The sequence below is a fragment of the Bacillus cereus group sp. MYBK227-1 genome (genome assembly GCF_051916325.1).
In the GTDB taxonomy this organism is placed as follows: Bacteria; Bacillota; Bacilli; order Bacillales; family Bacillaceae_G; genus Bacillus_A; species Bacillus_A cereus.
This window is the reverse complement of the sequence record NZ_JBQAGK010000010.1, coordinates 1-189988: the sequence shown is the minus strand read 5'-3', so window position 1 is coordinate 189988 and position 189988 is coordinate 1. Positions and strand designations below refer to the sequence as shown.

The window sequence follows — 189988 nt, the reverse complement described above, 5'->3', positions numbered from 1 at the left end:
GTTCATCCTGAGCCAGGATCAAACTCTCCAATAAAGTTAGTTTGTCTAGCATCTAAAATAAAAATTGACGTTTCACGTTGTTTGTTTCGTTCAGTTTTCAAAGAACTACTTGGTCGCTCATTTGCGACTTCCTTATGTTAACATCTTCGTTTTTAGATGTCAACTAAGTTTTTCAATTTCTTTTTTGTCGTTTTCTGCGTTTCCGCATCAGCGACGGTTATTAATATATCATGGTGAAAAATGAAATGCAACACCTTTTATAAACTTTTTTTAAAACTGCCCACATTTCTTTTTTTATATCATATACTTAAACGAAATATCTCTTTCATGTATGAGCAATTCCTACATATATTTTATATAAAGTTACTCTATCAAAAGACGTTTCTTTCTATAATAAGCGTTTTATTCATATAGCATATCATACAGGGAGGAATATATATGGACTATACCGATTTATTAATCAAACTAGGTCTCTCGGCTATTTTAGGATTTGCCATTGGTTTAGAACGTGAATTAAAACGGAAACCACTTGGTTTAAAAACGTGTTTAGTTATTTCTATTATTAGTTGCCTCCTAACGATTGTTTCTATTAAAGCAGCTTATAACTTACCACATACCGATCATATGAATATGGATCCACTTCGACTTGCCGCTCAAATTGTATCAGGAATTGGTTTTTTAGGTGCTGGCGTAATTTTAAGAAGAGGTAACGATAGCATTGCAGGGCTCACGACTGCCGCTATGATCTGGGGTGCTTCTGGTATTGGTATTGCTGTTGGGGCCGGATTCTATATTGAAGCGATATTCGGAATGTGTTTCCTTATGATTAGTGTCGAACTTATACCACTCGCGATGAAATATGTAGGCCCTAGATCATTTCGTCAACGTGATATCGCTGTGAAACTTGTTGTACGAAATATGGACAATATCCCAATCGTAATTGAAGAAATAAAAGAAATGGATATAAAAGTTAAGAATATGAAGCTTAAAACATTAGAAAACGGTTCTCACTATTTACATCTTAAACTATCCATTGATCAAAAAAGACATACTGCTGATGTTTACTATGCTCTCCAGCATCTTGAAAGTGTCCAACAAACTGAAGTGGAAAGTATGTAACGTAAAACAAACTCTCTTTAATTAGAGAGTTTTTCTTTTTTCTATAATGGCAACAATGAATGTAGTCCTACAAAGTAAGGAGGAATAGGCAATTGAAATCCCGTCCGAATTTAGTAGATACATTTCGTGATTCCATTATTTTTCGTTTAATTTGTTTTATTATTGTACTGACTGCTTTTTCCGGTTTTCTTATACATAGATTAGAACCTTTTCATTTCACTACATGGTTTGACGGAATTTGGTGGTCAATCGTTACCATTTTTACAGTTGGATATGGAGACTTTGCTCCCCATACGACGATAGGAAAACTAATAGGTATAAGTATTATTTTATTAGGAACTGGCTTTTGTTCTTATTATATGGTGCTGTTTGCTACTGAAATGATTAATAAACAATATATGAAAATTAAAGGTGAAGAAGCCGCTACTTCTAACGGTCATATGATTATCGTTGGCTGGAATGAGCGCGCAAAACATGTTGTAAAGCAAATGCACGTATTACAACCAAACCTTGATATCGTTTTAATTGATGAAACACTTTCTTTACTCCCAAAACCATTTCATCATTTAGAATTTATAAAAGGTTGTCCGCATCACGATCAAACTTTATTAAAAGCCAATATTGCAACGGCACACACCATATTAATAACAGCTGATAAAGAAAAAAACGAAAGCTTAGCGGATACACAGTCCATTTTAAATATTTTAACTGCAAAAGGGCTCAACCCAAACATTCACTGCATCGCTGAACTTCTTACTTCTGAACAAATACAAAATGCAACGAGAGCTGGCGTGTCAGAAATTATAGAAGGAAATAAATTAACGAGCTATGTATTTACCGCTTCTCTTTTATTCCCTTCCATTTCAGGTGTACTATTTTCACTTTACGACGAAATCTCTGATAATAAATTACAACTGATGGAGCTTCCATCGTCCTGCACCGGACAAACTTTTGCCAATTGTAGCTATACTCTTTTAAAGCAAAACATTCTCTTACTAGGTATAAAGCGCGACGAACAATATATGATTAATCCAGTTCATTCCTTTGTTCTCATTGAAAGCGACATACTCATTGTTATTCACCATTAGTAAAATGACGCTCTAATTCTTGCATGAGCACTTTCCCAATATTGATATATTTTCTTTTCACATCTCCATCTGGATCTTTCGGCTCAGCAAATTGATCCATTCCACTCGTTCCAGCTGTTAAAGTATTCACATTATCATCTAGTTCGTCTTGATATACGTGCGAAAGAATATACGGCGTTCCAAGACGAACTATTACGCCTGGTACATCTAGTTCTCCATCAATGGCTGTAAATGGAACTCGTAAAAATTGATACCCATCTTCTTCATCAATTTTGTAATCGAAGCATCCTTTATCATAATCCCAATTACCACCGATGCTATATCCAAGTGGTTTCATAATCTCTTCTAACTTATATAACGCATATGTACGTCCTTCTAAATTTGATTGAATCGGAATCAAGCCCATCCCTCCTAGACTTTTCCTTTAGCATACCCACTTTAGTTTGAATATACTGATGGACTTTTCGATAAAATAATAAAAAGCGACCGGAATCCGGTCGCTTTTTATTATTTTAAACGCTCTTCTAATTCTGCTTTTAATTCTTCAAATCCTGGTTTACCAAGTAAAGCAAACATGTTTTTCTTGTATGCTTCTACTCCAGGTTGGTCAAATGGATTCACGCCTAATAAGTAGCCGCTCATCGCACATGCTTTTTCGAAGAAGTATACAAGGTAACCGAATGTGTACTCATTTAATTCAGGAATATTTACGATTAAGTTTGGTACTCCCCCGTCGCTATGTGCAAGTAATGTACCTTCGTATGCTTTTGTGTTTACGAAGTCTACAGTTTCACCAGCAAGGTAGTTTAATCCGTCTAAATCGTTCTCTTCTGATTCGATTGTTAGTTCATGTGTAGATTTACCTACTTTAAGAACTGTTTCAAATAAGTCACGACGCCCTTCTTGAACGTATTGACCTAATGAGTGTAAATCAGTTGAGAAGTTTGCTGAAGATGGGAAAATACCTTTTTGATCTTTTCCTTCACTTTCACCAAATAACTGTTTCCACCACTCAGCGAAGTATTGAAGTGCTGGCTCATAGTTAACAAGCATTTCAATTGTTTTTCCTTTATTGTATAAAGCGTTACGAACTACTGCGTATTGGTAAGCTGGATTTTCTTCTAGTTCTGATGTTCCGAAGTCATCATGACCAGCAGCTGCACCTTTCATCATCTCTTCAATATTTAAGCCACTTACTGCGATTGGTAATAAACCAACTGGCGTTAATACAGAGAAACGACCTCCAACATCATCTGGAATAACAAATGTTTCGTAACCTTCGTTATCAGCTAATGTTTTTAATGCACCACGCGCTTTATCTGTAGTTGCATAAATACGTTTGCGAGCTTCTTCTTTTCCATACTTTTCTTCTAATAACTTACGGAAGATACGGAATGCTAGCGCTGGCTCTGTTGTTGTACCTGATTTGGAAATAACGTTAATAGAGAAGTCTTTACCTTCTAATACGTCCATTAAATCTTTCATATAAGTGGAGCTAATGTTTTGTCCAACAAATAGCACTTGTGGAGTTTTACGTTGTTCTTTAGAAAGCGTGTTGTAGAAAGAATGGTTTAACATTTCGATTGCTGCGCGTGCTCCTAGGTAAGAACCACCAATACCTACAACAAGTAAAATGTCAGAGTCATTTTTAATTTTTTCTGCGCATTTTTGAATGCGAGCGAATTCTTCTTTGTCATATTGAAGCGGAAGGTCTACCCACCCAAGGAAATCGTTCCCAGCTCCAGTTTTTTCGTGGATTGCGTGATGTGTTACTTTCACTGCATCACGTAAATAAGTGATTTCATGTTCACCGATGAAGGATAACGCTTTAGAATAGTCGAACGTTACATGTGTACTCATCTTTTTCCCTCCAATTATGGATATGTATTTCTGTATTCACTTTAGCGAAACTGAAGTTGTAAATCAAGCGATTAGGCAATTGTAAACGTAACCAATATATATTTTTTAGAAAAAGTTCATTTTTTGCATAAAAATTCGCATTTTTCGGTATAGATGTATATACATCCTTTTCTAAACATTTTTTATGTATAAAAACAACATAACTACCCCATTCTATAAAAGAGTTAATTAACTCATCGCTTGCTCATGCTTCACAATTAAGGGGGGCTTTTTCATGAGTACTTTGCAACGTATCGCATTAGTCTTTACTGTAATTGGCGCTGTGAACTGGGGACTAATCGGGTTTTTCCAGTTTGACTTAGTAGCAGCCATTTTCGGCGGACAAAATTCAGCTCTTGCACGTATTATTTACGGCATCGTTGGTATATCTGGGCTTATCAACCTTGGTTTACTGTTTAAACCATCTGAAAATCTTGGTACGCACCCAGAAACAAACGAAATTCGATAATCAGTATGTCCTTTCACCTCCGACATACGAATATGATTGCATGCAATCATATTTGCAAATATATATCATAAGATAAAGTAAAAGAGGAACGCTCATATGCGTTCCTCTTTTACTTTGTTAACTCGGACTCTTCAATCCATTCTGCCAACTTTTCTCGCAGCGTATTAAATCCGTTTTCAGATGGGTTCGGTATAAGAATCCTTCCTTGTTTTCTTTTCGCCGCTTTTAACGATAAACTCATTTTTCTGTGCTCTTCATCAATTGAAAGTACCTTTACTTCTACTGTATCGCCGACCTTTAAAAAGTCATGAATATCCTTTACATATCCATTTGTAATTTCAGATATATGCACAAGTCCTTGTGTTTCTGCATCTAACGCTACAAACGCACCGTAATCTTGAATTCCAGTCACTTTCCCTGTTACAACCACTCCTGTTGTATATTGTTCTGACATATGAAACACTCCCATACGTTTACCATTCTCTCTACAATTATAGAGAGCAAAGCAGATATATTTATTTTAAATATCCGATTGGTTAGTACGCATTCTAGATAACAATATCTAGAATGCGCATACCTTATATTAGTAAATTATACCACTATGACAGAACTCATTCAAAATTCATGAAAAATTCCCCTTAAAGAAGTATAATTCTCCAATATTGGGATAGACTACTAACACATGGCTTTCTAGTATTCCCCCCCTTTTATGGACAAAACGTATTACGTTTTGTCCTTTTTTTATTTTCAACAAACCGTTCCATTCTCTTCATTGCTTCCATAAGTTGTTCAAGCGACGTCGCATAAGAACAACGAATAAACCCTTCACCACTTTCGCCAAATACGCTACCAGGGACAACAGCTACTTTTTCTTCCAGCAATAACTGTTCTGCAAATTCCGCTGAAAATAATCCTGTTGAAGATATAGAAGGGAAAACATAAAATGCTCCGCCCGGCACATGACACGTTAAGCCCATTTCATTGAAAGATGTCGTCATAAAATTACGACGCTTCTTATAACTATCTCTCATCCGAATTACTTCATCATTCCCCGCACGTAACGCTTCAAGTGCTGCGAACTGAGACATCGTCGGTGCACACATCATGGAATATTGGTGGATTTTGAGCATCAATTCTGAAAACTGAACAGGAGCTGCAATCATACCGAGACGCCATCCTGTCATCGCAAATCCTTTTGAAAATCCTGAAATTAAAATCGTATGCTCGCGCATATTTTTAATACTCGCGAAACTTGTATATGCTTCGTCGTATACAAGCTCTGCATAAATTTCATCAGATAATACAATTAGATTGTACTTCTCAACAATCACTGCTATTTCTTCAAGCTCGAATTTATTTAGCATTGCACCTGTCGGGTTATTTGGTGAACAAAGTAAAATCGCCTTTGTTTTCGCTGTAATAGCTGCTTCAATTTGTTCTGGTTGTACTTTAAACTCGTTTTCTAGCTTAGTCTCCACAGGAACCGGAACTCCTCCAGCTAATGTCACAAGTGGTGCATAAGAAACGAAGCTTGGTTCAACAATGAGCACTTCATCATCAGGATTTATAATGGCACGCATCGCTACATCTAACGCCTGGCTCGCTCCAACTGTAACAATGATTTCATCACTTGGATCATAAGATACTGCAAATTGTTTTTTTAGATACTTTGCTATTTCTTGACGGAGCTCCAATAATCCTGCATTTGCTGTATATGACGTATACCCTTGTTCCAAAGAACGAATACATGCTTGCCTTACATTCCAAGGGGTAACAAAATCCGGCTCTCCTACCCCGAGGGAAATAACACCTTTCATATTTGCTGCTAAATCAAAAAATTTTCGAATACCAGATGGTTTTAAAGATTCTGCTGATCTAGATAGTTCAAATTGCTTCATGGTGTCACCACAATTCGCTTATCATCATCGTCTTTTTCATAAATAACGCCCTCATGTTTATACTTCTTCAAAATGAAATGAGTAGTTGTAGAAACGACAGATTCAATTGTTGCTAATTTCTCAGAAACAAACATCGCTACTTCCCCCATCGTTTTACCTTCTAATGTAATAGAAAGATCATATGTCCCTGACATTAAATAAACGGATTTCACTTCTGAATAACGATAAATTTGCTCAGCAACCGCATCAAACCCAACGCCGTGCTTTGGCGTAACTTTCACATCGATCATTGCCGTTAAACCTGTATGTTCTTTCACTTTCGTCCAATCGATATGTGTTACATAATCCACAATAATCTTTTCATTTTCTAATCTCGCAACCATCTTCTTTACTTCTTCTACTTCTATATTTAACAGCTTCGCTAATGTATCTACAGATAATCGACTACTCTTTTCAAGACAAGCTAATAATTCTAATTCTTTTTCTGTCACCATATAAATCATCCTTCCTTTTCGTTTGTGTCTAAATTATACAAATACCCTTTCCAGTTTGAAAAGAAGATTTTTCTATTGAATTATGTCAAAATAAAGTGAAACTTTAATCAGCGGAAAAATGCGTGATAAAGCGAAAGGGGATGGAACCGTGAAACCAAAAATTTATATTGCTGAACCAGTTCCGACATTTGTAGAAAACTATTTATCAGAACACTGTGATTATGAAAAATGGGATCAAAATGAGAAAGTACCTCGTGATGTTCTATTAGAGAAAATACAAGATAAAGATGGGTTATTAAATTTCGGATCTGCTATTAATGAAGAATTACTGACAGTGGCTCCTAACTTAAAAGTAGTGAGCAACATTTCTGTTGGTTACGATAATTTTGATTTACAAGCGATGAAAAATCGAAAGGTTATTGGAACGAATACACCATACGTATTAGATGATACAGTAGCTGATCTCGTTTTCGCCCTTATGCTATCAGCTGGGCGCCGCGTTTGCGAACTCGATTCTTACGTAAAAAATGGTGAATGGAACGCTGAAATCGGAAAAGAACACTTCGGACTAGATGTACACCATAGCACAATTGGTATTATCGGTATGGGCCGAATTGGAGAAGCCGTTGCAAAACGAGCAAAATTCGGATTTGATATGAATGTTCTTTACTATAACCGCCGTCGTAAAGAAGAAGCTGAACAAAAATTCGATGCTACATATTGTGATTTACAGACGCTACTGAAGCAGTCTGACTTTATTGTTCTTCTTACTCCATTAACAGATGAAACATATCACCTTATCGGAGAAAAGGAATTTTCATTAATGAAAGAAACAGCAATCTTCATTAATGCTTCTCGGGGGAAAACAGTAGATGAAGAAGCGTTAATCCATGCTTTAACAGAAAAGAAAATCTTTGCAGCAGGCATCGATACTTTTACACAAGAGCCAATTCAAAAAGATAATCCACTCTTATCATTACAAAATGTTGTGACTTTACCGCACATCGGATCTGCAACATTAAAAACTCGTCAGCAAATGGCCATGACCGCCGCTGAAAATTTAGTTGCAGGATTACAAGGAAAAACACCGCCTAATATTGTGCGCGGGTAATACTGAATAAACGAAAGGCAAGATGACATCGTCATCTTGCCTTTTTTTGTTAACATATTTTCTTCTTCCTTGGAGATGATATGAACAAAAATCAATGGAGTGACAAAAAATGAATCATAAATATACTTGTCCTTATTTCACTTTTTCCACTCGCGGCACTACTGTTCATTACGAATTGTATGAACATGATAATAAAACAGAACGCCCTACTTTCGTACTCGTTCACGGCTTTTTATCTTCCTCATTCAGTTACCGCCGTCTCATTCCTTTACTAGCGAAGGAAGGAACAGTCATTGCTCTTGATTTACCACCGTTCGGAAAAAGTGATAAGTCTCATCTGTTTAAGTATTCTTATCACAATTTAGCAACGATTATTATTGATTTAATTGAACATTTATCTCTCTCAAACATTGTATTAGTTGGGCATTCTATGGGTGGGCAAATTTCTCTCTATGTAAACCGTATACGTCCTGAACTCATTTCAAAGACGATTTTACTATGTAGCTCGAGCTATTTAGCGCGCGCAACCTTACCTTTACTATACTCTTCTTATTTACCGTTCTTTCATTTATACGTAAAGAACTGGATTATACGGCGCGGCATTGTTCATAACTTAATGAATGTCGTTCATGATCACTCATTAATTGACGATGAAATGAAAAAAGGTTACTCCGCTCCTTTTTATGACAACCGTATATTTCCCGCTTTAACTCGCATGATACGAGACCGTGAAGGTGACTTATCTTCAACTGAATTACAAAAAATCGAAACACCTATCCTACTCATTTGGGGTGAAAAAGACCGCGTCGTCCCTGTACATGTAGGTCATCGTCTACACAAAGATTTACCGAATTCAAAATTTATTTCTTATGAAAATACAGGACATTTACTACCTGAAGAAAAGCCTGAACATGTTTATGAAGAAATTATCGCTTTTTCCGCGCAATAAAATGAAACTTTAATCAGTCCCCACCTAACTTCTTTGCTTCCGCTGAATTTTGAGGTCGGGGTCTTACTGCCCGGAAAATAGCGGGATAATATAAAAAAGGCTGTCGGAAATTCCGACAGCCTATAATGAACAGCTTCCACCTTCTTTTATTACAAGTAATTCCATAGCTAATTTCTCACATTTTTCAAGCACAGGTACTTCCTCAAAAGACATAAAGTATATATGTTGAATCTTCTTTGCGATGTATTTTGGATCGTCAAACACACTTATGACGTTCACAACATCGCTCGCTTCTGTTTCATAAAACTCCGGTCCCATTTGAAACGGATCCCAATTCTTCACAACCTCTATCATCTTTTCATATGTACCCATTCGCTTCCCGCCTTTTCACTTTTTAATACTTTTCTTTATCCTATCACATCAGCTATTCTATAAGAAGAGAGAGAACTTTCATAACTTATTGGTTTTACAGAAGAAGGGAGCAAACTTATGCAACTATTTCATAAAGCAATCAATCGACGTGGAACGCATAGTATAAAATGGGATACATATAAAAACGAAGAACTTATCCATGCTTGGATTGCTGATATGGATTTTGAAGTACCAAAACCAATTCAAACTGCCTTAAAACAACGAATCGAACATCCGATTTTTGGCTATACACTTCCTCCCGAAAATATTGGGAATATTATTTGTAACTGGACAAAACAACAATACGACTGGGATATTCAAAAAGAATGGATTGTCTTTAGCGCCGGAATCGTTCCAGCTCTTAGTACGAGCATACAGGCTTTCACAAAAGAAAACGAATCCGTTCTCGTACAACCACCTATTTATCCTCCATTTTTCGAAATGGTCACAACAAACAACAGACAGTTATACGTGAGTCCATTACAGAAACAAAATGATACATATGTGATAGACTTCAAGCATTTAGAAAAGCAGTTTCAGCAAGGCATCAAACTCATGCTTCTTTGTAGCCCTCATAACCCAATCGGGCGCGTTTGGACGAAAGAGGAACTTTTGCAGCTCGGATCGTTATGTACTAAATATAACGTAATCGTTGTGGCGGATGAAATTCATTCCGATATTATTTACGCAGATCATAGACATACACCGTTCGCTTCTTTATCTGAAGAATTAGCAGCTCGCACGATTACTTGTATGGCTCCAAGTAAAACATTTAATATCGCTGGATTACAAGCATCGATTATTATCATTCCAAATGAAAAACTCCGTCAAGCCTTTACATCTATCCAATATAGACAAGGCTTCCACGGATTAAATATCTTCGCTTATACAGCGATGCAAAGTGCCTATACAGAATGTAATGATTGGCTAAACGAAATTCGATTATATATAGAAGATAATGCTCAATTTGCTTGTGAATATATTAAAACTCACATACCTGCTCTTTCCGTAACGAAGCCAGAAGGTAGCTTTTTATTATGGATTGATTGTTCTCATCTAAAGCTTTCTCAAAACGAGCGTACTGCATTACTTGAGGAAAAAGGAAAAATCATTGTTGAACCTGGTGAGAAATACGGGTTAGGTGGCGAAGAACATATTCGAATTAATATCGGCTGTCCACGATCTGTTTTAGAAGAAATTTTAAACAGACTGCGTCATACGTTTTCATAATAAGAAAGGAGTCTGTCCCCCTAATCATTCTTGGACAGACTCCTTTGTCATATTTTGTCGGTAAGTCGCTATATTTCAAGTTACGGTCGATATATTCTAATAATCGCCGATATAATTTGAGTTACAGTCGATATATTCCAATAATCGCTGATATATTTTTAATTACATTTCACAAAGAAAGCTACCATTCACGGTAGCTTTTACTTTTTCTTCATATCCGATGCTTTTTTTACAATTACGCCACAAGCAATTCGATCCCCTGATTTACCTGTCGGTTGAGTCATACCATCATCAGGGTTTTCTGTAATAATAATAGACGCTCCATCTTTTCTATGAATCGTCGTTTTTCCTTCTTCAAGTGTGATGTGAGGTGCATCGATTTCCGCTTTAATCTTTCCAGAACCATCTGCAACTACGTTCGGTAAATCACCGTTTTCTGCACCCTTCGGATTAAGAAGACCATGTTTTTTATCATCAGGATTAAAATGATTCCCGGATGATTCAAAACGAGGTGCCTTACACTCTCCGATTTCATGTACATGTAGTCCGTGTGGTCCTGGCGTGAAACCTTCTCCTTTAATCGTAATTTTCACGCCACTTGTTTGCTGCACTACTTTCGCAGTCCCTACTTCATCTCCTGAAGCATTATGTAATTTCACTTCAATTTCTTTCGGCTTTCCTTGGTCACAACCTGCCATCAGAAATAATAAACAACAACTGAAAAAAAGCCGTTTCTTCATTTTATTCCCTCCAAAATATATTCTGCCCTTAGATTGTCCGAGCATAGAGGGAAACATACAAAAATGCATTACTGTTTCTTTTCAGCTAATAGTTTTTCTTCAACTTTCTGCAATCGCTCTGCTTCTCTTTTTGATACACGAATAAACATGCGCCACGTGGCAATAGCACCGATAATAAATAGAACGCAAACAATCCCTGGAATAATATATTCTGTTTTATCTTCCGGAAAATATAAAGGCATCATATAGAACACTCCTTATTATAGGATTTATAAAACATCAGAATTTTCTGTTATATCATTTTAAATTATAGTGGAACCTATCCATATTCTCAAGGGGCGTTCTGAAAGCAAATGATTTCTTTGACTCCTTCTCCTACTTTCCTTACTATAAACTTGAGGTGAAAAATATGAGAGAAACATTTGAAATTGGCGAAATCGTTACTGGTATTTATAAAACAGGAAAATACATCGGCGAAGTTACAAATAGCCGCCCTGGCAGTTACGTCGTAAAAGTATTAGCTGTTTTAAAACATCCGGTGCAAGGTGACTTACATAACGTAAAACAAGCTGACGTACCATTTTTCCATGAAAGACGCGCTTTAGCTTTCCGTGAACAGACGAACATTCCAGAGCAAATGGTGAAAAAATATGAAGGAGAAATTCCGGATTATACCGAGTCACTAAAATTAGCATTAGAAACTCAAATGAATTCATTTTCTGAAGATGATTCACCTTTTGCAGAGCGTAGTCTAGAAACATTACAACAGTTAAAGAAAGACTACAAACTCTAAAAAACAAAACGACCAAATTACATAATGTGCAATTTGGTCGTTACTGTGTGCTCACTTTCTTTAACACTTTTGAAAAATCAACAAGTTCTCCTAATGTTGGAGGTGCTGGCTTTACTAAATACTCTTTATCTTTTTCTACTAGTTTAAAAATATTGTACGTCGTCATCGCATCATCAAGCGCACAATGATGCTTCCCTGTCCCTACTTTTCCATACGCCTCAATTGCTTTCCATAATCCTGTTTGATTTCTTTCTCCAAAAAACTTCTTATACTCAAGCGATAAATCACGACACTGTCCGAAGAATGGAAAAGCTATCCCTGCCATTTCACAATTATGTTTCAGCACTTTCATATCCATATTTCCCCACGTTACAATTGTCGGTTTACATTTCGTTTCGTATTCTGCAAGCTTCTTAACGAGTTCAGGAAATGAAATCCCTTTATCCACGACTTCTTGTTTTATTCCTAAAAACTTCTTACATCGATCCGTTAAAGAAGGAAATGTTTTCGGCCTGACATGTGATGAATACGTATCTTCTACCTTACAGCCAGCAACTGAAACGAGTCCTACCTCAATAATCTCTGGAAAAAATCCTTTCGGTTTCTTTCTATGCTGGGGCATCGTAAACTCAAAGTCTAAAAATAAAAATCGTTGTTCATCCATACGATCCCTTCCTTATCATTTTTGTCATTCCTTTCTATTTGACACTCCTACACGAACAAGCTCGAATGCTAATTCCATTTTAAATATTCAGATTGGATGTATCTTATATATATGTCAAATGCCCACAAATATTTTAAAAAATAAGAAAAAATGACCTATGCAGAAAATATGACAAAATCTCTCCTTTCATTTACATCCGCAGTTTTTCTACTTTATAATGACGTTATGTGTGTTTCATCTAGTTAATATTTGACACACTAAGAAAAATGAATGAAAGGAGATGAGATTTTTGCACGAAACAACGCAAGAACTCGCTAACTGGCAGTATTATTTTGCTATCGCAGTCTTTTTAATTACATATGCCATTATTATTTCTGAAAAAATTAATCGCGCTGTCATCGCACTTCTCGGTGCAGCATTCATGGTAATTGTGGGGGTCGTCGATTTACATAACGCCTTTACGAAACATATTGAATGGGGAACGATTACGCTACTCATCGGTATGATGATTTTGGTGAACATTACGAGTAAATCAGGTGTTTTCCAATACGTTGCCATTAAAGCAGCAAAAGGGGCACAAGGAAATCCAATTAAAATTTTAATTTCCCTTTCCCTACTTACCGCGCTTGGCTCCGCATTTTTAGATAACGTTACAACTGTACTTCTTGTTGTTCCAGTTACTTTATCTATTACGCGCATACTGCAAGTAAATCCTGTTCCTTATTTACTTTCTGAAATTATTTTTTCAAATATTGGAGGAACAGCAACATTAATTGGTGATCCACCTAACATTATGATTGGTTCTGCAAATAAGCATTTAGACTTCAATGCTTTCCTATTAAATCTAGCACCAATCGTAATTATTATTATTGCAGTTACAGCAACAATACTTTACTTCATGTACCGTAAACAATTAATTGCCGATCCTGTACAAGTTAAAAAATTAATGAGCTTAGATGAAAAACAATACATTAAAGATCCAGTATTAATGAAAAAATCTTTAACGGTACTTGGACTTACAATTGTAGGTTTCATGACTCATTCTATTTTCCATATTGATGCCGCTATTATCGCCTTAACTGGTGCTACTGTACTTATGTTAATTGGTGTGAAAGAACATGAAATTGAAGAGGTATTCGCAAGTGTAGAATGGGTAACAATCTTCTTCTTCGCAGGGCTATTCGTACTTGTTGGAGGACTTATCGATATCGGTCTTATCAAAATGTTAGCTCAAAAAGTAATTGGTATAACAGGCGGAGATATTTCTTACGCATCCATCCTTATTTTATGGGTATCTGGTATCGCCTCTGCAACAATTGATAACATCCCATTCGTTGCAACAATGATTCCACTTATTAACGATATGGCAGTTGGGCTAGGCTTATCACCATCTGACGCACAAATCGATGTATTATGGTGGGCATTAGCACTAGGTGCTTGTCTGGGCGGAAACGGAACATTAATCGGAGCTTCTGCTAACGTAATCGTTGCAGGTATCGCGAGCCGCGAAGGACATAAATTTAGTTACATGGACTTCCTAAAAGTCGGTTTCCCAATTATGATCGTTTCATTAATCATTTCTCACATTTATATTTATTTACGCTACCTTATGTAGTAAAAAAAGCGCTCTGATAATCAGGGCGCTTTTTTACTTATATCTAAAATATATCGACTTATCAACAAAAAAGAAAAATCTACTCTTTATATCTCACCGGTTCATTTCGAATGATAAATAAATGAATCGGTAAGAACACTGAAAATGTGATTACATGAATAATCGTAAATAATATAGAGTTCGTTCCGTATCTGTCTAAAATAGCGTAGATAAGATAAATGGACAATACAATCGATACAGCTGTTGCTAGTAAACTTATAATTGGTACGAAATTAAAAATAAAACATGCAACGTATATACCGAATACTTTCCACCCTGCTTCTTCTTTCAAAAAATCTGGTAATTTATCTTTCGCTAAGTCACCCCATGTCTTACTATTCAAAAACGGAATAAACGCAAGCACCCCGTCCGTTGCACCATCATTTTTCGCCATCGAATAAAGTGCAAAAGCCGTTAACAAATATGAAATAATTGCCCAAATCAATATAACAAGAATAAACGCAAAACTAAGAGCAAAGAAACCTGCTAATACGCCTTGATCCTCCATCTTATCCTCTCCTCTCTACTTTCAACATATTTCATTACATTGCAAGTTATGTTTTAAAATTTATCCAAACTCTTTGTATAATAAGAGAAGAAAGAGAATAAGAGAGGAGCAACACTTATGCATCCATTTGTAAAAGCATTACAAGAGCATTTCACAGCTCATCAAAATCCTGAAAAAGCAGAACCTATGGCTCGTTATATGAAAAATCACTTCCCATTTCTAGGTATTCAAACACCGGAAAGACGCCAATTATTAAAAGACATCATTCAAATACATACTCTCCCAGATCAAAAAGACTTCCAAATTATCATACGTGAGCTTTGGGACTTACCAGAACGTGAATTCCAAGCGGCCGCACTTGATATTATGCAAAAATATAAAAAGCATATAAACGAAACTCATATCCCCTTCTTAGAAGAACTGATTGTCACAAAATCTTGGTGGGACTCTGTCGATAGCATCGTCCCTACATTTTTAGGCGATATCTTTTTAAAACATCCAGAATTAATTTCTGCCTATATTCCAAAATGGATTGCATCAGATAACATATGGTTACAACGTGCCGCTATTTTATTCCAACTAAAATATAAACAAAAGATGGATGAAGAACTTCTTTTCTGGATTATTGGACAACTACATTCTTCAAAAGAATTTTTCATTCAAAAAGCGATTGGCTGGGTCCTTCGTGAATATGCAAAAACAAATCCGGATGTAGTTTGGGAATACGTTCAAAACAATGAGCTCGCTCCATTAAGTAAGCGTGAAGCAATTAAGCATATTAAGCAAAATTACGGAATAAATAATGAAAAAATAGGCGAGACTCTATCATAGATAGACGCGTTCCTCTATTGAGATTTAAAAAAGAACGTGTTAGAATATGTTCATTATTATTAATATAAGTAGCGATGACGGACTTATAAGTACTTGCATAAAAAGCGATTCAGGGATAGTGAAAGCCTGAAGCCGCAAGGAAACGGCAGTCCCGAGCAATACATGATAAAGTGGATGCACCTTTTGTGTATCAACTAGGGTGGAACCGCGGGCAAACGCTCGTCCCTAGGCAAATAAGCCTTGGGATGAGCGTTTTTTTATGTTCTTTTTAGCATATACTGCTCGTTTCCAAAGTATCAGAGTATGTCATCGCCAATACGTTAACTTTCAAAAGGAGGATTTTCTTATGTATTCAATGGAACAAGTTGTAAACTTAGCGAAACATCGCGGTTTTGTTTTCCCTGGTTCTGAAATTTACGGTGGTCTTGCAAACACTTGGGATTACGGTCCACTTGGAATCGAATTAAAAAATAACGTTAAAAAAGCTTGGTGGAAAAAATTCATTCAAGAATCTCCACACAACGTTGGTTTAGACGCAGCTATTTTAATGAACCCTAAAACTTGGATCGCTTCTGGTCACGTTGGTAACTTCAACGATCCAATGATTGACTGTAAAAAATGTAAAGCTCGTCACCGTGCTGACAAATTAATTGAGGATGCTTTAGATGCAAAAGGCATCGAAATGGTTGTTGACGGTCTTACTTTCGACCAAATGGCTGACTTAATGAAAGAACATGAAGTAAAATGTCCTGATTGCGGTAGTGAAGAATTCACTGAAATCCGTCAGTTCAACTTAATGTTCAAAACATTCCAAGGTGTTACAGAGTCTAGCACAAACGAAATCTTCCTTCGTCCTGAAACAGCACAAGGTATTTTCGTAAACTTCAAAAACGTTCAACGCTCTATGCGTAAAAAGCTTCCATTTGGTATCGGCCAAATCGGTAAGAGTTTCCGTAACGAAATCACGCCTGGTAACTTCACATTCCGTACACGTGAATTCGAACAAATGGAACTTGAATTCTTCTGTAAGCCTGGTGAAGATTTAGAGTGGTTTGCATTCTGGCGTGAAACTTGTAAAAACTGGTTACTTTCACTTGGTATGTCTGAAGAGAGCATGCGTCTTCGTGACCACGGTGAAGAAGAGTTATCTCACTACAGTAATGCAACAACTGACATTGAATTCAAATTCCCATTCGGTTGGGGCGAACTTTGGGGCGTTGCATCTCGTACAGACTTCGACTTAAAACGTCACATGGAACATTCAAACGAAGACTTTAACTATATTGATCCACAAACGAATGAGCGTTACGTGCCATACTGCATCGAGCCATCTTTAGGCGCAGACCGCGTAACATTAGCATTCTTATGTGATGCATATGAAGAAGAGCAATTAGAAAACGATTCTCGTACAGTTCTTCGTTTCCACCCTGCTTTAGCACCATACAAAGCAGCTATCTTACCATTATCTAAGAAGCTATCTGAAGGTGCTACTGAAGTATTCGCAGAATTAGCTAAAGACTTCATGGTAGACTTTGATGAAACTGGTTCTATCGGTAAACGTTACCGTCGTCAAGACGAAATCGGTACACCATTCTGTATCACATACGACTTCGACTCAGTTGAAGACAAAGCTGTTACAGTACGTGACCGTGACACAATGGAACAAGTTCGTATGCCAATTAGCGAACTAAAAGGTTTCTTAGAGAAGAAAATCCAGTTCTAATTATAAGAAAAAGAGGCTGCTCATAAGAGCGCCTCTTTTTTACTTTTCACGTTTTTCTTTAATTGCTACTGTACATCTTGATATACACAGTAAATCATCATTTTCATCAATAATACGAACATCCCAAACCATTGTCGATTGTCCTCTATGTATCGGTGTTCCGATCGCTGTTACAATTCCATCTTTCTTTGAGCGAATGTGGTTTGCATTAATTTCTAATCCGAAACAAATACATTTTTCTTGATCAATTAAATTATATGAACCAACACTTGCCACTGTTTCCGCTAATGCAACCGATGCACCTCCATGTAAAAATCCAAACGGTTGATGCGTACGCTCATCAACAGGCATCGTAGCAACTACCTTATCTTCTGTCATCTCTAACAACTCAATTCCAAGTGAATCCATTAAAGTTTTTGCCATATCGCTTCCCCCTTCTCTTACTTTAATTAAATGTATAATTTTACCTATTTATTTTCAAACTACTTATAACACTTATATAAGGAGGCTTCACCTAAATGAAACAGAAATTTTGTATATTACTGCTTATGTTCTCCTTGCTGACTATTGTACCAAATTGTGCAATAACAGCCAAAGCATCTAACCTGACAATCGATGTTAAGACTGTAACGCAAAAAGGTAAGAAACCTTATATAGAATATCAAATAAATAGGCCTTCTTTTCACAACTTTTCTGATTCTAAATTTCAAAATAAACTCAATTTATACTACAAAAAATCCACTGACAAATTTAAAAACAAATTAGAAAAAGAAGCAAAAAAATATTATAAAGAGACAGAAGGATCTAGTACACCCTTTCATCCGTACGTAGCAAATGTTGATTATAAAGTCTCTTTAAACAAACCACCTTTTCTTAGCCTATATGTGAATTACTATCAATATACTGGCGGAGCACACGGTCTTTATACGTGGAAGGCAAATACATTTGATTTAAACGAAAAAAAGGTGCTGCACTTAGACGATTTATTTCAACAAAAGGATAAATATAAAGATGTAATCCGTGCAGAGATTGTACGACAAATTAAACAAAATGAAAGCATTTATTTTCCTGATGCAACTGAAAAAGTAATGAGTATGAAAAAATTTCACTTCTTTTTAGAGCCAGACAATCTCGTCATTTATTTCCCTTTATATGAGATTGCTCCCTATTCAAGTGGAATTCCGCAATTTCGTATTCCATATACGTTGCTAAGAGACTATTTAAAGCCTTCTTATCAAAATATTTTGATTGACAACAAGTAAATATTTTCGCTACGATAATGTTAACCTAAAAACAACAGGAGGTTAACATTATGAGAAGATTACATGTTTTAGATTTAGCATTAGCTGCCATGTTCGTTGCTCTTATGGCCATCGGTGCAAATATTGTATCTTGGGCACCTTTCTTACAAGTAGCAGGCATCCCATTATCTATGCAACCATTTTTCGCAATTTTAGCAGGTCTTCTTCTTGGAAGTAGACTTGGTGCCTTATCCATGACTGTATATATGCTCGTTGGTTTAGCCGGCGCACCAATCTTCGCTAACTTCAAAGCTGGATTTGGAGCACTTTTAGATCCTACTGGTGGTTTTATTATCGCCTTTATTATCGTTGCTTACGTATCAGGAAAACTAGTAGAACAAAAAGAAAGACCCACTTTCATTACATTTGCAATTGCCTCTTTCACTGGAATTATTTTAACTTATATAATCGGTACTACTTACATGTACGGAGCAGTCAATCTCTTTATGGGCGGTAATATGAGCTATAAAGCTGCTTGGATGATTATGATGTGGTTTGCAGTAAAAGATATTGCATTTACAATTATCGGTGCTATTATCGCACCTCGCATATACTATGCTGTGCGTCGCTCTGCTTATCAGCATTCTCATTCGACGATTTCATAATAAAAAAGAGTTATTGCAGCTTGCTGCAATAACTCTTTTTTTATATTAAGACTCTTGATTCGCTTGTTCTTCTAAAATTTTCTTCATCATTGCAACCATGTCATCACGTAATTCTGGGTGTTGCAGGGCCATTTCAATTGTCGTTTGAACGAATCCTAGCTTTTCACCTACGTCGTAGCGCTTTCCTTCGAAATCGTAAGCAAATACACGTTGGATTTCATTTAAGCTTTGGATTGCATCTGTTAATTGAATTTCACCACCAGCACCGACATGTTGCTGTTCTAAGAACATAAAGATTTCAGGCGTTAAAATGTAACGGCCCATAATTGCTAAGTTTGAAGGAGCTGTACCTTGCGCTGGTTTCTCAACGAAATTGCGAACTTGGTAACGACGACCTTCTTGTTCTAATGGATCGATAATTCCATAGCGATGTGTTTCCGACTCTGGAACAGTTTGTACACCAATAACAGAAGAAAGTGTTTTTTCATACTCATCCATTAATTGACGTAAACACGGTTTCTCAGCTTGGACAATATCATCACCTAGTAACACTGCAAACGGCTCATCACCAATGAATTTACGCGCACACCAAACAGCATGTCCTAGTCCCTTCGGCTCTTTTTGACGGATATAATGAATATCTACCATTTTTGAAGAAGCTTGTACTTTTTCAAGCAACTCATATTTTTTCTTCTCTAATAAGTTTTGTTCTAGTTCAAATGCATTATCAAAATGATCTTCAATAGAACGCTTTGTTTTACCAGTAACGATAATAATATCTTCGATACCCGATTTCACTGCTTCTTCTACAATGTATTGGATCGTTGGTTTATCTACTATCGGTAACATTTCTTTCGGCATTGCTTTCGTTGCTGGTAAAAAACGTGTTCCTAATCCAGCTGCTGGGATTATCGCTTTTCTTACTTTTTTCATCACAAAATACCCTCTCTCCTGTCGGAATCAATAGCAATCATTTCCTACATAAAACAAAAGGGAGATTTCGCTCCCTTTTGTTCCTTACTACTTAAAATTACTTTGTATTATAAACGATTCATAATGTCTTCTTTAATAGTAAGTAACTTTTGTTCACTATTTTGTAAAGAACTATCTTTTACACCAAAGTAAAACTTAATCTTCGGCTCAGTTCCAGATGGACGTAGGCAGAACCATGAACCATCCTCTAATTGATATTTTAACACATTTGATTTCGGTAAGTGAATCTCTTCTTTATGTCCATCTTGTAAAGATGTAACGATGCTTGCTTTATAGTCTTCCACTGCTACGACTGTTAAGCCTGCTACTTCTTTCGGCGGATTCTCACGGAACGTTGCCATCATCTCTTGGATTTTTTCAGCTCCATCTTTTCCTTTTAACGTTAACGATACAAGGTCTTCACGGAAGAAACCGTACTTCTCAAATACTTCTAATAGACCGTCATATAACGTTTTTCCTTGTGATTTGTAGTATGCAGCTACTTCACATGCAAATAGGACAGATTGTACTGCATCTTTATCACGGCAGAATGGGCGGATTAAATAACCATAGCTTTCCTCATAACCGAACTGGAATTCATATTGTCCGCTTTCTTCATACTGCCTAATTTTTTCACCGATAAATTTAAATCCAGTTAACGTATCAACCGTATCTAAACCGTATGCTTTCGCAATTGTACGGCCAATCTCAGACGTTACGATTGTTTTTAATACGACACCGTTCTCCGGAAGCGTTCCGTTTTCTTTCTTTTGAGATAGTAAGTAATCAAGCATTAATGCACCTGTTTGGTTTCCTGTTAATACTTGGAACTCACCATTATGATTGCGCACCGCTACACCTAGACGATCTGCGTCAGGATCAGTTGCGATTAATACATCTGCGCCTACCTTTTCACCGTCACGAATGGCATACTCAAACGCTGCGTGCTCTTCTGGGTTCGGTGATTTTACTGTAGAGAAGTTTGGATCTGGTAACTCTTGCTCTTTTACAACTGTCACATCTGTAAATCCAACTTCTTTTAAACCACGGCGTACAGAAATATTTGATGTTCCGTGTAATGGTGTAAAGACGATTTTTAAGTCTTTGCCGACCTTTTGCACCATTTCTTTATTAATGATGACATTGTTCAATTCTGCAGCATATGCATCATCTACTTCTTGTCCAATAATATGTAATAAACCGTCAGCTTTTAATTGCTCTACATCAGCGACTTCAACTGTTAATTCATCTTCTACTGCATTTACGTAGCTAATTAACTCATCTGCTTCTTTTGGAGGTAACTGTCCACCATCTTCACCGTATACTTTGTATCCGTTATATTCAGGTGGATTATGGCTTGCCGTAAGAACGATTCCACTTACTGTATGTAAATGACGAACTGCGAAAGAAAGTACTGGCGTTGGACGTAAGCTTTCAAACACATATGTTGTGATACCGCGTGCCCCAAGTGTAGCAGCAACTTCCATTGCGAACTCAGGTGATTTATGACGAGAATCATAGGCTACAACAACACCACGTTTTTTCGCTTCCTCACCTAATTTTTCAATAAAGCTTGCTAATCCTTTTGTTGCTTTACGAACTGTATATACGTTTAAACGGTTCGTACCAGCACCAAGTTCACCACGCATACCACCTGTGCCAAACTCTAGATTTTTATAAAAGCTATCCTCGATTTTCTTCTCATCTTGCTTCATATTTTCTAGCTGTTCTTTTAATTCTGCATCTAATTGTGCGTAAGAAAGCCAGCGACTAAATTCTTGTTTCCAATTCATTCTTCTCTCTCCTCTCGCTCGTCATACCTTTATTATATGAAAAAAACATGCTGTATCTCAATATTTTATAAAATCTAGCAGGATTTTACTAGGAATATTTGTATACACTATTGTTAAATACTCCACTAAAGGGAATGAGGATTATGCACGAATGGGGCTTGTCAGAAGAGCTCAAAATACAAACAAAGCAAATGATTGAAATTGCTGAAAAAGAACTATCGATTATGAGGAACGCAATCGATAAAGAAGACGAATGTATTTTATGCAAAATGGAAGATATTCATCATATGTTAGCAAATGTACAAACATTGGCAGCTACATACTATATTCAGGCATATTTATCACCTTATACGGAAAGTTCATCTTTTATTACAACAGCTATCCAACATTTAAGCGCCAGAAAACATGGTGCTCTTATCGTTGTGGAAAGAAACGAGACGCTTGAAGCTCTCATTCAAACTGGAACGACATTAAACGCTCATTTAACTGCACCATTACTCGAATCAATATTTTATCCAGGTAACCCTCTTCATGACGGTGCCGTTCTCGTAAAAAATAATCATATTGTCTCAGCTGCTAATATTCTTCCTTTAACGAAAAGTACAGAAGTTGATCCTGAGCTAGGAACACGTCACAGAGCTGCAATTGGCTTATCAGAAAAGAGTGATGCACTTATATTAGTTGTCTCTGAAGAAACGGGCCGTACTTCTTTTGCTTTAAACGGGATTTTGTATACGATTTCTTTATAAAGTGAAACTTTAATCAGCCCTCACCAATCGGGCTTTTACGACAACCCCACCTAACTGCTTTGCTTTCGCTGAATTTTTGGGTGCGAGTCTTACTACCCGGCAAATAGCGGGGTAAACAAACCTATAAAAAGAAGACTGTTCCAAAATATTGGAACAGTCTTCACTTATACTCTTATTCTTCTCCAAAACGCTCCACAAGTGTTGCAAGTGTACGTACCATTGCACCAGTTGCTCCAGCTGGACCTAAGTCGTGCGCGCCTTTTGTTTCTGATGTTCCAGCGATATCTAAGTGTACCCACGGTGTATCTTCAGCGAATTCGCCTAAGAATGTACCTGCCATAACCGCATGTCCTTCACGGCCTGGTGAGTTATTTAAATCAGCAAACTTACTGTTTCGAACGCGTTCTTTATCACGATCAAAAATCGGTAGTTGCCAAATTGGCTCATCTGTTTCCATAGAAGCCTCTAGCACTTGCTCAAATAACTCTTCATTATTTGTCATTGCGCCTGTCGTATAGTTTCCAAGTGCAACAATTACACCGCCTGTTAATGTTGCAACATCAACAAGGTAGTTTGCACCAAGTTTTTTCGCATACGTAATACCGTCAGCTAAAGCTAGACGACCTTCTGCATCCGTATTTAATACTTCAATTGTTTTTCCGCTCATAGATGTGATTACATCGTCTGGCTTAAATGCCGTACCACTTACAACGTTATCAGTTGAAGGAATAACAGCGATCACATTTTGTTCTGGGCGAAGTTCACCGATAATTTCCATCGCACCTAATACAGCAGCTGCACCACCCATATCACCTTTCATACCGACCATGCCTTCACGTGGTTTTAAAGAATAACCACCTGTATCGTATGTAATACCTTTTCCAACGAATCCAATGACATCTGTCCACTCTTCTTTTCCTTTATAAATAAGAGCAATCATTTTTGGTGGCTCTACACTACCTTGGTTTACTGCAAGTAACGCACCCATACCAAGATCTTCCATCTCTTCTTTCTCAAGAACTTTATAGTCCATATCATACTTCTCCGCTAATTCAACAGCATACTCAGCAAGCTTTGTCGCTGTTAATACGTTTGGCGGCATATTTACAAGTGTACGAGCTGAATTTGTTGCACGTCCATGTACGTAGCCAACTGTTAATGCGGCTTCAATTTCTTGTGCATCTTCCGCTGTAATAGCCGTGAACTTCTCTAACTCTACATGATCCTTTTTATCTGATTTATACGTTTGTAATTCATATGTACCAAGGCCTTGTACCTCTGCTGCAATATGAGCGACATCAATCGCGTCTAATTTCTCTGTTACGAAAGAATCAAGTAAGATTGCTGCATCTTGTACTTTTGCTGCTTGCATTGTTTTAAATGCCTTACCAAGAGCCGCACGTAACGTTTCTGTCGTGTAAGACTCTTTCTTGCCTAAACCAACAAAGTAATAACGTTTCACATTTGTTTTTCCTAAGCTATGCACTTTCGAAATGGCCTTTTTCTTCGTAGATAATTCTTTCTCTTCTAGTAAAACTTGTAATTGTCCTTCAAACGCTTTGTCCAGTTCTTGTACAAAACTACTCATTTTCTCTTCTTCAAATAAAGCAACAATTACTGCTTCATGACCTGCTAATTCTTTTTGTACTTGAAACATGTTCAGACCCCCTAAATTTCTCTACCACCATTATAACTTTATTTTCGATAAAATGCGACAATTCTAACTACAGTTATATGACGTGTAAAATCCCCTCTATTATGAAATAAGCCAAGAAAAAAAGTCTAGCGTAATTACGACTAGACTATCTTTGTTTTAAATATTGACCACGAAACACCTGCATCGTTTCGTCTTGATTTAACATCGTTAATTCTTCTTCTGAAAACTTACCGTTTCCAACTTTCACTACATACACATTTACTTTTTTCTTACCCCATTGGCTATAAACATCTTTCACCGTATCATAGTACAAATCAAGACGGTTTCCTTTTATTGCACCGCCCTTATCTGCTACTACACCATACCCATAACCTGGTACGAATAAAATTGTTCCAATTGGGAATACGCGTAAGTCCGCAGCGATTGTGGAATATAAATCCCTTTTCGCCTTAACACCTGAATATGTAATACCATACTCCGGATGTCCCGGCCTCTTACCAGTTGACTCAATTCCCGACGTATAACCTGTTGCCGTCATTTCAATTGAACGATATTTAGACCAGTCGTTTGCCTGCTCTAAAGCATTTATCACTTCTTTACTCGGAGCAACATTTCTCTTAACTTCTGCTGCATGTACTTCTTTTGCACTCGTTCCCTCATACTTCTTTACAATCTCTAATAAAGAAACTCCTGTGAAAGCATTCCATGTTACGCATAATGCAATTGCAAGTAAACAAGTCATCATAATGCGAATACAATATCGTTTTAACATTTTTATATTCCACACTCCTTCATCGTTAATCATTCCCTATACCATGAAGGAATATGCAAAAAAATAATCTCCAACTTAATTGGAGATTAAAACATTTGATATCCGCTTTTCCGAAGTTTCTTGATTACGACTCCTGCTAAAGCAGCCCCTACTAATCCAGTAGATAGAATAAATACGTCTGCTTGTCCTAAGTGCGATACACTTGTCCCAAATGAAGAAAATGTTTCTTTCGGTTTTGAAAAATAATCCCACATACTCGCTTTATTAATAATAAGCATACAAACAATCGGATACACAATAACCATCACCCAAGTAGCTCGCAAAATCATGTTGAGTAAAAATCCAATTCCAAAGAACAAAATAAAAAATAACATCATTGAAATAAGTAGTACCGGTATACTCACTCTTTCTCCCTCTCCTTCGCATGCGCCGTAAATACGTGATAGGCTGTATAACCAAATTGCTCTCCTGGATTTAATGTTTTATCCATTTCAAGATGTAATTCTGATTTTCTTTCTAACAAATACTTAATAAGCACAGACGTATTTGGATCGTCCGCAATCGTATCTGGATGTAGAAACGCCACTTCAGACAATTCTTTCTCCTGTATAATAATATTTTCTCCTTCAGGCTCCAAAAGGAAAATAATCATATTATCACTAATCTCATTACGAATAACACCCGATCGAACACCAATGATCCCCTTCACATGAGCGACAATGCCTGTCTCTTCTAATACTTCGCGTTTCACAGCTTCATCAACCGTCTCACCTTCATTTACAAAACCAGCCGGTAAAGACCATTTCCCTTTTAATCCACTGTATTTTTTCTTAACGAATAGCCACCTGCCATCTTTTGTAGCTACTAGGCCACTAACAGCTAGCCATACCTTCCCTCGTTTCTCCATGATGTAATAACCTCCTCTTTCAGAACGGACAGAATATTCTTTCTTTTTATATTATACTATATTTTTAATATGAAAAAAGCAGAAACAGCTCTTAGCCGTTTCTGCTTTTTCTACTATATATTAAAAGAACTTTAATTTACCTTTTTTAAGAACTAATAAAGGTCCACCTAATAAGAATAGGTAACGGTTATCGATTACTTTCTTCATGAAGGAAGCTTTCCAACCTGTTAACTTTTTACCCATAACAACGCCCATTGCATCGTCATGACCTAAAGAACATACAGATCCTTTATTATCAAATGCGAATTTTTTCATTTCACCTTTACCACGAACTAATACAGTTAAGTTGTGTGCAATATTGTAACCTTGTTGAATTGCGATTTGTGCTGTTGGTGGGTATGGACGGTTAATTTCTTCATTAATGATTAACGCTGCGTCACCAACCATAAATACATCTTCGTATCCTGGAGCATGCATGTACTCATCAACTTTTACACGTCCGCGCATTGCTTCAAATCCAGACTCTTCCACAATACCGTTACCACGAACACCTGCAGCCCAAACTACTGTTTCAGACTTAATTAATTCAGTGTCATCGCCATTCGCAACGATAATACCTTCTTCAGTTGCTTCTTTAATTGCTGTACCGATGCGGAATTCTACACCTTTTTTCTCAAGTTGTTTTACAGCGTATTCTACTAACGCTGGATCGAAACCTGGAAGTGCTGTTGGAGCAGCTTCTACACAGATGATACGTGCTTTTTCACGTGGTACATTGTACTCTTTGCAAAGTTCAGGAACACGGTTTGCAAGCTCACCTACGTACTCGATACCAGTAAATCCAGCACCACCAACAACGATTGTTACTAACTCATCGCGTTGTTCAGTTGCATATTTAGAGAAACTAGCTTCCATATGCTCACGAATTTCACGAGTTGCATTAATGTTAGCGATTGAGAATGCATGCTCTTTTAATCCTGTAATTCCGAATGTTTCTGATTCGAAACCAAGACCAATTACTAAGTAGTCATACTCTAACTCGCCGTCTTTTAAGATAATGCGTTTTTCAGCAGCTTTAATTTCTACTACTGTGTCTTGTACAAAGTTCACTTTATTTGTATCAATAACGTCTTGAATATCTAGACAGATTTTTTCATCTTGTAATGTACCAGCTGCGCTCTCGTGTAACCAAGTCGCTTGGTAGTGATAGCTGTTGTTGTTTACTAGCGTAATTTCAGCTTCATTTACAGATAATGCTTTTTGCAGGCGAACAGTCGTAATCATCCCGCCATAACCTGCACCTAAAACTACGATTTTTGGAGTCTTCACCAAATCACAACCCTTTTCTTTATATAATAGTAATGAGAAATAATACCAAGTACTAAAAACTCTATTTGTCAAGAATGTGGAATTTATCACATTCTATATCATAACAAAACGCAGTCAAAAAATCGTACGAATTTTGTCATAGAAATTTAACATAATACTTCCCTATATTAGTCGGTTTTATTCCAGAATTCAAGCGTCTGGAGAATTATCAATATTTTAAAATAACATAGCGTTTTCAAGGGTTTTTTAGACTTTTTTTCATGTATTTTCCTTTCTGTATATTTTATACAATAAAAAAGAACCTATGCGAAAACTTACACACAATTCAGTCGTTTTCAGAAGTATTATGAACTCAAATATGCTATCATTTATTTGAAAGTGTCATCATTTGCAGGATTTTCGTGTACATATGAACAATATATGAAATCAATATCAAAATTCCATCTATAGGGGGAATGAAAGTGGCAGAAAATCAAAAAGTTTACGACATAACAATTATTGGTGGTGGTCCAACAGGGCTGTTCACAGCATTTTATGGCGGTATGAGACAAGCAAGTGTAAAAATCATTGAAAGCTTACCTCAACTTGGAGGACAATTATCCGCACTCTACCCTGAAAAATACATTTATGATGTAGCTGGATTCCCAAAAGTGCGCGCACAAGAATTAGTTGATAACTTAAAAGAGCAAATGAAGAAATTTGACCCAACCGTTTGTTTAGAAGAAGCTGTCGATACGCTTGAGAAACAAGCTGACGGTATATTTAAACTTGTTACGAATAAGCAAACTCACTATTCTAAATCAGTTATTATTACTGCTGGCAATGGTGCTTTCCAACCACGCCGCTTAGAATTAGAAGGTACAGCAAAGTATGAAAAGAAAAACTTACATTATTTCGTTGATGATATGAATAAATTTGCCGGTAAGCGCGTCGTAGTATTTGGCGGCGGCGATTCAGCTGTTGATTGGACAATGATGTTAGAACCGATCGCTGAAAAAGTTACAATCGTTCATCGCCGCGATAAATTCCGTGCGCATGAACATAGCGTCGAAAACTTAATGAATTCTCGTGCAGAAGTAAGTACACCGTATGTTCCAGTTGAACTCATTGGTGATGACAAAATTGAACAAGTCGTTCTTCAGCACGTAAAAACGGAAGAAAAAGTTATCATCGATGTTGATGACGTAATTATAAACTATGGCTTCGTTTCTTCTCTTGGCCCAATTAAAAACTGGGGCTTAGATATACAAAAAAACAGCATCCTTGTAAATTCAAAAATGGAAACAAATATTCCTGGTATTTACGCTGCTGGTGACATTTGTACATATGAAGGAAAAGTAAAACTCATTGCTTGCGGCTTCGGTGAAGCACCAACAGCAGTAAACAATGCAAAAGCTTACTTCGATCCAAATGCAAAACTTCAACCAATGCATAGCTCAAGCATGTTTTAATATGTAAAAATAAAAGCTCCTTCCATACGTGGAAGGAGCTTTTATTTTATATACCACGAAAGCACACTGAATTCGATAAACTATCGAACTCAGTGTGCTTTTCGTCTGAAAAAATTATTGTTTTCTTCTTCTACCTAATACGAATAATACTCCGCCAACTAAGAATGAAATTCCAGCACCAACTGACATCATCCATGGAGACGCTGCCCCTGTTTTCGGTAATTCTCTTTCTGTTTTTACTTGCGGCTCTTTAATTAATTTTTCCAATCTTACTTCCGGTTTCACTTCTGGCTCCTTCGGTTCTTTCGGTTCTTTCGGTTCTTTCGGTTCTTTCGGTTCTTTCGGATCTTCTGGTTTCACTTCTGGCTCCTTCGGTTCTTTCGGATCTTCTGGTTTCACTTCTGGCTCCTTCGGTTCTTTCGGATCTTCCGGTTTCACTTCTGGCTCCTTCGGTTCTTTCGGATCTTCCGGTTTCACTTCTGGCTCCTTCGGTTCTTTCGGATCTTCCGGTTTCACTTCTGGCTCCTTCGGTTCTTTCGGTTCTTCCGGTTTCACTTCTGGCTCCTTCGGCTCTTTCGGATCTTCTGGTTTCACTTCTGGCTCCTTCGGCTCTTTCGGATCTTCTGGTTTCACTTCTGGCTCCTTCGGCTCTTTCGGATCTTCCGGTTTCACTTCTGGCTCCTTCGGTTCTTTCGGATCTTCTGGTATCTTAAAATCTTCTTTTGTTTTCGGTAAAATTGTAACTGTAGGCTCAAGTGGCGGATTTATTTTATCGTCCACTACTGCTTTATTTGTTATCCCTTTACTCGGCGCTTCTTTTACCTTCGCTTTAAAAATAATACTACGTTCTTTCGTATCTGTAATTTCTAGATACTTGGCGATTACTTTTCCAAACTCCATTTTTAACTCTATTGGATTTGGCTCAGCCCCTTCAAATCTAATACTACCTTGCACGTATTCTAAACCGGCTGGAATTTCATCTTCTATTGTAACTACATCTAGTTTTCCGTTTTCCACCGTATTTTTGAAGCTAATTCGGTATTCTACTTCTTCTCCTAGCTTTGGCTCTTTATTACTTACTGTCTTCGCTGCTGTTAACTTACCATCTTTATATTCTGGCTTTATTTTCGCTGTCGGTTCTATAACTGGATGTTTCGGATCATCCACTTCAATAATCGCTTTATTTGTTATTTCTCCTCCAACTTTTGCTGTTTCTTTTACCTTTACTTTAAAGATGACACTTCTTTCTTTCGTATCCGTAATTTCTGGATACTTCACTGTTACTTTTCCATTCTCTACTTTAAGTTCTGTAGGCACAAGCTTATCACCTACGGCCTCCAGACTATCTTTCACATACTCTAAACCAGACGGAATTTCATCTTCAATCTTTACATCAACTAACTTCCCGCCATCTACTGTGCCGTTAAAAGTAATTCGATATTCAATTTCTTCCCCTAGCTTTGGTTCATGATTACTTACTTCTTTCCTTGCCTCTAGTTTCCCATCTTTATATTGCGGTGTGATTGGTATAAGTGACTCAACTGGCGGAGTCGTCGGATTATTATCATCAACAATCGCCTTGTTTACAATCTCTTTTCCTACTTGTACCGTCTCTTGTACTCTCACTTTAAAGATGATACTTCTTTTTTTCGTATCCGTAATTTCTGGATACTTTGCTGTTACCTTGCCGTTTTCAAATTTCAATTCTACCGGACTTGGTTTAGAACCTTCTGCTTGTAAACTGTTCTCCACGTACTCTAATCCAGCTGGAATTTCATCTTCTACTGTAACCTCTACTAGTTTTCCGTTTTCTACCGTGTTTTTAAAACTAATTCGGTATTCTACTTCTTCTCCTAATTTCGGTTTTTTATTGTTTACAAATTTCTCTGCTTTAAGCTTACCGTCTTTATATTCTGGCGTAATTGTTACTTCTGAAGTTGTTGGATCTTTTGTATCATCAACAACTACTTTATTGACAATGCCTTCACCAACCTTAAATTCTTCTTTTACTTTCGCTTTAAAGACGATACTTCTTTCTTCTGTATCCATAATTTCTGGATATTTTGCGATTACTTTTCCATCTTTCACTTTCAGTTCTACCGGATCTGGCTTAGAACCTTCTGCTCGTAAACTATCTTTCACATACTCTAATCCATTTGGTAAATCATCTTTTATTGTCACCTCTGCTAGCTTTCCGTTTTCTACCGTATTTTTAAAGCTAATTCGGTATTCCACTTCTTCTCCTAACTTCGGTGTTTCATTATTTACCGTTTTCTTCGCTTCCACTTTTCCGTCTTTATGCTGTGGAGTAATTTCTGCCGTCGGTGTTTCTGGCTCATTTTTCGTATCATCAATAATTGCTTTATTGACGATTTTTTTACCGACTTTCACTTCATCTTTTACTTTCACTTTAAAAGTGATACTTCTTTCTTCTGTATCCGTAATCTCTGGATACTTCGCCATTACCTTACCATTTTCAAATTTCAATTCTACTGGATCCGGCTTAGAACCTTCTGCTTTCACACTGTTTTCTACGTACTCTAAACCTTCGGGTAAAGTATCTTCTATTTTCACCTCTGCTAGTTTTCCGTCTTCTACCGTGTTTTTAAAACTAATTCGGTATTCTACTTCTTCTCCTAACTTCGGCGTTTCATTATTTACCGTCTTCTTCGCTTTCACTTTTCCGTCTTTATGTTGCGGAATAATTTCTGCTGTCGGTGTTTCTGGCGGATGTTTCGTATCGCTCACAATCGCTTCATTAACAATTGAATCGCTCACTTCACCTTTTACTTTCACTTTAAAGGTAATACTTCTCTCTTTTGTATCTGTAATCTCAGGATACTTTGCCATTACCTTACCGTTTTCAAATTTCAATTCCACTGGATCTGGCTTAGAACCTTCTACTTTTACACTATCTTTCACATACTCTAATCCATTTGGTAAATCATCTTCTATCTTTACCTCTGTTAGCTTTCCATGTTCTACCGTATTTTTAAAGCTGATTCGGTATTCCACTTCTTCTCCTAACTTCGGCGTTTCATTATTTACCATCTTTTTCGCTTCAAGTTTTCCATCTTTATACTGAGGAATAATTTCCGCAGTCGGATTAACTGGCTTATTTTGCGAATCATCAATAGTTGCTTTATTAATGATTTTTTTACGGACTGTTACTCCTTCTTTTACTTTCACTTTAAAAACGATACTTCTTTCTTCTGTATCCATAATTTCTGGATATTTTGCCATTACCTTACCGTTTTCAAATTTCAGCTCTACTGAATCTGTTCCGACACCTTCTGCTTTCAAACTATTTTCTACATACTCTAAACCTTCTGGTAAAGTATCCTCTATTATCACGTCTGTTAGCTTTCCGTACTTAACCGTGTTTTTCATACTAATTCGGTATTCTACTTCTTCTCCTAACTTCGGTGTTTCATTATTTACGCTTTTCTTTGCTTTAATTTTTCCATCTTTGTGTAATGGTGTGATTTTTGCTTCTGGTTCTTTCGGATGTTTCATATCATCCACAATTGCCTTATTGATGATTTCCTTACCTACTTCCGCTTCTTCCTTCACCTTTACCTTAAAGACAATACTTCTTTCTTTCATATCCGTAATATTTTCGTATTCAGCAATGACTTTTCCATCTTTCACACTTAACTTTAATGGAGCTGGTTTATCACCTTCAGCCTTTTCACTGCCTTTTACATACTCTAAACCGTTAGGAATTGTATCCTCTATTATTACCTTTTCTAGTTTTCCGTTTTCTACCGTGTTCTTAAAGCTAATTCGGTATTCTACTTCTTCTCCTAGTTTTGGTGATGGATTATCTACTGTCTTCTTCGAATCAATTATTCCATCCTTATGTTGCGGAGTAATTCTTTCCTCCGGCTCAATCGGTGGATTTTTCGTATCATCAACAATTGCTTTATTGACAATCTCTTTATCTACTTTTGCTTCTTCCTTCACCTTTACTTTAAAGACGATACTTCTTTCTTTCATATCCATAATATCGATATACTTAGCTTTGACTATCCCATTTTCAACAGCTAATTCTACTGGTCCAGGTGCTTCTCCTTCGGCCTTGATGCTATTTTCTACATATTCAAGACCTTTTGGAATTGTATCTTCCACTCGCACCTCTTCAAGTTTTCCGTTCTCAACCGTATTATGAAAACTAATGCGGTACTCGATTTCTTCGCCTAACTTTGGCTTCTTATTATTAACTACCTTTGTAGCAGCAATTTCACCTTTTTTACTTTGCGGTGTAATAACAACCTTTGATTCAACAGGCTCATTTTTCGGATCTTTTGCAATTGCTTTATTTACGATTGCCTCCCCTACTTTTGCCGAATCTTTTACTTTCACTTTAAAAACAATACTTCTTTTTTCTGTATCCGTAATTTCTGGATACTTTGCCATTACTTTGCCGTCTTCCACTTTTAGTTCTACTGGCTCTGGTTTTATACCTTCAGCTTTCAAACTATCTTTCACGTATTCAACACCTTTAGGTAGTGTATCTTCTACTAGCACCTTTTCTAGTTTTCCGTTTTCTACCGTATTATAAAATGTAATTCGGTATTCCACTTCTTCTCCTAGTTTTGGTGTTTGATTCGTTACGCTTTTTTCAACATCCACTTTACCGTATTTATAATCCGGCGTAATCTTTTCTTCTGGATGCTCAGTTTGTCCATTCGGCTCACTCACAACCGCTTTATTAACAATTGTTTCTCCGGCTTTTGCCTCTTCTTTTACTTTCACTTTAAAGGCAATGCTTCGCTCTTTTGTATCCGTAATCTCTGGATATTTTGCGATTACCTTACCATTTTCTACTTTTAACTCTACTGGATTTGGTTCAGCACCTTCAGCTCTCTCACTGCCTTGAACAAATTCTAAGTTAGCTGGAATTTCATCTTCTATTGTAACTGCATCTAGCTTTCCGTTTTCCACCGTATTTTGGAAGCTAATTTGATATTCAAATTCTTCTCCTAGCTTCGGCTTCTTATTTGTTGCTTTTTTCTTTGCAGCAATTTTACCGGCCTTATGCTGTGGTGTAATCTTCTCTTCTAGATTCTTTGGTGGATTTGTTTTATCACTAACGGTTGCTTTATTAACAATTTCTTCACCAATTTTTGCAGTTTCTTTTACTTTTGTTTTAAAAACGATACTTCTTTCTTCCATATCCATAATTTCTGGATACTTTGCAATTACTTTTCCATTTTCAAACTTCAGCTCTACTGGCTCTGGTTTTGCACCTTCTGCTTTCAAACTATCTTTCACGTATTCAAGATTGCTTGGTAATTCATCTTCAATCGTCAATACATCTAGACGTCCATCTTTTGTCTTATTTTTAAATGTAATACGATACTCTACCTCATCACCTAACTTCGGTGTTTTATTAGAAGCTATTTTTCTCGCCTCTATTTCCCCTGGAACTTCTTTTGGGGTAGTAACCGTAACATTTGCATCGTCCTCAGTTTCATACTTTATCTCGGCACTATCTTGTCCCTTTACAACAACGACATTTTTTACTGTTGTATCTGATTGTACAGAATCTTTCACTTTTACTTTGAATGTAATAACGGTACTTTCACCCGGCTTTAAAACACCGCCGTCTTTAGCATTAGCACCTTCACCAACACGGAAATCAATTTGATTATTTACAAACTCCGCTTCATCATCGCTTGCATTATCTGTTTTATTTCCTTTATTACTTCCAGAAATATATTGTATAGATTCCGGAACATACTCTAAACGATCATCTAATTTATCAAAACCTTTTACATTAGATACAGGTGCTTGGTTATTTTTCGTATCATTTTTCACTTCAATTTGATACGTAAACTCTTCACCAGCTTTAATGTCCTTAATTTCTTTTCCGGCACTATCTAACGCCTTTTTATCAACTTGTAAGTTTGGAGCATTATGTTCTGTAACAAATGTAGCGTTATTTAATACGTAAATATCACCATAGCCACTATTTGCTCTAAAACGCATTTTTGCTTCTTTTAAATCATTTTTTACTTGATTCGGTCCTTCAAGATGATACGTATGAATGTCAGTACTGAATGAATTCGTCCAATCCGGATTATATCCTGGATATTTTTTCGTAACAAACTCGTTAGTACCGTCTACTTGTACTTCTGTCATAGACGAATCATTCGCATCATTATCTTTACCGTTAATATTTTTTATCTTTATATATCCAGCACCAAAATCATATTCTCCATAATCATATGCATATCCATCTTTCTCAGCTGGATCACCTTGCGATGAAAAATAACTAAATTTCGCCTTAAAAGTACCTTCTTTGGGTGTATTTATTTTATTAACACTAATATCTGTCCAGGCTGTACTTTTTTGAGAGACTAGCCCTTCCCAAATCTTCATGTCTTTTACTGTTTCTTTATAGTTTTCATAAACTAATATAAGATTCCAGTTACCCCAGTAATAGCCGCCACCTGTTACATCTTTAATTTGTGGCACATTTGCAACTGTCAAAGTTTGAGAAATCCCTTGCTGCGCAATTACATTTGTTACATCCGCATATGCAACATAACCAGCACCAGCACCCGAGTAATTAGAAATAAAAGGTAAGCTATCCGCTTTTCGTATGCTATCAGCAGTTACATCTGCATATTCTTTATTTCCCATTTTCATTTTGACTGGTTGCCTTACTTGATCCTCGGTAACCTTTCTATCAGCAATATTTCCTGGTAACCCCATTGCTGCTGTCCAGAATAAGTAAGCCTTTTTCACTTTACTTCCGGCAGGAATATTAGGAAATGCACCTGTTGACGAATTAAAAGTACTATCATCGTTATCAACGTCCACAGTCATTTTATTCGTTTTATAACCCATACTTTGTCTGCCATAATGATCGGTCGTCAAACCAAGTGTTACATTACCAGTCTGTACTAAATTACCAGCAGTAATTGTAGAATACAGTGGATCTCCAAATCCTTGCTTATCCCCTGTTTGCATTTGAACCTTCGAAGCATTCTCTGATGCAGCTTGTACTTTTGCATCGCTCTGATTTTCCGCTTCTTTTTCTAGTTTCTCAGCTTCGGTTACTGGTTGTTTTGGTGGTTCTGTTTTTGATGTAGGGTTATTTTTATCTTCTACAGATACTTTTAGCTTTTCATCAACTTTTTTAATTGTATTATTAGCTGATGGGCCAACTTCTTTCTTACTACTGTCAGCCTCCTCATCGGCATTAGCTGCTACCTTTTCTTCAGAAGGGATTCCCTCAACATCTACAGACATGTTCCCTATTTGTAGTTGATCCTTTTGCACACTAATTTTTTGCTTATACTCATTATTAAAATGTTGTGCACGACGAGCTTTTATTAACACAGTCATTTTTTCATGTGATTTTAAATCTTTAATTTTAAGATTAGAAGAAAGAACCTTTCCTCCCTTATCTTTTTCCTCTACATAGAAATCCGCTACCTTATTTTCAGGTAACTTCTCTCCGTTTACTTTCACAGATTGCGAAGGGAACGTAATTTCATTTTCATTATTTTGTTTAAGCACCAATTCTTGAATTGGTGTAGCTCCCGTATTTTCAATCGTATATTGAAATACGTGCTCCCTCTCTGCTACTTCTCCCTTATATATTTCAGCATTTACTTGCTCTGCCTTAATTTTCACATCATTTCCTTGTAGCTCATCCCAGCTTTTTTTATTTATCTCTGTAGCAAAAGCACTGGGTGAAGGCAATATGATGGATAGGAGAAGTGTGATCATCGTTACGACATTAAAACACTTCAATACTTGCTTCATATTTTCTACCTTTCTCCTTTCTATATACTTGCTATCCGTCTACTTAATTTCGTAGCCGTATACATAGCAATATATATCCACTCGCAACAATCCGACCTACGAAAATGTATCGTTGAAATCCCAATGTCAACAATATAAATCTCATAGAATATTACTATTTTAATTTATCAAAAATAGCATATATATATCGGACACTTATACAAACCTTCACCATTTTTTAACATAGTAAAAAATGCCCTATTTTATAGGTTTATATAACAGTTTAAGGATACATAAAAAGCTTAACATATCTCTTAATCTATTCATACATACAATAGAAATTTTACCATTTTTAGTCATTTCAGTTTGTTATTTATGATTAAAATTTTCAAAAAACAATAACCGTTACATGTAAAAATATGTTATATTATCAAGGAACGTACGTTCTTATTTTAAAGGAGGAATTTGTAATGATAAACGAACCCATTATCGTAAAAAAAGAAGCTTTCCAAGCAATCGGCGTTTCGATTACGACGACTAACGAAATAGAGGCATCTACTGAAGGGAAAATTCCCGAGCTCTGGAACCGATACTTTCAAGAACAAATGATGCATCACATCCCAAATCAAAAAACGAAAGAAACATTCGCATTCTACTCCAACTATGAATCAGATGAAACTGGTACATATACATTTACAATCGGTACGACCGTTTCTTCATTAGAAGACGTTCCTGAAAATATGACAACTTTAACAATACCTGCTGCTACATATGCGGTATTTACAACGAGAAAGGGACCAGTTGCTGAAGTCGTTTGCGAAGCTTGGGAATATATTTGGCAATGGTCGAAAGAAAATAAACGTGCCTTCACAACAGACTTCGAGCTTTACGACGAAAGAGCATTAGACCCAAATCATGCACAATTGGATATTTATATTGCGTTAGCCTAAAAAAAGATGCCCATTCGGCATCTTTTTTTGTCGTTAAATAGCTACTGGGCAAATTCATTATTATTGTCTACAATGAGAAAGTGCAGTATAGAAATATTAGAAACTGTATAAAGTGAAACTATAATCAGTGGGGGCATCTCCCATTAAGTATTAGCCCTCACCAATCGGGCGTTTACTTGTTTTTTAGTTTAAATTTGTCACATAGAAAGGAAGCAATATGGAGGAACTACAACAAAATAAAACTGCTTTAGAAGGAAGCGGAAAACCGTTATTAAAAAATACGAATTTCCTTTTTCTTTGGGCAGCTACTCTTTTTTCAAGCTTTGCTTTAGCCTTTTTTACTTTTTCACAAACGTGGTACATAGCAAAAACATTAAACCTTGAAGCTTCACTCGGTGTTGTTTTCGTAGCCCTTAGTGTTCCAAGGCTTATTTTTATGATTGTCGGCGGCGCTGTAGCTGATAAATTCCCGAAAAAAAATATTATGTTTTACTCCAATATCATTCGAGCGATTCTTGTCGCAACCATTCTCACATGGTTTATCGTTGGTGATGTAACGCTATATACATTTGCTTTATTCGCTTTATTCTTTGGACTTGCTGATGCTTTCTTCTGGTCAGCAGATGGATCTATCTTACCGGAATTGGTAGAAAAAAGCCGGTTAACACAAGCGAATTCACTTACACAAATGACGAACCAAGCATCGGTCATCTTAGGCCCTGTACTTGGCGGAATTCTCATTAAATTTACGAACTATGAGACAATCTTTTCCATTACGATTTTATTACTGATTGTCGCGGCCATACTCGTTCAAAAAATACAATTTACGATGCCAGAACAAAAAGATACAGATAAAGGTATGTTCACTTCCATTAAAGAAGGAATCTTATATGTAAAGGAATCGCCATTCCTTTCAACTTTCCTTATTTGTAGCGCCTTTTTAAACTTATTTTTAATCGGCCCGATGCAAGTTGGTTTCCCGCTTTTTGTTAAAAACGTGCTGCATGGTGATTCGCTCCAGTTTAGTTACTTAGAAGCATCTGTAGGCGGCGGAATGGCAATCGGTGCTGTCATTGTAGGTTTAAAAAATATTAATCGTAGACGCGGTCTATTTTGTATTATCATGATGCTATTGTCTGGTATATTCTTCTTAGCCATCAACTTTAGTACCGTACTTTGGCAAGCACTATTAGCTGGCATGTTTTACGGTATTACAATCGCAATGGCGATTGTACCGCTTATGGCAATGATTCAATCGACAGTCAAAGAAGAAATGATGGGACGCGTAATGAGTTTACTTATGCTATCATCAATGGGCTTTATCCCGCTCTCTTATGCATTCACATCCATTGCACTTGCAATAGGAATTCCAATCGTAACCGTTATGAAAAGTGGTGCAATAGCTGTTATCGTCTTCGTACTATTTGTAGCGATTCGTGTTCCAGTTGTAAGAAAGTTCGACTAGCTACTTGGAGTCATGTATTATACGCATGGCTCTTTTTTAAATGGATCAAATAACGCTATCCCCTTACTTCTTCTCACAGCTGCTCCCCATTCTAATCCAATCTCTAAAAATAAATCTCGCACTGTACTATATAAAAGTGCCTTCACATTTTTACGGATTTCCCCGTATTTATACGCCCTCACAACACTTTTCACGCGCCAAATGAAATTCCCATACACTTCTTCATCAGCTAATATTTGCTCCAGTAAAACACCTTGCTCTAGTAATCCACTCTTTTTATATGCAAGTTCCACCTTACTCCAAAATATATTAATCTTCTTCGGATTACTCGTCATCGGCAGAAGTGCGTATATAAAAGGCTTCGGTATATCATGACGGCAATACGTCTCATCAAGCTCGTACGTTATTTTTCTTTTCTCTTTTATTTGTGGAATGTTTTTAGAAAGAATTGTTTCCCTTTCGCTTTTTTGCTCCTTTCCGCTACAGCCAGCTGTATAATCCTCACTTTCACATGCGGACATTTTCATACGGTCATCCATGCGGTCAATTGCAGATATAAGAAATACATATAAGTTCGCACTATATCCGCCGCGCCTATGTCTTTCTTTTGTCGCAACACGCTTTATAATTCCTAGTTCCTCTAACTTTGCAATAGAGCGGCGTACTGTACGAATACTCTTTCCAACATTTGTAGCAATCGTCTCCATTAATGGACAAGCAACCCCCACTGTTTTCTGTTTCTCATTCACTGCATACTTTCCTAAAAAATGAATAATGGTAGCATCCGTTTTATTTAATTGAAATCGATAATGTTTCAAAACTTGTTTTTGATATGTATTAAACTCTTCTTTACTTCGAAATTCACTGTATGGTTTCATTAAATTATATAAGCTTCCCATTTATATCACCTCATTTATAAGTAAGAGGCAGGAAGAGAATTTGGCGTGGAATTTAATATTTTTTTAATGGAGATGAAAATATGATCGTAATTAGCGCTTGTTTAGGTGGTATAGCTTGTCGATATGACGGAAATGACAATCTCGTTTCAAAAATAGAGGAGCTACTACAAAAAGAAGATACAGTCCTCATTTGTCCTGAAGTATTAGGAGGACTGCCAACACCTCGTCCTTCTGCTGAAATTATTGGCGGGAATGGCGACGACGTTTTGGACGGAAAAGCGAAAGTGATGACCAAAGATGGTGAAGATGTCACAGAAGCTTTCGTAAATGGTGCTTATAAAGCATTAGAACAAATTAAAAATTTACACCCAGAATATATTATTTTAAAGGAACGTAGTCCATCTTGTGGCAGTTCTACGATTTACACTGGTGAATTTAATGGCAATAAGCAAACTGGTTACGGGGTAACTACTGCTTTATTTAAAAGACACGGATTTAAAGTCATTTCAGAAGAAGAATTTGAAAACAAAAAAAGGAATTGACCCTGTTCGTCAATTCCTTTTCTATCTGTCTTATTTCACGCCTAATTTTTCTTTCACTTTCGCTGGAAGCTCGTCTTTCTTTACTTCTTCCCAAGCTGATACACCTTTTTTATCTGAGTGATATACGCGTAGGAATGCTTCTTTATGAAGATTTTTTTGAGCTGTAAATTCTAATTCTTTCTCTTTACCGTCTTTATCAAAGCCAGTTAGCTTATACTCATAATCTTTAAATTTTTGACCATTATCAGCTTTACTATGAACTTCTTTTCCATCTACTGTAATTTGAACGTAGTACTCATCTTTACCCATACGGTTTAAATCACAACCAACTAACAAGCTTGCGAATACAACTAAAATACTAAATAGTGCAATGTATCTTTTCATTTCCTTCACCTCATATGTTTTTTCTTATATTCTTATCTTAAAGCCCAGAGCTTAAAGAAGAAATTCAAAAACATGACATGAACATTACACTTTTGTAAGATAATAATTATTTCTTCACTTTAGAAATTGTCATTCCATCACCAATTGGAACGAGTACAGATTCTAAATGCGGGTCGATTTCTATCATTTCATTAAACTTCTGTATAACGTTTTTGTTTCGCACGCTTCTCAGCTACACTACCGCCAATAACGTCTTTCACGCCAATTTCGCCACTTATCACGTAATTTCCTTATACCGTTTATTACGCCTTCTATTATACCCTCAATTATAATCTCTATTACAAGGTATCTTATTAAACTAATAATAGGTTTAATTACGTATTTCCTTATGAATTCAAGAATATCCTCCATCATATTTCCCTCCTTTTTTTCAAAAGGAAGCTGCTACTCCTCCGCGTCCTTTTACGTCCAATTACAATTGCTGCCCTACTGCGGCATATATCAACAAAACTAATACGTCAACAACATCCACAATAACGCTATTGAATTTGGAAGAAACTTCGGTAAATACTAATACTATAACATGGCTAAAAGAATTATTTTTTCATCTATATTTGGGGATGCTCCCAAAAACTTTATAAAATCAAAGACAACTTTACTACAACTCTTCCCGTAACTAATTTATTATCGTGGTAAACCGTCTTCCACTACATCCGTAACAGTTCCATTCGGTTCAAAGATTACACGTAATGATCCTTCTCCACCATAACCAGTATAGTCATATACTGAATAAGATTTATATTTCTCAATCACATGTGGCTGTCCAATTGCAGCTTTTACCTGATTCGCGGGCATACCTTTTTTGATTTTCAAATAGTGATTGTAACTTACTGCTGCCGAATTGTTATTTACATCTTTATACCACGGTACACGATCGTTTTTTTCTTCATATTCCTTTACAGGCTCTTCAATACGTTTCATAGATACCTCATTCTCATTCTCTTTATCTGTACCCTTTATAGCAGTACGTTCAATATTCACAACGTAACCATATGTATTTAATTCAACCATAATTTCATATGTACCATCCGTATCTTTTTCAGTATAAAATACGCGTTTTTCATTATTATTATAATGTTTTATATTCTCACCACCGTAGTCAATCGTATTAAGAATATCCGTATACGTCATACCTTCCTCAATCTTTTGAGATTCGTCATGAGAAATATAACGCTTCTTTGATGATGGAGCATCCTCATTTTTAATACTTTCACGTTTACTCGTGGTCATAGGTGTTTTCTTCTGATCTTTTAATACTTCTTCACCTTCGGCCTTCGCTGGTTGCTTTGCTCCTACTTTTGTTAATACGTCTGTATCGCTAGAACAAGCCCCCAAAATCGATACTGTAGTCAACGCCACCCCTACTATAAGTACTTTCTTAAATAACTTCATTCTAATCCCCCCGGTGTTTTTTAATATCTAGTAATCAACGTATTTTAATGAATACGGAACTATTCAGTTCTATACAATTTGCTATAGCCTTCTCCCTCATACACCTTTTTTATATAAAGTGAAACTTTAATCAGCCCTCACCAATCGGGCTTTTATGGGATAAATCTACCTATTAGTAATAACCGGTGAAACTACAGCTAGTCCGAACACGATCGCCAATCATCTTCGTTACAAATATTAACATTAAATACAACTAATAAATAGTATATTTCTTCTATTTTTTTACATTTCCGTTACGAAATCTTATCTTAAAACGAGCAATATGAAACTGGAATTCACAATATAAATCACATATCCTATATATAATAACATTTAAATTAAATTCCAAAGTAACTTTACATGCATTTTCTGTTTTAATGCCAAAAGAAAAGACCTTTCTAACGATTTTATTCCATCGCTAAAAAGGCCTTTTCTATTTCGTCTAAAAACTTAGCACTCTTCTGGTTTACCAGCATTCGTCGCTGTACGGAAAGATGATCCACATCCGCATGATGCGATTGCGTTTGGATTGTCGATTGTGAATCCACCGCCAAGCATAGATTGTTTATAGTCAATTTTTACTCCTTTAACAATTGGAGCACTTTCTTTATCGATAACAAATTCAACACCGAAAAACTCAAGAACTGTGTCGTCTTCTTTTGGTTCTACTTCAAATCCTAAGCCGTAAGAAAGACCGCTACATCCGCCGCCGTGTACAGCAAGGCGCACATACTTCTCTCCATCTTCAGCATCTTTTAACATATCTTTAATTTGAAAAGCTGCTTGTTCTGTTACTTCAATCATGAAATACACCTTCCTTTCTGTTCTTAGTCCATTATACATCTTTACGCTTCTATCTTGTACTCATACACTCCGCGGCAAATTACTTCCGCAGGTCCTTTCATCAACACGTTTCCTTCTTCAGTCCACGCAATCATTAAATCGCCACCAGCTAAATGAACAGTAATTTCCTTACCGCGTTCCATCTTTCCATTTAAAATAGCAGCTACAACTGCAGCGCACGCTCCTGTTCCGCAAGCTTGCGTTACACCAGATCCACGTTCCCAAACGCGGAAGTTCATCTCGTCATCATTCAAAATTTCGATAAACTCAACATTTACTCGCTCTGGAAACATTTCATGTGTCTCGAGGACTGGTCCAAGTGTTGTAAGAGGTGCTTTTTCTACATCATCAACCAAAATAACCGCATGCGGATTTCCCATTGAAACAGCTGTAAATGCATAACGATGATTATTATATAAGAAGTTTTCACGAATAAATGGCGTTTCACCTTCACCAAGCATCGGTATTTCTGCACGTGTTAGACGCGGTGTCCCCATATCAATTTTCGCTAATGTCACGACACCATCTTCTACTGTTACTTCAGCCGTTACAATACCAGCTAACGTTTCAATTGTGAAAACTGTTTCTTCTACTAGTTTATGCTCATACGCATATTTCGCTACGCAGCGCAAACCATTACCACAGCTCTTTCCTTCAGAACCATCATTATTAAACATGCGCATTTTCACCGGAGCTACGTCTGAAGGGCAAATTAAAATCATCCCGTCTGCTCCAATACCAGTATTAATATTTGAAACTTTTTCGGCCACAAGGGCTAAATCTTCTTCAGGAATTTGCTCTTCAAACATATTTACATATATATAACTATTGCCAAGACCATGCATTTTTGTAAAAGAAAATTGGCTCATTTATATTCACTCCAAAAATAATTTGTTATGTTAAGTATAAAATGCATGCTTTTAGAACACAATATGAATGTCCCCCGTTTCTCATATTTGACAACGTTTGGCGATGAGCCACTCTTACACAATTTGTGTAAGAAAAAAGCCCTTCTAAAAAGGGCCTTTTTTTATTTACCCCACTATTTTCAATTGGGGAAGGCTAATAATCAGCATTAGCCTTCCCCACAAAATAAAGTTTTATCTAATGGAAAAGGTGCTGCTAATTCGCAACACCTTAAAACATTGGATTTTCATCCAAATACTCATATACATTATTAACAAGCTCTTCTACTGTTGCACCTTGTACAACTTCACCATTTACAAGTGCAAACGGTCCTTCAAAACAAATACCACAATACCCTAGACAACCGTACTCCATTACATCTAAATTCGGATCTTTTTCTAATTTTTCTAGAGCTGCTTGTGAACCACTTGCAAGGTTACCTACACAAAATTCAATTAATGGTTTAATCAAAATTCTCCCCCCTGTACTACAAAACAAATTACCTTTTCACTTTATCTATAAGAAGAAAACTAAGCTGTTTCTTGTTGTTTTCGTTACACAGTCTAAACTATTTAGTTACTTCATTACTTCACTTCAAAGTAGATGACTTCTTCTATATAACATGCTACTTCCAATGAAATAGTAACTACAAAGGAAAAACAGTTTATTTTACTTTTCTTCTTATTGTACAACAGAGTATTCATTCATGCATTGTTATTTGTTCACAAATTCGATATAATTTGATTGAGTAAAGTCAAAATATTTTATTAATATAAAATTTTATGATTAGGGGATATTTCAACAGAAAAGGGGTAATCCATCATGAAACACCTCGTAATACTAGGTGGCGGCTACGGTGGAATGAGAATTCTGCAAAGGCTACTTCCAAGCAACCAACTTCCAGATGATGTACAAGTGACATTAATCGACAAAGTACCATATCATTGCTTCAAAACTGAATATTATGCATTAGTTGCGGGTACTATTTCAGAAACGCATATTCGTATACCGTTTCCTGAACACCCACGCCTCAATATTCAATACGGCACAATAACAAATATTGACCTCAAAGAAAAAGCTGTTCATCTCGATGGCGGCGAAGCAATCCAATATGATGATTTAATTATCGGACTTGGCTGTGAAGATAAATATCATAACGTTCCTGGGGCTAGGGAATATACACATAGTCTACAATCAATTGAACAAACACGTAAAACATATGAACAATTAAATAGTTTAGAACCAAATGCAACAGTAGCTGTTGTTGGTGCTGGCTTAAGTGGCGTTGAAGTAGCAAGTGAACTTCGTGAAAGCCGTTCTGATTTAAAAATCTATTTATTTGATCGAAAAGATAGAATTTTATTCCCGTATCCAGAGAAATTAAGTAGATACGTAGAAGAATGGTTCGTAAAACATAAAGTTAATATTATAAGAAACTCTAACATTACAAAAGTGGAACCAAATATTGTGTATAATCACGATGAACCACTTGAATGTGATGCAATTGTCTGGACAGCTGGTATTCAAGCAAATGAAGTTGTTCGAAACCTTCCAGTTGAACAAGATGGTAGCGGACGGGTTGTCTTAACGAAATATCACAATATTCCAAACAACGAGCATGTTTACGTTGTAGGAGATTGCGCAGCACTTCCACATGCACCATCTGCCCAACTTGCTGAAGGTCAAGGAGAACAAATTGTCCAAATATTATTGAAACGTTGGAATAATGAACCACTCCCTGATGAACTACCTGTTATTAAATTAAAAGGTGTTCTAGGATCTCTTGGTAAAAAACACGGATTTGGTTTACTCGCAAACCAACCGTTAATGGGACGTGTACCGAGATTATTAAAATCTGGTCTTCTTTGGATGTACAAATATCATAAGGGTTAATACTTTACAGGCTGTCTACTATGTAGGCAGCCTCTTTGCATCAGTTTTTAAAAATTATCAGACACATCTTTCTCAATATTTATAATGATTTATTTTTCATTTTTATATTAAAAACTACGGATAAACAGTGTATGCTATTTGTAAGTTGTTTTATTATTTCCTTGAAGACCGAATTCATTCGGTCTTATTTTTTATGTGATAAATACTTTTGTAGGAGGCATTACATTCCACTTATGAACTTATCGAAACTAAACAATCGAATAGAAGCGAAAAAGAAAGAGTTAATCTATCTCGTTGAACGATACGGATTCACTCATGATAAAGTGATTTCTTTCAGCCAAGAATTAGATCGTTTACTTAACTTATTAATAAAACTCAAGACGCAGAAAAAACGTTGCTCTTTATAACCGTTATCTTCTCTTTTTTGATACGATATAACTAGAATCAGAAAGGAGCGATTTATGTTTATATTAAAAAACGTTATATATAAAGATATACTACACATTCCTTATTTACAGATTCAAAAAGAAAAGATTACTTGCATTATCGGTGAAAGCGGAAGCGGAAAAAGCACGTTGCTTCGCATGTTAAACGATTTACAATCTCCAACATCCGGCACAATTGAATATAACGGAAAATTAATTTCTGATTATCATCCTATTCAATTACGTCGTGACGTAGTTATGCTTGGACAAACTCCACCTATTTTTGATGAAACCGTTAAAGACAACTTATTAATGGGACTTCGTCTTTCTGAAAAACCATTTCCAAATGATGATGCCCTGCGGAGTGCATTACAAACCGTTAGCTTAGACAAGCAATTAGAAGATAGCGCCTCCTCACTATCTGGCGGTGAAAAACAAAGACTTGCCTTTGCACGTATCGTACTTATGGATCCGCCTGTCTATTTATTAGATGAACCTACTTCAGCATTAGACAGTGATACAGAACGCCGCGTTATGAAACAATTTACTGAACTAGCACGAAAAAAGAAAAAAACAATTATCTTCATCACACACTCACAACAACTTCCAGAAGAAATTGCAGACCACATTATTGAGATTAGTAAAGCAAACGGTGCAACTAGAAAGGAAGTGCTCTCTGTTGAAGGGCGTTATTGAACTCCAAATTTGGCAACTTGCAGCTGCCTATATTTTCATTCTTATTTTAATTGGACTTGTAAAATTAAAAGGAATACCTCGCGAAAAACAAATCGCGCTCGCAACATTCCGTATGACGATTCAGCTCGTACTTGTTGCATATGTCCTTACATACGTATTTGAAAACAGTAATCCATTTTATACAATTGCTCTCATTACTTCTATTACTACCTTTGCAATTTTTAATATTTATAAACGAGTTAACATCCCAATGTCTAAAGAATTAAAACGAGTAGCCGCCCTTTCCATGGTCGCCGGATCAATTGGGCCACTTCTACTATTTATCTTTGTTATTATCGGACATGATCCGTGGTATGCTCCGCAATATATCGTCCCTATTACAGGAATGTTAGTTGGGAATGCCATGACTGGTGTTTCTCTCGGCGCAAATACGTTCTTAAACAATATGAAATCGCAAAGAGGTCAAATTGAAGGTGCACTTATGCTCGGCGCAACACCGAAAGAAGCAGCTGCTCCGCTCATTCGAGACGCTTTTGACTCTGCTATTTTACCAACAATTAATTCTATGGTCGGAATGGGAATTATAAGCTTACCAGGCATGATGACTGGTCAAATATTATCCGGTGTATCACCATTCACAGCCATTCAATATCAAATCGCCATCATACTCGGTATTTCTGGAAGTACTGCCTTTGCTGTCATTATCTTTTTACAGCTTGGATATAAAACGTTCTTTAATAAGCGATGTCAATTGAAAGAAATTGACTATGGTGCACGGTGAATCGTGCGTAGTTCACGATGAATGAAATTATATTAACGATTTTTTCAATATATCTATCATAACTTGCAATATATCAACGATTTTTCAAATATATCTATCATAACTCAGAATATATCAACGATTTTGTACGAAATATCGATTTACCGACAAAAAGTGACATAATAAAAAGAGGAGGCTATTCGCCTCCCCTTCTATTTACTTACGCCTTCTTAACGAACTGTGATTTTAACTTCATAGCTCCGAAGCCGTCGATTTTGCAATCGATATCGTGATCGCCATCAACTAGACGGATACTCTTTACTTTCGTACCGATCTTCACAACTGAAGAAGTTCCTTTTACTTTTAAATCTTTAATAACAGTAACTGCATCGCCGTCTTGAAGAACGTTTCCGTTCGCATCTTTTACAACTTTCGCACCATCATTATTTTCAGCTTCTGCTTCTTGGCCCCACTCATGAGCACATTCTGGACATACGAAAAGAACGCCATCCTCATACGTATATTCTGAATTACATTTTGGACAATTTGGTAAAGTAGCCATAAATTCATTTCCTCCGTTCATTATTTATACGTAAAAATCAAAATTGATGTTTACATCTCGATAAATAAAATTTGTATAGCATTTCTTTATAGTGCCATAGTCTCACGTTATTGACAAGCCTACCTCAAATTCTCATTTTTTATTGTATTTTACAAAATTTCAATTTGTATGCCGTTTTTCTATTTGCTCTTCTACTAATTTTAAAAATCTTCGTTGTGCATTTTTATTTTTTACAAGCAATCGAACTCTTAGCTTACTTTGTAAATATGAGCGAACTTTGTAGTTCGTAATAAATAACTTTCGATACTTTTCGTCTTCATATATCATTCGAAACCATTCATACTGCTGCAAGTAACGTATGTTAGCATCAATCTTTTTCGTGTGTAAACCCGTACTTAAACTAATCGATCCTATTAGAGCTTCTATTAATACTGAAATCATTTCTCTCCCCCTAATAAACAAAAGAAGAACCTTCACAAGATTCTTCTTTTCAAAATGAACGAGTTCCCTCTAGAAACCCCAATTATTTTCTTCAATGTAAATTTGATATTCTTCTACTTCTTCTTCACTTAACTTCTTATTATTTTCATATACCTCTTGCCACTCGAAATAATCTTCATCGAAATAAACAGCAAATTTAATTTTCACGTTTTTCTTCTCTGTATAATCATAACCAGTAAACTCTACTACGTCATAATCTTTTTCTTTCTTCACAAACTTCCAAGTTGGATTATCAGTCATAATCTCTAAAGTAACCCCTTCACCAGTTGAACGAACAACGTTTTTAATATTCGGCTCAGTTGGTAAAAGAGAAAGTCCGAGCATAGCTCCGCCAAACACAATCCCGACTATAACTTGTAAACCAATCATACCAGCTACACTAGCGCCGCCCTTTGATTGTAAGAAATACGCCTTCTCATGATCAGACGCATCTTCTCCCTTACGAAAAACACGAACACCATGCTTATAATATAAACGGTTTCCTTGCCATCCAGTAAATATCATCATTCCTAATTGAAGAGCTAAACTAAATGTTACATAAATCCCCTCTGGAATATCTATAAAAGGGGGTATAACTATACTAGGTATAGCCAATAACGCAAATATAATAAATAACTTATACATTTTGCGATAAGCTAACCAAAAAGTTGGGAAGAAAAAGGCTACCCAATTCCATGTATTCCCTTGCGCTGGATTTTCTACTTTCCCCCACTTAAAGTCATAATAAGCTGTATTCTTTTGAACAACTTTATGTAATTCTTGTGGAGAAATCGTTTCTTGTAAAACCGTGTCCTTCACGTACATCATCCTTTTCTTATTTCTATATACATTTATTGTATATGGACAAAATGAAGGAATCTAACAAAAAGGACACATATTTCATAAAAATGAACGGAAATCGAATATATTCCGACAATTATTCGTTTCTTATTTCATTTTACTTTAAAATATATTAAAATAATCGTGTATCATATCTTTAATACACTAAGTTAATTATTTTATATATTCACTAAAAAGGATGCATCAAAATCATTTTTAGTGAATATATACTACTATTTTAAAACAAACATCTCGACTTAAGAGCGCTCACAAATTAGCCTTCTACTATTTCAAACATATTTCCACTTACACAACTAATGAATAGTCCATTATTACCTTCCTCAATTGATACAATAAAATCTATTACAACAACATTTTTAGGGAGTTTAATTATATCTTTTACTTCACCACATTCAGCATCAAGTATTATCAATTCTAAATTTGAAGTTGCAATGTAAATTTCTCCATCTTTATATAACAGAACCTCTGTAATATCATGTAGAGTAGTATTGTTCCAAAGCACTTTACCTGTTTGAATATTAATACCACAAATTCTGCCTTCTCCTAAGGACAATACCATCATCTCTCCGATAAGAAATGGAGGCAATTCAATTTCAAAAGACATATTTACTTCATATAACTTTTGACCGCTCTTATGAATATGACGAAGAATAAGCCTCGCTCTAAAAAGGAGCAAGATTTTATTACAAATTTACACGCCACTTTAAAACCACTCGGCTTTAAGAAAAAAAGACATACAAAAAAGCCAGTTTGGGATGATTTTTATATAAATATAGGAGTTCACCCTATCGGTCTTCCGCAGCTTATTACGAACCAATTACAAATAAAAGAAAACATTTCAATATTCTATTGCATTCTACAAACAAGAATAGAGCCTATACATATCAAACAGAACCAACTATTGCATAATGTTTCACATGAAACTATCAACATTCCGAGTTACCTTTCTACTGTTTTCGACTGGTTTCAAACGTGGGCATCTTATGAAAATTTAGTGGAAATAAATATACATTCTATTACTCCGGTACTAGCTGTCGTTCCAATATTAGAAGAAAAAGCGTTTCTACTTCTTACCTGTTTTTCTTTCTACAAATTAAAACAGTACGAACAAGCTAATCGCTATTTACAGCAATATTTGCATTGTACTGTGCATCTGAATACCAAGGAAAAAGAGCCCATATTCTTTCACGAAGTTGATATGTATATGAAAAAACTAGTAGAAAGCACAATGTAATTTCACATTGTGCTTTCTACTAGTGCTTTATATTCTTCTTGTAACTTTTTAAATCAGAAATATTTTATCCTCCCCTACAACTCCCAAGTAATATTCATTTCTTCAAATGAATCCTTACTAACTTCCAATCCTTCGCTATCTTCCGTTCCAATCATTGCTACTTCTTCTTTAGACAACTTAATTTCCTCATTTGGACTTTGGATTTTTTTCTTATACACGAGTTGTAAAAGCTCTATTTGTTCCTCTGTCAGTTCATACTCTTCTTCTAGTCTTTCTATTGCTGATTCTGTATCAAGTAATGGAATTTCTAATAAGAATCCGCCGTGCTCTTCCATCTCTTCAAATGAATCAATTGAATACGCACCGCTATCCTCAATCCAAAATGCAGTTGTAATAAAAGGAACTGTTTCACCTTCTACTTCTTCTAATACATATTGAAGTGCTTCTTCTTTCGCAATATCTATTACTTCCCAAGGTGCCCCTTCAAAATAATTTTTCGCATCAATCCACTCATCAATTCTCTCACTATTCACATCTTGAAGACATACAATCGTATAATTCGGATGAAACGTAATTGTCCCTTGTCCGCCTTGGCTATCTTGCATACTATAGTTAAATCCATCCCATGAACTTTCATGTGAGAAATCTGGACAATGCGCTACATTAATTGCATGGGCAATCGACTTTAAAACGCATCCTTTCCATAATTGTTCTCTATCTATATGTAATTTATATTTACTCATCATCTTCCCTCATGCGCATATTTTTTTCTATTATCTTTCCTCTACACAATACTTGTAAATACTTTTCTATCTACTACAAAATAAAAAAGACAATACACCCCACTGTATTGTCCATTTTCTTCCCTACCATTTCTCTCTACACGTCTCAATTAAATGCAGTAAATACCTCTGCTCTTCTCCACCTTGAGAGCATTCTCTTTTCTTTTGGATTGTGCTGTATTCTCGCTACTTCTTTTAATAAAAGCTCCCATTCTTCCGCTGAACGTTCTGACAAGTATTGCAATCCTCTATCTTTTGAAACGATTGTTTTATGATCTAGTGTATATAAAATACGTCCCATCGCAACGACAGCTGATTCTACCCACTCTTCTATAAAAAATAAATATGGCTTCTTCGCCTTTTCACTCCAGTACTGTTCTACGTTGTATTTCATCGTATTTACTACATCATTCCATTGTATTTGCAGCGGAAGATATTCGTAATGCCTTGATTTTTCAACGTCCACCATGTGACCGCATTAATGTCCCAATGACCAACATTGGCTTTACCATCTGCTCAATACACGTACTCGTTCATTTCATCATTGTATTTCCCTAAGTCAGCAAGCGGAATATACATACCGTCCATTCTTTTACCTAGCGTATTGTCACTAAGTTTCTTATGTAGTTCCACAAGCTGCTGTTTTTCAGCTTCATTCACGGAATCATTTATCACTGTAACAAAATCAACATCGCTCGTTTCCTTATGAAATGCACCTAGTGCGATGGATCCGTAAATATATACCCCGACTATTTTTTCATCCCAAAAAATTTCTTTTAATTCTATTGTGTACCGCTCCATTAACTGTTGTACTTCCGTTGGTAACGCATGCTTCACTCCATTTTTCATATCTATCCCTCCAATAAAAAAGCCTTTGCAAATTCGCAAAGACTTCTTGTTTTATAAATATTTCTCGATTTCTTCATAAACATCCTTCAAACGAGGATTTCCTTCTCCAACAATTTCTCCATTTACAAGAACGACCGGATAAAATAAATCTTCTTCCACTACGCGCTCAGCGAATGCTTTTTTATCCGCATCTTCTTGTTCTTCTTGGAAATCAATATACTCGAAATTAAATTTATTTTCTTGTCCTTCATATTTACGACCAATTGCCGCTTGTAACCATTCAAACGTTTCTGTTGAAGATGGCATTCCGACGCAGCTCGCACAAATTACTTTCGTCCCATACACTTGAACATTAACCATTTCTTCTCCCCCACTTCTTGTCCCAACAGTATATTCAGATGTCTTATTACATAAGCACATCATTTTACAATCTTATCCCATACCCCTATACTGAAAAAACACGATACAATATTTCGACAATAAAACAAGAAGAGAAAAAATAGATTTTCCCCTCTATCTTGATTATAATAAAACTGATGAAAGGAGTCGATAAAAATGGAAAACCCACATATGCAAGAACAAGTATTAGAAGTATTAGATAAATTACGTCCATTCTTACTTCGCGATGGCGGAGACGTTGAATTAGTAGACATTGAAGAAGGTATCGTAAAATTACGCCTTATGGGTGCATGCGGAAGCTGTCCAAGTTCTACAATCACACTAAAAGCTGGTATCGAGCGCGCGTTACTTGAAGAAGTACCAGGCGTTATCGAAGTAGAACAAGTATTTTAATCTAAAAGCGGAAGCGGCTCGTTCAGAATCGCCTTCTAAAAGGAGACCAAATTTGGTCTCCTTTTTTTATTCAAATCACATTTATCCGTTAACATCCTAAAACAAAATTGGAAATCCTTCTCAAAAAATGAGATAATTAATACTATATAGTGAATCGTTCACACATATACAGTAAAAAAACATAGGGGGACGACAGATGCCAAAAATGGGGAACACTTTTGTAACAATCCAAGAACTAGAAAAGAAAAAAGAGTATTTATTAGGCCTTTCATCCGTTATACCAACATGGAATACAAGCTATCAATTTTTATTTAAAGAAATCCAGCAAGAATTATTGGGTAAAGTAAATGAAAAGCTCGAAAGGCATCAATTCGTTTTAAATATATGTACAGATCAACAGGTAGGGGCATAATGTATTACATAAAATTGTGGTATATAAAAAAGAGACCTCACTCGGTCTCTTTTTTATATTTTTAAGATAACCAATCTAATTTTCTAATCCCGAGCTTATCTACTGGTAAACGAAGTGAGCCATAAAAGTGCTTCATAAATTGCTCTGAGCGGTTTACATCGTGTAAAATGGCTTCTAAGCGATCTCTATATATGCTTTTTTGTTCTTCGTTTCCAGTTTGATAATATCGTTCGACCGTTTCAAAATAGTGAAGCGGGAACAGGAGCCTTGCAAATAATAAACGCCAACCAAATGAGGACAGCGAGTAATTACGTTCATAATCTGTAACAAATTGAACGATTGTTTGATCCCAGTCTTTCTTTTTTTCAATCATCATATAGCGAATCCATTCTGCTATATCTCGAGTTGGGTGATCATACACCCAATCAAAAGGAAGTTTGAGACGCTTCGTTTGATGCCATAATAAAGGTGTGAATCGTTCTTGGCAAATTGTCGCTGCATCCGTTAGTTGCGGCGTATCATCCATTTCTGTATCAACAACATATTGAATTGCATTTTCTGCAACTCCTAAGTAATACGGGAAGGATTCAATAAACAATTGATCGAATACGTCTGTAGGGTGGTTCATCACTTGTGATTGCCAAAACTTTTCTAACTGATCGAGTCTCTTTTCCCATAACGCTTTCCATTCACCAATGCGGCTTAATTGCTCGATTTCTTCTGGAAAGAATGCACCTCTTTTATGGAATATAGAAAGTTCACTTCCTAATGACGTAGCATGTCGTTCTAACGCTCGCATACCTTTTAATAAGCAGTAATTTTGTTCTTCTATCTCACTTACATAGTAGCCGTGTATAGTTGGAACGAAAGTCGCTACAGTTATATCCCCTTGCTGGTTCATATAGTCACTGAGCTTTTTCATCTCTACAAGTACTTCTTCCTCCATTTCTCCAATTGGAACAAGTACATAAATTTTGTTGCGAATCCAAAAGCTTTTATAGGGGCCAAGGGGGATTAATTCTTTAACATGCATGTGATAATGCTCATAAATATGCTGAATCATCGCAGTCGCCACCTATGGTTTTTCTTTATATATATGAGCTTGTGCTCGCCTTTCATTCCTATGCACATGATAAAGCAACGAAACGTATACAAATACTAAAAAGAAAAAAAGGTGATAAACATGAAAGAATCAAATCAACTACAAGAAAGAGCATTACAACTATTACAAGAACGTGGTGTAACAATTGACGATATTGCTGAACTTGTTCATTTTCTTCAAAAAAAATATCATCCAAATTTAGAGATGTCAGAATGCCGTTACAATGTAGAACGTGTACTATCAAAACGTGAAGTACAAAACGCACTGATTACTGGTATCGAGCTTGATGTCCTTGCTGAAAAGGGAATGCTAAGTGAACCGTTACAAGATATTGTAAAACGTGATGAAGGCCTATACGGAATTGATGAAGTTATCGCACTTTCTATCGTAAACGTGTACGGCTCTATCGGTTTCACGAACTTTGGATATATTGATAAATTAAAACCTGGTATTTTAGAATACTTAAATGATAAATCAACTGGAAAAGTACACACATTCCTTGACGATATCGTTGGCGGAATTGCTGCCGCAGCTTCAAGCCGTTTAGCGCACCGAGCTGAGCACTCAGAATAATAATGTTTTCTAGGCCGTCAGTTTCATGCTGACGGCCTTTCGTATTCCATAAGCATAAATTCTCTTCCGCGACTCAAAAAAATAGTCCCTTGTTTAAATCCGATATTTTTATATAACGTAATCGCTCTTGTATTAAATGTTGCTACGCTTAATCGAAACATTTTTGCATTAAACTCTTTCGTGGCAAACGCTATTCCAGCTTGGAAGAATTCTTTCCCTATTCCCTTCCCAGTTAACGCCGGCTTCATGCCAAGTCCGATATCAATCACATCTTCTCCACCATATAAATTAGCATCTCTTCCACCTGGCACTTGTGCATTTGCTCCAAAACAAAAATAACCGATGAGGTCTCCTTGATCGTCACAACAGCCATAATACGTTCCATCTAATAGCTCTTCTATTACTTCTTTCTCGCCTGAAAAACTATATAAACTATAAGGTTCCTCGTACGTCCACGTATTTATCTTCTTTGCTTCTTCTATCGTTAACTTATGTATATCCACTTTCTCTTTCCCCCTATTATATTTCTATTAACAATATTCGATATTCATCTTATAATTCATCTTTATCAATATATTTTTTAAATTTATCGCTTCATTTTTATGGAATATTTTTCTTATTATGTTACGATTAAACAGAATCATTACAAATAAGGTGGTGACAATTTGAATTACTTTTCTTATCTCTCCTCGGAAGAACGGCAAAATTTTTTCTATAAAGAACCTCTTAGTTTTTCAAAAAATATAGGGAAAGAACAACTAGCTTACGCACTAGGCGCCACACTATATACTCCTGGCACGAAAGAAACGATTGCGGAAGATATAATTAGAAAGAAACATGTGGATGCTACCTCAATTATTCTTTGTCTAGAGGACGCTATCAGCGATGAGGAAGTAAAACTTGCAGAGCAAAACATCGTCGTTCAAATACAGCAAATCGCTAACTTAGCCAGTGCCAACATACTAAATCAAGCAGACATCCCGCTTCTTTTTATTAGAGTTCGACAGCCAAGTCAACTGAAGACAATTGTTACTGAATTAGGTAGTGCTGTTCATTGTTTATGTGGTTTTGTCTTTCCAAAATTCACACCGATTAACGGAAAGACTTATATCGATCAGCTTGCATATATAAACGAGTTATACTCATTATCGCTATATGGCATGCCGATTTTAGAATCCCCCGAAATTATGTATAAGGAAACACGGGCAGAATCATTATTACAAATAAAGGATTTACTAGATTCTTATCACGATTACATCTTAAATGTACGTATTGGTGCTACTGATTTTTCAAGTCTATTTAGTATTCGGCGCAATAAATACACACCTATCTATCATATTACCGTTGTCCGTGATTGTATTTCAGACATTATTAACGTTTTCTCAAGGGCAACAAATGAATATATTATTTCAGGATGTGTATGGGAATATTTTTCTAATGATCATGAAGAAGGGCTTATTCAAGAGGTATCACTTGACCATGCAAATGGCTTAATCGGAAAGACAGTTATTCACCCATCTCATATTAAAGTTGTACAGGCAATGCACATTGTCACAATGGAAGATTATTTAGATGCGAGATCAATTTTACAAAATGCAGATACGTATAATGGAGTGCTAAAAAGCAGTTTTTCTAACAAAATGAATGAAGTAAAACCTCATTATGGCTGGGCTCGCAAAACCATTTTAAAATCTAATATTTACGGGGTGCTACATGAAAACAAACAATTCACCGATCTCCTTATTACAAACGCAAAGCAACACGTATAACGTTTTAAATAATATACAAGTCCATGTAGAAGTACGTGATAATCCATATAATTTAGCGCTAGACAATCTTTTTCAAATGGCTGCGAGAATAAATAAGAAACGTAGTTTTTTATTTGTGAGTACAATCCTTGGAAAGCATCTTCCTATTAAACCTGCAGTCTCTCTATCAAGTGGAGTTGCTCTCGCTGCAAGATATTTGGAAATACTACATAATATTTCTCATCCATTTCAAAAAGAAATTTTAAATCTCATTTCATTAGAAATTGATGAAATCCCAGAGGAAGTATTTCGTTATCAATATCCTCTGCAAGAAGAAGTTGTGTTCATCGGATTCGCTGAAACAGCGACAGCACTTGGTCATTCTATGTTTCAATGCTTTCAAAATGCAAAGTATGTGCATACAACTAGGGAATCGATACCCCACCTAGAATCTGTCATTACATTTGAGGAAGAACATTCTCATGCAACATCGCACCGTTGTTATGTAGATGAAAGCTTTTTTCAAAACAACAACCCGATTGTTCTCGTAGATGATGAGATGACAACAGGAAAAACAGCATTAAATATTATTAGATCTATTCAAAATAAATTCCCACGAGAAGAATATATAATTGCTTCTTTATTAGACTGGCGTTCTCATACTAATAGAAAACAATTTAAACAATTAGAAGAAGAACTTCAAATTAAGATTCATGTTATTTCTTTATTAGAAGGCAGTATTCATAAAACTGGTCAACCATTAAATATTGCAAAAACAGATATTCAAATTAAAGAAACAAAACCTGATTTCAAAAAGCATACCCTTACCTGTCCAAAATCACCCTATACATCAAATTATATAAAATATACTGGGCGATTTGGCATTTCAGCATATGAACAAAAGCACATTCATTCTTTCGCTCAAGAAGCAGGAAAAACTTTAAAAAGAGAAAGAATGGGAAAACGAACACTCTGTCTCGGAACGGGTGAATTTATGTATATCCCAATGAAAATTGCTGCTGAAATGGGTGAAAATATTTTATATCAATCTACAACAAGAAGCCCTATCCATCCTGTTTCAAATGATGTAAACTACGCCATTCATAATCATTTCTCATATCCAAGTCCTGAAAATTCTACTATTACAAATTACTTTTATAATATTTCACCTCATGATTACGATGAAGTATTTGTTTTTATTGAGCGTGATTTAGGAGAAGAAGCCCTGTTTCCTCTTCTACAGCAGTTACAAACAGTTATTCCTTTTATTCATATCGTCTCATTTTCAAATAGCATAGAAAAGGAAGGTTGATAATTATGGTAAAAGTAAATTCTCATATTAGTAGTTACAATCCAAATGATGCTATTTTTCTATTAAAAGATATTAGTGATTTAATGAAAGAAAGTTCCACGGAAACTAGAGAACAAGCAATTCAAGCTGGCACACATTATTCCGAAATGTTACCAATGGAATATAAACCATCTAAAGCGTATATGGATTTATTCTTTTCTTCCCTGCAACAATATAAACACAAACTAGCCATCGCTGTTGGAGTTGTCGCCGAACAGATTATACAAACTAAAGGAACTAACCTTGTCCTCGTTTCATTAGCTCGTGCTGGTACACCTATTGGCATTCTTATCAAACGCTACATACGCTATCAATACAACCTTGATGTACCTCACTATTGTATTTCTATTGTTCGCGGACGCGGTATTGATGAAAATGCACTCCATTATATTTTGGAACATCACCCTAAAGAAACAATTCAATTCATTGATGGGTGGACTGGAAAAGGTGCAATAAAAAAAGAATTAGAATATGCAGTACACACATTTAACGAACGAAATAATACACACATTTCTCATTGTATGGCTGTGCTTGCTGATCCCGGTTACTGTACTTCAATTTACGGTACACGTGAAGATTTTCTTATTCCTAGCGCTTGCTTAAATGCAACAGTCTCTGGACTAATTAGTCGCACTGTACTAAATGACACCTATATCGGTCCAAATGATTTTCATGGTGTTAAATATTATAAAGAGCTAGAACAAGAAGACTTATCAAATTTCTTCGTTGATGAGGTAACAGAGTTATTCCCTTCTGTTCATTCTCATATAGATAATCAATTACGTTATATTACTTCAACTTACACTGATCCCTCTTGGCAAGGATTAAAAGATATACAGTCTATCCAAAATCACTTTGAAATTGACGATATTAACTTAATTAAACCAGGAGTCGGTGAAACAACTCGTGTATTACTCCGGAGAATACCGTGGAAAATTTTAATACGTAAGCAAAACAATCCCGATTTAAAGCATATTTCACTTCTCGCTAAAGAAAAGAATGTTCCAATTGAAATCTATGAGAATATGGCTTATTCATGTTGCGGGCTCATTAAGCCTCTTAGGAAGGAAACAAGATGATTTTCGCCAGTGATCTTGATCAGACGCTTATTTATTCCCGGAAATCGTTTCGTGCCCCTATAGAAGATGAATCAATTCAACTCATTGAAACTATAGATGGGAAAGAAATTTCTTTCATATCACATAAAACCATTTCACTACTAAAAAAATTACAACTGCACTCACATTTCATCCCAGTTACAACAAGAACTATTAAGCAGTTTCAGCGTATTGCTTTATTCCAAAACGAAATCATTCCCGAATACGCCATTACAAGTAACGGCGGCAATATCCTTCATAACGGGAAACAAGATGGTACTTGGAACAGGAAAGTAAAAGAAAGACTATCGGTTGAATGTATAGAGAGAAACGACATACTAAAGGAATTTGGACAAATAGCTCATAAGGATTGGGTTATATCGCAAAAAACAGCTGATGATCTATTCCATTATTGCATTATTAAACGGGAGAACATTCCTTATGATGAATTATCATCCTTCACTTCCTGGTTAGACAAACAAGGCTGGAATCATTCACTTCAAGGTAGAAAGCTATACTTTGTACCAAAACCAATTAATAAATGGGACGCCGTGCAATATATAAAAGAAATTTTGCAAATAGATACGATTATTACAGCTGGGGATTCTTTACTTGATTTATGCATGCTTGAAAAGGCGAACCATGCCTTCGCACCACTTCATGGTGAGTTAGGGGCAATGCATGATAACTTACAACCCCATATTTTAAAAACAGACGCAATCGGCATATATGCCGCAGAAGAAATCGTAAATAAATCACTTCAAATTATTCACAGTTCATTACCTACCTCATGATCATCATATGCACAATTGCATACGCACCGCGGTTAAACAGATGGTACAATTTATTTGAATCGCTGTTGCTACACTTCTTGATTAGAGAAAAGGCGTTAAAACGGAAATTAGCGTCTTATCAACCTCAAGCAATTGGCACATTTTGTCATCTTAAAAGACACTCGAACGAGTGTCTTTTTTTCTATATCCAACAAGGACTTACTCATTTCAAAGTATAAATACATAAAATAATGTAAATCATGACACGCATGAATCACTTTCTAAAAGTTATAAAGTAGATTCAAAATAAAAAAGCACTCTTAACTAGAGTGCTTTTTACTTTCAAACAAGGAGGCTACATATATGGATAGTACTCTCGTATTTAACTTTGGCATTGGTATTGTTATCATTTTATTCGTCTTCTTTGTACTTTGTATGAGCGGGGTATAAAAAGGCGATTTTCGAGCGTCTTTTTATACATACATATGTATTACTTGACTTCTATAAAAGTAGTAACCATAATAGTTACAGAAATACAAATAGCTATTCACATATCCACAAATAGGAGGAAGAAAAATGAAACATGTAATCGTTTATGCACACCCGAATACAGAAAGCTTCAACCATGCGATTTTAGAAACGGTAAAAAGTGAATTAGAAGGAAAAGGTCACGAAGTACGCGTTCGCGATCTATACGAATTAAACTTTAATCCAGTATTAGGCGCTTCCGATTTCATCTCATTTTCTCAAGGAAATACACCAGAAGATATTAAAGAAGAACAAGAGCATATCTCTTGGGCTGATAGCATTACATTCATTTATCCAGTGTGGTGGGCGGGACTTCCTGCTATTTTAAAAGGATACGTTGACCGTGTATTTAGCCACGGATTCGCTTATGCTTACGGTGAAAACGGTATTGAAAAGTTATTAAGCGGTAAAAAAGGATTGTTATTATCTACAATGGGAAATACGAAAGAAGCATACACAGCAGGTGGCATGTTTGATGCAATGAAGAAAACAGCGGATGTTGGTATTTTTGAATTTACAGGCATTGAAACAATTGAGCATACATTCTATACAAGTGTTCCTTCTGTGGATGACAGTGTGCGTAAGCAATATCTTGAAGAAGTGAAAGACGTTGTGAATCGTGCATTCTAACAAAATTATATCGGCGATTTTTCAAATATATCGACTTACCGATAAAAATCAACACTAGTCACAACTGAATGTTAGCCCACACCAATCGGGCTGCCAGCAAATATCAGAAAAAAAGCTGTTCCAAAGTTTGGAACAGCTTTCTTCATTACATCTTCTCAATCCACTCCGTCAAGTTATGCACAACTTGCGTCGGTTGTACTTCGTATTCTGTTAACTTCTCCACAGTTGTGACTCCAGTGTGGACAAGAAGCGTATGCATACCAGCATTTATTCCTGCTAAAATGTCTGTATCGTAGTTATCCCCAACCATTAATGCTTCATTCTTTTCTATGCCAAGCACTTTCAAAGCTTGTTCCATAATGATTGATTCTGGTTTTCCGATAAAGATTGGATCCACACCTGTTGATACTGCTACAACTGATGTTAATGAACCATTACCTGGTAATAATCCTCGCTCAGTTGGGATGGCAATATCCCCATTTGTAGAAATAAACGTCGCGCCATTACGCACAGCAAGACACGCTTTTGCTAATTTTTCATATGTGATGTCACGATCTAAACCCACAACAACGAAATCAGGATTTTCATCCACAAGTTCAAATCCTTTTTCCACAAGTGCATCGTGTAAGCCTTCTTCACCAATCATATATACAGTTGCGTCTTGTTTACGTTCATAAATGAAGTTCGCAGTCGCCATACTCGTTGTGAATACTTGCTCTGCTTTCGCTGGAATATCGAAACGAACAAGCTTTTCTGCTACCTGTTCCGGTTTGCGAGTTGAGTTATTCGTAACGAATAAATATGGAATGCCGCGCTCTCCTAATGCTTTTACGAAGTCGCTTGCTTCTTCAATTTGTTCTTCTCCGCGATACATCGTACCGTCTAAGTCAATTAAGTAACCTTTATACATCGATTATGTCTCTCCTTCTATGCTAACGTTCTCACCTTATCATACCACTCTTATATTACCCGCTTTTCCAAAAGAAAAAAACGCTTTACCTTAAAGCGCCCCATAACGTTCATTTTTTCTCTTTTATTTGGTAAGAACAACTACAATCGCCCTCGCACATATTTGCTAGCGTTTTCACTTCTGCGTTCGTAAATAAACGCTTATACATTTCTTTTTCATCTTCACACACTTGCGGGAATCTCTCGGCAATTTCCTTTAACGGACAGTTTTGTTTTTCAATTACGAAAGATTTCTCTCCATCTCTCTTTATTTGAACCATATAACCATTTTTCTCTTGCATAGCTGCTATCTCTTGCACTTTATATGCTAAATTCTTTTGATTACTCACTCTCTTTTGTAACTGTTCTTCCATTCGCTTCGTTCTCTCTTTTAAAACGTAACGAAGTATTTTTTCATCGCCCATTCGAGCTAAATCTTCTAGCATATCAATCGCAAATTGCTTATACTCTTTCGGGAATGTATCTTCTCCCTTTTCGCTTAATCCATACAAATAAGTTGGTCTTCCGACATGTTGCCTTACCATCTTAGAATAAATGAGTCCGTCTTTCTCAAGATTACTTAAATGTCTTCGAATCGCCATTTCTGTAATCTCTAAAACGTCAGCTAGTTCCGCTACCGTGTGCTCTCCCTTTACTTTCAACAATTGTACAATCTCGTCTTTCGTAGTACGTGCTTCCCCCATACTTCACCCTTCTCCCTTTTCTTTCTCACATACAATATAAGATCCCCAAAAGGCATTCTCTGGGGATCTTATAAGCATAATTATTCTGGTACAAATGCAGATACAGGTCCTAATTCCTTTTCTAAATAACTGCGAATATTTGCTGGGTATTTCTCTACCACTGCAATATGTTTTTGAATCGTCTTATATAATTCATCATGATTCATTTGAATATAATCTTGCGTAAGCATTTTTCGAAGAAGGATAATTTCTTTCATCCCTTGTCCATCTTCTTCACTTATCACTCGCTCGTCCATTAAAATATCAATAATATCTTCATAGCTTCCTGGATCACGCATAATAAATCCATCAATCATCGCATTTCCTACATCTAATACACAATCAATAATAAGATGGGCTATGCGCTCTAATGCGTAAAATTCAAACTCGGTTTCATATATCTTTTTCTCTTGAAATGTACTTGTTGCTCGTTCTAAACATACTAGCATTTGTTCTATTTTCTTTCTGTCTACAAAATACATGAATGTCACCTACCTGGAAATTAAAGCATTTACATTTTAATTGTAACGCTTTCTTCTGAAAAAATCGACAATTTTTCGAATTCACCTTTTCTCCGTTATTTGTTATAGTTATATTTGTATGATTTTTGAAATTGGAGGAATGGAATCTTGGAACGTGAACTCGCACTAGAAATTGTCCGTGTAACAGAAGCAGCTGCCTTAGCATCCGCACAGTGGATGGGCCGCGGAAAGAAAAATGAAGCAGATGATGCAGCAACTACAGCAATGCGTGATATGTTCGATTCAGTAAACATGGCAGGTACAGTTGTAATTGGTGAAGGAGAACTTGATGAAGCACCGATGTTGTATATTGGTGAAGAACTAGGAACAGGTAACGGTCCAGAAGTAGACATCGCCGTTGATCCATTAGAAGGTACAAACATCGTTGCAAAAGGTCTTGCAAATGCAATGGCAGTTATTGCAATCGCAGACAAAGGGAACCTTCTTCATGCTCCTGATATGTACATGGAAAAGATCGCGGTTGGTCCAAAAGCAGCTGGTAAAATTAGCTTAGATGATCCAATTGAAAAAACAATTGAAATTGTAGCAGAAGCTAACAATAAAAAGATTCGCGATCTAACAGTTATCGTTCAAGAACGTGAACGTCATCAAGATATTATTGACCGTGTTCGTGCAAAAGGTGCACGCGTAAAATTATTTGGTGACGGTGATGTTGGTGCGTCAATCGCAACAGCACTACCTGGAACGGGTATCGACTTATTCGTAGGTATTGGCGGAGCTCCAGAAGGTGTTATTTCTGCAGCAGCATTAAAGTGCCTTGAAGGTGAAATGCAAGCTCGCTTAGTTCCAATGAACGAAGAAGAAGAAGCTCGTTGTCGTGAAATGGGATTAGAAGATCCTCGTCAACTTCTTATGTTAGATGACTTAGTATCTGGGGATGATGCAATCTTCTCAGCAACTGGTGTATCTGCTGGTGAGTTATTAGACGGTGTTAAATTCCTTGGCGGAGATTTAGCTGAAACATACTCTATCGTAATGCGTTACAAAACAAGAACAGTACGATTCATTAAAACGCATCACCATTTAGATCATAAACCACACTTAAACTTAGATATTTAATAAAGGAGCCATGTGTATGGAAGAACGTTTCTTTCTGTACGACGATACTGTCGCTACAAAAACTCGTTTCGTTAGCTTTATGGGAGAAAATGAGCGTCACGATTTAGCGCTATTATACTCCGATCGTCATTACGGTAAAACAATTGTCCTTGATATGCAACGCAATAAATTTGCAATCATCGGTGCTGACGATTTAAACGAACCAGGCTACTTAGAGCATGCATTTTCTATGACTGAAGAAATTGCAGAAGAACTACGCTCATTTTTATTTGAACTTATATAATTTATCGTATGCACCAGCTATTTTAGCTGGTGTTTTTTCATCACGAGTATTTAGAATTTTCAATCTTTTGTGTTATAATTAAGAATAAATCTATTTGGATAGAAAGGACGTTATCTACGTATGCCAACAATTACTTTGTAATGGACCAGCAATTGGATAGCATTACTCTCAAAAAAGCACCGTGCTTTTTCAAGGGAGTAGTCTGCCCATTCCCATTACAAAGGAGCGTATTGCATCTGTAGTATGATGTTTACGGAGGTTCCTCTTTGGGGACCTCCTTTTATTCTTGTCTTTTTCTCATGCCTTCATACTACAAGACATCCAAATAGCTGTATTACGTTCCTTTACCACTACTATAAGAGGTGAAGGAAAATGCAGAAAGTACAACTTTCTTGGAGTTTATATGAAAACGAGCAAAACACAATCGAAAAATATTGTAAAAATTGCAGACGTACTACCCTATTTACCGACACAAATATTCGTAGGCATAACGCCAACGGAAAAAACATATACCGCTTTGCCATTTATAAATGTCCGAAAGACCATACGTGGAATCAAAAACTTCGTATTTATAAAGCATTTACTGATCACGTTGAAACAGTCGATATGACGCAGCAGGATCAGCCAGAAACAACTACTACCATTTCCATTACGCAACATCAAGAAAGCGGCATAACCGAAATCACGATCGTATTAGATATTGTTTTCGGTTCCCACCGCATCGATAAAGCCTTATCCACATATATTTCCGACTGGAGCCGTACACGCATTGTGGATAAAATTAAAAATGGGGATATTCAATTAAACGGACAACAAATGAAGCCAAATACAATACTTTCTGAAGGCGATCATATCTCGATTTGTTTGTAAGCAAAAATATGCAAAAAATCCTCTTACAATTGTAAGAGGATTTTTTTATTTCTTCACTTTTCGTAATACAAAATGTGCGCAACCGAAGTTACAGTACTCGTATAAATACTCCGTTAACGTACTAATTTTCGTATCATATGTCGCACGTTGGTTACTATCATCAAAGAATCCGCGCAATCTAAGTTGCTCATATCCCCAGTCCCCAACGATGTAATCATATTTATTTAAAATTTCTGCATAGCGCTCTTTAAATGCTTCTTCACTAAAACCGTCACGAAAGTTTTTAATTACTTCGTACTGAACATTATTAATGCTCACCGTAGCATGAATCTCTTGCTTTTGCTCCATCATTAACTTCCTCTCTAAGCATTCTTCTTTTTATCGTATCACAAAGCATAACAACCAACAATTTCAAATACAAAAAATTGCAAATTAGTACATGCTATGGAGAAGGAGGTGATACATCGTGAAAAAACAAATTTTACTTTCCCTTCTCACTCTTTCCTTATTTGCAGGCTGCCAATCAGCGAACAAAGCTGAAATGGAACGTGAAGAAGGAAGCCGTGTTCTTGTTTCCAATAAAAACGACATGTATCATACGGAAAATACAAATACAAGACTCACAAGAGTCGGTTATTCTTCTAAACAAAAGCATGAAGTATCTAACAAACAAGTAGGGGCCATTAATCGCGAGAAGGTCGCTGAAATGATTACAAGCATGACAGTCAAACTTCCTGACGTTACAAACGCTGCTACACTCGTTACTGATGATGAAGTGTTCGTTGTATACCGTGCAAACACAACGGATCCAAAACTCGTAGCGGATCAAGTATATAGAGCTGCTTTGTCCATCGTTCCTCGCTATTATAAAGCATATGTATCAACAGACCAAAAGTTGATTTCTCAAATTCAAGGGCTTCAATCTGGCGCATTAAATGATACAGAATATACACAAAGCCTCGATATGTTAAAACGAGAAATGAGTAAAAATCCTCATTTGAACAATACGGGAGATCAGACTTTGAATGATATGATTAAAAAGTAAAACAGGTGGAGAAAATCTCCACCTGTTTTACTTTTTATTTTTTATTACGATCCGCATAAACCTCCATCGCATCACACATAAACTGCGCTAATCCCTCACCAAACTTATCGATATTTTTCGTAAAGCGCTCATCAGCGACGTACATTTGACCGAGTCCTTTAAAAGCATCTAACGAATATTCACCGAAGTTTTGCAAATAATCGTACCATACTTTAATAGCTGCCTGCGCCTCTTTAGAATCTGGTGCATCGTGTCTAAGCGTTGCTAAATTTCTATAAATAGCATTAAACTCCTCTTGGTTCTCTTTTGACATACCTTTTGCATATTCGTTCGCTTTATCTACAGCTGCGTCTCCCCATTTTTCACGTGCTTCTTCTTCATATGGGTTATGGCTGAAATCGAATCCTTCAAATTTCTCTTTATTCGTCATTTCAATCTCTCCTTTTGTATGCTGAATTGTTTTATCAATCGTCGCAATCACCTTATCTAATCTGGCACGCTTTTCAAGAAGCATCTTCTTATGAAGCTGTAGTGCCTCTTCGCGATCAAATGATGGACTCATGATAATCTCTTTAATTTTCTTCAAAGGGAAGCCAAGCTCTTTAAAAAACAAAATTTGCTGCAATGTCTCTAAATTTTCATTGGAATACAGACGATATCCAGACTCTGTCGTCTCGTCTGGGGTTAACAACCCAATTTCATCGTAATGATGCAGTGTGCGCACACTAATTCCAACTAAATCAGCTACTTCTTTTACTCTCATTGTCATTTGTATCTCCCCCTTAGTACATACGATAAAGTATGACGCAACGTTAGAGTCAATAAGTAAATTCATTTTCTTTCTAAAAGTTTCATCTCTCCCCTATTTCATGCATAATAGATATGTACATATATTAGAAAGCGGTGAAAGTATGGTTTCAAATACTGTAATTGCCAGCATCATTTTTCAACTCATTGTCTCGATTCTGGTCCCAATTATCGTACTCGTTTATTTCCGTAAAAAATATAATATGAATTGGAAAGTGGTCGGCATTGGTGTTCTTATCTTTATCGGATTCACCCAAATTCTTGAAACACCATTCCACCTATTTATGCGCGGTAATCCAACAATCGCTCCATTTTTAGAAAATCCGTTTGTCTTCGCAATTTATGGCGGATTGACTGCTGGTATTTTTGAAGAATTAGGACGCTTCGTTGCCTTCTTCTTCTTACTAAAAAAATATCTAGAATATAAAGATGGCTTCGCTTATGGAATTGGTCACGGCGGAATTGAATCTATTTTAATTGGCGGTTTTTCTGCATTACAAGCATTAATCTTTGCTAATTCTATTAACGATGGTAGCTTCGCTCGACTGATTGAACAAAAACCCGAGCTTAGCATTTTACAGGACATGTTAATTCAGCAACCTGCCTACTTATACTTCCTTGGTAGCTTAGAAAGAATTATGGCACTCGTGCTTCAAATCGCCTTTACAATGCTTGTTTTATACGCAGTCAAACAGAAGAAATATATCTTCCTAGTATACGCTATACTATTCCACGCATTTGTAGACTTTTTCGCGGCACTTTACCAAACAAAAACAATCAACATCTTCGTTGCCGAAGGAATTACACTTCTGTGTACAATTGGCGCTGTCGTTCTTATTCGCAAAATGAAAGAGAAATTAATGAGTGTACCGGAGTAAAAAATAAACCACCAAAATTGGTGGTTTATTTTTTATATGGATGATAACTTTTGCCCTCTTGCAGCTCCCTCTTTGTTTCTGCATCTATAACGATATATTTATGAAACTCTCCTACTTCATTTTGAATAAAAGAAGCGAAAAAGTATACTTGGCGATCAGAGTGAACAAAAAAATCTTGAAGTACCACTCTACCTCGACAACCGACAGCTGTTTTTTGTAGGAAAGAAAATTCTTCATCAGGCACTTCTTTAAATAAGATTTTTTTCCGAACACTATATGCTGCATTTTTGTATTCTTTATAGATCTTCTTATCTAACTGTTTATAAAAAACATCCTCACTCACAAATGACTTATTTCGATTGCTTGGATAATTTAGTTTTTGATTCGACTCTGCATAAGTTGTGGACAAATGTATAAAAAAACAAAGACTAAATACAATACATATCATTTTATTCATGATTGCACCTCAAATGTTCATTATCCACATTACTTTTCCACATATTTAAATCAATATGCTGTTTCCAATAAAAAGGAATTATTTCTACATTTGTCGAAGTATATAGCGTCAACTTGAAAGATGGGGATGAATTATGAAGAAAATTATTGTAATACGACATTGTTCAGCAATTGGGCAAAAACGTGATGATGAATTAACGACCGATGGAAAAGACCAAGCAAACACCCTTGCTACATTCCTCTTAGAAAATCATCTACAAATCGATCATATTATTTCAAGCCCATTTGTCCGAGCTATCGATTCCATTCGGCCCTATGCGCTCCAAGCTAACTTATCTATCCAAGAAGATGAACGATTAACTGAACGCATATTGAGCAACATTCCAATGGATGATTGGATGCAAAAACTAGAATCTACTTTTACAAATATAGATATTGCCTTTTCAGGCGGAGAGTCAACAAAACAAGCAACAGACCGGGCCCTATCGCTTATTCAAGACGTTTTACAATTAAACCATACGACAACACTACTTGTTACACATGGCAATTTACTTACGCTCATTTTAAAGCATTTTGATCATACGATTGGCTTTAATGAATGGAGAACTCTAACGAATCCTGATATTTACGAAATTACAATCGACGAACAATGTATCATAAAACGCTTATGGGAAGCATCGTCCAAGTAATATCCCTTTCCAAAACATTCAGTTGACGCCACGAGAAGAGACTGTTCTAACAATAGAAAGGGGTATCATTTCATATGTACGAAGACGTACTTGCTTTACTACATAAAACAAATGTTTCTTATGAAAAATTCGAACACGAACCAGTACTCGATTATGAGACCGATCGGATCGTACGCGAGAGACTTGGCTTACAAGGCACTCCAAGTAAAAGCTTATTTTTAAAATCAAAGTCTGGAGATTATTACGTATTTTTTACGTTAGAGGGCACAAGGCTCAACCGGGGAGAGATGAAAGAACTATCAGGAGAACGCTTATCTCTCTGTTCTCCTGATGAACTGCGAGACAAAACTGGTTGTACGCCGGGATGTGTGGCTCCTTTCGGATATTCACACGATGTAACAATTATTGTGGATAACGCTATTTATACGTACGATAAAATTTTAATTACACCTGGTGTTCCTCAATTTACAATTGAATTATCCACAGAAGAATTAAAAAAGATTTTATTAACATGTCCAAATACCGTTTTAGAGTACAAACAAAAAGAGAGCTAATCATTAGCTCTCTTTTTTTCATTATTTAGCTTCTGCTGTTTTTTCTTTTGCAGAACGTACTTGCTCGTCCGCATGGTAAGAAGAACGCACAAGTGGGCCAGCTTCACAGTGGCTAAATCCTTTGCTAAGTGCAATTTCTTTAAGCTCTGCAAATTCTGCTGGTGGGTAATATTTAAGAACTGGTAAATGCTTCTTAGATGGTTGTAGGTATTGCCCAAGAGTTAAAATATCCACATTGTTTGCACGTAAGTCATCCATTGCTTCAATTAAATCTTCTCTCGTTTCACCTAAGCCCACCATAATGCTCGATTTAGTTGGAATATCAGGCTGCATTTCTTTCGCTCGACGTAAAAACTCTAATGAACGTTCATATTTTGCTCTAGCGCGAACTCGGTCAGATAATCGACGTACTGTTTCAATGTTATGGTTTAAAATATCTGGTTTTGCATCCATTAACATTTTTAAGTTTTCTTCTACTCCACCCATATCAGATGGTAATACTTCGATAGACGTGAATGGGTTTTTACGACGTACTGCGCGTACTGTTTCAGCAAAAACAGCTGCTCCCCCGTCCTTTAAATCATCACGTGCAACCGCTGTTATAACAACGTGCTTTAAGCCCATTTGTACTACTGAATCTGCTACGCGTTCTGGTTCTTGTAAATCAAGCTCAGTTGGTAAGCCTGTTTTAACCGCACAAAAACGACAAGCACGTGTACAAACCGCACCTAAAATCATAAATGTTGCTGTTTTTCTTACAGCCCAGCATTCATGAATATTCGGACATTTTGCCTCTTCACAAACGGTATGAAGATTCTTAGAACGCATCATTTTCTTTAAGCCTGTATAGTTTTCATTCGTGTTTAACTTAATTTTCAACCATTCGGGCTTGCGCTTATATTCTGTTTGTTTTGTCATGGTTATCAACTCCGCACAATATGAAATAGTTTACCGTGTTCGCTTCTTTCAATGTAACATATCTATTCTAACGTATGAAAGCGATTTGCTCAAATGAAGATTCTAAGATTTTTTCCAATCGTTCCCTATAATGAAATACTCCGTATATCCCACACTAAAAAGAGTGATGTTGTGAAAGGAGTCTATTTCATGCTTCGAAAAATTTCTCTTTTGCTTTCTATTTGTTTTCTTCTCCACCAAAACATCGCTTACGGTGAAGATAATCAGCAAAGCATATACGAAAAGCGCATGGCACTATATAAAGAAACCGAGCAGTCTTCAGGCATTCCATGGTATTACTTAGCTGCAATGGATCAATATGAAAGAAATATACGGAGCGTAAGAAAAGATATTCCGAAAAAACCAGATGCCATCATTTCCCTTTATTTCAAACCAGAAATATGGGCTGGACCTATTAATAGTAACGATACTCTCCCCCATACAATTTCTCTATTTGGCGGAATAGGTTTAGATGGTGACAAAGATGGATTTGCAAATGCAAATAGCGACCGTGATCTTCTGCATACCGCAGCGACTATTTTAAGGAAACAAGGAACGTCAGAAGACCGTATTAAAATTATGCTCTGGGAATATTATAGACGTGCAAAAACAGTTGATTTAATTAGCGAATATGCCCAAATTTATAAACATTATGGCCGTATTAATTTAGAGGGAAATGCTTTTCCTCTTCCGATCCGTAGTGACCATAGCTACCGTAGTACTTTCGGCGCTGGAAGAAGTTTTGGCGGCAGAAGGATTCATGAAGGAACAGATATTTTCGCCGGATATGGCGTGCCAGTAAGATCGACTTGCTATGGCATTATTGAAACGAAAGGTTGGAACCGCCTTGGTGGATGGCGCATTGGTATTCGCGACCTTCATAACAATTACCATTATTACGCTCATTTAGGCGGGTTCTCAAAAGAAATACAGCTTGGACAAATTGTTGAGCCAGGGAAAGTAATCGGATTTGTTGGTAGCACTGGTTATGGACCTCCTGGTACAGCCGGAAAATTTCCGCCCCACTTACATTTTGGCATATATAAAGACAATGGCTATACAGAATGGGCCTTCGATCCATACATGCATTTAAGCCTTTGGGAACGCAAAGAACGAGCAAATACAAAACGATAACCGTAGCTGCATTGCTACGGTTATTTTTTATCCATTAAAAGCCTGGCTGATCCGGGTTTCACTTTATTTACAACTAACTATCTGTTTTCTTTTTATCAGGTACAGCAACACTTCCACTTCCATAATACGTAGGCACTTCCCCTTGAACGATACGCGTCGCAATCGGAACATTTTGTTTCACCGTTATCTCTTTCGTATGAAATGGAATAATTACTTGCAATGTTACTTCCATTTCCATAACAATTTGAATCGCTGTAGTATTAATCCCATGCGGCTCAATTTTTTGTTTAATATCTGTATTCACATGCCCAATTGGCGTGAAATGAATCGGAATATCTGGTCCTATATTACCAAGAAGCGCATTATCAGTTACACGCCCAAAAGGAACTGCCATAGTCGCCCCGTTTTTTTCAGAAATACCTAGCTCCTTCAACTTCCCTTGTTCTACTTGCTGCAAATATTTTTCTATGTACGTGGTCGTTGACGTTACGATTTCATTTACTTGCTTTGTATTTAAATTAATTGTAGATACTTTTCCGTTTTTATCATTCTGTACTTTCATTAATGAATCTACATCGAATCCTTCATTAATTCGATCCTTTACTGCCTTCGTCATAATTGCCGTCGCCATTTTATGCGTCTCTACTTCCCCATATTTAATTAAGGTCGGCTGAATATTATTATTCACAATCCACAATCCTTGCGTAAGTAATATAACAAAAAGAATAAACGACATAAGCAGTATATACCGAAAGGCAATAGGTCCCCTTCGAAACCGCGAGTTTTTCGAGCGAAATATACTCATAAAAAAACCTCCTTCTTATATCATTTCTATGCAAGAAGGAGGGACGATATATGCTTATCTCATTTTTAATAATGCTTCTTTTCCAATCGTTCCTGCTGGAATGCCTAATGCTTCAGCTCCAGTCGTTACCGATTCTAGCGGCGCTTCAAGAAGTTGTTCAATCGTTCTTACACCAACCGCACGGCCAGCAATAATTCCTCGATCACCTAACTTCTCATTTAAAAGACCTACATCTAATGCACCACACATAATATATCCTTTATCGCTCATTACAGCTAGCAAATTTGTCTTTGGAAGTTTCACGCTAACCGCAATAAACGTATAATTATCAATTATAATTGGCTCCACATTAACCATAGTTCACACTCCTCTCTTTCTTATCTGTATGACAAGAGAAAAATGAGTGTTACAAGTTAACTAGCCTATAGTTTAACGGAAGAAGTATAAGTTATTAACATATCTGTTAACACATCTCTAAGTAGTTCTGGCATATAATATTGTTTGTCAGAAAGTGTGGATAGCTCTGGGTATAAGTAGCCAAATGTAAACATATCAATTGTTCCTACTGTATATATACGATCTAATTCCAGCGATTCCCCGTTAATTAATACATCTTCGAGTAAAATTTTATTTCCAGGAATCGTATCTGGAATTACTTCTACACCCGCGTAAATCATTTTCCCCATCACTTTCCCACGAAATCCGAATCCTTTCACCTCAAGATTCTCCATATTCGGCTTACGTGCTTTCAAAATAACTTCTCTTAATATCTTTCCTGGAACTTTCAAAGCACACGGATTAATTGGATGTGGACAAATTCTGTGAATATCTCCGCGCGTTACGACACCCTCTTCTAACCCTTCAAGAAGTACACCAGCATTCACCATGCCAATTTCTGCACCGCACCATGTTTTCAGCGCACTTGCTAACATATGAGAAAACGGCGTCTCATGAAACCAATCAACCTGTAATGACTCTTTTAAATGAACGACAGGCTCTGCCATTATATGCTTACTTTCTTCCTGCAGTATTTCAATTGTGGATAACGGCTCGCTATAAGCACCTAACCGTTCCGTCTTAATCGCTCTACCGTCCTTTTTCAACAGCTTCTTCGTCTCTTTATCCACAGTAAGCTGCACGTGCCCAACGTAACGTCCCCACTTTTCACAGCAACAAAGTAAAGTATTATTCATTAGAACACCACGCTCAAATAAATGATGCGTATGTGCCCCTAAAATAACATCTATATCATAATGCTCTGCCATATACTCATCCATACTTTTTCCAAGGTGAGAAAGGACAACTGTTATATGAGCCTCATCTCTCACTTCTTCTAAAATAGACTCTAAATGGATAAGCGGATCTTCAATATGCCAATCGAGCATTTGATAAAAATCTGGATACGCAACAGTCAACCCGATAAAAGCAATCGTAATCCCATCTGTCGTTGTATGTAATTTATAAGGCTTTGCCCATGATGGACGTACACCTTCTTTTTCAAATAAATTTGCGACAAGTACTTCAAATCCAGCATCATCATAGAGCCGATTTAAATGCTCTTTCGCTAACGTAATGCCTTCATTATTTCCGATCGTTATATAATCATATAACGCCTCATTTAAAAGCTTCGTATTCCCAATCCCATTTGTCGCTTCCGAAATACTATGAAAACGATCCACATGATCGCCGATATCAATCGTCAAAACCGTCTCTCCCGCTTCCTGTCTTCGCTTTTTCTCCCCTAGAACAAACCGAGAAATTTGCGGCCAATTTTCAAAATGACTATGTATATCGTTTGTATGATAAAGGTGGATGATTGTTTCTTTATTTGTATTCAGAGAAAAAACCTCCTCTCAGTTCCTTACTGCCATTTACGCTATGCGCACACAATAATCCTGTAAATACTTTTCGTCTTTTCTTGCTATTTTACATTGTACTCGCATTGTGAGAAAAAGCAAAAGATTGTCCTTTTTATATGAGAAACTTTTGCTAATGCAGGAAATAATTCCAGATAGTGGAGGGAGGGGTGGATTTGTCAAAAAGTTTAATAGAGAATTTAGTGGGTGGTTGTTCAAGTGGATTTGTCAGTATCTTTGTCTTAAACCTAGTCGTTCTCTGTTCTTATAAAATATTTGGGGTATGTGAGGATTTTCTTTTGTCTTATCTTGTCGACAAATCGATATTCCTTGTCGTAACGTTGATATATTGAAATAATCGTTGATATATTCCCGTTTATGATCGATATATTTGAAAAATCGTTGATATATTTAGCTGAACACCCACCCGGGTATCCTCTCCCAAGCCAAGTCAAATCCGCAAAACAAAAAAGCGCCCTGCACAGCAGGACGCTTTCTTCATACATATATTATCCAGTTCCAGCGGCTAGAATGTTCGGTGGCTTCACTTCTTCCTATGAGGCAAAAAGCGCCTCTACGTCAGAAGCTCCATCCCCCTCACATTCTGAACGAGCCGCTTCCACTTTAAATATGTCCAACTTCGCCTCCTAGACCCTCATGTCTAAGAACCTTCCGCACGAGAAGATAAAAAGCATCTTCTGTGCGAAAGAACCTTAGCCAACGGGTCTGAACAGTCGGCTCCGCATTTCTATTTAACCGATAGAACCTTCCATCTCAAACTTGATTAGGCGGTTCATTTCAACTGCATATTCCATTGGAAGTTCGCGAGTGAATGGCTCGATGAAGCCCATTACGATCATTTCTGTAGCTTCTTGCTCAGAAATACCGCGGCTCATTAGGTAGAATAATTGTTCTTCTGATACTTTCGATACTTTCGCTTCGTGCTCAAGTGAAACGTAATCGTTTTTGATTTCGTTGTAAGGAATTGTATCAGATGTAGATTGGTTATCCATGATTAACGTGTCACACTCGATGTTAGAGCGAGAGTTTTTCGCTTTTGGTCCGAAGTGTACGATACCACGGTAAGTTACTTTACCACCATGCTTCGCAATCGATTTAGAAACGATTGTTGAAGACGTGTTTGGTGCTAAGTGAATCATTTTCGCACCAGCATCTTGGTGTTGGCCTTTACCAGCAATCGCGATAGATAATGTTAAACCACGAGCGCCTTCGCCTTTTAAGATAACTGCTGGGTATTTCATCGTTAATTTAGATCCGATGTTACCGTCAATCCATTCCATCGTTGCGTTTTCTTCACAAACCGCACGTTTTGTAACTAGGTTGTATACGTTGTTCGCCCAGTTTTGGATTGTTGTATAACGGCAATATGCATCTTTCTTAATGATGATTTCTACTACCGCACTGTGAAGTGAGTTAGTCGTGTAAACAGGTGCTGTACAACCTTCTACGTAGTGTACGTGTGCGCCTTCGTCTACGATGATAAGCGTACGCTCGAATTGTCCCATATTTTCAGAGTTAATACGGAAATACGCTTGAAGTGGTGTATCAACTTTAACACCTTTTGGAACGTAGATGAATGATCCACCAGACCAAACTGCAGAGTTTAATGCAGAGAATTTGTTGTCTGTTGGTGGGATTACTTTTCCGAAATGCTCACGGAAAATATCTTCGTTCTCTTTTAATGCGCTATCTGTATCTTTGAAGACGATTCCTAGAGCTTCTAGGTCTTCTTTCATGTTGTGGTATACAACTTCAGATTCGTACTGTGCAGATACACCAGCTAAATATTTTTGCTCAGCTTCTGGAATACCTAATTTATCAAATGTTGCTTTAATTTCATCAGGTACTTCATCCCAAGACTTCTCAGATTTCTCAGATGGTTTTACGTAGTACGTAATTTCATCGAAATCTAAGTCGTTTAAGTCGCCGCCCCATTGTGGCATTGGCATTTCGTAGAACTTATCCAGTGATTTTAAACGGAAGTCTAACATCCACTGTGGTTCTTCTTTCATACGTGAAATTTCTTCAACGATCTCTTTTGTTAAACCGCGTCCAGCACGGAAAATCGAAACGTCTTTGTCTTTGAAACCATATTTATAATCGCCGATATCTGGCAGTTGCTTCGCCATGTTGGTGTGTCCCTCCTTAGATAACCTCGTTTTTAGGAACCTTTAACATTACTTATCTTCGTTTAAGCCCTTTTCTAACGCTTTCCACGCTAATGTTGCACATTTAATACGTGCAGGGAACTTGCATACGCCTTGTAATGCTTCAATATCTCCTAAATCGATGCTGTCATCGTACTCTTTTCCTAGCATCATGTCAGAGAAAATTTTCGAAAGCTGAAGTGCTTCTTCAATTTTCTTACCTTTTACTGCTTGTGTCATCATTGAAGCTGAAGACATTGAGATTGAACATCCTTCACCTTCAAACTTCGCCTCTTGCACAATACCTTCTTCTACTTTCATCGTAAGTTGAATACGATCGCCGCAAGTTGGATTGTTCAAGTTAACGGTAACACTATCTTCTAACACGCCATGGTTACGAGGATTTTTGTAATGATCCATAATAACTTGACGATATAACGTATCTAAATTATTAAATGACATTTGTGAAATACTCCTTTGTCTTGATTAGCGATTCAACAAATGTATCAATTTCTTCTTTTGTATTATATAAATAGAAGCTCGCACGTGCTGTTGAAGAAGCTTTTAGCCACTTCATAAGCGGTTGTGCACAGTGATGTCCTGCGCGAACTGCAATGCCTTCTACATCTAATACAGTCGCTACATCGTGAGGATGTACGTCTTCAATATTAAATGTAACAAGACCAGCGCGATGCTTTGGACCATAAATTGTAACGCCATCTACTTCTGATAGTCTTTCTAAAGCGTATTGCGCTAATTCATGCTCATGCTTTTCAATATTATCAAGACCGATTTCTTCTAGGAAATCAATTGCTGCACCAAGTCCGATTGCATTACCGATAATCGGTGTACCTGCTTCAAACTTCCACGGAAGCTCTTTCCACGTAGATTCTTGTAAATCTACGAAATCAATCATTTCACCGCCAAATTCAATTGGCTCCATATTGTTCAGCAATTCTTTTTTACCATATAATACGCCGATACCTGTAGGTCCGCACATCTTATGAGCAGATAATGCATAGAAATCGCAGTTTAAATCTTGTACATCCACTTTCATGTGAGGTGTACTTTGTGCACCATCAACGACCATAATTGCGCCATTTTCGTGTGCGATTGCTCCGATTTCTTTTACAGGGTTAATCGTTCCAAGTACGTTTGATACTTGCATAATAGAAACGATTTTTGTATTCGGTGTAACTGTTTGACGAACATCTTCTAAAGAAATTGTACCGTCTGGTTGAAGCGGAAGATATTTTAAAGTTGCACCAGTTTTCTTCGCAACTTGTTGCCACGGAATGATATTACTATGGTGCTCCATGTAAGAAATAACGATTTCATCGCCCTCTTTTACATTTTCAAGACCATAGCTAGCTGCTACTGTATTTAATGCAGTTGTCGTTCCGCGTGTGAAAATAATCTCTTCCATTGATTTCGCGTTAATAAACTTGCGAACTTTCTCACGTGCACCTTCATACGCGTCGGTAGCTTTCGTACCGAGCGTATGAACACCGCGATGCACGTTAGAATTATATTCTTTATAGTAACGTTCTAACGTTTCAATGACTTGAATTGGTTTTTGAGAAGTTGCTGCACTATCGAAATAAACAAGTTGTTTGCCGTTCACTTTTTGATCAAGAATTGGAAACTGTTTGCGTATTTCATGAATATTCATTAGCGAACTTTCCTTTCAATTACCTCAACAAGCTGTGCCTTTACTCCTTCAATTGGAAGCTCATTAACTACAGGTGCTAAGAATCCATGGATGACTAAACGTTCTGCTTCGCGTTTTGGAATACCACGGCTCATCAAGTAGTATAGTTGGACTGGATCTACGCGACCTACTGAAGCTGCGTGACCTGCCATTACATCATCTTCGTCGATTAAAAGAATTGGGTTTGCATCACCGCGAGCTTTTTCATCTAACATAAGAACGCGAGAAGATTGTTGTGCATTTGATTTAGATGCACCGTGTTCAATCTTACCAATTCCGTTAAAGATAGATGTTGCACTATCTTTTTGTACACCGTGTTTTAAAATCCAACCTTCAGAGTTTTTACCGAAGTGAACAACTTTAGTTGTAAAGTTTTGTGTTTGGTTACCACGGCCAATTGTTACTGTTTTCGTATCAGCATATGAACCGTCGCCCATTAAGTTCGTAACATTCTCTGAAATTGTGTTTCCGTCATTCATAAGGCCTAGAGCCCAATCAATACGGCCGTCGCGTCCTACAACGCCGCGGCGGTTAACGTAAGTTGTTACGTCTTTTGCTAATAGATCAACCGCACCGAATTTCACTTGTGCGCCTTGTTCCACGATTACTTCTGCTACGATATTTGCAATACCTTTAGCATTTTCATTTGCAACGTAGTTTTCTACATAAGTTGCAGTACTGTTCGCATCAGCTACGAATAGTACGTGATTATATACGTTAGCTTCTTCGCCATCTACTAAGAATACAGCTTGAAGTGGAGTTTCAAGAACAACGTTTTTCGGAACATATACGAATGCACCGCCGTTGATTAATGCAGCATGAAGTGCAGTTAGACGATGCTCGTCTACTTTCACGCCGTCTTTCATTAAGTACTTTTGTACTAGTTCAGCATGCTCAGTTGCTGCTGTTACGATGTCTGTAAAAATAACACCTTTTTCTTTTGCTTCGTCTGCTAAAGAAACGAATGCAGTTGTACCAGTACGTTGCACTAATACGCTGTTATTTTCATCGATTAAGTTTTTCACTGCCTCTGGAAGTTCAGTTAAAGAACTTACAGGCTCTTGCTTAGCAGCGTCGCCTTTTCCGATAAAGTCCCATTTGTCAATTTTCGTTTTATCAGGCGTTGGCATTGGAAGTTCAGTTGCTTGTGCAAGAGCTTGTAAGCGGAACTCAGTCAACCAAGCTGCTTCGTTTACTTCGCTTGCGCGTTGACGGATTGTTTCTTGATCGAAAGGTAATGTACCGATTGTCATGTTTATGCTCCTCTCTTACGCTTCTTGCTCTGTTGTTTCGTCTTCAATACCTAATTCTTTTTTAATCCAGTCGTAACCTTCAGCTTCTAGACGTTGTGCAAGCTCAGGGCCACCAGATTTAACGATACGACCGTTCATCATAACGTGAACGAAGTCTGGAGTGATGTAGTTTAATAAACGTTGGTAATGCGTAATCATTAGGCAACCGAACTCTTCGCCGCGCATTTCGTTAATACCTTTAGATACAACTTTTAATGCATCGATATCAAGACCTGAGTCAATTTCATCTAAGATTGCGATTTTTGGCTCAATCATCATTAATTGAAGAATTTCGTTACGTTTTTTCTCTCCACCAGAGAAACCTTCGTTTAAGTAACGTTGTGCCATTTCTGGATCCATTTCTAGGAATTCCATGTTTTTATCTAATGTACGGATAAATTTCATAAGAGAAATTTCATCGCCTTCTTCACGACGTGCATTAATTGCAGAACGTAAGAAGTCAGCGTTTGTTACTCCGCTAATTTCACTTGGATATTGCATTGCTAGGAATAGACCCGCTTGTGCGCGCTCGTCTACTTCCATTTCTAATACATCTTCACCGTCGATGATGATGCTACCTTCTGTTACTTCATACTTTGGGTGACCCATAATTGCAGAAGATAAAGTTGATTTACCTGTTCCGTTAGGTCCCATAATTGCGTGGATTTCTCCACCTTTTACTTCAAGGTTTACACCCTTTAAAATTTCTTTGCCATCAATTGATACGTGTAAGTCTTTAACCGTTAATGTAGAACCAGCCATCTCAATACCTCCATTAATCCTATATATACATTTTAAAAATTCCTAAAACGTTCATATTCTCATTTTATTCTCATTCTAATTTTATATCAAATAAAATGATATCGCAAACGCCGAAAAAAAGTAACCGTTTTTTCACAAATGTATATAAGTATTTCCTTCACATCTTTCTATGATACACCTTTCTTCTTATTTATATAAAGAAAAAAGGACTGGTAATTTTCCAGCCCTTTCCTTATATTTATTCACTTACCGGAAGTACAGCACCTTTATATTCTTTATTAATAAAATCTTGAATTTCTTTTGAATGTAGCACTTCTACTAGCTCTTTAATTTCTTTTTTCTTCTCATCACCTTTACGAACTGCAATGATGTTTGCATACGGAGAGTCTGATCCTTCAATCGCAATTGCATCCTTTGTTGGATTTAATTTTGCATCAATTGCATAGTTTGAATTAATAAATAAAGCATCTCCCTCATTATTTTCATACAATTTCGGTGAAAGTCCAGGTTCAACATCTGTTTTAAATTTTAAGTTTTTCGGGTTTTCTACAACATCTTTTACTGTTGCTTTAACAACATCTACTCCGTCTTTTAATTTAATAACGCCACCTTTTTGTAACAATGCTAACATACGGCCTCGCTCCGCTACGTTATTACTCATAATCACTGTTCCGCCATCTGGTAGGTCTTTTAAGCTTTTATATTTCTTAGAATAAATGCCCATAGGTTCTAAATGGATTTTTCCTGCGTTTACAATTTTATATCCCTTTTCTTGAATTTCTTTATCTAAGTAAGGAATGTGCTGGAAGTAGTTCGCATCAATTTCTTTATCCGCTAAAGCCTTATTCGGCAACACATAATCTTGGAATTTTTTAATTTCTAATTTAATACCCTTTTTCTCTAAAATCGGCTGTGCCTTTTCTAAAATAACAGCGTGTGGCACGTTAGAAGCTCCCACAACAAGCTTATTCTCCTCTTTTCCTCCGCAAGCAGCTAATGTAAATACAGACAACGCTGTAACAACTGACAGTAGAACCTTTTTCATATGATTTCCCCTTCTCCCCAATGGTTATGTAGTTATAAAAAGAGCCGGCATACACCAGCCCTTTTCAGCAATTATTCTTTTACAGGAACAACTGCCCCTTTATATTCTTTATTAATGAAGTCTTCAATTTCTTTAGAATGCAATACTTCTACAAGAGCTTTAATCTCTTTCTTATCTTTATCGCCTTTACGAACAGCTACTATGTTTGCGTATGGTGAATCATTTCCTTCAATTGCAATTGCATCTTTTTCCGGATTTAACTTTGCATCAATTGCATAGTTAGAGTTAATTAAAACAGCGTCGCCTTCTTTATTGTTATACACTTGTGGCAATAAACCAGGCTCGATATCCGTTTTGAATTTTAGATTTTTCGGATTATCTGCAATATCTTTTGGAGTTGCTTTAACTGGATCTATTCCGTCTTTAATTTTTAAAATACCTTCTTTTTGTAAAATTGCTAAACCACGTCCATGGTCAGCAACTGAATTACTCATAATAATTGTCGCTCCGTCCGGAAGCTCTTTTAAGCTCTTATACTTTTGAGAGTACACACCAATTGGTTCTAAATGAATTTTTCCTGCTACTTCAAAGTCATATTTTTTATCTTTAATTTCTTTTTCTAAATACGGAATGTGCTGGAAGTAGTTTGCATCTAAATCCTTATCCGCTAACGATTTATTTGGTAATACGTAGTCTTGGAATTTTTTAATTTCTAACTCAATTCCTTTTTTCTCAAGTAACGGTTTTGCCTTTTCTAAAATAACAGCGTGCGGTACGTTAGAAGCACCCACAACAAGTTTCTTTTCATCTTTATCTTTCCCGCCACAAGCAGCTAATCCAAAAATTGAAGTTGAAATAAGTGCCGTAAGTAACAATTTTTTCATTTGAAACATCCTCCCGTTTTTCATTATCGTTTATCTATTCGAGTCGTTAAACTATCACCAATCCACTGAATTAAAAATACAACTAGTAATACACAAATTGTCGCAACGATTGTTACATCGTTATTCCCTCTTTGGAATCCTTCTAAGTAAGCAAGTGTTCCAAGGCCACCAGCACCAACAACTCCTGCCATTGCTGTATAGCCTACTAAAGCAATTGTCGTAACCGTAATACCAGATACTAATGCTGGTAACGATTCTGGAATTAACACTTTCAAAATAATTGTGCTTGTTTTTGCTCCCATTGCTTTTGAAGCTTCAATTACACCTTTATCAATTTCGCGAAGTGCGATTTCAACCATTCTCGCGTAGAATGGTGCTGCTCCAATAATTAAAGCCGGCAAAGCTGCACTTGCTCCAAGAATTGTTCCAAGAAGAATCTTTGTGAATGGGATTAATAAAATAATTAAAATGATGAATGGTATAGAACGGAATATATTTACGAATGCTCCAATCACCGTATTAATTGATTTGTTTTCCCATAAATTATCTTTTGCTGTCATGAAGAGTAACAATCCTAAAATGAGTCCTAAAACAAATGTCGCAAGAGCTGCGATTGCCGTCATATATAACGTTTCACCAGTTGCTTCTAACATTTGATTCCAATCAACATTTGCAAGTAACTTATCCATGTGCAATCACCTCCAGCTCTACTTGATCTTGATGAATTCCTTCTATTGCTTGCTGGATCGCTGTTTCCTCACCATTTAAATGAACAACTAAACTACCGTAAGAACCGTTATTCGTTTGTGCGATATTTCCTTGCAAAATGCTAACTTCTATGTCACTGCGTTGCATCAATCGTTGAAGCACTGGTCTTTCTACAGCCTCACCGATAAACTGCAAACGAATTACTTTTCCATCTGGATATTTTTCAATTAAACTTTCAATCGTTTCATTTGTATCTTCAGAATCCGTTAACTGCTGTACAAATCGTTTCGTAATATCTTGCTTCGGATTACGGAATACATCAAGTACTGGACCTGTTTCTACAATCTTTCCTTTCTCCATTACCGCAACACGATTACAAATCTTTCGAATTACGTGCATCTCATGTGTAATGAGTACAATTGTTAAACCAAGGCGCTTATTAATGTCTAATAGTAAATCCAAAATTTGATCTGTCGTTTCCGGATCAAGAGCTGACGTTGCTTCGTCACATAAAAGCACTTGTGGATTATTAGCTAATGCTCTTGCAATCCCGACGCGTTGCTTTTGTCCCCCGCTCAGCTGAGATGGGTACGCGTCTCCTCTTCCTTCTAATCCAACAAGATGAATTAATTCATCAACACGTTTTCTTCTCTTCGCTTTATCAACACCTGCAATTTCAAGTGGAAACTCTATATTTTCACGTACTGTTCGTGACCAAAGTAAGTTGAAGTGCTGAAAAATCATTCCGATTTCTTGCCTTGCCTTACGAAGTTCGCTTCCTGTAATTGCTGAAATGACACGATTTGCAATTGTAATTTGGCCAGAAGTTGGTTTCTCCAACTGATTGAACAATCTAATTAAAGAACTTTTTCCAGCGCCACTATATCCGATAACACCAAATATTTCACCTTTATCTATTTTTAAATTGGCATTATCTACAGCAGTGACATCACCGCTTTTTGCTTTATATATTTTCTTTACATTCTCTAATAGAATCATGGTGTATCACCCCTTTTTTAAATAAAAAGCGCAAGCGGCTCGTTTAGAACAAGAGGGCGTTTGAATCCCTGACGTAGAGGCGCTTTTTGCCTCATAGGAAGGGATGAAACGACCGACTGTTCTAGCCGCTGGAGCTAGATTTCATAAAGATTTTAGGTCGACTCCGCAATTTTTTATTTTTAATGCGTGTAGTCCACTGTTATCATTACTTTTATTATTTGAATGTCCTCCACATTCAAACAATAAAAAAACCTTTCTGCTTTAGAGAAGCAGAAAGGTTTTTATGCGTATATAACAACATTATCCCTCTCTCTCATCTCTCAAAGCATTTGCTTTGCAGGAATTGGCACCATTTCAACATAAGTTGACGGTTGCCGGGCTTCACAGGGCACAGTCCCTCCACCTCTCTTGATAAGAGAAATCAGATTCAATTTTCGTCTGATTTGAAATTTATGAAATTGTCTATATTTTATGACTTGAATTGTATCAATATACACTCACCATGTCAACAGAAATTTTCGCAAAAAATGAAACTTCAGAATTTTAAGCACCTACTGACATCGGTTTACATATATGAAACATCGATTCCACTAATAACATCGTTCGGTACGTTCCCGAATATTTTACACGTCCATCATTCATTAGCATTTGCAATCGTACATTTCCATTCACCAATTGTTCTATATCCTTTTCATCTAAGCAAATGATTTGTTCCGTTCCTCTTTCCTCATGTACCAACTCTATATAATCTCTTGAAATTTGTAACGAACAACTTTCATCTCCAAAGCGAAAATTAACAGTTTTTTCTTCTTGTCTTAAAAGCGGTTCTAAATGATATTGACCATTAGCGTAATTTACAAATGATTGAAGCAAAGAATATAATCTCACCCTAAATCACATCCTTCATATCACTTTCTATTACATACCATTCCCTCTCACTAAAGAGCAATCCTGTTATTTTCGCTCGACAAATACTGTATCCATCCTGCATCTCGACATATTTCCCAAGAAATATGTCGAGGCGGCAAAATTTTTGCCGCCTACTTTAATTCCGTATATAAATATTCAACCGAATGAAATGCGTATATCTTCTTCATCAGTGTCCCATTTTCAAAAACAAGTAAACAAGGTACACTTTCAATCCCATACTCTTTTGCTAAATGCGGAGCATAATTTAAATCTAACATCCCAATTTTCAAATCTTCAATTGTCATCTCAACCACCGTTAACATCTTTTTTGCTAATTGGCATGTTCCACACATTGGAGTATATACATATAATACTGTTTTTTCTTCGTTCTCTATTAGGGCTGTAGCTTCGGCTCCTGTCCAATCAATCACTTCTATCATTCCTTACCGTAAATATTCTGTATAAACGTCAATGTCGGCTCCCCATAATACATTTGCTAAGTGTGTAGATGGCGCAGTTGCCACTTCTCGGTACGAGCGATCAATATAGATATGCTCGGCTTGCGGGAATTCTTTTCGAAATTGTTTTCTTAACTTTTCTCCAGCATCATCAGCATCCACTAGCACATACACTTCCTTATCAAAAAACTGATCAACGAGCTCATCCATTTTCGACAAACCAATTGTACCATTTGTACAAACAATTTCCACCGGTTCACGAATAATAGATTCAATCTTTCTTCTATCTGATGTACCTTCTACAATAATGACTTTTTCTACATAAATCATATGTCATCACCCGATCACCATATACTATATAACCTTGAACTTAGTATATAGTATATTCGTTATTTTCATGTTGTTTCCTGTTTATTTTTGCAAAAGAAAAGCGCAAGCGGCTCGTTTAGATTGTGAGGGGGGATGGAGCTTCTGACGTAAAGGCGCTTTTGGCCTTGCAGGAAGAAGCGAAGCCACCGAACAATCTAGCCGCTGGAGCTAGACAATGAAAAGCGCAAGCGGCTCGTTTAGATTGTGAAGACTTATGAAACCTTACCAAAAAACAGTTTTTCTCATAATAGCTTATTTATTTACATATAACTTGAATTTCATTATTTCACAAAAAATAAAAAAGGACAGCACAAAGGCTGTCCTTTAGTCGACTATAATTAGTCTTGGTTTGTCATTTCTGCATATTTTTCTGCAGTTAATAACTTCTCAACTTGGCTTGCATCAGAAAGTTCAACTTTAACCATCCATGCACCCTCGTATGGAGATTCGTTAACAAGTTCTGGTTGGTCACTTAATTCTTCGTTTACTGCTACAACTTTACCGCTTACAGGTGCGTATAACTCAGAAACTGTTTTAACAGATTCTACGCTTCCGAATGGCTCGTTAGCTTCGATTGTTGCACCTACTTCAGGAAGTTCAACGAATACGATATCGCCTAGCTCACCTTGTGCAAAGTGAGTGATACCGATAACAACTTCATTACCTTCAGTTTTTACCCATTCGTGTTCTTCAGAGTAACGTAAATTATTTGGAATGCTCATGACTGTACCTCCAGTGAATGTATTAATTATGTAAAAATACCTTATTGGTACTTTTTCCACACACTTTCAAACTGCTCTTCGTTAAAACCAAGTGTTACATTCGTTCCATCTGTTACAATTGGACGTTTAATCAACATGCCATCAGATGCTAAAAGCTCATACATTTCGTCTTCGCTTGCATCTTTCAACTTATCTTTTAGACCAAGTTCACGGTAACGCATTCCACTTGTATTAAAGAATTTTTTTAATGGTAATTCACTTTTTTCATGTAAATTACGTAAATCTTCTTTTGATGGTGGATTTTCAACAATATGAATCATCTCATATGCTACATCGTTTGCCTCAAACCATTTCTTTGCCTTTTGACATGTGCCACACTTTGGATATGAATAAAATGTTACTGTCATAAATTCACCTACTTTTTTACTAACCTTTACCTTTATCATATAGAAAACGTTTTATTATTTCAAACCATTATTCGCTAAACTTTTACTTATTTCGTGATAATTTTTAATAATCCTGCGAATTTTTCTTATTTTTCCGCCATTTGTTAAGAAAAAAATAAATATATAAATTTTTTAGATTCTGCACCAAACATATATCTTAAACAAGCGTTTGATTAATTCTCCATTTTCTTTCTTAACCTTTGAACTACAGGAGTTTCTTTCTACCGAACATACAGCTTAAACAAACGTTTGATTAATTCTCTATTTTTCTTTGTTAACCCTTGAGTTACATCGGTTTCTTCCTACCGAACATACAGCTTAAACAAACGTTTGATAAAAAAATAAGAAGCCTCTTTTGCAGGCTCCTTCATTATCTATTTAAATAATCTGCAATTGTTTGAAATACGACGATATACATATTATGAATACTTTCTTCTGTATTTCCACCATTCGATAAACCAACTGCCCATTGTTGTCCTTCACCACTTCCGATATTCGCAAACCCTTGCGTATACATAGCATTTACATCTTTTCGGGCACTGTTATACTCTATCCCTTTTGTAATAAAAATCGAATATGATTTATCTTGTAAACCGATAAAAAACACTGGTTTCTTTAGTGATGAAAATACATTTTTATATTGCTCTGTTGAGGCTTCTTGAAAGTGATCTTTCATTATTAGAAAACCATCTACTTCCTTAGATTTCTTTTCCAGTTCCTCTAACTTCATTTCCTCAAACTTTATATTCCTAAACGTATCTTTCGGTTTTTCTCCAACAACTCCAATTACGAGTGCTCTTCCGTTATATTCTAATTTCTCTCCTTCTTTATCCTTTGCACACCCAGCACCGACTAGGCATATCAATATAAAAAATAAGAAATACGATAAACGCTTCATTTAGCACCCTCCCCTTCTTTTTAGTCAAGTGACAAAAACGTAAGGTTAATTCAAGAAAATGTAAGTAAAATCGATAGCCCAATTCACGTTTCTATATTATAATCAATTGAATTTACTTACATTACTAAACATAGGAGATCAACATGAAGAAATTTAAACTTTCATCTTTTCTTCCGTTAAGTTATATACTTCTACTCGTGCTCGTAAGTCCCCTTTACGACGTATTAAATAAATCGACTGTTCACGCAGTAGACGTTACAACTGTAGTAGATGATTGGATTCCATTTGTAAAAGCATTTATTATTCCTTATTTACTTTGGTTTCCATACTTATACGGCGCACTTATTTATTACTGTTTTGCTGACCGAAAGCAATATTATGTTACTTTAAGTAGTGTTATTTTTGGAAAGCTTGCTTGTTTTTCTATTTATTATTTTTGGCAAACAACTGTACCACGTCCGACTGTCGTTGGAACAGATGTATTTTCTGAACTAGTTCGCTATATTTATAGTATCGACCAGCCAGTAAACTGTTTCCCTAGCATTCACGTTCTTACTACATTTGTAATTATGTTAGCTGCCTTTAAGCGTAGAGAACAGCATGTTTTTGAATATTACATCCTTACTTTCTTCGGTACACTTATTATTTTATCAACGCTATTTACGAAGCAGCATGCCTTTGTAGATGCCGTTTCTGGAATGACGCTTGCAAGCATACTTTACTTCGGCGTTCAGCTCTTATTGGCCAAAGAACCAATAAGAGTTCCAGTAAAACAAAATCATAGAATGTAGCATGACAAAAAAGCAGACTGTGGCTTCAGTCTGCTTTTATCTATTATTAAGGAGATTTTCAATTTAAGATTGCGGTACAGTCATATCACCAGAATGAATACGACCTGCTTTTTTAAGAGCAATGTAAAGTATATAAGAAACAGCTACTGGAATGACGATATAAGTAATTACCATCGCCGGGAGAACTTCCCATCCTTGGCTGGAAATTAAATTAATTGGTGCGATAAGAGAACTTAATCCAAGACCTGCAATTTCCTTTCCTGCTTCCAGTTGGAAAATTAATGCTGATACTGGACCGACTATAGCACTGGCGACGACAGTTGGGACGAGAATCATTGGATTTTTAGTGATATTTGGTAACTGTACTTTCGGAGTACAAAGTGCTTGAGCTAATATGCCACCTAAATTGTTTTCTTTTGCTGAGATGACAGAGAATCCGATAAACTGAGCAACGCATCCAGCAAGAGCAGCACCACCTGCAACACCGTCTAAGCTAAGTGCAATTGCTAACGCAGCTGATGAAGCTGGAGAGATAAGTAATAGTCCCCAAACTACTGCAATGACGATAGAAGCGATGAATGGGCTACCAGCTGAGCTATCTTTAATAAACGCTCCAACTGCATTTAAAACAGGAGTAATATTATGAGATAACCAAATGCCTACTAAACCAGAACCTAATATGGCCGCAAATGGAACGAGCATCATATCTAACGCAGTTTTTCCGCTTAAACGTTTACCAATATATACAGCTAAAGTTGCTGTTAATAATGCACCGATTGGCTCACCTGTTTTAATAATTAGACCAGCTTCAGTAATCGAAATGGATCCGGCACCAATCGCTCCGGCTACCATCGCCGAGAAGATTACAAGACCGTTTGCACCGAGCATAAAAGCAATTCCAGCACCAATTGCCGGTGCCATTAGTGATTTTGCAACAACTCCGATTGTAATAAGTAATGGTATATCAACAATTCTTCCTATATTTTCGATCAGTAAACCAATTCCGAGGGATACGAAAATACCTTGTGCGATTCCAGCAGATGCTTTAAATACACGAGACATTATATATTCCTTCATTTGTTTCACCTTCTCCTATAAGTTAGTAACCAATTGTTTTCATATAATCACGTAAAATATCGTTTGATTTTGCGAATCGAGATTCTTCATCCTCTGTTAAATTGAGTTCTACAACTTCTCTTATACCGTCTCTAGTAATAATAGCTGGTACCCCTGTACAAATATCATATTCACCGTACTCACCATCTAAAATGGCTGATACAGCAATGACACGGTGATCATCATTAAAGATTGAACTCGCAATATATGCTAGAGAATTTCCAATCCCGTAATAAGTAGTTCCTTTACGTTTATAAATTTCCCAGCCAGCTTTTGCAGTCTTCTCAACAATTTCATCTAAATCTATTTCACCAAATCGCTCTTTTTGTTCTTCTAAAATTTGCAGAATTGGCTTTCCACCAACAGTTACATGAGACCAAGCAACCATTTGAGAATCACCATGTTCTCCTAATGAATACCCATGAATACTACGAGGATCTACATGTAGCATTTCAGATAAAATTGTTCTTAAGCGAGAAGAATCTAGTGATGTACCAGTACCGATTACGCGATTTCTAGGTAATCCAGATAATTTCCACACTTCATATGTAATAATATCAACTGGGTTCGATGCAAGTAAGAAAATACCATCAAATCCACTTGCCATTACACCACCAACAACACTTTCCATAATCTTCGCACTCGCTCCTAAAGTATCTAAGCGACTTTGCCCTGGTTTTGGTGCTGGCCCTGCTGTAATAATGACAATGTCCATATCTTTGCAGTCTTCATAGCTTCCTGCATATACTTTTGTTCTTGTATTTGTAAAGTTAATGCAATGTGATAAATCCATTGCTTCCCCAACTGCACGTTCATGATTTATATCAATTAATAATAGCTCTTCGCAAATCCCTTGATTTACAATGGAATACGCACAACTTGATCCAACTAATCCAGTACCGATAATTGCAATTTTTCTTGTATGTCTTTTCATAGCAATCTCTCCTAATTGATCATATAATCTATTTCTTTTGTTCTTTACATTCTTAATTATAGAGGTTCCCACGATAGAAACCATGGATACTTTGTGAAATGTTGAACAAAGTTTTTGTCCTTTTTGTGAATTGTCATATTCCATTTTCGTCATATTTGTTACAACTGGAAAAATATTTATTATGTATTTATTGACATATACAAAAAGAAAACGAGCGAATAAATTCGCTCGTCTTCTTTTTCCTGTTATTCCGCACTTAATTGACTTTTTAATTGCTGTACAATCATTGGATTAGCAGGTGCTGCCGGTTTGTAATAACTCTTTTGCTTTGCATACTCATACATATTACGTTGGCGCGCCTCGTCTTGATTACGAATTTGAATTAACGTTTGATGTAACTGTTCATTATCAGACTGAGCAATATAATTTGCATAGCTTGTTAAACTTGCATTTAATCCTGCTAAATAATCATTTACCATATCTTTTTCATTCATTTTCCGCTTCCTCCTATCCTAGGAAAGTCATTAATTGCTGTTTCGTATTTCGTGCATCTTGCGCATCTTTTTGTAGCATTTGTTTCAGTTGTGGATCTGTACACGTCTGTGCATACTGCTCCAACTTGTTAATAATTGTTGCGTGTCCACCAATTAAATGACGTAAGTTTTCTACTTCAAGCTCTGTTAAGTTTTGCATATAACATACCCGCCTTTCTTTGTTCATTCATCATTAGTATTTGGTTCTTTTTGGATTGTATTCATCAACTTTTCCCACATATAAAAAAATAAAAGATGAATAGCTAAGCCATTCATCTTTTATACTGGTTATGTATTTATTTTTATAGAGATACAATCATACTCATACTCACAAGTAAGTTCCATATAATGTGTAAAATAATACTAGGTATAATAGATTGCGTCTTTTTGTATAACATAGCAAATACAATCCCCATAATCATTGCCGTAACCGGAAAACCACCATGAAGAATCCCAAAGATGAAGGAAGAAATAATGATACCAACTAGAAAACTATATTTCTTTTCAAAAAATCGATACAAAATACCTCTATATAAAATTTCTTCTTTAATTGGTGTAATTATAGCAACACTTAACACATATATAATACTTTGTAGACTATTTTGAAGTCCTAAGCTCCCTAATTGATCTCGCTGCTGCCCTGCACTTTCAAAGCTAAACAACTCTAACATTACATACTGAGTTAATGCAATGATGATAAAACCTATTAATAAATACAAGTAGGTTTTCCCATTTTTTAAAACAGATACATCCCATATGTTCTTAATAAAATGAAGCACTGGTTTATAAGCAAATAAAACAATAGTAACAACAGCTGTATCAAATAGAAGTAAATAATATCCCTCTAAATTAGCACGTAATACCTCTTCTTCAAAAATTCCAAGGGCTAAAGCAAGGAATAATCCCCCTAAGAGTGAGAACCCTAGAATGCTTGCAATCGTTACAACTAGATTTTTATATGTTATGTTATCTACTTCTCTTTCTGCATTATACGCGTCTAATACTGTTTTTCTCATACTATTCCTCCATTTGTTTTCATTACCTTAACAAAAATTATTTAATACAAATATATAGATAATATAACAATTTTTTTCAAAAAGAATAATATGCAATTTTACATATCATGAAAACTTTATATTTTATAGTTTTAGGAATAGGATTACTATGCAATAATTATTATATGAAATTTCAAAAATACTTCCTATCCACCATAATCCTCTCATCATATAAAACTTATTAGTTAAAGGAGCAATAAACATGAAAACACATGACTTCCTTACAGAAATCCAGAAGGGCTCTGAGCCTAATCCATATCAAGATCCTATTGCATTTATTTTCGTTTGCCTTTCCGTAGCCATATACACATTTTTCAAACCTGCTAAATAATATCCTGTAATGAGAAAAAGCCTACCGCTTTTTTCGAATCATATGCACTAAAAAACCTTAGAATCACTTCTAAGGTTTTTGTTTGCCTCGCTTCTTATTCACGTAACCCTTTAATAAACGTTTCCAACAATACATGTAAACTTATATCTAAATCTAACGGCAAACCAAATCCGCCTTGCTGTTCAATCGAAGCAAATCCATGACAAATACTTCTGAATCCGCGTGTCGCATGAAGTGCATTCTCTCCTTCTAAGCCATACTGTTGTAAAACCTGAAGACAAAGCTTTACAATTCCGTCACCTGCTTTTCTTACTTCTTCATCTCGTAAAAAAGTTGCTTCATATAGTCCAGGATGTTTTCGGACAAATGCTACATACGCTTCTCCTAAAGCATGAATTGCTTCATCCATCCGTTTATCCTCGGCAGCTTCTTCCAGTCTGTTATGCAGCTTTTTGATTCCGTAAATGCCAAGATTTTTCCGTACATCTTGTAACCCTTTTACATGATTATATAGTGAGGGCGAACGTACCCCTAACGTTTGCGCTAATGAAGCTAACGTTACTTCTTGTACTCCATTTGCATCTGCAATTTCTGCTGCTGTTTCTACAATTTTTTGTAATGTAAGTCCGATTCTCGGTGACATCAATTAACCCTCTTTTCTACTTTCTATATTCCGCTTCGCTTCTTTAATAGCAAGCTCTATGAAAGCCACTGGATCGTTTATCATTTTTCCATGTCCTGCCGCAAGCAAGGAAGGCTCATATTCTCTTAACTTCTCTGCACTTTGTAATGATATTTCTTTGCTCCACGTTGCCATCGCCGGAAACGGAAACCAAAATTTCATTTGTCCTGAAACAGCCATACCTCCTCTTGTTTGGAATGCATCTCCGACAATAAGAGCTTTATTTCTTACATCAAGAAACGACATGGAGCCTGGCGTATGTCCCGGTGTCATAATCGCAAGAAGCGATCCAACTCGGTCGCCATCTTCTAATAAAATATCAGGTACCGTTTTTAATTTTTCAGGTACACCGCCTTTTATCGGTATATTCGGTTCATCCTTTTGTAACGTCATATCTCCTTCTAACAGCTTTGCGTCCCGCTTAGAAATATAGACTGGAACATGAGGAAGTACTTCCTTTAATGCATCTAATGCACCGATGTGATCATCATGCGCATGTGTTAATACAATCTTAGTAATTGGTTTTCCTATTTTCTCAGCCACCTGTAAAATACCTTTTGCGCTATATGGCAAAGCCGCGTCAATTAAAGTTAAACCATCATCTTCCTCTACAAAGTAACAATTTACAGGAAACGCTCTTGGCAAAAATGACAATTGATATACCGTTTTTTCATGTATCATCCTCATAGTCCCATCTCCCTTTTCACGAAAGCTAATACCATTAGTTTTATTATACTAATGGTATTAGCTTTATTATACTAATGGTATTAGTTTTATGTCACTAAAAAAATTTTTTTTCAAAAAAAGAACAGTAGCCGTATAAACGACTACTGTTCTTTAAAGATATTAAACTGTGTAACGCTCATCTTCTAAAATTTTCGCAGCGATTTCACGTTTCTTCGGAATTACGTTAAGTGGTGTGTGGCGAGTTAATTTACGTAATGATGATAACATCATGCGCAGCATGTCGCCGTTTTCAACTGCGATAAGTGTTTCTTTCGCATCTGCTTCGATTTCGTTAAATGCTTCTTGGCAGAATACTTCAGTGTATAACACTTTTTGTTTATTCTTTTCAAGACCAGTTGTTTTGATCGCTTTTTCTGTACGAAGAACAGCTGATTCCATTGCGTATAGATTGCTTACGATGTCAGCGATATTCACAAGAATTTCTTGCTCTTTATCTAATGCTTTACCGTATTTTTGAGCCGCTAATCCAGCTACCATTAAGCCGATTTTCTTCGCATTAGTTACTAAATACTTTTGAAGTGCTAATGGCTCATCGCCTACTTCTTCTGGCATCATCATCATTAACTCTTCTTGTAATTTTTGTGCTTTTTGAAGAAGTGGTAATTCACCTTTCATCGCTTTACGTAAGAACGTACCTGGTACGATTAGGCGGTTAATTTCGTTCGTTCCTTCGAAAATACGGTTAATACGAGAATCACGGTACATTCTTTCAATCTCGTACTCTGCCATAAATCCGTAACCACCGTGAATTTGAACACCTTCATCTACTGTATAGTCTAATACTTCAGAACCGAATACTTTGTTTAAAGAGCACTCGATTGCATATTCAGCGATAGAAGCTGCTACTGCTTTACCGTCTTTTACTTCTTCTTCAGATAATGTGCTCATGCGGCTTTCGAATAAACCTACTGTACGATATACAGAGCTTTCAGCTGCATATGTTTTTGCTGCCATATTCGCAAGTTTCTCTTGAATTAATGGGAAGCGAGCGATTGGTTGTTTGAACTGTTGACGTTGGTTTGCATATTGTGCTGAAATTTCTACTGCACGTTTCGCAGATCCAACTGTACCAACACCTAATTTATAACGACCGATATTTAAAATGTTGAATGCGATAATATGACCTTTACCGATTTCACCAAGTAAGTTTTCTTTCGGTACTAACGCATCTTCTAAAATTAACGTACGAGTTGAAGAACATTTAATACCCATTTTCTTTTCTTCTGGGCTTGTAGATACGCCAGCGTAGTCTTTCTCTACGATAAATGCTGAGAAGTGCTCTCCATCGATTTTTGCATATACAACGAATACGTCAGCGAATGCAGAGTTTGTAATCCACTGTTTTTCACCATTTAATACGTAATGTGTACCTTCTGCATTTAAACGTGCAGTTGTTTTTGCACCTAATGCGTCAGATCCTGAACCTGGCTCTGTTAATGCGTATGCAGCTAATTTTTCACCAGTTGCAAGTAATGGTAAATACTTTTTCTTTTGCTCTTCGTTACCGAATAATACGATTGGTAAAGATCCGATACCTACGTGAGCACCGTGAGTAATTGCAAAGCCACCAGCGCGAGAGAATTTCTCTGCGATTAACGCTGAGCTTACTTTATCAAGACCAATTCCGCCGTACTCTTCTGGTACGTCAGCGCCTAATAAACCAAGTTCCCCAGCTTCTTTTAAAAGACGAACTGAACGATCAAATTCATGTTGCTCTAAATATTCAAGCTCTGGAAGAACTTCATTTACGATAAATTCCTCTGTCGTTTTTGCAATCATTTTATGCTCAGATGAAAAATCTTCTGGCGTAAACACTTGATCAATCGTAATCTCATCTACTAAAAAGCTACCGCCTTTAACCGCATTTCCTACTGTTTTTTCCATGAAAATTTCCTCCTTCATATTTTCATGAGCCGCTTCTCTCTTTTTGAAAGAAGCTGGCTCTCCCTTTTTTTATAAACCTTTGTTGCTTCCATTCTTTGCATTGGCAGCGTCTCGTTCTGAGCGAACCGCTTCCACTTTTTTTATAATCCAGTTCCAGTGGCTAAAACAGTCGGTCGTTTCCCCCCTTCCTTTGAGGCAAAAAGCGCCTCTTCGTCAGGGCTTCCAACGCCCTCCTGTTCTAAACGAGCCACCTGCACTTTTTTATAATCCAGTTCCAGCGGCTAGAATGTTCGGTGGCTTCGCTTCTTCCTGCGAGGCAGAGAACGCCTCTACGTCTGAAGCTCCATCCCCCTCACATTCTGAACGAGCCGCTTCCACTTTTTATAGTAATTCAAATACTCCCGCTGCTCCCATTCCGCCGCCGATACACATTGTTACGATACCGAATTGTTCGTTGCGGCGTTTCATTTCGTGAATAAGAGATAGTGTTAGTTTTGCCCCTGTACAGCCAAGTGGATGTCCAAGTGCGATTGCACCACCGTTTACGTTTACTTTTTCTTCATCTAAACCAAGTTCACGAATAACTTGAATTGATTGAGAAGCGAATGCTTCATTTAGTTCAAATAAGCCAATATCAGATAGCTCTAAGCCAGCTAGTTTTAGCGCTTTTGGAATTGCAGCGATTGGGCCGATTCCCATTACTTCTGGTGGTACGCCAGCTACTGCAAATGAACGGAATTTCGCAAGTGGCTTCATGCCATCGCTCACTGCTTTTTCGCGATCCATTAATAGTACAGATGCTGCACCGTCACTCATTTGTGAAGAGTTACCAGCTGTTACAGAACCGCGAACGTTAAATGCTGGACGTAATTTCCCTAAAATGTCTAGCGTCGTCTCTGCTCTTACACCTTCGTCTTGTGCGAAAGTGATTGTTTCTTCTTGCAGTTTATTGTTTGATCCAACCGAGCGTAACGTCACATCTACAGGTACTGTTTCATCAGCAAAGTTTCCTGCAGCTAATGCTTTTGCAGCACGTTGATGACTTCTTACTGCAAATGCATCTTGCTCTTCACGAGAAATTCCATATTTCACAGCAACTTGCTCTGCTGTATGTCCCATACCCATATAATATTCTGGAGCCGCTTCTACAAGGCGACTATTCGGACGAACAACGTGTCCCATCATTGGAACTAAACTCATTGATTCTGCTCCGCCTGATAATACAGCTTCAGAGTGACCAAGCATAATACGCTCTGCTCCGTAAGCGATACTTTGTAAACCTGAAGAACAGTAACGGTTAATCGTAATAGCTGGAACATCGTAAGAAAGTCCTGCTAATCCGCCGATATTACGAGCCATATTTAAACCTTGCTCTGCTTCTGGCATCGCACAACCGAAAATTAAATCATCGATTGGTCCTTCATAATTCGCACGCTTTAACGTTTCCTTTACTACTAACGCCCCTAGATCGTCAGGACGAACTGTTTTTAATGAACCCCTCTTTGCCTTTCCAATTGGTGTTCTTGCTCCCGCAACAATGACAGCTTCTCTCATGAACGATATCTCCCCTCGTTATTAGTTACGTAATGGCTTTCCTTTTACAAGCATGTGCTGCATTCTTGCTTGTGATTTCATCTCACTTACTAAGCTAATAAATGCTTCACGTTCTACATCTAATAAATATTGCTCATCAACTTCTGTTCCGTACGGTACTTTTCCGCCCGCAATGACATATGCAAGTTTCTTCGCAATGTGAAGGTCATACTCTGAAATGTAACCAGATAAATGCATTGCTTCTGCACCAAGTGCAAGAGTTGCATATCCTGTTTCCCCAACAACTGGTATCTTTTTGCGGATTGGCGCTTTGTAACCAGCTTCATATAAAGCAAGTGCTTTCTGTTTCGCATCGTATAGTAAGTGATCACCATTCACACTAATACCATCTTTATCACCTAAGAAGTTATGAGAAACTGCTTCTTGTCCTGAAGTTGAAACTTTCGCCATTGCGACTGTTTCGAACACTTTATTTGCAACTTTTTGCAGATCAAACTCTACACCGTTTGCCATTTTGTTTAAGTGTTTAATGTATAGCTCTTTATTACCGCCTCCGCCAGGGATTAAGCCAACACCAACTTCTACTAAGCCCATATACGTTTCACTAGAAGCTTGAATGCTCGCTGCTGGTAAGCAAACTTCTGTACCTCCGCCAAGCGTCATACCATATGGTGCTGCTACAACTGGCTTAGAAGAGTACTTAATTTTCGTCATTGCATCTTGGAAGTTTTTCACAACTAACTCAATTTCAAAGTAGTTGTCGTCTTGTGCTTCCATTAAGATCATTGCTAGGTTCGCACCAACGCAGAAGTTCTTCGATTGGTTACCGATAACAAGACCTTTATAATTCTTTTCTACTTCATCAACAGCGTAGTTAATCATTTGCGTAATATCCATACCGATTGCATTGCTCTTCGAATGGAACTCTAAGCAAAGGATGCCGTCGCCTAAATCAATTAAGCTCGCTCCGCTATTTTTCTTTAATACACCATTTTTCGCTTTTAATTGCTTAAGAGAAATTGCTTTTTTATTACGCTCGATTAGCTTATATTCGCCATTATCGTAATAGTAGCTATCGCCGTTATCATGTTTATAGAAAGTAGTGAAACCTTTCTCTAACATTTCTTTCACCCAAGTAGGAACAACTACGCCTTTTTCTTCCATCTTTTGAACAGATTTTTCAACGCCGATTGCATCCCACACTTCAAATGGCCCTTGCTCCCAGCCGAAGCCCCACTTCATCGCTTGATCAATTGCAACGATATCGTCAGCAATTTCTTTATGAAGTTTTGCAGAGTATAAAAGAGTTGGTGTAATGATGTTCCATAATAACTCTCCTGCACGGTCTTTTGCGTATACAAGCGCTTTCAATTTATTCGCTAATCCTTTTTCTTGTTTACTTAACTCTACGGATGCAGCTTTTAATTTTTTACGCGCTTCGTATTCCATCGTTTCAGGATTTAATTCTAAAATTTCTTTTCCTTGTTTTAAGAAGAAGCCTTGACCCGTTTTACTTCCAAGCCATTTTTTCTCAAGCATGTCATGCATGAAAGCTGGTACTTTAAATACATCACGCTCTTCTTCTTGCACATTTTCATATACGTTATTTGCAACGTGTACGAATGTATCTAAACCGACAACATCTAATGTGCGGAACGTTGCGCTCTTCGGACGACCAATAAGTGGGCCTGTTACAGAATCAACTTCCCCAATGCTATAGCCGCGTTTTACCATCTCTTGAAGAGTAACAAGTAAACCGTACGTACCGATGCGGTTTCCAATAAAGTTTGGTGTATCTTTTGCGATAACAACGCCTTTTCCAAGAACGTCTTCGCCAAATAGTTTCATGAAGCTTAATACTTGTGGATCTGTTTCTTTCGTCGGTATTACCTCTAGAAGTTTTAAATATCGTGGTGGGTTAAAAAAGTGTGTGCCTAAGAAGTGTTTCTGGAAGTCGTCTGAACGACCTTCTGCCATTTTTTCAACTGAAATACCTGACGTATTCGAGCTTACGATAGAACCCGGTTTACGAACCGCATCTACTTTTTCAAATAGTTTCTTTTTAATATCTAAGTTTTCAACTACTACTTCAATAATCCAATCTACATCAGCTAGACGCTCAAGGTCATCTTCTAAATTACCTGCTTCAATCAGTGCTAAATTTCCTTTCACTGTCAGAGGAGCTGGTTTTTGCTTTAATAGTTTTTGCACAGCCATATTACTAAAACGATTTCTCACACTTTTATGTTCTAATGTAAGTCCCTTCGCTTCTTCTTCTTTCGTAAGCGCAGGTGGTACAATATCAAGCAATAATGTCGGAATACCAATATTAGCTAAGTGTGCCGCAATTCCCGAACCCATTACGCCTGAACCTAGAACAGCAGCCTTTTTAATTTGGAACATCCAATTCTCCCCCTATTCTTGAATGAATGCTCATTCAATTTTTCGACATAAGTCGCAATCAATGAGTGAGCCTCTACTAATAAATATATGATACTGTTTAAATTTTCGCAATATATTTATTGATAAAATTTTCTGAAATAAATATTTTTCTTTTATTTGGCTATGCTATACATGTGTATTTTCTTTGTTTAAATGCACTTTTCCTTTTTATAATCTGACGAAACTGGAGGAATATATATGGCAAAACTTAAGAAGAACCCTTCAAAGGCTGGAATTAGTGCAGCTAGTGTAACTGGAAACGCAGGTCCGCATAACCACGGTGTTGAAAAAGGACGCCAAGGTAATAACCAACAATATAAAAAGCATAATATGGGCGAAAAATAACGCTATATTTTTGGGCAGAGAACGTGGCATAATGATTAATGGCTGCTTTTTCTGCCCAATTTATTTGTAACAAATGAGGGAATTATAATGAAACGAACAATAGTTATGATTGTAATGATTGCCACACTATTTACAGGGATGATTTTCTTCTCTTATGCACAAAGGCAACAAGCTGTAAGAGCTGATCAACCTAACATTACTGGGCAATATGGAGTTACAATCGATGCAGACACAGGTGAAGTTTTGTATGGAAAACGCGAAGACGAACGCTCTTATCCGGCTAGTATAGCCAAAATGATGACAACCCTTCTTTTACTAGAGAATGTAAAAGAAGATGAAGAAATTACAGTTACAGAAAACGCAATTAAAACAGAAAGTCAAAGTAAGAAAATTAAACTTCGTGCTGGGGAAAAGTTAAAACGTGATGAGGCATTAAAACTGATGCTTATCATTAGTGCAGATCCAATAGCTGAATCCATCGCAGAACATATTGCAGGATCAAAAAATGAATTTGTGAAAATGATGAATACTAGAGCGAAGGAACTCGGTACAAAGCATGCGACTTTCAAGAACGCAAGTGGTGCTGATGCACTTGGAAATAAAGTATCGCCATATGACATTGCTATTATTACGAAAGAAGCATTAAAGTATCCAGTTGTTTTAGAATATATGAATTCAACACGTACAACTCTACATACTTCAGAACGCTCTCCAAACATCGCAAACTACGGACGAGAAGAACTATATGACGATCCATATGCGATTGGAAGTAAAAGCGGTCTATCAGCACTCGGAAAATATACAGTCGTAACAGTGGATGAAAAAGACGGTAAACGCGTCATTAACGTCGTATTATCTTCTACTCGCGCGCAACTATATCCTGATACGAAGAAAATGGCACATTATGCATTTCAGCAATTAAAATAACCAAGGAGTATTTTCTCCTTGGTTATTTTTTAACCATACCTTTTAATACGAACGCAACGTTTGCTGGACGCTCTGCTAGACGGCGCATGAAATATCCATACCAATCGTTTCCATAAGGTACGTAAACACGCATTTTGTAACCTTCTTTTACTAGCTCAAGTTGACGCTCATTACGAATACCATATAACATTTGGAATTCAAATTGATCCCTTGGAATATTATGTTCTTCAGCAAGTTTTTTTGTATATTCAATAATTGCTTCGTCATGTGAAGCAATTGCAGTATAATTTCCATTTAATAAGTGCATTTTAATAATCTTTTTATAATTGTCATCTACATCTTTCTTGTCCGGGAACGCCACTTCTTCAGGTTCTTTATAAGCTCCTTTTACAAGACGTAAATTAGGTTTATAAGCATTTAAATCCTCAATATCTTTTTCTGTACGATATAGGTAAGCTTGAATAACAGTACCAATATTATCGTACTCAGATTTTAATTGTTTAAAGATATCAATTGTTTTACCGCAGCGTGTATAATCTTCCATATCAATTGTAACGAACACACCATTTTCTTTTGCAGCTTCTAAAATACGGCGCATATTGTTCATTACGATTTCATCAGAGATATCTAATCCCATAGAAGTCATCTTTAAAGAAAGCTGCGAATCAAGACCTTCTCTTCCAATTGCACGGATCGCTTCAATCGATTGGTTAGCCATTTCATTTGCTTCCGCTTCATTATCAACGAATTCACCTAAATAATCGATTGTTACACAAAGACCTTGCTTATTTAATTGTTGAATGGCAGCTGTCGCTAATTCAATCGTCTCCCCTGCGACGAAGCGACCTGCACCAAAGCGTAAACCGTACTTTTTAGCCAGTTTTGTTAGCGCTTTATTTTTAGATAAGAAAAGAAACGAATTTCGCATTAATTGTTCCATGTAATTCACCCCTATGACTGTAATTTATCTGTTTTTTACCCCTCTTCAAAATTATATCATTGTTTAAAATTATTGGATACAAATAATTATTTAGATAATTTATAAAATACTATAAAAACATTTAAAAACCTATATTTCTGCTTATAAATATACCTGAAATATTTTTCGACATTTAGAAAAATGGAGTTTAATAGGTATAAAATAGGCATGTCGAAAATATTCGACATGCCTATAAAATCCTTTATATTCCATGTAAATTATATAAGGATATTAATACAGAAAACTTGCGATTATATTTACCTCAAGTTTTTTTATTGCTCATTTCGCTTCTCTTCATTCAGCCTTTTAATATCTGTAATTAACTGTACCATCTCTTCTTTCGCATCTGGATAAGTTTCATTCCAATGCTTTACTAAAGCTGGCATCGTCTTAGCTATGTAAGAATACAGTGCCCACTTCTGTACCTGTTCTTTTCTCTCTTCATTGCTCTCTCCAAGTAACAGCTCAGTATATTTCTCCAGTAAACCATCAAACTGCTCGTTAAACTTTTCACTCATTTTATTTACCTCCTATATGAAAAAAGCAGCGAAGATCGCTGCTTTTTCTTATAATTTTGATCGAACAGAGTTTAATTTTTTCTCCATTGTGCTTACTTTATCACGACGATCATCAATACGAATAGTTGTTGCAACACGCTGTGCACCTTTCGTATATGGAACTTCATGCATTTGTTGTATTACTTCTAGAATGACAGGAAGATCTCCTTCAATAATTGTATTCATCGGTGTTAATTGATACTTCACGCGATCCGCATTTTTCTCTAGCACCTTTTGTACTTCTGCTACATATTCACTAACACTTGGATTACCTGTTCCTACTGGAATAATCGATACATCAACAATTGCCATAGTAGTCTTCCTCCTATAATCGTTTCTTATATATCCATTGTCTATTTTACCGAAATCCTCATCATTTTACTAATATGTTACTCTTCCACTTTAAACTGCTCGACTAATCTTTCTAAATCTCTCATATGTTCTGTCAAACTTTCCATCGTGTGAGCTACCTTTTCTAAATGATTCACCTGTGATTCCGTTGCAGCATGTACCTCTTCAGAAACAGCTGCACTTTCTTGACTCGTACCAGCAATTGTATGCATTACCGCTGTAATTTCCCCTTGCTCATAACCTATGTTATGTACCTCTTCTACAATTTTTTCAACTGAAGTACTAATCGTATTTACAACTGACATAATTGTACGGAACTCCATTTCCGCCTCTGACGTCACTTTATTTTGCACATCTGCAATGTCTTTCAATTTACTTACAACTTCTACAACCCTTTTTACTTCTAATTGTACATCACCAATCATCATTGTGATTTCTCCGGTTGCCTCTTTTGATTGTTCCGCTAATTTCCGAACCTCTTCAGCAACAACCGCAAATCCCTTACCTTGCTCACCTGCACGGGCAGCTTCAATCGATGCATTTAAAGCAAGTAAATTTGTTTGATCCGAAATGCCTTTTATAAGCTCAACAACATTTTGAATCGATCCAACTCTTTGTTCTAACTTATCCGATGCTTCTTCTGTATGAACAACAATCGAAGATGATTGTCCCCTCGTACGGATTAAATTCCTCATTGTATTTAATCCTTGCTTAGATGCCTCTTCCGCTTTGCCAGCCACTCCTTTTATTTCACCAACGGAGCTATTCATTTGTTCTACTGACTCCGCCATATTCTCGAGCTGAGCTGAAACTTCATCCACACTATTCGCAAGAGTAGAAGCTCCTCCGCTCACATCATCCATCGCTCCTGAAACTTCTCTACTAGCCGCTACCGTTTCATTCGTTAAATAATGTAAACTATTCGTTGATTGTTGCACCGTTGATACGCTGTTTTTAATTTTACTTACCATTTCATTCATTTGTTCAACCATATCATTAAAGTGCTTAGTCAACTCTCCAACTTCATCTTTACTTGTCACTTTCATTCGCAGCGTTAAATCGCCTTCTGCTACTTTTTGCACGTGATTCTTTAATAGTTGCAGTGGTCTTGCTAATCTTCTTGAGAACAAGTAGGAAGCTACGATTCCAACTAATAAACTAATACACGCCATTATAATAACTGTATTTCTCGTACTATTTAATAGCCCATCGATCGTTTCTTTCGGATAAAAGATTCCTATCGTCCATTTCATCGTATCAAATGATTGACTGTAAACAACTACATCTTCACCTTTTATTGTAGTGACCGCATATTTTGTTACCTCTTTATTTAAGCTCTTTATAAGTGGTTCTTTAGAAACATCTTTTCCTATCTTTTCTGGATAAACAAGAGCCATATTTTTATCATTTATAATAAACATTTCTCCGTCATTATTGTATTGAATATTGTGAAGCAACTTCTGAATCGTCCCAAGCGATACATCCATCGCAACAACGCCTAATACAGACCCATCTTGAGCTGTAATTGCTTTAGAAACACCTACACTTAACTTTCCTGTTGCAATTTCATAAGAAGGTTGTCCCCAATGGACCTTTTTTACATCAGCCTCTGAATCTTTATACCATGGTCTTGTCGTTGGATCATATCCTTCTGGCACTTGCCCACCTTCAGCAAGATTGGCACTTAATGTTTTTTTATCTTTCGTACCAATATATAAATCTAAAATACCAGGATGATTCTTTTTATACTCCGCAAACTCTTTCGTTAAAAACGCTTCCTCTTCTGGAGTAACCCCACTTTGAAGTATATTACGAATCATCTCACTGTTCGCGTAATACCCCATATCTTCATCCGTTCTTTGAACAAATGTCGTAAGTTGCTCTGTCACAAGATCCATCGCATTTTGAGAATACTCGTCTAAGGAACGCACTTCCTTTTCTTTCTGTAATTGATACACAGCTGTACCCAATATTACGAACATCATAGAAATAAGAACTGAAAACACTACCGCAATTTTTAAACGTAAACTTCTTAACATCTTCCCCCCAGCATCCCCTTTGCATTAAATTAAAAAACTTATTAATCATTATATTAAGTATAATAGATAAAATTAAAAAATTGAAATTAATTCTCACCTTAATACAATTAGAAAACGGACTACCACTTGTGCAAAAACAAATAGTTCATTATCCTTAAAATATAATCTCATTCGTTCGGAGGGAACTATGTTACAAAAATTCGGTTTCTCACAATATGAAAGCCAAGCTTATGAAGTTGTCGTATCAAGCAATGAACCATTAGATGCTACAACAATTGTGAAGCATTCAGGTGTTCCAAAAGCAAAAATATATGAAGTACTAGCACGCCTAATCGATAAAGGAATGGTAATGGATTCTGTTTCAGAAAAGAAAAAATTGTATACAGCATTACCACTAAAACTAGCAATTGAAAAATTAACGACAGAGTTCCAATCAAATATTAAAGAACTGGAAACAAATATATCAAAAAAATCATTTACAGATGACCGTGTGTGGAGCTTAAAAATGCAATCTTCTATTCGAGTTCAAAGTAAAGAACTCATTGAAAGTGCACAAGAATCAATCCGTATTTCAGCTTGGAATGATACTCTTTTAGAATATCTCCCTTTACTAGAACAAAAAGCAAAACAAGGTGTTCAAATTGAATCCCTTATTGTTGGAGAAGTAGAAACAGACTTAGAAAACATGCATTTTCTAATCCCAGCTGAAGAACCTAATGCATTAGAGCGCTACTTGCTACTTATCGTTGACGATCGTGAAATTTTATTTGCTGGCGTAGAACAAGAGTCATGGCAAGCGATGAAAACAATGTCACAACCTTTCGTAAAGTTCTTTACAGAATTTTTCTATCACGACGTTGCACTTGCAAAGATCACCCAGAAGCACCACGATCTCTTTATGGAAGATGATGAAATTAAGAGTTTGTTGATGAAGTTGAGATACTAATTAAATAATAAAAAGGAGTCTAATTTTTCACTTAGACTCCTTTTCGTTTTGTTCCTTTATCTCTATCAACAGCTCAATGATTTTTTCATTTTGCTCTACTTGCTTCTCTGAATTTTGATAGATGCAACGAATCCAGCCTAATACAAAAACAGCTACAACTATCGGTAATAGTGTAAGTATTATACCGAATATCGAGAAATTAAACACCATTTTCCCATCACCTCGCTATATACCAATTCTCCATATTCTTACTAAAACCTGCAATTTTTTACAAATAAAAAAAGAACCTATCAAACGATAGATTCTTCTTTTACGAACTGAGTAGAGCGTCCTCTCGTAATCGAGAAAATCGCGCAAAGCAGTGCTAATATAATAAAGCCACCGCCTACCCAAGCATTATACATAACAGATGATTTTTCAATAACAACTCCGCCTACTGTTGAACCGAGTGCAATTCCTAAATGAAGCGCAGAGTTATTTAAACCTTGCTGAATACCAGCTGATTCCGGTGCAATTTCAATTAAATAATTTTGCTGTGCTGGTGAAATCGCCCAGCTCAGCATACTCCAAAGTCCCATCATAATGATGAAGAGCGGGAATGAGAATGTCATTAATGGCAGTATGAAGATTGCACATGCAAATACGATAATAATCGAGATAATACTTTTCTTCGATCCCCATTTATCAGCAAGCCATCCACCGAACCCGCCGCCAATTACTGCTGCGATTCCGAAAATAAAGTAAAACACACTTATCCAGTTTGCTTCAACATGCATGACATCTTTTAAAAACGGTGTTAAATATGCATACAATGTTAAATGCCCCGTTAAAAACAAAAATGATGTTAACTGTGCACTTACAATTTTTTTATCTTTTAAAGTAGCAAGTTGTTCTTTTATTGATAATACCGATGTCGGTGGTACTTTCGTTAAGAACAATGAAATACAAGCTATTGCCATAACTGTTAATACAGAAATTAATACAAATGGTGCACGCCATCCGTATGCATTTCCGAGTACAAGACCAAGCGGTACTCCAAGTACAAGTGATCCACTAATTCCCATAAAAATGATTCCAATTGCACGCGCACGAAAATGCGGTTCTACTACACTAGAAGCAAGTGTTACCGATAGCGCAATAATTAATGAACCACTTGCCGCACAAATAACCCTTGAGAACATTAGCATTCCGTAATTTACACTAAATGCCGAAATAATATTTCCGATTAAGAAAATCGATAATGCTCCAACATACAATGTTTTTCTTTCAAACTTCCCTGTCACAGCTAATAAAACTGGACCTGACAAAGCAAATACTACCGAAAATATTGTTATAAGCTGACCAGCTGCGCTAATAGATACTCCTAAATCATTGGCAACTAAATCGAGCGTTCCTCCTATAATTAACTCAACCGTTCCGACTACGAAAGCCGCGATAGCTAAAATATAAACACGAAAATTCAAGTCTTTCCCCACGCTTTCTGTTTTGGTTACTACGATTATAGTAACCAAAATAGAAAATGGACGCAAGTATAATTTTTTTACAGTAAAAAAGGTAGGCGTATTATACGCCTACCCTTCCATCATTCTGTTTCTTTCTTCTTATTTAAATACCAATACACCGGAAGTCCCGTAAAGACAATTCCAATGGATAAGAAACAACTTACCGGATCATTGATAATTGCACTACCAATTACAAAGAGCGAACCTAAAATCGCTACGATTGGTACGATTGGGAATAACGGCACACTATATGCACGCTCTTTATTCTTATTACGTTTTCTTAAAATGAAGACACCAATAAACGTCATTACATAGAAAATATAAATAATGAATACGGAAATCTCAGATAGCTTATTCGGATCACTAATAATCATTAAAATAATTCCTAAAATGATTTCAACAGTAATCGCATTTGCTGGTGTTTTAAATCTCGGACTTTCCTTTGCAATAAACTTAGAAAATGGAAGTTGTCCACGCTCTGCCATAGACATTGGGATACGTGGGAACGTTAAAATCTTTCCATTTAAACAACCGAAAATAGAAACGATAATACCGATACTAATAATTTTCCCACCATATTCTCCAAGTAACATGCCTGCAGCTGTCGCTGTTGCATTTTCTCCAAGGTCTACAATTTTCGCTGCTGGTAATACATTTAATAACGCCAAGTTAATTAATACGTAAGCAGCCGTTACGATTAAAATCCCTACTGTCATTGCTTTCGGTAATAACTTTGTTGGATTCTTCATTTCTCCACCAATCGAAGCAAGTAAAATCCAGCCGTCATAAGCAAATAACGTTGCTAAAATTGCCATACCGATACTTTGATTTTCCGATATCGGCACAACTACGTTAAAGATATCGCTATTCCCTTTCCAGAAACCTAGCACAACAATTAACACAATCGGAATCATCTTCCCAATTGTCGTGATTGTTTGAACGATACCTCCGTATTTTGTTCCCATACTATTTACAACGCCAAGGAACACAACCGTTCCAATTGCGATTGGTAAATTCCACACTTTATCTAAATAGAAAAAATTTATCATTAAAGAACTAAAGTATAAACCTAATGTTCCGATAATAGCAGGTCCATAAACAATTGTTTGCATCCAACCTGATAAATATCCCCAAAAACTTCCGTAAATCTCCTCTAAATACGTATACAACCCACCATTTTTCGGGATTTGCGCTCCAATTTCAGCTACTGTTAAACCACTTGCTAGCGTCAACAGACCACCAATTACCCAAGCAAGAATGGCCATATTAGAACTCCCCGAGTAATCTAATACGCTCCCTGGTTTCATAAACACACCAGATCCAATAATCGTTCCTACTACGATAGAAAGTGCTACTGTTAAACCAATTTTGTTCTTCTCATCATGATGCATGCTGCGTATCCTCCTTCCAATCCTAGTGTGATGCAAAAATGAAATAAAAAAACACTCCTCCCTAAAAAAGGGACGAGTGTTGTATTCGTGGTTCCACCCTTGTTTCAATTCGTAAAGTAACACACTTCACCAATTTCTCAAGTCTAAATAACGGTTTTTGCCGGCAAGCAATTACTAGATGCTCGTTCACTGCTGCAGTTCAGAGGTGGTAATCCATTTTTCCGTATTAGGAAGCTCACAGCCAAAGGCTTCCCTCTCTGAAAATCGTAAAAAATTGATCGTGTCCTCATCATCACTTCTTGATGTCGAATTTTGTAGTTATTGTTCATTATATTGAATTGTTAGAAAAAATCAATATATTTTTTATATAACATAGGAAATATTTCTCTTCTTATATTATAACAGAAGATACAAAACTTCCCTATTTCCCTAAAAATGGTATAATCCGTTTAGGAGGTGCACCAATAATGATTGCTGTCTTTTGTATCATTGCTACGTTTCTCTCTATTCTATTCGCTATCATGCATCGGCACAAGTATCCTGGTTATAGCATTTTAGCGGTAGCTATTATACCAGCTGTTTCCTTCTACGTATTGGGTAAATATCAATATACGGAAGTGTTTATCGGTTTTGCAATCTTCTACTGCATCTTCGGATACATACTAACAATGAAAAGAATTTTATTGAATCATTAAAAGGGACCGATTTCTGCTGACAGAAATCGGTCCTCGCACGTACCTTCCGGTTGCCCACACGAAAGATACATAAATCAATTATTTATCTTCTTTTTTCATAAAAAACTTATGGTGCGGTAAATCAACATTCAATGCCTCTAATTGTTTCTTTTCGTTGTCTAAAATCGCTTTTGCTTTTGTTTTTGTTGCTTCATCTAATCCAGCAAAGATGTCTTCATGCTTCTCTTTCTCTGGAAGTTTCACACCTAATTTTGTTAATTCTTCTTTTGCTTGCTCATGCGTTAATTTTCCGGATTTCTTTTGCTCTAAAATTGACTTCGCTTTCTCTTTTGTCTGTTCATCTAAGTTAGCAAACATGTCTCCATGTTTACCTTTCTCCGGCATTTTCACGCCTAGCTTTGTTAATTCCTCTTTTGCTTGCTCATGCGTTAATTTTCCAGATTTCTCTTGCTCTAAAATGGACTTCGCTTTTTCTTTCGCCTGTTCATCTAATCCCGCAAACATTTCTTTGTGCTTACCCTTTTCCGGGAACTTCACGCCTAATTTTGTTAATTCTTCTTTTGCCTGTTCTCGTGTTAATTTACCAGACTTCTCTTGCTCTAAAATGGACTTCACTTTTTCTTTCGCCTGTTCATCTAATCCTGCAAACATGTCTTTACGCTTCTCTTTCTCTGGAAGCTTTACACCTAATTCCTCTAACTGTTTCTTTGTATCGTCCATAATTGTTTTTACTTTTTGTTTTGTAGCGTCATCCAAATCCTTTTTCGCCGTTTTTGCAGGCTGATCCACTGCTGGAGTATTCGTTGCCGCGAATGCCGGAATGCCGACTCCTCCAATGATTCCGAATGATAAAGCACCTGCAATCGCTAAATAACCAACTGTTTTCTTCTTCATAGGAAATTTCCTCCTTCATATTTCTAATGCATGTACACTTTCGTATACAATGCCTATAGTAATGTCGGTTTCTTAACATTTCCTTAACGATTTAACAAAAAAACACCGCTCGTAATGAGCGGTGTTTCTCTATGCTTTTTGTAATTGTAACTCTTCACGTTCCATTATTTTTCTTAATACAATTGTTTGTGTCATTGTAAATAAGTTACCTGTTATCCAGTACAACACAAGTCCTGATGGCGCCGCAAACCCCATAAATAGAATCATTGCCGGCATCATAATTTGCTGCATCTTTAGCATCTGTACTTGTTCTCCAGGTGTAATATTCGATTGGAAAACTTTCATCTGAATAAATGTCGTTAACGCTGCAATAATCGGTAATATATGATATGGATCTGCATGTCCTAGGTTCACCCATAAAAACGAAGATGTGCGAATCTCTTCAGTTCTGCTAATCGCATAATACAAAGCAGAGAAAATCGGCATTTGTATAAAAATTGGCCAGCAACCAGCAAGTGGATTCCAACCGCCTGATTTCATTAGTTCTGACATTTCTTTTTGATACTGCTTTTGTTTTTCAAGGTCTTTGCTTACATCACCGTACTTTTTCTTTAGCTTCTGCAATTCAGGTTGCATTTTCTTCATTTTCGCTTGGCTGCGATATTGCGAAACAGCTAATGGAATCATTGCTGAACGAATAACGAGCGTCATAATAATGATAGCAATCCCAAAGCTAGCTCCAGGTATATGATGAGCAACAAATTGAATCATAAACGAGATTGGATATACAAAATAATGATCCCAAATTCCCGTACTATGTGCATCAATTGGGGCTGCATTACTGCAACCAGATAAAACAAAAACAAATAATAATGATAAACTAACGAGCACAGCTCGGTATGATTTTAACATGTTCATTCCTCCAATGTTTCGTAATTATTTAGCGAAACATTGGCGTATACGGACCGACCTCGTCATTCTCTTCACTTGATTCTTGTCTGCGTACAGAACGAATCATTCCATATTTATAAAAAATAGAAAATAGCGGTACATTTCCCGCACTATCTTCACATGTATCAACTAACGCAAAAGCTCTTTGTCTACCGCTTGATGCTTGTTGACGCACAAAGCGAGAAACATTAGCAAGGAAGAAAACTTCTAATAAACAAAGTGCCGTCGTTACAAACGATATATATAGAATTGCATCCTGCAATAAAAATTCCATCGCTTCACATCCTTAATAAGGTCATTTTAGCACATCGGGCAAATATTCTCTATTTCCTTTTATTTTCAAAAAAAGTATTTTGCATATTTTCTCAAGAAAACAATAATTAAGAAACGTTGTATTCGCTTTCTTTAGCATATTCACACACATCAATGAATAGGCTTGATTTATTAGAAATTTATAAAATTTTTGCATTATAATAAAACTATTGCCAGTTTTTGAAAAAACCTTTATTCTCTTCTTGTAATCAAAAATGAATATGGAGATGAAACATACTATGGGTCAACTAGGAGACGCCGATTACGTTCCCGACACCGCCTTTTTATCCTTCCCAGCAGCTAAAACATTTCACTTAGAATTTATGATACAGTTGGTTGTTATTTTTATAGCTTCTATTTTGTATGCAATTTCTATGAATATGTTTTTTATCCCGCATAATATGATTAGCGGTGGATTCGCTGGTGTAGGGATGATTATCGGTTATTTAATGCACTACAATATCGGTGCACTTATCTTTTTACTAAACATTCCTCTTCTTATTTTAAGTCACTTTTACTTAGGCAAGAAGACAACCTTTTTAACAGCTTACTTTGTAGCTGTGTCATCGTTAGCGATGAACATTATCCCGGTACACCAAGTTTCAGACGATATTTTACTTTCTTCTGTATTCGGTGGTGTCATCTGCGGAGCAGCTTCAGGAATTATATTCCGATTTGCTTCTTCAACAGGTGGTTTTGATGTTGTTGGATTGATTGTAGCGAAATATCGAGATGTTTCAATTGGAGCAATCATATTTGTATTCAACTTAATCTTACTTGTAGCAGCAGGTTTTATTTTCGGATGGGATATTACACTTTATACGTTAATTAGTCGATTTGTAGTCAGCAAAGTTATCGATGCTGTGCATACGAAACATATTAAATTAACGATAATGACTATTACAGAAAAAGGCGAGGAAATAAAAAGCGCACTACTACATCACGGCATACGCGGGGTGACAATGGTAGACGCTGTCGGCGGCTATACAAACCATAAGAAAAAAATGATTTACACTGTCGTGACTCGCTATGAGTTAGGCGAAATGAAACGTATTATCCGTCAAGTGGATAACAAAGCATTTATGAACATTACTGAAACAGTTGAAATTGTCGGCCGTTTCAAACGCATATAAAAAGGTTAATAAATTAAAGGGCATAACATATTAGTCATATATAATATGTTATGCCCTTTGTTATTCAACTAACGTACCTTTTAGCAGAATAAAATCACTAAGTTTATTACTACAAATCGGAGGATAGCATTCCATATACAATACTATCTGTCCATTCATCTTTATTCCAAAAATCTTGTATGAAATGGGCTTCCTTTCTCATACCTATTCGTTCACACAATTTTTGTGAAGCCGTATTACGTGCATCAAGATTAGCCTGTATACGATGTACATTGAATTCATTAAATAATTTCAATACCAAACTACTTACTGCTTCTGTCGCCAAACCTCTCCCAGCTACTTCATTTGAAAAACTATAACCAATCTCAACAGTGTCTTTCATATTTGTGTACCATACGGATAAATCACCAACTACTTTAGTTTTGTATATAACTGCCAAACTTAATATTGTTTCTTTAGTCAGTACATGATTTGCTATCTTCTTATTAAATCTTTTCTGCATGTCTTCATGAGTCCACTTATTATGTAATAGGAACTTACATGTATCATCACTATTATAAATAGCAAATACATCCTGTAAATCAGTACTCTTAAAAGGTCTAATTATTAATCTTTCTGTTGTGAACTCCAAGTTAGCTCTCCTCCCTTACATTCATGCTATAAAACATTTTTTATAGTATTTAAGCCTCATTCTTAGATCTCACCTTGATTACATATTTCATCATAATAAATTAAAATCCTTCTTCCACTAAACTGCACCGTTAATGGTATTTCCTTGCGCTTTTTATTTTTTACACTTATTACAAAATCAGATAATTCTATTATTATGTCCCTAAATGTGTTATAATGAAAGCAGACTCACAAAAAAAGAGTATATAGACTTGGAAGTTTCTCTTATTTTACAAGCAAAAAGAAACGAGCAGTCGGGTATATTTCAGACACCATACACGTAACGGTTTAAACAACCGATCATCTTAGTTACTCTTCAATGATCTTTTTATAAAAAGATACGTACAATTAAAACTCACTTCAATATACTATACCTACCTTTTTGACTTCCAAATCATCTTATTACATAAGGAGATGAACATATGAATCAATATATACGATATACAATAGCTGTCCTGTTTGCTATTATCGGCGGAACAATCTGCTTCTGGACAAACACTCAGCTTGGAGAGAATATCATCTTTAATGGAATCGAAACACTTGTAAGCGCTTCAATTTTAGGCGGATACATTTACTTCCTCTTCAATCCAGAAGAAAACGCTCAAAAAACAATGTTATTAACAATGATCGGAATCGTTGGTGGATGTATTTCCTACTCAATGACAAACTATACATTACCACTTCAATTAAGCTCAGCTTTCTTCCACGGTCTATGGACTTGGTTCATTGCATTCTGCTTAGCAGACGTATTCAACCTATTACAAGACAATGAAGAAGATAGCGGTCGCCAAATTGAAAGTAACTCTTAAGCTGGAAGATACTCTTCCAGCTTTTTTATGTTGGTTTGCATACCCCGCATCACGATAAAAAGAAGTTGCCCTCACGGCAACTTCTTTTCCATATACCCCACTTCGTATTCACTAAAATATATCAACGATTTTTCAAATATATCGATCGTTTCTCCACTTATATCAACGATTTTTTCATTATATCGACGCTTCGACACAAGATATCGATTTACCGACAACCTTCGACACTCAAAACGCACAACATACCCTATCCACCAAGCAATTTACTGCCGAACTCTACGATTAAAAAGATAATTAATAAGATCGCGAGTATCTTTAATGCTACATATGCCACTTTAAAAACAGCATAAATGAGCAAGACGATTAAAATAATCGTTAAAATTTCCATCTAGAATTCCTCCAAGCTTTGCTCTTCTTATCTCATTTTACTCGTCCTAGGCTGTTTATGGAACGGCATAAGATGACATATAAAAAAGAGGATACCTCACCCATCGTAAGATACCCTCTCTTTCAGCTGCTCAAACCATTCTCTTTCTACTTGTAAATATCCCATCTCACTCTTCTCGGCGCTCTTTAATTCTTGATCGGCTTTCTTCATATAAGTACGGGACGCTTCCATATTACCTTCTACATATCTAATAATTCCTTGTGTACGGTAATATCCACTTAGGTCCATTTTTGTAATAGCCTTTGCATGTTCCTTTGCTTCTTGCAAAGAAAGACTATCCATCTGATAAAGGGCTTTATATAAAAGGTACCAACTATGAAAACTACTAACGAAAAACTTATTTTCTTTCGTTACAGGTAGTTGAACAATTCGTTCTATATACGGTATCGCTCTTTCCATTCCCTCTTGATCTGCACGAGCAAAAAAGACGAGCATAAGTCTACTCATTATCTCTCTTATCCCTTTATTCTCTTTTATTTTCTCCTCACTCAATTCTACTAACCTTTCATCCCAATCTTTCGGTCTTTTATAACTAAATAACTCACTCGATATTTGAATCTCATATAAGTGATTTCTAGCTCTTTCATCATCTTTAATTAAAATAAGAAATTGCATCGCATCACTCATAAGCATTCCTTTTATCGGCACAATTGTAACCGCAAAGATTGCAAAATGGAAAAAGGAAAAATATAAAAGATATTGATAATAACTCACCATATATATGTAACCGGAAGTAATACCAAATAGTAAACTCGTAATCGGTCCACCTAAAGTGAGCCACGCCCACTTTTTCGAAAGATTCGGTGTCTCTATAGAAGGTGGTACTAGTGTTGCAACGCCTCCAAAGTACGCCCACAATTTATTTTCTCGAATGCGTAATTTTCCCTTTTCTTTTTGAATAGTAATGGGTCCTACTGTCATAAATTTAAATGTCAAACCACCTATTACACCAAATACTACATGTCCTAGCTCATGAATGGCTAACACTAACAATGAAATTCCAACTATTGCCCATAGGTTCAAAATTACTTCTAATTTCCCAGTTCGGATTACTCCGTATAAAATGGACAGAATTAACGCCACTGTCATTGAGCCAGCTGGCCTTCTTAAAATATCCACCTTTTTCTCCCCTTAATAAATCATTTTCCTCTGCATTTCGTACATGAACTTCCCAAGATGCAATATCCAAATAAATGAGATTAAGCCAATTAATACAAAATCGATATTACTAGCAGCTGTATATATAACGGCAGCCCACCATACATATGCCAATATTGTATTCGTAAATTCATACGCTTTATATCCAGCCTCATGCACAATGTGCTTTAATCCTTCATCTGCGTTTTTCGTCCACATTTTCATAGATTCCATATACGTTACACCTTGTTCAGGATATAGCTTATTATAACGATTTTTTGTTATAAGTCCGATAATTACTACAATAGTTAAACAAACAATAGAAGCTACTAAATTCCACACCGCAAATGAAACATTTGTATCCTGCAACAGTGCACGTCTACATGTAATAACTGCATATACAAACCATGCCTGCGTAACTATATCGCCTACACGTAAATATATACTTATAATGCCTAATTTTCTGCCTTGTACGCTCTCTTCTTCATCGCGTGCCTCTGCTAACATACGTGTATTCTTCCAAGTATAGTACATCATTAAGATTCCAAAAATAGTACATATACCTATAAATGTATTGGATGATAATTTTCTCGGTTCATCCGAGAGTAAATTTAAAGCTATATAAGACGTTAAAAATCCTCCTATCATACTTAATGCTATTTTCCCCACAGAATCAAATTGTTTTTTTCGTTTACTCTTCATCGTCCTCTTCCCCCTCTACTAACGTAAATATTTCCTCCACCGGTACATTGAAAATTTGTGCGATTTTTAACGACAATACGATAGATGGTGCATAATCCCCGCGCTCAATTAAACTAATCGTTTGCCGTGATGATCCAATCGCTTTCCCTAAATCCCCTTGTGATAAACGATGCTTTGCTCGCAATTCCCTCACTCGATTTTGAAGCTTCATGTCTTCCCTCTTTTTCATTTATTTAATTAAAATTGTAAATAATATCCTTATCTTTGTCAATTATAATTGTCATTACGACTATAATAATTGACAAGATACTTATTTCTTATCCTGTATCAAATTCCTATAAAGAATGTAAAATGTGCATTAAACATAGTCTTAAAAATAAAAAAGTCAGTGCTTTTGCACTGACTTCCTAAATTCTGACATAGAATGGATTTCATATTAACTTGCGTTTTGTAGTAATACCCGTTTTAACTGCTTACGGAAACGAATACCTAACGTAATCGCTACAATCACAATAACTCCAAAAATGATTTTACCGATATGACCTTCTAGCACTCCAAAGATATCATGTAAGTTTCCACCTAACCAGTAACCACCGATTAAGAAGAATGATACCCAAAATAGAGCGCCTGAATAAATTGTAATGGCAAAACGACGGAATGGTAAATTAATAATTCCTGCAAAGTATCCTGTGAAATGACGTACACCAGGAATAAAGAAACCAATAAAAATCAGGAAGTACCCATACTTATCAAACCACATTCTCGTTAAGTCGATTTTTCTTTGCGTTAAAAATACGTATTTCCCATACTTTTGAATGAAAGGCATACCTAATTTATTTCCTAAAAAGTATTGAATCGTCATTCCTACACTTGTCCCAATAAAAGATAGAATAATTAAAATCGGTAAACTTAAATCACCCTTATGTGCTAAAAATCCCGCATATGCTAATGTTGGCTCTCCCGGAAACGGAAGTGCAATATATTCTAACAGCAAGCCGACAAGTACAACATAGTACCCGTATTGCTGAAATAATTCATGAATCCATTCCATGTCATCTCTCCTTTCAATCACGTACAACTTCTTACTATTATTGTATAAAAAAATTGTCGAAATAACTATCACAATAGCTTACATTTTTATTACATTTTTGTAAGGGTCACACTAATGATTTTCGTTCTTTATTAAATAGTAAAAATCATTTTTCAAGTCGAAATAGCGAAAAGGCGCATTAATAACATGCAAATTTTATCCATTTTTTAGCACTAAAAAACCTCTCTTATTTTGTTCTCAATAAAAAACCATCACAAACTCATGCTAACTTCATATTAGCTTCATATACGTATTGTAAGATTATATCGGAATTTGTTGAAAAATTTAACCAATATATGACTAAGCATTAATTTGAATAAATATAAGTCGTTTTTCGAAATTGAAAAAAGGGTGAATACGAAATGGAAGCATATAAAATGCACGATTTTATTAATACAAATGTTGAATCTCATCAAAATGAAACCGTTTTTAATTTACAAATATGTGAAACAAGTGAATTTGACGTAAGTTTAACAAAATCTACAACACTATCTTTTATCGTTTCAAAAAAGAATATTAAAATTGTCACGAAAAAATGGATTAATTCAAATCAAGAAAGCATGATTGGCAAAAGCTACATCATTCCAACAAAAGCTTTTCATTATTTCTTACCAATCATCTCTGAAAATGAAGATGAGCTAAATATTCAAGTTCAAAGTTTTGGACTACGTGGTGAGCTTTTATTAAATGAAAGATTACTTATTGATAACAACAACAAACACAACAGCAAAATCACTACATTCTTTGAAACATTAGATGAAAATGTAAATAAAGCATTACGAGGATTACAACTTCATTGTATGTAAGACTCTTACGATAGTAAAAGGAGAATAACAATGAAAAAATTATTATTAAGCGCACTATTATCATTAGGATTTTTAACTCTTCCATTCGCTAGCGCAGAGGCAGCTACAACGAAAGATCAATTAATCGTAGACACTCAGTTAAATAAAATGGATTATTATCAGGATGGAAAATTTATAAAAAGTTTTACTGTCGCTACTGGAAAAGCTGCAACACCTACACCTAAAGGCACTTTTCAAATCGTAAATAAAATTAAAAATCGCCCTTATTATACAGGCAAAATTAAAGGCGGCGATCCACGTAATCCACTTGGTGACCGTTGGCTCGGATTAAATATGGCAGGAACTTACGGAACAACTTATGCGATTCACGGAACTAACAATAATCAAGCAATCGGCAAATGGACAACACTTGGTTGTATTCGTATGTATAACAATGATATACACTGGTTATTTGAGCGCGTTCAGCAGCAAGCTACTGTCACTGTAAAATAGCCTAAAAACAAGATTTATGTGTAGCCAAGAATTTTATGTCTTGGCTTATTTTATTTATTCATTTACAGTAGCAAAACAACTGTATTTACATATATAATAGGAATAGATTTGATTAGCTAACATTTAAACATTGATAAACGTAGATATTAAAATTATACAGTTATAATGTTTTATAAATTTTATAATACATACTATAATAGAACTACTGTAATTCTGAACCATTCAGTAACACTAAACTATTCCCCTTGCTACCTTCATGATTATTTTATAGCGGGGGCTTATTATATGTATAAACAATCTGAGTCACTCGAAAAATGATGAATTCGAATATTGCAGTAAAAAGCGTTATTTAGGAGGTGTTACTATGACGCATATACTGGTGATTGAAGACAACCCAGATATACAAGAACTTATTCGTGAATTTCTAATGGCACAAAACTTTACAGTTGATGTAGTTGGTGCTGGAACAGAAGGTATTCTTCTTTTCCAAAAAAATTCATACGATCTTGTCCTCCTCGATGTAATGTTACCAGATATAGATGGCTATAGTATTTGTAAAATTATGCGAGGACAATCTGATGTACCAATCATTATGTTAACAGGCTTACATAATGAAGAAAGTGAAATTAAAGGATTTGAATTAGGTATTGATGACTATATTACGAAACCATTCCATTACACTGTATTTATTAAGCGTGTAGAGGCTGTATTAAGAAGGGCAGCAACGAAGGAAGCAGAAGCTGCAACTATACTACAATTCCATGAGTTGATGTTAAACTCTACAGCATATGCAGCTTATGTTCATGGTAATCAAATTGAATTGACAACAAAAGAATTTGAAATTATTTATACTTTACTGCAAAATCGAGGAAAAGTATTATCAAGAAGTGATTTGTTGAATAAGGTATGGGGCTATGAACATTATGGTGATGTAAGAGTTATAGATACACATATTAAAAACTTAAGAAAAAAATTAGGAATTCCTTATATTAAAACGGTGAAAGGCATTGGCTACAAAATCGAATCGTAGCAAAGACAACATCACCAAAAATATTTTCATCAAAACCTTATTATTTTGTATTCTTTTATCACTTTGCCTTTATCAAATTATTTACTTTCTAGCTTCAAACTACGATAAAGAACGTTTTGCGAAAGAAAATGGAACGCCGACTACAGAACAGGCCGATTCAGATAAGCAAAACGACGGAAGTAAAACGAAGCAAAATAAAGCTGTGTCAGAGGGGAGCATTTCTAATTTCCAATCTTCTATTATAGATTATAAATCTCTTTCTACAGCTATCAATCACCTTTTGCAGCCTAGCCAAACTGTAAAGGCAAAAGAACATACACAAAATCTTTCGGGGAAAAATAGCACTTCTAATCCGCCTACAGAAGCAGAAAAGAAAGCCGCTAATAATGATGCCTTACATACACAAAATGCAGCAAGTAAAACAAATGATACAAATGATAATCCAAAGTTAGCAGATGCGTTGCAGCAATTAGCTCCACATATTGGCGCGACAATGCTTGCATTATCACTACTCGGATCTTTAATTTATACAAAACTAATTGCCAAACCTTTTCAATATATGAGCGATGCTTTAAAAGATATTATGAATCTTGATTTCTCAGATAAAAAGCTACTTAACAAAAATAAAGATCAAACAGATTTTAATTTGCAAGTAGCTGCTTCACAAGTACCAAATATTGTGAAGAATTTACATGCAAGCAATCAAGATTTAAGAAATGAGCTCAAGAAGGAACAACAATTAGAACAATCTCGTAAAGAATTTATGTCTATGGTATCCCATGAATTAAAAACACCAATCGCAGCCGTTATGGGACAACTAGATGGCATGATTCACGGAATTGGAGCTTATAAAGATAGAGATAAGTATTTGAAACGTTCCTACGAGATGATGCAAGACATTAACATATTAACGGAAAAAATGTCGGAATTATCCAAAATACAAAACCCTCAATTTAAACCTAATTTAGAAGTCATTTCTTTATCTAATATTATTGAGGATGTTATGAAGAAAGTAGATTACTTTGTATCTGTAAAACAATTAAATGTACAATCTAATATTAAACACGACGTACAAATTTTAGCTGATCCTAAATTTATTCAAACTGCTATTTTTAACATTATTTCAAATGCAATTCATTATACAATTGACCATCAGCACGTATATATAAAGCTTTATGAAAAACCAAATGGTTACGCATTAGAAGTATTAAATACAGGTTCACAAATTGATGAAGATAAACTTGCTCATTTATTTGAGCCTTTCTATCGCGCAAACCCTGATAAACACGGTTTAGTACAAGGTAGTGGTCTTGGATTATATATCGTGAAACAAATATTAGATAAACATCAGTTTCCTTATGGGATACAAAACACGCCTCAAGGTGTAAAATGTTCTATTGTATTCCCAAAAGCAATGTAAAAACCTACTACAATTTCATACCCCAAATTCATACTTCGTATGAGTGGCGGAATTTTGTAGAGTATATGACTCTGTTTCGTTCGCCCGTTATCCTTATTTGGATAGCGGGCGTTTTTTATTACTTAAAAGGAGGATTTTTTATGGAAAAGTTTAAATATTCATTGCTCGTTTTATTCGGTGCTTGCAGCTATGGCATACTTTCAACTATTTTCAAACTCGGATTCATAAATGGATTTTCAGCACATCAACTATTAGGGGGACAATATGTCTTCGGATGGATTGGACTATTTCTACTCGTTCTTTTCTTTTCACGTCATAAAGTAACAAAAAAACAATTCTTTTCCTTACTAACCGTCGGAACAACAATGAGTATGACCGGGATTTTCTACGCTATTTCTGTAGAAGAACTACCCGCATCTATCGCTGTCGTCCTACTCTTTCAGTTCACTTGGATTGGTGTCATTATCGAAGCAATTGCAAATCGAACATTTCCAAGCCGCGATAAGATTATATCTATCCTTATTTTATTTGCTGGTACATTGTTTGCAGGTGGTGTATTTGAAGGCCTCGGACAAAGTTTTTCTACGAAAGGGATTATCTTTGGACTATTAGCTGCTGTCTCTTTTTCATTCTATGTTTTTGCAAGCGGGCGCGTCGCTACGGATGTTCCGCCTTATACGAAAAGCTTCCTTATGACAACAAGCGCTACTCTTATCGTATGCCTATTCTTTCCGCCAACCTTTTTAACAGACGGTGCTTTGCAAGCCGGTCTATGGAAATATGCTTTCTTCCTCGGATTATTCGGCGTTGTTGTACCTGTCATTTGTTTTTCAATCGGTGTACCAAAGGTTGGAACAGGGCTTGGTACAATATTAGGTGCAGCTGAATTACCAACTGCTATTATTGCTTCTATTACACTTGTACATGAAGTCGTAACGTTCATGCAGTGGATTGGAATTATTTTCATATTAGTTGGGATCTTCACTCCTCAGCTGCTTACGGCTAGGAAAGAAAGGAAACAAAATCGCGTGCATAGCGCTTGAAAAAATACAGAATTTATATAAAAGATATAACTGCAATTAAAATAAGTAAATTTATCTGGAGATATAAATGACTATTTTAAGCATCGTATTTTTTGCTATTATGTGTATCTTCTTCCTAATAAGATATATGAAAGAAAAGAAATTTTACGATTTACTTCTCATTCCCGTTTGTATATATGCAGGAGCAGTGAAAACTCCTTTCGTAGAGTACTTAAACTTTAATACTACATTTAAAATAACGTATGATATTGCAGCTATTATTCTTGTAATCCTTGCTGTACTTTTCTTTTTGAAAGATAAGAAAGAGAATCATACTGCATAACAAAAGACCTTTCATTTACTTGAAAGGTCTTTTTCTCTATCTCATTTTATCGCTCCATACAGCTTCTCTATCTCATGCTCAATTTGTTTTACATCGATTCGCTCAAATAATGGCTGTACGCTATCAATTCTACTTGGCAACGTATTTTGCGGTTCCCAATTTCGTTTCACAATCGACAATGTGTTTCGAACTCTTTCACTTGAAAATGGTAAAAACGGTTCAAGGAGATTTGCAAAATTAGCGATAAGATACACACAGTTATAAATCGTTTCTTCACATGAAACTGGATCATCTTCTCTCTGTTTCCAAGGCTGCTTTTCATCAAAGTATTTATTTGCAAAACGTACTGCATCAAATATTGTTTCTAGCGCCACCTTAAATTTAGTTTGCTCAATCGCCTCTCCTACACGCTTATATAATCCTTCTACTTTATCTTTCAGCTCTACCTCAATACTTCCCTTCGGCACGATACCACCATAATATTTTTCGATAAACTTTAATGTCCGGTTCACAAAGTTCCCGTATGCACCTAATAATTCACTATTATGACTGTAAATAAATTCCCGCCATGAAAAATCAGTATCGCGATTTTCTGGTGCGTTGACGGTTAAAAAGTAACGAATAGAATCTGGATCATAGCGTTCTAATATGTCAGGCACCCATACTGCCCAGTTTTTACTTGTAGATAATTTTCTTTTTTCAACTGTTAAATATTCATTCGAAACGATATGACGCGGGATTGCTTCCTCCCCTATTCCAAGTAATACCGCTGGCCAAATGACGGAATGAAACGGAATATTATCCTTTCCGTGCACATAATATGTTTTCGCTTCGCTATCCCAAAACTCTTGATCATCTTTCCCTGTTTCTTCAGCCCAATGTTTACTCGCTGAATAATAGCCTGTCACTGCTTCAATCCATACGTAAATTTTCTTATCTTCATACCCTTCTACTGGAATTGGTACCCCAATTGGTAAATCACGTGATACGGCCCTATCTAGTAATCCTTCCTTTACATATCTCTCTGTTAGTTGAATCGCATTGTCGCGCCATGTCCCTGTTTGCTTGGCAATTTCTACAGCCCTTTTAATTTGCTCCTGAAATGTATGCAATGCGAAATAGAAATGCTCTGTTTCCTGTACAGATGGTGTACTACCACATAACTTACATTTCTTTTCTAACAAATCAAGAGGATCTAAAATAGCAGAACACGCATCGCATTGATCACCTCTTGCTGCTTCATGGCAATGTGGACATATTCCTTCTACATAACGATCCGGTAAAAACTGCGTACACGTTTCACAATATGCTTGTTCCACTATTTTTTTATAAATATGTCCTTCTTCTAATAAACGTAAAAAAACATTTTGAACCGTTTCATGATGGTGCTCACTATCTGTACGTGTATAGCAATCATAAGTAAAACCAAGGCTACGAAAACATCGCTGGAACTCTTCATGATACTGATCAGCAATTTCCTTCGCTGTCACACCTTCTTGTTTTGCTCTAATTGCAATCGGTGTTCCATTACAATCACTTCCCGAAACATACAACACATTCTCACCTTTTGACCGGTAATAACGTGCTAAAATATCTCCAGGTAATAAACTCGCAATATGGCCAAGATGTAATGAACCATTCGCATATGGCCAAGCGCCCCCAATAAAAATACTCATCTTACATTCCTCCTTTAAAATATAAAAAGCCCCACCCCTATCTTAAAAAAGATAAGGGCGGGGCTGTATAAACAGTCGCGGTACCACCTTATTTCGCCAATTACTCACATAATTAGCCTTAACAAGTACGGAGCTCTATGCTCTTATACTGTGGTTTTGATAACGAGTACCAACTCTCGTCGCCGCCTACTATTATCATTTGATAAGTTCAGGACGAAGCTCAAAGGCCATTGTTCAAATGAATATTCTTGCTTCTTCTCAGCTACCGAAGCTCTCTGGAAAGAATGTGTTCATCCTACTTTTCCTTTTCAACGCTTTTACGTATAACAAGTATTGTACGACTTAATCACAGAAAAATCAAACTTTTATCCAGAACGAAAAGGAAATCCCATCCTCCCGCCGAATACCTATACGTTCACAAAAGGAGTGATAACATTGAACCAAAAACAACTAAGCACTATAAATGAAAAAAGCTGGAATACAGCTGCTTATGAAGCTTGGACGAATCGCCATGGGGCGCCAGAGGATTATGCAAAAAAAATTATGGAAGATCCCACACGCGAAGTAGCACATTATTTACCTTACATACAATCTCCAAAAGGAAAACGTATTATTAACTTACTCGGCTCAAAAGGAAATAAAGCTGTCGCACTTGCCCTTTTAGGCTCTGACGTAACAGTTGTTGATATTTCAGCAAGTAATGCAAAATATGCAAATGAACTTGCGGACGCAGCAGGTGTCTCTATCCAGTATGTCGTTTCTGATGTATTAAATGTGCAGCTCTCCGAATCATTTGATATCGTATTGCTGGAACTTGGTGTACTCCATTACTTTCTAGATTTAAAACCACTCTTTCAAAAAATTGCTACTTTACTTAAGCGAGATGGAATGCTTATACTTCGTGACTATCATCCTGTTTACACAAAATTATTAGGAGTCGACCACCCATCATTTAAGGCCAATGGAAATTATTTCGATGAAGAATTAATTGAAGATGATGTTGCTTATAGCATCCTTCTTACAGAAGCACAGAAAGAATCGCTACCTAAAACAACCATCCGTCGCTGGACGCTAGGAGAAATCATTACAACACTTGCGGAAGAACGTTTTAAAATCGAAAAACTAGTTGAAGAACATGGATCTCATCAAAGATGGGTCTTTCCTTCTACTGCACCAGAAGGAATCGAAGAACGTATCCCTGGTCTATATACAATAATTGCGACAGCATGCAAAAAAGGATCCCTTCACGGATAGGATCCTTTTTGCATGCTCACGCATATAAGTTGAGGTTGGAGATTACCATAATTCTGTAGAATAGGACACAAGATATTTCAACATTTCGTCTCTGACTTACGTCGTCAAAAAGGGGTATGACCAACATAACGAAGAGTAATGTTTTTAGTTGATACTGATAATCGTTATCAACTAATTAGAAGTATACATGATGTCATTTCAAATTTCAATAGCATTTCTAATATTTATTTATGAATTTTATGATATGCAAATGTATACATTTTAAGAACTTTTTCTAATACTAATCTGACTCCTTCCATTATCTGCTATAATTTTCATTGAACAGATTAATAACTTCATAATAATGTTTTTATTAATTTTGTTTTAAATATCTATAAATCATAATAAACAGTTTAAATAAGGGTAGGGGTAACGATGAAATATGTTAGTATTCGAAAAAAACTACTGTTCACACTCTTAAGCATTTCTTCTTTATTTAGTATTGCTCTTATTGTTATTCTTTCATTCGCCATGAATCAAGCAAGTGAAATCGAAACGTTAAAAAATGATGTATCAAAAAGAGCGACGATTTTAAAAGAACGTGGCGATTGGTTCCAAGCACAAGTTGCTGGTTTACAAGAATATTTGCTATCACATGATCAAAAAGGATTAGATAAGTTCAATCGAGAAGGGAAAAAATTAGCTGATACTAGAGAGAAAGTAACAAGTGACAAGAAGCTCCCAGAAGGAATGAAAGAAGCTATTTTAATGGGTGGAAAATGGCGTAGCGTCATAGATAATGAGGTACTACCTCTTGCGCGTGAAGGAAAATGGGACGAAGCATCTAAAATTGCTTTATCACAAACAGATTATGTAAATGATCTTTTAGGTCGTTTTAATAAATATACAAATGAAGAGAATGAGAAACGTGACGCATTAATTGCTGATGTCGAGTCTTCTTCATCACTTATTCAATATATTATTTTCTTCTCACTTATTACATGTACATTAACGTCTATCTTATTAGCATGGTGGTTCTCTGGTAAACTCGTTAAACCAATTCGACAAATTGATGAGAAGTTAAAAGAATTAGCTTCTCAAGACGGAGATTTAACGGCTAGATTACACGTAACAAGTAAAGATGAAATTGGTGACATTGCAAATTCCTTTAATCAAATGCTCACTAACTTACAGCATATAATAAAACAAGTTCAACAAACATCAACAAGTGTAAAAGAAGCTTCCGAAAATGTATTTATCGAAACAACCGCTTCTATGGAAAATACCGCAAGAACCCAAGAAACTATGAATGCTCTTGAACACAATATTCGTTCACAAGTTTCTAGCATTGAAGAAAGTTCAACCGCAATGGATGACATGGCAACGAGTGTTCAGCGTATCGCTGAGTCCGCCTCTTCTGTTACTAGTTTAGCTGTCACAACTTCAGAAAAAGCAGATGATGGGAATAAAGTCATTGAGAAATCTATTACACAAATGCATACAATTAACGAAGCTGTTAACGCTACATCACAAGTAGTTGAGCGACTCATTACACATACAAACCATATTGATACTGCACTTCAATCTATTTCAAATATCGCCGACCAAACAAATTTGCTCGCTTTAAATGCTTCTATTGAAGCAGCTCGTGCTGGTGAACACGGCAAAGGATTCGCTGTTGTTGCCGATGAAGTTCGAAAACTTGCTGAACAATCTCAACTAGCCGCAACTGACATTAACCATTTACTTCATCAAATTCAAGCTGATACAAAAATAGCAAATGATATGATGACACAAGGTCAAGCAGAAGCTTCTGAAGGAATTACGGTTATTCGTACCGCCGGATCTTCATTCTCAGAAATTGTTAACCACATTAACAAAGTCTCTACACAAATGCAAGAAATGTCTGCAACTGCTGAAGAGATGGCTGCAAGCTCTGAAGAAATGAACGCAGCTTTAAATAATATCGCTTCTATTTCAAACGAAGTTGCTGCAGAAACATCACAAACAGCGCATTCGGCTGGTGATCAAGTAAACAAAATGAGTATCGTGGCTAACAAATCATCTGAAATGAAAACAATCGTACAAGAACTTGAAGTTCTCGTCTCTCATTTCAAAACAAACGCTTAAAGTGAAAATGACACGAGCTCAAAGTTATAGGAATGAAAGTTTTACAGTCTCTCTTTTTTCACTTTAAAATATCTCTTTCTATCTCTCATTCCGTCTGCTATAATTCCTAAAGGAAATAAGAAAGCTTTATTCCAACTGGAGTAAAGCTTTCTTTCAATTTTTTACATTTATTAATTCTAATACTAAGATTTCACAAAGGAGGCTTTTAATTATATGAATTTTGTAAGTATCAGAAAAAAACTTATGTTCATGATGGGAACGATTTGCGCTTTATTTGGTGTCGCCTTAGCATTTATTTTATTTTTTGCTATCGACCAATCTCGTAAAGCTGAAACATTACAAAAAGAAATTTCTCCACTGGCAACAGAATTGAAAGAGCGTGGAGACGCTTATCAAGTACAGCTCTCTGCTTTAAGAGGTTATTTACTACAACATGATCAAGTCGAATTAGACAAGTTTAATGAGATGAGTAAACGTCTTGAGGATTCAAAAGATAAACTTCTTTCTAATCCAAATCTTTCTTCGTCCGTAAAAAGCACAATGGAATTAGGGTCTACTTGGAGAAAGTTCATTGAAGAAAAAGTATTCACTCTTGCAAAAGAACAAAAATGGGAAGAAGCTTTACAAGTAGCTTCTTCAGAAAACGGAACGGTCTATAAAGTAATTGGTGACTTCACAAATTACAGTAATGAACAAGCTAAATTACGTGAACAATCTATTGAAAAAATTGATCAATCTGCACTCTTAATCGAATATGTTATTTTCTTATCACTTGTTGTATGTATTATCGTTGCAATTATTCTTGCATGGTGGTTCTCTGGTAAACTGGTGAAACCAATTCAACAAATTGACACGAAACTAAAAGAATTGGCCTCTCAAGAAGGTGACTTAACGGCACGTCTACAAGTAAATAGCAACGATGAAATAGGTGCTATCGCAACATCATTTAATAAAATGTTAGAAAACCTACAACATATTATTAATCGTGTTCAAAAAACATCAGTGGAAGTACAAACCGCTTCTGAAAATATGCTAGAAAAAACGAATACATCACGTGAGGCGACATTAAGAGTCCAAAGCTCGATGTCCAACTTAAATGCAAGTATTCAATCACAAACTTCTAGTATGGAAGAAAGTTCAACTGCAATGGATGATATGGCAGTAAGTGTTCAGCGCATTGCTGAATCTGCTTCATCTGTAGCGGAACTTGCTGTTGCCACATCTGAACATGCTAGCGATGGCAGTACCGTTATCCAAAAATCTGTTTCACAAATGACAACAATACACGAAGCTGTAAATGCTACGTCAGAAGTGGTTGAACGTCTAATCACTCATACGAAATATATTGATACTGCTGTACAATCTATTTCTAATATTGCTGAGCAAACAAACTTACTTGCTTTAAATGCTTCTATTGAGGCAGCTCGTGCTGGTGAGCAAGGAAAAGGATTTGCTGTCGTAGCTGACGAAGTTCGAAAACTTGCTGAACAATCTAAAACAGCTGCAACAGACATTAATCAATTACTACATCAAATTCAAAATGATACAGAAACTGCTAGCTCTATGATGTCTCAAGGCCGTTCTGAAGCATTTGAAGGTATCAATGTTATTCGTGAAGCTGGTACTTCTTTCACAACAATTGTAGAACAAGTAAATAAAGTATCTACTCAAATGCAAGATATATCAGCAACTGCTGAAGAAATGGCTGCAAGTGCTGAAGAAATGAACGCTTCACTTAATAACATCGCTTCTATCTCTACTGAAGTATCGAGCGAAACTGCCGCAACGGCACAATCTGCTGAACAGAAAGTTATTGTTATGAATGAAATGGCAGTAACTGCTGGAAAAATGAAACAAATAGTTGAAGAGTTAGATCAACTCGTATCTCATTTTAAAACAGAATAGATGTTCAAAAAATATCCCTTCTTTGAAAGAGGGATATTTTTTTGAGCTCATTTCCTGCACATTATGCTCATTTCCGTTATAATGAGAATCGATATCATTAAAGTGTAGGAGGGGCTGCTTATGTCACAAGAAGCATTTGAAAATAAATTACTTGCCAATTTAGAGGCTGTTATTGACCCTGAACTAGGTGTTGATATCGTTAATCTTGGATTAGTTTATGATGTTACAGCAGATGAAAATAATAATGCTGTCATTACGATGACTATGACTTCTATCGGTTGTCCAATGGCTGGGCAAATCGTATCAGACGTTAAAAAAGTATTATCAACGAACGTACCTGAAGTTAATGAAATAGAAGTAAATGTCGTTTGGAATCCACCGTGGTCGAAAGAACGTATGTCACGTATGGCGAAAATCGCATTAGGCATTCGCGACTAAATAAAGTGGAAATTTCATCATTTGCGGATAGCGGGATAAAGAAAAGACCTGACTAGGATGTCAGGTCTTTTCTCTTATTATTTTACACCTACTGCATCATAAGCTTTCGTTACAGCTTGTACAGCTTTAGAGTTTTTACCATATAAATCTTCAGCTGACTGAAGAGCAGCTTGACGCATCATTTTGAAGTCAGAATTTGCAGTTAAATATTTCGTAAGAGCACGGTAGTAAATTTTTTCTGTCGCTTCACGGCCCACACCAGTTACTTTCACGCCGTAATGATCTCCGCCTTCAGATACTAAATATGCAGCTTTATTGTTAATACTGCTGTTAATATGAACACCGCCATTATCAGCTGTTCCAGTATAACGTTTACTATAGTGATCTGGGTAACCTTCACTTGGTTTTAATGGATTTGGAATAGACGCTGGGTCTTTAAGAGAGCGAAGTGCATCACCAGGTTTATCAGGTGTATAAATATCAGCACCTAAATCCCAGCTCTTCTTCTCAACCATAACACCCATAATATCAGATAACGATTCATTTAACGCCCCTGACTCATTTTTGTAAACAAGGTTTGCTGTATGTTCAGTTACAGCATGCGTTAATTCGTGACCGATAACATCAAGTCCAGCAGATAATGGAATGAACGTTTTTCCATCGCCATCACCGTACATCATTTGCACACCATTCCAAGCTGCGTTATTCCAGCTCTCCCCTACGTGAACAGTTGAAATAAGTTTCGCACCTTTATCATCGAAAGAGTTACGATTAAATGTCTTTTTGTAGTAATCATATACTTTTCCTGCATTTACATGCGCATCAACTGCAGCTTTATCTTCGAAGAACTTAGATTTACTTTCAACTTCTTCTCCTGTATATCCAAGCCATTGTGAGAATAAATTAAACCAGTTCTCGTCCATATTTTCTGCATCAAATGTATGAACACCTTGTCCTCGTTTACCATCAAACAAGTTGAATTGTCCTGTTTTCGTATCTTGAGCAATTTCAAATGATTGTCTAGCACCTAATACTCCGTAACCAAATCCAGTAATGTTATCTACAGCGTTATATTTCTCAATAACATTTCCATTCGTTGCATCAACAAAATAATGCCAATACCCTGGAGCTGGTTTTGAAATCGATGCCTTAACTAAGTATGCAAGGTAGTAATTACCGTCTTTTTCATATACAAATAAATCTTTTTTCACACCATCATAACTCTTTACTTTACCAATTTCTTTCTCAATATCTGCCTTTGCAATTGTTTCTGCTTGTTCCGCAGTAATGCTTGCAGCTGCAGGAATATTTTTATCATCTAAATTCGGAATAACTTGTCCGAAGAATGCTTTTACATTATTCTCTTTATCAAGTGTAACAGTTTGATCAGAACCGTACACAGGAATGTTATTATGTTTCTCAACTAGCTTCACGTGTGTCGTATCAGATTCAGCGTCTTTTTCTTCCCCAACGATATTAAAATGCTTTTCAATATTTCCTGCTAATTTAAACATATCTTTCTTACTCTCTAAGTATTGAAAGACTGTCTCTTTTTTATCTAGTCCTTCCGGTGCTTTCCATTCTTCACCTATGTATGCAGGTGTTTTAAATTCTTGATGATATTGAATTTTTTGTTCTTCCGCTTTCGTTGTCGTTGCCCCAAACGCTCCAAATCCCCCGGCGATAACAGTTAACGCTAATGCTGATGAAATGACTTGCTTTTTCACTATAACATTCCCCATTCCCATAAAGATTTTTGACACTTTTATACAATTCTTATTTTCCCAGCCGATACCTCTACCAAAAATTTGAGAAACATTTTTCAGACAATTCCAATCAAAAAAAGAGGACATCTATCGGATGTCCTCTTTTCTATAAACCTTTTATTGTTTTTTCAATTCAATTGCTAAATAGTGTGATTGCTCTTTCGCTTGAATGTGAATATCTTCTTCTACAGATTCTGCTGCATCCCGCATAACAAACGTTTCACCATTTATTACACTGCTTCCTTCAATTTGTACAAGGTACAATTGACGGCCTTCTTTCACTGGAAAATGAATTTCTTTTCCAGCCTCTAATGATAAAGAATATAAATTCGCATCTTGGTGAATTTGAATTGGTGCATTTCCTTCTACTGAAGATACCATATGGAACCATTCATCTTCACGCTTGCTCCAATCAAATTTAAACTCACCATAGTTTGGTTTATGATCTGCGCGGTCTGGTAAAATCCAAATTTGTAATAAACGCAGCGTTTCATCGCCTAAATTATGCTCGCTATGAAATACACCCGTGCCAGCACTCATATATTGAACATGTCCACGCTCAATTGTTCCGCGATTTCCCATGCTGTCTTCATGTGTTAAAGCACCATCTACAACGTAAGAAATAATCTCCATATCACGGTGCGGATGCATATCAAAACCAGTTTGCGCCGCTACTAGATCATCATTAATAACACGTAACGCTCCGAAGTTCATGTTATTTGGATTGTAGTAATTGGCAAAAGAAAAATGAAAATGTGTATTTAACCAACCATGATTTGCTCTGCCCATATTTTTATGATCAACTTTTCTAAACATATCCTTCACCTCATACTATCTCGAATTCGAGATTTATTTTAAAATTTTTTCTTACTGTAACTTTTTTAATAGTGTTAATAACTGCTTTTGTTCCTCTATATTTAAATTATGAAACTTCTCTGCTTGGAACGTTTCTTGAGGTGGGACGATTTCCTCATATAAAGCTCTTCCCTTTTCTGTTAAAGAAATATATTTCGTAGTACCCTCTTGTTCACGCAAAATCCACTCAAGCTGCTCCATTTTATTTAAAAGCTGCGTTACATTTCCTTTCGTAACAAATAGCTTATTTCCAAGTTCTTGCTGCGTTAAACGATTATGTCCTCCAACTTGAGCTAACACATCAAACTGGGCGGCAGATATATTCCATTTTTTCAAATGCTGATTCGTCTCACGAATACTCTTATTATAAAAGCGTGACAAACGAAACCATAATAGTAGCCCTAGTCTATCTTCTGTTTTCATTTCATCACCTCGCTCGTTTCATATCATTAGTTTAGAACTAAACTTATTAAAAGTCAAATACTTATTTTTTATAAGCACAAAAAGCACAGCGCTATTTCTCCACTATGCTTTACATTAACTTTCTACTCTTATATTCATCCAATTTCCTCTCCGCGAACTTCCTCGCATCTTTTTCAATCCACCGCTCTTCGTACCGTTCACTTCCCACATACAATATATCTCTCTTATGCTGCATCGCATGGCGGAATTCATGCAGTAGCGTTTTGAGAACTTGATCATACTCTTCCCACATACAAACGAAAATTAATTGCTTTTCTTTATGATAAAAACCACCTACTGGGAATAGGAACTCTTCTTCCTCTTCCCCTAATGATAGAAGCACATCATTTGCATCACACGTATCACAAAAAATAACGGGCGTTTTACATACTCCAATAAGAGAAAACAAATCCTCTCTCAACTTTTTGACATCCCAAGGAAGCTCCGAATCCAACACATACCAATTCTCTACCTGTTGATATACATTTTGAAACTGGAGTTCCATTTCTCTTTATTCCCCTTTCCAAGCACCCTTTTTCTATATGTATGCCACAATATGGTAAATATTAAACGTATTCTTTCATCCTTGAAAAAATGCCAATAAAAAAGGAATCTACGTCGACATAGATTCCTTTTCTGTAATCACTTTTTTTTCATCATTTTTTTTAATACAAAATAACCAATTGCACAAACAATAGCAGCAAGTGCAAAGTATTTCACATATGGCCCCGCAACTTTATTAATACTTTCCCACTCTGTTCCTAATTTAAAACCTAAATATACAAACACAATTGACCACGGAATAACAGCTAATGTAGTTAGCGTAATAAACTTAGCATGTGACATTTTCGCAATACCCGCTGGTATCGAAATAGCATGCCGCACAACCGGAATAAAACGTGCGGTAAAGATAACGCCAGTTCCATAACGATTAAACCAATCTTCAGCATAATCAATATGTTTCTTCTGAATTAAAATATATTTTCCATATCGCTCAAGAACAGGTCTTCCTCCATATCGACCAATCCAATAAATGAATAGTTGTGCAATTACACCACCAATTGTACCGAACGCGACAGCGCCCCAAAATGTAATGCTTCCTGTTGATACTAAATAACCTGCATAAGACAATACGATTTCACTTGGAATAACCTCTAGCATTAATCCAAGCATAATTCCCCAATAACCAAGTCCTTCTAAAAAAACTAAAACCGAATGGATCAACTCTCCTAACATCATGTACCTCTCTTTACTGTTTTCATTACAAAAATGAAAGTACAAGCAGAAAATATCTTGTACTTTTATTTTTTAAAATTTAGTTTAGTTAGTCTTCGTATCCCACTTAAAGATTTTATTTAAGAATTTATATACATTCTTCGACTCTTTTGTCAAAAGTGGGCCTAAAATGGATAGTATAAGCACGTATAGTGCTGAGAATGGTTTCAGTACTGACATTAAACCACCGGCGATACCGATATTAGCCATAATGATGGAGAACTCTCCTCTTGAAACGATTGTTAATCCGATATTTGTTGATGCTTTATGAGATAATCCAGCTTGTCTTCCTGCAATCATTCCTGCTACAAAGTTACCGATTATCGTAAGAAAGACAGCACCTAACGTTAACCATATCGCTCCGCCTAATGAGAACGGATCAATACTTAACCCGAAGCTGAAGAAGAAAATAGCTCCGAAAAAGTCTCTAAATGGAACAACAAGATGTTCAATTCGGTCACTATGCTCTGTCTCAGAGAAAACTAATCCTAGAAGAAGTGCTCCAATTGCTTCTGCAACGTGAATTGTTTCTGAAAAACCAGCAATGAAGAATAATGAAGCAAATACTACAATAATAAAGATTTCATCTGAGCTAATATTGAGCAATTTATTTAATAACGGCGTAGCCTTTCTAGCTACTATAAAGAATAGAAGCATATATCCTAAAGCAATTCCAATTGAAGTAAGGGCACCTAAGAAGGAAGCGTGATCCCCTAGTACTAAACCAGAAACAACTGATAGGTATACAGCAAGGAATATATCTTCAAACATAATAATTCCTAAAATTAATTCGGTTTCATTATTACCAGTTCTTCTTAAGTCCACTAACACTTTAGCAACGATAGCGCTAGAAGAAATCGTAATAATACCCGCAATAATTAAGATTTCTAGTAATGGGAATCCCATTATAAATCCGTATAACAAACCAAGTGAAAAGTTAATTAAAATATAAATCGTTCCGCCAATCGCAATAGAGCGTCCAGATTTAATTAGTTTTTTCATTGAAAATTCTAATCCTAGATAGAATAGAAGGAATAGAACCCCAATCCGTCCAAGGAAGGAAATTACACTTGCACTTTCAATAAATTTGAGATCGATAACACCTATTGTCGGTGCATGCGGTCCTACTAACATTCCAAGAACGATTAGAAAAGGAATTACTGAGAATTTAAATTTTCCAGCAATTACTGCTGCAATTGCCACTAAAACTAAAGCTGTACCAACTTCAAAAATTAACGTATCCATCTAATCAGTCCCCCCTATTTGAAAGTAATTCATTAATGATTTTTTTAATTTCTTCTCTCTCACCTGAAACTACAAGCATATCTCCTTCTTCAATTACTGTTTCTGGTCCTGGATTAAATAGCTTCTTCATGTTCTTCTTCATAACCGCGATTATTGTTACGCTATATGTTTTTCTTATTTCAAGATCGCCAATTGTTTTTCCGATTGCTGGAGCTGTATTCTCCACTTTGAACCACTCAATCGCTAAACCTTCAAAAACCATCTCAACATTTTCTAACGCCCTAGGCTTATATACCATTCCACCTAATATTGCAGCGATTTGTCTCGCCTCTGAGTCACGTAGTGAAATACTTGAGATGCTTTCTTCATGATCTGAATCAAAATGATACATTTCTCTACGACCATCATCATGAATGACAATTACCATCTTTTCGTTACCTTTCGTAACGATTTGAAACTTATAACCAATACCTGGAAGTTCACTTTCTCTAATATTCATTTTTAGCTCCTCCATAACTTGTTTATTTTAATTTTCTGTTTTTCTGTCTTTTATTCATCCAATCAACTTTAGAAATTCTAACCACTCAGGATATTTGTGATTTGGAAATCTTTTATTGTAATAATAAGTGGACCCTAAAAAGATACTTAAAGATGTAATGATAAAAAATATATTACTTCTCATTTTCAAACTCTCAAGACTTACTTTCCATAAAGAATCTTCTTTCAAATTATCCCCACCTTCTCGCTTTAAATTTAGTTTTTTAAAATGTAAATAATTCTAAAAATATTACGATGTAACATAATCATAACACAAAAATGATTTAAGTAACGTAATTTTTTAGAAAAATTGATTCTCGTATATTTTTTGCATATAATTTTCTTATTACGAAAAAAAGGAAGTGTATTATATGGTTGATATCTTTAGCAGATTCCTTGAGGTAACGAATAATATTTTATGGTCATATATTCTTATTGCAATGCTAATCGGCTTCGGTCTTTACTTCTCTTTTAAATTAAAATTTGTCCAAATTACTCATTTCAGTGAGATGGTCAGCTTAATTAGTAAAGGGTTTAATCGAAAAGAAAAAAAGAAAGATAGCATCTCACCATTCCAAGCATTTTGCTTAAGTGCAGCAGCACGTATCGGTATCGGAAACTTAGCTGGTGTAGCATTAGCAATTTCAATGGGTGGACCTGGCGCAATATTTTGGATGTGGTTTATCGCAATTATCGGAGCAGCTACTAGTTTTGTAGAATGTACACTTGCGCAAATTTATAAAGTAAAAGATGGAAGTAGGTTCCGTGGTGGACCAGCATATTACATGGAAAAAGGGTTAAACAAACGCTGGATGGGCGTCTGGTTTTCACTTCTTATTACAGTTGCGTACGGATTAATTTTCAATTCAGTGCAAGCAAATACAGTAACAATAGCGTTTGAAAATGCTTTTGGACTAGAGCGAACAATCGTAGGAGCTCTATTAGCCTTATTAGTTGCAGTTATTATTTTTGGTGGCATTAAGAGCATTTCACGTATTACAGAAATGATTGTTCCGCCAATGGCAATCGTTTATATCGGCGTGGCTATTTTTGTCGTTATTAACAACTTCAGTATGTTACCAAGCATTTTCATGGAAATCTTTAACGGTGCATTCGGTTTAGACCAAGCCATCGCTGGTGGTATTGGAGCAGCAATCAAGTTCGGAATTCAGCGCGGTTTATTCGCTACGGAAGCAGGAATGGGTAGCTCTCCTAATGCAGCCGCAACATCTGATGTATCTCACCCTGTAAAACAAGGGCTTGTTCAAGCATTAGGCGTTTTCGTAGATACATTCTTAGTATGTACATCAACAGCATTTATCGTATTATGTTCTGGACTTTACAAAGGATCAAATTTAGAAGGTATCGAATTAACACAAAACGCATTAAGTTCACAAATTGGACCGTGGGCAAGCACTTTCTTAGCGATTATTATTTTCCTATTCGCTTTCAGTTCACTTCTAGGAAACTACTATTATGGTGAAACAAATATCGCATTCATTAAAGAAAGTAAAACATGGTTAATGATTTATCGTGTTGCAGTTGTCGGAATGGTATTCTTCGGATCAATCGCTGCTCTTAAAACAGTTTGGAGTTTAGCTGATTTATTCATGGGACTAATGGTATTCACAAACTTAATTGCCATCTCATTCCTTAGCAAATTTGCTTACGCTGCATTAGTAGACTATTTGAAGCAAAAGAAACAAGGAAAAGATCCTGTCTTCGTTGCAAACTCTATCCCTGGCTTAAAAAATACAGAGTGCTGGGATGGGCAGGATGTAGAAGAAAAACAAAAGGCCGTTTAACAAATAAAAGCGGAAGTGGCTCGTTCAGAACAGGAGGGTGTTGGAACTCCTGATTACGAGGCGCTTTTTGCCTCGAATGAAGGAGTGAAACAACCGACTGTTCTAGCCGCTGGAGCTGGATATCATTTAAAGCGGAAGTGGCTCATTCAGAACCGCAGGACACTTCAAGCTCTCGACCTTGAAGCGCTTTTTGCTTCGAGCGAGAGAGCGAAATGACCGGAGATTCTAGCCGCTGGAGCTGGATATTAATTAAAAGCGGAGGTGACTTGCTCAGAACAGGAGGGCATTGGAGCTCCTGACGAAGAGGCGTTCTTTGCCTCACAGGAAGGCGCGAAATGACTGACTGGTCTAGTCACCGGAGCTGGATATCACTAAAAGCACAAGCGGCTCGTTTAGAACAAGAGCCATATCTCAAACAAAGGCCCTATTACTTCACCGTAATAGGGCCTTTTATTTACAACAGTTCATAATTTGTTCAAATTAATTCCAGCAAAAGGGTTGATTTATAGAGATTACTAGATTATAATGATTATAAATTAGTAATTGATATCACATAACAACTCAAAAGGAGATTGATCATAATGAACAAACAAGTAATCGAAGTATTAAACAAACAAGTAGCAGACTGGAGCGTTTTATTCACAAAACTTCACAACTTCCATTGGTACGTAAAAGGACCTCAATTCTTCACATTACACGAGAAATTCGAAGAACTTTACACAGAATCAGCTACTCACATCGATGAAATTGCAGAACGTATTTTAGCAATTGGCGGCAAACCAGTAGCAACAATGAAAGAATACTTAGAACTATCTTCTATTCAAGAAGCAGCATACGGAGAAACTGCAGAAGGGATGGTCGAAGCAATCATGAAAGACTACGAAATGATGCTAGTCGAACTGAAAAAAGGCATGGAAATCGCTCAAGACTCTGACGATGAAATGACATCTGACCTACTACTAGGCATCTACACAGAACTAGAAAAACACGCTTGGATGCTACGTGCGTTCTTGAATCAATAATAATTAAAAGCGGAAGCGGCTCGTTCAGAGTCGCTTTTTTATGTAATGGTCGCACTTAACGGTACACGAAATTATATCAACGATTTTTCAAATATATCGATCATAACTCGCAATATATCAACGATTTGACAAAGGATATCAATTTGCCGACAAATCACGACAATATCAGCGCCCCTCTCCCCTACTTTTATCAATATATTACAATCTCATCTATGTTAAAATATAGGAAACACCCTTTAGCTTTTCCAAATTCATCATTTACTACTTAAATGACGGGAGTGGTTCAGTTGAAAGACTACTTAATTAGAGCATTTTTTGCGTTAATAACAGTTGGGATTCTCTTACTTATAGCTAATATTTTCAATATACGTGTCGAGGTTAAGGACTATGCTTTCCTCGTTGTCGTAGCAATTGGTGGCGGCTGGGGTGGCTGGTACCTGTATAAAAAACAAAGCAATCAAAATGATAAAGGCATTCCAAAGTAATATGGAATGCCTCTTTTATTGCCTTCTGTAATAAATAATGAAATTCAGACCACTAATACAACCAATCGCAATAAACATACAAAACGATTGTGGATCTCCACCTAGATTATACTCATCAACGATAAATCCGGACATAAACAACGTTATCGCTGAAACACCGATACACAATACCGAGATAAACCAAAGCGAAAATTCATTAATCAACTCTTTCTTCTGTCTCAAAACAATTAGCATAACAAGAATAGACGCTGCTAAAATACTTTTAAAAACCGGACGTAAATATACGAACTCCTCCATCTATTTCTCCTTTCCCAAAACATTACATCTAAACATTAACATATTTAACTAAATTAAAAACACATGCCATCTTAAATTAAAACGACATGTGTTTCCGTGTTTCCGTATTTGCTATGATAGTTGCTTCCACTTCGTTCCCAAAACAGGACGCTCATAATTTTGGATTGCATGAATTAGTTTATCTGCTGTCTTAGCTGAAACGATCAATTCTTTATTTGATGAATTCATAAATCCTTCTTCTGCTGCACGTTCAACCATTTGCAAAATTGGTCCGTAAAAACCTTTTATGTTTAATAAACCAACCGGCTTATTATGTATACCAATTTGTGACCAACATACAACTTCAAATAGTTCTTCAAACGTTCCGTATCCGCCTGGAAGCGCGATAAAAGCATTCGCAAGCTCTGCCATTTTCGCTTTACGTTCATGCATCGTCTCTACTTCAATTAATTCTGTTAATCCTGTATGCACAATTTCTCCTCGAAATAGACCGCGCGGCATAACACCTGTTACACGTCCACCTAAACGAAGAACTTCGTTTGCTACTTCTCCCATTAATCCAACGCATGAACCACCGTATACAAGCTCATACTCGTTCTCAACAAACATTTTACCTAACTGAATTGCCTGCTCTTTGAATTCTGGTCTCTCCCCTAAATTAGAACCTGCAAACACACAAATCTTTCTCATTCCTACACCCCGAAACTATATATTGTTATGATACAATTGACATTGTACAACATATTGAGGAGATGAGGAAGAAATGGATATCGTTGCATTTCAAAGATGGGTTGAGGAATTTTACGAAAAACGAAGCTGGTCACAGTATAATGCCTTTATTCGCTTAAATTTCTTAACCGAGGAAGTTGGGGAAGTTTCACGAGTCGTTCGTGCTATTGAAATTGGCCGCGATCGCCCTGATGAAGATGCGAAAACAGAAGAAGAGCTAAAACAAGAACTAAAAGAAGAACTTGGCGATGTACTATCTAACCTTATTATTCTTTCGCAAAAATATGATTTAGACTTACAAGACATTATGGACGCACACGTCGCAAAGCTTTCAAAAAGGTTCGAAGTATCTAAATGAGAATATTATCAATTATGGTATAATATTCTTGTCACAATACTAAGGGGGATTTTATGTTATCAAAAAAATTGCACGACGCATTAAATGAACAAATGAACTTTGAATTTTACTCTGCCCATGCTTATATGGCAATGGCTGCTTACTGTACAGCTGAGAGCTATGATGGATTCGCTAACTTTTTCCTTGTACAAGCTGAAGAAGAACGTTTCCACGCAATGAAGCTTTACAACTATATTAATGACCGCGGAGAGCGCGCTATTATTACTGGATTTGATAATCCGAATAACGAATACGAATCTGTATTAAACGCTTTTGAAGTCGCACTTGAGCACGAGCGTGAAGTAACGAAACGTATTTACAACTTATCTGATATCGCTTGGGACGAGCGTGAACATGCAACAATTACATTCTTAAAATGGTTCGTTGACGAACAAGTTGAAGAAGAAGCTTCATTCGATAGCATCATTCAAAAATTAAAACGTATTACAAGCGATTCAAACGCACTGTTTATGCTAGATGCTGAATTAGAGAAACGTACATTTACGCCTCCAGCTGAGTAATATTTCAATCACCTTAATACATGTATTAAGGTGATTTTTTTGTTTGCTCTCTATCTTAAAATCTCCTTAAATTTCCTCATATTTGACATAGTGCCAGATATAAAATGGTATTATTTTCAATATAAAAACGAATATACGAGGAGAGGAAAAATGAATCAACGTGTAGAAGCTGTTGATGCAATTCGTGGTTTCGCTTTGTTTGGCATTTTACTAGTCAATATGACATTAATTCAATTTGGGTTCTTCACCAGTGAAAAACCAACTTATCTATTTGGCGATCTTGATAAAGGTGCTAATTGGTTTATTCAATTTTTCGGCACACATAACTTTATATCCCTATTTTCTTTTCTATTTGGGCTTAGCATTATTTTGTTACAAAAAAGTATTATCGCAAAAGGAAAAAAATTCTTCCCCACATACATAAGACGTATTATCATTCTTTTACTACTCGGCTACATTCACGGCACTTTTGTTTGGGAGGGAGATATTTTATTTGCATACGGAATAATCGGGATTTTTTTAATGATATTCATCAATCGAAAACCGAAAACTTTGCTTATTTGGGCGATTATTCTACTCGCACTTATTACACTTATGTCTTATCAAACTGATCCATCTACAAATATAAATGATTTCGCACCTTATACTGAAAAAGAACATAAAGTCCATCAAACTGGAAGCTATATGGATCACGTCAACTTTAGATTGACTGAAAATCCTTTTGATTACATGGGAATTGACGGTGCATTCGGATTATTTTTCATATCAGTTTTCGCAATAATTTTTATGTCTCCACTGTTCCTACTCGGAATGTATGTAGGGAAAAAAGGCTGGCTATTTGAGGTCAGTAAACATATACCTGCTGTCAAAAAAATATGGTTTGCCACCGGTCTCTTCTCTTTTACAATTAAAATCTTAGCTATGTTCATAAAACACCCGGTTTTAATTATGTTACAAGATGGTCTTACACCAGTAACTATGACCTTCTTTTACGGAAGCACAATCATTTTATTATTCCATTACAAAAAAGCAACCCGTCTACTAACATACATGGCGAGCATGGGGAAAATGTCCGTTAGTAATTACTTAGCGCAATCTATTATCGCAACAACCATTTTTTACGCATATGGATTTGGCTTATACGGGAAAATCGGCTATTTCTTCGGTATTCTTTTAACCATCGGAATTTATACAATTCAATTATTCGTTAGCACCTATTGGCTCCAGAAATACCGAATGGGGCCAGTGGAATATGTGTGGAGACTGGGAACTTATTTAGAGAAACCACGTTTTAAAAGAGACTTGGATAAAGCAAGTTAAACAAAAAAAGCAATGAGCCTACGCTCATTGCTTTTCTTAATTTATTAAAGCATAACCCCAACGATAATCGCTGATAATATACTTACTAATGTTGCACCGTATACAAGTTTTAAACCGAATGATGATACAACGTTTGCTTGTTTGCCATCGATACTCTTCGTTGCACCTGCGATAATTCCGATAGATGAGAAGTTCGCAAATGATACAAGGAAGATAGATAAAATACCTACTGTACGAGCTGATAAATCACCAGCTACTTTACCAAGATCAAGCATTGCAACGAATTCATTCGTTACTAATTTTGTTGCCATAATTTGTCCTGCTTGTAACATCTCTGATGTTGGAATACCCATTACGAATGCTAATGGTGAGAAGATATATCCTAAAATGCTTTGGAATGTGATTCCGAAAATTGAATCGAATACACCATTAATTGCTGTAATTAATGCCACGAAACCGATTAACATCGCCGCTACTGTTACAGCGATTGAGAAACCAAGCATAATATATTCGCCTAACATTTCAAAGAATGTTTGTTTCTTGTCTTCTTGTAATTCTAAAATATCGTCTTCTTCTTTTACTTCATATGGATTAATGATATGAACGATAATGAATCCACTGAATAAGTTTAATACAAGTGCTGTTACTACATATTTTGGATCAATCATTTTCATATAAGAACCGACAATTGACATCGATACTGTAGACATTGAAGATGCACAAAGTGTGTATAAACGATTTTTCGGTAATTTGCTTAGTTGATCTTTTACTGTAATGAATACTTCCCCTTGACCAACGATTGCAGCTGCTACCGCATTATATGATTCTAGTTTTCCTAAACCGTTAACTTTACTTAATAGGAAACCGACTGCACGAATGATAATCGGTAAAACTTTAATATGTTGCAGAATCCCGATTAATACTGCTAAGAAAATAATCGGTAATAATACTGTTAAGAAGAATGGTGCTTGTCCATCGTTTGCTAGACCACCAAATACGAAATTAACCCCAGCTTCCGCAAATTTTAAAATAGCGCCAAATCCATCTGCGATCCCTTTTACTAATACAAATCCGACCTTTGTATTTAGTAAGAAATACGCAAGTACCAATTGAATGACAAGCATAAGTGCAATTGGTTTATATTTAATTTTCTTACGATCTGAACTAATAAGGAAACCTAGTACAAACACTACAAGTAAACCGACTAGAAACATTACGAACTTCATATGTGAATCCTCCACTTCTCCCACGAGTTATTGGTCGTATAACGTATAACGAATGACGTCTGACCATTGTTGTTAAAAAAATTTAAAACCCCTAAAACTATTCAACTGTCATCTAAAATCAGTAAGCGTTTACATAAATTGCAATTTATAAAAGGTAGCTTCTTCTCTCCTACCATACTTGAAAGTCTGAAATTGATACCACCTACAAATCAAATTGTAAGCGTTATCTAGACGAAATGCAATATAAATTTTAAAAGATTTTTATATGTTAATATATTCCTAATTAATTGGTTTTTTCATGTAAATTTACCATAAAAAAATAGCCCTAGCTATGAGCTAGAGCCATCCTTTTTTTATAACATAACACCAACGATAATCGCTGATAGAATACTTACTAATGTCGCACCGTACACAAGGCGTAGACCAAATGATGATACAACATTTGATTGATTTTCATCGATACCTTTCGTTGCACCTGCAATAATTCCGATAGATGAGAAGTTCGCAAATGATACAAGGAATACAGAGAGAATACCAACCGTACGAGCCGATAAATCACCAGCTACTTTACCAAGATCAAGCATCGCAACAAACTCGTTTGATACTAATTTTGTTGCCATAATTTGTCCCGCTGTTACCATTTCTGCTTGCGGGATGCCCATTACGAATGCTAATGGTGAGAAAATATATCCTAAAATAGCTTGGAATGTAATACCGAACATTGTATCAAACAAGCTATTGATTGCTGTAATTAATGCTACGAAACCGAGTAACATAGCTGCTACTGTAATCGCAATCGTGAAACCAAGCATAATGTACTCGCTCAGCATTTCAAAGAATGATTGTTTTTTCTTATTTTCTAATTTCAGTGTATCTTCTTCTTCTGTAATATCGTACGGGTTAATAATATGAATGATAATGAAACCACTAAATAAATTTAATACAAGTGCTGTTACTACATATTTCGGTTCGATCATTTTCATATAAGAACCAACGATTGACATCGACACTGTCGACATAGAAGATGCACATAATGTATATAAACGATGTTTTGGGATTTTACTTAATTGATCTTTTACTGTAATAAATACTTCTGCTTGTCCAACAATGGCAGCTGCTACTGCGTTATATGATTCTAGTTTTCCTAGACCATTTACTTTACTTAACAACGTACCAATAGCACGAATAAATATCGGTAAAATTTTAAAGTGTTGCAGAATTCCGATTAAAACCGCAAAGAATACGATTGGTAATAACGCTGTTAAGAAGAATGAAACCTCTCCTTTATTAACAAGACCACCAAATACGAAAACGATTCCAGCTTCCGCATATCCAAGAAGTGCGCCAAATCCATCTGAAATTCCTTTTACTAAAATATAACCAACTTGCGTATTTAATAAGAAATAAGATAATGCTAGCTGAATAATAAGCATAATTGCGATTGGTTTATACTTAATCTTCTTTCGATCGGCACTTATAAGAAAACCGAGTACAAATACAACGAGTAATCCTACAAGGAACATAACAAACTTCATTAATAAAATCCTCCATTTAACTCTTCATTAACGTTGAACGTCTGACCATTCAAAACAAGAAATAATCCGAACTTTCCATTTCTCCTCCAAAATCTTCAATTGGATAGGAAAGATCATAAAACCTCTTATTTCAAAGGCATTTTCCATTCTAACATAAATCACAACTCATATCCGCACTTTTCTTTAAAAAATTACATTTTATTATAAAACGTCTATGAATGTTCGTCTTTTACTATCTGCAAATAGTTGAATAAAACAAAAAAAGAGCATCAAGTTTCACTTGATGCCCTTTTCATTATACCGCTTTTTCTTTATCAGCTACCGCTGACTCATCCCAACACTCTGTATTGTTCAAACCTGGAATAGACTCCGCATAAAAGACTGGATCTTTCCCTTGTTTCTTTTGCTTAATATAATCTGATAACGCTGCGAAAGCATACTTAGAAAGGAATACAATTGCTACTAAGTTAATAACAGCCATAATTCCCATAAATAAATCTGCTAAATCCCAAACGATTTGAATTGTCGCTACAGATCCTAGCATAACCATACCAAGTACAGCAATGCGGTACGCTGTTAATAACACTTTACTTCCATTTAAGAATTCAATATTTGTTTCACCATAGTAGTAGTTACCTACTAATGAACTGAACGCAAACAAGAAGATTGCCACTGCTACAAATATAGAAGCCCATGGACCGATATGTTGACTTAACGCCTGCTGCGTTAATTGAATTCCGTTTAAATCAGCTGCATTATGCACATCTGATAAAAGAATAATAAATGCTGTACAACTACAAATTAATAATGTATCAGTAAATACCCCTAAAGTTTGAATGAAACCTTGTTTAACTGGGTGCGTTACGTTTGCAGTCGCTGCTGCGTTCGGCGCACTACCCATACCTGCTTCATTTGAGAATAACCCACGTTTTACCCCTAATAAAATCGCAGCTCCTAATCCTCCGCCTACTACTTCTTTAATTCCGAAAGCATGTAAGAAAATTTCTTTAAATACATATGGAATTGCCGTAATGTTTGTTACAACAACGAATAATGCCACTGCTACATAAATAATTGCCATTACTGGAACAATCATTTCAACCGCGCGAGCAATTCGTTTTACTCCACCGAAAATAATAACTGCAAGTAAAACAGCCATAACAAGACCTACTAATCTACTATCTGTTTTGAACGCCCCATCAAAGGCAGCCGCTACAGTATTAGACTGTACAGCGTTAAAAATCAATCCGAAACTTACTGTTATTAGAACAGAGAACACAACACCTAACCAGCGTTTCTTTAAACCCTTTTCCATATAATACGCTGGGCCCCCACGGAATGCATTCCCATCTTTTACTTTATAAATTTGCGCTAATGTGCTCTCTACAAATGCAGAAGCACCCCCAATTACCGCGATTAACCACATCCAAAATACTGCTCCTGGACCACCTGCTGAGATCGCAATAGCTACACCAGCTAAGTTACCAGTACCTACACGAGAAGCTGTACTCATACAAAACGCTTGGAATGATGATACGCCGCTCTTCTCTTTTTGCGCTTTCCTCGTTTTCGAGCTTGCTCCATCCCCAAGCAAACGAATCATTTCACCGAAGTAACGAACTTGGACAAATTTCACACGAAATGAAAAATAGAGCCCTAACCCAATTAACATCGCAATAATGATATATGACCAAAGGATATTATTTATATCCCCAATTACCTTAGCTAAAAAATCCATAATTGCATTGCCCCCTCTTCCTAACAATAAGAAAATTATATTCTAAAAACTTTTAGTAATCAAGAACTTTATGTTAGGTTTTATAACATGAGTACGTTAACTCTTTTAACATACGTGTTTTTTTACATGAAAATATAGCCATTACATGCATTTATCCAATACTTAATAACTTATCCTATTCGACCAGCCATACTTTTAAAACAGTACGTTCCCCACAAATAACGAGAGAAACAAACAAAAAAGTTATATTAATAATTACCCCTCACCCTTTTCACCATTTACTACAACAAAAAAGGCGAGCATCGAATTCACCTCGATGCTCGCCTTTTCAATTACACTGCTTTTTCTTTATCTGTTACCACTGGCTTATCCCAGCACTCTGTATTCGTTAAACCAGGAATAGAATCTGCACTGAAGACTGGATCTTTCCCTTGTTTCTTTTGCCTTACATAGTCTGTTAATGCCGCGTACGCAAATCGGCCAAGAAGTGTAATCGCAATTAAGTTCGTGATTACCATTAGACCCATAAATAAGTCTGCCATATTCCATACAACTTGAAGCGTCGCAACAGAACCGAATAATACCATTCCAACTACCGCAATACGGTAAATTGTTAACCACGTTTTGCTTTGCTTAATAAATTCAATATTTGTTTCACCATAATAGTAGTTTCCTAAAAGAGAACTAAATGCAAATAAGAAAATAATAATCGCTAAGAAGCTACTTGCCCATGGGCCGATTTGTGAGCTTAATGCATTTTGTGTTAATTCAATACCTTCTAAATTCGTTGCTTTATATGCACCAGAACATAGTACGATAAATGCTGTTGATGTACATACTAAGAATGTATCTACTAAAACGCCGATCGTTTGAATAAAACCTTGTTTTGCTGGATGCGTTACATCAGCTGTTGCTGCCGCGTTCGGCGCACTACCCATACCTGCTTCGTTCGCAAATAATCCGCGCTGAATACCATATTTCATCGCAGCACCGATACCGCCACCTACAGCTGAATCTAAACCGAATGCACCTTTAAAGATTTCCGTAAACACATCTGGTATTAAATAGAAGTTTTTAATGACAACAAAAATAGCTACCGCAATATAAACAAGCGCCATTGGCGGAACAATCATTTCCGACATACGTGCAATACTTTTTACACCACCAAAAATAATAACCGCAACTAATGCAGCTAATACAATACCAACAATATAACGCTCTAAACCAAATGCATTTTCAAACGCTAATGTTACTGTATTCGCTTGTACTGAGTTAAAAATTAAACCGTAACTAACTGTAATAAGGATAGAAAACCAAATTCCCATCCAACGTTTATTTAAACCTTTTTCCATATAATAAGCAGGACCACCACGGAAGCCACTGCCATCTTTTACTTTATAAATTTGGGCAAGCGTACTTTCTACGAAACTTGAAGAAGCCCCGATAATCGCAATAACCCACATCCAAAATACAGCTCCAGGTCCTCCCATAGATATAGCTAATGCTACACCAGCTAAGTTACCGATACCAATACGAGCTGCTGAACTCATACAAAACGCTTGGAAAGAAGATACACTACCTTTTTTACGCGTCTTTCCAGTTAATCCATCACTCATTAGTCGAACCATTTCCCCTAAATGAGTAATTTGTACGAATTTCAATTTAATAGAAAAATAAAGACCTAAACCAATTAACATTGCAATAAGAATATATGACCAAAGAATTGTATTTGTTGATGAAATAAATTGCTCTAAAATATTCATACAATTAACCCCTCCTTTTCTCCATAAAACGAATTATATTTAAAAAACATTCAAAAATCAACATTTTTCGACAATTTGCAATTTCCAAATATTAGCCAGGTTCACAGTAACAATATCTTTATGACTGACTACCCTCCCTCTAACTGTGCATACTAAAACAAAAAATAAATTCACAAACAACCCTATTGACAAAAATACCAACCTGTAACTATAATGATTACAACAGGTTGTAACAAACCTAATTACAACGAATTCATTTACTTTCAGATATACACTTTAACAAAACACTTTGGAGGGATTTATTATGAAAATCGGAATTATCGGAGCAACTGGTAAAGCAGGAAGTCGTATTTTAAAAGAAGCATTAGATCGCGGACATGAAGTAACTGCAATCGTAAGAAACGCTGCAAAAATTACAGAAGAAAACGTAAAAGTTTTAGAAAAAGACGTATTTTCTCTTACATCTAACGACTTGCAAGCATTCGATGTAGTTGTAAATGCATTCGGTGCTCCAGCAGGACAAGAACACCTTCACGTAGATGCAGGAAACGTACTAATTGAAGCGATGAAAGGTGCACCTAACACAAAATTACTTGTAGTTGGTGGCGCTGGAAGCTTATTTGTAGACGAAGAGAAAACAACACGTGTATTTGAGACACCAGGTTTCCCGAAAGAATATCTTGCAACAGCTCAAAACCAAGGTAAAAACTTAGAAATCTTACAACAAACAAATGACATTACTTGGACATTCATCAGCCCTTCTGCACTATTCGCATTAGGAAAACGTACTGGTTCTTATAAAGCTGGTAAAGACAACCTTCTTGTGAACGCAAAAGGTGATAGCTACGTAAGTTACGAAGACTTCGCAGTTGCAGCACTTGATGAAATTGAAAACCCAAAACATGTAAACGAACGCTTCACAGTAGTTTCTGAAGCTGAATAATAAAAAAAGCTCGTAAAACATTATGTTTTACGAGCTTTTTCTTATTATTGCACTTGCTCTAATCCATTTTGAGTAATCTTAAAGGATATTTCTTGCCCCTTCATCGCATCCTCTTTTTTAACTAACTCATTCTTTTTGTACCAATTCAAACGACTCGGTTCCGCATGGTATACTTTCAGCACATCTCCATACTCAAATGCCGTTCCATTTACTTGCCCAGCAAAATTCTTTGAAGTCTCTTGTCCTTCTGCCGTTACATGCTTTTTCTTATTTCCATTTTGATCATAAATCGTAAGGCCTATATACTGCTCATTTACAAAGCGATAATGAATCTCCTCATTTGTAAATGTTGCATGTAATTTCTTTTCAGCGTGGTTTAACGTAACAATTGAACGTGTAACATCGGACACACCTTGATAGACTAGACTATCCCCATATGTCACTTCTACAGGAACTTCCGTCACCTTCTTATTTCCAAATCGATCTTTCGTTTCTACTTTCACTTTTTGCTGACCAATTTTTGTCGTATCTATTTCCCCTACAAAACCTACTACTTCTCCACCCTGTACTTCAACAAAGTTCTTCGCGTCTAGCGTTTCTCTATTTGTTCCGATTACTACTTGCTGCGGATTTGCTTTTACTGTTTGCTCACCGTCTAATCTTTCAAATCCATTTTCAGTTATTTTGAAGACTAATTCCTTTATCTCTTTACTTTTTCCTTCGCCCACATATACATCTTTTTGATACCAATGTAAACGAGAAGATTCCGCATGATATACTTTCACTACATCTCCATACTCAAATGCAATTCCATTTACTTCCTTAGCAAATTCTTGCGTATTCTCTAAACCTTTTACTGCTATATTTTTCTTCACTCTTCCTTCTTTATCGTACAATGTGAATTCAAAATACTTTTCATCTTTAAAGTAATCATGAATTAGATTCTTTGTATCTGTCGCACTCAGTTTTTTCGTATCATGATGCAAAGTTACAATTGATTTCAAGTCACCATCTCTATAGCTCAGCCCATATACAAGTAGGCTATCTCCATATGTTACTGTTAGAGGAACTTCTGTCACTTTCTTATTTCCAAATCGATCTTTCGTTTCTACTTTTACTTTTTGTTCACCGATTTTTGTTGTATTTGGTTTTTCTACAAATCCAACTACTTCTCCATCTTTTACTTCAACAAAGTTTTTTGCATTTATTTTCTCTACATCTGTTCCGATTACTACCTTCTGTGGTACTGCCTTTACCTCTTGTAAAGTTTCCATTCTTTCAAAGCCTTTTTCAGTTACCTTGAAGAATAATTCTTTTTCTACTTTCGCCTTACCTTGGCCAGCAAGGCTATTATTTTGATACCATTTCAAGCGGTCCGGTTCTGCATGGAATACTTTTACTACATCACCATATTCAAACTGCATTCCACTCACTTGCTCCGCAAATTTCTTTGAAGTTTCTTGTCCTTCCGCTGTTACACGCTTTTTTGTGTTCCCATTTTGATCATATAGCGTAATCCCCATATACTCTTCATTTACATAACGATAATGAACAGGATTACCTGTAAACGTTGCGTGCAGTTCCTTTTTATCATGTTGCAATGTTACAACCGAACGTATTGCATTATCATTAGCATGAAATACTAAACTATCTCCATAAATTACTTCAAGCGGCACTTCTGTTATCTTCTTATTTCCAAAAGCATCCTTCGTCTCTATTTTTACTTTTTGTTCTCCAATTTTTGATGTATTTGGTTTTTCTACAAAACCAACCACTTCTCCATCTTTTACTTGTACGAATTCTTTCGGATCTAGTTTGTCTACATCCATTCCGACTACTACTTTTTGCAGTTTCGCCGTCACTTCTTGTAAACTATCTTTTAATTCGAACCCTTGCTCAGTTATTTGGAATAATTTCTCTTTTTTATTTTTAACTTTTCCTTGATCTACAAGTTCGTTATTTTTAAACCACTTCAAACGGCTTGGTTCTGCGTGGAATACTTTTATTACATCACCATATTCAAAATCCAATTCATTTAGTTCCATCGCAAATCTTTTTCCCGTTTCTTGTCCTTCTGCTGATACACGTTTCTTTTCAATCCCATTTCGATCATATAGCGTTAAGCCCATATATTCTTCTTTTTCAAAACGGTAATGTATTTCATTATTAGTAAAGTTTACATTTAATTTCTTCTTATTGTGGTGAAGTGTCACTGTCGACATTACATCATCTGAAAGTCCTTGAAAAACTATACTGTCATCATAAAATCCGTTAACTTGGACAGGAATTGAATTTTTATTTCCTTTCTCATCCCCAATTTCTACTAACACTTCCTGTTTCCCATTCTCTAATTTAGGCCATACAATCTTTCCTGTTACTTTTACATTCTCACCTAAATTTCGAACAAGCTTACTTGCTTCATTCTCGTCAGAATCTGTACCAACTAAAAGATTTTGTACTTCATTAGCAGGTTCACCATACGGAACCTTATACAGTTCAACTTGCTTCTCACGAATATCATTACTATCTGTAGCTTTCCAGATTTCCTTTTCTAATTTAGGTAACTTTGATTTTTCTATTTTCTCTCTAATATCATCATTTGGTGTTAATCCCCACTCCTCAAAGAAAGGAATTAAATTTTGCCCTGCCACTTTTGATGTCATATAAATAAATAGCTGCTTTTTCTCTTCATCAGAATGAGGCATTTCACTCTGAGGTAACAAACGATAAGCTTGATGTAACCTAGGATAAAAATGTTCTCCATACACTACATTTAATTGCCAAAACATTGTAAGAGGATTAATGTCATCAATGAATCTTTCTGCTTTAGGCTTCTCTAAATACTCAAATGAGTTTTTATAGTGCTCATCCATTTCTAATTGATTCCCTAACGCCTTTTGAACAGCTAATGAGTAAATATTTACTGTTACTTCCCTTACTTTAGACCACTTCCACGGTTCTTGCTGATGTAAATGACCAACTTCATGCCACGGTCCCCATCCATCCTTCTCAAGTACCTCTATATCTAAAACTCTATTCATTGCAGTTGGAATATATCCTGTATGATAATGTTTCGCAAACATAAAGTCCCCTTTAGCAGGCTTCCGTTTTTCAACAAACTGAACATAATGAGTTGGAGATTTTGCAACCCCAACACTGTCCTCAGATAATCCTGCCACTGCGTTTTCTAAACGGATAATCTTATCATGCAATTTCATTAAATCTGTTGGATCCGTATTCTTCATATATTTCTGCACAGAATCGTAAGTAGTAGTAATTAAGCTTCTCTCACCTTTTAATTCAACTGCATAAGGATCCTTATATTTTTTTAACATTTCATCCCAATCTTTTTTCGTATGCTTACCTAAAATAAATAAAGGAAAGTGACTACCACCATTTGTAACGGAAGCTGTTACCTCTCCTTCGTTATTCATATTATAAAAATATAAAATACCGCCTCTTGAAGATGAAATAACATTTTTTCCTGGTTTTAAATCAAACTCCTCTGGGTCCTTTTCATCATAAGATCTCGTTCCAATAAAAGCTTGGATAGACTGCGTTCCTTTTATGTCAATTGTAATCTCTTCATTTGGCTCTGCATAAATTCCAGTCGATTCATTAGCGGAAAGTTTCCAAGTAACTCTTAAACGATTATTTTCTTCTTCTACGCTACCTTTCCCAGGCAACTGAAATACTCTCTGCTCAAATTTATTCTCTTCCAACTGCCCGCCCTTATTCTCTTCCAAAGGCGCCGCATATCCTTTTGATGCTTCGAAAGCTACTGGTGATAATAATGTAGATATACATATACCTGCTACTAATACCCTACTCTTTTTCTTCTTTGACATAATCTGTGTCCCCTGTCCTTTTTTTAGACAAACCATCCTATATATTCGTTTAATGAAAAATCCTATTATCTTTATAAAAACATTTAACGAATAGACTAACACCTCGCGCACCTGTATCTATTACTACCGCATTTCCCTCCATGTATTCGCTTTCTTACATTGTACAATTTTTATGTAATATCCCCTCCTCACTTCTCTCTATTTGTGATGAGTTCTCTTGCTACATAAAAAAGAGAATAGTAAAAGATATCTTTCAGTATTGTCATCTATACATCTAAAAATGTGAACAACAATATATTTTTACATTTTCTTCATATATGACCATCTATAGGTAGTTTTTCCAACTGAATTGTACACGCTTTACACTTTGTTTGATAGTCTCTCTAATTAGAATAATGTTACAATTTAGTGAATAAAATCCATTTATTGTAACGTTTAGATTTCTCCATATTTTATTATTTTTAAATACTTCTTCAAACGTTAAAATAGTGTTTCACTCGATTAATTATTATCTTGACATATCTTTAAAGAATTCATATGAAAAAGCATTGGCATATACCAATGCTTTTTCATTATCTCTTTTGATTCGGTTTATGCGGTTCATTTGGAGTATATGGCTTATTTGGTTTATTTGGAGCCTCAGCCTTTTTCCAACTTACCGCTAACTCTGGACTTGTTTTTTCTTCACTACGCTCAAGTAATACTACTGCATTTTGAATAGTCGGTGTACCTTTATGCGCAATCCCTTGTAATTTCGTTAAATTTCCTGATACTTTAAAGCTAAATCCACCAGCTGGTGTTTGTTTCGGAATTAAAATGCGGAACTTTTCTCCTACATTAAATTCTGTTTTTGTTTCGCCTTTTTCATTTGCAAATTTCACGCCTGCTGGTGCACCTGTTGCTTGCACTTTATACGTTCCGCTTTTTGCATTTGTTTCTACTGTATATAAGCCTGTTTCAAAGAAATCATTTTTTAAGACTGCTTCTTGTTCTTCTGTAGGAGTTACACTCATCGTAATTTCTTGTAGCTCTTCGCTAGCGTTTGCTTTTGCAACGATATCTTTTGTTACTTTCTCTACATTTTTATTTCGGAAATCTAAATCATTAACATCAATTTGTTTTAACGCATTCCATACTGCAAGCTGCGTTGCGTAATGCGCCTCTCTCCAATCAGATACTCCTAATTCTTGTGGGCTCTTTTGTGGATATCCATTCAACAGTACACGGTACACATTAATATCCACTTTACCCATTTCTGGTAAATCTTGACCACTCGGAGATTTTAAATCTACATTTAAGCAAAATGCAATTTTTCCATCTGCCGTTTTAATAAGTTCTGTTCGAATTGGTTTCTTCTTTGACTTACTATAACTCCAATTCATTTCATACTTTGTATGATCCATAACTTCTGCGAATGCTTTTTGAAGTGGGAATAATACAAATAAGACACTTAAAAACATAGCTAAAAGTTTGAACGATTGCTTTATATTCATGTTTACAGCCCCTTAATAACAAACTTAATACTAAGTAGTATTTATTTAGAAACTATTTTTATGCAAAAAAAAGAGTGCTTTTAAGCACTCTTTTTTCTTACCTTAATCTTAGAAATCGAAGTTATCAGGATCTGGACCAACGCGATGATTTTGATTTAACGCATCGATTTTTTCCATATCTTCTTTCGTTAATTCAAAGTTAAATACATCTGCGTTTGCAATAATGCGGTGTTCTTTCGTTGATTTTGGAATTGTGATTACTCCATTTTGAAGATCCCAACGTAAAATAACTTGCGCTGTTGTTTTACCGTGTTTCTCAGCAATCTCTTGTAATGTTTCGTTATCTAATAATTGACCTTGCATTAGTGGTGACCATGCTTCCATTTGAATACCTTGTTCTTTACAGAAAGCTTGTAGTTCTTTTTGTGTTAAACGAGGGTGGTATTCTACTTGGTTAATCATTGGTTTAATTTCTGCATCTTTCATTACATCTTGTAAGTGATGGATTTGGAAGTTACTTACACCAATTGCACGTACGCGCTTTTCTTTATAAAGTGTTTCTAGCGCTCTCCATGTATCTTTATATTTTCCTTCTGAAGGCCAGTGAACAAGATATAAATCTAAATAATCTAGTCCTAATTTTTTTAGACTCTCTTCGTATGCAGCGATTGTTGTTTCATACCCTTGATCTGCGTTCCATACTTTTGAAGTAATAAATAATTCTTCTCTTGCAATACCAGTCGCTTCAATACCTGCACGAATTCCTTCACCTACAGCTTTTTCATTTCCGTAAATTGCAGCTGTATCGATGCTGCGGTATCCTGCTTTAATTGCTGATTTTACAGCTTCTACAAGTTCTGGTCCTTCTTCTACTTTAAATACACCTAAACCGAACCAAGGCATTTCTACACCGTTATTTAATACTGCTTTACTTTGTAAGTTTTTCATTTTATTTTCTCTCCTTTTATTTTACTTGATCTCTTTTTTCTAATGTCATGCTCCACGCTGTTAAAATAACAGCGGCTACTACCATAAGGCCACCTACCCAAGCAGTATGGATTAATCCTAATGAATTCGTTACAAGGCCACCTATATAAGAACCTAAAGCGATCCCTCCGTTAAATGCGGCAATATTAATTGCTGAAGCAACATCAACCGCACTTGGAACAAAGCGCTCTGCCAATATAACTACATATACTTGTAGCCCCGGAACATTCATAAATGCGAATAGTCCCATGAAAATAATTGTGATTAATCCAGCTACTTTAAATGGCGCTGTAAATGTTAAAACAAATAATATAATCGCTTGAATCAAGAACATGTAAAATAGCGCTCGAATCGGATTATGATTCGATAATTTTCCGCCGACCATATTCCCTATCGCAATTGCGATTCCATACACTAATAAAATGATAGTAACAGTACTTGCTTCAAATCCTGTTACTTCTTGTAATAACGGAGATAAATACGTAAATGTTACGAATGTACCGCCGTATCCAAGTGCAGTAATAATGAAAACAAGTAATAGTCTTCCATTTTTAATTAATTTAAATTGATCACGAAACGATACAGGTACACCATTTTTTAAATTAGATGGGACGAGTATACTATTTGCGATGAAAGCAATAATTCCAATTACAACAATCGCCATAAATGACGCTCTCCAGCCAAATTGTTGACCGATAAATGTTCCAATTGGCACACCAGTAATAGTCGCAACTGTTAATCCAGTAAACATAATCGCAATTGCGCTAGCACGTTTATTCTCTGGTACGATTGCAGCTGCAATTGTAGATCCAATTGACATAAACACACCATGTGCAAACGCAGATACAATTCTTGCGATAATTAATACAGTGAAGCTTGTTGCTACCGCCGCAATGCCATTACCAATAATGAAAATAACCATAATCCACATTAATAATGTCTTTCGCGACATACTAGCCGTTAACGCTGTTAAAACAGGAGCTCCTACTGCCGCTCCTAACGCATATAAGGAAACCGTTAAACCGGCTGTTGTAACCGAAACATTTAAATCTTTTGAAATAGATGGTAGTAAACCGACACTAATAAACTCGGTCGTACCAATCCCAAACGCACTAATTGCTAGCGCTAATAAAGCAAACATACTTCTTCGGCTCGTCTGAGCTTCCGAAGATGGTACTGTATATGAACTCAATTGAATTCCTCCTTATTACAAGAAATCCAATCATAATAGTATGATAAAAAGGCCCTTTTATCTTCTAAAAAATATATTTCATACTTACAAATGCTATTATGAATGGTTTCATTCCTTTTTTGAAGAACGCACTTTAAAGTACGATAGGCACTAAAAAGTAACATAGTCACTTTTTGGTACCGTACTACTCATTTGCCTCTTACATGTGCTATTATGAAACATATTTAACATAATAAAAAGTACGTACTTTAAAGTGCTATAGGTACTAAAAAGTAACATTTGTATTATTAAACTTACTTTACTCAAAAAGGGAGGGTTTCATATGAAGAAATACAATATTCCTGTAGAGGCGACTTTAGAAGTTATCGGCGGCAAATGGAAAGTTGTTATCCTTTGTCACTTAACGAAAGGTACAAAGAGAACGAGTGAACTAAAACGTTCCATGCCTGGTATTACACAAAAAATGTTAACACAGCAATTACGTGAATTAGAAGACGACGGGGTCATTCAAAGAAAAGTATACAACCAAGTCCCACCGAAAGTAGAATATTCTCTTACCGACTACGGTTGGTCTTTAGAATCCATTCTTGACTCTCTTTGTTCTTGGGGCGAATGCCATCTTGAAAAAGAAGGTAACACATCGATGCTAATTGCAGAAGGTGAATAATAGGAAAAAACGAACATGAATTTGTTCGTTTTTTCCTTTTTTTCTATATATATATGTACATTTCTAACTGAAACAAAATATTTTATACGCTTTCATACCTTGTCAGCACTACGTTATACACTCAATATCAAATAATTAGGAATCATTTTTATGTTAACATAGGTGTATATAGTATATAATATAGGATATATATTATATACACTTTCCGGTAACGGAGCTTTTCCATTATGCGGACAAGCCATGTATCGGACAGTTCATAAATAATAAGTAAGACGTTATGGTTTTAGATTTATGTCAGCTTACTTGCTGTCATAAATTTAAAGGCATTTTATTGTGTTTTGTGAAACTTTGTATAAAGTTTCGTAACCGTTTACTATCTTACTTATCAAAAATAAGAGTATTGCTATCGTAAAGGAGAATTGGAGATGCCAGAAACTATGACTCAAACAAAGCCAGAACAAGAAACTGTACAAATTTCTGCTAGCCAAGGACAACTTGATGTACTTGATCAGTTGTTAAAACCTGAGGTACAAGAATCATTAACAACACTAGTAGAACAGCTTCCAAAATTAACTGAGCTTGTTAACATTTTAACTAAGTCTTATGACTTCGCTCAAACTGTTGCTACTGATGAAGTATTAAAAAGCGACACTGTTGGTGCAATCACAGAGCTTGTAGAACCTGTAAAAGATACAGTGAAAAGCATGGCTGCTACTGCAATCGAAGCGAAAGATCGTGCTGACGAAAGCAACGAAGTTATCGGCCTGTTCGGTCTATTAAAATTATTAAAAGATCCACAAGCACAAAAAATGTTCCGCTTTGTGAACGCATATCTTCAAATTAGTGCAGAACGTAACAATAAATAAGTTAACTTATAACAACAATTAGTAAAGACGGGGGATATCATACTATGTCAAAACAAATTGTCATCTTAGGCGCTGGTTATGGCGGTCTTCTTGCCGCTTTAAACGTACGTAAATATTACAGTAAATCAGAAGCACAAGTTACAGTGATTAACCAATACCCAACGCACCAAATCATCACTGAACTACACCGCCTTGCAGCTGGTAACGTGTCTGAGCAAGCAGTTGCAATGCCACTTACAAAGCTTTTCAAAGGTAAAGATATCGATCTTAAAATCGCAACAGTTGAGTCATTCTCAGTTGATAGCAAAGAAATCAAACTAGCTGGCGGCACTACTTTATCTTACGATGCACTTGTAGTTGCTTTAGGAAGTAAAACTGCTTACTTCGGTATTCCAGGACTAGAAGAAAACAGCATGGTATTAAAATCTGCTGCTGATGCAAATAAAATCTACAAACACGTTGAAGACCGTATTCGTGAATACGCGAAAACGAAAAACGAAGCTGATGCTACAATCGTAATAGGTGGTGGCGGATTAACTGGCGTTGAGCTAGTTGGTGAGCTTGCTGACATTATGCCTAAACTTGCAAAAAGCCACGGCGTAAATCCAAAAGAAGTGAAACTTCTTCTTGTTGAAGCAGGTCCAAAAATCCTTCCAGTATTACCAGACCACTTAATCGAACGTGCAACTACTAGCCTAGAAGCGCGCGGCGTTACATTCTTAACTGGTCTTCCTGTAACAAACGTTGCTGGCAACGAAATCGACTTAAAAGACGGTCAAAAACTTGTTGCTAACACATTCGTTTGGACGGGCGGCGTACAAGGTAACCCATTAATCGGTGAATCAGGTCTTGAAGTTAACCGTGGACGTGCAACAGTTGATGCATACCTACAATCTACTTCTCACAAAGACGTATTCGTTGCTGGAGACAGCGCTGTTGTCTTCGCTCCAGACGGACGTCCATACCCACCAACTGCACAAATCGCTTGGCAAATGGGTGAGTTAATTGGATACAACTTATACGCAGCACTAGAAGGCAAAGCATTCGAAGAGTTCGCACCTGTAAACTCTGGAACACTTGCTAGTCTAGGACGTAAAGATGCGGTTGCTACAATTGGAGCAAGCAATACTCCACTTAAAGGCTTACCAGCATCATTAATGAAAGAAGCAAGTAACGTTCGTTACTTATCACACATTAAAGGTCTATTCAGCTTAGCTTACTAATCTGAATATAAGCCCGAATCATGCCCTGCATGGTTCGGGCTATTTTTATCCGTAATTTTCTCTAACTTATTTATTCGGCAGAAGAATCGTATAACCCTTTTAATTATCTAAATTTACTGATTATTTTATGTCCAAATTGTGTATACGAAAAGATGGAAGTATTCTTCCTACTCCCATCCTTTCACACAAACTATTCGCCTAACTTCACAAGGCTGTAATTCTTCTTCCCTTTACGGATAATAATAAATCGTCCATCAAATGAATTTTCTACAGTAACATCCGTACCCACATCTGTTACTTTCTCACCATTCATAGAAATCGCTCCGTTATTAATATCTTCACGCGCTTGTCGTCTAGATGGTTCAATTCCTAAATCAACTAGCCACTCTACGATGTTTTTCGTCTCTTTTGAAGACTGGAATGTTGGCATCTCTTTAAAACCTTGTTCAATTTCATCAGCTGTTAACGATTTAATATCTCCGCTAAATAACGCTGCTGTAATTTTCACAGCTTGCAGGAATGCTTCTTCTCCATGAACGAATTTCGTCATTTCTTCTGCTAGTACTTTTTGTGCTTCACGTTTATGAGGCTCTGTTTCCACCTTAACCGCTAATTCATCAATGCGTTCTTTCGTTAAGAATGTAAAGTATTTCAAGTATTTAACGACATCACGATCATCCGTATTCACCCAGAACTGATAAAATTCAAACGGTGTCGTTTTTTCAGGATCAAGCCAAACAGCGCCGCCTGCTGATTTACCAAACTTCGTACCGTCCGATTTTAATAATAACGGAATCGTTAATCCGAATACTTTCGCCTCATGACCTTCTAACTTACGAATTAAATCTAAACCACTCGTAATATTTCCCCATTGGTCACTACCACCAATTTGCAGTTGAACATCCTCTTTCGTGTATAAATGATGGAAGTCCATCGCTTGCAAAATTTGGTACGTGAATTCCGTGAAAGAAATACCTGTATCCAAACGGCTTGCTACAATATCCTTCGCTAACATGCTATTGATGCTAAAGTTTTTCCCGTAATCACGTAAAAACTCAATAATATTTATTTCATGTGTCCAATCATAGTTATTTACCATCTTCACTTCGCTATTTCCACCAAAATCAAATAGCTTTTTCATTTGTGCTGTTAACGCATCTACATTATGCTGAACCACTTCTAACGTTTGAAGTTGACGCTCTGATTGCCGTCCACTCGGATCACCAATTGTTCCTGTTGCTCCGCCAATTAAAATAACAGGATGATGACCAGCTAACTGGAATCTTTTCATCATCATAAACGGAATCAAATGTCCGATATGCATACTATCACCAGTCGGATCAACTCCGCAGTATAGCGAAACCTTTTTCTCTTCTACTAGCTTACGTAAACCTTCTTCGTCAGTCTGCTGATTAACGGCGCCGCGCCATTCTAATTCATCAATAATATTCATCTTTTGTCATCCCCTTTATTTTTTAAAAACAAAAAAGCCCCTATGTCTACGATAGACATAGGGACGATTATTCACCGTGTTACCACCCAGTTTGTATAAATAGCATAGCTACTCATACCACTCTTAGCAATAATATCGATTGCTAGTCCGCTTAGCATTACCTAAGATACTCCAGAGTGTAATTCACAAGTTTGTTTGTGCTAGGTTCCAGCAACCCCTAGCTCTCTCGTTAACAGTGACAAACTGCTACTGGGCTCTTTCAACGTATGTTATTTGTTAAATTATTAGCCATTATATTGAATTGAAAACAAATTGTCAACAATACCCAAATATTATTTTAAAATAATTCATATCTTCATACGTATTTCTTTATTCCTTATCTTCTCCAATAATCCTTACTTCTCGCTCCAACTTCACGCCAAATTTCTCTTCAACTGTCTTTTGTACGAAGTGAATTAAATCGATGTAATCTTGTGCTGTTCCGTTATCAACATTCACCATAAACCCAGCGTGTTTTAAAGAAACTTCTACTCCACCAATTCGCTTACCTTGTAGTCCTGAGTCTTGAATTAACTTACCAGCAAAGTTATTTGGTGGGCGCTTAAATACGCTACCACATGAAGGATATTCTAGAGGCTGTTTTGACTCACGTTTAAACGTTAAATCATCCATTTTTGCTTTAATTTCTTCATGTACACCTTCTTCAAGTTCAAATCTCGCTTCAAGAATAATGTAATGGTTGTTCGCAAATACACTCTTACGATATCCAAATTCAAATGCTTCTTTCGTCAAAGTACGTAGCTCTCCATCACCTGTCATTACGACAGCTTCTGTTAATACAAACGAAATTTCACCGCCGTATGCACCAGCATTCATATATAATGCTCCGCCAACTGAACCTGGAATACCACAAGCAAACTCAAGACCCGTTAAGTTATGGTCTAAGGCAATACGTGATACGTCAATAATTGCTGCGCCACACTGTGCTACAATCGTCGTTCCTGTTACAGTAACACCTGTAATATGAATTAAACTTACTGTAATCCCTCGAATTCCACCATCTTTAATAATGACATTCGATCCATTTCCTAAAAACGTAACTGGAATATTATATTCGTTCGCATATTTAATAACTTCTTGAATTTCATCATAATTTGTAGGCGCAACAAAAACATCTGCTTTTCCGCCAACTTTAATATGCGTATGATTCTTTAACATTTCATCTTGTTTAACATGTCCTTCAGGCAATACCGTACTTAAATATTTATAAACCTCTTGCATATTCATTTTACGATTCCTCTATTTCTATATTCATTTTATCCCGTTATACGGGCCCATAATATCCCCACGTACATGAAAGAACCTAAAGTGGTGGATACAGTGTACCCAAAATCAATTCGAGACACCTATAAACCTCTTAAATTATAAGAGGTGCCACTCATATTAAAATATATATTGCATAATAAAGCAACCCAAATGGACTACTAAACTTGACATGTCATCAGAAAGACAACAATTTGTAAAATATGTGACTTTTTCAAAACACTATCCCTCAGTATCTTACTATACCACACAAAAAGAAAGTGGTATTTTTTTGTACTTTTTACTTTATTTACATCAATAAAAAAAGAGCACATCCGACAGAATGTGCTCTTTCTATACTCTTTATATTACTTTTCGTTCTCTTCTTTTTCTTTATCAAACCATAACAGCTCATCGTTATCAACTTCACCATTATAATTGATTAAAATTTCTTCTCCTGCTTTTATATCCTTATAAGCATAGAAGTTAAACGTATGGTTCTCGAAGACAATATCATACGTTGCATTCGGTGTATATGAATGATTAAATAACATACCGTATCCTAAAAGGATTGCCGTATGATTGATTCCATACTCAAATGCGTAGTCAGCAAGTAATGTTTTCTCAATATGTTCATGCTGTTCATTCGGATAAGAGATAACTGGTGCTGCGTGTATCAACTCACCTTTTTTAATATCACGAGTTGCAAATACACCTCTATTAAATTCTCCATCACTAAGTTCAGAAGTCTTAACTTCGATCATATGCGTCACCTATTTAATTCTTTCTTTGAAGTATTTTAATTCCGCTATTAGCTGAATTTTATCTCCTTAAGCTTGGCAGAAAACGCGCAGAAAAGCAATTAAATTCCTATCAAGTATTCGTTTCAATGAAAAAAGAGCACATCATTCGTGCTCTTTCCAAGCAATATTACTTTTCTAAAATATCTTCTAACAACTTCACTTGCTCGCTAACAGTTTGTAACGTCTTCACTGACGTATCATTTCGATGTTTTTCTTCTTCCACACTCGCTAGCACTTCTTCTGTAGCTGTAGAAGTTTGCTGAATTACGTTAGAAGCATGCGTAACATCCTTTACGATATTCGTCGTTTTAACTTGGAAACTTTCTTGATGAACAACAACCTCTCGCATTACTTCATTAATCGCATCAATAAACTTCCCTAAATCAGTTACATTTGTTAAAACGCTTGCTAACATCTCGTTACATTCTTCTTGTACTCTTTCTGACTTTTCTACTTGCACTTCTACCTTACTTGCTTGATTACTAAACTCCTTCAAAATCCCTTGAATTCTTCCCGCAGAACGATTTGATTCTTCAGCAAGCTTTAACACTTCACTCGCTACAATAGCAAAACCTTTTCCATGCTCGCCTGCCCTCGCAGCTTCAATATTTGCATTTAAAGCTAGCAAACTCGTCTGACTTGAAATATTCGTTATTACATCTACAATTTCATTAATTTGTTTCGATTGCATCATTAAATCTCTAAATATAATTCCAGACTGTGAAACAACATCATTTAAACTTCTCATGTTAGTTTCAAAATTTCTTAGAGTATGTACACTACCTTTTGAAATTTCTAAGCTTTCATCCACACGAGCCGATGCAGTTCTTACTTGAGAGATGATTTGTTCAATATTTCCCTCCATATCATTCAATACTTCTACCGAACGATACATCATCTCTGATTGTGATTGCGTACCAACTGCCACCTCTTCAAAGGCAAAATTAATTTCACTCATCGATTCCATCGACGTGTTCATATTTTGTCTTAAATGATTGAAATTACTATCTAGTTTCACAACTGTTTCTTCAATAAGTCTTTGCGTCTCTTCTAACTCCTGAGCTTTTCTCATTACTTCTTGCTTCTCATCACTTAAACGAAGGAGCAAATTAGAACCGATTTTCGTGACGCCCCACATAGCGATTGTTACAATCGCTAACAAACTTGCGAAATTAGCAGCTTCAGACGAGGCTGTATAAGCAAAAAATTGCTCCGGCCAATAGCTACAAAGGATAAATGTGATCACAACAGCTACCCCGCCAAGAATTAAAATGAGACGCTCACTTAAGTAAATAAGTGAAACAGCTAATGTAAAATAGACCATTTGAAATACAGCCGGGCTTTCATTAAAAGCTTGTACCATAATGTAAGACATTGTAAGCAACATAAATGTCATGATATATTTATACGCTGATTCCATACTTTTTATAAAAGTAAACAGCGTTCCAAATGCAACGACAGAAATACCACAAATCCAAAACGCTATTGCTCTCTCTGTAAAAATATATCCATAATACCCAATTGCGATTATCCCAAGAAAGAAACTACAAATCGTTATAAACAGTAATAAATGATTTTTCTGTGATTCTTTCTCAAGGTTAGAAAAACAAGTCCTCTTTAACCACTCCATATGAAGCCCCACCTTCTACTTATACATATCAATTACTTCAGTTTAAATACCGCACTTACTGGGTTATGATCGCTATTTTCAAACTTTAAATCTTTCCCTTGTACATTTACAATCTCTACATTCGGTGAAACGATAAAGCCATCAATAATAGTGACGAAATTTTCACCTTCTACATATTTCTTTACATCATCTCTCACAGTCATAACAGACGGATCTACAGCCCACTTAAAGCCACCGTCCGTAAAGTCCTTCGGTAACTCTACTAACCACTCAGGGCGCTCTTTCACGAACTTCGGATCACTTAATTGAGCGTTTGAAACTAATTGATTCCAATCTCCGCCCATTATTACGTAATCACCATTTTCATAATGCTTGTTCATATATTCTTTTAAGTACTCTACTTGCTGTTTTCTAATTTTCCCGCCTTCATCATAAGCAGACAAATGTAAATTTACGAGTCTAACATGTTTCCCATTATTAACAGGAATTTTATATTCCACAATTGCTCGATCTAAATCAAACAAACGCTTTGGCCAAGGCTCCATTCCAGGAAGCTGGAACCTCTTCGCTTCTTGAACAGTGTATTTAGAAAACGTACTTAATCCAGCCTCCGCATATCCCATTGGATTTATTATTGGCACTGGAACCCATTTCGTATCGTAGTTCTTGCCAAATGACGAAACATAATCAGGTAATCCTTTTTTCAAAAATTCATGTTCATTTACATCAAATGAACGAAGTGACTTTATATCAACTTCTTGTAATAGTGCAAAATCACTATTCTCATTTTGTAAAAACGAAAGCATATTCTTTAAATTAGTTTCCGTTTGCTCTTTACTACTTGAACCAGATCCCTTTCCACCATCCATAAAGAAATCTTGATCCTTATCTAACCCAGCATATCCAATATTAAATGTTGTAACTTTAAACTCATTTCCAGTCGCTAATACGCGCTCCTTATTATTCTCCACCTTCAAGCTTATAACATCAGCAGGCTGTTCTTTAGTAAGTGTCATATACGCTAGAAATCCTCCTACAATGCCCGCTACTACTAAAACACATGTAAATACGATTTTTAAAAATTTCTTCAAATAAATGACTCCTTTTCACGCGAATTTATTTTTCTTTATTTTCAGTCAAATAAAACAAAACGACACACATAAGAAACATTTTATCATAATTAAAACCGTATATCACTATATTTAGTTGATAAGTAATCGATCCCATTTTAATTACTTGAAAAACCTTCAGACATCAAAAAAAGAAACGTTACACCCACCTCCTCACTGGAATTTAAACGGTATATTTAGTACACTATATGTAATGATCCTAGGCGATGGAGTTCGCCATAAACGCTGCTTAGCTAATGACTCCTACCAGTATACATACTGGTAGGAGTCTATTTTTTTGAGCAATCTATTTAAAGAGGTGAGAAAATTGATTTATATTATCGTCGGCATTGCCGGTATATTAGGAGCTCTTTCTCGTTATTATTTAGGTCTTAATATCACCACATTTTGGCATCATTCATTTCCATTAGCAACATTACTCATTAACTTAATCGGTTGCTTCTTCTTAGCGTGGCTAACTACTTATATCGCCCGGCTAAACATCTTACCTTCAGAGGTCATCACAGGCATCGGAACTGGATTCATCGGTTCCTTTACGACTTTTTCAACATTTAGTGTAGAAACTGTGCAATTGATCAATCATTCTGAGTGGAGCATAGCCTTCTTATATGTATCATGTAGCATACTTGGTGGCCTCATTATGTCTGGCCTTGGCTATACACTTGGAGATTTCTTAATTAAGAAATCTCTTACGGAAGGTGATTACTCATGATAGAAGCCTTATTAGTCGCAACAGGAGGATTTTTCGGTGCGATTACACGATTTGCAATTAGCAATTGGTTTAAGAAAAGAAATAAAACACAATTTCCACTTGCTACATTCCTTATTAATATAACAGGGGCGTTTTTACTTGGATATATAATCGGCAACGGAGTTACTACAGGCTGGCAACTATTATTAGGTACTGGATTTATGGGTGCATTCACTACATTTTCTACGTTTAAACTAGAAGCCGTTCAACTTCTCAATCGAAAAAATATTAGCACTTTCCTTTTATACTTAAGCGCTACGTACATAATTGGTATCCTCTTCGCATTCCTTGGAATGAAGCTAGGCGGAATATGAAAAAAAGCGACTCTATTGAGTCGCTTTCTTTCATAAGAAATATGTCCCGCCATATGGAATAGAAAATAAACCAGCTGGATGTACATCGTAATGTACAATTTGCATCGGAAGCTGTGAATACGGCATATACTGACTTTGCATCATTTGTGCAAAATATGCTTGTTGTTGCATTTGAATAGCTTGATTCATAGCATGAATTGTTCCCTGTGCCCCAGCCAGCGTAATAGCTGCTCCTACTTGTCTTCCATTATAAAAATGATGGTTCATCATGATTCATCTCACTTATTCTTTTTCTTCCATATGGTATGTTTCTATTTCATAGTGAGTATTTTGTCCCTATTGGTAACCCCTATTTATTGCCCTTTTTCAGCTTTGAAGTAATAAATCCAAATAATAATACGCCAATACCACTAAGGAACAATACATAACTTATCGGTACTAGGAAAAAGAAAGGTTCTTCAAGGAATCCATCCGCTCCTACTTTACTGTTTGAAGCATGTATCGTTAAAGAAATAATCGCTAAAATCATGAAAGAAATAGCTACTGCGTATTTATTTTTCATTTCACATTCTCCTCTACTCATGTAATTCCCCTTAGATTCTTAACATCATATTATCCAAAAAACCATTAACAGTCAATAATTATTTATCGTTTAACAATAAATAATTATTGACTAGAATAATAACAAAAAGGTTTACGAAGCATATTAAATCACTTCGCAAACCCTCTGTATTATAAATATTTACACTTCAAACCTCTTGCTTAATACAATATACATTGCGCAAAATAGCACGAATATCCCAGCATAAATTAACAAAATCTCTACACTAAACATATCCGACAATGGCCCAAATATTATCATTCCTAGAGGAAGCGCGCATGAATTCGCAATTTGTACAAGACTGAACATCCGTCCGTGCATTGATGGTTCTACTTTTTCCTGCAATAACACAGTAACTGGTGTATTGAAGCACGGCATCGTTATACCAATAAAAAAATTAAATACTAAATACATAATAAATATCGGTGCTATTCCGAGTCCAATCATAAGCAGTCCATATAATGCACAAGCTAGCGCTGTTGTATGCATACGATTACGAAAACCACCCCACGTGGCAATCAATACGCCACCAGCTGCCGCACCAGCACTAAAGGTCATCTCACTAGCAGTAAGTCTCCACATTTCGGCCCCGAAAGAACGAGTTACCATTAAAGGTGTTAAAAAAGCAGCTGGACTTATTAAAATCATGATGATAATCAATAAAACGATTAGCCTTTTAATAAATACATTTTCTTTTAAATAAGAGAATCCTTCTTTAATTCCTTGTAGATTAGATTTTTGCTTATTCTCTGCATTCACATGTCCCTCTACTTGAATGATAAGCATAATACTAATTCCAATCATAGCCGTAATAACATCAATAAAAAATGTTGTTTCAATGCTGGCAATAGAAAGAATCGCCGCACTTGCTGCTGGAGAAAGAAACATAATTAAAGATGTAATACTGCTATTTATTCCATTTACTTTCATAAGATACTCTTTCGGAACGATTTGCGGAATTAATGCATTCACAGCTGGCGTTTGTACTCCTGTTCCAGCTGAACGAATGAGTAACACAATAAAAAGTAACCAAATACTTTTATATCCTGTTAAAAATAAAATCGCTAAAACTAACGTCGCAATCGCTATAATTCCATCCGATAACATAATCATCTTTTTACGGTCATAACGATCAATCCAAACACCTGCAAACAAAGATATCGCAATTTGTGGTAGAAAACCGCAAACAGTTGAAATAGTCAACATCACTCCTGATGATGTTGTAAGGGTGATATACCATATAATCGCGTATTGCACGAGAGAGGAACCGAACAACGAAATAGTTTGAGCGGTCAAAAATAATATAATTTTCGTTTTCCAATTGTTTTCACTCATATGTTTCACCCCCCTTAACTAATCCCGTCTCTATATGAAAGATACTATCTGCCCAATCAAGATAAAAACTCGCTTCGTGAGATACGAGTATAATGCTGCCCTTAAACTTAATTAACGCCTTTTGCAAAGCTTCCTTCGCTTCTGCATCTAAATGATTTGTCGGCTCATCTAAAATTAATAAGTTACAAGGTGATAATAATAATCCGCACAGTTTCACCTTCGATTGTTCACCACCACTTAACGTACGAATTTCTTGCGAAACGTGCGTATCCTTCACTCCACACGCAGCTAAATGATGGCGTATTTCCTTCATATTCAGTTTAGGAAACTGTTCTGAAATAATTTGAAGCGGCGTTAAAGAATCATTGCTCCAATTTAAATCTTGCTCATAATATCCAATCTTTATTTGCTCTGAAAAGTGAAACTCTCCAGAAATACTATCAATATTTCCAACGATTGTTTTTAATAAAGTAGATTTTCCTACTCCATTGAAACCTGTAATAACAAGTTTTTGCCTACCCATTACTGAAAAATTCAACTTTGGTAAGAGAGCGAAGTCGTAACCAACTTCAAGGTTATTTACTTCAAGAACTGTCTGAACTGAAATGGGAAGTTCCTGAAAATGAATAGACGGTTTATGAGTAAAACTTGGTGGCGCAATTCTTTCCATACGCTGTAATTGTTTTCTACGACCTTGCGCTATTTTTGAATTCACCCCAGCAATATTTCTACGAATATACTCTTCCGTTTTTTCAATTTTCTTTTGCTGTGCATAATATTGGCGAATATAATCTTTTCGCAAATGCTCCTTTTGTCTTACAAAATCTGAGTATTTGCCGTAATACTTCTTAACTGTTCCGAACTCTACATCACATATGCAAGAAGTTACCTTTTCCAGAAAATCAAAATCATGTGATACGACAATAAACGCTCCTTCAAAATTCATTAAATAATTAGCAAGCCACTCCACATGCTCCTTATCGAGAAAATTCGTCGGTTCATCTAGCAATAAAATATTAGGCTCTTCTAATAAGAGCTTCGCTAAAATTACCTTTGCACGCTGCCCTCCGCTTAATTCACCAATCACACGATTCATCCCAATCACATCAATACCTAAACCGGCTGCCACCTTATTCGTAATACTATCTACTGAATAAAAATCATGAGCCTCGAGCAGTCCTTGAATTTCTGCCGCTTTCAATAGTTGATTTTCATCTCCAGTCATCGCACTTTCTTCATATAACTTGTTCATTCTCTTTTCCATTTCATACAAATCATAAAAGGCTCTCTTTAAATATTGTGAAATGGTGTAACCCTCATCAATTTCTGCGTATTGATCAAGATGTCCAATTTGAATATTAGGTTGCCACTTTATGTCTCCCTTATCAGGAATAATTTCCCCCACCAATATTTTCATTAATGTGCTTTTTCCTGCACCATTCTGTCCAACAATTCCCATATGCTCCCCTTTATGCAAATCAAAAGAAGCATTTTCGTATAATACTTTATCTATAAAACTATGTGATAAACTTTCCACTTTAAGTAAACTCATTTTTATTCCTCTTTTCCTGAAATTAAAAAAAGCAGAGAGATAGCGTCATTCGACACTAGCCCTCTGCTTCGTGGTTTTTCCTATACTACTCCAATTTATAGTAAAGACTCATCGGAATAATATACACAAAGGGCCATAGACAAAGCATTGTCTATGGCCCCTTAATCTATTTTATACACCAGCTGAAAAACCATAACGAAATAAGCATAGATAAACTATACTTTTTTAGAAAAGTTATTCAGCCGATGAATATAGGGGATTTATGCCCCTTGATTAAGCTCCGTACAACGCTTCACCGTATACATTTGTGCGGAGCAAAGTTTTCTAATGAGTTTTACAAATTTTATATAAAGCATATTATGCACCTTCCTTAATACTTAAAAAGGATTTTAGCATACGGTTTTACGAAGCGTCAACATTACTTCCGAATCTTTCAACTACTTGTTTTCAAAATATTGCTTCTGAAACATACACATTCTTATCGCATTATGATAGTTACCATCAACGAAAAACTCATCGATAAGCTCACCTTCTACCATAAACCCAACTTTTTTATAAACATGTACTGCCTTTTCATTTTCCTTATCCACAACTAAATAAATCTTATGCATATTTAGTACGGAAAAAGCGTAATCCATCGCTAAACGCGTCGCATCCACTGCATAACCATATCCTTGATAATTCGGATCAATAATGATTTGGAATTCTGTTCTACGGTGAATATAATCGATTTCTACTAACTCAACTAATCCAACCATTTCATTGTCTTTCTCAACGATAAATCGGCGTTCGCTTTGATCATGTATATGTTTATCATATAAGTCTTGCAGCTCCACAAATGCCTCATACGGCTCTTCAAACCAATACGACATAATATGCGCATTATTATTCAGTTCGTGTACAAACTTTAAATCTTCTCGTTCTAATGGACGTAACTTCAATTCCTGACTCATTTCTATAACCTCCAAGTAAAAGAAACCTCTTCACTTAATTTCTCAATTTTTTTCAATTTCAAACGCCCTATTTACATTGTAAACTTTCAAGCAACTTGAAGGTCAAGATATAAAAAAGTAGTGCAAACTTATGTCTGCACTACTACTCTTTTCTCAAATCTCTCATATTTGATATGTATAAAGCAATGACTAAAACAAGAATTGCTCCTGCGTATAATAACGTCTCCATCGGTTCCTCATGAGACACAATAATCAATCGAATTAAGGCCGTAATTCCGATATAAATAAAATAACGTAACGGGAAATGATAGTTCGATTTAAAATACTTAATAATTAATGCAATGAACTCGAAGTATAAGAAATAGACGATGATACTTTCAACCAATTTATAAGACGTATACTCTTTTGCCGAAAAAATATACTGCACAAACGTAATTGTCTCATTCACTAAGAAAATCGATAACACAATGGATAATATAATTAAAGCTATATTTAATATCCATTGCAAAACACTAGCTATAACATGATCGATATTAAATGACTTCATTTTCTCTTTAGACTCCCCTTCGTATAAGTACTTATTTATTATAGCAAAATTACGATTGGAAAGAAGTTAAATCATATATTCGTCCTTTGTTGTTGCCAGTGTAGGGGAGATTTAGTGTGTGGAGAATTCTGTTTACAACCATACCCGACGAAACATGGAGAAACTCTTTCAAATTACCGTTCGTACATGTCGTACTAATGAGCAATGCATAATCTCGTATAGCATCCTCATGTGCCACTTTTGAAAAATCTTTACAACTTGTACAACGCCAGCCCTTCTTCACTTTAACCATTGGAATAACTAAGCATTTCTCACATTGTACTCCATTTAACAACTCCTCTTTTTCTATTTTATATTGCTCAAGTATATTTTGTTGAAGTGGAGAATGCTCCGTTATTATTTGATGAATGAGCCTATCTACATTATCTATAACTTTTCTCTTATATTTACTTTCAAACCACTTTATTTTATGAGGTAAATTTGCACTATGAATAATTGTATGAAGAAGATTGTCATCTGAAGATTTTATAATGGTACGAGGCGAGCTAATAACAACGAGGGACTCGATTGGAAGACTAGAGGAAAATCCATGTAAGCTTAACCATTTCTTTAATTGTATTTCTTGCCTTTTTATTTGTAAAACCTGATCTGGAAATCCCTCTGAATTTCCTTCTGTTATTCGGATAAGTTGATTAAACTTTGCATCAAACATTAATGTACCTGCTATATTTTTTATCTCAAGAAAAAGAAGAAACTTTGTGGAAATGATAATAGTATCAATTTGAAAGTATTGATCATGATTAGATAAGCGAACATCATGTAAAACACTATACTCTTTCTCAGAAATAAAACTAAGTGGATAATCAATTGCTTGCTCCCCTTTATACCCCGCCATGTGTTTTGCCAAGTTTTCTCCAATTAAATTTCGTTTTGGATGATGTACAGGTAACCTTCTAAGCAGTGCTTCTAACTGTCTTATATAAATCGGCATTTTTCTTTCTTTCACAATCACCTCAAACACCCCTTTACAAATATATCAACGATTTTTCCAATATATCGATTGGTCGACAATATCTGACACTACCTCACTCCAATCACTCACAGCATATCCTAGAAAAACACCTTCAGCAAAAACTTAAAATCGTATTTCCTCATAAAAAAACCATAACCCGCTCCTCCAGCAAAGTTATGGTTTTTAACCCTGCAATGCCACTCTATCTATAACTTTGCCGTGAAGTCCACAAAATCCATTTGTACTTATAGCAACTTTCACTTTTTTCACACTGAAACTATATACCCCCAAATCGTTTCACAACGTTATTACTTCCGCATAGCTACAATTATCAATTACATTATTATTAGCGGCTTTCCTTCTTCTTTACAATGTATTTTTTGGATTACTCGTAGGCACTACAGCAAGCTAGCGATTTTTTATAAATATGAACATTTTTTAGGAATTAGTTTATCTTTTTTTAATGTTTTATTTAGAGGCAGTTTATAGTCGGGGATTAACATAAGAAACGTAGCAACTAAGTTCATATATGACGCACTGCTACTATAATCGCTAACCGTACTACTTGAAATCATAAAATAAGGAGACGATAAAACATGAACAAAAAAGCAAAAGCACTATCATCCGTACTGCTCGGATTCACATTAGCATTAACAGGGTGTGCTGGTACTAAAGCTGAAGAAAATCATGGGAAACAAAAACAAGAACAAGTTGCTAAAGAAACAAAAAAGGAAAATAAATTAACTAAAGGGCAAAAAATGGCTAATATTCTTAGCGAGACAAATTGGCAAGGTACACGAGTGTATGACAAAGATAAGAATGACTTAACAAAAGAGAATGCAAACTTCATTGGTCTTGCAAAATATGATGCGAAATCCGGCAGATATGAATTTTTTGATGCTAAAACAGGTGCAAGTCGTGGCGATAAAGGCACTTTCTTTGTCACAAATGATGGGAAGAAGAGAATATTGATTTCAGAATCAATGAAGTATCAAGCTGTCGTTGACATGACAAAACTAAATAAAAATGTATTTACTTATAAACGAATGGGGAAAGACGCTAACGGTAAAGATGTAGAAGTTTTCGTTGAACATGTTCCATATAAAGAAAAAGAACTTTCTTTCACTGATCCGGACAAGCAGCTGAACACGACTACAGGAGATATTATTAAAAACGTTGATGGAGATAAAATTTTAGGCGGTACCCTTTGGCACGGAACAAAGGTATTAGACGAAGCTGGTAACGATGTAACACAGTTTAATTCGAATTTTATAAGTTTAGCAAAATTTGATGACAAATCTAATAAATATGAGTTTTTCAATAGTGAAACAGGTCAAAGCCGCGGTGATTATGGCTACTTCGATGTTGTACACGAAAATAAAATAAGAGCCCATGTTTCAATTGGAAATAACAAATACGGTGCTGCTCTTGAACTTACTGAACTAAATAAGAATAAATTTACGTATAAAAGAACTGGTAAAGACCAAGCTGGTAAGGATATAACTATATTCGTTGAACATGAACCTTATAAAGGTGATATGAAACCACAATTTAGTTTTTAAATACGTTTGATTAAAGATCCTGTACTGAGTTGCAGGATCTTTCTTATTAAGCAAGAGAACGAAAAGACGAAAAACATGTAGCTTTTCGTCTTCACAATATTCCCACCTTATAGTTGATGATTTACAAACCCTAAAAACATACCGATACAAAATAAAATAAATCCAATTAGAATTAAGGGAAGAGTGAAGCCACCCCAAGCTGGTTTATTAGCAAACGCCCTTATTTTAAAATTAATCCTTGCTAAAGACATGATAACGATACCCGCTATTGATAAAATTGTAGTTACATAAGTCATCTATAATAATACTCCTCTTCTATATTGATTTTATATCTCTGCAAACCATCTACATAAGTGTTACAGTCCACTATTCATACATGTCATCCCAATTGTAGCAATCCAGCTTTGTGCCACATCATTTGTAAAATTCATTCTTCATTCCTAAAAAAAGACAGAACCAGACGGTTCGGTCTTTTTTGTTTTATAATAACCTCTTTTATTTTTGCTACAATACCTTTTTCTTATAAATCTTACGCTAACACAGCTTTTGATTAACTTATCCTGAAATATTATGAATTTGCGTTCAACTTATCTAAAATACCTTTATCTATTTTTGCTTGATTCACTTTAGCTATTTTAGAAACAATCCCACGGCGATCTTCCCAATCAATCAAATAATATTGATTTTTTTCCAATTCATTTTGCAAGGAAATTTTCAGTTCTCTTTCTTCCCCTTTTTTATCGTACACCTTCTCATCGTAAACATGATACGTAAGAACTTCTCCATTACTCAATTTTTCGTTTTCTACTTTAGAATCAGTCGTTACTTTTACATAATATTGTTTAGTCAAATAGTATCCATTCCCTGACTTCATATAGTAGAAAGCACCTCCTACTATAGCTAATAATACAAAAATTCTCATGATCCATTTCATATGGTAATACCTAACCTTTCTATTCTACTTGTAAAATTTATACCCGTTAAAATATAAATCTTCCTTACCTTAAGTATGCTTTAACCATAAAGATGGTACAATCCAGTTTCCTTACACCCACATTACATTTTTGTAATCCTATCATTTTACAAAAGTTTCTTAAGTTGGCCCAAAACAAAGGAACATAAAGTTTTATTCCTCCAATTGCCACACTTTTAGCAACACTTGTCCAAGTAATAGGAATTTCATTTCAATCCATTTTACGTGAAGAAGTAAATCAACGCCGATTAACTATATTAGGAATTACATTATTAATCAGCCCTCATCAATCGGGCTGCCCGGCAAATAGAGGAATAAAATTTATGACTAAGTAAAAAAGCGCCCTACTTATAGGGCGCTTTTTTTATACTTAATGACTAATACTAGCTGTTGGATATAATGTTGTTCCTCCAATTGAAACTTTTATTTCATTTGTTAATGGAACGTTTTGTTCATTAATAATTGTTCTCCACCATTCCCATGCAAGACCTGTACATTCTCTTGCTACAATTTTTATATTTTTTGAGTTCGGTGGAAGAGGGATAACTGTAGAGTAATGAGCCGTTTTGTCTTTTCCGCTACCATCCCATGTTTTATGTGTTAGTACTTCGTTACCCTTTTGGTCAAATGTGAATTCATCCCAAGATACATCAAATTGAGCAACGTAAGCACCATAATGATCAAGTGTCATTTTAGCACTTGAATATTCTGTAGTTGTCGTCTCAATATAATCTGTATTGTTATGAACAGCAGCAGTTGCATTATCTTTTAAGAAAGTACTTGTATATGAAATTGGGTATGCTGGATTTTTAAGACTTAATTCAGCATTATCTTTAATAATATTTCGGATTTCATTGAAATCTTTAGTAACAACCTTGTTATGCTCTTTCGCATCTCCGCCTAATACTACAGCAGTAAAGGTACTTTCTTCAAAAATATCTTTATACTGTCCACTTGTTTCAACGCTGTTATCCTTAAGTAAGGCTTTAAAAGCAGCTTGTACATCTTTGCTCTTAGATGTTGTTTCTAATTTTACATAAATCGTTCTACCATAAGCTACATTTGAAACCATAACAGGTGGAGCCGAATTACTTACGCCTTTTCGAGTTAACTCATCAAAAGTAACGCTATTATCAAAAAGGTCGGATGGATTGTTAGGTAGTTCAGCACTTACCGTATAAAATATTTGCTTATACGCCGCTACCATCACTTTTTTCTCTCCATTTGCAACCGCATTAAAATCAATGTTTAGACTGTTATCAAGATATTTAGCGTTAACATTAAGAGCGCTTGCGATTTGCGATTTACTATAAACCATGGATTCCGTATACTGCATTCTTGCAGGCAACGTATGTGTTGTAGAATACTTTTCATTCCAAGTAGATACTAAATCGTCTACTGCTCCAGCTACATTACCATATGTCGGATTTTGGACAGTGATTGTATTTTCTTTTCTCATGCCCGGTAAGTCTATACTAATATTCAAAGGCTTTCTCTTAGCCACTAATAAACTCGGTTGATTGTCTGCAAAAGCTTTATTTGCAAGTTGTACAGCTCCTGGATACGTGCGATTCACTACAGAATCAATAATTGAAATATCGACTGGTGACGTTGTAAGTGATTTTTTTTCGCGTTCTACTACTACAAATTTACCATTTGAATTGATACTTTCTTTCGGAACAAAACTCTCTACTTTATCACCATTTACAGCTAAAACCTCTTGATTATTATATTTAAGATTTGCTATACCAGTATCAATGCCACTAGCATTTTTGGTTACATCAGTTGCATTACTTGCTTGTGTTTCTGCGAAGGAAATAGATGAATAATTAATAGTGCATAGACTAACTAATAAACATGCAAGGAACTTTCTTCTTTTAGTGTTTTTCTTAATATTCAGAAAAATCACCCCGTTCTTTTTTTAGTAAAATATGATAATGATTGATAAATGATTGCTAACTAATAAATTTACATAAATGCTTTTAAAAGTTCTTGAATTAACGGGATTACGCCACCTACAAATTTTAAAACTGCCATTGCGATTTCCATATTATTTCCTCCTTTTTATTGCTACGAAAATATGATTTATCTTTATGCCCTCATTATAGTGACCCCTTACACTTTTATCAATACACTCTGATATGCAATATTACATATAAAAAAAACAAGCTGAATTCTTTTAAAAAATTATACAGAGATATTTTTTCCACTTGGTACATACTTGAAAAGGTGAAGCATTCTTTTGCATTTTATGAGTAATCACATAAAAAAAGCTGCTGCCTATAAAATACAGACAGCAACTTCAACTAGAGTGTCTTGCATAATCTACGCAAGACATTTTATAACTAATAAACTGCTATTGGCCCATAAGGACCATTAATAATTTCTATTTTTGTTTCAAAAATATCTGTCAAAAGTGTTGAGTCCATAACCTCTTCTACTGTTCCAAAAGCAGCAATTTGTCCATCTTTCATAGCACAAATTTTATCCGAGTATTTAGCTGCAAAATTTATGTCATGCATAACCGTCAAAATTGTTCTTCCAAATTCATTAGCTGCACGTCTTAAATGCTCCATCATTTGAACAGAACGAGCAACATCAAGGTTGTTCAAAGGTTCGTCCAAAAGTACATATTCCGTCTCTTGGCACAGTACCATCGCTACATATGCCCTTTGTCTTTGACCACCAGAAAGCTCATCTAAATATCTATTCTCTAAACTAGTTAAATCTAAGAAATCGATATATTTAGAAATGATAACCTCATCTTCTTTAGTCAACCTTCCCTTTGAATAAGGAAAGCGCCCAAATCCAACTAATTGTCTAACTGTAAGCCTAGTTACAAAATGATTTTCTTGTCGCAATATAGTCAAAACTTTTGCTAAGTCTTTTGATTTGGATTCAGAAACATCCATATTTGCTACCTGAATTTGGCCTTCATCCATATCTAAAAGTCTGCCAATCATCAAAAGTGTCGTTGACTTTCCAGCACCATTTGGTCCAATTAAAGAAGTAAAGCCTGCTTTTGGTATTTCAATATCCAAAGGTCCTATTTTTACCTTATCAGTATAGAACTTTTTAACATTATCAATTTTTATCATAAAGCCCTCTTCCTTAAAACTATAGTTAAGAATATGATTCCACCAAATAATTCAATAATAACTGAAACTACACCTTGAGCATGGAATACATGATACATTAAAAAGTATGCGCTCGTCATTATTAAAAATCCTATAGCAAAAGCCATCGGAAAAATATATCTATGATCATAAGTTGACGCTGCCTGATAACTCAAAGTTGCCACTAAAAAGCCGTAGAAAGTAAGTGGCCCAATTAGAGCTGTTGAAATGGACATTAAAATAGCTACTAATACAAGCGTATAAATTACACTAGGTTGGTATTTAACTCCAAAAGAAGTAGCAACATCTTTTCCTAGTGATAAAACATTCAAATTCTTAGAATGAGCAAAAATTAATACCGCTACAATTATGATCATAGGAATTACAATAGGAAAATATGCAGGATCTGCATGATTAACAGAACCAAATAGTCTTGCTTGTAAAATATCAAATTCTGAAGGCGCAAGTAGTTTTCTCATGAAAGTTGACACAGAATTTAGCCCGGTACCAATAATAATTCCAACTAAAAGCATAAGTTGTAAATTCCCGTATTTACCGGAAAGTAACCATCCATAAAGTATCAAACTCATGAAGACCATAACAACAACTTGGAATAAAAATGATCCAATTCCATTAAAATTTATTAACGCACTAGCACCAAAGAAGAATACTGTACTCGTTTGAATTGCTGAATAAAGTGATTCGAAACCTAAAAGCGATGGAGTAATAATTTTATTATTCGTAATAGATTGGAAAGCAACTGTCGACAAGCTATGGCAAACCGCAGCAATAATCATTGCAACAATAGCTACTATCCTTCTCTTAACGACTGGGATAAAAGAAGGTGAATCTATCGGAACTGGATTGTTATAAACTAAAAGTCCATATGAAGAAAGAAGACCTAAAGCAATCAATGTTATCAGTAAAATCCAATAACGTCTTGCTTCCTTCTTAGACCGAAAAGCGCTAGCTGATCTACTTTCATTATGAAGGCTAGAATCGATTTCGACATTTTCTTTTTTTCTATATTCTAATGTGATCATCGTAGCCTCCTTGGTTTTCTTTGTCTCAATAAAATAGTAATAAACACGACTGCTCCCACTGTTGCAAGTATTAAAGAAACAGGTAATTCAAAAGGCTGTATAATTGTTCGAGAAATGATGTCACAGGCAGTTATTGATCCCATTCCGATCACACAAACCCAAGGTAAATTACTCCTAAGATCATCACCTCTAAACATTGAAACGATATTTGGCACAATTAATCCTAAGAAAGGTAAGTGTCCAATAACAGCTGCAACAATTCCAACTGCAACAGAGATAAGAGCAGTCCCAAAAAGAACAATTCTATTGTAATTAACTCCAAGACTTGTTGCGACATCTTCTCCTAGTCCAGCTAAAGTCAATCTATTAGCATACATAAAAATAAGAAAAGTAATGATAACAATCAGCCATAAATATTCATATCTTCCCACCTGAATGTTAGCAAATGAACCTACAAACCACGTTTCAATACTTTGCGTCTTTTGAAAAAGGAGTCCTAAAAAAGTAGACACTGCAGAAATTACTGCTCCAAGCATCAATCCAATAATCGGAACAATTAAAGACGAACGAAGCTTAACTCTTCTTAAAAATAGAAAGAAAATCATAGTTCCTATAAAAGAAAAAATGATTGCACCAGTCATTCTTTGAACTAAAGTCGGGGCAGGAAATAATAAATACACAAAAAGCAGGCCTAAGCCTGACCATTCAATAGTCCCCGTTGTAGTAGGTTCAACAAAGCGATTCTGTGTAATGAGTTGCATGACGAGCCCTGCCATCGCCATCGCAGCTCCAGTAAGCATTAATGCAGCTGTTCTCGGAACACGAGTTATGAAAAACATCTCTGTCCCGTCCTCTTGTCCACGTATATCATAAACTCCAGTAAACAGTGATATAATCCCTAAAATTATAACAACTATAACTGCTATTATAAAAGGTTTTGTCCATATTTTATTTTGATTATAAAACTGGGGTTGAGAAATATTCTCAACCCTAGAAATCATATTTTTTGACACTGTTTCGTACCCCTTTACACTACTTAGCTAAAGTTTTTGCCATATTTCCAAATAACTCTATATAAGTTTGAATTGATTCATTTGTGTAAGTATCTTCTGGTGCATAAATAACTTGTTTTTTAGAAACAGCAGTTGTGTTTTGAAGAGCAGGTGATTTAGAAATAACATCCTTAGCAGGTGTTGACTTAGCTGCATCAGATGTTGCAGCATCACGATCTAATACGAAAATCCAATCAGGATTTGTTTGTGCAATAGCTTCAACAGAAACGTCATCACCTTTATGACCTGCAGTAGAATTTGAAACTTCTAACGCTGGAGTCCAACCGAAAATTTCATACATTGGTCCCCAAACACGACCAGAATGTGGAGCAGCAAAACCAATATTACCACCAGTAACGATAACACTCATAACTTTATCTTTTCCGTTATAAGCAGATTTTGCTTTTTCAATAGATTTATCAAAATCAGCTACTAATTGTTTAGCTTCTTTATCTTTATTAAAGATTTTTCCTAAAGTAATTGTAGAATCTTTAAGTCCTTTTACTAAGTTTTCGCCAGGCTTAGTAGCTTTCTCAGAAACATCAAAATTAAGATCAATAACTGCTGCATTTGGTACTAATTTTTTGATTTCTTCGTAATGGTCAGCAAATCTTTGACCAACGATTACAAGGTCAGGGTTTGCCGCTGCAATAATTTCAAGATTTGGTTCACGGTGATTCCCAATATTTTGAACTTTTTCATCCTTTTTATATGCTGAATCAGCAGGCATGATATCCTTTGGAGCAGCCGCTAATTTAATTCCCCAATCAGATAAAGTTTCAAACGTTCTGTTATCCAAAGCAACTACATTCTTTGGGTTTACAGGGACTTTAACAGTTCCATGAGCATCAGTGATTTCAACCGTTTTTGACTTATCACTACCATTATCTTTATTATTAGCCTTCGAAGTTTCTTTACTTGAATCTGAGCAAGCCACTAACATTAAAGTAAAAATTGCTAGAATACTCACTAATTTTAAAAGCATAGATTTTTTCATATGTATACTCCTTATAGTGTAATTTATTTCGAAAATGATGACATCCATAGATTGAATTAGAAGGTAACTTTTATTCAATTGAATCGCTATTGATAATCATTTTCATTTGAACATCCTGTTAATTAGTATAGTCATTAATCCTGTGAAAATCTTGTGAATGGTGCGAATTCATAAAATCAGGCATAGAAAGTAATATGTGCAGTCGGGCGTATTGATTAGCCATAATTTCCTCTACAAAACACGCCCATTAATAGCTAACATTTTTATAATCCATTTTTTTACATCTTTTAATACTTCTAAGAAACTATTTGATTATTAGGTTTAATAGAAAAAAGAGTAAAACTGAATGAAACAGTTTTACTCTTTTTTCTATTACCTTATTTTATCATTCAATCATTGAATAGCCTCTACCATGTATCGTTTGAATATATCTGTCTTTCTTCTCGCACTTTAACTTTTTTCTTACATACCCAATATATAAGTCTACTACATTTGGATTTACTACTACATTATATCCCCATACTTGATTCAAAAGCATTTCACGGCTCAATATTGTGTTTTTATTCTTGATTAAAAATACAAGTAAATCGTACTCCCGCTTAGTAAGCGAGAGGTTTTCGCCACCTTTTTTCACAATATTGCTAGATGCATCAACAAAGAGATCTTTAAACTGAAAAAAGTTTATCTCCTTTTGCTGGTTACAATCACTTCTCCTTAAAATCGCTTGAACCCTTGCTACTAATTCTTCTTTCGCAAATGGTTTTCTTATATAATCATCTGCTCCTGCTTGTAACCCTGCTACGCAATCCTTACTAGAAATATTGTCGGTCACAATAATAATCGGTGTCGTTTTAACAAGTCGTATTTGTCTACAAATTTCTGGTCCCGGTATACTTAATGAATCCCAATCCAATATGATAATATCCCAATCTTGTTCATATATTATATTTAAACCTTCGTTTTCATTGTGAAGTTTTAAAATGAAATAGCCTTCTTGCGTTAGACCGCTTACGATTTTCTTTGCTGAAGACCGTTCATTTTTAATCACCAACACCTGCTTCACCGATGGTTCACCTCTACTTCAATATAACTTATTTAGATAAAAAATTATCCCGAAAAAACAATTTAAGATTTATAAATTTAAAACCCCTAAATAATCCATTAAAACAGCTTATTAGGAGAACTCTATATAATCTTACAATAGGTATGGATAAAAAGACAAAATATATAAACATTTGAATAAAGTGTAATAAAAATAAATAATCACCAATCGCTCGTTTACGAGTATCTATAGTATCTACTTGCTTATCATCAATACCCATTTCTTCATTTTCTATTTCAGGGGTAACGCTCCATCAACTTAAACATTTTATAAAATTACAAAACAAAAAGAACCATAACCTCACCAAACCGGAAAATTATGTTTCATATCATACAATGTCACTTTACCTATAAGTTGGCCAGAAAACACTTATTTTTGTAGATGGTTATCTAATTATTCAACAGAATTGGAAGCATAAATTGGCCGTAAATTAATTATTAACCCATAAGCTGACAGCAAAATTCACAAAACAGCAAATTAAAGTTTCAGCTTGATGGGCATGGAAGGACAACAAATCAAGCTTTAAAAATAAGTTTATAATACTAAAGCTGCTTTATGAAATTAAGCTCATACAAACTTATATTGATGGCTAGGTGTTATTGCCCCATATCTAATAAGTTGATAACTTCTGTGACGATATACGACCATTCTTCCACATTGGGATCGATCACTTTAGAGTGCTCTGCGGATGGTATTTCCACCATTTTCACTTGATCCCCAGAAGCATCTGCTACACGCTTGTAGTTATAACTAATTCCGATTGGCACATTAATATCGAGTGATCCGTGAATAAGAACTTGTGGAACCTGAAGGGGCAATAATTGAATTGGAGAAGCCTCCTCATAACGCTCTGGAACCTCTTTCGGTGTCCCGCCTAACAAATCAGTTACAGGATGGTTATTTTCTTTACCGAATTCTGATAGACGTAAATGATGGACATCATCCATTAGTGCAAGATCATTAACTCCTGCTAAGCTTATTGCTCCCTTAAGAGAAAGCGGTTGATCAGTAATTCTTAAAACACTATTTTCCGGTAGTTTCTTACGACCCGCTAACCATAAAGCCAAATGACCTCCTGCAGAATGCCCAATAGCAATAACCCGGCCTAAATCAAGATGATTTTCTTCCGCTATTTGTTGTAAATAGTCGGTCGCATTTGCAGCATCAATTAAAGTGCCTGGCCATCCTCCGCCTTCATCGCCAACACGACGAAATTCAATGTTCCAAGTCGCTATACCCCTTGACGCCAAATCTTTTGCTACAGGTTCCATCATATCTAAGCCCCAAATATTTTTCCAAAATCCACCGTGCAGAACAATTGCAACTGGATAAGGCCCCTTTCCTTCTGGGAGACGCAGATCCCCAAACTGCAACTGATTTTTTCCATAAGCGAATCGTTTATTTCGTATACTCATAAGAGCACCTCCGTGTTTTTCTTTATAATTTTTCATCTAGAACCTAAACGTAGTTAGGTTATTCTACAAAGTTAGCTTAATTTTCTGCTTCAACTTGTCTACTGTGCAAAAAAATGTTTTTCTTTTTTACCAGATAACATTCCTGTTGCAATGAGTAATGCAATAATAACAGGTTTTTTCTTTGTTTCATGATTTATTTTCATTCGCTCCAAAGTTATACAAATTAATAAACAGTAAAAGCCCAATTCAAACAGTGATGTTCAAATTGAGCTTTTTAAAATGCCTGCGACATTCGTCGGGGTGTCCATTCATTATGACTAGCGTTTATTTTTATCTGTACCTTTTGTCTTTATTTAAACCCGTATTTAAACCATTATTTAAAGCGTGGGAAGAGTTTAAGAGCATTATTTCTTGAAATGTCTTCGATAGTTTTATCATCGAAGTTTGGATAATTAGAAATTCTTTCAATCATTTCTTTTGTCCAGTCTTCAGGAGCATAGTGTGCATCACTACCAAATAAAATGTGTGATGAATCAGTTGTATCTTTTAAAGCTTCAAAAGTTGCTGGTTGAGTAGAAATTGCTGTTTCAAAATAGAAATTGCTGATATATTCTTCAGGGTCTTTTGTTAGTGTTGTCCATCTTTCAGATACTAATGGATCATTCATCCAAACTTTAGCTGAACGGTAAGATTGTCCGATTCTCCATTTTAAATATGGAAGTGTACCACCTGCATGAGCAAGGATAAATTTAATATTTGGACAACGTTCGATTGTACCACTTAACACAAGGTTAGCAGCCGCACGAGTTGTATTGAATGTAAACTCTGCCATGAAGTCCGCTGTTAAGAATCTTGCGCGTGGGCTTGCTTCAACTGGTGCACTAGGGTGAATAAATACTACTGCATTACGTTTGTTTAATTCATCCATTAATTCGTCAAAGATTGGGTCACCTAGAAAATGACCATTATAGTTAGATAATAAACCAACGCCGTCTAGTTTAAGTTCATCTAAGGCATATTTTAACTCTTCAATTGATTCTTCAACGTGTGGAAGTGGTAAAAATGCGAAGCCTCCAAAACGTTTTGGATATTTAGCAATCATTTCTGCTTGGAATTCATTAATACTGCGAGCAAGTTTTTTTGCTAAATCAGGATTTGCAACAGGAATTAGACCAGGTTCGGAAATAGAACCGATACCAACTTCAATTCCTAAACGGTCCATCATTGCAATGCTATCTTCAGGAGTCCATTTTTTGATAGGCATGCCTCCTGATTTTGCAACTCCAAAATATTCAAGAGTTGAACTGTATTCCTCTGGAATAATGTGATGGTGAACATCAATAAGACGTGATGCTTTCATAATAAATCGTTCCCTTCATGTTGTATTTTATACAATATGTTCATTAGTTTACTTATTGTCAATTAATGAACGCTTTGTATATAATAATTTTATCAAGTTATGGATTTTGGTCAATGTGCAAAAAACTCTATAATGTCTTATAAAAGACAATTCGATACATATTGTCCAAAAGATTTGAAATTATAGACAAGGAGAAGGAACTATGTCTAAAAATAAAAAAATTGATCCTCGTGTAAAGAGAACTACTAGGTATTTAAGGGATGCTCTTATTGAGCTTCTGGAAGAAAGAGATTTGAATACGATTTCTGTTCAAAATATTACAGATAAAGCGGAGCTTACTCGTGGCACGTTTTATTTACATTACCAAGATAAGCAGGATTTTCTTTTGAAAAGTATGGATGAGACGTTAGAAGAATTAATAGAACGAGTAAAACCTAAAGAAATAAATGGAACAATCCAAGAAGTTAATGAACATAATCCACCACTTTCTTTTTTAAGGCTTTTTGAATATATAGCCGAAAATCATGATTTTTTTAAAGTGATGTTAGGGGATAGAGGGTTACCAGAATTCCGACGTCGTATGTTACAAATTGTTCAAGAAAAAGTATATGGTGATTTATTATCTTCTATTGTAGAATCTGATGAAGAATTAGGTATTCCAAAGGAGATTTTTACTAGCTATATTACTTCAGCACATATAGGTGTCATTAGTACTTGGCTAGAAAATGGTATGAAATATAGTCCTGCTTTTATGGCCGCTTTGTTAACTAAACTAACCTTACAAGGACCAATGCGGGTTATAGGATTAGAGAATAAAATCAGGCTTCCAAAATAAATTTTTCATACTTAGGGGTAGCACCACATCGCTATCAAGTTAACAAAATAAAATACCCCAAAAAATGAAAAAATACGCTATTCTTTCTGTAGAATCACAGGAAAGGATGGCGTTTTTTGTATGTCATTTGGTTGGCGGGACCCTTATATGAACTAAAGAGCTGACTTATTAACCCATTTTTTTATATTGGAAGCATAAGTTGGCCGTAAACTAAAAGAAGCATAAGTTGGCCAAAACGGCCGCCTTATGCTTCTTGTTATATATAAAATAAAAAAACCACCAAATATGTATTGGTGGAGACGGTGGGAGTCGAACCCACGTCCAAAAATATCGGCACTTAAGCTTCTACGAGTGTAGTCGATATATTAGCATTTCGCGAACTCTTCGGCCTATCGACAGGCTTCCAAGTTGCTAGTCTGGTTGTTCTCTTCCTTTGTCCTCAGACGGCGAACTCCGGCGTAGTCCACTTAGTTTGAGTCCCTTACCCTACCACATGGACGATGGAGGGAGGAACCTTTAGTGCAATTAAGCAGCTAAAGAAAGATTGTTTTGTTTGCCAATTATAGGCTTTGACGTTTTAACGAGGCCGATCCCCTCGACTCGCAACCTAAGCTCGAACTATCCCTGTCGAATCCGTAACGTCCCCATGATAAAAATGGAGCATACGAAGAAAATATCGTGATAGCTACTAAGAGCTGTTTTTCAATGTGCAACAACCTTACATAAATTATTATAACATACGCGCTCCATTTTACAAATGTAAATATCTGTATTACATCTTTTGGCGATCACGGAACGCGCGTGCAATTTCACGTTTAGCTTCTTTCTCTTTTAAATCGTGACGTTTATCATATTGCTTCTTACCTTTTGCTAAACCAAGTGCCATCTTTGCAAATCCATTTTTCAAATAAATTCTAAGTGGAACTAATGCGTAACCTGTTTCTTTCGCAGCGCCCGCTAGTTTATCAATTTCTTTTTTATGCAGAAGTAATTTTCTCGTACGAAGTGGATCATGGTTGAAACGATTCCCTTGTTCGTACGTATTAATGTGCATATTATGAACCCATACTTCACCATTATGTACACGTGCAAACGCATCTTTCAAGTTTACGCGTCCAGCGCGAATCGACTTAATTTCCGTTCCTTGAAGGACAAGCCCTGCTTCGTATGTTTCTTCGATGAAATAATCATGAAATGCTTTTTTATTCTGTGCAATAACCTTACCTGTACCCTTTGGCATATAACGTCCCTCCTCTATTTTTACTATTGTAACAAATGTTAATAAAAAGCGAAAGTGGCTCGCTCAGAATGTGAGGTGGATGGAGCTTCTGACCTTGAGGCGCTTTTTGCCTCTCGGGAAGAAGCGAAGCCGCCGAACATTCTAGCCACTGTAGCTAGATTCCATCAAAAAGCGAAAGTGGCTCGCTCAGAATGTGAGATGGATGGAGCTTCTGACCTTGAGGCGCTCTTTGCCTCTGGGGAAGAAGCGAAGCCGCCGAACATTCTAGCCACTGTAGCTAGATTCCATCAAAAAGCGAAAGTGGCTCGTTCAGAATGTGAGGTGGATGGAGCTTCTGACCTTGAGGCGCTCTTTGCCTCTGGGGAAGAA

At 36.0% G+C, this 189988-nt stretch carries 194 protein-coding genes, 1 other RNA gene, 3 pseudogenes, 2 riboswitches and 3 other annotated features; of the genes and pseudogenes, 70 read left to right on the top strand and 128 right to left on the bottom strand.

The window, feature by feature from the left end; translation table 11 throughout:
- Nucleotides 1–438: 438 nt before the first annotated feature.
- Both ACTFRM_RS28295 and ACTFRM_RS28290 read left to right on the top strand, forming a co-directional pair.
- Entirely contained in the window at nucleotides 439–1119 is a 681-nt protein-coding gene (locus ACTFRM_RS28295; protein WP_000386676.1) for an MgtC/SapB family protein, read from the top strand.
- Nucleotides 1120–1211: 92 nt separating this feature from the next.
- Nucleotides 1212–2207: a potassium channel family protein gene (locus ACTFRM_RS28290; RefSeq protein WP_000842320.1), complete on the top strand. Its 996-nt coding sequence runs from the start codon at nucleotides 1212–1214 to the stop codon at nucleotides 2205–2207.
- Here the strand turns inward: ACTFRM_RS28290 and ACTFRM_RS28285 are convergent.
- A complete protein-coding gene (locus tag ACTFRM_RS28285) occupies nucleotides 2194–2607 on the bottom strand; it encodes a YugN-like family protein (RefSeq protein WP_000612334.1) in 414 nt (137 codons plus the stop codon). The genes ACTFRM_RS28290 and ACTFRM_RS28285 overlap by 14 nt on opposite strands.
- Nucleotides 2608–2714: 107 nt before the next feature.
- Nucleotides 2715–4067: a glucose-6-phosphate isomerase gene (locus ACTFRM_RS28280; protein ID WP_000103654.1), complete on the bottom strand. Its 1353-nt coding sequence runs from the start codon at nucleotides 4065–4067 to the stop codon at nucleotides 2715–2717.
- A gap of 274 nt (nucleotides 4068–4341) precedes the next feature.
- On the opposite strand from ACTFRM_RS28280, the gene ACTFRM_RS28275 reads away from it, so the two are divergent.
- Nucleotides 4342–4575: a DUF378 domain-containing protein gene (locus ACTFRM_RS28275; protein ID WP_000105788.1), complete on the top strand. Its 234-nt coding sequence runs from the start codon at nucleotides 4342–4344 to the stop codon at nucleotides 4573–4575.
- 109 nt (nucleotides 4576–4684) lie between these two features.
- On the opposite strand, the gene yugI is transcribed toward ACTFRM_RS28275, so the two are convergent.
- From yugI to ACTFRM_RS28260, 3 genes are all read right to left on the bottom strand, one after another.
- Nucleotides 4685–5029 (bottom strand): S1 domain-containing post-transcriptional regulator GSP13, encoded by a 345-nt coding sequence (gene yugI / locus ACTFRM_RS28270; RefSeq protein WP_000003764.1) that lies wholly within the window; start codon nucleotides 5027–5029, stop codon nucleotides 4685–4687.
- Between the two features lie 253 nt (nucleotides 5030–5282).
- Complete coding sequence (locus ACTFRM_RS28265; RefSeq protein WP_173601105.1) at nucleotides 5283–6473, bottom strand: aminotransferase; 1191 nt, start codon at nucleotides 6471–6473, stop codon at nucleotides 5283–5285.
- Nucleotides 6470–6967 (bottom strand): Lrp/AsnC family transcriptional regulator, encoded by a 498-nt coding sequence (locus tag ACTFRM_RS28260; RefSeq protein ID WP_000255696.1) that lies wholly within the window; start codon nucleotides 6965–6967, stop codon nucleotides 6470–6472. The genes ACTFRM_RS28265 and ACTFRM_RS28260 overlap by 4 nt, the downstream gene beginning before the upstream one ends.
- Nucleotides 6968–7085: 118 nt before the next feature.
- Here ACTFRM_RS28260 and ACTFRM_RS28255 point away from each other — a divergent pair, with 118 nt between their 5' ends.
- Both ACTFRM_RS28255 and ACTFRM_RS28250 read left to right on the top strand, forming a co-directional pair.
- On the top strand, nucleotides 7086–8078 hold the full coding sequence (locus ACTFRM_RS28255; RefSeq protein ID WP_002041993.1) for a 2-hydroxyacid dehydrogenase: 993 nt from the start codon (nucleotides 7086–7088) through the stop codon (nucleotides 8076–8078).
- Nucleotides 8079–8187: 109 nt separating this feature from the next.
- Entirely contained in the window at nucleotides 8188–9027 is an 840-nt protein-coding gene (locus tag ACTFRM_RS28250) for an alpha/beta fold hydrolase (protein WP_001015860.1), read from the top strand.
- A gap of 120 nt (nucleotides 9028–9147) precedes the next feature.
- Here the strand turns inward: ACTFRM_RS28250 and ACTFRM_RS28245 are convergent, their stop codons facing one another.
- A complete protein-coding gene (locus ACTFRM_RS28245; protein ID WP_322372825.1) occupies nucleotides 9148–9399 on the bottom strand; it encodes a YugE family protein in 252 nt (83 codons plus the stop codon).
- A gap of 117 nt (nucleotides 9400–9516) precedes the next feature.
- Here ACTFRM_RS28245 and ACTFRM_RS28240 point away from each other — a divergent pair, with 117 nt between their 5' ends.
- Nucleotides 9517–10668 (top strand): PatB family C-S lyase, encoded by a 1152-nt coding sequence (locus ACTFRM_RS28240; RefSeq protein WP_173601104.1) that lies wholly within the window; start codon nucleotides 9517–9519, stop codon nucleotides 10666–10668.
- Between the two features lie 200 nt (nucleotides 10669–10868).
- On the opposite strand, the gene sodC is transcribed toward ACTFRM_RS28240, so the two are convergent.
- Together sodC and ACTFRM_RS28230 are read right to left on the bottom strand one after the other, a co-directional pair.
- Entirely contained in the window at nucleotides 10869–11408 is a 540-nt protein-coding gene (sodC, locus tag ACTFRM_RS28235; protein ID WP_000746520.1) for a superoxide dismutase [Cu-Zn], read from the bottom strand.
- Nucleotides 11409–11476: 68 nt separating this feature from the next.
- Nucleotides 11477–11653, bottom strand: coding sequence for a hypothetical protein (locus ACTFRM_RS28230; protein WP_000982757.1), 177 nt, complete (start codon nucleotides 11651–11653; stop codon nucleotides 11477–11479).
- Nucleotides 11654–11817: 164 nt separating this feature from the next.
- Between ACTFRM_RS28230 and ACTFRM_RS28225 the strand changes: the two genes are divergently transcribed.
- Complete coding sequence (locus ACTFRM_RS28225) at nucleotides 11818–12201, top strand: kinase-associated lipoprotein B (RefSeq protein WP_001209344.1); 384 nt, start codon at nucleotides 11818–11820, stop codon at nucleotides 12199–12201.
- A gap of 40 nt (nucleotides 12202–12241) precedes the next feature.
- Here the strand turns inward: ACTFRM_RS28225 and kapD are convergent, their stop codons facing one another.
- Nucleotides 12242–12865, bottom strand: coding sequence for a 3'-5' exonuclease KapD (gene kapD, locus ACTFRM_RS28220; protein WP_000344356.1), 624 nt, complete (start codon nucleotides 12863–12865; stop codon nucleotides 12242–12244).
- 289 nt (nucleotides 12866–13154) lie between these two features.
- On the opposite strand from kapD, the gene ACTFRM_RS28215 reads away from it, so the two are divergent.
- A complete protein-coding gene (locus ACTFRM_RS28215; RefSeq protein WP_000545209.1) occupies nucleotides 13155–14480 on the top strand; it encodes an ArsB/NhaD family transporter in 1326 nt (441 codons plus the stop codon).
- 79 nt (nucleotides 14481–14559) lie between these two features.
- Here the strand turns inward: ACTFRM_RS28215 and ACTFRM_RS28210 are convergent, their stop codons facing one another.
- Nucleotides 14560–15027: a hypothetical protein gene (locus tag ACTFRM_RS28210; protein WP_000390061.1), complete on the bottom strand. Its 468-nt coding sequence runs from the start codon at nucleotides 15025–15027 to the stop codon at nucleotides 14560–14562.
- Between the two features lie 117 nt (nucleotides 15028–15144).
- On the opposite strand from ACTFRM_RS28210, the gene ACTFRM_RS28205 reads away from it, so the two are divergent.
- Entirely contained in the window at nucleotides 15145–15858 is a 714-nt protein-coding gene (locus ACTFRM_RS28205; RefSeq protein ID WP_000553309.1) for a DNA alkylation repair protein, read from the top strand.
- Between the two features lie 346 nt (nucleotides 15859–16204).
- Nucleotides 16205–17581, top strand: coding sequence for a glycine--tRNA ligase (locus ACTFRM_RS28200; RefSeq protein WP_000287147.1), 1377 nt, complete (start codon nucleotides 16205–16207; stop codon nucleotides 17579–17581).
- A gap of 39 nt (nucleotides 17582–17620) precedes the next feature.
- Here ACTFRM_RS28200 and ACTFRM_RS28195 read toward each other — a convergent pair whose 3' ends face one another.
- The gene (locus ACTFRM_RS28195; RefSeq protein ID WP_001140612.1) at nucleotides 17621–18004 is read right to left on the bottom strand and encodes a hotdog fold thioesterase; all 384 of its coding nucleotides are present in this window, start codon (nucleotides 18002–18004) and stop codon (nucleotides 17621–17623) included.
- Between the two features lie 95 nt (nucleotides 18005–18099).
- On the opposite strand from ACTFRM_RS28195, the gene ACTFRM_RS28190 reads away from it, so the two are divergent.
- Both ACTFRM_RS28190 and ACTFRM_RS28185 read left to right on the top strand, forming a co-directional pair.
- Entirely contained in the window at nucleotides 18100–18843 is a 744-nt protein-coding gene (locus ACTFRM_RS28190; protein ID WP_000810329.1) for a DUF3298 and DUF4163 domain-containing protein, read from the top strand.
- Nucleotides 18844–18893: 50 nt separating this feature from the next.
- Nucleotides 18894–19487, top strand: coding sequence for a biotin transporter BioY (locus ACTFRM_RS28185; protein ID WP_001253379.1), 594 nt, complete (start codon nucleotides 18894–18896; stop codon nucleotides 19485–19487).
- 45 nt (nucleotides 19488–19532) lie between these two features.
- Here ACTFRM_RS28185 and galU read toward each other — a convergent pair whose 3' ends face one another.
- Nucleotides 19533–20420 (bottom strand): UTP--glucose-1-phosphate uridylyltransferase GalU, encoded by an 888-nt coding sequence (galU, locus tag ACTFRM_RS28180; protein ID WP_002097988.1) that lies wholly within the window; start codon nucleotides 20418–20420, stop codon nucleotides 19533–19535.
- 107 nt (nucleotides 20421–20527) lie between these two features.
- Entirely contained in the window at nucleotides 20528–22252 is a 1725-nt protein-coding gene (locus ACTFRM_RS28175; protein WP_001104221.1) for a phospho-sugar mutase, read from the bottom strand.
- Nucleotides 22253–22395: 143 nt separating this feature from the next.
- On the opposite strand from ACTFRM_RS28175, the gene cdaS reads away from it, so the two are divergent.
- Nucleotides 22396–23001 carry a sporulation-specific diadenylate cyclase CdaS gene (gene cdaS, locus ACTFRM_RS28170; protein ID WP_000545252.1) on the top strand — a complete coding sequence of 202 codons (606 nt, stop codon included), beginning with the start codon at nucleotides 22396–22398 and terminating at the stop codon, nucleotides 22999–23001.
- Nucleotides 23002–23173: 172 nt separating this feature from the next.
- Here the strand turns inward: cdaS and pepA are convergent, their stop codons facing one another.
- From pepA to ACTFRM_RS28145, 5 genes are all read right to left on the bottom strand, one after another.
- Nucleotides 23174–24658 carry a cytosol aminopeptidase gene (gene pepA, locus ACTFRM_RS28165; RefSeq protein ID WP_322372830.1) on the bottom strand — a complete coding sequence of 495 codons (1485 nt, stop codon included), beginning with the start codon at nucleotides 24656–24658 and terminating at the stop codon, nucleotides 23174–23176.
- A gap of 145 nt (nucleotides 24659–24803) precedes the next feature.
- Nucleotides 24804–25430, bottom strand: a complete 627-nt coding sequence (locus ACTFRM_RS28160) for a 3D domain-containing protein (protein ID WP_033687547.1) — start codon at nucleotides 25428–25430, stop codon at nucleotides 24804–24806.
- 86 nt (nucleotides 25431–25516) lie between these two features.
- Nucleotides 25517–25834, bottom strand: a complete 318-nt coding sequence (locus tag ACTFRM_RS28155) for a YuiB family protein (protein WP_000027016.1) — start codon at nucleotides 25832–25834, stop codon at nucleotides 25517–25519.
- A complete protein-coding gene (locus ACTFRM_RS28150) occupies nucleotides 25831–26337 on the bottom strand; it encodes an NUDIX hydrolase (protein WP_071740905.1) in 507 nt (168 codons plus the stop codon). The genes ACTFRM_RS28155 and ACTFRM_RS28150 overlap by 4 nt, the downstream gene beginning before the upstream one ends.
- Before the next feature lie 120 nt (nucleotides 26338–26457).
- Entirely contained in the window at nucleotides 26458–27666 is a 1209-nt protein-coding gene (locus ACTFRM_RS28145; protein WP_000856612.1) for an NAD(P)/FAD-dependent oxidoreductase, read from the bottom strand.
- 461 nt (nucleotides 27667–28127) lie between these two features.
- On the opposite strand from ACTFRM_RS28145, the gene ACTFRM_RS28140 reads away from it, so the two are divergent.
- Nucleotides 28128–29117: an NAD(P)/FAD-dependent oxidoreductase gene (locus tag ACTFRM_RS28140; RefSeq protein ID WP_000829784.1), complete on the top strand. Its 990-nt coding sequence runs from the start codon at nucleotides 28128–28130 to the stop codon at nucleotides 29115–29117.
- A 114-nt stretch (nucleotides 29118–29231) separates the two neighbouring features.
- Here ACTFRM_RS28140 and ACTFRM_RS28135 read toward each other — a convergent pair whose 3' ends face one another.
- A complete protein-coding gene (locus ACTFRM_RS28135) occupies nucleotides 29232–36899 on the bottom strand; it encodes an isopeptide-forming domain-containing fimbrial protein (protein WP_440043803.1) in 7668 nt (2555 codons plus the stop codon).
- A gap of 449 nt (nucleotides 36900–37348) precedes the next feature.
- Here ACTFRM_RS28135 and ACTFRM_RS28130 point away from each other — a divergent pair, with 449 nt between their 5' ends.
- Nucleotides 37349–37828, top strand: a complete 480-nt coding sequence (locus ACTFRM_RS28130; RefSeq protein ID WP_000606657.1) for a GyrI-like domain-containing protein — start codon at nucleotides 37349–37351, stop codon at nucleotides 37826–37828.
- 217 nt (nucleotides 37829–38045) lie between these two features.
- On the top strand, nucleotides 38046–39293 hold the full coding sequence (locus ACTFRM_RS28125; protein ID WP_000391944.1) for an MFS transporter: 1248 nt from the start codon (nucleotides 38046–38048) through the stop codon (nucleotides 39291–39293).
- Nucleotides 39294–39310: 17 nt separating this feature from the next.
- Here the strand turns inward: ACTFRM_RS28125 and ACTFRM_RS28120 are convergent, their stop codons facing one another.
- Nucleotides 39311–40192 carry a helix-turn-helix domain-containing protein gene (locus ACTFRM_RS28120; RefSeq protein WP_000535273.1) on the bottom strand — a complete coding sequence of 294 codons (882 nt, stop codon included), beginning with the start codon at nucleotides 40190–40192 and terminating at the stop codon, nucleotides 39311–39313.
- Between the two features lie 80 nt (nucleotides 40193–40272).
- Between ACTFRM_RS28120 and ACTFRM_RS28115 the strand changes: the two genes are divergently transcribed.
- Nucleotides 40273–40734 (top strand): DUF523 domain-containing protein, encoded by a 462-nt coding sequence (locus tag ACTFRM_RS28115; RefSeq protein ID WP_000635488.1) that lies wholly within the window; start codon nucleotides 40273–40275, stop codon nucleotides 40732–40734.
- Between the two features lie 30 nt (nucleotides 40735–40764).
- On the opposite strand, the gene ACTFRM_RS28110 is transcribed toward ACTFRM_RS28115, so the two are convergent.
- The 6 genes and pseudogenes from ACTFRM_RS28110 to ACTFRM_RS28085 form a co-directional block, all read right to left on the bottom strand.
- The gene (locus tag ACTFRM_RS28110; protein ID WP_322372832.1) at nucleotides 40765–41118 is read right to left on the bottom strand and encodes a YxeA family protein; all 354 of its coding nucleotides are present in this window, start codon (nucleotides 41116–41118) and stop codon (nucleotides 40765–40767) included.
- 106 nt (nucleotides 41119–41224) lie between these two features.
- A pseudogene (locus ACTFRM_RS28105) lies at nucleotides 41225–41399 on the bottom strand (methyltransferase).
- 403 nt (nucleotides 41400–41802) lie between these two features.
- Nucleotides 41803–42570: a hypothetical protein gene (locus ACTFRM_RS28100; protein ID WP_000765217.1), complete on the bottom strand. Its 768-nt coding sequence runs from the start codon at nucleotides 42568–42570 to the stop codon at nucleotides 41803–41805.
- Between the two features lie 489 nt (nucleotides 42571–43059).
- Entirely contained in the window at nucleotides 43060–43413 is a 354-nt protein-coding gene (locus ACTFRM_RS28095; RefSeq protein ID WP_000573822.1) for a HesB/IscA family protein, read from the bottom strand.
- Nucleotides 43414–43454: 41 nt separating this feature from the next.
- On the bottom strand, nucleotides 43455–44321 hold the full coding sequence (dapF, locus tag ACTFRM_RS28090) for a diaminopimelate epimerase (protein WP_322372833.1): 867 nt from the start codon (nucleotides 44319–44321) through the stop codon (nucleotides 43455–43457).
- A gap of 268 nt (nucleotides 44322–44589) precedes the next feature.
- Nucleotides 44590–44829, bottom strand: a complete 240-nt coding sequence (locus ACTFRM_RS28085) for a YuzB family protein (protein WP_000595026.1) — start codon at nucleotides 44827–44829, stop codon at nucleotides 44590–44592.
- A 351-nt stretch (nucleotides 44830–45180) separates the two neighbouring features.
- Between ACTFRM_RS28085 and ACTFRM_RS28080 the strand changes: the two genes are divergently transcribed.
- From ACTFRM_RS28080 to ACTFRM_RS28065, 4 genes are all read left to right on the top strand, one after another.
- On the top strand, nucleotides 45181–46251 hold the full coding sequence (locus ACTFRM_RS28080) for an NAD(P)/FAD-dependent oxidoreductase (protein WP_000682071.1): 1071 nt from the start codon (nucleotides 45181–45183) through the stop codon (nucleotides 46249–46251).
- A 233-nt stretch (nucleotides 46252–46484) separates the two neighbouring features.
- Nucleotides 46485–46658 carry an aspartyl-phosphate phosphatase Spo0E family protein gene (locus ACTFRM_RS28075; protein ID WP_001054090.1) on the top strand — a complete coding sequence of 58 codons (174 nt, stop codon included), beginning with the start codon at nucleotides 46485–46487 and terminating at the stop codon, nucleotides 46656–46658.
- A 54-nt stretch (nucleotides 46659–46712) separates the two neighbouring features.
- Complete coding sequence (locus ACTFRM_RS28070; protein ID WP_322372835.1) at nucleotides 46713–47372, top strand: ABC transporter ATP-binding protein; 660 nt, start codon at nucleotides 46713–46715, stop codon at nucleotides 47370–47372.
- Complete coding sequence (locus ACTFRM_RS28065; RefSeq protein WP_000679254.1) at nucleotides 47356–48153, top strand: ABC transporter permease; 798 nt, start codon at nucleotides 47356–47358, stop codon at nucleotides 48151–48153. The genes ACTFRM_RS28070 and ACTFRM_RS28065 overlap by 17 nt, the downstream gene beginning before the upstream one ends.
- A gap of 199 nt (nucleotides 48154–48352) precedes the next feature.
- Here the strand turns inward: ACTFRM_RS28065 and phnA are convergent, their stop codons facing one another.
- The 4 genes and pseudogenes from phnA to ACTFRM_RS28045 all read right to left on the bottom strand — a co-directional run.
- The gene (phnA, locus tag ACTFRM_RS28060; protein ID WP_000212737.1) at nucleotides 48353–48694 is read right to left on the bottom strand and encodes an alkylphosphonate utilization operon protein PhnA; all 342 of its coding nucleotides are present in this window, start codon (nucleotides 48692–48694) and stop codon (nucleotides 48353–48355) included.
- Nucleotides 48695–48853: 159 nt separating this feature from the next.
- Nucleotides 48854–49135, bottom strand: a complete 282-nt coding sequence (locus ACTFRM_RS28055; protein ID WP_000626489.1) for a hypothetical protein — start codon at nucleotides 49133–49135, stop codon at nucleotides 48854–48856.
- Nucleotides 49136–49204: 69 nt separating this feature from the next.
- Nucleotides 49205–50002, bottom strand: a complete 798-nt coding sequence (locus ACTFRM_RS28050; RefSeq protein WP_157404439.1) for a DUF2628 domain-containing protein — start codon at nucleotides 50000–50002, stop codon at nucleotides 49205–49207.
- A 286-nt stretch (nucleotides 50003–50288) separates the two neighbouring features.
- Nucleotides 50289–50672: pseudogene (locus ACTFRM_RS28045) on the bottom strand (PQQ-binding-like beta-propeller repeat protein); the annotation flags it as partial.
- Nucleotides 50673–50675: 3 nt separating this feature from the next.
- On the opposite strand from ACTFRM_RS28045, the gene ACTFRM_RS28040 reads away from it, so the two are divergent.
- Nucleotides 50676–51269, top strand: a complete 594-nt coding sequence (locus ACTFRM_RS28040) for a DUF4304 domain-containing protein (protein WP_002182981.1) — start codon at nucleotides 50676–50678, stop codon at nucleotides 51267–51269.
- Nucleotides 51270–51343: 74 nt separating this feature from the next.
- On the opposite strand, the gene ACTFRM_RS28035 is transcribed toward ACTFRM_RS28040, so the two are convergent.
- The 3 genes and pseudogenes from ACTFRM_RS28035 to ACTFRM_RS28025 all read right to left on the bottom strand — a co-directional run bounded on the left by ACTFRM_RS28035 (nucleotide 51344) and on the right by ACTFRM_RS28025 (nucleotide 53260).
- Complete coding sequence (locus ACTFRM_RS28035) at nucleotides 51344–52012, bottom strand: hypothetical protein (RefSeq protein ID WP_088322158.1); 669 nt, start codon at nucleotides 52010–52012, stop codon at nucleotides 51344–51346.
- Between the two features lie 123 nt (nucleotides 52013–52135).
- A pseudogene (locus ACTFRM_RS28030) lies at nucleotides 52136–52900 on the bottom strand (nucleotidyltransferase domain-containing protein).
- 51 nt (nucleotides 52901–52951) lie between these two features.
- Nucleotides 52952–53260, bottom strand: coding sequence for a YuzD family protein (locus tag ACTFRM_RS28025; RefSeq protein ID WP_000248588.1), 309 nt, complete (start codon nucleotides 53258–53260; stop codon nucleotides 52952–52954).
- A 195-nt stretch (nucleotides 53261–53455) separates the two neighbouring features.
- Here ACTFRM_RS28025 and ACTFRM_RS28020 point away from each other — a divergent pair, with 195 nt between their 5' ends.
- The gene (locus ACTFRM_RS28020; protein WP_000431159.1) at nucleotides 53456–53692 is read left to right on the top strand and encodes a NifU family protein; all 237 of its coding nucleotides are present in this window, start codon (nucleotides 53456–53458) and stop codon (nucleotides 53690–53692) included.
- A 196-nt stretch (nucleotides 53693–53888) separates the two neighbouring features.
- Nucleotides 53889–54104 (top strand): hypothetical protein, encoded by a 216-nt coding sequence (locus ACTFRM_RS28015; RefSeq protein ID WP_001125507.1) that lies wholly within the window; start codon nucleotides 53889–53891, stop codon nucleotides 54102–54104.
- A 61-nt stretch (nucleotides 54105–54165) separates the two neighbouring features.
- Here the strand turns inward: ACTFRM_RS28015 and yutH are convergent, their stop codons facing one another.
- Nucleotides 54166–55167: a spore coat putative kinase YutH gene (yutH, locus tag ACTFRM_RS28010; protein ID WP_000614215.1), complete on the bottom strand. Its 1002-nt coding sequence runs from the start codon at nucleotides 55165–55167 to the stop codon at nucleotides 54166–54168.
- A gap of 120 nt (nucleotides 55168–55287) precedes the next feature.
- Between yutH and ACTFRM_RS28005 the strand changes: the two genes are divergently transcribed.
- Nucleotides 55288–55779 (top strand): phosphatidylglycerophosphatase A family protein, encoded by a 492-nt coding sequence (locus tag ACTFRM_RS28005; protein WP_000665103.1) that lies wholly within the window; start codon nucleotides 55288–55290, stop codon nucleotides 55777–55779.
- 23 nt (nucleotides 55780–55802) lie between these two features.
- On the opposite strand, the gene ACTFRM_RS28000 is transcribed toward ACTFRM_RS28005, so the two are convergent.
- Nucleotides 55803–56282 carry a GNAT family N-acetyltransferase gene (locus tag ACTFRM_RS28000; protein WP_000351157.1) on the bottom strand — a complete coding sequence of 160 codons (480 nt, stop codon included), beginning with the start codon at nucleotides 56280–56282 and terminating at the stop codon, nucleotides 55803–55805.
- A gap of 162 nt (nucleotides 56283–56444) precedes the next feature.
- Between ACTFRM_RS28000 and ACTFRM_RS27995 the strand changes: the two genes are divergently transcribed.
- From ACTFRM_RS27995 to ACTFRM_RS27975, 5 genes are all read left to right on the top strand, one after another.
- Nucleotides 56445–57548 carry an HpcH/HpaI aldolase/citrate lyase family protein gene (locus tag ACTFRM_RS27995; RefSeq protein ID WP_001106080.1) on the top strand — a complete coding sequence of 368 codons (1104 nt, stop codon included), beginning with the start codon at nucleotides 56445–56447 and terminating at the stop codon, nucleotides 57546–57548.
- Nucleotides 57493–58839 carry a phosphoribosyltransferase family protein gene (locus tag ACTFRM_RS27990; protein WP_000856297.1) on the top strand — a complete coding sequence of 449 codons (1347 nt, stop codon included), beginning with the start codon at nucleotides 57493–57495 and terminating at the stop codon, nucleotides 58837–58839. Before ACTFRM_RS27995 ends, ACTFRM_RS27990 begins: the two co-directional genes overlap by 56 nt.
- Nucleotides 58840–58844: 5 nt before the next feature.
- Nucleotides 58845–59957 (top strand): cysteine protease StiP family protein, encoded by a 1113-nt coding sequence (locus tag ACTFRM_RS27985; protein WP_440043801.1) that lies wholly within the window; start codon nucleotides 58845–58847, stop codon nucleotides 59955–59957.
- On the top strand, nucleotides 59954–60769 hold the full coding sequence (locus ACTFRM_RS27980) for an HAD family hydrolase (RefSeq protein ID WP_025686787.1): 816 nt from the start codon (nucleotides 59954–59956) through the stop codon (nucleotides 60767–60769). The genes ACTFRM_RS27985 and ACTFRM_RS27980 overlap by 4 nt, the downstream gene beginning before the upstream one ends.
- A gap of 555 nt (nucleotides 60770–61324) precedes the next feature.
- The gene (locus ACTFRM_RS27975) at nucleotides 61325–61906 is read left to right on the top strand and encodes an NAD(P)H-dependent oxidoreductase (RefSeq protein WP_000683439.1); all 582 of its coding nucleotides are present in this window, start codon (nucleotides 61325–61327) and stop codon (nucleotides 61904–61906) included.
- A 145-nt stretch (nucleotides 61907–62051) separates the two neighbouring features.
- Here ACTFRM_RS27975 and ACTFRM_RS27970 read toward each other — a convergent pair whose 3' ends face one another.
- From ACTFRM_RS27970 to ACTFRM_RS27960, 3 genes are all read right to left on the bottom strand, one after another.
- Nucleotides 62052–62816, bottom strand: a complete 765-nt coding sequence (locus tag ACTFRM_RS27970; RefSeq protein WP_000276467.1) for a TIGR01457 family HAD-type hydrolase — start codon at nucleotides 62814–62816, stop codon at nucleotides 62052–62054.
- A gap of 109 nt (nucleotides 62817–62925) precedes the next feature.
- Complete coding sequence (locus ACTFRM_RS27965) at nucleotides 62926–63558, bottom strand: helix-turn-helix transcriptional regulator (RefSeq protein ID WP_000503345.1); 633 nt, start codon at nucleotides 63556–63558, stop codon at nucleotides 62926–62928.
- An 80-nt stretch (nucleotides 63559–63638) separates the two neighbouring features.
- Complete coding sequence (locus ACTFRM_RS27960) at nucleotides 63639–64079, bottom strand: DUF86 domain-containing protein (RefSeq protein WP_000274006.1); 441 nt, start codon at nucleotides 64077–64079, stop codon at nucleotides 63639–63641.
- Between the two features lie 147 nt (nucleotides 64080–64226).
- On the opposite strand from ACTFRM_RS27960, the gene glpX reads away from it, so the two are divergent.
- The 3 genes from glpX (at nucleotide 64227) to ACTFRM_RS27945 (ending at nucleotide 66351) form a co-directional block, all read left to right on the top strand.
- A complete protein-coding gene (gene glpX, locus ACTFRM_RS27955) occupies nucleotides 64227–65198 on the top strand; it encodes a class II fructose-bisphosphatase (RefSeq protein WP_000439090.1) in 972 nt (323 codons plus the stop codon).
- Nucleotides 65199–65214: 16 nt separating this feature from the next.
- The gene (locus tag ACTFRM_RS27950) at nucleotides 65215–65481 is read left to right on the top strand and encodes a DUF3055 domain-containing protein (protein ID WP_000392606.1); all 267 of its coding nucleotides are present in this window, start codon (nucleotides 65215–65217) and stop codon (nucleotides 65479–65481) included.
- Between the two features lie 372 nt (nucleotides 65482–65853).
- A complete protein-coding gene (locus ACTFRM_RS27945) occupies nucleotides 65854–66351 on the top strand; it encodes a hypothetical protein (protein ID WP_001174567.1) in 498 nt (165 codons plus the stop codon).
- A 45-nt stretch (nucleotides 66352–66396) separates the two neighbouring features.
- Here the strand turns inward: ACTFRM_RS27945 and ACTFRM_RS27940 are convergent, their stop codons facing one another.
- Nucleotides 66397–66699, bottom strand: a complete 303-nt coding sequence (locus tag ACTFRM_RS27940) for a YutD family protein (RefSeq protein ID WP_000435943.1) — start codon at nucleotides 66697–66699, stop codon at nucleotides 66397–66399.
- A 118-nt stretch (nucleotides 66700–66817) separates the two neighbouring features.
- Between ACTFRM_RS27940 and ACTFRM_RS27935 the strand changes: the two genes are divergently transcribed.
- A complete protein-coding gene (locus ACTFRM_RS27935; protein WP_000744132.1) occupies nucleotides 66818–67396 on the top strand; it encodes a YhcN/YlaJ family sporulation lipoprotein in 579 nt (192 codons plus the stop codon).
- Between the two features lie 34 nt (nucleotides 67397–67430).
- Here ACTFRM_RS27935 and ACTFRM_RS27930 read toward each other — a convergent pair whose 3' ends face one another.
- Nucleotides 67431–68165: a MerR family transcriptional regulator gene (locus ACTFRM_RS27930; protein WP_000178775.1), complete on the bottom strand. Its 735-nt coding sequence runs from the start codon at nucleotides 68163–68165 to the stop codon at nucleotides 67431–67433.
- A 100-nt stretch (nucleotides 68166–68265) separates the two neighbouring features.
- Here ACTFRM_RS27930 and ACTFRM_RS27925 point away from each other — a divergent pair, with 100 nt between their 5' ends.
- On the top strand, nucleotides 68266–69081 hold the full coding sequence (locus tag ACTFRM_RS27925; RefSeq protein ID WP_440043800.1) for a YhfC family intramembrane metalloprotease: 816 nt from the start codon (nucleotides 68266–68268) through the stop codon (nucleotides 69079–69081).
- 25 nt (nucleotides 69082–69106) lie between these two features.
- On the opposite strand, the gene ACTFRM_RS27920 is transcribed toward ACTFRM_RS27925, so the two are convergent.
- Nucleotides 69107–69538: a hypothetical protein gene (locus tag ACTFRM_RS27920; protein ID WP_025686793.1), complete on the bottom strand. Its 432-nt coding sequence runs from the start codon at nucleotides 69536–69538 to the stop codon at nucleotides 69107–69109.
- A 133-nt stretch (nucleotides 69539–69671) separates the two neighbouring features.
- On the opposite strand from ACTFRM_RS27920, the gene ACTFRM_RS27915 reads away from it, so the two are divergent.
- Together ACTFRM_RS27915 and ACTFRM_RS27910 are read left to right on the top strand one after the other, a co-directional pair.
- Nucleotides 69672–70226, top strand: a complete 555-nt coding sequence (locus ACTFRM_RS27915) for a histidine phosphatase family protein (protein WP_000721022.1) — start codon at nucleotides 69672–69674, stop codon at nucleotides 70224–70226.
- A 74-nt stretch (nucleotides 70227–70300) separates the two neighbouring features.
- Nucleotides 70301–70780, top strand: a complete 480-nt coding sequence (locus ACTFRM_RS27910; RefSeq protein WP_440043798.1) for a YbaK/EbsC family protein — start codon at nucleotides 70301–70303, stop codon at nucleotides 70778–70780.
- Nucleotides 70781–70801: 21 nt separating this feature from the next.
- Here ACTFRM_RS27910 and lipA read toward each other — a convergent pair whose 3' ends face one another.
- A complete protein-coding gene (gene lipA / locus ACTFRM_RS27905) occupies nucleotides 70802–71698 on the bottom strand; it encodes a lipoyl synthase (protein ID WP_000166372.1) in 897 nt (298 codons plus the stop codon).
- A 189-nt stretch (nucleotides 71699–71887) separates the two neighbouring features.
- Between lipA and ACTFRM_RS27900 the strand changes: the two genes are divergently transcribed.
- Entirely contained in the window at nucleotides 71888–72871 is a 984-nt protein-coding gene (locus ACTFRM_RS27900; RefSeq protein ID WP_000944663.1) for a M23 family metallopeptidase, read from the top strand.
- A gap of 73 nt (nucleotides 72872–72944) precedes the next feature.
- On the opposite strand, the gene yunB is transcribed toward ACTFRM_RS27900, so the two are convergent.
- From yunB to ACTFRM_RS27810, 18 genes are all read right to left on the bottom strand, one after another.
- A complete protein-coding gene (gene yunB, locus ACTFRM_RS27895) occupies nucleotides 72945–73676 on the bottom strand; it encodes a sporulation protein YunB (RefSeq protein WP_000021803.1) in 732 nt (243 codons plus the stop codon).
- A gap of 54 nt (nucleotides 73677–73730) precedes the next feature.
- Nucleotides 73731–74033, bottom strand: a complete 303-nt coding sequence (locus tag ACTFRM_RS27890) for a YunC family protein (protein WP_000248466.1) — start codon at nucleotides 74031–74033, stop codon at nucleotides 73731–73733.
- Between the two features lie 65 nt (nucleotides 74034–74098).
- Entirely contained in the window at nucleotides 74099–75490 is a 1392-nt protein-coding gene (locus ACTFRM_RS27885) for a bifunctional metallophosphatase/5'-nucleotidase (RefSeq protein ID WP_440043805.1), read from the bottom strand.
- A 794-nt stretch (nucleotides 75491–76284) separates the two neighbouring features.
- Complete coding sequence (gene sufB / locus ACTFRM_RS27880; RefSeq protein ID WP_001118827.1) at nucleotides 76285–77682, bottom strand: Fe-S cluster assembly protein SufB; 1398 nt, start codon at nucleotides 77680–77682, stop codon at nucleotides 76285–76287.
- Nucleotides 77683–77730: 48 nt separating this feature from the next.
- A complete protein-coding gene (gene sufU, locus ACTFRM_RS27875; protein WP_000009523.1) occupies nucleotides 77731–78162 on the bottom strand; it encodes a Fe-S cluster assembly sulfur transfer protein SufU in 432 nt (143 codons plus the stop codon).
- Entirely contained in the window at nucleotides 78152–79372 is a 1221-nt protein-coding gene (gene sufS, locus ACTFRM_RS27870) for a cysteine desulfurase SufS (RefSeq protein ID WP_001020767.1), read from the bottom strand. The genes sufU and sufS overlap by 11 nt, the downstream gene beginning before the upstream one ends.
- Nucleotides 79372–80664 carry a Fe-S cluster assembly protein SufD gene (gene sufD, locus ACTFRM_RS27865; RefSeq protein WP_000152168.1) on the bottom strand — a complete coding sequence of 431 codons (1293 nt, stop codon included), beginning with the start codon at nucleotides 80662–80664 and terminating at the stop codon, nucleotides 79372–79374. The genes sufS and sufD overlap by 1 nt, the downstream gene beginning before the upstream one ends.
- A gap of 15 nt (nucleotides 80665–80679) precedes the next feature.
- The gene (gene sufC / locus ACTFRM_RS27860; RefSeq protein WP_000929160.1) at nucleotides 80680–81465 is read right to left on the bottom strand and encodes a Fe-S cluster assembly ATPase SufC; all 786 of its coding nucleotides are present in this window, start codon (nucleotides 81463–81465) and stop codon (nucleotides 80680–80682) included.
- A 238-nt stretch (nucleotides 81466–81703) separates the two neighbouring features.
- On the bottom strand, nucleotides 81704–82510 hold the full coding sequence (gene metQ, locus ACTFRM_RS27855) for a methionine ABC transporter substrate-binding lipoprotein MetQ (RefSeq protein ID WP_000757013.1): 807 nt from the start codon (nucleotides 82508–82510) through the stop codon (nucleotides 81704–81706).
- A 71-nt stretch (nucleotides 82511–82581) separates the two neighbouring features.
- A complete protein-coding gene (metQ, locus tag ACTFRM_RS27850) occupies nucleotides 82582–83394 on the bottom strand; it encodes a methionine ABC transporter substrate-binding lipoprotein MetQ (RefSeq protein ID WP_000735099.1) in 813 nt (270 codons plus the stop codon).
- A 23-nt stretch (nucleotides 83395–83417) separates the two neighbouring features.
- Nucleotides 83418–84083 (bottom strand): methionine ABC transporter permease, encoded by a 666-nt coding sequence (locus tag ACTFRM_RS27845; protein ID WP_000359401.1) that lies wholly within the window; start codon nucleotides 84081–84083, stop codon nucleotides 83418–83420.
- The gene (locus ACTFRM_RS27840; protein ID WP_000601754.1) at nucleotides 84076–85101 is read right to left on the bottom strand and encodes a methionine ABC transporter ATP-binding protein; all 1026 of its coding nucleotides are present in this window, start codon (nucleotides 85099–85101) and stop codon (nucleotides 84076–84078) included. Before ACTFRM_RS27840 ends, ACTFRM_RS27845 begins: the two co-directional genes overlap by 8 nt.
- Nucleotides 85102–85411: 310 nt before the next feature.
- Nucleotides 85412–85519: riboswitch (SAM riboswitch) on the bottom strand.
- 125 nt (nucleotides 85520–85644) lie between these two features.
- Nucleotides 85645–85989 carry a hypothetical protein gene (locus tag ACTFRM_RS27835; RefSeq protein ID WP_440043796.1) on the bottom strand — a complete coding sequence of 115 codons (345 nt, stop codon included), beginning with the start codon at nucleotides 85987–85989 and terminating at the stop codon, nucleotides 85645–85647.
- Nucleotides 85990–86141: 152 nt separating this feature from the next.
- Nucleotides 86142–86450, bottom strand: coding sequence for a thioredoxin family protein (locus ACTFRM_RS27830; RefSeq protein ID WP_002008881.1), 309 nt, complete (start codon nucleotides 86448–86450; stop codon nucleotides 86142–86144).
- A gap of 3 nt (nucleotides 86451–86453) precedes the next feature.
- The gene (locus ACTFRM_RS27825) at nucleotides 86454–86798 is read right to left on the bottom strand and encodes a toprim domain-containing protein (RefSeq protein ID WP_000640870.1); all 345 of its coding nucleotides are present in this window, start codon (nucleotides 86796–86798) and stop codon (nucleotides 86454–86456) included.
- A 377-nt stretch (nucleotides 86799–87175) separates the two neighbouring features.
- A complete protein-coding gene (gcvH, locus tag ACTFRM_RS27820; RefSeq protein ID WP_000026897.1) occupies nucleotides 87176–87559 on the bottom strand; it encodes a glycine cleavage system protein GcvH in 384 nt (127 codons plus the stop codon).
- Between the two features lie 41 nt (nucleotides 87560–87600).
- Complete coding sequence (locus ACTFRM_RS27815; protein ID WP_000218968.1) at nucleotides 87601–87966, bottom strand: arsenate reductase family protein; 366 nt, start codon at nucleotides 87964–87966, stop codon at nucleotides 87601–87603.
- 409 nt (nucleotides 87967–88375) lie between these two features.
- Nucleotides 88376–88903, bottom strand: a complete 528-nt coding sequence (locus ACTFRM_RS27810) for a hypothetical protein (RefSeq protein WP_000826874.1) — start codon at nucleotides 88901–88903, stop codon at nucleotides 88376–88378.
- A 143-nt stretch (nucleotides 88904–89046) separates the two neighbouring features.
- Here ACTFRM_RS27810 and ACTFRM_RS27805 point away from each other — a divergent pair, with 143 nt between their 5' ends.
- Entirely contained in the window at nucleotides 89047–89694 is a 648-nt protein-coding gene (locus ACTFRM_RS27805) for a phosphatase PAP2 family protein (protein ID WP_000713775.1), read from the top strand.
- A gap of 63 nt (nucleotides 89695–89757) precedes the next feature.
- On the opposite strand, the gene ACTFRM_RS27800 is transcribed toward ACTFRM_RS27805, so the two are convergent.
- The 10 genes from ACTFRM_RS27800 to ACTFRM_RS27755 all read right to left on the bottom strand — a co-directional run bounded on the left by ACTFRM_RS27800 (nucleotide 89758) and on the right by ACTFRM_RS27755 (nucleotide 100933).
- Complete coding sequence (locus tag ACTFRM_RS27800; protein ID WP_000666172.1) at nucleotides 89758–90771, bottom strand: PTS transporter subunit IIC; 1014 nt, start codon at nucleotides 90769–90771, stop codon at nucleotides 89758–89760.
- A gap of 22 nt (nucleotides 90772–90793) precedes the next feature.
- Nucleotides 90794–91744, bottom strand: a complete 951-nt coding sequence (locus ACTFRM_RS27795; protein WP_000820648.1) for an L-lactate dehydrogenase — start codon at nucleotides 91742–91744, stop codon at nucleotides 90794–90796.
- Between the two features lie 245 nt (nucleotides 91745–91989).
- Nucleotides 91990–92238, bottom strand: a complete 249-nt coding sequence (locus ACTFRM_RS27790; protein WP_001002981.1) for a spore coat protein — start codon at nucleotides 92236–92238, stop codon at nucleotides 91990–91992.
- Between the two features lie 13 nt (nucleotides 92239–92251).
- Nucleotides 92252–92437, bottom strand: coding sequence for a hypothetical protein (locus ACTFRM_RS27785; RefSeq protein ID WP_001180555.1), 186 nt, complete (start codon nucleotides 92435–92437; stop codon nucleotides 92252–92254).
- Between the two features lie 142 nt (nucleotides 92438–92579).
- Nucleotides 92580–93293 carry a lysostaphin resistance A-like protein gene (locus ACTFRM_RS27780; RefSeq protein ID WP_440043795.1) on the bottom strand — a complete coding sequence of 238 codons (714 nt, stop codon included), beginning with the start codon at nucleotides 93291–93293 and terminating at the stop codon, nucleotides 92580–92582.
- Nucleotides 93294–93757: 464 nt separating this feature from the next.
- Entirely contained in the window at nucleotides 93758–94306 is a 549-nt protein-coding gene (locus ACTFRM_RS27775) for a TetR/AcrR family transcriptional regulator (protein ID WP_000074925.1), read from the bottom strand.
- Between the two features lie 3 nt (nucleotides 94307–94309).
- Nucleotides 94310–95032, bottom strand: a complete 723-nt coding sequence (locus tag ACTFRM_RS27770) for an MBL fold metallo-hydrolase (protein ID WP_440043794.1) — start codon at nucleotides 95030–95032, stop codon at nucleotides 94310–94312.
- Nucleotides 95033–95191: 159 nt separating this feature from the next.
- Nucleotides 95192–96976: an acyl-CoA dehydrogenase family protein gene (locus ACTFRM_RS27765; RefSeq protein WP_440043793.1), complete on the bottom strand. Its 1785-nt coding sequence runs from the start codon at nucleotides 96974–96976 to the stop codon at nucleotides 95192–95194.
- Nucleotides 96977–97357: 381 nt separating this feature from the next.
- Nucleotides 97358–98530, bottom strand: a complete 1173-nt coding sequence (locus ACTFRM_RS27760) for an acetyl-CoA C-acetyltransferase (RefSeq protein ID WP_001206324.1) — start codon at nucleotides 98528–98530, stop codon at nucleotides 97358–97360.
- A 21-nt stretch (nucleotides 98531–98551) separates the two neighbouring features.
- Entirely contained in the window at nucleotides 98552–100933 is a 2382-nt protein-coding gene (locus tag ACTFRM_RS27755; protein ID WP_075676795.1) for a 3-hydroxyacyl-CoA dehydrogenase/enoyl-CoA hydratase family protein, read from the bottom strand.
- Between the two features lie 237 nt (nucleotides 100934–101170).
- Between ACTFRM_RS27755 and ACTFRM_RS27750 the strand changes: the two genes are divergently transcribed.
- On the top strand, nucleotides 101171–101317 hold the full coding sequence (locus tag ACTFRM_RS27750) for a YuzL family protein (protein WP_001096344.1): 147 nt from the start codon (nucleotides 101171–101173) through the stop codon (nucleotides 101315–101317).
- Nucleotides 101318–101404: 87 nt separating this feature from the next.
- The gene (locus ACTFRM_RS27745) at nucleotides 101405–102244 is read left to right on the top strand and encodes a D-alanyl-D-alanine carboxypeptidase family protein (protein ID WP_000831463.1); all 840 of its coding nucleotides are present in this window, start codon (nucleotides 101405–101407) and stop codon (nucleotides 102242–102244) included.
- Between the two features lie 22 nt (nucleotides 102245–102266).
- On the opposite strand, the gene ACTFRM_RS27740 is transcribed toward ACTFRM_RS27745, so the two are convergent.
- The 4 genes from ACTFRM_RS27740 to ACTFRM_RS27725 form a co-directional block, all read right to left on the bottom strand.
- A complete protein-coding gene (locus tag ACTFRM_RS27740; protein ID WP_000436783.1) occupies nucleotides 102267–103184 on the bottom strand; it encodes a proline dehydrogenase family protein in 918 nt (305 codons plus the stop codon).
- A 311-nt stretch (nucleotides 103185–103495) separates the two neighbouring features.
- A complete protein-coding gene (locus ACTFRM_RS27735) occupies nucleotides 103496–103741 on the bottom strand; it encodes a YusU family protein (protein WP_001290594.1) in 246 nt (81 codons plus the stop codon).
- 48 nt (nucleotides 103742–103789) lie between these two features.
- Nucleotides 103790–104092, bottom strand: coding sequence for an MTH1187 family thiamine-binding protein (locus tag ACTFRM_RS27730; protein ID WP_001018860.1), 303 nt, complete (start codon nucleotides 104090–104092; stop codon nucleotides 103790–103792).
- A gap of 77 nt (nucleotides 104093–104169) precedes the next feature.
- Complete coding sequence (locus tag ACTFRM_RS27725) at nucleotides 104170–106170, bottom strand: methyl-accepting chemotaxis protein (RefSeq protein WP_322372839.1); 2001 nt, start codon at nucleotides 106168–106170, stop codon at nucleotides 104170–104172.
- A 187-nt stretch (nucleotides 106171–106357) separates the two neighbouring features.
- Here ACTFRM_RS27725 and ACTFRM_RS27720 point away from each other — a divergent pair, with 187 nt between their 5' ends.
- The gene (locus tag ACTFRM_RS27720) at nucleotides 106358–107116 is read left to right on the top strand and encodes a TrmB family transcriptional regulator (protein ID WP_016125651.1); all 759 of its coding nucleotides are present in this window, start codon (nucleotides 106358–106360) and stop codon (nucleotides 107114–107116) included.
- 27 nt (nucleotides 107117–107143) lie between these two features.
- On the opposite strand, the gene ACTFRM_RS27715 is transcribed toward ACTFRM_RS27720, so the two are convergent.
- The 3 genes from ACTFRM_RS27715 to ACTFRM_RS27705 form a co-directional block, all read right to left on the bottom strand.
- Nucleotides 107144–107326 (bottom strand): hypothetical protein, encoded by a 183-nt coding sequence (locus tag ACTFRM_RS27715; RefSeq protein ID WP_088322168.1) that lies wholly within the window; start codon nucleotides 107324–107326, stop codon nucleotides 107144–107146.
- Nucleotides 107327–107406: 80 nt separating this feature from the next.
- A complete protein-coding gene (locus tag ACTFRM_RS27710; protein ID WP_322372840.1) occupies nucleotides 107407–108645 on the bottom strand; it encodes an MFS transporter in 1239 nt (412 codons plus the stop codon).
- Between the two features lie 53 nt (nucleotides 108646–108698).
- Nucleotides 108699–110009, bottom strand: a complete 1311-nt coding sequence (locus ACTFRM_RS27705) for an APC family permease (RefSeq protein WP_000546312.1) — start codon at nucleotides 110007–110009, stop codon at nucleotides 108699–108701.
- Between the two features lie 65 nt (nucleotides 110010–110074).
- Nucleotides 110075–110311: a binding site (T-box leader), on the bottom strand.
- A gap of 165 nt (nucleotides 110312–110476) precedes the next feature.
- Between ACTFRM_RS27705 and ACTFRM_RS27700 the strand changes: the two genes are divergently transcribed.
- Nucleotides 110477–110704, top strand: coding sequence for a hypothetical protein (locus ACTFRM_RS27700; RefSeq protein ID WP_000562231.1), 228 nt, complete (start codon nucleotides 110477–110479; stop codon nucleotides 110702–110704).
- Between the two features lie 78 nt (nucleotides 110705–110782).
- Here the strand turns inward: ACTFRM_RS27700 and ACTFRM_RS27695 are convergent, their stop codons facing one another.
- From ACTFRM_RS27695 to ACTFRM_RS27685, 3 genes are all read right to left on the bottom strand, one after another.
- A complete protein-coding gene (locus ACTFRM_RS27695; protein WP_000730853.1) occupies nucleotides 110783–111598 on the bottom strand; it encodes a hypothetical protein in 816 nt (271 codons plus the stop codon).
- A gap of 129 nt (nucleotides 111599–111727) precedes the next feature.
- Nucleotides 111728–112510 (bottom strand): membrane protein insertase YidC, encoded by a 783-nt coding sequence (gene yidC / locus ACTFRM_RS27690; protein ID WP_000920522.1) that lies wholly within the window; start codon nucleotides 112508–112510, stop codon nucleotides 111728–111730.
- 28 nt (nucleotides 112511–112538) lie between these two features.
- Nucleotides 112539–112823 (bottom strand): hypothetical protein, encoded by a 285-nt coding sequence (locus ACTFRM_RS27685; RefSeq protein ID WP_000394930.1) that lies wholly within the window; start codon nucleotides 112821–112823, stop codon nucleotides 112539–112541.
- Nucleotides 112824–113100: 277 nt separating this feature from the next.
- Here ACTFRM_RS27685 and ACTFRM_RS27680 point away from each other — a divergent pair, with 277 nt between their 5' ends.
- Complete coding sequence (locus tag ACTFRM_RS27680) at nucleotides 113101–113994, top strand: YitT family protein (RefSeq protein WP_000530044.1); 894 nt, start codon at nucleotides 113101–113103, stop codon at nucleotides 113992–113994.
- Between the two features lie 109 nt (nucleotides 113995–114103).
- Here ACTFRM_RS27680 and ACTFRM_RS27675 read toward each other — a convergent pair whose 3' ends face one another.
- Nucleotides 114104–114625 carry a GNAT family N-acetyltransferase gene (locus ACTFRM_RS27675; protein WP_000397299.1) on the bottom strand — a complete coding sequence of 174 codons (522 nt, stop codon included), beginning with the start codon at nucleotides 114623–114625 and terminating at the stop codon, nucleotides 114104–114106.
- 460 nt (nucleotides 114626–115085) lie between these two features.
- On the opposite strand from ACTFRM_RS27675, the gene ACTFRM_RS27670 reads away from it, so the two are divergent.
- On the top strand, nucleotides 115086–115472 hold the full coding sequence (locus tag ACTFRM_RS27670) for a DUF3938 domain-containing protein (RefSeq protein WP_001077773.1): 387 nt from the start codon (nucleotides 115086–115088) through the stop codon (nucleotides 115470–115472).
- A 247-nt stretch (nucleotides 115473–115719) separates the two neighbouring features.
- Here the strand turns inward: ACTFRM_RS27670 and ACTFRM_RS27665 are convergent, their stop codons facing one another.
- The 5 genes from ACTFRM_RS27665 to ACTFRM_RS27645 form a co-directional block, all read right to left on the bottom strand.
- Nucleotides 115720–115860: a DUF3985 family protein gene (locus tag ACTFRM_RS27665; protein WP_000404782.1), complete on the bottom strand. Its 141-nt coding sequence runs from the start codon at nucleotides 115858–115860 to the stop codon at nucleotides 115720–115722.
- Between the two features lie 96 nt (nucleotides 115861–115956).
- Nucleotides 115957–117009: a cytochrome c oxidase subunit II gene (locus tag ACTFRM_RS27660; protein WP_002164641.1), complete on the bottom strand. Its 1053-nt coding sequence runs from the start codon at nucleotides 117007–117009 to the stop codon at nucleotides 115957–115959.
- Between the two features lie 42 nt (nucleotides 117010–117051).
- The gene (locus ACTFRM_RS27655; protein WP_098286421.1) at nucleotides 117052–117759 is read right to left on the bottom strand and encodes a DUF3169 family protein; all 708 of its coding nucleotides are present in this window, start codon (nucleotides 117757–117759) and stop codon (nucleotides 117052–117054) included.
- Nucleotides 117749–117970 (bottom strand): helix-turn-helix transcriptional regulator, encoded by a 222-nt coding sequence (locus tag ACTFRM_RS27650; RefSeq protein ID WP_000776168.1) that lies wholly within the window; start codon nucleotides 117968–117970, stop codon nucleotides 117749–117751. The genes ACTFRM_RS27655 and ACTFRM_RS27650 overlap by 11 nt, the downstream gene beginning before the upstream one ends.
- A gap of 225 nt (nucleotides 117971–118195) precedes the next feature.
- Entirely contained in the window at nucleotides 118196–118810 is a 615-nt protein-coding gene (locus tag ACTFRM_RS27645; RefSeq protein WP_006918798.1) for a DedA family protein, read from the bottom strand.
- Between the two features lie 401 nt (nucleotides 118811–119211).
- Between ACTFRM_RS27645 and ACTFRM_RS27640 the strand changes: the two genes are divergently transcribed.
- The 6 genes from ACTFRM_RS27640 (at nucleotide 119212) to ACTFRM_RS27615 (ending at nucleotide 123962) form a co-directional block, all read left to right on the top strand.
- Nucleotides 119212–119655, top strand: coding sequence for a DUF3978 family protein (locus ACTFRM_RS27640; protein ID WP_000388769.1), 444 nt, complete (start codon nucleotides 119212–119214; stop codon nucleotides 119653–119655).
- A gap of 30 nt (nucleotides 119656–119685) precedes the next feature.
- Complete coding sequence (locus ACTFRM_RS27635) at nucleotides 119686–120147, top strand: L,D-transpeptidase (protein WP_000735058.1); 462 nt, start codon at nucleotides 119686–119688, stop codon at nucleotides 120145–120147.
- Nucleotides 120148–120511: 364 nt separating this feature from the next.
- Nucleotides 120512–121177 (top strand): response regulator transcription factor, encoded by a 666-nt coding sequence (locus tag ACTFRM_RS27630; protein ID WP_000148833.1) that lies wholly within the window; start codon nucleotides 120512–120514, stop codon nucleotides 121175–121177.
- Complete coding sequence (locus ACTFRM_RS27625; protein ID WP_440043792.1) at nucleotides 121155–122597, top strand: sensor histidine kinase; 1443 nt, start codon at nucleotides 121155–121157, stop codon at nucleotides 122595–122597. The genes ACTFRM_RS27630 and ACTFRM_RS27625 overlap by 23 nt, the downstream gene beginning before the upstream one ends.
- Nucleotides 122598–122737: 140 nt before the next feature.
- Nucleotides 122738–123640 (top strand): EamA family transporter, encoded by a 903-nt coding sequence (locus ACTFRM_RS27620; protein ID WP_000410484.1) that lies wholly within the window; start codon nucleotides 122738–122740, stop codon nucleotides 123638–123640.
- Nucleotides 123641–123707: 67 nt separating this feature from the next.
- Nucleotides 123708–123962, top strand: a complete 255-nt coding sequence (locus ACTFRM_RS27615; protein WP_000154129.1) for a hypothetical protein — start codon at nucleotides 123708–123710, stop codon at nucleotides 123960–123962.
- A 41-nt stretch (nucleotides 123963–124003) separates the two neighbouring features.
- Here ACTFRM_RS27615 and metG read toward each other — a convergent pair whose 3' ends face one another.
- On the bottom strand, nucleotides 124004–125638 hold the full coding sequence (gene metG, locus ACTFRM_RS27610) for a methionine--tRNA ligase (RefSeq protein WP_025686645.1): 1635 nt from the start codon (nucleotides 125636–125638) through the stop codon (nucleotides 124004–124006).
- 50 nt (nucleotides 125639–125688) lie between these two features.
- Nucleotides 125689–125959: a binding site (T-box leader), on the bottom strand.
- Nucleotides 125960–126073: 114 nt separating this feature from the next.
- Between metG and ACTFRM_RS27605 the strand changes: the two genes are divergently transcribed.
- The 4 genes from ACTFRM_RS27605 (at nucleotide 126074) to ACTFRM_RS27590 (ending at nucleotide 131344) form a co-directional block, all read left to right on the top strand.
- Entirely contained in the window at nucleotides 126074–126892 is an 819-nt protein-coding gene (locus tag ACTFRM_RS27605; protein ID WP_001072259.1) for a class I SAM-dependent methyltransferase, read from the top strand.
- A gap of 414 nt (nucleotides 126893–127306) precedes the next feature.
- Complete coding sequence (locus ACTFRM_RS27600) at nucleotides 127307–129001, top strand: methyl-accepting chemotaxis protein (RefSeq protein WP_000878445.1); 1695 nt, start codon at nucleotides 127307–127309, stop codon at nucleotides 128999–129001.
- A gap of 213 nt (nucleotides 129002–129214) precedes the next feature.
- Nucleotides 129215–130906, top strand: a complete 1692-nt coding sequence (locus tag ACTFRM_RS27595) for a methyl-accepting chemotaxis protein (protein WP_440043791.1) — start codon at nucleotides 129215–129217, stop codon at nucleotides 130904–130906.
- A 120-nt stretch (nucleotides 130907–131026) separates the two neighbouring features.
- Complete coding sequence (locus ACTFRM_RS27590) at nucleotides 131027–131344, top strand: metal-sulfur cluster assembly factor (protein ID WP_000076422.1); 318 nt, start codon at nucleotides 131027–131029, stop codon at nucleotides 131342–131344.
- A 77-nt stretch (nucleotides 131345–131421) separates the two neighbouring features.
- Here ACTFRM_RS27590 and nprB read toward each other — a convergent pair whose 3' ends face one another.
- The 7 genes from nprB to ACTFRM_RS27555 all read right to left on the bottom strand — a co-directional run bounded on the left by nprB (nucleotide 131422) and on the right by ACTFRM_RS27555 (nucleotide 137446).
- Nucleotides 131422–133071 (bottom strand): neutral protease NprB, encoded by a 1650-nt coding sequence (gene nprB, locus ACTFRM_RS27585; protein WP_000745123.1) that lies wholly within the window; start codon nucleotides 133069–133071, stop codon nucleotides 131422–131424.
- Between the two features lie 156 nt (nucleotides 133072–133227).
- Nucleotides 133228–133926: a pirin family protein gene (locus tag ACTFRM_RS27580; RefSeq protein ID WP_000488927.1), complete on the bottom strand. Its 699-nt coding sequence runs from the start codon at nucleotides 133924–133926 to the stop codon at nucleotides 133228–133230.
- 51 nt (nucleotides 133927–133977) lie between these two features.
- Nucleotides 133978–134388, bottom strand: coding sequence for a MarR family winged helix-turn-helix transcriptional regulator (locus ACTFRM_RS27575; RefSeq protein WP_000845467.1), 411 nt, complete (start codon nucleotides 134386–134388; stop codon nucleotides 133978–133980).
- Nucleotides 134389–134497: 109 nt separating this feature from the next.
- Nucleotides 134498–134932, bottom strand: a complete 435-nt coding sequence (locus ACTFRM_RS27570; protein WP_000422806.1) for a DUF3920 family protein — start codon at nucleotides 134930–134932, stop codon at nucleotides 134498–134500.
- A 137-nt stretch (nucleotides 134933–135069) separates the two neighbouring features.
- Nucleotides 135070–135663, bottom strand: a complete 594-nt coding sequence (locus ACTFRM_RS27565) for a DedA family protein (protein ID WP_000900214.1) — start codon at nucleotides 135661–135663, stop codon at nucleotides 135070–135072.
- Between the two features lie 84 nt (nucleotides 135664–135747).
- Nucleotides 135748–136947 carry a cation:proton antiporter gene (locus ACTFRM_RS27560; RefSeq protein WP_440043790.1) on the bottom strand — a complete coding sequence of 400 codons (1200 nt, stop codon included), beginning with the start codon at nucleotides 136945–136947 and terminating at the stop codon, nucleotides 135748–135750.
- A gap of 4 nt (nucleotides 136948–136951) precedes the next feature.
- Entirely contained in the window at nucleotides 136952–137446 is a 495-nt protein-coding gene (locus ACTFRM_RS27555; RefSeq protein ID WP_001026075.1) for a cation:proton antiporter regulatory subunit, read from the bottom strand.
- A 409-nt stretch (nucleotides 137447–137855) separates the two neighbouring features.
- On the opposite strand from ACTFRM_RS27555, the gene ACTFRM_RS27550 reads away from it, so the two are divergent.
- The 3 genes from ACTFRM_RS27550 to ACTFRM_RS27540 all read left to right on the top strand — a co-directional run bounded on the left by ACTFRM_RS27550 (nucleotide 137856) and on the right by ACTFRM_RS27540 (nucleotide 140796).
- Nucleotides 137856–139289: an alanine/glycine:cation symporter family protein gene (locus tag ACTFRM_RS27550; RefSeq protein ID WP_000227591.1), complete on the top strand. Its 1434-nt coding sequence runs from the start codon at nucleotides 137856–137858 to the stop codon at nucleotides 139287–139289.
- A 581-nt stretch (nucleotides 139290–139870) separates the two neighbouring features.
- Nucleotides 139871–140311, top strand: coding sequence for a Dps family protein (locus ACTFRM_RS27545; RefSeq protein ID WP_001041895.1), 441 nt, complete (start codon nucleotides 139871–139873; stop codon nucleotides 140309–140311).
- 287 nt (nucleotides 140312–140598) lie between these two features.
- Nucleotides 140599–140796, top strand: a complete 198-nt coding sequence (locus tag ACTFRM_RS27540; protein ID WP_000656312.1) for a hypothetical protein — start codon at nucleotides 140599–140601, stop codon at nucleotides 140794–140796.
- A gap of 15 nt (nucleotides 140797–140811) precedes the next feature.
- On the opposite strand, the gene ACTFRM_RS27535 is transcribed toward ACTFRM_RS27540, so the two are convergent.
- Both ACTFRM_RS27535 and ACTFRM_RS27530 read right to left on the bottom strand, forming a co-directional pair.
- Entirely contained in the window at nucleotides 140812–141093 is a 282-nt protein-coding gene (locus ACTFRM_RS27535; RefSeq protein ID WP_000390910.1) for a hypothetical protein, read from the bottom strand.
- Nucleotides 141094–141204: 111 nt separating this feature from the next.
- Nucleotides 141205–141768 carry a TIGR00730 family Rossman fold protein gene (locus ACTFRM_RS27530; protein WP_440043804.1) on the bottom strand — a complete coding sequence of 188 codons (564 nt, stop codon included), beginning with the start codon at nucleotides 141766–141768 and terminating at the stop codon, nucleotides 141205–141207.
- Between the two features lie 88 nt (nucleotides 141769–141856).
- Between ACTFRM_RS27530 and ACTFRM_RS27525 the strand changes: the two genes are divergently transcribed.
- The 3 genes from ACTFRM_RS27525 to ACTFRM_RS27515 all read left to right on the top strand — a co-directional run bounded on the left by ACTFRM_RS27525 (nucleotide 141857) and on the right by ACTFRM_RS27515 (nucleotide 144060).
- Entirely contained in the window at nucleotides 141857–142180 is a 324-nt protein-coding gene (locus ACTFRM_RS27525; protein WP_000355744.1) for a MazG nucleotide pyrophosphohydrolase domain-containing protein, read from the top strand.
- A 53-nt stretch (nucleotides 142181–142233) separates the two neighbouring features.
- Complete coding sequence (locus tag ACTFRM_RS27520; RefSeq protein ID WP_000949403.1) at nucleotides 142234–142740, top strand: ferritin; 507 nt, start codon at nucleotides 142234–142236, stop codon at nucleotides 142738–142740.
- Nucleotides 142741–142890: 150 nt separating this feature from the next.
- Nucleotides 142891–144060: a DUF418 domain-containing protein gene (locus tag ACTFRM_RS27515; RefSeq protein WP_001076348.1), complete on the top strand. Its 1170-nt coding sequence runs from the start codon at nucleotides 142891–142893 to the stop codon at nucleotides 144058–144060.
- A gap of 44 nt (nucleotides 144061–144104) precedes the next feature.
- Here the strand turns inward: ACTFRM_RS27515 and ACTFRM_RS27510 are convergent, their stop codons facing one another.
- The 4 genes from ACTFRM_RS27510 to ACTFRM_RS27495 form a co-directional block, all read right to left on the bottom strand.
- Nucleotides 144105–145286, bottom strand: coding sequence for a NupC/NupG family nucleoside CNT transporter (locus ACTFRM_RS27510; RefSeq protein ID WP_000673874.1), 1182 nt, complete (start codon nucleotides 145284–145286; stop codon nucleotides 144105–144107).
- A gap of 353 nt (nucleotides 145287–145639) precedes the next feature.
- Nucleotides 145640–146821, bottom strand: coding sequence for a NupC/NupG family nucleoside CNT transporter (locus ACTFRM_RS27505; RefSeq protein ID WP_000673841.1), 1182 nt, complete (start codon nucleotides 146819–146821; stop codon nucleotides 145640–145642).
- Between the two features lie 295 nt (nucleotides 146822–147116).
- Nucleotides 147117–148559 (bottom strand): alanine/glycine:cation symporter family protein, encoded by a 1443-nt coding sequence (locus tag ACTFRM_RS27500; protein WP_000346376.1) that lies wholly within the window; start codon nucleotides 148557–148559, stop codon nucleotides 147117–147119.
- Nucleotides 148560–148891: 332 nt separating this feature from the next.
- Nucleotides 148892–150322 carry an alanine/glycine:cation symporter family protein gene (locus ACTFRM_RS27495; RefSeq protein ID WP_001022930.1) on the bottom strand — a complete coding sequence of 477 codons (1431 nt, stop codon included), beginning with the start codon at nucleotides 150320–150322 and terminating at the stop codon, nucleotides 148892–148894.
- Nucleotides 150323–150626: 304 nt separating this feature from the next.
- Here ACTFRM_RS27495 and ACTFRM_RS27490 point away from each other — a divergent pair, with 304 nt between their 5' ends.
- The gene (locus ACTFRM_RS27490; protein ID WP_000689907.1) at nucleotides 150627–151265 is read left to right on the top strand and encodes an NAD(P)-dependent oxidoreductase; all 639 of its coding nucleotides are present in this window, start codon (nucleotides 150627–150629) and stop codon (nucleotides 151263–151265) included.
- 44 nt (nucleotides 151266–151309) lie between these two features.
- On the opposite strand, the gene ACTFRM_RS27485 is transcribed toward ACTFRM_RS27490, so the two are convergent.
- The 4 genes from ACTFRM_RS27485 to ACTFRM_RS27470 all read right to left on the bottom strand — a co-directional run bounded on the left by ACTFRM_RS27485 (nucleotide 151310) and on the right by ACTFRM_RS27470 (nucleotide 158734).
- Nucleotides 151310–155113: a putative mucin/carbohydrate-binding domain-containing protein gene (locus ACTFRM_RS27485; protein ID WP_322372841.1), complete on the bottom strand. Its 3804-nt coding sequence runs from the start codon at nucleotides 155111–155113 to the stop codon at nucleotides 151310–151312.
- Nucleotides 155114–155685: 572 nt separating this feature from the next.
- A complete protein-coding gene (locus ACTFRM_RS27480) occupies nucleotides 155686–156606 on the bottom strand; it encodes a thioester domain-containing protein (RefSeq protein ID WP_001022532.1) in 921 nt (306 codons plus the stop codon).
- Nucleotides 156607–156714: 108 nt separating this feature from the next.
- The gene (locus tag ACTFRM_RS27475; RefSeq protein ID WP_000793532.1) at nucleotides 156715–157554 is read right to left on the bottom strand and encodes an aldo/keto reductase; all 840 of its coding nucleotides are present in this window, start codon (nucleotides 157552–157554) and stop codon (nucleotides 156715–156717) included.
- Between the two features lie 16 nt (nucleotides 157555–157570).
- Nucleotides 157571–158734, bottom strand: a complete 1164-nt coding sequence (locus ACTFRM_RS27470) for an MFS transporter (protein WP_002026553.1) — start codon at nucleotides 158732–158734, stop codon at nucleotides 157571–157573.
- 373 nt (nucleotides 158735–159107) lie between these two features.
- Between ACTFRM_RS27470 and ACTFRM_RS27465 the strand changes: the two genes are divergently transcribed.
- From ACTFRM_RS27465 to ACTFRM_RS27455, 3 genes are all read left to right on the top strand, one after another.
- Nucleotides 159108–159452 carry a winged helix-turn-helix transcriptional regulator gene (locus tag ACTFRM_RS27465; RefSeq protein WP_000760481.1) on the top strand — a complete coding sequence of 115 codons (345 nt, stop codon included), beginning with the start codon at nucleotides 159108–159110 and terminating at the stop codon, nucleotides 159450–159452.
- Nucleotides 159453–159877: 425 nt separating this feature from the next.
- Entirely contained in the window at nucleotides 159878–160318 is a 441-nt protein-coding gene (locus ACTFRM_RS27460; protein WP_001115309.1) for a DUF1641 domain-containing protein, read from the top strand.
- A 44-nt stretch (nucleotides 160319–160362) separates the two neighbouring features.
- A complete protein-coding gene (locus ACTFRM_RS27455; RefSeq protein ID WP_000043202.1) occupies nucleotides 160363–161541 on the top strand; it encodes an NAD(P)/FAD-dependent oxidoreductase in 1179 nt (392 codons plus the stop codon).
- Nucleotides 161542–161731: 190 nt separating this feature from the next.
- Here ACTFRM_RS27455 and tyrS read toward each other — a convergent pair whose 3' ends face one another.
- From tyrS to ACTFRM_RS27430, 5 genes are all read right to left on the bottom strand, one after another.
- Nucleotides 161732–162994, bottom strand: a complete 1263-nt coding sequence (gene tyrS / locus ACTFRM_RS27450) for a tyrosine--tRNA ligase (RefSeq protein WP_001021123.1) — start codon at nucleotides 162992–162994, stop codon at nucleotides 161732–161734.
- Between the two features lie 56 nt (nucleotides 162995–163050).
- Nucleotides 163051–163266: a binding site (T-box leader), on the bottom strand.
- A gap of 97 nt (nucleotides 163267–163363) precedes the next feature.
- Nucleotides 163364–164281, bottom strand: a complete 918-nt coding sequence (gene murB, locus ACTFRM_RS27445) for a UDP-N-acetylmuramate dehydrogenase (RefSeq protein WP_001057102.1) — start codon at nucleotides 164279–164281, stop codon at nucleotides 163364–163366.
- 383 nt (nucleotides 164282–164664) lie between these two features.
- On the bottom strand, nucleotides 164665–165060 hold the full coding sequence (locus tag ACTFRM_RS27440) for an SET domain-containing protein (RefSeq protein WP_000573649.1): 396 nt from the start codon (nucleotides 165058–165060) through the stop codon (nucleotides 164665–164667).
- Between the two features lie 166 nt (nucleotides 165061–165226).
- Nucleotides 165227–166729, bottom strand: a complete 1503-nt coding sequence (locus ACTFRM_RS27435) for a DUF4077 domain-containing protein (RefSeq protein WP_000455083.1) — start codon at nucleotides 166727–166729, stop codon at nucleotides 165227–165229.
- Between the two features lie 32 nt (nucleotides 166730–166761).
- Nucleotides 166762–167820 carry an endonuclease/exonuclease/phosphatase family protein gene (locus ACTFRM_RS27430; RefSeq protein ID WP_000714050.1) on the bottom strand — a complete coding sequence of 353 codons (1059 nt, stop codon included), beginning with the start codon at nucleotides 167818–167820 and terminating at the stop codon, nucleotides 166762–166764.
- Between the two features lie 232 nt (nucleotides 167821–168052).
- Nucleotides 168053–168112, top strand: a riboswitch (Fluoride riboswitch).
- A 54-nt stretch (nucleotides 168113–168166) separates the two neighbouring features.
- Here ACTFRM_RS27430 and crcB (ACTFRM_RS27425) point away from each other — a divergent pair.
- Together crcB (ACTFRM_RS27425) and crcB (ACTFRM_RS27420) are read left to right on the top strand one after the other, a co-directional pair.
- Nucleotides 168167–168571, top strand: a complete 405-nt coding sequence (gene crcB / locus ACTFRM_RS27425; protein WP_000639315.1) for a fluoride efflux transporter CrcB — start codon at nucleotides 168167–168169, stop codon at nucleotides 168569–168571.
- On the top strand, nucleotides 168568–168924 hold the full coding sequence (crcB, locus tag ACTFRM_RS27420; RefSeq protein WP_000568587.1) for a fluoride efflux transporter CrcB: 357 nt from the start codon (nucleotides 168568–168570) through the stop codon (nucleotides 168922–168924). Before crcB (ACTFRM_RS27425) ends, crcB (ACTFRM_RS27420) begins: the two co-directional genes overlap by 4 nt.
- 30 nt (nucleotides 168925–168954) lie before the next feature.
- Here the strand turns inward: crcB (ACTFRM_RS27420) and ACTFRM_RS27415 are convergent, their stop codons facing one another.
- The 7 genes from ACTFRM_RS27415 to ACTFRM_RS27385 all read right to left on the bottom strand — a co-directional run bounded on the left by ACTFRM_RS27415 (nucleotide 168955) and on the right by ACTFRM_RS27385 (nucleotide 174918).
- A complete protein-coding gene (locus tag ACTFRM_RS27415; protein ID WP_000980930.1) occupies nucleotides 168955–169194 on the bottom strand; it encodes a DUF3947 family protein in 240 nt (79 codons plus the stop codon).
- A 79-nt stretch (nucleotides 169195–169273) separates the two neighbouring features.
- Entirely contained in the window at nucleotides 169274–169507 is a 234-nt protein-coding gene (locus ACTFRM_RS27410) for a DUF3955 domain-containing protein (RefSeq protein ID WP_000086295.1), read from the bottom strand.
- Between the two features lie 159 nt (nucleotides 169508–169666).
- Entirely contained in the window at nucleotides 169667–170860 is a 1194-nt protein-coding gene (locus tag ACTFRM_RS27405; protein ID WP_001293753.1) for an MFS transporter, read from the bottom strand.
- Nucleotides 170853–172412 carry an ABC-F family ATP-binding cassette domain-containing protein gene (locus ACTFRM_RS27400; protein WP_000054859.1) on the bottom strand — a complete coding sequence of 520 codons (1560 nt, stop codon included), beginning with the start codon at nucleotides 172410–172412 and terminating at the stop codon, nucleotides 170853–170855. Before ACTFRM_RS27400 ends, ACTFRM_RS27405 begins: the two co-directional genes overlap by 8 nt.
- Before the next feature lie 437 nt (nucleotides 172413–172849).
- Nucleotides 172850–173365: a spermidine N1-acetyltransferase gene (gene speG / locus ACTFRM_RS27395; protein ID WP_000076830.1), complete on the bottom strand. Its 516-nt coding sequence runs from the start codon at nucleotides 173363–173365 to the stop codon at nucleotides 172850–172852.
- Nucleotides 173366–173507: 142 nt separating this feature from the next.
- Nucleotides 173508–173912 (bottom strand): phosphate-starvation-inducible protein PsiE, encoded by a 405-nt coding sequence (gene psiE / locus ACTFRM_RS27390; RefSeq protein ID WP_000834708.1) that lies wholly within the window; start codon nucleotides 173910–173912, stop codon nucleotides 173508–173510.
- 49 nt (nucleotides 173913–173961) lie between these two features.
- Complete coding sequence (locus ACTFRM_RS27385) at nucleotides 173962–174918, bottom strand: nuclease-related domain-containing protein (RefSeq protein ID WP_002164644.1); 957 nt, start codon at nucleotides 174916–174918, stop codon at nucleotides 173962–173964.
- 602 nt (nucleotides 174919–175520) lie between these two features.
- Between ACTFRM_RS27385 and ACTFRM_RS27380 the strand changes: the two genes are divergently transcribed.
- Nucleotides 175521–176486: a DUF4822 domain-containing protein gene (locus ACTFRM_RS27380; protein WP_001034141.1), complete on the top strand. Its 966-nt coding sequence runs from the start codon at nucleotides 175521–175523 to the stop codon at nucleotides 176484–176486.
- 107 nt (nucleotides 176487–176593) lie between these two features.
- On the opposite strand, the gene ACTFRM_RS27375 is transcribed toward ACTFRM_RS27380, so the two are convergent.
- From ACTFRM_RS27375 to ACTFRM_RS27330, 10 genes are all read right to left on the bottom strand, one after another.
- Nucleotides 176594–176782 (bottom strand): hypothetical protein, encoded by a 189-nt coding sequence (locus ACTFRM_RS27375; protein WP_000222858.1) that lies wholly within the window; start codon nucleotides 176780–176782, stop codon nucleotides 176594–176596.
- A gap of 272 nt (nucleotides 176783–177054) precedes the next feature.
- Nucleotides 177055–177420: a YxeA family protein gene (locus ACTFRM_RS27370; protein WP_002164645.1), complete on the bottom strand. Its 366-nt coding sequence runs from the start codon at nucleotides 177418–177420 to the stop codon at nucleotides 177055–177057.
- 409 nt (nucleotides 177421–177829) lie between these two features.
- Complete coding sequence (alo, locus tag ACTFRM_RS27365) at nucleotides 177830–179368, bottom strand: anthrolysin O/cereolysin O family cholesterol-dependent cytolysin Alo (RefSeq protein WP_000576727.1); 1539 nt, start codon at nucleotides 179366–179368, stop codon at nucleotides 177830–177832.
- A 436-nt stretch (nucleotides 179369–179804) separates the two neighbouring features.
- Nucleotides 179805–180557: an iron ABC transporter ATP-binding protein gene (locus tag ACTFRM_RS27360; RefSeq protein WP_000590071.1), complete on the bottom strand. Its 753-nt coding sequence runs from the start codon at nucleotides 180555–180557 to the stop codon at nucleotides 179805–179807.
- The gene (locus ACTFRM_RS27355; protein WP_000631245.1) at nucleotides 180554–181618 is read right to left on the bottom strand and encodes an iron chelate uptake ABC transporter family permease subunit; all 1065 of its coding nucleotides are present in this window, start codon (nucleotides 181616–181618) and stop codon (nucleotides 180554–180556) included. Before ACTFRM_RS27355 ends, ACTFRM_RS27360 begins: the two co-directional genes overlap by 4 nt.
- A complete protein-coding gene (locus ACTFRM_RS27350; RefSeq protein WP_000042077.1) occupies nucleotides 181615–182631 on the bottom strand; it encodes an ABC transporter permease in 1017 nt (338 codons plus the stop codon). The genes ACTFRM_RS27355 and ACTFRM_RS27350 overlap by 4 nt, the downstream gene beginning before the upstream one ends.
- Nucleotides 182632–182650: 19 nt before the next feature.
- The gene (locus ACTFRM_RS27345; protein WP_074555606.1) at nucleotides 182651–183667 is read right to left on the bottom strand and encodes a siderophore ABC transporter substrate-binding protein; all 1017 of its coding nucleotides are present in this window, start codon (nucleotides 183665–183667) and stop codon (nucleotides 182651–182653) included.
- A gap of 385 nt (nucleotides 183668–184052) precedes the next feature.
- Nucleotides 184053–184730 (bottom strand): response regulator transcription factor, encoded by a 678-nt coding sequence (locus ACTFRM_RS27340; protein ID WP_074553716.1) that lies wholly within the window; start codon nucleotides 184728–184730, stop codon nucleotides 184053–184055.
- A gap of 635 nt (nucleotides 184731–185365) precedes the next feature.
- Nucleotides 185366–186184 (bottom strand): alpha/beta hydrolase family protein, encoded by an 819-nt coding sequence (locus tag ACTFRM_RS27335; protein WP_000027824.1) that lies wholly within the window; start codon nucleotides 186182–186184, stop codon nucleotides 185366–185368.
- 373 nt (nucleotides 186185–186557) lie between these two features.
- Complete coding sequence (locus ACTFRM_RS27330) at nucleotides 186558–187547, bottom strand: amidohydrolase family protein (RefSeq protein ID WP_033689835.1); 990 nt, start codon at nucleotides 187545–187547, stop codon at nucleotides 186558–186560.
- Nucleotides 187548–187746: 199 nt separating this feature from the next.
- Between ACTFRM_RS27330 and ACTFRM_RS27325 the strand changes: the two genes are divergently transcribed.
- Nucleotides 187747–188379, top strand: a complete 633-nt coding sequence (locus ACTFRM_RS27325; RefSeq protein WP_000041936.1) for a TetR/AcrR family transcriptional regulator — start codon at nucleotides 187747–187749, stop codon at nucleotides 188377–188379.
- Between the two features lie 291 nt (nucleotides 188380–188670).
- On the opposite strand, the gene ssrA is transcribed toward ACTFRM_RS27325, so the two are convergent.
- Together ssrA and smpB are read right to left on the bottom strand one after the other, a co-directional pair.
- Nucleotides 188671–189025, bottom strand: a transfer-messenger RNA (tmRNA) gene (ssrA, locus tag ACTFRM_RS27320).
- 126 nt (nucleotides 189026–189151) lie between these two features.
- On the bottom strand, nucleotides 189152–189619 hold the full coding sequence (smpB, locus tag ACTFRM_RS27315) for an SsrA-binding protein (protein WP_001123919.1): 468 nt from the start codon (nucleotides 189617–189619) through the stop codon (nucleotides 189152–189154).
- Nucleotides 189620–189673: 54 nt separating this feature from the next.
- On the opposite strand from smpB, the gene ACTFRM_RS27310 reads away from it, so the two are divergent.
- A partial coding sequence (locus tag ACTFRM_RS27310; protein ID WP_440043789.1) for a hypothetical protein occupies nucleotides 189674–189988 on the top strand: 315 nt, incomplete at its 3' end.

Bases quoted from the DNA above. Each gene is read 5' to 3' on its own strand.
- ACTFRM_RS27650 (WP_000776168.1), bottom strand. From the start codon at position 117,970: ATGAAGCTTCAAAATCGAGTGAGGGAATTGCGAGCAAAGCATCGTTTA.
- ACTFRM_RS27410 (WP_000086295.1), bottom strand. From the start codon at position 169,507: ATGAGTAGAGGAGAATGTGAAATGAAAAATAAATACGCAGTAGCTATT.
- ACTFRM_RS28210 (WP_000390061.1), bottom strand. From the start codon at position 15,027: ATGGAGGATCAAGGCGTATTAGCAGGTTTCTTTGCTCTTAGTTTTGCG.
- ACTFRM_RS27790 (WP_001002981.1), bottom strand. From the start codon at position 92,238: ATGAATGAAAAAGATATGGTAAATGATTATTTAGCAGGATTAAATGCA.
- ACTFRM_RS28115 (WP_000635488.1), top strand. From the start codon at position 40,273: ATGATCGTAATTAGCGCTTGTTTAGGTGGTATAGCTTGTCGATATGAC.
- ACTFRM_RS27400 (WP_000054859.1), bottom strand. From the start codon at position 172,412: ATGAGTTTACTTAAAGTGGAAAGTTTATCACATAGTTTTATAGATAAA.
- ACTFRM_RS28110 (WP_322372832.1), bottom strand. From the start codon at position 41,118: ATGAAAAGATACATTGCACTATTTAGTATTTTAGTTGTATTCGCAAGC.
- ACTFRM_RS28260 (WP_000255696.1), bottom strand. From the start codon at position 6,967: ATGGTGACAGAAAAAGAATTAGAATTATTAGCTTGTCTTGAAAAGAGT.
- ACTFRM_RS27465 (WP_000760481.1), top strand. From the start codon at position 159,108: ATGAAGAAATACAATATTCCTGTAGAGGCGACTTTAGAAGTTATCGGC.
- psiE (WP_000834708.1), bottom strand. From the start codon at position 173,912: ATGAAGTCATTTAATATCGATCATGTTATAGCTAGTGTTTTGCAATGG.
- ACTFRM_RS27645 (WP_006918798.1), bottom strand. From the start codon at position 118,810: ATGGAATGGATTCATGAATTATTTCAGCAATACGGGTACTATGTTGTA.
- ACTFRM_RS27940 (WP_000435943.1), bottom strand. From the start codon at position 66,699: ATGGAGCAAAAGCAAGAGATTCATGCTACGGTGAGCATTAATAATGTT.
- ACTFRM_RS27670 (WP_001077773.1), top strand. From the start codon at position 115,086: ATGAATCAATATATACGATATACAATAGCTGTCCTGTTTGCTATTATC.
- ACTFRM_RS28245 (WP_322372825.1), bottom strand. From the start codon at position 9,399: ATGGGTACATATGAAAAGATGATAGAGGTTGTGAAGAATTGGGATCCG.
- ACTFRM_RS27925 (WP_440043800.1), top strand. From the start codon at position 68,266: ATGCATAATAGATATGTACATATATTAGAAAGCGGTGAAAGTATGGTT.
- ACTFRM_RS27325 (WP_000041936.1), top strand. From the start codon at position 187,747: ATGTCTAAAAATAAAAAAATTGATCCTCGTGTAAAGAGAACTACTAGG.
- ACTFRM_RS28225 (WP_001209344.1), top strand. From the start codon at position 11,818: ATGAGAGAAACATTTGAAATTGGCGAAATCGTTACTGGTATTTATAAA.
- ACTFRM_RS27575 (WP_000845467.1), bottom strand. From the start codon at position 134,388: ATGAAAACAGAAGATAGACTAGGGCTACTATTATGGTTTCGTTTGTCA.
- ACTFRM_RS27510 (WP_000673874.1), bottom strand. From the start codon at position 145,286: ATGAAGTTCGTAATGTTTCTAGTCGGTTTACTTGTAGTGTTTGTACTA.
- ACTFRM_RS28070 (WP_322372835.1), top strand. From the start codon at position 46,713: ATGTTTATATTAAAAAACGTTATATATAAAGATATACTACACATTCCT.
- ACTFRM_RS27375 (WP_000222858.1), bottom strand. From the start codon at position 176,782: ATGACTTATGTAACTACAATTTTATCAATAGCGGGTATCGTTATCATG.
- ACTFRM_RS27770 (WP_440043794.1), bottom strand. From the start codon at position 95,032: ATGAGGATGATACATGAAAAAACGGTATATCAATTGTCATTTTTGCCA.
- ACTFRM_RS28080 (WP_000682071.1), top strand. From the start codon at position 45,181: ATGAAACACCTCGTAATACTAGGTGGCGGCTACGGTGGAATGAGAATT.
- ACTFRM_RS27685 (WP_000394930.1), bottom strand. From the start codon at position 112,823: ATGGAATTTTTATTGCAGGATGCAATTCTATATATATCGTTTGTAACG.
- ACTFRM_RS27765 (WP_440043793.1), bottom strand. From the start codon at position 96,976: ATGGAAAAAACAGTAGGAAATGCGGTTAAAGGCGGTAGCTTTTTAGTA.
- ACTFRM_RS27565 (WP_000900214.1), bottom strand. From the start codon at position 135,663: ATGTTAGGAGAGTTGATCCATTCGGTTTTAGTTTTTTTAGAAGGACTT.
- ACTFRM_RS27620 (WP_000410484.1), top strand. From the start codon at position 122,738: ATGGAAAAGTTTAAATATTCATTGCTCGTTTTATTCGGTGCTTGCAGC.
- ACTFRM_RS27525 (WP_000355744.1), top strand. From the start codon at position 141,857: ATGGATATCGTTGCATTTCAAAGATGGGTTGAGGAATTTTACGAAAAA.
- ACTFRM_RS27590 (WP_000076422.1), top strand. From the start codon at position 131,027: ATGTCACAAGAAGCATTTGAAAATAAATTACTTGCCAATTTAGAGGCT.
- galU (WP_002097988.1), bottom strand. From the start codon at position 20,420: ATGAAAAAAGTAAGAAAAGCGATAATCCCAGCAGCTGGATTAGGAACA.
- metQ (WP_000735099.1), bottom strand. From the start codon at position 83,394: ATGAAAAAATTGTTACTTACGGCACTTATTTCAACTTCAATTTTTGGA.
- ACTFRM_RS27495 (WP_001022930.1), bottom strand. From the start codon at position 150,322: ATGAATATTTTAGAGCAATTTATTTCATCAACAAATACAATTCTTTGG.
- sufB (WP_001118827.1), bottom strand. From the start codon at position 77,682: ATGGCGAAGCAACTGCCAGATATCGGCGATTATAAATATGGTTTCAAA.
- ACTFRM_RS27715 (WP_088322168.1), bottom strand. From the start codon at position 107,326: ATGGTGTTTAATTTCTCGATATTCGGTATAATACTTACACTATTACCG.
- ACTFRM_RS27695 (WP_000730853.1), bottom strand. From the start codon at position 111,598: ATGAAGAAGAAAACAGTTGGTTATTTAGCGATTGCAGGTGCTTTATCA.
- ACTFRM_RS28025 (WP_000248588.1), bottom strand. From the start codon at position 53,260: ATGGTTAATGTTCAAGTGTATGGGACGAAAGTAATTTGTGCGAGCTGC.
- ACTFRM_RS27745 (WP_000831463.1), top strand. From the start codon at position 101,405: ATGAAACGAACAATAGTTATGATTGTAATGATTGCCACACTATTTACA.
- ACTFRM_RS27945 (WP_001174567.1), top strand. From the start codon at position 65,854: ATGCAGAAAGTACAACTTTCTTGGAGTTTATATGAAAACGAGCAAAAC.
- ACTFRM_RS27755 (WP_075676795.1), bottom strand. From the start codon at position 100,933: ATGTTCCAAATTAAAAAGGCTGCTGTTCTAGGTTCAGGCGTAATGGGT.
- ACTFRM_RS27460 (WP_001115309.1), top strand. From the start codon at position 159,878: ATGCCAGAAACTATGACTCAAACAAAGCCAGAACAAGAAACTGTACAA.
- ACTFRM_RS28200 (WP_000287147.1), top strand. From the start codon at position 16,205: ATGTATTCAATGGAACAAGTTGTAAACTTAGCGAAACATCGCGGTTTT.
- ACTFRM_RS27595 (WP_440043791.1), top strand. From the start codon at position 129,215: ATGAATTTTGTAAGTATCAGAAAAAAACTTATGTTCATGATGGGAACG.
- ACTFRM_RS27345 (WP_074555606.1), bottom strand. From the start codon at position 183,667: ATGAAAAAATCTATGCTTTTAAAATTAGTGAGTATTCTAGCAATTTTT.
- ACTFRM_RS27635 (WP_000735058.1), top strand. From the start codon at position 119,686: ATGAAAAAATTATTATTAAGCGCACTATTATCATTAGGATTTTTAACT.
- ACTFRM_RS28005 (WP_000665103.1), top strand. From the start codon at position 55,288: ATGAAAGAATCAAATCAACTACAAGAAAGAGCATTACAACTATTACAA.
- ACTFRM_RS28195 (WP_001140612.1), bottom strand. From the start codon at position 18,004: ATGGCAAAAACTTTAATGGATTCACTTGGAATTGAGTTGTTAGAGATG.
- lipA (WP_000166372.1), bottom strand. From the start codon at position 71,698: ATGACAAAACAAACAGAATATAAGCGCAAGCCCGAATGGTTGAAAATT.
- ACTFRM_RS27360 (WP_000590071.1), bottom strand. From the start codon at position 180,557: ATGATAAAAATTGATAATGTTAAAAAGTTCTATACTGATAAGGTAAAA.
- ACTFRM_RS28185 (WP_001253379.1), top strand. From the start codon at position 18,894: ATGAGAAGATTACATGTTTTAGATTTAGCATTAGCTGCCATGTTCGTT.
- ACTFRM_RS27480 (WP_001022532.1), bottom strand. From the start codon at position 156,606: ATGAATATAAAGCAATCGTTCAAACTTTTAGCTATGTTTTTAAGTGTC.
- ACTFRM_RS27440 (WP_000573649.1), bottom strand. From the start codon at position 165,060: ATGATCGAAGTTAAGACTTCTGAACTTAGTGATGGAGAATTTAATAGA.
- ACTFRM_RS27700 (WP_000562231.1), top strand. From the start codon at position 110,477: ATGATTGCTGTCTTTTGTATCATTGCTACGTTTCTCTCTATTCTATTC.
- ACTFRM_RS27615 (WP_000154129.1), top strand. From the start codon at position 123,708: ATGACTATTTTAAGCATCGTATTTTTTGCTATTATGTGTATCTTCTTC.
- ACTFRM_RS28240 (WP_173601104.1), top strand. From the start codon at position 9,517: ATGCAACTATTTCATAAAGCAATCAATCGACGTGGAACGCATAGTATA.
- ACTFRM_RS27640 (WP_000388769.1), top strand. From the start codon at position 119,212: ATGGAAGCATATAAAATGCACGATTTTATTAATACAAATGTTGAATCT.
- ACTFRM_RS27975 (WP_000683439.1), top strand. From the start codon at position 61,325: ATGAAACATGTAATCGTTTATGCACACCCGAATACAGAAAGCTTCAAC.
- ACTFRM_RS28075 (WP_001054090.1), top strand. From the start codon at position 46,485: ATGAACTTATCGAAACTAAACAATCGAATAGAAGCGAAAAAGAAAGAG.
- dapF (WP_322372833.1), bottom strand. From the start codon at position 44,321: ATGAGCCAATTTTCTTTTACAAAAATGCATGGTCTTGGCAATAGTTAT.
- ACTFRM_RS27720 (WP_016125651.1), top strand. From the start codon at position 106,358: ATGTTACAAAAATTCGGTTTCTCACAATATGAAAGCCAAGCTTATGAA.
- gcvH (WP_000026897.1), bottom strand. From the start codon at position 87,559: ATGAGCATTCCAAATAATTTACGTTACTCTGAAGAACACGAATGGGTA.
- murB (WP_001057102.1), bottom strand. From the start codon at position 164,281: ATGAATATGCAAGAGGTTTATAAATATTTAAGTACGGTATTGCCTGAA.
- ACTFRM_RS28265 (WP_173601105.1), bottom strand. From the start codon at position 6,473: ATGAAGCAATTTGAACTATCTAGATCAGCAGAATCTTTAAAACCATCT.
- ACTFRM_RS27910 (WP_440043798.1), top strand. From the start codon at position 70,301: ATGTACGAAGACGTACTTGCTTTACTACATAAAACAAATGTTTCTTAT.
- ACTFRM_RS27750 (WP_001096344.1), top strand. From the start codon at position 101,171: ATGGCAAAACTTAAGAAGAACCCTTCAAAGGCTGGAATTAGTGCAGCT.
- ACTFRM_RS27930 (WP_000178775.1), bottom strand. From the start codon at position 68,165: ATGACAATGAGAGTAAAAGAAGTAGCTGATTTAGTTGGAATTAGTGTG.
- ACTFRM_RS27655 (WP_098286421.1), bottom strand. From the start codon at position 117,759: ATGAAGAGTAAACGAAAAAAACAATTTGATTCTGTGGGGAAAATAGCA.
- ACTFRM_RS27485 (WP_322372841.1), bottom strand. From the start codon at position 155,113: ATGTCAAAGAAGAAAAAGAGTAGGGTATTAGTAGCAGGTATATGTATA.
- ACTFRM_RS27830 (WP_002008881.1), bottom strand. From the start codon at position 86,450: ATGATAGAAGTGATTGATTGGACAGGAGCCGAAGCTACAGCCCTAATA.
- ACTFRM_RS27505 (WP_000673841.1), bottom strand. From the start codon at position 146,821: ATGAAGTTTGTTATGTTCCTTGTAGGATTACTCGTTGTATTTGTACTC.
- ACTFRM_RS27725 (WP_322372839.1), bottom strand. From the start codon at position 106,170: ATGTTAAGAAGTTTACGTTTAAAAATTGCGGTAGTGTTTTCAGTTCTT.
- ACTFRM_RS27815 (WP_000218968.1), bottom strand. From the start codon at position 87,966: ATGACAGTAACATTTTATTCATATCCAAAGTGTGGCACATGTCAAAAG.
- ACTFRM_RS27970 (WP_000276467.1), bottom strand. From the start codon at position 62,816: ATGTATAAAGGTTACTTAATTGACTTAGACGGTACGATGTATCGCGGA.
- ACTFRM_RS27515 (WP_001076348.1), top strand. From the start codon at position 142,891: ATGAATCAACGTGTAGAAGCTGTTGATGCAATTCGTGGTTTCGCTTTG.
- ACTFRM_RS27780 (WP_440043795.1), bottom strand. From the start codon at position 93,293: ATGAGAAAAACAGTATTAGACGCGTATAATGCAGAAAGAGAAGTAGAT.
- ACTFRM_RS27550 (WP_000227591.1), top strand. From the start codon at position 137,856: ATGGTTGATATCTTTAGCAGATTCCTTGAGGTAACGAATAATATTTTA.
- ACTFRM_RS27960 (WP_000274006.1), bottom strand. From the start codon at position 64,079: ATGTATTTTGTAGACAGAAAGAAAATAGAACAAATGCTAGTATGTTTA.
- ACTFRM_RS27370 (WP_002164645.1), bottom strand. From the start codon at position 177,420: ATGAAATGGATCATGAGAATTTTTGTATTATTAGCTATAGTAGGAGGT.
- ACTFRM_RS27825 (WP_000640870.1), bottom strand. From the start codon at position 86,798: ATGATTTATGTAGAAAAAGTCATTATTGTAGAAGGTACATCAGATAGA.
- ACTFRM_RS27735 (WP_001290594.1), bottom strand. From the start codon at position 103,741: ATGAGTGAAAAGTTTAACGAGCAGTTTGATGGTTTACTGGAGAAATAT.
- ACTFRM_RS27890 (WP_000248466.1), bottom strand. From the start codon at position 74,033: ATGGTTAATGTGGAGCCAATTATAATTGATAATTATACGTTTATTGCG.
- ACTFRM_RS28055 (WP_000626489.1), bottom strand. From the start codon at position 49,135: ATGATTTCAGTATTAATAGAAGCTCTAATAGGATCGATTAGTTTAAGT.
- ACTFRM_RS27335 (WP_000027824.1), bottom strand. From the start codon at position 186,184: ATGAGTATACGAAATAAACGATTCGCTTATGGAAAAAATCAGTTGCAG.
- ACTFRM_RS28035 (WP_088322158.1), bottom strand. From the start codon at position 52,012: ATGAGTAAATATAAATTACATATAGATAGAGAACAATTATGGAAAGGA.
- ACTFRM_RS27810 (WP_000826874.1), bottom strand. From the start codon at position 88,903: ATGAAGCGTTTATCGTATTTCTTATTTTTTATATTGATATGCCTAGTC.
- ACTFRM_RS27490 (WP_000689907.1), top strand. From the start codon at position 150,627: ATGAAAATCGGAATTATCGGAGCAACTGGTAAAGCAGGAAGTCGTATT.
- yidC (WP_000920522.1), bottom strand. From the start codon at position 112,510: ATGTTAAAATCATACCGAGCTGTGCTCGTTAGTTTATCATTATTATTT.
- ACTFRM_RS28250 (WP_001015860.1), top strand. From the start codon at position 8,188: ATGAATCATAAATATACTTGTCCTTATTTCACTTTTTCCACTCGCGGC.
- ACTFRM_RS27985 (WP_440043801.1), top strand. From the start codon at position 58,845: ATGGTAAAAGTAAATTCTCATATTAGTAGTTACAATCCAAATGATGCT.
- ACTFRM_RS27805 (WP_000713775.1), top strand. From the start codon at position 89,047: ATGAAGAAATTTAAACTTTCATCTTTTCTTCCGTTAAGTTATATACTT.
- ACTFRM_RS28125 (WP_000391944.1), top strand. From the start codon at position 38,046: ATGGAGGAACTACAACAAAATAAAACTGCTTTAGAAGGAAGCGGAAAA.
- ACTFRM_RS27555 (WP_001026075.1), bottom strand. From the start codon at position 137,446: ATGAATATTAGAGAAAGTGAACTTCCAGGTATTGGTTATAAGTTTCAA.
- cdaS (WP_000545252.1), top strand. From the start codon at position 22,396: ATGCACGAATGGGGCTTGTCAGAAGAGCTCAAAATACAAACAAAGCAA.
- sodC (WP_000746520.1), bottom strand. From the start codon at position 11,408: ATGAAGAAACGGCTTTTTTTCAGTTGTTGTTTATTATTTCTGATGGCA.
- ACTFRM_RS27705 (WP_000546312.1), bottom strand. From the start codon at position 110,009: ATGCATCATGATGAGAAGAACAAAATTGGTTTAACAGTAGCACTTTCT.
- ACTFRM_RS27980 (WP_025686787.1), top strand. From the start codon at position 59,954: ATGATTTTCGCCAGTGATCTTGATCAGACGCTTATTTATTCCCGGAAA.
- ACTFRM_RS27415 (WP_000980930.1), bottom strand. From the start codon at position 169,194: ATGATGAACCATCATTTTTATAATGGAAGACAAGTAGGAGCAGCTATT.
- ACTFRM_RS27795 (WP_000820648.1), bottom strand. From the start codon at position 91,744: ATGAAAAGACATACAAGAAAAATTGCAATTATCGGTACTGGATTAGTT.
- ACTFRM_RS27840 (WP_000601754.1), bottom strand. From the start codon at position 85,101: ATGATTCTATTAGAGAATGTAAAGAAAATATATAAAGCAAAAAGCGGT.
- ACTFRM_RS27355 (WP_000631245.1), bottom strand. From the start codon at position 181,618: ATGATCACATTAGAATATAGAAAAAAAGAAAATGTCGAAATCGATTCT.
- ACTFRM_RS27920 (WP_025686793.1), bottom strand. From the start codon at position 69,538: ATGAATAAAATGATATGTATTGTATTTAGTCTTTGTTTTTTTATACAT.
- ACTFRM_RS28230 (WP_000982757.1), bottom strand. From the start codon at position 11,653: ATGATGCCTTTATATTTTCCGGAAGATAAAACAGAATATATTATTCCA.
- ACTFRM_RS28095 (WP_000573822.1), bottom strand. From the start codon at position 43,413: ATGATTGAAGTAACAGAACAAGCAGCTTTTCAAATTAAAGATATGTTA.
- crcB (WP_000568587.1), top strand. From the start codon at position 168,568: ATGATAGAAGCCTTATTAGTCGCAACAGGAGGATTTTTCGGTGCGATT.
- ACTFRM_RS28050 (WP_157404439.1), bottom strand. From the start codon at position 50,002: ATGATGTACGTGAAGGACACGGTTTTACAAGAAACGATTTCTCCACAA.
- ACTFRM_RS28015 (WP_001125507.1), top strand. From the start codon at position 53,889: ATGCCAAAAATGGGGAACACTTTTGTAACAATCCAAGAACTAGAAAAG.
- ACTFRM_RS27545 (WP_001041895.1), top strand. From the start codon at position 139,871: ATGAACAAACAAGTAATCGAAGTATTAAACAAACAAGTAGCAGACTGG.
- yutH (WP_000614215.1), bottom strand. From the start codon at position 55,167: ATGATTCAGCATATTTATGAGCATTATCACATGCATGTTAAAGAATTA.
- sufS (WP_001020767.1), bottom strand. From the start codon at position 79,372: ATGAATATTCATGAAATACGCAAACAGTTTCCAATTCTTGATCAAAAA.
- metG (WP_025686645.1), bottom strand. From the start codon at position 125,638: ATGAGTATTTTTATTGGGGGCGCTTGGCCATATGCGAATGGTTCATTA.
- ACTFRM_RS27500 (WP_000346376.1), bottom strand. From the start codon at position 148,559: ATGGATTTTTTAGCTAAGGTAATTGGGGATATAAATAATATCCTTTGG.
- smpB (WP_001123919.1), bottom strand. From the start codon at position 189,619: ATGCCAAAGGGTACAGGTAAGGTTATTGCACAGAATAAAAAAGCATTT.
- ACTFRM_RS27560 (WP_440043790.1), bottom strand. From the start codon at position 136,947: ATGGATACGTTAATTTTTGAAGTTGGTACAGCTTTAGTTTTAGTGGCA.
- ACTFRM_RS28190 (WP_000810329.1), top strand. From the start codon at position 18,100: ATGAAACAGAAATTTTGTATATTACTGCTTATGTTCTCCTTGCTGACT.
- metQ (WP_000757013.1), bottom strand. From the start codon at position 82,510: ATGAAAAAGGTTCTACTGTCAGTTGTTACAGCGTTGTCTGTATTTACA.
- ACTFRM_RS28100 (WP_000765217.1), bottom strand. From the start codon at position 42,570: ATGAAGTTATTTAAGAAAGTACTTATAGTAGGGGTGGCGTTGACTACA.
- ACTFRM_RS28175 (WP_001104221.1), bottom strand. From the start codon at position 22,252: ATGAATTGGAAACAAGAATTTAGTCGCTGGCTTTCTTACGCACAATTA.
- sufC (WP_000929160.1), bottom strand. From the start codon at position 81,465: ATGGCTGGTTCTACATTAACGGTTAAAGACTTACACGTATCAATTGAT.
- ACTFRM_RS27915 (WP_000721022.1), top strand. From the start codon at position 69,672: ATGAAGAAAATTATTGTAATACGACATTGTTCAGCAATTGGGCAAAAA.
- ACTFRM_RS28150 (WP_071740905.1), bottom strand. From the start codon at position 26,337: ATGGAGAAACGAGGGAAGGTATGGCTAGCTGTTAGTGGCCTAGTAGCT.
- ACTFRM_RS28255 (WP_002041993.1), top strand. From the start codon at position 7,086: ATGCGTGATAAAGCGAAAGGGGATGGAACCGTGAAACCAAAAATTTAT.
- ACTFRM_RS27775 (WP_000074925.1), bottom strand. From the start codon at position 94,306: ATGTCACCGAGAATCGGACTTACATTACAAAAAATTGTAGAAACAGCA.
- ACTFRM_RS27520 (WP_000949403.1), top strand. From the start codon at position 142,234: ATGTTATCAAAAAAATTGCACGACGCATTAAATGAACAAATGAACTTT.
- ACTFRM_RS28120 (WP_000535273.1), bottom strand. From the start codon at position 40,192: ATGGGAAGCTTATATAATTTAATGAAACCATACAGTGAATTTCGAAGT.
- ACTFRM_RS28280 (WP_000103654.1), bottom strand. From the start codon at position 4,067: ATGAGTACACATGTAACGTTCGACTATTCTAAAGCGTTATCCTTCATC.
- ACTFRM_RS27800 (WP_000666172.1), bottom strand. From the start codon at position 90,771: ATGAAGGAATATATAATGTCTCGTGTATTTAAAGCATCTGCTGGAATC.
- sufD (WP_000152168.1), bottom strand. From the start codon at position 80,664: ATGACAATCGGTACATTACCTTTCGATCAAGAAACAATCCGTCAACGC.
- ACTFRM_RS27455 (WP_000043202.1), top strand. From the start codon at position 160,363: ATGTCAAAACAAATTGTCATCTTAGGCGCTGGTTATGGCGGTCTTCTT.
- yugI (WP_000003764.1), bottom strand. From the start codon at position 5,029: ATGTCAGAACAATATACAACAGGAGTGGTTGTAACAGGGAAAGTGACT.
- pepA (WP_322372830.1), bottom strand. From the start codon at position 24,658: ATGTTTCAAGTACAAAAAGAATTAGCAGGTCATGAAGCAGTAATTGTT.
- ACTFRM_RS27965 (WP_000503345.1), bottom strand. From the start codon at position 63,558: ATGGGGGAAGCACGTACTACGAAAGACGAGATTGTACAATTGTTGAAA.
- ACTFRM_RS27785 (WP_001180555.1), bottom strand. From the start codon at position 92,437: ATGCAAAACTTAACAGAGCTTGAAGTAGAAAACTTACGTCATTTAATT.
- ACTFRM_RS27760 (WP_001206324.1), bottom strand. From the start codon at position 98,530: ATGAGAGAAGCTGTCATTGTTGCGGGAGCAAGAACACCAATTGGAAAG.
- ACTFRM_RS27900 (WP_000944663.1), top strand. From the start codon at position 71,888: ATGCTTCGAAAAATTTCTCTTTTGCTTTCTATTTGTTTTCTTCTCCAC.
- ACTFRM_RS27740 (WP_000436783.1), bottom strand. From the start codon at position 103,184: ATGGAACAATTAATGCGAAATTCGTTTCTTTTCTTATCTAAAAATAAA.
- ACTFRM_RS27535 (WP_000390910.1), bottom strand. From the start codon at position 141,093: ATGGAGGAGTTCGTATATTTACGTCCGGTTTTTAAAAGTATTTTAGCA.
- kapD (WP_000344356.1), bottom strand. From the start codon at position 12,865: ATGGATGAACAACGATTTTTATTTTTAGACTTTGAGTTTACGATGCCC.
- tyrS (WP_001021123.1), bottom strand. From the start codon at position 162,994: ATGAATATTATTGATGAATTAGAATGGCGCGGCGCCGTTAATCAGCAG.
- ACTFRM_RS27570 (WP_000422806.1), bottom strand. From the start codon at position 134,932: ATGGAACTCCAGTTTCAAAATGTATATCAACAGGTAGAGAATTGGTAT.
- ACTFRM_RS27475 (WP_000793532.1), bottom strand. From the start codon at position 157,554: ATGAAAAACTTACAAAGTAAAGCAGTATTAAATAACGGTGTAGAAATG.
- ACTFRM_RS28160 (WP_033687547.1), bottom strand. From the start codon at position 25,430: ATGTTAAAACGATATTGTATTCGCATTATGATGACTTGTTTACTTGCA.
- ACTFRM_RS27730 (WP_001018860.1), bottom strand. From the start codon at position 104,092: ATGGCAATTGTTGATGTATCGATTATTCCAGTAGGAACAGGTAATCCA.
- ACTFRM_RS27580 (WP_000488927.1), bottom strand. From the start codon at position 133,926: ATGTTTAGAAAAGTTGATCATAAAAATATGGGCAGAGCAAATCATGGT.
- ACTFRM_RS28205 (WP_000553309.1), top strand. From the start codon at position 15,145: ATGCATCCATTTGTAAAAGCATTACAAGAGCATTTCACAGCTCATCAA.
- ACTFRM_RS27660 (WP_002164641.1), bottom strand. From the start codon at position 117,009: ATGACAGTGGCGTTAATTCTGTCCATTTTATACGGAGTAATCCGAACT.
- ACTFRM_RS27600 (WP_000878445.1), top strand. From the start codon at position 127,307: ATGAAATATGTTAGTATTCGAAAAAAACTACTGTTCACACTCTTAAGC.
- ACTFRM_RS28130 (WP_000606657.1), top strand. From the start codon at position 37,349: ATGATAAACGAACCCATTATCGTAAAAAAAGAAGCTTTCCAAGCAATC.
- ACTFRM_RS28040 (WP_002182981.1), top strand. From the start codon at position 50,676: ATGACGAAGAATAAGCCTCGCTCTAAAAAGGAGCAAGATTTTATTACA.
- ACTFRM_RS27665 (WP_000404782.1), bottom strand. From the start codon at position 115,860: ATGGAAATTTTAACGATTATTTTAATCGTCTTGCTCATTTATGCTGTT.
- ACTFRM_RS27380 (WP_001034141.1), top strand. From the start codon at position 175,521: ATGAACAAAAAAGCAAAAGCACTATCATCCGTACTGCTCGGATTCACA.
- ACTFRM_RS27405 (WP_001293753.1), bottom strand. From the start codon at position 170,860: ATGAGTGAAAACAATTGGAAAACGAAAATTATATTATTTTTGACCGCT.
- ACTFRM_RS28135 (WP_440043803.1), bottom strand. From the start codon at position 36,899: ATGAAGCAAGTATTGAAGTGTTTTAATGTCGTAACGATGATCACACTT.
- ACTFRM_RS28295 (WP_000386676.1), top strand. From the start codon at position 439: ATGGACTATACCGATTTATTAATCAAACTAGGTCTCTCGGCTATTTTA.
- ACTFRM_RS27680 (WP_000530044.1), top strand. From the start codon at position 113,101: ATGGGTCAACTAGGAGACGCCGATTACGTTCCCGACACCGCCTTTTTA.
- ACTFRM_RS27845 (WP_000359401.1), bottom strand. From the start codon at position 84,083: ATGGATAAGTTACTTGCAAATGTTGATTGGAATCAAATGTTAGAAGCA.
- ACTFRM_RS27470 (WP_002026553.1), bottom strand. From the start codon at position 158,734: ATGTTTGCTTTATTAGCGCTAGCAATTAGTGCGTTTGGGATTGGTACG.
- ACTFRM_RS28275 (WP_000105788.1), top strand. From the start codon at position 4,342: ATGAGTACTTTGCAACGTATCGCATTAGTCTTTACTGTAATTGGCGCT.
- ACTFRM_RS27630 (WP_000148833.1), top strand. From the start codon at position 120,512: ATGACGCATATACTGGTGATTGAAGACAACCCAGATATACAAGAACTT.
- sufU (WP_000009523.1), bottom strand. From the start codon at position 78,162: ATGTCATTTAATAATTTAGATACGTTATATCGTCAAGTTATTATGGAT.
- ACTFRM_RS27990 (WP_000856297.1), top strand. From the start codon at position 57,493: ATGAAAACAAACAATTCACCGATCTCCTTATTACAAACGCAAAGCAAC.
- ACTFRM_RS28020 (WP_000431159.1), top strand. From the start codon at position 53,456: ATGGAAAACCCACATATGCAAGAACAAGTATTAGAAGTATTAGATAAA.
- yunB (WP_000021803.1), bottom strand. From the start codon at position 73,676: ATGAGTATATTTCGCTCGAAAAACTCGCGGTTTCGAAGGGGACCTATT.
- ACTFRM_RS27950 (WP_000392606.1), top strand. From the start codon at position 65,215: ATGGAAGAACGTTTCTTTCTGTACGACGATACTGTCGCTACAAAAACT.
- speG (WP_000076830.1), bottom strand. From the start codon at position 173,365: ATGAGTCAGGAATTGAAGTTACGTCCATTAGAACGAGAAGATTTAAAG.
- ACTFRM_RS27435 (WP_000455083.1), bottom strand. From the start codon at position 166,729: ATGGAGTGGTTAAAGAGGACTTGTTTTTCTAACCTTGAGAAAGAATCA.
- phnA (WP_000212737.1), bottom strand. From the start codon at position 48,694: ATGGCTACTTTACCAAATTGTCCAAAATGTAATTCAGAATATACGTAT.